Annotated in this window: 230 protein-coding genes, 2 pseudogenes, 1 riboswitch and 1 other annotated feature (2 of these 234 only partly in view); of the genes and pseudogenes, 91 read left to right on the top strand and 141 right to left on the bottom strand. The window is 45.2% G+C overall.

Annotated elements, in window-relative coordinates; genetic code table 11:
* The 8 genes from IRE19_RS08490 to guaC form a co-directional block, all read left to right on the top strand.
* On the top strand, nt 1-218 hold the 3' portion of the coding sequence (locus IRE19_RS08490) for a copper amine oxidase (protein WP_191715631.1). 1144 nt of this gene lie to the left of the window's left edge; the window shows 218 of its 1362 coding nt (coding positions 1145-1362); its start codon lies beyond the left edge, outside the window; the stop codon is at nt 216-218.
* Between the two features lie 552 nt (nt 219-770).
* Entirely contained in the window at nt 771-2264 is a 1494-nt protein-coding gene (gene nikA / locus IRE19_RS08485; protein ID WP_238943154.1) for a nickel ABC transporter substrate-binding protein, read from the top strand.
* A complete protein-coding gene (gene nikB / locus IRE19_RS08480; RefSeq protein ID WP_203340016.1) occupies nt 2265-3209 on the top strand; it encodes a nickel ABC transporter permease in 945 nt (314 codons plus the stop codon). It abuts the gene before it with no gap.
* Entirely contained in the window at nt 3209-4048 is an 840-nt protein-coding gene (gene nikC / locus IRE19_RS08475; protein WP_238943130.1) for a nickel transporter permease, read from the top strand. Before nikB ends, nikC begins: the two co-directional genes overlap by 1 nt.
* Nucleotides 4045-4821 (top strand): ATP-binding cassette domain-containing protein, encoded by a 777-nt coding sequence (locus IRE19_RS08470; protein ID WP_203340015.1) that lies wholly within the window; start codon nt 4045-4047, stop codon nt 4819-4821. Before nikC ends, IRE19_RS08470 begins: the two co-directional genes overlap by 4 nt.
* 18 nt (nt 4822-4839) lie before the next feature.
* Nucleotides 4840-5601 (top strand): ABC transporter ATP-binding protein, encoded by a 762-nt coding sequence (locus tag IRE19_RS08465; protein WP_203340014.1) that lies wholly within the window; start codon nt 4840-4842, stop codon nt 5599-5601.
* Between the two features lie 77 nt (nt 5602-5678).
* On the top strand, nt 5679-6983 hold the full coding sequence (locus IRE19_RS08460; protein ID WP_203340013.1) for an MATE family efflux transporter: 1305 nt from the start codon (nt 5679-5681) through the stop codon (nt 6981-6983).
* Nucleotides 6984-7116: 133 nt separating this feature from the next.
* Complete coding sequence (gene guaC / locus IRE19_RS08455) at nt 7117-8100, top strand: GMP reductase (protein ID WP_191715636.1); 984 nt, start codon at nt 7117-7119, stop codon at nt 8098-8100.
* A gap of 16 nt (nt 8101-8116) precedes the next feature.
* Here the strand turns inward: guaC and IRE19_RS08450 are convergent, their stop codons facing one another.
* A complete protein-coding gene (locus tag IRE19_RS08450) occupies nt 8117-8632 on the bottom strand; it encodes a TVP38/TMEM64 family protein (RefSeq protein ID WP_238943129.1) in 516 nt (171 codons plus the stop codon).
* A gap of 388 nt (nt 8633-9020) precedes the next feature.
* Between IRE19_RS08450 and IRE19_RS08445 the strand changes: the two genes are divergently transcribed.
* Nucleotides 9021-9449, top strand: coding sequence for a CBS domain-containing protein (locus IRE19_RS08445; protein WP_203340011.1), 429 nt, complete (start codon nt 9021-9023; stop codon nt 9447-9449).
* A gap of 60 nt (nt 9450-9509) precedes the next feature.
* Here IRE19_RS08445 and IRE19_RS08440 read toward each other — a convergent pair whose 3' ends face one another.
* On the bottom strand, nt 9510-10463 hold the full coding sequence (locus tag IRE19_RS08440; protein ID WP_203340010.1) for an ABC transporter permease: 954 nt from the start codon (nt 10461-10463) through the stop codon (nt 9510-9512).
* A complete protein-coding gene (locus IRE19_RS08435; protein WP_203340009.1) occupies nt 10456-11382 on the bottom strand; it encodes an ABC transporter ATP-binding protein in 927 nt (308 codons plus the stop codon). Before IRE19_RS08435 ends, IRE19_RS08440 begins: the two co-directional genes overlap by 8 nt.
* Before the next feature lie 212 nt (nt 11383-11594).
* Here IRE19_RS08435 and IRE19_RS08430 point away from each other — a divergent pair, with 212 nt between their 5' ends.
* The 5 genes from IRE19_RS08430 (at nt 11595) to IRE19_RS08410 (ending at nt 14398) form a co-directional block, all read left to right on the top strand.
* Nucleotides 11595-11840 carry a DUF2089 family protein gene (locus IRE19_RS08430; RefSeq protein WP_432419931.1) on the top strand — a complete coding sequence of 82 codons (246 nt, stop codon included), beginning with the start codon at nt 11595-11597 and terminating at the stop codon, nt 11838-11840.
* Nucleotides 11841-11842: 2 nt separating this feature from the next.
* Complete coding sequence (locus IRE19_RS08425) at nt 11843-12127, top strand: hypothetical protein (RefSeq protein WP_203340007.1); 285 nt, start codon at nt 11843-11845, stop codon at nt 12125-12127.
* Between the two features lie 39 nt (nt 12128-12166).
* Entirely contained in the window at nt 12167-13237 is a 1071-nt protein-coding gene (locus IRE19_RS08420) for a DmpA family aminopeptidase (RefSeq protein WP_203340006.1), read from the top strand.
* A gap of 433 nt (nt 13238-13670) precedes the next feature.
* A complete protein-coding gene (locus IRE19_RS08415) occupies nt 13671-14072 on the top strand; it encodes a DUF1259 domain-containing protein (protein WP_203340005.1) in 402 nt (133 codons plus the stop codon).
* A gap of 59 nt (nt 14073-14131) precedes the next feature.
* The gene (locus tag IRE19_RS08410; protein WP_203340004.1) at nt 14132-14398 is read left to right on the top strand and encodes a hypothetical protein; all 267 of its coding nucleotides are present in this window, start codon (nt 14132-14134) and stop codon (nt 14396-14398) included.
* A gap of 107 nt (nt 14399-14505) precedes the next feature.
* Here IRE19_RS08410 and IRE19_RS08405 read toward each other — a convergent pair whose 3' ends face one another.
* Entirely contained in the window at nt 14506-16167 is a 1662-nt protein-coding gene (locus IRE19_RS08405; RefSeq protein ID WP_203340003.1) for an ABC transporter substrate-binding protein, read from the bottom strand.
* A gap of 97 nt (nt 16168-16264) precedes the next feature.
* Here IRE19_RS08405 and IRE19_RS08400 point away from each other — a divergent pair, with 97 nt between their 5' ends.
* The 7 genes from IRE19_RS08400 to IRE19_RS08370 all read left to right on the top strand — a co-directional run bounded on the left by IRE19_RS08400 (nt 16265) and on the right by IRE19_RS08370 (nt 23808).
* Entirely contained in the window at nt 16265-17515 is a 1251-nt protein-coding gene (locus IRE19_RS08400; protein ID WP_203340002.1) for an MDR family MFS transporter, read from the top strand.
* A 27-nt stretch (nt 17516-17542) separates the two neighbouring features.
* Nucleotides 17543-18031: a GNAT family N-acetyltransferase gene (locus IRE19_RS08395; RefSeq protein ID WP_203340001.1), complete on the top strand. Its 489-nt coding sequence runs from the start codon at nt 17543-17545 to the stop codon at nt 18029-18031.
* A gap of 195 nt (nt 18032-18226) precedes the next feature.
* Nucleotides 18227-19348, top strand: a complete 1122-nt coding sequence (locus tag IRE19_RS08390) for a diguanylate cyclase (protein WP_203340000.1) — start codon at nt 18227-18229, stop codon at nt 19346-19348.
* 151 nt (nt 19349-19499) lie between these two features.
* Nucleotides 19500-20285, top strand: coding sequence for a cytochrome c oxidase assembly protein (locus IRE19_RS08385; RefSeq protein WP_349291264.1), 786 nt, complete (start codon nt 19500-19502; stop codon nt 20283-20285).
* A gap of 662 nt (nt 20286-20947) precedes the next feature.
* Nucleotides 20948-21898, top strand: a complete 951-nt coding sequence (locus IRE19_RS08380; RefSeq protein ID WP_191715649.1) for an HNH endonuclease — start codon at nt 20948-20950, stop codon at nt 21896-21898.
* A 54-nt stretch (nt 21899-21952) separates the two neighbouring features.
* Nucleotides 21953-22151, top strand: a riboswitch (cobalamin riboswitch).
* Nucleotides 22152-22318: 167 nt separating this feature from the next.
* Entirely contained in the window at nt 22319-22864 is a 546-nt protein-coding gene (locus IRE19_RS08375; RefSeq protein ID WP_203339999.1) for a hypothetical protein, read from the top strand.
* Nucleotides 22864-23808: an ABC transporter substrate-binding protein gene (locus IRE19_RS08370; protein ID WP_203339998.1), complete on the top strand. Its 945-nt coding sequence runs from the start codon at nt 22864-22866 to the stop codon at nt 23806-23808. The genes IRE19_RS08375 and IRE19_RS08370 overlap by 1 nt, the downstream gene beginning before the upstream one ends.
* Nucleotides 23809-23869: 61 nt before the next feature.
* Here IRE19_RS08370 and IRE19_RS08365 read toward each other — a convergent pair whose 3' ends face one another.
* The gene (locus IRE19_RS08365) at nt 23870-24637 is read right to left on the bottom strand and encodes an arylamine N-acetyltransferase family protein (RefSeq protein ID WP_203339997.1); all 768 of its coding nucleotides are present in this window, start codon (nt 24635-24637) and stop codon (nt 23870-23872) included.
* 194 nt (nt 24638-24831) lie between these two features.
* Between IRE19_RS08365 and IRE19_RS08360 the strand changes: the two genes are divergently transcribed.
* On the top strand, nt 24832-25836 hold the full coding sequence (locus IRE19_RS08360; protein ID WP_203339996.1) for a LacI family DNA-binding transcriptional regulator: 1005 nt from the start codon (nt 24832-24834) through the stop codon (nt 25834-25836).
* A gap of 146 nt (nt 25837-25982) precedes the next feature.
* Here IRE19_RS08360 and IRE19_RS08355 read toward each other — a convergent pair whose 3' ends face one another.
* The 5 genes from IRE19_RS08355 to IRE19_RS08335 all read right to left on the bottom strand — a co-directional run bounded on the left by IRE19_RS08355 (nt 25983) and on the right by IRE19_RS08335 (nt 31387).
* Nucleotides 25983-26717: a YqcI/YcgG family protein gene (locus IRE19_RS08355; RefSeq protein ID WP_203339995.1), complete on the bottom strand. Its 735-nt coding sequence runs from the start codon at nt 26715-26717 to the stop codon at nt 25983-25985.
* A 107-nt stretch (nt 26718-26824) separates the two neighbouring features.
* Nucleotides 26825-28495 carry a DUF2207 domain-containing protein gene (locus tag IRE19_RS08350; RefSeq protein ID WP_203339994.1) on the bottom strand — a complete coding sequence of 557 codons (1671 nt, stop codon included), beginning with the start codon at nt 28493-28495 and terminating at the stop codon, nt 26825-26827.
* 58 nt (nt 28496-28553) lie between these two features.
* Nucleotides 28554-29489 (bottom strand): acetamidase/formamidase family protein, encoded by a 936-nt coding sequence (locus IRE19_RS08345; protein ID WP_203339993.1) that lies wholly within the window; start codon nt 29487-29489, stop codon nt 28554-28556.
* 169 nt (nt 29490-29658) lie between these two features.
* Nucleotides 29659-30366, bottom strand: a complete 708-nt coding sequence (locus IRE19_RS08340) for an NAD-dependent deacylase (RefSeq protein ID WP_203339992.1) — start codon at nt 30364-30366, stop codon at nt 29659-29661.
* Nucleotides 30367-30394: 28 nt separating this feature from the next.
* A complete protein-coding gene (locus IRE19_RS08335) occupies nt 30395-31387 on the bottom strand; it encodes a potassium channel family protein (RefSeq protein WP_238943128.1) in 993 nt (330 codons plus the stop codon).
* A gap of 178 nt (nt 31388-31565) precedes the next feature.
* Between IRE19_RS08335 and IRE19_RS08330 the strand changes: the two genes are divergently transcribed.
* From IRE19_RS08330 to IRE19_RS08320, 3 genes are all read left to right on the top strand, one after another.
* Nucleotides 31566-32249: an SGNH/GDSL hydrolase family protein gene (locus IRE19_RS08330; protein ID WP_203339990.1), complete on the top strand. Its 684-nt coding sequence runs from the start codon at nt 31566-31568 to the stop codon at nt 32247-32249.
* A gap of 105 nt (nt 32250-32354) precedes the next feature.
* Nucleotides 32355-33635 carry an alpha/beta hydrolase gene (locus IRE19_RS08325; RefSeq protein ID WP_238943127.1) on the top strand — a complete coding sequence of 427 codons (1281 nt, stop codon included), beginning with the start codon at nt 32355-32357 and terminating at the stop codon, nt 33633-33635.
* A gap of 284 nt (nt 33636-33919) precedes the next feature.
* Complete coding sequence (locus IRE19_RS08320; RefSeq protein ID WP_203339989.1) at nt 33920-35350, top strand: carbon starvation CstA family protein; 1431 nt, start codon at nt 33920-33922, stop codon at nt 35348-35350.
* Nucleotides 35351-35863: 513 nt separating this feature from the next.
* On the opposite strand, the gene IRE19_RS08315 is transcribed toward IRE19_RS08320, so the two are convergent.
* Complete coding sequence (locus tag IRE19_RS08315; RefSeq protein WP_203339988.1) at nt 35864-36286, bottom strand: YgaP-like transmembrane domain; 423 nt, start codon at nt 36284-36286, stop codon at nt 35864-35866.
* Between the two features lie 191 nt (nt 36287-36477).
* On the opposite strand from IRE19_RS08315, the gene IRE19_RS08310 reads away from it, so the two are divergent.
* Entirely contained in the window at nt 36478-36945 is a 468-nt protein-coding gene (locus tag IRE19_RS08310) for a low molecular weight protein-tyrosine-phosphatase (protein WP_203339987.1), read from the top strand.
* 50 nt (nt 36946-36995) lie between these two features.
* Here IRE19_RS08310 and IRE19_RS08305 read toward each other — a convergent pair whose 3' ends face one another.
* Nucleotides 36996-37847, bottom strand: coding sequence for an NAD(P)H-hydrate dehydratase (locus tag IRE19_RS08305; RefSeq protein WP_203339986.1), 852 nt, complete (start codon nt 37845-37847; stop codon nt 36996-36998).
* A 206-nt stretch (nt 37848-38053) separates the two neighbouring features.
* On the opposite strand from IRE19_RS08305, the gene yfkAB reads away from it, so the two are divergent.
* The 4 genes from yfkAB (at nt 38054) to IRE19_RS08285 (ending at nt 41573) form a co-directional block, all read left to right on the top strand.
* The gene (yfkAB, locus tag IRE19_RS08300) at nt 38054-39178 is read left to right on the top strand and encodes a radical SAM/CxCxxxxC motif protein YfkAB (protein ID WP_203339985.1); all 1125 of its coding nucleotides are present in this window, start codon (nt 38054-38056) and stop codon (nt 39176-39178) included.
* A 68-nt stretch (nt 39179-39246) separates the two neighbouring features.
* Nucleotides 39247-40194 (top strand): MBL fold metallo-hydrolase, encoded by a 948-nt coding sequence (locus IRE19_RS08295; RefSeq protein WP_203339984.1) that lies wholly within the window; start codon nt 39247-39249, stop codon nt 40192-40194.
* A gap of 139 nt (nt 40195-40333) precedes the next feature.
* Nucleotides 40334-40510, top strand: coding sequence for a hypothetical protein (locus IRE19_RS08290; protein ID WP_203339983.1), 177 nt, complete (start codon nt 40334-40336; stop codon nt 40508-40510).
* Between the two features lie 343 nt (nt 40511-40853).
* Nucleotides 40854-41573, top strand: a complete 720-nt coding sequence (locus IRE19_RS08285) for a 3-ketoacyl-ACP reductase (protein WP_203339982.1) — start codon at nt 40854-40856, stop codon at nt 41571-41573.
* A gap of 42 nt (nt 41574-41615) precedes the next feature.
* On the opposite strand, the gene ptsP is transcribed toward IRE19_RS08285, so the two are convergent.
* Together ptsP and IRE19_RS08275 are read right to left on the bottom strand one after the other, a co-directional pair.
* Entirely contained in the window at nt 41616-43334 is a 1719-nt protein-coding gene (gene ptsP / locus IRE19_RS08280; RefSeq protein WP_203339981.1) for a phosphoenolpyruvate--protein phosphotransferase, read from the bottom strand.
* Nucleotides 43331-43600 (bottom strand): phosphocarrier protein HPr, encoded by a 270-nt coding sequence (locus IRE19_RS08275; protein ID WP_191715669.1) that lies wholly within the window; start codon nt 43598-43600, stop codon nt 43331-43333. Before IRE19_RS08275 ends, ptsP begins: the two co-directional genes overlap by 4 nt.
* A 202-nt stretch (nt 43601-43802) precedes the next feature.
* Here IRE19_RS08275 and IRE19_RS08270 point away from each other — a divergent pair, with 202 nt between their 5' ends.
* The 5 genes from IRE19_RS08270 to IRE19_RS08250 all read left to right on the top strand — a co-directional run bounded on the left by IRE19_RS08270 (nt 43803) and on the right by IRE19_RS08250 (nt 49079).
* Nucleotides 43803-44555, top strand: a complete 753-nt coding sequence (locus tag IRE19_RS08270) for a DeoR/GlpR family DNA-binding transcription regulator (RefSeq protein ID WP_203339980.1) — start codon at nt 43803-43805, stop codon at nt 44553-44555.
* Complete coding sequence (pfkB, locus tag IRE19_RS08265; RefSeq protein ID WP_191715671.1) at nt 44552-45484, top strand: 1-phosphofructokinase; 933 nt, start codon at nt 44552-44554, stop codon at nt 45482-45484. Before IRE19_RS08270 ends, pfkB begins: the two co-directional genes overlap by 4 nt.
* Nucleotides 45481-47394 (top strand): PTS fructose transporter subunit IIABC, encoded by a 1914-nt coding sequence (locus tag IRE19_RS08260; protein WP_203339979.1) that lies wholly within the window; start codon nt 45481-45483, stop codon nt 47392-47394. The genes pfkB and IRE19_RS08260 overlap by 4 nt, the downstream gene beginning before the upstream one ends.
* Nucleotides 47395-47739: 345 nt before the next feature.
* Entirely contained in the window at nt 47740-48111 is a 372-nt protein-coding gene (locus IRE19_RS08255; protein ID WP_203339978.1) for a nuclear transport factor 2 family protein, read from the top strand.
* 380 nt (nt 48112-48491) lie between these two features.
* Nucleotides 48492-49079 (top strand): histidine phosphatase family protein, encoded by a 588-nt coding sequence (locus tag IRE19_RS08250; protein ID WP_203339977.1) that lies wholly within the window; start codon nt 48492-48494, stop codon nt 49077-49079.
* 50 nt (nt 49080-49129) lie between these two features.
* Here the strand turns inward: IRE19_RS08250 and IRE19_RS08245 are convergent, their stop codons facing one another.
* Nucleotides 49130-49315 (bottom strand): hypothetical protein, encoded by a 186-nt coding sequence (locus IRE19_RS08245; protein ID WP_191715675.1) that lies wholly within the window; start codon nt 49313-49315, stop codon nt 49130-49132.
* Nucleotides 49316-49452: 137 nt separating this feature from the next.
* On the opposite strand from IRE19_RS08245, the gene IRE19_RS08240 reads away from it, so the two are divergent.
* The 11 genes from IRE19_RS08240 to IRE19_RS08190 all read left to right on the top strand — a co-directional run bounded on the left by IRE19_RS08240 (nt 49453) and on the right by IRE19_RS08190 (nt 58905).
* The gene (locus IRE19_RS08240) at nt 49453-49905 is read left to right on the top strand and encodes an SRPBCC family protein (protein ID WP_203339976.1); all 453 of its coding nucleotides are present in this window, start codon (nt 49453-49455) and stop codon (nt 49903-49905) included.
* 12 nt (nt 49906-49917) lie between these two features.
* Nucleotides 49918-50367 carry an SRPBCC family protein gene (locus IRE19_RS08235; RefSeq protein ID WP_203339975.1) on the top strand — a complete coding sequence of 150 codons (450 nt, stop codon included), beginning with the start codon at nt 49918-49920 and terminating at the stop codon, nt 50365-50367.
* 374 nt (nt 50368-50741) lie between these two features.
* The gene (locus IRE19_RS08230; protein ID WP_203339974.1) at nt 50742-52004 is read left to right on the top strand and encodes an MBL fold metallo-hydrolase; all 1263 of its coding nucleotides are present in this window, start codon (nt 50742-50744) and stop codon (nt 52002-52004) included.
* Nucleotides 52005-52121: 117 nt separating this feature from the next.
* Nucleotides 52122-54125, top strand: a complete 2004-nt coding sequence (locus IRE19_RS08225) for an ABC1 kinase family protein (RefSeq protein ID WP_203339973.1) — start codon at nt 52122-52124, stop codon at nt 54123-54125.
* A 299-nt stretch (nt 54126-54424) separates the two neighbouring features.
* On the top strand, nt 54425-54619 hold the full coding sequence (locus tag IRE19_RS08220; RefSeq protein ID WP_203339972.1) for a hypothetical protein: 195 nt from the start codon (nt 54425-54427) through the stop codon (nt 54617-54619).
* Nucleotides 54620-54759: 140 nt separating this feature from the next.
* Nucleotides 54760-55257 carry a hypothetical protein gene (locus IRE19_RS08215; RefSeq protein ID WP_238943126.1) on the top strand — a complete coding sequence of 166 codons (498 nt, stop codon included), beginning with the start codon at nt 54760-54762 and terminating at the stop codon, nt 55255-55257.
* A 222-nt stretch (nt 55258-55479) separates the two neighbouring features.
* Nucleotides 55480-56112 carry a hypothetical protein gene (locus IRE19_RS08210; RefSeq protein WP_203339971.1) on the top strand — a complete coding sequence of 211 codons (633 nt, stop codon included), beginning with the start codon at nt 55480-55482 and terminating at the stop codon, nt 56110-56112.
* A 141-nt stretch (nt 56113-56253) separates the two neighbouring features.
* Nucleotides 56254-56577 (top strand): ArsR/SmtB family transcription factor, encoded by a 324-nt coding sequence (locus IRE19_RS08205; RefSeq protein ID WP_203339970.1) that lies wholly within the window; start codon nt 56254-56256, stop codon nt 56575-56577.
* A 131-nt stretch (nt 56578-56708) separates the two neighbouring features.
* Nucleotides 56709-57938: an MFS transporter gene (locus tag IRE19_RS08200; RefSeq protein WP_203339969.1), complete on the top strand. Its 1230-nt coding sequence runs from the start codon at nt 56709-56711 to the stop codon at nt 57936-57938.
* A gap of 151 nt (nt 57939-58089) precedes the next feature.
* Nucleotides 58090-58575, top strand: a complete 486-nt coding sequence (locus tag IRE19_RS08195) for a hypothetical protein (RefSeq protein WP_203339968.1) — start codon at nt 58090-58092, stop codon at nt 58573-58575.
* Nucleotides 58576-58905 carry a hypothetical protein gene (locus IRE19_RS08190; RefSeq protein ID WP_203339967.1) on the top strand — a complete coding sequence of 110 codons (330 nt, stop codon included), beginning with the start codon at nt 58576-58578 and terminating at the stop codon, nt 58903-58905.
* Between the two features lie 506 nt (nt 58906-59411).
* Here the strand turns inward: IRE19_RS08190 and IRE19_RS08185 are convergent.
* Complete coding sequence (locus IRE19_RS08185; protein WP_203339966.1) at nt 59412-59798, bottom strand: VOC family protein; 387 nt, start codon at nt 59796-59798, stop codon at nt 59412-59414.
* Between the two features lie 358 nt (nt 59799-60156).
* On the opposite strand from IRE19_RS08185, the gene IRE19_RS08180 reads away from it, so the two are divergent.
* The 4 genes from IRE19_RS08180 (at nt 60157) to IRE19_RS08170 (ending at nt 63919) form a co-directional block, all read left to right on the top strand.
* Nucleotides 60157-60693 carry a GNAT family N-acetyltransferase gene (locus IRE19_RS08180; RefSeq protein ID WP_203339965.1) on the top strand — a complete coding sequence of 179 codons (537 nt, stop codon included), beginning with the start codon at nt 60157-60159 and terminating at the stop codon, nt 60691-60693.
* A 161-nt stretch (nt 60694-60854) separates the two neighbouring features.
* Complete coding sequence (locus IRE19_RS08175; RefSeq protein WP_238943125.1) at nt 60855-61685, top strand: helix-turn-helix transcriptional regulator; 831 nt, start codon at nt 60855-60857, stop codon at nt 61683-61685.
* Nucleotides 61686-61807: 122 nt separating this feature from the next.
* Nucleotides 61808-62125 carry a PAS domain-containing protein gene (locus IRE19_RS18420; RefSeq protein ID WP_238943124.1) on the top strand — a complete coding sequence of 106 codons (318 nt, stop codon included), beginning with the start codon at nt 61808-61810 and terminating at the stop codon, nt 62123-62125.
* A gap of 24 nt (nt 62126-62149) precedes the next feature.
* The gene (locus IRE19_RS08170) at nt 62150-63919 is read left to right on the top strand and encodes a putative bifunctional diguanylate cyclase/phosphodiesterase (RefSeq protein WP_349291263.1); all 1770 of its coding nucleotides are present in this window, start codon (nt 62150-62152) and stop codon (nt 63917-63919) included.
* A 128-nt stretch (nt 63920-64047) separates the two neighbouring features.
* Here IRE19_RS08170 and IRE19_RS08165 read toward each other — a convergent pair whose 3' ends face one another.
* From IRE19_RS08165 to IRE19_RS08150, 4 genes are all read right to left on the bottom strand, one after another.
* Entirely contained in the window at nt 64048-65649 is a 1602-nt protein-coding gene (locus IRE19_RS08165) for a pyruvate oxidase (RefSeq protein ID WP_203339964.1), read from the bottom strand.
* Nucleotides 65650-65798: 149 nt separating this feature from the next.
* A complete protein-coding gene (locus tag IRE19_RS08160) occupies nt 65799-66068 on the bottom strand; it encodes a hypothetical protein (RefSeq protein ID WP_203339963.1) in 270 nt (89 codons plus the stop codon).
* A gap of 24 nt (nt 66069-66092) precedes the next feature.
* Nucleotides 66093-67457, bottom strand: a complete 1365-nt coding sequence (locus IRE19_RS08155) for a phenylacetate--CoA ligase family protein (RefSeq protein ID WP_203339962.1) — start codon at nt 67455-67457, stop codon at nt 66093-66095.
* Nucleotides 67458-67537: 80 nt separating this feature from the next.
* Entirely contained in the window at nt 67538-68302 is a 765-nt protein-coding gene (locus tag IRE19_RS08150; protein ID WP_203339961.1) for a TerC family protein, read from the bottom strand.
* A 444-nt stretch (nt 68303-68746) separates the two neighbouring features.
* Between IRE19_RS08150 and IRE19_RS08145 the strand changes: the two genes are divergently transcribed.
* Nucleotides 68747-68923, top strand: coding sequence for a hypothetical protein (locus tag IRE19_RS08145; protein WP_203339960.1), 177 nt, complete (start codon nt 68747-68749; stop codon nt 68921-68923).
* Nucleotides 68920-69567: a DsbA family oxidoreductase gene (locus IRE19_RS08140; protein WP_203339959.1), complete on the top strand. Its 648-nt coding sequence runs from the start codon at nt 68920-68922 to the stop codon at nt 69565-69567. Before IRE19_RS08145 ends, IRE19_RS08140 begins: the two co-directional genes overlap by 4 nt.
* A gap of 142 nt (nt 69568-69709) precedes the next feature.
* Here the strand turns inward: IRE19_RS08140 and IRE19_RS08135 are convergent, their stop codons facing one another.
* Together IRE19_RS08135 and IRE19_RS18415 are read right to left on the bottom strand one after the other, a co-directional pair.
* Nucleotides 69710-70513, bottom strand: a complete 804-nt coding sequence (locus IRE19_RS08135; protein ID WP_349291266.1) for an endonuclease I family protein — start codon at nt 70511-70513, stop codon at nt 69710-69712.
* A gap of 336 nt (nt 70514-70849) precedes the next feature.
* Nucleotides 70850-71182 (bottom strand): annotated as a pseudogene (locus IRE19_RS18415) (lamin tail domain-containing protein); the annotation flags it as partial.
* 645 nt (nt 71183-71827) lie between these two features.
* Between IRE19_RS18415 and IRE19_RS08125 the strand changes: the two are divergent.
* On the top strand, nt 71828-72445 hold the full coding sequence (locus tag IRE19_RS08125) for an NUDIX hydrolase (protein WP_203339958.1): 618 nt from the start codon (nt 71828-71830) through the stop codon (nt 72443-72445).
* A gap of 212 nt (nt 72446-72657) precedes the next feature.
* On the opposite strand, the gene IRE19_RS08120 is transcribed toward IRE19_RS08125, so the two are convergent.
* The gene (locus IRE19_RS08120) at nt 72658-73101 is read right to left on the bottom strand and encodes an Lrp/AsnC family transcriptional regulator (protein ID WP_203339957.1); all 444 of its coding nucleotides are present in this window, start codon (nt 73099-73101) and stop codon (nt 72658-72660) included.
* A gap of 118 nt (nt 73102-73219) precedes the next feature.
* Between IRE19_RS08120 and IRE19_RS08115 the strand changes: the two genes are divergently transcribed.
* On the top strand, nt 73220-73780 hold the full coding sequence (locus IRE19_RS08115) for a cysteine hydrolase family protein (RefSeq protein WP_203339956.1): 561 nt from the start codon (nt 73220-73222) through the stop codon (nt 73778-73780).
* A gap of 188 nt (nt 73781-73968) precedes the next feature.
* Here IRE19_RS08115 and IRE19_RS08110 read toward each other — a convergent pair whose 3' ends face one another.
* The 11 genes from IRE19_RS08110 to IRE19_RS08060 all read right to left on the bottom strand — a co-directional run bounded on the left by IRE19_RS08110 (nt 73969) and on the right by IRE19_RS08060 (nt 83239).
* Entirely contained in the window at nt 73969-74322 is a 354-nt protein-coding gene (locus IRE19_RS08110; protein WP_191715704.1) for a hypothetical protein, read from the bottom strand.
* Nucleotides 74323-74384: 62 nt separating this feature from the next.
* A complete protein-coding gene (rpsN, locus tag IRE19_RS08105; RefSeq protein ID WP_203339955.1) occupies nt 74385-74654 on the bottom strand; it encodes a 30S ribosomal protein S14 in 270 nt (89 codons plus the stop codon).
* A 57-nt stretch (nt 74655-74711) separates the two neighbouring features.
* The gene (gene rpmG / locus IRE19_RS08100) at nt 74712-74861 is read right to left on the bottom strand and encodes a 50S ribosomal protein L33 (RefSeq protein WP_203339954.1); all 150 of its coding nucleotides are present in this window, start codon (nt 74859-74861) and stop codon (nt 74712-74714) included.
* 3 nt (nt 74862-74864) lie between these two features.
* A complete protein-coding gene (locus tag IRE19_RS08095) occupies nt 74865-75998 on the bottom strand; it encodes a GTP-binding protein (protein ID WP_203339953.1) in 1134 nt (377 codons plus the stop codon).
* Between the two features lie 237 nt (nt 75999-76235).
* Nucleotides 76236-77831, bottom strand: coding sequence for a sensor domain-containing diguanylate cyclase (locus IRE19_RS08090; RefSeq protein WP_203339952.1), 1596 nt, complete (start codon nt 77829-77831; stop codon nt 76236-76238).
* Between the two features lie 238 nt (nt 77832-78069).
* Nucleotides 78070-79287, bottom strand: a complete 1218-nt coding sequence (locus IRE19_RS08085) for a Bcr/CflA family efflux MFS transporter (protein ID WP_203339951.1) — start codon at nt 79285-79287, stop codon at nt 78070-78072.
* Nucleotides 79288-79437: 150 nt separating this feature from the next.
* Nucleotides 79438-81285 (bottom strand): SMP-30/gluconolactonase/LRE family protein, encoded by a 1848-nt coding sequence (locus IRE19_RS08080; RefSeq protein ID WP_203339950.1) that lies wholly within the window; start codon nt 81283-81285, stop codon nt 79438-79440.
* Nucleotides 81236-81772 (bottom strand): dihydrofolate reductase family protein, encoded by a 537-nt coding sequence (locus IRE19_RS08075; RefSeq protein WP_203339949.1) that lies wholly within the window; start codon nt 81770-81772, stop codon nt 81236-81238. The genes IRE19_RS08080 and IRE19_RS08075 overlap by 50 nt, the downstream gene beginning before the upstream one ends.
* 370 nt (nt 81773-82142) lie before the next feature.
* Nucleotides 82143-82292, bottom strand: coding sequence for a hypothetical protein (locus IRE19_RS08070; protein ID WP_191715712.1), 150 nt, complete (start codon nt 82290-82292; stop codon nt 82143-82145).
* 38 nt (nt 82293-82330) lie between these two features.
* Nucleotides 82331-82771, bottom strand: a complete 441-nt coding sequence (locus IRE19_RS08065; RefSeq protein WP_203339948.1) for an ASCH domain-containing protein — start codon at nt 82769-82771, stop codon at nt 82331-82333.
* A 261-nt stretch (nt 82772-83032) separates the two neighbouring features.
* On the bottom strand, nt 83033-83239 hold the full coding sequence (locus IRE19_RS08060; RefSeq protein ID WP_191715714.1) for a hypothetical protein: 207 nt from the start codon (nt 83237-83239) through the stop codon (nt 83033-83035).
* Nucleotides 83240-83497: 258 nt separating this feature from the next.
* Here IRE19_RS08060 and IRE19_RS08055 point away from each other — a divergent pair, with 258 nt between their 5' ends.
* Both IRE19_RS08055 and IRE19_RS08050 read left to right on the top strand, forming a co-directional pair.
* Nucleotides 83498-84703: an MFS transporter gene (locus IRE19_RS08055; RefSeq protein ID WP_203339947.1), complete on the top strand. Its 1206-nt coding sequence runs from the start codon at nt 83498-83500 to the stop codon at nt 84701-84703.
* 91 nt (nt 84704-84794) lie between these two features.
* Nucleotides 84795-85322, top strand: coding sequence for a DinB family protein (locus IRE19_RS08050; RefSeq protein WP_203339946.1), 528 nt, complete (start codon nt 84795-84797; stop codon nt 85320-85322).
* A gap of 142 nt (nt 85323-85464) precedes the next feature.
* On the opposite strand, the gene IRE19_RS08045 is transcribed toward IRE19_RS08050, so the two are convergent.
* The 15 genes from IRE19_RS08045 to IRE19_RS07975 all read right to left on the bottom strand — a co-directional run bounded on the left by IRE19_RS08045 (nt 85465) and on the right by IRE19_RS07975 (nt 100194).
* Nucleotides 85465-85728 (bottom strand): hypothetical protein, encoded by a 264-nt coding sequence (locus IRE19_RS08045; RefSeq protein ID WP_203339945.1) that lies wholly within the window; start codon nt 85726-85728, stop codon nt 85465-85467.
* A 133-nt stretch (nt 85729-85861) separates the two neighbouring features.
* On the bottom strand, nt 85862-86209 hold the full coding sequence (locus tag IRE19_RS08040) for a hypothetical protein (RefSeq protein WP_203339944.1): 348 nt from the start codon (nt 86207-86209) through the stop codon (nt 85862-85864).
* A 147-nt stretch (nt 86210-86356) separates the two neighbouring features.
* Nucleotides 86357-87949, bottom strand: coding sequence for a long-chain-fatty-acid--CoA ligase (locus IRE19_RS08035; protein WP_203339943.1), 1593 nt, complete (start codon nt 87947-87949; stop codon nt 86357-86359).
* Nucleotides 87950-88098: 149 nt separating this feature from the next.
* The gene (locus IRE19_RS08030; protein WP_203339942.1) at nt 88099-89694 is read right to left on the bottom strand and encodes a long-chain-fatty-acid--CoA ligase; all 1596 of its coding nucleotides are present in this window, start codon (nt 89692-89694) and stop codon (nt 88099-88101) included.
* A gap of 172 nt (nt 89695-89866) precedes the next feature.
* Nucleotides 89867-90139 (bottom strand): iron-sulfur cluster assembly accessory protein, encoded by a 273-nt coding sequence (locus IRE19_RS08025; protein WP_203339941.1) that lies wholly within the window; start codon nt 90137-90139, stop codon nt 89867-89869.
* Nucleotides 90139-91926: an arsenical pump-driving ATPase gene (gene arsA, locus IRE19_RS08020; protein ID WP_203339940.1), complete on the bottom strand. Its 1788-nt coding sequence runs from the start codon at nt 91924-91926 to the stop codon at nt 90139-90141. Before arsA ends, IRE19_RS08025 begins: the two co-directional genes overlap by 1 nt.
* Nucleotides 91923-92300, bottom strand: coding sequence for an arsenite efflux transporter metallochaperone ArsD (gene arsD, locus IRE19_RS08015; protein WP_203339939.1), 378 nt, complete (start codon nt 92298-92300; stop codon nt 91923-91925). The genes arsA and arsD overlap by 4 nt, the downstream gene beginning before the upstream one ends.
* A gap of 20 nt (nt 92301-92320) precedes the next feature.
* Entirely contained in the window at nt 92321-92740 is a 420-nt protein-coding gene (arsC, locus tag IRE19_RS08010; RefSeq protein ID WP_191715722.1) for an arsenate reductase (thioredoxin), read from the bottom strand.
* 66 nt (nt 92741-92806) lie between these two features.
* Nucleotides 92807-93154 carry an ArsR/SmtB family transcription factor gene (locus IRE19_RS08005; RefSeq protein ID WP_191715723.1) on the bottom strand — a complete coding sequence of 116 codons (348 nt, stop codon included), beginning with the start codon at nt 93152-93154 and terminating at the stop codon, nt 92807-92809.
* A gap of 445 nt (nt 93155-93599) precedes the next feature.
* Nucleotides 93600-94676: an ABC transporter ATP-binding protein gene (locus IRE19_RS08000; protein WP_203339938.1), complete on the bottom strand. Its 1077-nt coding sequence runs from the start codon at nt 94674-94676 to the stop codon at nt 93600-93602.
* A 12-nt stretch (nt 94677-94688) separates the two neighbouring features.
* Nucleotides 94689-95504 (bottom strand): ABC transporter permease, encoded by an 816-nt coding sequence (locus IRE19_RS07995; RefSeq protein WP_203339937.1) that lies wholly within the window; start codon nt 95502-95504, stop codon nt 94689-94691.
* Nucleotides 95504-96388 carry an ABC transporter permease gene (locus IRE19_RS07990; protein WP_203339936.1) on the bottom strand — a complete coding sequence of 295 codons (885 nt, stop codon included), beginning with the start codon at nt 96386-96388 and terminating at the stop codon, nt 95504-95506. The genes IRE19_RS07995 and IRE19_RS07990 overlap by 1 nt, the downstream gene beginning before the upstream one ends.
* Complete coding sequence (locus tag IRE19_RS07985) at nt 96372-97619, bottom strand: ABC transporter substrate-binding protein (protein ID WP_349291262.1); 1248 nt, start codon at nt 97617-97619, stop codon at nt 96372-96374. Before IRE19_RS07985 ends, IRE19_RS07990 begins: the two co-directional genes overlap by 17 nt.
* Before the next feature lie 47 nt (nt 97620-97666).
* Nucleotides 97667-98314, bottom strand: coding sequence for a TVP38/TMEM64 family protein (locus tag IRE19_RS07980; protein WP_203339935.1), 648 nt, complete (start codon nt 98312-98314; stop codon nt 97667-97669).
* Nucleotides 98311-100194, bottom strand: coding sequence for an FAD-dependent oxidoreductase (locus tag IRE19_RS07975; protein ID WP_203339934.1), 1884 nt, complete (start codon nt 100192-100194; stop codon nt 98311-98313). The genes IRE19_RS07980 and IRE19_RS07975 overlap by 4 nt, the downstream gene beginning before the upstream one ends.
* Before the next feature lie 189 nt (nt 100195-100383).
* Between IRE19_RS07975 and IRE19_RS07970 the strand changes: the two genes are divergently transcribed.
* Both IRE19_RS07970 and IRE19_RS07965 read left to right on the top strand, forming a co-directional pair.
* Nucleotides 100384-100965: a CDP-alcohol phosphatidyltransferase family protein gene (locus IRE19_RS07970; RefSeq protein ID WP_203339933.1), complete on the top strand. Its 582-nt coding sequence runs from the start codon at nt 100384-100386 to the stop codon at nt 100963-100965.
* A 16-nt stretch (nt 100966-100981) separates the two neighbouring features.
* On the top strand, nt 100982-102073 hold the full coding sequence (locus tag IRE19_RS07965; RefSeq protein WP_203339932.1) for an FAD-dependent oxidoreductase: 1092 nt from the start codon (nt 100982-100984) through the stop codon (nt 102071-102073).
* Between the two features lie 90 nt (nt 102074-102163).
* Here IRE19_RS07965 and IRE19_RS07960 read toward each other — a convergent pair whose 3' ends face one another.
* The 4 genes from IRE19_RS07960 to IRE19_RS07945 all read right to left on the bottom strand — a co-directional run bounded on the left by IRE19_RS07960 (nt 102164) and on the right by IRE19_RS07945 (nt 105341).
* Nucleotides 102164-102550 (bottom strand): hypothetical protein, encoded by a 387-nt coding sequence (locus IRE19_RS07960; protein WP_203339931.1) that lies wholly within the window; start codon nt 102548-102550, stop codon nt 102164-102166.
* A 23-nt stretch (nt 102551-102573) separates the two neighbouring features.
* A complete protein-coding gene (locus IRE19_RS07955) occupies nt 102574-102876 on the bottom strand; it encodes a hypothetical protein (protein WP_203339930.1) in 303 nt (100 codons plus the stop codon).
* Nucleotides 102877-103026: 150 nt separating this feature from the next.
* The gene (locus IRE19_RS07950) at nt 103027-103959 is read right to left on the bottom strand and encodes a DUF5996 family protein (RefSeq protein WP_203339929.1); all 933 of its coding nucleotides are present in this window, start codon (nt 103957-103959) and stop codon (nt 103027-103029) included.
* Nucleotides 103960-104189: 230 nt separating this feature from the next.
* On the bottom strand, nt 104190-105341 hold the full coding sequence (locus IRE19_RS07945) for a hypothetical protein (RefSeq protein WP_203339928.1): 1152 nt from the start codon (nt 105339-105341) through the stop codon (nt 104190-104192).
* A gap of 332 nt (nt 105342-105673) precedes the next feature.
* On the opposite strand from IRE19_RS07945, the gene IRE19_RS07940 reads away from it, so the two are divergent.
* Nucleotides 105674-106300 (top strand): RraA family protein, encoded by a 627-nt coding sequence (locus tag IRE19_RS07940; protein ID WP_203339927.1) that lies wholly within the window; start codon nt 105674-105676, stop codon nt 106298-106300.
* A gap of 186 nt (nt 106301-106486) precedes the next feature.
* Nucleotides 106487-106963, top strand: coding sequence for a DUF948 domain-containing protein (locus IRE19_RS07935; RefSeq protein ID WP_203339926.1), 477 nt, complete (start codon nt 106487-106489; stop codon nt 106961-106963).
* 78 nt (nt 106964-107041) lie between these two features.
* Here the strand turns inward: IRE19_RS07935 and IRE19_RS07930 are convergent, their stop codons facing one another.
* Nucleotides 107042-107560: a tubby C-terminal domain-like protein gene (locus IRE19_RS07930; RefSeq protein ID WP_203339925.1), complete on the bottom strand. Its 519-nt coding sequence runs from the start codon at nt 107558-107560 to the stop codon at nt 107042-107044.
* Nucleotides 107561-107621: 61 nt separating this feature from the next.
* Between IRE19_RS07930 and IRE19_RS07925 the strand changes: the two genes are divergently transcribed.
* The 4 genes from IRE19_RS07925 (at nt 107622) to IRE19_RS07910 (ending at nt 112836) form a co-directional block, all read left to right on the top strand.
* On the top strand, nt 107622-107852 hold the full coding sequence (locus IRE19_RS07925; protein WP_203339924.1) for a hypothetical protein: 231 nt from the start codon (nt 107622-107624) through the stop codon (nt 107850-107852).
* A 550-nt stretch (nt 107853-108402) separates the two neighbouring features.
* Nucleotides 108403-108864: a universal stress protein gene (locus tag IRE19_RS07920; RefSeq protein ID WP_203339923.1), complete on the top strand. Its 462-nt coding sequence runs from the start codon at nt 108403-108405 to the stop codon at nt 108862-108864.
* Between the two features lie 354 nt (nt 108865-109218).
* Complete coding sequence (cyoE, locus tag IRE19_RS07915; protein ID WP_203339922.1) at nt 109219-110130, top strand: heme o synthase; 912 nt, start codon at nt 109219-109221, stop codon at nt 110128-110130.
* A 279-nt stretch (nt 110131-110409) separates the two neighbouring features.
* Complete coding sequence (locus IRE19_RS07910; protein ID WP_238943122.1) at nt 110410-112836, top strand: PAS domain S-box protein; 2427 nt, start codon at nt 110410-110412, stop codon at nt 112834-112836.
* A gap of 89 nt (nt 112837-112925) precedes the next feature.
* Here the strand turns inward: IRE19_RS07910 and IRE19_RS07905 are convergent, their stop codons facing one another.
* The 4 genes from IRE19_RS07905 to IRE19_RS07890 form a co-directional block, all read right to left on the bottom strand.
* Nucleotides 112926-113432: a DUF3916 domain-containing protein gene (locus IRE19_RS07905; RefSeq protein ID WP_203339921.1), complete on the bottom strand. Its 507-nt coding sequence runs from the start codon at nt 113430-113432 to the stop codon at nt 112926-112928.
* 356 nt (nt 113433-113788) lie between these two features.
* On the bottom strand, nt 113789-114367 hold the full coding sequence (locus IRE19_RS07900; protein WP_203339920.1) for a histidine phosphatase family protein: 579 nt from the start codon (nt 114365-114367) through the stop codon (nt 113789-113791).
* 338 nt (nt 114368-114705) lie between these two features.
* On the bottom strand, nt 114706-117540 hold the full coding sequence (locus IRE19_RS07895) for a YhgE/Pip domain-containing protein (protein WP_238943148.1): 2835 nt from the start codon (nt 117538-117540) through the stop codon (nt 114706-114708).
* Nucleotides 117541-117542: 2 nt separating this feature from the next.
* Nucleotides 117543-118049 carry an RrF2 family transcriptional regulator gene (locus IRE19_RS07890; protein WP_203339918.1) on the bottom strand — a complete coding sequence of 169 codons (507 nt, stop codon included), beginning with the start codon at nt 118047-118049 and terminating at the stop codon, nt 117543-117545.
* Nucleotides 118050-118239: 190 nt separating this feature from the next.
* On the opposite strand from IRE19_RS07890, the gene IRE19_RS07885 reads away from it, so the two are divergent.
* The 3 genes from IRE19_RS07885 (at nt 118240) to IRE19_RS07875 (ending at nt 120800) form a co-directional block, all read left to right on the top strand.
* The gene (locus IRE19_RS07885) at nt 118240-119085 is read left to right on the top strand and encodes an MFS transporter (protein WP_203339917.1); all 846 of its coding nucleotides are present in this window, start codon (nt 118240-118242) and stop codon (nt 119083-119085) included.
* 157 nt (nt 119086-119242) lie between these two features.
* Nucleotides 119243-120136, top strand: coding sequence for an SDR family oxidoreductase (locus tag IRE19_RS07880; protein WP_203339916.1), 894 nt, complete (start codon nt 119243-119245; stop codon nt 120134-120136).
* Nucleotides 120137-120347: 211 nt separating this feature from the next.
* The gene (locus IRE19_RS07875) at nt 120348-120800 is read left to right on the top strand and encodes a universal stress protein (RefSeq protein ID WP_203339915.1); all 453 of its coding nucleotides are present in this window, start codon (nt 120348-120350) and stop codon (nt 120798-120800) included.
* A 326-nt stretch (nt 120801-121126) separates the two neighbouring features.
* Here IRE19_RS07875 and IRE19_RS07870 read toward each other — a convergent pair whose 3' ends face one another.
* Complete coding sequence (locus IRE19_RS07870) at nt 121127-121567, bottom strand: hypothetical protein (RefSeq protein WP_203339914.1); 441 nt, start codon at nt 121565-121567, stop codon at nt 121127-121129.
* 363 nt (nt 121568-121930) lie between these two features.
* Between IRE19_RS07870 and IRE19_RS07865 the strand changes: the two genes are divergently transcribed.
* Nucleotides 121931-122827 (top strand): LysR family transcriptional regulator, encoded by an 897-nt coding sequence (locus IRE19_RS07865; RefSeq protein ID WP_203339913.1) that lies wholly within the window; start codon nt 121931-121933, stop codon nt 122825-122827.
* A 67-nt stretch (nt 122828-122894) separates the two neighbouring features.
* On the opposite strand, the gene tcuA is transcribed toward IRE19_RS07865, so the two are convergent.
* Nucleotides 122895-124397 (bottom strand): FAD-dependent tricarballylate dehydrogenase TcuA, encoded by a 1503-nt coding sequence (gene tcuA / locus IRE19_RS07860; protein WP_203339912.1) that lies wholly within the window; start codon nt 124395-124397, stop codon nt 122895-122897.
* A 334-nt stretch (nt 124398-124731) separates the two neighbouring features.
* On the opposite strand from tcuA, the gene yyaC reads away from it, so the two are divergent.
* A complete protein-coding gene (gene yyaC / locus IRE19_RS07855) occupies nt 124732-125232 on the top strand; it encodes a spore protease YyaC (RefSeq protein ID WP_203339911.1) in 501 nt (166 codons plus the stop codon).
* A 44-nt stretch (nt 125233-125276) separates the two neighbouring features.
* Here the strand turns inward: yyaC and IRE19_RS07850 are convergent, their stop codons facing one another.
* On the bottom strand, nt 125277-126584 hold the full coding sequence (locus tag IRE19_RS07850; protein WP_203340053.1) for a CitMHS family transporter: 1308 nt from the start codon (nt 126582-126584) through the stop codon (nt 125277-125279).
* 185 nt (nt 126585-126769) lie between these two features.
* The gene (locus IRE19_RS07845) at nt 126770-127633 is read right to left on the bottom strand and encodes a LysR family transcriptional regulator (RefSeq protein WP_203339910.1); all 864 of its coding nucleotides are present in this window, start codon (nt 127631-127633) and stop codon (nt 126770-126772) included.
* A 130-nt stretch (nt 127634-127763) separates the two neighbouring features.
* Here IRE19_RS07845 and IRE19_RS07840 point away from each other — a divergent pair, with 130 nt between their 5' ends.
* On the top strand, nt 127764-128891 hold the full coding sequence (locus IRE19_RS07840; protein ID WP_203339909.1) for a 2-methylaconitate cis-trans isomerase PrpF family protein: 1128 nt from the start codon (nt 127764-127766) through the stop codon (nt 128889-128891).
* Nucleotides 128892-129010: 119 nt separating this feature from the next.
* Here IRE19_RS07840 and IRE19_RS07835 read toward each other — a convergent pair whose 3' ends face one another.
* Together IRE19_RS07835 and IRE19_RS07830 are read right to left on the bottom strand one after the other, a co-directional pair.
* Entirely contained in the window at nt 129011-129418 is a 408-nt protein-coding gene (locus IRE19_RS07835; RefSeq protein WP_203339908.1) for a hypothetical protein, read from the bottom strand.
* Nucleotides 129415-130068: a hypothetical protein gene (locus IRE19_RS07830; protein WP_203339907.1), complete on the bottom strand. Its 654-nt coding sequence runs from the start codon at nt 130066-130068 to the stop codon at nt 129415-129417. The genes IRE19_RS07835 and IRE19_RS07830 overlap by 4 nt, the downstream gene beginning before the upstream one ends.
* 569 nt (nt 130069-130637) lie before the next feature.
* On the opposite strand from IRE19_RS07830, the gene IRE19_RS07825 reads away from it, so the two are divergent.
* Complete coding sequence (locus IRE19_RS07825) at nt 130638-130904, top strand: SunI/YnzG family protein (protein WP_203339906.1); 267 nt, start codon at nt 130638-130640, stop codon at nt 130902-130904.
* Nucleotides 130905-130985: 81 nt separating this feature from the next.
* Nucleotides 130986-131312 carry a hypothetical protein gene (locus IRE19_RS07820; RefSeq protein ID WP_203339905.1) on the top strand — a complete coding sequence of 109 codons (327 nt, stop codon included), beginning with the start codon at nt 130986-130988 and terminating at the stop codon, nt 131310-131312.
* A 138-nt stretch (nt 131313-131450) separates the two neighbouring features.
* On the opposite strand, the gene IRE19_RS07815 is transcribed toward IRE19_RS07820, so the two are convergent.
* From IRE19_RS07815 to IRE19_RS07805, 3 genes are all read right to left on the bottom strand, one after another.
* Nucleotides 131451-131849, bottom strand: a complete 399-nt coding sequence (locus IRE19_RS07815) for a VOC family protein (RefSeq protein ID WP_191715765.1) — start codon at nt 131847-131849, stop codon at nt 131451-131453.
* 160 nt (nt 131850-132009) lie between these two features.
* On the bottom strand, nt 132010-133479 hold the full coding sequence (locus IRE19_RS07810; protein WP_203339904.1) for a glycoside hydrolase family 32 protein: 1470 nt from the start codon (nt 133477-133479) through the stop codon (nt 132010-132012).
* Nucleotides 133480-134004: 525 nt separating this feature from the next.
* Nucleotides 134005-136122 (bottom strand): copper-translocating P-type ATPase, encoded by a 2118-nt coding sequence (locus tag IRE19_RS07805; RefSeq protein WP_203339903.1) that lies wholly within the window; start codon nt 136120-136122, stop codon nt 134005-134007.
* A 418-nt stretch (nt 136123-136540) separates the two neighbouring features.
* Here IRE19_RS07805 and IRE19_RS07800 point away from each other — a divergent pair, with 418 nt between their 5' ends.
* Entirely contained in the window at nt 136541-137059 is a 519-nt protein-coding gene (locus tag IRE19_RS07800; RefSeq protein ID WP_203339902.1) for a cysteine hydrolase family protein, read from the top strand.
* 205 nt (nt 137060-137264) lie between these two features.
* Here the strand turns inward: IRE19_RS07800 and IRE19_RS07795 are convergent, their stop codons facing one another.
* From IRE19_RS07795 to IRE19_RS07730, 14 genes and pseudogenes are all read right to left on the bottom strand, one after another.
* Nucleotides 137265-137660, bottom strand: coding sequence for a hypothetical protein (locus IRE19_RS07795; protein WP_203339901.1), 396 nt, complete (start codon nt 137658-137660; stop codon nt 137265-137267).
* A gap of 53 nt (nt 137661-137713) precedes the next feature.
* The gene (locus IRE19_RS07790) at nt 137714-138577 is read right to left on the bottom strand and encodes an AraC family transcriptional regulator (protein WP_203339900.1); all 864 of its coding nucleotides are present in this window, start codon (nt 138575-138577) and stop codon (nt 137714-137716) included.
* A 292-nt stretch (nt 138578-138869) separates the two neighbouring features.
* On the bottom strand, nt 138870-139370 hold the full coding sequence (locus tag IRE19_RS07785; RefSeq protein WP_203339899.1) for a hypothetical protein: 501 nt from the start codon (nt 139368-139370) through the stop codon (nt 138870-138872).
* 54 nt (nt 139371-139424) lie between these two features.
* Nucleotides 139425-139586 carry a hypothetical protein gene (locus IRE19_RS07780; protein WP_203339898.1) on the bottom strand — a complete coding sequence of 54 codons (162 nt, stop codon included), beginning with the start codon at nt 139584-139586 and terminating at the stop codon, nt 139425-139427.
* Nucleotides 139583-140080: a hypothetical protein gene (locus IRE19_RS07775; RefSeq protein ID WP_203339897.1), complete on the bottom strand. Its 498-nt coding sequence runs from the start codon at nt 140078-140080 to the stop codon at nt 139583-139585. Before IRE19_RS07775 ends, IRE19_RS07780 begins: the two co-directional genes overlap by 4 nt.
* A 79-nt stretch (nt 140081-140159) precedes the next feature.
* Nucleotides 140160-141245: an MBL fold metallo-hydrolase gene (locus IRE19_RS07770; protein ID WP_203340052.1), complete on the bottom strand. Its 1086-nt coding sequence runs from the start codon at nt 141243-141245 to the stop codon at nt 140160-140162.
* 335 nt (nt 141246-141580) lie between these two features.
* Complete coding sequence (locus tag IRE19_RS07765) at nt 141581-143485, bottom strand: ABC transporter permease (protein WP_203339896.1); 1905 nt, start codon at nt 143483-143485, stop codon at nt 141581-141583.
* Nucleotides 143472-144284, bottom strand: a complete 813-nt coding sequence (locus tag IRE19_RS07760; RefSeq protein ID WP_203339895.1) for an ABC transporter ATP-binding protein — start codon at nt 144282-144284, stop codon at nt 143472-143474. Before IRE19_RS07760 ends, IRE19_RS07765 begins: the two co-directional genes overlap by 14 nt.
* Nucleotides 144285-144386: 102 nt before the next feature.
* Nucleotides 144387-145409 (bottom strand): sensor histidine kinase, encoded by a 1023-nt coding sequence (locus IRE19_RS07755; protein ID WP_238943120.1) that lies wholly within the window; start codon nt 145407-145409, stop codon nt 144387-144389.
* Between the two features lie 12 nt (nt 145410-145421).
* Complete coding sequence (locus tag IRE19_RS07750) at nt 145422-146105, bottom strand: response regulator transcription factor (RefSeq protein WP_284700309.1); 684 nt, start codon at nt 146103-146105, stop codon at nt 145422-145424.
* Between the two features lie 220 nt (nt 146106-146325).
* On the bottom strand, nt 146326-146751 hold the full coding sequence (locus IRE19_RS07745; RefSeq protein WP_203339894.1) for a hypothetical protein: 426 nt from the start codon (nt 146749-146751) through the stop codon (nt 146326-146328).
* Nucleotides 146752-146881: 130 nt separating this feature from the next.
* Nucleotides 146882-148755, bottom strand: a pseudogene (gene asnB / locus IRE19_RS07740) (asparagine synthase (glutamine-hydrolyzing)).
* Nucleotides 148756-148810: 55 nt separating this feature from the next.
* Nucleotides 148811-149389, bottom strand: a complete 579-nt coding sequence (locus IRE19_RS07735) for a lipoprotein BA_5634 family protein (protein ID WP_203339893.1) — start codon at nt 149387-149389, stop codon at nt 148811-148813.
* A gap of 302 nt (nt 149390-149691) precedes the next feature.
* Entirely contained in the window at nt 149692-150597 is a 906-nt protein-coding gene (locus IRE19_RS07730; protein WP_203339892.1) for a LysR family transcriptional regulator, read from the bottom strand.
* Nucleotides 150598-150702: 105 nt separating this feature from the next.
* Between IRE19_RS07730 and IRE19_RS07725 the strand changes: the two genes are divergently transcribed.
* Complete coding sequence (locus IRE19_RS07725; RefSeq protein WP_203339891.1) at nt 150703-151737, top strand: YeiH family protein; 1035 nt, start codon at nt 150703-150705, stop codon at nt 151735-151737.
* A 78-nt stretch (nt 151738-151815) separates the two neighbouring features.
* Here the strand turns inward: IRE19_RS07725 and IRE19_RS07720 are convergent, their stop codons facing one another.
* A complete protein-coding gene (locus tag IRE19_RS07720) occupies nt 151816-152370 on the bottom strand; it encodes a GNAT family N-acetyltransferase (RefSeq protein ID WP_203340049.1) in 555 nt (184 codons plus the stop codon).
* 70 nt (nt 152371-152440) lie between these two features.
* A complete protein-coding gene (locus tag IRE19_RS07715; protein WP_203339890.1) occupies nt 152441-153322 on the bottom strand; it encodes an EamA family transporter in 882 nt (293 codons plus the stop codon).
* 799 nt (nt 153323-154121) lie between these two features.
* Here IRE19_RS07715 and IRE19_RS07710 point away from each other — a divergent pair.
* The 3 genes from IRE19_RS07710 to IRE19_RS07700 are packed head-to-tail and all read left to right on the top strand — an operon-like array spanning nt 154122 to nt 156544.
* Nucleotides 154122-154277 carry a cytochrome c oxidase subunit 2A gene (locus IRE19_RS07710; RefSeq protein ID WP_203339889.1) on the top strand — a complete coding sequence of 52 codons (156 nt, stop codon included), beginning with the start codon at nt 154122-154124 and terminating at the stop codon, nt 154275-154277.
* Nucleotides 154278-154320: 43 nt separating this feature from the next.
* The gene (locus IRE19_RS07705; protein WP_191715783.1) at nt 154321-154788 is read left to right on the top strand and encodes a cytochrome c oxidase subunit II; all 468 of its coding nucleotides are present in this window, start codon (nt 154321-154323) and stop codon (nt 154786-154788) included.
* 58 nt (nt 154789-154846) lie between these two features.
* Entirely contained in the window at nt 154847-156544 is a 1698-nt protein-coding gene (locus tag IRE19_RS07700) for a cbb3-type cytochrome c oxidase subunit I (protein ID WP_203339888.1), read from the top strand.
* 125 nt (nt 156545-156669) lie between these two features.
* On the opposite strand, the gene IRE19_RS07695 is transcribed toward IRE19_RS07700, so the two are convergent.
* Together IRE19_RS07695 and IRE19_RS07690 are read right to left on the bottom strand one after the other, a co-directional pair.
* The gene (locus IRE19_RS07695; RefSeq protein WP_203339887.1) at nt 156670-158721 is read right to left on the bottom strand and encodes a GAF domain-containing sensor histidine kinase; all 2052 of its coding nucleotides are present in this window, start codon (nt 158719-158721) and stop codon (nt 156670-156672) included.
* Between the two features lie 170 nt (nt 158722-158891).
* Nucleotides 158892-159275, bottom strand: coding sequence for a hotdog family protein (locus IRE19_RS07690; protein ID WP_203339886.1), 384 nt, complete (start codon nt 159273-159275; stop codon nt 158892-158894).
* A 295-nt stretch (nt 159276-159570) separates the two neighbouring features.
* Here IRE19_RS07690 and IRE19_RS07685 point away from each other — a divergent pair, with 295 nt between their 5' ends.
* From IRE19_RS07685 to IRE19_RS07675, 3 genes are read left to right on the top strand one after another with little or no spacing between them, the layout of a single operon-like run.
* On the top strand, nt 159571-159996 hold the full coding sequence (locus IRE19_RS07685) for a DMT family transporter (RefSeq protein WP_203339885.1): 426 nt from the start codon (nt 159571-159573) through the stop codon (nt 159994-159996).
* Nucleotides 159990-160667: a Crp/Fnr family transcriptional regulator gene (locus IRE19_RS07680; RefSeq protein WP_203339884.1), complete on the top strand. Its 678-nt coding sequence runs from the start codon at nt 159990-159992 to the stop codon at nt 160665-160667. Before IRE19_RS07685 ends, IRE19_RS07680 begins: the two co-directional genes overlap by 7 nt.
* Nucleotides 160668-160678: 11 nt before the next feature.
* On the top strand, nt 160679-161173 hold the full coding sequence (locus IRE19_RS07675; protein ID WP_191715789.1) for a DMT family transporter: 495 nt from the start codon (nt 160679-160681) through the stop codon (nt 161171-161173).
* Between the two features lie 94 nt (nt 161174-161267).
* Here the strand turns inward: IRE19_RS07675 and IRE19_RS07670 are convergent, their stop codons facing one another.
* From IRE19_RS07670 to IRE19_RS07645, 6 genes are all read right to left on the bottom strand, one after another.
* Entirely contained in the window at nt 161268-163199 is a 1932-nt protein-coding gene (locus tag IRE19_RS07670) for a fructose-1,6-bisphosphatase (RefSeq protein ID WP_203340048.1), read from the bottom strand.
* Between the two features lie 721 nt (nt 163200-163920).
* Nucleotides 163921-164481 (bottom strand): DNA-3-methyladenine glycosylase I, encoded by a 561-nt coding sequence (locus IRE19_RS07665; protein WP_203339883.1) that lies wholly within the window; start codon nt 164479-164481, stop codon nt 163921-163923.
* 121 nt (nt 164482-164602) lie between these two features.
* The gene (gene ilvA / locus IRE19_RS07660) at nt 164603-165892 is read right to left on the bottom strand and encodes a threonine ammonia-lyase IlvA (protein ID WP_191715791.1); all 1290 of its coding nucleotides are present in this window, start codon (nt 165890-165892) and stop codon (nt 164603-164605) included.
* A 302-nt stretch (nt 165893-166194) separates the two neighbouring features.
* Nucleotides 166195-168621, bottom strand: coding sequence for a DNA topoisomerase IV subunit A (gene parC / locus IRE19_RS07655; protein ID WP_203339882.1), 2427 nt, complete (start codon nt 168619-168621; stop codon nt 166195-166197).
* Nucleotides 168618-170588, bottom strand: a complete 1971-nt coding sequence (parE, locus tag IRE19_RS07650) for a DNA topoisomerase IV subunit B (protein ID WP_191715793.1) — start codon at nt 170586-170588, stop codon at nt 168618-168620. Before parE ends, parC begins: the two co-directional genes overlap by 4 nt.
* A 118-nt stretch (nt 170589-170706) precedes the next feature.
* Nucleotides 170707-171120 (bottom strand): CoA-binding protein, encoded by a 414-nt coding sequence (locus tag IRE19_RS07645; RefSeq protein ID WP_203340047.1) that lies wholly within the window; start codon nt 171118-171120, stop codon nt 170707-170709.
* Between the two features lie 130 nt (nt 171121-171250).
* Here IRE19_RS07645 and plsY point away from each other — a divergent pair, with 130 nt between their 5' ends.
* Both plsY and IRE19_RS07635 read left to right on the top strand, forming a co-directional pair.
* A complete protein-coding gene (gene plsY / locus IRE19_RS07640; protein WP_203339881.1) occupies nt 171251-171841 on the top strand; it encodes a glycerol-3-phosphate 1-O-acyltransferase PlsY in 591 nt (196 codons plus the stop codon).
* A 22-nt stretch (nt 171842-171863) separates the two neighbouring features.
* Nucleotides 171864-172163 (top strand): HesB/YadR/YfhF family protein, encoded by a 300-nt coding sequence (locus IRE19_RS07635; RefSeq protein WP_191715795.1) that lies wholly within the window; start codon nt 171864-171866, stop codon nt 172161-172163.
* A gap of 250 nt (nt 172164-172413) precedes the next feature.
* Here IRE19_RS07635 and IRE19_RS07630 read toward each other — a convergent pair whose 3' ends face one another.
* From IRE19_RS07630 to IRE19_RS07615, 4 genes are all read right to left on the bottom strand, one after another.
* Nucleotides 172414-172713 carry a hypothetical protein gene (locus IRE19_RS07630; RefSeq protein WP_191715796.1) on the bottom strand — a complete coding sequence of 100 codons (300 nt, stop codon included), beginning with the start codon at nt 172711-172713 and terminating at the stop codon, nt 172414-172416.
* Entirely contained in the window at nt 172697-173137 is a 441-nt protein-coding gene (locus IRE19_RS07625; protein ID WP_191715797.1) for an acyl-CoA thioesterase, read from the bottom strand. The genes IRE19_RS07630 and IRE19_RS07625 overlap by 17 nt, the downstream gene beginning before the upstream one ends.
* A gap of 99 nt (nt 173138-173236) precedes the next feature.
* The gene (acnA, locus tag IRE19_RS07620; RefSeq protein ID WP_191715798.1) at nt 173237-175951 is read right to left on the bottom strand and encodes an aconitate hydratase AcnA; all 2715 of its coding nucleotides are present in this window, start codon (nt 175949-175951) and stop codon (nt 173237-173239) included.
* A 141-nt stretch (nt 175952-176092) separates the two neighbouring features.
* Nucleotides 176093-176596, bottom strand: coding sequence for a DinB family protein (locus IRE19_RS07615; protein WP_349291260.1), 504 nt, complete (start codon nt 176594-176596; stop codon nt 176093-176095).
* A gap of 209 nt (nt 176597-176805) precedes the next feature.
* Here IRE19_RS07615 and IRE19_RS07610 point away from each other — a divergent pair, with 209 nt between their 5' ends.
* The 3 genes from IRE19_RS07610 (at nt 176806) to IRE19_RS07600 (ending at nt 178832) form a co-directional block, all read left to right on the top strand.
* Nucleotides 176806-177666 (top strand): site-specific integrase, encoded by an 861-nt coding sequence (locus tag IRE19_RS07610; protein WP_191715800.1) that lies wholly within the window; start codon nt 176806-176808, stop codon nt 177664-177666.
* A 272-nt stretch (nt 177667-177938) separates the two neighbouring features.
* A complete protein-coding gene (locus tag IRE19_RS07605) occupies nt 177939-178481 on the top strand; it encodes a cysteine hydrolase family protein (protein WP_203339880.1) in 543 nt (180 codons plus the stop codon).
* A gap of 90 nt (nt 178482-178571) precedes the next feature.
* Complete coding sequence (locus tag IRE19_RS07600) at nt 178572-178832, top strand: GlsB/YeaQ/YmgE family stress response membrane protein (RefSeq protein ID WP_191715802.1); 261 nt, start codon at nt 178572-178574, stop codon at nt 178830-178832.
* 39 nt (nt 178833-178871) lie between these two features.
* Here the strand turns inward: IRE19_RS07600 and IRE19_RS07595 are convergent, their stop codons facing one another.
* Nucleotides 178872-179510 (bottom strand): lytic transglycosylase domain-containing protein, encoded by a 639-nt coding sequence (locus IRE19_RS07595; RefSeq protein WP_203339879.1) that lies wholly within the window; start codon nt 179508-179510, stop codon nt 178872-178874.
* Nucleotides 179511-179783: 273 nt separating this feature from the next.
* On the opposite strand from IRE19_RS07595, the gene mscL reads away from it, so the two are divergent.
* On the top strand, nt 179784-180173 hold the full coding sequence (gene mscL / locus IRE19_RS07590) for a large conductance mechanosensitive channel protein MscL (RefSeq protein ID WP_191715804.1): 390 nt from the start codon (nt 179784-179786) through the stop codon (nt 180171-180173).
* A gap of 8 nt (nt 180174-180181) precedes the next feature.
* Here the strand turns inward: mscL and IRE19_RS07585 are convergent, their stop codons facing one another.
* The 4 genes from IRE19_RS07585 to IRE19_RS07570 form a co-directional block, all read right to left on the bottom strand.
* Entirely contained in the window at nt 180182-180745 is a 564-nt protein-coding gene (locus IRE19_RS07585; RefSeq protein ID WP_203339878.1) for an SCO family protein, read from the bottom strand.
* A gap of 94 nt (nt 180746-180839) precedes the next feature.
* Nucleotides 180840-180968, bottom strand: a complete 129-nt coding sequence (locus IRE19_RS07580) for a YvrJ family protein (RefSeq protein WP_006831430.1) — start codon at nt 180966-180968, stop codon at nt 180840-180842.
* A 56-nt stretch (nt 180969-181024) separates the two neighbouring features.
* Nucleotides 181025-181240: a DUF2922 domain-containing protein gene (locus IRE19_RS07575; protein ID WP_203339877.1), complete on the bottom strand. Its 216-nt coding sequence runs from the start codon at nt 181238-181240 to the stop codon at nt 181025-181027.
* 21 nt (nt 181241-181261) lie between these two features.
* Complete coding sequence (locus tag IRE19_RS07570) at nt 181262-181480, bottom strand: DUF1659 domain-containing protein (protein ID WP_203339876.1); 219 nt, start codon at nt 181478-181480, stop codon at nt 181262-181264.
* 120 nt (nt 181481-181600) lie between these two features.
* Between IRE19_RS07570 and IRE19_RS07565 the strand changes: the two genes are divergently transcribed.
* Nucleotides 181601-182035 carry a DUF2621 domain-containing protein gene (locus IRE19_RS07565; protein ID WP_191715808.1) on the top strand — a complete coding sequence of 145 codons (435 nt, stop codon included), beginning with the start codon at nt 181601-181603 and terminating at the stop codon, nt 182033-182035.
* 14 nt (nt 182036-182049) lie between these two features.
* Here IRE19_RS07565 and IRE19_RS07560 read toward each other — a convergent pair whose 3' ends face one another.
* The 9 genes from IRE19_RS07560 to IRE19_RS07520 form a co-directional block, all read right to left on the bottom strand.
* Complete coding sequence (locus tag IRE19_RS07560; protein WP_203339875.1) at nt 182050-182550, bottom strand: CcdC family protein; 501 nt, start codon at nt 182548-182550, stop codon at nt 182050-182052.
* Complete coding sequence (locus tag IRE19_RS07555; protein WP_191715810.1) at nt 182543-182866, bottom strand: thioredoxin family protein; 324 nt, start codon at nt 182864-182866, stop codon at nt 182543-182545. Before IRE19_RS07555 ends, IRE19_RS07560 begins: the two co-directional genes overlap by 8 nt.
* 25 nt (nt 182867-182891) lie before the next feature.
* On the bottom strand, nt 182892-183602 hold the full coding sequence (locus IRE19_RS07550) for a cytochrome c biogenesis protein CcdA (RefSeq protein ID WP_203339874.1): 711 nt from the start codon (nt 183600-183602) through the stop codon (nt 182892-182894).
* Nucleotides 183603-183888: 286 nt separating this feature from the next.
* Complete coding sequence (locus tag IRE19_RS07545; protein ID WP_203339873.1) at nt 183889-185673, bottom strand: ABC transporter ATP-binding protein; 1785 nt, start codon at nt 185671-185673, stop codon at nt 183889-183891.
* On the bottom strand, nt 185673-187427 hold the full coding sequence (locus tag IRE19_RS07540; RefSeq protein WP_203339872.1) for an ABC transporter transmembrane domain-containing protein: 1755 nt from the start codon (nt 187425-187427) through the stop codon (nt 185673-185675). Before IRE19_RS07540 ends, IRE19_RS07545 begins: the two co-directional genes overlap by 1 nt.
* A gap of 363 nt (nt 187428-187790) precedes the next feature.
* On the bottom strand, nt 187791-189164 hold the full coding sequence (gene argH, locus IRE19_RS07535; protein WP_203339871.1) for an argininosuccinate lyase: 1374 nt from the start codon (nt 189162-189164) through the stop codon (nt 187791-187793).
* On the bottom strand, nt 189161-190396 hold the full coding sequence (locus IRE19_RS07530; protein WP_203340045.1) for an argininosuccinate synthase: 1236 nt from the start codon (nt 190394-190396) through the stop codon (nt 189161-189163). The genes argH and IRE19_RS07530 overlap by 4 nt, the downstream gene beginning before the upstream one ends.
* A gap of 141 nt (nt 190397-190537) precedes the next feature.
* A complete protein-coding gene (locus tag IRE19_RS07525; RefSeq protein WP_203339870.1) occupies nt 190538-191089 on the bottom strand; it encodes a DUF3221 domain-containing protein in 552 nt (183 codons plus the stop codon).
* A 157-nt stretch (nt 191090-191246) separates the two neighbouring features.
* Nucleotides 191247-192194, bottom strand: coding sequence for an MBL fold metallo-hydrolase (locus IRE19_RS07520; protein ID WP_203339869.1), 948 nt, complete (start codon nt 192192-192194; stop codon nt 191247-191249).
* Between the two features lie 118 nt (nt 192195-192312).
* Nucleotides 192313-192518 (top strand) — a binding site (T-box leader).
* A gap of 49 nt (nt 192519-192567) precedes the next feature.
* On the opposite strand from IRE19_RS07520, the gene proC reads away from it, so the two are divergent.
* The gene (proC, locus tag IRE19_RS07515; protein ID WP_203339868.1) at nt 192568-193371 is read left to right on the top strand and encodes a pyrroline-5-carboxylate reductase; all 804 of its coding nucleotides are present in this window, start codon (nt 192568-192570) and stop codon (nt 193369-193371) included.
* Between the two features lie 43 nt (nt 193372-193414).
* Nucleotides 193415-194434 carry an NADPH dehydrogenase NamA gene (gene namA / locus IRE19_RS07510; protein ID WP_203340044.1) on the top strand — a complete coding sequence of 340 codons (1020 nt, stop codon included), beginning with the start codon at nt 193415-193417 and terminating at the stop codon, nt 194432-194434.
* Nucleotides 194435-194822: 388 nt separating this feature from the next.
* On the opposite strand, the gene rnz is transcribed toward namA, so the two are convergent.
* The 5 genes from rnz to mce all read right to left on the bottom strand — a co-directional run bounded on the left by rnz (nt 194823) and on the right by mce (nt 200221).
* Nucleotides 194823-195782: a ribonuclease Z gene (rnz, locus tag IRE19_RS07505; RefSeq protein ID WP_203339867.1), complete on the bottom strand. Its 960-nt coding sequence runs from the start codon at nt 195780-195782 to the stop codon at nt 194823-194825.
* Nucleotides 195783-195789: 7 nt separating this feature from the next.
* Nucleotides 195790-197031: a DNA polymerase IV gene (locus IRE19_RS07500; protein ID WP_203339866.1), complete on the bottom strand. Its 1242-nt coding sequence runs from the start codon at nt 197029-197031 to the stop codon at nt 195790-195792.
* Nucleotides 197032-197117: 86 nt separating this feature from the next.
* Nucleotides 197118-198239 (bottom strand): M20/M25/M40 family metallo-hydrolase, encoded by a 1122-nt coding sequence (locus tag IRE19_RS07495; protein WP_191715821.1) that lies wholly within the window; start codon nt 198237-198239, stop codon nt 197118-197120.
* A gap of 23 nt (nt 198240-198262) precedes the next feature.
* Nucleotides 198263-199804 (bottom strand): acyl-CoA carboxylase subunit beta, encoded by a 1542-nt coding sequence (locus IRE19_RS07490; protein ID WP_191716059.1) that lies wholly within the window; start codon nt 199802-199804, stop codon nt 198263-198265.
* An 18-nt stretch (nt 199805-199822) separates the two neighbouring features.
* Nucleotides 199823-200221 carry a methylmalonyl-CoA epimerase gene (mce, locus tag IRE19_RS07485; RefSeq protein WP_203339865.1) on the bottom strand — a complete coding sequence of 133 codons (399 nt, stop codon included), beginning with the start codon at nt 200219-200221 and terminating at the stop codon, nt 199823-199825.
* A gap of 168 nt (nt 200222-200389) precedes the next feature.
* On the opposite strand from mce, the gene prli42 reads away from it, so the two are divergent.
* A complete protein-coding gene (gene prli42, locus IRE19_RS07480) occupies nt 200390-200485 on the top strand; it encodes a stressosome-associated protein Prli42 (protein WP_185960040.1) in 96 nt (31 codons plus the stop codon).
* A gap of 318 nt (nt 200486-200803) precedes the next feature.
* Here the strand turns inward: prli42 and IRE19_RS07475 are convergent, their stop codons facing one another.
* The 13 genes from IRE19_RS07475 to IRE19_RS07415 all read right to left on the bottom strand — a co-directional run bounded on the left by IRE19_RS07475 (nt 200804) and on the right by IRE19_RS07415 (nt 218020).
* Nucleotides 200804-201796, bottom strand: a complete 993-nt coding sequence (locus IRE19_RS07475; RefSeq protein ID WP_203339864.1) for an aromatic acid exporter family protein — start codon at nt 201794-201796, stop codon at nt 200804-200806.
* A gap of 55 nt (nt 201797-201851) precedes the next feature.
* Nucleotides 201852-202292 (bottom strand): BrxA/BrxB family bacilliredoxin, encoded by a 441-nt coding sequence (locus tag IRE19_RS07470; protein WP_191715824.1) that lies wholly within the window; start codon nt 202290-202292, stop codon nt 201852-201854.
* A 65-nt stretch (nt 202293-202357) separates the two neighbouring features.
* Nucleotides 202358-203425 carry a methylmalonyl Co-A mutase-associated GTPase MeaB gene (meaB, locus tag IRE19_RS07465; protein ID WP_203339863.1) on the bottom strand — a complete coding sequence of 356 codons (1068 nt, stop codon included), beginning with the start codon at nt 203423-203425 and terminating at the stop codon, nt 202358-202360.
* Complete coding sequence (gene scpA, locus IRE19_RS07460) at nt 203425-205572, bottom strand: methylmalonyl-CoA mutase (RefSeq protein ID WP_203339862.1); 2148 nt, start codon at nt 205570-205572, stop codon at nt 203425-203427. The genes meaB and scpA overlap by 1 nt, the downstream gene beginning before the upstream one ends.
* A gap of 1 nt (nt 205573) precedes the next feature.
* Entirely contained in the window at nt 205574-207268 is a 1695-nt protein-coding gene (locus IRE19_RS07455) for a methylmalonyl-CoA mutase family protein (protein ID WP_203339861.1), read from the bottom strand.
* A 99-nt stretch (nt 207269-207367) separates the two neighbouring features.
* The gene (locus IRE19_RS07450; RefSeq protein ID WP_203339860.1) at nt 207368-208711 is read right to left on the bottom strand and encodes a dihydrolipoamide acetyltransferase family protein; all 1344 of its coding nucleotides are present in this window, start codon (nt 208709-208711) and stop codon (nt 207368-207370) included.
* A 273-nt stretch (nt 208712-208984) separates the two neighbouring features.
* Nucleotides 208985-209968, bottom strand: coding sequence for an alpha-ketoacid dehydrogenase subunit beta (locus tag IRE19_RS07445; RefSeq protein WP_191715829.1), 984 nt, complete (start codon nt 209966-209968; stop codon nt 208985-208987).
* Nucleotides 209968-210972, bottom strand: coding sequence for a thiamine pyrophosphate-dependent dehydrogenase E1 component subunit alpha (locus tag IRE19_RS07440; RefSeq protein ID WP_203339859.1), 1005 nt, complete (start codon nt 210970-210972; stop codon nt 209968-209970). The genes IRE19_RS07445 and IRE19_RS07440 overlap by 1 nt, the downstream gene beginning before the upstream one ends.
* A gap of 14 nt (nt 210973-210986) precedes the next feature.
* Complete coding sequence (gene lpdA / locus IRE19_RS07435) at nt 210987-212414, bottom strand: dihydrolipoyl dehydrogenase (RefSeq protein WP_203339858.1); 1428 nt, start codon at nt 212412-212414, stop codon at nt 210987-210989.
* Between the two features lie 71 nt (nt 212415-212485).
* Nucleotides 212486-213568 carry a butyrate kinase gene (buk, locus tag IRE19_RS07430; RefSeq protein ID WP_203339857.1) on the bottom strand — a complete coding sequence of 361 codons (1083 nt, stop codon included), beginning with the start codon at nt 213566-213568 and terminating at the stop codon, nt 212486-212488.
* Between the two features lie 244 nt (nt 213569-213812).
* The gene (locus IRE19_RS07425; protein ID WP_191715833.1) at nt 213813-214907 is read right to left on the bottom strand and encodes a Leu/Phe/Val dehydrogenase; all 1095 of its coding nucleotides are present in this window, start codon (nt 214905-214907) and stop codon (nt 213813-213815) included.
* Between the two features lie 25 nt (nt 214908-214932).
* Nucleotides 214933-215841 (bottom strand): phosphate butyryltransferase, encoded by a 909-nt coding sequence (gene yqiS, locus IRE19_RS07420; RefSeq protein WP_203339856.1) that lies wholly within the window; start codon nt 215839-215841, stop codon nt 214933-214935.
* A gap of 133 nt (nt 215842-215974) precedes the next feature.
* A complete protein-coding gene (locus IRE19_RS07415) occupies nt 215975-218020 on the bottom strand; it encodes a sigma-54 interaction domain-containing protein (RefSeq protein ID WP_203339855.1) in 2046 nt (681 codons plus the stop codon).
* Between the two features lie 124 nt (nt 218021-218144).
* On the opposite strand from IRE19_RS07415, the gene IRE19_RS07410 reads away from it, so the two are divergent.
* Complete coding sequence (locus IRE19_RS07410; protein WP_191716060.1) at nt 218145-218378, top strand: DUF2627 domain-containing protein; 234 nt, start codon at nt 218145-218147, stop codon at nt 218376-218378.
* Between the two features lie 11 nt (nt 218379-218389).
* On the opposite strand, the gene IRE19_RS07405 is transcribed toward IRE19_RS07410, so the two are convergent.
* The 14 genes from IRE19_RS07405 to IRE19_RS07345 all read right to left on the bottom strand — a co-directional run.
* Nucleotides 218390-219115, bottom strand: coding sequence for a glycerophosphodiester phosphodiesterase (locus IRE19_RS07405; protein ID WP_203339854.1), 726 nt, complete (start codon nt 219113-219115; stop codon nt 218390-218392).
* A gap of 238 nt (nt 219116-219353) precedes the next feature.
* A complete protein-coding gene (locus IRE19_RS07400; RefSeq protein ID WP_203339853.1) occupies nt 219354-219863 on the bottom strand; it encodes a DUF6241 domain-containing protein in 510 nt (169 codons plus the stop codon).
* A 199-nt stretch (nt 219864-220062) separates the two neighbouring features.
* Nucleotides 220063-220197 carry a hypothetical protein gene (locus IRE19_RS18500; protein WP_255548253.1) on the bottom strand — a complete coding sequence of 45 codons (135 nt, stop codon included), beginning with the start codon at nt 220195-220197 and terminating at the stop codon, nt 220063-220065.
* 237 nt (nt 220198-220434) lie between these two features.
* The gene (gene spo0A / locus IRE19_RS07395) at nt 220435-221208 is read right to left on the bottom strand and encodes a sporulation transcription factor Spo0A (protein WP_203339852.1); all 774 of its coding nucleotides are present in this window, start codon (nt 221206-221208) and stop codon (nt 220435-220437) included.
* Nucleotides 221209-221292: 84 nt separating this feature from the next.
* A complete protein-coding gene (gene recN / locus IRE19_RS07390; RefSeq protein ID WP_203339851.1) occupies nt 221293-222990 on the bottom strand; it encodes a DNA repair protein RecN in 1698 nt (565 codons plus the stop codon).
* Nucleotides 222991-223006: 16 nt separating this feature from the next.
* Complete coding sequence (ahrC, locus tag IRE19_RS07385; RefSeq protein WP_142827854.1) at nt 223007-223456, bottom strand: transcriptional regulator AhrC/ArgR; 450 nt, start codon at nt 223454-223456, stop codon at nt 223007-223009.
* Between the two features lie 96 nt (nt 223457-223552).
* Nucleotides 223553-224374: a TlyA family RNA methyltransferase gene (locus tag IRE19_RS07380; RefSeq protein ID WP_191715840.1), complete on the bottom strand. Its 822-nt coding sequence runs from the start codon at nt 224372-224374 to the stop codon at nt 223553-223555.
* Nucleotides 224371-226275 (bottom strand): 1-deoxy-D-xylulose-5-phosphate synthase, encoded by a 1905-nt coding sequence (gene dxs / locus IRE19_RS07375; RefSeq protein WP_203340043.1) that lies wholly within the window; start codon nt 226273-226275, stop codon nt 224371-224373. The genes IRE19_RS07380 and dxs overlap by 4 nt, the downstream gene beginning before the upstream one ends.
* Nucleotides 226276-226370: 95 nt before the next feature.
* Nucleotides 226371-227252 carry a polyprenyl synthetase family protein gene (locus IRE19_RS07370; protein ID WP_191715841.1) on the bottom strand — a complete coding sequence of 294 codons (882 nt, stop codon included), beginning with the start codon at nt 227250-227252 and terminating at the stop codon, nt 226371-226373.
* Complete coding sequence (xseB, locus tag IRE19_RS07365) at nt 227249-227485, bottom strand: exodeoxyribonuclease VII small subunit (protein ID WP_142827851.1); 237 nt, start codon at nt 227483-227485, stop codon at nt 227249-227251. Before xseB ends, IRE19_RS07370 begins: the two co-directional genes overlap by 4 nt.
* A gap of 4 nt (nt 227486-227489) precedes the next feature.
* Nucleotides 227490-228839, bottom strand: coding sequence for an exodeoxyribonuclease VII large subunit (gene xseA / locus IRE19_RS07360; RefSeq protein WP_203339850.1), 1350 nt, complete (start codon nt 228837-228839; stop codon nt 227490-227492).
* Nucleotides 228840-228917: 78 nt separating this feature from the next.
* Nucleotides 228918-229784 carry a bifunctional methylenetetrahydrofolate dehydrogenase/methenyltetrahydrofolate cyclohydrolase FolD gene (folD, locus tag IRE19_RS07355; protein WP_203339849.1) on the bottom strand — a complete coding sequence of 289 codons (867 nt, stop codon included), beginning with the start codon at nt 229782-229784 and terminating at the stop codon, nt 228918-228920.
* A 14-nt stretch (nt 229785-229798) separates the two neighbouring features.
* Nucleotides 229799-230188, bottom strand: a complete 390-nt coding sequence (gene nusB / locus IRE19_RS07350; RefSeq protein WP_191715844.1) for a transcription antitermination factor NusB — start codon at nt 230186-230188, stop codon at nt 229799-229801.
* Nucleotides 230189-230395: 207 nt separating this feature from the next.
* Nucleotides 230396-230686: the 3' portion of an Asp23/Gls24 family envelope stress response protein gene (locus tag IRE19_RS07345; RefSeq protein ID WP_191715845.1), read on the bottom strand. Its footprint extends 105 nt past the window's final position; 291 of the gene's 396 nt are visible here — the last part of the coding sequence; its start codon lies beyond the right edge, outside the window — the gene reads right to left on this strand; the stop codon is at nt 230396-230398.

The raw sequence follows: 230686 nt of genomic DNA, 5'->3' as shown, positions 1-230686 counted from the left end.
CATACGCGCATATGACTATGCCGGCAGCGGGACTGTCAGCGGCGATTGTTGACCAGTTCCCGGAAGAGTTCAGTTCCACAGAAATGCCTTCAGAAATGCCTGCAACGGGTATGGGCGGCACAGCTGATTCCGGCACGATTCCATACTTGTGGATTTTGGCTGGCCTGATGCTTGCTGGATTGACTACAACACTGGCATTGCGTTTCCGCAAACAATAAAAAACGACTTGAAAACTATGAAAGGTTGTTCCAAAGCTGCAAAAACGGGCTGTTGGAACAGCCTTTTTTTAGTTTATATCGGTTATTGAAATATTTTTTATGGCACATCAAAAAGGCTGTTTATAAAAAACCGGAAGTGAGGATTGCTGAACAAAAGCAGATGGATGGCTGGTTTAATCTGGCTTATGTACAATTTGATCGAAAAGATTGTGATGGCTTTCCAAAATATAGCTGCATCCGAGGGGGGGTTGCTTCGAAATGTAGTTCATGAATATGTAATTCTAAAAAAGATTAAAAATTAGATTGCAATAAAAGAAACAAAACGATATTATATAAAACGTAACGTTTACGATTTAAACAGTACATAGTAAACAGAAGGTATGAGCAGATCCTGGGGTTCAATAGCTCGAGGAAACAACAAATGCGAATATGCAGTTGATGATAGGCGCAATAAGCATAAGACTATTATTTTTTTATTCTGTAAATCGTAATGATTACTTTTATGTGAGGAGAGTGGAGAACGTGAAAAAAGAAGTGGGTTTACTGTTGCTTATGATTTTATTCGTATTGGCCGGCTGTACATCGGCTACAGAAGGGCAGCAGAGTGACAATCCGAAAGAGCTCGAACTATTGTTCAATTTTGCGGCGCGGTCACTTGATCCCAATGTGGACAGCAGTTATGTACCGCTTCGAGCAGGAATCACGGAAACTTTGGTGCATCTGAATGACGATACGCTGAAGCTGGAGCCCTGGCTTGCTGAAAGTTGGGAAAGTGAAGATGGACAAGAATGGACCATCCAATTGAAAAAAGGCGTTACATTCCAAAACGGCAACCCGATGGATGGGAAAGCGGTGAAAGCATCATTAGAGCGTTCCATAAAGGACAACGTGGCCATCAAAAATGCGCTCCGCATAGCAACGATTGAAGCGGATGGCTTACAGCTGACAATAAAGACAATTTCACCGTTTCCAGAATTTCCATCTGAATTGGTCCATCCGAATACTTCAATTATCGACGTCACCGAACCTGATTTTATCAACAAACCGGTAGGCACAGGACCGTTTGCTGTTTCGTCGTTTATACCCGGTACAGCCGTGGATTTGGTCCGGTACGACGGCTATTGGGATGGGGTTGCCAAGTTAGAGGCTGCCAGGTTTTCGTTTAACGAAGACGCCAATGCCAGGTCGCTGGCACTTGAATCGGGGAATGCGGATATTGTTTTTCGTCCGGAAGTCCAAAACCTGGAGATTCTGGAAGCTTTGCCAGGCATCAAAGTGGAATCCACTTCCACTTTCCGTGTCCACCAAATGACGATGAACCTGGAACGGGAAACGATGAAAGATATCCATGTCCGAAAAGCGGTTGATGTGCTGGTTAATCGCCAATCGATTGCTGAAACGATCTTGAAGGGACATGCTGAAGTGGCAGAAGGCCCGTTTCCCTCTACATTTTCATTTGCTCCGGATTATCCTGAAAAATTAACTGGACTGGAATATGCGAAAGATCTTTTAGCACAAGGCGGATACGAGATAAAAGAAGGTGTGATGGAAAAGCAAGGAAAACCATTGGTTCTTACTTTATTGACCTATAGTGCACGTGCGGATTTGCCGCTGATTGCACAAGTCTTTCAATCGGACGCCAAGCAATTAGGTATTGCAGTGGATATCCAGCAAATTGAGGTTCCCGAAGAATACATGGCCGCCAACCGCGATTGGGATTTGGCGACTTACAGCAACTTAACAGCGCCTCGTGGAGATGCAGGCTATTATTTGAATGCCACTTATCATCCGCATGGTGCATTGAATTTCAGCGGTGCGGATGATGCTGCATTGACAGCGCTGATTGACGAGTTGAATAAGACAGTAGGACAAGAAGCGCGTTCGGCCATCGCTGAAGAAATTGCACTTTATGTAGATGAACAAGTTTACAATTCATTTATTCTTCATCCCAATACATTGGTCGCTTACAACGCAGATAAAGTAGAGAATTGGGTAACTTCAAAGAGCGAGTATTATATGTTGACCCATACGTTGGATGTGAAATAAATGGCGCGGATTTTAATGGGAAGAGCCAGCGAAGTGATGGTTTTTCTGTTAGTGGTCACCTTTGTCAGCTTCCTTTTTGCGAGATTGGCTCCTGGAGATCCGGTAATGTCGATTCTTCGTGTTGATGATGTATCTGTGACAACGGCGCAAGTAGAGACGTTGCGAGAGGAATTGGGATTTAATGAACCGCTTCTCGTGCAATATGGTAATTGGTTCATGGATTTTGTAAAACTGGACTTTGGGAAGTCCTATCTGACCAACCAACCCGTTTTGGAAATGCTCCTGAGCGGGCTTCCGGCAACATTGGAACTGACTGTGGGTGCACTAATGGTCATGCTATTCATTGCAGTTCCTTTAGGTTCTTTGGCGGCTATATACCGGAACAGTTGGATCGATCAAGTAAGCCGCTGGATCTCGTTGTTTGGAGCAGCGGTTCCAAGTTTTTGGCTCGGTCTGTTATTGATCGATCTCTTTGGAGTGCGCCTCAATGTGCTTCCGACTATGGGGCGTGATGGCTTTGTTTCCATATTGTTGCCATCGGTTACACTGGGCCTTGCCATTACGAGTGTATATGTCAGGTTGCTGCGTTCCAGTTTGATTGATGCTTTAAGCAATGATTACATAAAAGCGGCTCGTTCGAGAGGGATTTCCGGAGTCCAGATTTTTTTCTTCCATGCATTGCGGGCTGCCTTGCCGCCGGTGATCACCGTTTTTGGCGTCAGTCTAGGCAGTTTAATCGGCGGCGTAGTCGTCATCGAAGTGATTTTTGCCTACCCAGGAATCGGCAAAATGGTGGTGGAAGCTATCAGAGCACGGGACTACCCGGTCATTCAAGGTTACCTGTTCCTGATGGCCGTCATTGTATTTATTGTCAACAGCCTGGTTGATATCTCATACCGCTACTTAAATCCTAGAATCAGAATGCATGAAAGGAAAGAAAGCTAATGGTCGTTTTGAAAATGAAAATCAGAAAGCGGAATTGGAAAACCGGAATGTTGGTTATGCTTTTAATCCTGGTGGGCTTCCTTGCAGCATATACTTTTCTTTTCCTGAAACATGATGCGGATATGGTAGATCTGAATTCGCGGCTATCGCCGATGAGCCTGCTGCATCCGTTTGGGACTGACCATCTTGGCCGTGACGTAATGACACGGATTTTTCTGGGCGCACAGCAGACTGTAGGATATGCCTTCACGGCATTAGCGGCAGCAGTGATGATCGGTTTGCCGATCGGATTGGTGGCCGGTTATAAAGGCGGGATAATAGAACGGATCCTGATGCGCATTGCAGATGCATTTCTCACTTTTCCGGATACGATTGTGGCGATTGTCTTAAGCGGACTAATGGGACCGGGTATTGAAAACCTTTTACTGGCCATCGTCTTTGTCAAATGGGTGAATTATGCCCGCCTCACCAGGAGCACAGTGGTCAATGAACGAGAAAAAGAATATATTGCCATGGCAAAAATCAATGGTTTAAGCGATGGACAGATTATCCGCAAACATATTTTTCCGCATATCGTCGGCAATGTCTTAGTGCTCGCAAGCTTGGATTTAGGGAAAATCATTCTGCTGATTTCATCATTATCCTATATCGGACTAGGAGCTCAGCCTCCAGCTCCAGAATGGGGTGCTATGCTGAATGATGCCCGCCCTTATTTTCAATCCATGCCTTCGTTAATGATTTATCCCGGACTGGCGATTGTGGCCGTGGTGCTCATTTCCAATATTGCAGGCGATTATTTACGGGACAAATTTGATGTAAAAAAGGAAGTGCAACTGTGAATTTATTGGAAGTTAACGAGCTGACGATACAGACGGCAACCCGACAAATTGTAAAACGAATTTCGTTTTCTGTAGAACCGGGAAACTGGCTGGCCATCGTCGGCCAAAGCGGCAGTGGGAAAAGCATGTCAACGTCAGCCATCGGCCAATTGCTGGCGCCGAATCTGAAAGCAGGTGGAGAAATCCTGTTCAATGGCAGCAATCTCCTTGAAATGTCTAGTAAGAAATTGAACAGCATACGCGGCAAGCAAATCGCTTATATATTTCAGGACTACCAAAACTCATTTACGCCATTTATGACCATCGGCAAGCATTTTGACGAGTATCAGCGGAACCATCTCCAATTGTCAAAGGCTCAACGACTCCAAAATAGGCAGCAGGCACTCGCTTCTGTCGGACTTGGAGACGAATACGCTGACCGTTTTCCCTTTCAACTGAGCGGGGGCCAATTGCAGCGTACAGCCATTGCTCTTGCACTGTTGCTGAAACCCGCTTTGGTGATCGCCGACGAGCCGACGACCGCTTTGGATAGCATCTCCTCTTACCCAATCCTGCAACTGCTGGCGCGTTTACAGAAAGAAACGGGATGTGCCATTCTCCACATTACCCATGATCTGCGTCATGCAGCCAACTATGCAGATCATGTTTTAGTCATGAAAGATGGAGACATACTTGAGCAGGGAAACAGGTCTCAGATTATGGAGTTTCCTCGGCATTCCTATACAAAAACTTTGCTTGAAGCAATACCAAGCCTAGGTCAGGCTGAAGAATAAACGGACGGAGGGGAACACATGGAGCTAATGAACATCAGCCGCGTCACGAAAACATTTTCATCTGGCAGGCAGGTACTGGATGACGTTTCATTTTCTTTGGAAAAAGGCCATTGTCTCGGAATCATCGGGGAGAGCGGCTGTGGCAAAAGCACGTTAGCCCGCTGTATATTGCAATTGGAGAAAATTGATTCAGGCGAAATTTCATTGAACGGACAGACGCTGCAAAATTTATCCGTAAAGAAACTGAAGCCATTCAGAAAGCACATCCAAGCCGTTTTCCAAAATCCTTCTGCTTCACTAAATCCAAAATTAAAGATACGTGATTCGTTGATGGATCCATATCTGCAATTCGGCAACCAAAAGGATTTACGGCATTTCAATTATGAGAGCAATGAGCAGTATGTTAAGCAGCTTCTGCACGCCGTCGAACTTCCAGCTAGCTTGGCTGACCGGTATCCACATGAATTAAGTGGAGGCCAGCAACAGCGTGCGGCAATCTGCCGTGCTATCAGCATTGAACCCGACGTGGTCATCCTGGATGAACCGACTTCAAGCCTGGACGTTCTATCACAAGCCTCACTACTGAAGCTGCTGGAGAAGCTTCGTCGGCAATTTTCGCTGTCCTACGTATTCATTTCACATGATCTGGCAGCTGTTGCTTCGTTAAGCCAACATTTGTTGGTCATGAAGGAAGGGCGCATAATTGACGCTTTTCCAACTGAAGAACTTTTTTTGCTTAAACGCCATTCCTATACGAAAGAATTGGTTTCCATGTATTGAAAAACGGAGTCTGTTTTTATAAAAACGCTCAATTGATATTCCCATCTATCTAAATTTAACGTGTTAGGAGCTTCGTCATGAATCACCGCAATTATTTAGCCTTAGCGATTCCGCTTACCTTGTCGACAGTCACTACTCCTTTACTGGGAGCCGTTGATACAGCAGTCGTCGGACAACTGCCGGATCCTGCTTATATCGGCGGTGTCGCCATCGGTACAGTAATTTTCAATACCCTTTATTGGCTGTTCGGTTTCCTGCGCATCGGAACATCGGGCTTTGCTGCCCAAGCAAACGGGGCAGATGATAAGCTTCAGGGAACGCTTGCATTCATCAGGCCATTGATTATTGCGCTTGTTGTGGGAATTGGCTTTATAGTGTTTCAAAAACCCATTGAATACATAGCCTTAAGTTTACTTCATCCTGCTGAAGATGTGGCCGAGTTGGCATCCGGATATTTCGGCATTCGCATATGGGGCGTTCCGTTTACTTTAATCAACTATGTCATTATGGGCTGGCTGATCGGCATGTCCCGCGTTAAAATTTCAGTCCTTATCCAAATTTTTATGAATCTGCTGAATATCGTCTTGGATGTGGTTTTTGTCTTCGGATTTGGATGGGGAGTTTCCGGTGTAGCCGCTGCCACCCTATTGGCTGAAGTGATAGCCTGCATACTCGGCTTATGGATCATTTGGCGCGGCACATCTTACCACTTCCAGGTTCCATCCATCAAAATGTTGGCAGACGGTTCATCTGTCAAAAAGATGATGGCGGTCAATCAGGATCTTTTTATCCGGACGATTTGTCTGCTGGCAGTTTTTAATTTATTTACATACAAAAGTGCAGATTTCGGAACGGAAACGTTGGCTGCGAATGCAGTTCTGCTGCAGATCCATTACTTGATGGCTTATTTTTTTGATGGGCTTTCCAACGCTTCCAGCATTTTCTCCGGTAAAGCAATCGGTTCGAAAGACAGAAAGCTTTTTCAAAGGAATTTGGAACTGTCGTTTCAATGGGCTTTCTATTCTTCGGTAATGCTGTTAATGCTTTATTGGATCTTCAAAGAATCGGTTTTCTCGTTTTTCACCTCGATTCCGGAAGTGATCCGGTTAGGATATATCTATGGCGATTGGCTGTTGTTCTTTCCTTTGGTTTCGAGTTTTGGTATTGTCCTATATGGTGTATTTACGGGGGCAACCGAAACCGTTCCAATCCGAAATTCCATGCTGCTTTCTTTAACTGTCTTTTTGATTGCAATGGCGGCAGGCGTACCGTATTTAGAAAACCATGGAGTATGGTTGGCCTTCATCTTGTTTAGTCTTGGCAGAACTGTTTTCTTGATTCTTTATGTGCCAAAATTGAACCTATTGATACGCAAGGAATAAAAAGTCGTCAACCACGTTCAGCATTAAATTTATTTTGCTCTTTGACATCTTGCCGGAAATAAAGTACATTATCTTATGGACGAACAATTATTTAGATATATAGATATATCATTCGTGTATAGGGGTGTTATTAATGGAAAATGTATTTGATTACGAAGATATTCAACTAGTTCCTGCAAAAGCGGTGGTTAACAGCCGTTCAGAATGTGATACGTCGATTGAATTTGGCGGGCGTACTTTTAAGCTGCCTGTTGTCCCTGCAAACATGCAGACAATCGTAGATGAAAAAATCGCGGGATTTTTAGCGGAAAATAATTATTTCTATATTATGCATAGATTTGAACCGGAAAAACGCTTGGCGTTCACAAAAGACATGCAGCAACGCGGTCTTTTTGCATCCATCAGTGTAGGTGTAAAACCGGAAGAATATGATTTCGTCCAGCAGCTGGCGGACGAAAAAGTCACACCGGAATACATTACGATCGATGTCGCTCACGGCCATTCCAACGCAGTCATTGATATGATTCAGCACATTAAGAAATTGGTGCCGGACAGCTTTTTGATTGCTGGAAACGTAGGGACGCCGGAAGCGGTCCGCGAATTGGAACATGCTGGAGCGGATGCGACGAAAGTGGGCATCGGACCCGGAAAAGTTTGTATCACTAAGATTAAAACGGGGTTCGGCACAGGCGGCTGGCAGCTGGCAGCACTTCGCTGGTGCGCAAAAGCGGCAAGCAAGCCAATTATTGCGGACGGCGGCATCCGGACACACGGCGATATTGCAAAATCGGTCCGTTTCGGGGCATCAATGGTTATGATCGGTTCTCTTTTTGCTGGCCATGAGGAATCACCTGGTGAAACCATCAACCAGGACGGCAAGCTGCTGAAAGAGTATTTTGGATCAGCTTCTGAATTCCAAAAAGGTGAAAAGAAAAACGTCGAGGGCAAGAAGATGTTTGTCGAATACAAAGGTTCATTGAAAGATACGTTGGTGGAAATGGAACAAGATCTTCAATCTTCGATTTCTTACGCTGGAGGAGACAAGCTCCTGGCCATCCGCAACGTGGATTATGTAATCGTTAAAAACTCCATTTTTAATGGAGACAAAGTATACTAAACAACATAAAAAGCCTTCAATCACTGGATTGAAGGCTTTTTTTCTGTTTGGCTGATTTTAGCCAGGCGATTGCTGAGACAGCAAGTATGGCTCCAAAGAGCATGACTTGGATGTTCTTAGGTACGGTTTGGATAACTCCATAAACAACAGCGAGTTCCAGTATCACGGCCGGAATTTTGCCGATTGTACTGGCAATCCAAAAATGCTTTCCGCTGATGGCGGTAAGTGCTGCACCGGCTGTAACGAAGCCCGACGGCATAAATGGCAGCAAGCGCAGCAGGATCACCAGACTGAAAATCCGTTTTGTTGACTGGCATGTGAATCGCTGCCAAAAAGGGTGTCGCAGCCATTTCGGATCTGCTTTTGCAAATCCATAACGGTACAGGTAAAAACCCATCCATGCACCGAATATTTCACCTGAAAACGTTAAAGCTGCACCGATATAAAGGCCTAACGAATCTATATTGACAGCGGTTATCAAGATACTGGGAATAAAACCGACCGCACCGACCACGAGATTGGCAAGTAACAAGACAAGAAATTCTAGTGCCAAGAGAAAAGAATCGATTACGGCACCTCCCATTCTATAGAAGAAGTTTTTCAGGATTCCCCAGTCGAAATCTTCAACAAAGTATCCATAGTCTTTCTTTCCACCATCATAGCAACAAACTGACCGGAACGGAAACAGGATTTTGTCTGTTTTCGACTTTATTGCAATTGATTTTTGGAATGGTTAAAAGTAGTATAAACCCTGTTTTTTTATCAGAAATTACGTTTTACTTTTATAAAAATGGATATGGATTAGTAGAAGAACGGAAAGGGGAGGATTGGCGAAGTGTCGATGGACAGATCAGACGAGTTGCCAAATGGAAACAGATAGCTGGGCATAAGCAGTACAATCTATAGAGGAGGATCTATTCATGAAAATTACCGACATCATGACAACAGAGGTTGAGACATGCGCTCCGGAAATGTCGATTCAGGAAATTGCTTCTAAAATGCTGGAGCTGGATGTTGGATCCATTCCCATCAGTGATGGCAAGCGATTATTGGGAATCGTCACAGACCGGGACATTGTAATTCGCGGAATCGCTTCCCAGATTTCATTGGATAGCCCGGTTTCACAGATTTTGACTTCAGAAATGGTTACCGGAACTAAAGATATGTCCATTGAAGACGCAGCTGATTTAATGACAAAACACCAGATTCGCCGGCTTCCGATTGTAGAAAATGACCAGTTAGTAGGAATCGTTTCTTTAGGAGACATCGCCCTAAGAGACCAGACAGATGACAACGCCAGTCTGATTTTGGAAGAAGTATCAGAATCGGATGACACAGAACTTCATTAACGAAACGTAAGGTGGAAAAAAGGCAAGTCCGATTATTTGTCGGACTTGCCTTGTATTGTTTTAATAGCCTGCGATATCCCGTTTAGTGAAAGCAATCCAAGAAGCCATTAAGAATAAAGTTAGGTATAAACACAAGATGGTGACGGAAAAGCTTAAGCTCATTCCTTCCATCGTAGGTTCGCCATTGAAGTACTGGCCAAGGTTGGTATTGGCGAACAAGATGTATTTGGCCCAGGAATATTGTGCCGTGAACAGGACGATGGAATTGCCGGCGAGCATCAATGTGACCGCTAAGCCGATTGCCATGCTGCTGCTTCTGAAAATCGTGGATATCATAAAGGCGAATGAAGCCATCATCACTAACGTAACTAAGCTTAATCCGTAATCTTTCATAATTTCGTTAAACAGGCCATTATGTACATACCCCATCCCTTGCTCAAGAACAACGGTTTGAGCTGGATTATTCAAGCCGAAGAACAAAGCACCAGTCAGCAGGCTGCTGGCAATGAGGAAGAAGATGAGTGTGAATGCGAACAAGAGAACCGTTAGGTATTTGGACAACAAAATTTTCGAGCGCGATATTGGACGGATCAGCAGAAGTTTGATGGTTCCCCATTTAAATTCATTCGAGACGATTCCAGCAGCAATGATGATGGTGAACAGGCTGATGAAAGTCGTGAAAAATGAGTTGTCATATAAAAACTGCCAGCCGTCATAAGGCAAGGGCTTGATGTCATTTTCAATGTGGTACATATTCTTTTCCAATTGAAATGGATTGGAAAGTTTGCTGAGTTCATCGTTGTCCAACTCCGATGTCAAGCGGATATTTTCTTCCTGAAGTTCGGCCTGCCAGTTCGTGCCGTATTCTGTAGTCTGGAACTCGCTGTCCCATAACCTGCTGATGATTCCTGAAGCCAGTATCAGAATGGCCAGTACGAAAAACATCACCCATGTGGATTTTCTGGCATACAATTTGATTTGTTCATTCCAGATCAAGTGGATTAAATTAGTCAATGCTGTTCTCTCCTATCAAATTAAAGAATTTGTCTTCTAAAGTTGACTGGAGAACATTGACCCCGTATACATCAAACCCCTGGCCAATCATTTTCTTCAAGATGGAAGGGATCTCTTCTTTTTGAAGCGATAGGATCAGTTCTTTTCCTTTCAAGCGGACACCTGTCGAAAGCTGAGTTTCCAGGTATTCTTTTGCTTGTGCCAGCGGTTCTGCTTCGATAAACACATCCTGCAATGCTGTCGAGTTTTCGGTGGTTTTCACTTCTTCTAATGCAACCAACTGTCCATTTTTGATGACGCCAATCCGATCGCACAGCAGCTCCATTTCAGAAAGCAGATGGCTGGATACGATGACGCTCACGTTTTCCTGCTCAGCAAGTGCACGGATGTACTTACGGATTTCGCGGATTCCGGAAGGATCCAAACCGTTTGTCGGCTCATCCAGTATCAGAATGGCGGGCTTGTGGAGAAGCGCTTGGGCAATGCCCAGCCGTTGTCGCATACCAAGTGAGTAGCGGCCGGCTTTTTCGTGAATCGCTTTTTCCAAGCCGACAAGGGAAATGGTTTCATGAATGCGTTGGTCCGTTATGCCGGGAACCATTCGCGCATATTGCTTGAGGTTTTTCCAGCCGCTCAGAAAAGGGTACATTTCAGGATTCTCAACAATCGCCCCATCGTGCTGGATGGCATTTTTAAAGTCGGTTTTGATGCTTTTTCCTTCAATCAGCACATCTCCTTCCGTCATACTGATCAAGCCCACCAGCATTCGGATGGTCGTCGTTTTTCCAGCTCCATTCGGTCCAAGAAATCCAAATACTTCACCTGAACGGATTTCAAAATCAAGTCCTTTAATGATTTCCTTGTTGCTGATTTTCTTTTTCAAGTTGATCAGCTGCATCTTTACTGCTGGTTTATCCATCCAACTACCTCCGTTTTTAATTCAGATATGTAAATGACTTACAAGTCTCATAATAACAATAGTTAAAATAAAATCAATATAAATTTAAATAATGTTTAAAAAATATTGAATAATATTTAATATTGTTTTATAGTAAGCATTAACAGCTGAAGGGAGTGAAGACGTTGAATAATAAGGTGCCTGAATGGTTTTCCACATTGTCTGCTGAAGACATGGAATTTATCAAGAAGTTCATTCTGGGATCCGGTTCGTTAAAAGAGATCGCAAAATTATATGGAGTTTCTTATCCGACGGTCCGATTGAGGCTGGATAAGATCATCCAGAACATCGAATTGCAGGAAAAAGAAGGTTCGCAGCCATTTTCGACTTTCGTCATGAAGTTGGTTATCGATGACAAAATCGATTTGGAAGTGGCAAAAAGCATCGTCGACAAATACAAAGAGAGTCTGGAGGAATAGACATGGGGACTGTAATCGATCTGGCATTGCCAATTATCATTTTAGTTGTTCAATATTTCTTATCTAAACAAGCGCGGGTATGGCCAGGAGGTATTTTGCCGGCAGCATTTGCAGTATTCTTCATTTGGCTGATGATCGATAAAGACTTGGCTTTCTTTTCAAGAGATGTTATACCGCTGATTTTGGGAATTACCATCTTATGTGGGGTTTGGATTAATGGACAAGAAGCCTACAAGAAAAAGCAGGAAAAAGAATTGATGAAAATGCGCGGACAGGATTTAATTTAAACAACACGAACAGCTGGAGAAATCAAAAGGGGTGGGGAATTGCATAACCAAAAACGAATTCGGGATTACGGAGTGGAAATCGGCACGATGAAGACAGGGATGTTAAACGCCATAACAGATGTAGAGGGTGTCACTATTGGCCAGGTCACTTTGATGGACGGAAATATGCAGACCGGAGTGACGGCCATTCTGCCGCATCAGGGAGATCTCTTCCACGACAAGCTTATAGCTTCAAGCCATGTCATCAACGGCTTTGGCAAAACGATGGGAACCATCCAATTGGCGGAACTCGGCACGCTGGAAACACCGATTGTTTTGACGAACACATTGAATGTCGGAACAGCAGCCAATGCAGTCATCGATTATATGTTGGAGAAAAATCCGGATATCGGCAATACGACGGGTACAGTGAATCCGGTCATCGGCGAATGCAACGATATGTTTTTGAACGATGTGCGCGGACGTTTTGTCAAAGAAGAAGATGTAAGGCAAGCATTGGACAATACCGGAATTGAGTTTGAAGAAGGAGCTGTAGGAGCGGGAAGAGGCATGTTGTGTTATTCATTGAAGGGCGGTATCGGATCGGCTTCGCGTATTGTGGAACTGGAGCACGGCACGTTTACGCTGGGTGCATTGGTGCTGTCGAATTTCGGAATGCTGAATGATTTGACGATTAACGGCAAGGGAATCGGCAAGGAGCTGAAGAAAAACATTCTTCAAACTCTTAAAGAAGAAGACAAGGGCTCAGTAATGGTGGTTGTGGCTACTGATCTTCCTTTATCCGAACGGCAATTGAACCGTATTCTGAAACGGGCAGTGGCGGGGTTGTCACGGACAGGCTCAATTATTACCAATGGCAGCGGCGAAATCATCCTCGGCTTCTCCACCGCCAATAAAATTCCCCATACCAAGCCGAAGCAATGCCTGGCTATCAAAACGATACATGAAGACGATATGGACGAAGCGTTCAGAGCCGTGGGGGAAGCTGTTGAAGAAGCAGTATTGAACTCCATGATCACCGCGGAGGCAGTGGTTGGCCGCAATGGCAATGAACGGCCAGCGTTAAAAGACTTATTGAAGAAATACGCCATAACCTTAAAGAACCGTTAACAGGTTCTTTTTTATTTTGTTCAAAAATACATCGAAAAGATTTATGAAATTCTTTTATTATTTTCAATGATTTAGCCATATAACACTAAAAGTTTAATAAGTGATCAATGTGCCTAAGTTAATAACGATTAATGAACAGTAACTATTGAATCAAAGATATATAAATATAGAGGAATAGATGTCATATCCATAAAAATATGGGTTTATGGATAAAAAAGGATGTTCGAAATTTACTAAAATAACGTTAAATTGTTTACAATTTGTACAATCCGTTGTAGTCTATGGGTATTACAAAAAGCGTTCTATTTCAATTTAAAAGTAAATTAATTAGGTTAAAAGACTATCTTTTGCGATAAATTTAACAAAATCAACGAATTCATTTTAGCAGTATTTTGTTCATCGATACAGGCGAATAGATGAAAGGACGGAGTAAATGATTAGTGCACAACCGATAGAAACGGTGGCTGAAATTCTGGAAAAAACATTGGAAGCCCCAGTGGAAGTCCTTGGAGGTCTTTACGTCGTGACTAAGCAACGAGATCTGGCCATCAAATCAGGCGATTGCACAATGTTATTTAAAATTGATAACGAAATTACGTTTCAAGACCTTCACCAGCATGGGAAGATGCTGAATAAAGCTGAAATTCTGCTGTTGCCTGAAGAACTGCCTGTGTTTTCTTCCGCTTTGATTAACCAAGGCCCTCCATTGCCCAGCAATTACGCACAACGGTTGGTCATGGACCTGGATGTCTACAGTCTTTATATGGAGTCCCGCGAACTGCCTGAACAGTTTGCTGAACGTCTGGCTACCGCATTAAAAGCTATTGAATCCTAATGTTAATTTAAGTCGCCTTTCATTAGCCGGTGCCGACAAGCAGAAAAGGTGGTGTTCTTATGAACGAGAAATGTTTATCATGCATCTCAGGAGGCCTCTTTCTTCTGACCATGATTCCGCTGACATTGGCTGCGATTCATTGGTTCCATGGCCCCCTTGAATTTTTATTGAGCCTTCATCTGCATCTGCCTTGTGCCTTGAGTGCGCTGGGAGTCGTTGCCGCATTGATCGGAGCAAAAGGAGATTTGCGGTTCAATCTTGTGCTATTCAATGTGCTGTCCCTTAGCTTGTATCTTATTTTTTCAACCAATCTGCATTCACTTTAAACATTTGCCCCTTATCTTTGTATACCTGACATAAATTCCTTCAACGGATAATCTCCGTAAAAAAGATGGTGTGCTGTTCACAGAATTGTGTGCAGCACACCATTTTTTTATTCTTCACAAACTGGACGCACCCATAGTTTAGAAAAATCCACATAACCGAAATGGCTGATGGATATGTTCATCAGATCTACTGAAAATGGGATTTGCCTTTTTTCGTAATACAGCGGAACCATGATGGAGGCTTCCAACAAGGTCCGTTCGACTTCAAGATTCACTTTTGTCCATTCCTTAAATGGTGTCTCTGCATACAGCTTTAGGTAGCGATCAAACTGAGGCTGTGACTTCATAATGGCTGTCATCGGGGAATAGCCATTTGAAAGAAAATTGAAAAATGAGAAGTCCTGGTTCATTTCAAACACTTCCCCGTGAATAAACAAGTCTGCCGTTTGATTTTCTGTAATATCCAGCAACTTATCCTGAAATGACAGCCATTGAATCTCAACAGCAATGCCTTCGCTTTCCAGCGCTTCTTTTAGCCAGCGGGTAGCGCCGTTTGTGTAGTTTGCCGCTTTGATGACCAGTGGCTGATCAAGAAAAGGGCGAGCCATCTGCGGCACTGTATAGGATTGTTTTTGGCCGGCGAGGCAGCCATGAAGATTTGGCAAAGCACGCGGATGAAACTGGCCGATTGTGTGCCGGTGCTTGGCAATGACGTAATGGACATAATCGCGCACTTCTTTTCGGCTGATCGGGGAGTCTCTGAATGCATTCATGATGACGACACCAAAACCTGAATCGCTTTCCACTTGAAATGTCTCTTCGGATGTTTCATTTGCTGAGGAACGGTAGGTAAAATCGAAATCCTCCGGCACCTGAATGAATTCCACGATATCAAGCAAAGGCCGTTCCTTAAAATACTCGCTGAATGCCTTTAACGTGGTTTTCAATTCATCGTTGTGCGCAACATAAAAGCCGCCGGTACCAATGATTTGGCCATTCGTTTCTTTATAAATGCTGGCATTGATCATGCCCAGCATCTGCAGGCAATAGCTGCAGCCAGCTGGAAAAGAGAGTTCAAGCACATAAGGCGCCAGCGCTTTAATTTCAGTGATGGGTTTCCACAAATCTGCGTAGGGAGCATCCAAGCGTATGCGGTTCAGGCATTTAACCACGTTTTCTGAAGTTAAGAACGATCCATCATGAAACTGGACTTCTTTTCTTAAGTAAAGCCGAAGCCGATTGTTTGCAAGGTCCCAGCTATGGGCCAGTTCTGGAGAAACGTTTCCAGCAGCGTCGACTGAAACCAAACGATTATGGACATTTGCGGCCATATTCGCGCTTTGGATATCCGCGGCCTTCATCGGATGAAGCGTCAATAAAGCATATTTCCTAGGGATGATCAGCTTGTCCACTTCGCTTGCATTGTTTTGGCTGTAACCGAACTGAGATCGGAACTGATGCATTAACCGCTGCCTTACTGCCGGGGACCATTCCAATAGAAGGTAGTTTCCGGCGGATTCGACCGATTGTTCTGCAATCAGCTGAATGATTTGCTGTTCGTACACCGCTTCTACATTCCGGTGCCATTGCAGGTGCGAAGTATTGCCGCGCCCGCGGCCCGATGTATAGGTAAACCAACCTTCGTTCGACCATTTGCGCAATAGCCGTGTCGTCTGCTTGCTGCTCAACTTGAGCGCAGCGGCAATCTGCACTTGCTTAACGTCGCCTGTTGGGACAGCCTGCCATAATGATAAAAGAGTCTTTTCCATGTTTCCTCCTGTTAAAAGTGGACATTAGTTTTAAAATTGTCTATTTTTAGTATCTTTCGTCTAGTTTAATATACATAAGACAAAGGAGGCTGACAAGATGAAATGGAAAGACTATCCACAAAATATCAAAGTACGTTTAATCACTTCATTTTTCAACCGGGCAGTTTCATCTGCAGTTATGCCTTTCATGGCTTTGTTTTTTGCGCAGGAAATAAATAAGGTATGGGCGGGAACTTTTTTGATCGTCACCGTCTTTATCGGATTTTTCGTCAATATGGTCGGCGGCTATATTTCCGACCGATTTCCACGCAAACGGGTGCTGGTGATAACGTCTTCACTGAGCGCTGCCATGTTTCTGCTGATGTCCATCAGCTTATTGCCAAGCGGCAAATGGATTGGTTTATTCGCAATTGCATACGTTAGTTTCATCATAACCAGCAGTTTGGGCAGACCGGCGATACACGCCATCATCATCGACTCGACAACCCCGGAAAACCGGAAAGCGATCTATGCCATCGATTATTGGATGATCAACCTGTCGATGGCGATTGGGGCAGCACTAGGTGGCTTATTGTATCTCAATCATCAAATTGAACTGTTTATATTATTGACACTCACGGCGGCGAGTCTGCCTATCGCTTACCAAATCTGGTTGAAAGATGAACGTGTCCAGACCTTGAAAAAGCAGCATTCGAATGTCGTAATCGATCTGCTGCAGAATTACAAAGTCGCATTTCGGGACAGGCCTTTTGTTAAGGTGGTAATTGGTTCCATGTTCATTTTTTCAGCAGAATTTTCATTGAACAGTTATATTGGCGTCCGTCTGGCGGAAAGCTTTGATGCTTTCACTATTGGGGACTTTGAAGTGGCAGGGGTTCGGATGTTGAGCTTGTTGAATATACAAAATATGCTGCTGGTCGTCTGCCTGACATTCATCGTCAATAAATTCACTGACCGTTTTTCCAAACAGCATGTCCTATTGACGGGCCTATTGCTATACAGCGTCGGGTATGTAACGATTACATCAGCGAATAGCTGGTACTTGTTGCTGCTGTTCAATTTCATCGGCACCATAGGCGAACTGGTTTATTCGCCGGTCCGCAATGCAGAAATGGCCAATATGATACCGGAAGACAAACGGGGTTCGTATTCCGCTTTTTCCAACATTTCGTTCAGCGGAGCAGATTTGTTGGCGCGCTCGACCATCATCATCGGAGCTTTTCTTATTCCGACCATGATGTCCGTCTATATCGGCGTCTTGCTGATGATCGGCACACTTCTTGTTTACACCGGATTGTTTATCAGAAAGCCTAAAAAAGAACAAGTGCCCGAACCAAAAATTGTTTAAACACAAAACAGTAGGAGGAGAATAGCTATGATCGTCAGAAAAGCAGTTCCTGAGGATGCCTTTCAATTGGCGGAACTCATGAAGCATGTAGAGGATTCTGATCTTATGCTGTTTGAGCCAGGAGAACGCAAGACTACAGCTGAGCAGTTGGAGAAACGCCTTGGCGCTATGGGAGCAGATTCAGTGGTGTTGATAACAGAAGAACAAGCTGAATTAACCGGCTATTTGTTTGCAATCGGCGACAGCGTTAAACGCAAGCGGCATTCAGTCTATATCGCAGTGGGTATTCGGCAAAGCGAACGTGGGAAAGGGAGAGGCACAGAGTTGTTTCAAGCTTTGGATCAATGGGCTGCCGCGAAAGGAATTCGTCGCATTGAATTGACCGTGCTTGAGCATAACAAACCAGCCATTGGGTTATATAAAAAACTAGGCTTTGAAATTGAGGGGCTGAAGCGTGATTCCGTATGGATGGAGGAACGCTATGCCAATGAATACTATATGGCAAAACTGCTGTAGCAGGCAAAGGAAACTCTCTAATCGGTCGTTTTTTTAGACCAGGCAGAAAGTTTTCTTTTGTTTTAGGCGCAATCTTTCCAATAACGAAAAGCAAACACTTTTAAATAGGTTTTTGTATATTTTTTCGTGGTTTTCCTATATTTTCAGATGCAATAATTGTAAACTGAGGATATGGTTTTGTAAGGAGTTGGATAAATGCAGTCATTACTTTTTTTCTTTCTTGAAAACATGGCGTTGATCATCGCATTGATGTATCTCGGTTTAAAAGCGAAGGAATTATTATTCCCTAACTTGACCGAATCAACGCTTTTATTGGCACTCAGTATTTTATTCATGGGATTTTTGACTTTTTCAGTGATGTATAATCCTTACATTCATGAAGGCATGCGGCTTGATTTAAGGGAAGTGCCCCTTTATTTCATTTCCTATATTGGCGGTTGGAAAGTAGGTATACTATCTGCAATCTTTCCATCTATATACCGCTATTCACTGGGCGGACCTACAGCGATAGCTGGAATTTTGCAGACGGTGATTTTGCCGGTCATCATCGGCAGCCTGTTCCGCAATAAAAAAACAGTCAATAAATTTTTTGCCATTTTGGATATCAAAAAAATGCTTCTCGGTTTGTTGGTTTTCGAAGTCCTCAAATCAGTTTCGATGCTATTGACTACACCTTCAACTGTGCCGATCACCCTTTCAATGCTGTTTTTTGCCATGGTCGCTGTTTTGGCAATGGGCTTAATTGCGAACGGTGAAAATCACCATATACTTGTCCGCAAAGAACTGGAATTTTATTCTAATCAGGATCCCATGACCCAACTGCCGAATATGCGCTTTTTTAAGAATAAAACGCAAACCTTGGTGTCCCAGTATGTACCCATCGCCATTGTTATGCTCGATGTCGATTATTTCAAAACTTATAATGATACGCATGGCCATCAAAAAGGCGATGCTGTGCTTCGGTCGATTGGCCAGCTGTTGAGGGACCATACACGAAAAAAAGATTATGTGGCGCGGTATGGTGGGGAAGAATTCATCTTCTGCATCACGGATCCTTACGATGACGATGAAGTGATGAGGATCGCTGAAAAAGTCCGTGACCAAATTGAACAATATCACTTTGAAGGTGAAGAGCTCCAGCCTGAAGGCAAATTGACGGTATCCATGGGCGTGTCTTTGAATTCCTATCATAAAACGTTGGACCAGCTGATTGATGAAGCTGATCAGGCCCTATATCAGTCCAAACGTGATGGCAGAAACCGAGTTACTGCTTTTGCAGAAAAAAAAGAAAAAGAAATTGAAGAGGTATTTAATTAAAGACAACTTCAGCAAGATGGCCGCATTGCATTTCAGCAACGGCTTTTTTTTATGAAATGAACTGTTAAAACGAAACATAGCAGGTTGCCAAATCGGGTAGAGGAAAGAGAAGCAAAACAGTCAGAATGGAATATGGGATGGGGGGCTATTTGTGGAACACAGTATGCAACAGGGAATGGCGGGTTTGGAGGCTGTGGTGATTGTTGCTCTTTTCCTGGCATTTTTGTTATATCTATTGGCAGCTGCTTTAACAAGCCTGAACTTACGGCCATGGCCGCTGTACCGTTGTTTTTTATGGGGCTTCGGTATTTTTTCGATTGCTCTGGTCATCACAGGACCGATAGCGGAATTTGCAAAGGGAAATTTCGTTGGCCATATGTGGACCCATCTATTGCTTGGCATGCTGGCACCGCTCTTGTTGGTTCTTGCGATGCCGATGAAGCTGCTCTTGAGGTCGTTGCCTGTTCCATTAGCGAGAAAAGTATCCTGGCTACTGAAAAGCAAGCCATTTCAGATGTTGAGCAATCCCATTACTGCGCTGATTCTAAATATTGGTGGGTTGTATGTATTATACCTGACCAGTTTGTTTGAATGGATGCACCAATCCTCAATTGTTTACCTGATCGTCCATCTACACATATTTTTGGCGGGCTACCTGTTTACGGCATCCATCATTTACATCGATATTACAGCTCACCGACTCAGTTTTCTTTTCCGTTCAATTATCCTCATCGTCTCATTGGCCGCACACAAAATTTTGGCTAAAAGCATCTATGCAGATCCGCCGGCTGGTGTACCGGGAGATCAAGGGGAGGCAGGAGGGCAGGTGATGTACTATGGGGGCGATTTCGTCGAGTTGGTCCTCATCATCATTCTTTGCTACCAATGGTATAAAGCGACGGCACCTCGGAAAAGTGAGACGATGGAAGAAGGATAGCGGTAACGTTCCCAGTGCTAATTAGGGCTTCACGGGTGCTTCGGCTTTTCCTTTGTCCAGCTCCGGTAGCCAGCTCCTCGGGTCATAAGCCACTCTGGCTGTGCAGCAAAGAGCGCCGCTTCGCCAGATCGTCTTATGCCTGTCAGAGCTGAACGGTCGCTTCCGCTTTTCCTGGTGTCCAGCTTCAGCACCCAGCTCTTTGGATCATAAGTCAACCCGGCAGTCCAGTTGCAAGTGCCTAGCTCTTCGGGACATAAGGCAACCCAGCTGTGTGGCAAAGAGCGCCACATCGCTGCTTTGCCTTATGCCTGTCAGAGCTGAGCAGGCACTTTCACTTTTCTTTCTGTGCGGCTGAAAAAACGCCACTTCGCCGGTCTGCCTTATGCCTGGCAGAGCTACACGGGTGCTTCGGCTTTTCCTCTGTCCAGCTCCGGCAGCCAGCTCCTCGGGTCATAAGCCACTCTGGCTGTGCGGCAAAGAGCGCCGCTTCGCCAGTGCGTCTTATGCCTGTCAGAGCTAAACGGCTGCCTTCGCTTTTCTTTTTTCCCCGGCAAAAGCTCTTGTTTTGGGTTAAACTATAGGTAAGCGTTTGGATTCGAATAATCTGCACCATTACATAAGATCGAATGAATTTGAGCATCACCATCAATAGGAGGCAATTCATGAATAGTTATATTGTTATGCAAGGAGATACGTATCAGGAAGAATGTGCGGCGGGTGTCCTTTGGACGCCGCAAGTCGACAAATCAGGCATGGTGCCACATTCCTGGAACCGCATGCAGGAATTGAAAAAAGGCGACCTCGTTTTTCATTACGTCAAAGGATTTTTAGTGGCAATCAGCCGGATACGGGAGGATTTCCATAAAGGCACAAAACCGAAGCATGCAGATGAGCAGGGAGGCAGCGAACCTGCATTTATCGCACGCACAGCTTATCGCGAATTGGATGTCCCTTTATCGATCAAGGGGTCTTTTCAGGAAATCGAGCCTTTGCTGCCAACGAAATACTCGGCTTTTCAGGAAGATGCAAACGGCAATTCTGGCTATCTCTATCCCTGCAACGAAGAGCTGGCGATGAAATTTTTGGAATTGATCAGTTCTTTGAATGTCTTTACCTTGGAAATGGAGCAGTTGGAATTATCGATGGAAGTGATCAAAAAGACCGCGCATAATCCATTGCTTAGCCTGATTGCAGAAGCTGAACTGGAAATAAAAACGAAAATGCGCAGAGGCAAAGAGCAGTTCCGGGAAAGCCTGTTGCCGCTTTGGAACGGGGAATGTCCAATTTGCGGCATCGCCATTGAAGAGGTGCTTACAGCGACCCATGCCAAACCGTGGAAAGACAGTTCAGATTCAGAGCGTTTGGATCCGTTCAACGGCATTTTGCTTTGCGCCAACCATGCATCACTTTATTCTGCAGGCTATATCGCATTTACCGGAGGCGGCAGACTCCATATTTCAAGCCGTATTCCGGAGGAAGACTATCCAGTCTACAGATTGCGGAAAAACTTGAAGGTTCCCGTGTCAGCCGAGCATGCGCCTTATTTAAGATGGCATAAACGAATTGTTTTTGCCGAGCCGAGAAAAGTGAAGCTGATGATAAACCAGGAATAATTGAATTTTGTTATGTCTTTGATTGTCTGAACTGTGCTACACTGAAAACAAGTGAATAATCATGCAGAAAAAAGGTGCTGATTCGTCAGTATAACAGGGAACCCGGTTAGATTCCGGGGCTGTTTCCGCAACTGTAAGTGCGTATGAAATAAGAAAATGCCACTGTTCAAACGACCTATGTCAATTGAACGGGAAGGTTCTTAGAGTAAAACGATGCACAAGCCAGGAGACCTACCTTTTTTTGAACGTATTTTTACTCTTCGGAAGATAAGGGAATCATACGGCAACCTTTCTATTTTTGACTGCTGGAGTATGTCTCTGAATAGCTATGGCGCCGCCCTCTTTTTGAGGGCGGCTTTTTGTTGTTTTCGGGAGCGTTCAATGCTGTGATTTTCACCCATATGAAAAAGAGGTGAAAAGATGAAGAAAGACATGCGTTACTTGTGCTATCCGTTTATGCGTGAATCAGCTGCGACCGTCGACTTTGAAATCAGAACCGATTCGCTGACGACACGTATTGGCGAAGCGTTGTCGCTGATGAAAGAAGTGGAAGCTGTTCAACGGGATCTGCAGATTCTCCAGCCAAAGGTATATCATCTGAATGGTTCAGTTCGAGGGAAGCTAGCAGTTAATGAAGAAGATTTGAATGAGTTAAGTGGCATGTATGATTATTATGTAAACTTTGTTGGTGAGAAAATAGGTAATTTTGTCTTGCCGCAAGGGACTCAAGCAGCTTGTGTGTTGCATGTATGCCGCAGCGAAGCGAAAAAATCTGTCCGTGCTTTGCATAAGGTCAGCCTGGAACGGGATGTACCGGAAATCCTCTTTGATTATGCAAACTTATTGGCGAACGTGCTGTTTACGATGGCTGTCTATGTCAATCAGCAACAGGGAGTAGAAGAAATTCCATTTATCAGCAAGTCTTATCCGACCAGACTCAAAAAGAAAGAAGTGGCCAACAATTAATGAAAACTACCTATTTCAAGTACCTATCCATTGGAGCATTAGCATTCACACTCAGCGCATGCCAATCAGAAACAACCGGCACAACTGAAACAGAAACAGCAAACGAATCCGAACAACAGGCAAGTTATGCGGTTACAGATGACTTGGGCAATGAATTGATATTTGAGGAAGTTCCTGCGACTGTCGTGTCATTGATTCCAAGCAATACCGAAATCCTTTATGAAATCGGAGCTGGAGAAAAAATTGTAGGGGCTACAGATTATGATAATTATCCAGCTGAAGCAGCTGAAGTTGAACGTGTGTCCGACTCTGTGGTTTTTAATGCGGAACGCATCATTGAATTGGATCCAGATGTTGTCATCGGCTATTCAACAGGTGGGCCTACGGGCTACGAAGAATTAGAAGCTGCAGGCATCCAAGTTTTTGTTATCGAATCGGCTGAATCCTTTGAAGATGTCTACGGGGACATCGAACAGATTTCTACGGTCATGGGCCTTGAAGATAAAGGAGAAGAAGTAATAGGCTCTATCCAGCAGCAAATTGAGGAAGTCCAAGAAAAAGTATCCGACGTAGAAGAGAAAAGGCAACTGTATGTTGAAATCAGCCCATCTCCTGAAATTTACACAACCGGCCAAAAAACATTCCAGCAGGAAATATTAGATCATGCCAATGTTGAAAATCTATTCGGCGATCTGGAAGGATGGCCACAGATTTCTGAAGAAGAAGTCATTCAACGGAACCCGGAAATCATTGCGACAACAGTTTCTTACACGGAAAATCCCGTTGAAGAAATTAAAGCACGTGAAGGGTGGAACAGCATTGAAGCCGTTCAGAACGATCAGGTCTTTTTCCTGGATTCCGATATCACTTCACGTCCGGGACCAAGAATCGGCGATGCGGTTGAACTGGTAGCCAAAACCGTTTATCCGGAAGCATTTAAATAAAAACAAAACGATCCCCGCTCAGCAAATATGAGCGGGGATCGTTTTGTTCGAATCGCTTAGACTAATGCGGTTGTTTTTCAAGTGCCTCTTGATCGATGCCGAATACTTCTTTCAAGACTTTCTTTTTTTCATCGGCAGTCAGTTCCGTTTTTTCTTTCTTGCCGTTTTCAGAGCGGGTTAGCTGGCTGCCTGATAATGTGATTCGGCCATCCGGCGTTGCGCATGTGACCAGATCATCATGAGTGAAAGGGGAATCTGGTGAAACCTGGTTAAAGACACAGCCCTCATGAAAGTCGGCCAATTGTTTTTCTTCTGTCGAAAACCGGTACAGCACTTTTTCCGTTTCATCATTTTCCCGAATTAAATCATAATATACATCATCCACTTGTTCTACCCGGTAAGTGCCGCTGTGGTCGGTATGGCGTTCACCACCAAGAGGGATCGGGCTGATGGTCGAATCTCCAAAACCTGCATCGACCAAGTAAAGCGTATCAAGCTCCACTAAGATGGCCACGTGGGTGTCGGCTTTAGACCACGTGCCATCAGGTTTTTGAACAGTGGCGGAAATCAATTTCGCATCGAATCCCAACTCGTTCAACAGCCAGTGAAACAAGCCATTCAATTCATAGCAATAACCGCCGCGATGCTGAATAACTACTTTTTCATAAATGCTTTCAAGATTCAAGTAAATGGGCGTTCTACGGATGACATCCAAATTTTCGAATGGTATATTCTGCATATGCAAAGACTGAAGTTCTGCTAAATTTTGCAGGTAGTGCTCCTGTTCGGTTGATGCTTTAAAACGTTTGAGGTATTCATTTTTATTCATTATAGCTATTCATTCCTTTCGAGTGGGTTAATCCTGTTGATTACAACTGCGCGAAGAATATTCAACCACATCAATTCGTTTGGTGTAAGAATTGCTATAGCGTGGTATAGTGAATAAGTAGATAGAATTTATATGAATGACAGCGAATTACAGGGATGGGAGATACCCATCCACAAAAAATAGAAAGCAGGGTGATGGATTTGGTATCAACTACTGATGTCGCAAAACATGCAGGTGTCTCCCAGACGACTGTCTCACGTGTTTTGAATAAACCGGATCAAGTAAAAAAAGAAACGTACGATAAAGTGATGGCTGCCGTCAGGGAATTAAACTATTCAGCTGACGGCATCTTAGAAGCAGTTCCATCTGCGGCTAAAACCAATACGATCAGTGTGATAGCAGGAGCTGTGGATGATCCGATATTTATCGGCAGCGCTCCAATGATCATCAGCTATGCAAAAAGGCAAGGATACCAAGTGGATATTCATTTCATGGCCGACGAAAACGAAGAGGATGTCTATAAAACGGTTCTCTCCAGTAACGTGGCAGGGATGATTCTGGTTTCTGTCTTGCTTGATGATGCGATTCATGAAAAAATGACCAATGCGAATGTGCCGTTTGTATTATTGAATTCCAGCTATTCAAATGCCAAACACTCGATTGGAGTGAATAATGTGGATGCCGGTTATCTGGCTGCGAGCCATCTTCTGAATGCCAACCATCAGGAAATTGCCTGGGTAGGCGGACCTTTGAAGAATCCTGCTTATAAAGAACGTTTTTTGGGGTTCATCCAGGCTCTTCAGGAAGCGAAAAGCAAAATCCGCAAAAAACGGTTGGTGATTTCCGCAACGGACAAAGCTTCCTTGCAAAAAGTGTATGAAGATCTTCAAGCTTTAAAGAAAAAACCGACCGCGATCGTTGCAGCAACAGATGAAATTGCCATACAGCTTTTGGATTTTTACCAGGAAGCGGGCTATCAAATTCCCACAGATATCAGCATTGTCGGCATCGGCAATTCGGAAATCGGCCGTCATTCAGCAATTGGGCTGACTTCTGTAGGAGCTGCGGACAGCATTGAGAATCTTGGACAGGAAACCGTCAAACGGTTGTTTGATATTCTGACGCTTAATCAGGACGACGCTTTTGATGTTAACAGGGAAGTCCAGTTATATGAACGGAGAACAGTTGCACAGCAGTAACGATTTTTATACCTCCAAAATGCAGCAAGGTGTTTCCGTAAGGCTACAATATAGTCTTACCCTAACAGGGAGATTGGTTAAACCGCAATGAAAAGAGCTGCACCGGTAAAATATGCCGGTGCAGCTCTTCTTCAGTTATTCACCATTTATTTCATTTCTTTATGTGTAAATGGACATTTTCCTTGAATCGGTTCACTGTCGTCTCCGATGAAAAACTGTTTCCATTCATTGTGCTCAGGATCTCCGAAATGGCTGATGTCGGGATGTGTCGGCAAGTGGTCCCAGGCTTCAACACGCTGACGTACCTTTTCGCGTGACATGACGCCGCCTTTCTCGGTTCCTTTCAGCCCTTCAAAGATGCGGCGTGGCTGGAACCCAAGAACCATGGCATTGCCGAGGTCGCGTGTTTTTCGTTGCTTGTAAGCGGGGGTATTCCCAAAGATAAATATCGGTTCTCCCTGGAATGTGAAATCCCATAAATAATGGTCTGGATCCCGGGGAGCGTTTTTGGGCCACTCCATGTCATCTTCGTCATGCAAATACTGGAGGATATCCCAGAATTGCTGGCGGTAGGTTTCCAGTGAACCTTCTTCCTTGAAAGGTTCAACAAAAACGAATAAACCATGGCGCTTGTGTTTTGGATCGTTGAATAAGGTCAGGAATGATTCAACCGCTTTAGGCAAATTGCTCCAATCGTCTTGTGTGATGTATGCATAACGCAATTCTCCTTTCAATTCTCCGCTCATTCCAAAATAACAAGGAAAGGTTTTGTCGGTTACGGTTTCATGAAACGTCTTGTATTCGGCCAATAGCCATTCAGGCAAGTCCGTTCGTGCTGTAAAATCTTCTTTCGTCAATAAAGCTGAGCTTGTGCTTATCATCCATTGTTCCTCCATATGCATAAAATAACGTCTCTTTTCTACTTCCCTAAGAAGTGGGGGGCAAAACAAAAACGGCTGAGAAACTCTCAGCCGTTCGAATTGTTTATTCAGAAAGCGCCCGATCCGCCTCCGCCTCCACCAACACCTCCGCCGCCAGTTGCGGAGACGGTGCTGCTTGCTGAAGCTCCGGTATTAGATGTGGCAGCAAAGAAAACACCCGTCAACAACACCGGGTTATAGAACACCCCGAAATCTGCAAATGCCGTTTCGCTATAGGCATTGGTGAAGCTTTGCGTTTTCTGGTTTGCCGATTTTTCATCCGCACCTAGAATATAAGCATAAGCACGCATTTTTTCATCCTGAGTCAACTGTTCCCATTGCGATTGGTCCAGCTGTTCCATTGCTGTTCGAAGTTGTTTCCATTCAGCACGGATGACATGGCCATCATACGTGATCGGCGAATAGAAACAGAAAGCGACAAAACCGATGCCGATGAGGAGGGAAAAGAACATCAGCGGCAACAGGTCCAGTATTCCGAAAACGACTGCGGCCGCAAAGAGGGCCAGGCCAATTATACCGACTGTCCAGCGCAGCCCTTTGTGATTGCTGTACAAATCATGTTGTTTGACTTCCTCGGCAACTTCCTGCTGCCAGGCTGTGATGGATTCGTTATAGGAAGAGTGGTTCAATTCATTTTTTGTGTATTCTTCCAAGTTCTTGATGCTGAAGTATTCGCTATCACCCACTTTGTCGAACAGCAAATCAATCAATGTAGATTCATGGGCGAATTCTGTATTGCGGTCAATCAGTCGGAATTGTTCTTCTGAAAGTTGTTCCACATTCTGTTTGCGCACCAATTCCATCAAGGCGGCTGCTGTCACAGCGGGCGTCAGAATAGAGGACTTGGTGAAATACAATGTGGCCGGAATGCTCATTTTTTGTTTAGGCACAAAGAAAGTCTCGGCATCCGGTTTTGCCTGCTGTTTGGCTTTCCGTGCACGATTCCATCCCCAGGCAGTCAGCGCCAGCAATAATGCGCCTGCCGCCGGAATCAGTCCATTGCCGATGGAAGCGCCGGTATCCTGCCTTGCCGCAAAAACGGCAGCTTCTTCTTCCAGAAGCTCTTTTTCCTCAGCCAGCTTTTCTCGTATGGATCCATCTTGTTGAGGCAAGGCGGGGAACAGTGCTGCATCAAAGACGACACGGATATCCCCATTAGAGCCTTCCGGAACTTGGCCCATTTCAAAGCGGACCGCACCATCCGTTTGCAGGCTGCCTGCCCCGTAAGCTTCGTCGTATCCTGTAAAATCCGTATTTTCCGAAGGGGCAGGAGGGAAGAGCGTAATCGTCATCTGTTCATAATCGCTTTCATTGCGTTCATCGAAAAACGGCCAGTAGAACTCAGCGCCGTCTTCGAACTTCTCTACCGCATCCTCGATTTCGTAACGCAACTCGATGGTCACCGTTTCGTCGTCACCTTCCCGAAAGACCTTGTATAGATGTCCGTCGCGTTCGACATCCAATTCCTTGCCGTTTTCAAATCCGCTGAACTTTTGGATCGATGTCCCATCTTTTGGCACGATTTCCCGTGTAATGCCGTTAAAATCGCCATCAAATTCATAAGTATGGCTTTCCGTCACATCGACCGTGCCATCTGCGTTTACTTGCGCATTGATGTCCACTTTAGAAATAGAATAGTCGACTGCCAATGCTTGGACTGGAAACAAAGCAAAAACCAGCAGTATGAATAAAATCATCATCGGTTTTTTCCTGTACATTTCCATCACCTCTTTCTATATTTACGGTGCGCCAGAACAAAAGTTTCAGAAAGATCATTCAGCGAAGCACACCATGAGGCAAAATAGCATGAACGCCTTTGACGTCGTTGACGACTTGTGTGACATGCAAATCAACGGCGACACTTGATAAGGCTGTGGCTTCGGTGCGTGAAATGCCATAAAACTGTTCCACATACGACACCATTTCAGCCAAGGCGCCGGCCGCCGCTTCATTGAGATCTTCATGGAATCCGAACGTGATCCACCCAGCAGGCGTATATGCACGTGGCATGGATAACTGCATGTCTTTATGCAGAATCAAGGTGATGTCAACCAAGTCCATCGGACATTCGATTGCTGTACCGGAGCTTTCGCCGTCGCCTTGAAGCGCATGGCCGTCCCCAAGTGAAAGGAGAGCGCCTTCTATGGAAACCGGGAGAAACAGGCTGCTGCCGCGCACCAACTCTTTGCAATCGACATTGCCGCCGAAATAGGCAGGGGGTTTTGTCGGAAATATCCCCTCTTCTTTTGGGGCGACGCCAATAAGCCCAAGGAAAGGAGACAAGCCGACATTAAATTCCTGGCCGCCAAGTCTGCAGCTTCCAGTCATTCTTGCTGCATCCAGTTTCCAATCCACCTGCAGCCGTTCATTGTCGGTGATGCCCAGTTTATCGTTCTGCCAAGCCGGTATGCCGCCTGCCCAATTACGCCCATACCAGCCAGGCACCAACTGATTGATGCGGACTTCAAGCACCATTCCCGGTTTGGCACCGGCAACTGCAATAGGGCCGATGATGGGATGGGCACGTTTTTCTTCATTTTCACGTGAAGTGAAAATCGACCGATCTTCAGTTTCAGCTGCCGAATAACCCCATTCGATATCAATGGTCTTCAACTGGATAGAATCTCCTGAATTGACCGTGAGGATAGGTTTGTAGCTTTTATTAAATGAAGAATGAAAGTGATTGGAATCGAGCGGTATTTGATGGATCATCGGGTAGCCCCTTCCATAAGAACGAATTTTCTGTCTACGCAGTCATTATACCAATGTTTGCTTCCGTGCATCTAAACCGGCTATCGAATTTGCTGATATAGAGCCGACAAGGCTTCCGAATGAAAAAACGGCTAGAGCTTTAGGCTCTAGCCGCAGATGATGGAATACCTCAAAACCGATTCCATTCAGCCAAGACATCCCCGATCTGCCGGTTGTTGATGACCAGGTCCGCATAGGCATCAAGCGCTGTAGGTTCCTGGTTGACGATGACCAATTTTGCACCATGCTCTTTGGCGATGAGCGGGAACTGGTTGGCCGGGGTGACGGACAGCGAAGAACCGAGAACGATGAATAACTCTGCCCGGCTTGCTTCAGCAAATGCCATTTCAAATGGCGCTTCCGGCAGCATTTCCCCGAACAGCACAACGGACGGGCGCAAAATGCCACCACAACTGCAATGATATGACCCGTCCAGAAAATCTTCGCTGCTGTATGACATACCGCATGCTTGGCAATGGACTTTCTGGAGTGTGCCATGAAGTTCTGCAACCTTGTGGCTGCCTGCTTGTTGGTGAAACCCATCGACATTTTGAGTGATGATTGAATGGATGCGGCTCCGTTTTTCCCATTCGGCTAAAATCTGGTGGCCCGCATGCGGCTCATATTCTTTTACGCCAAGCACGCGTTTTCGGTAAAAATCGATGAATTCCTCGACATTATCATTCAATGCCTGGACGCTGGCCACTCGGCTTGGGTCTTTTTGTTGCCATAAACCCTGATTCGCTGAACGGAAGTCAGGCAGTCCGCTTTCTGTCGACATGCCGGCTCCGGTAAAGACCACGGTATGGGTTGATGTTTGTATCCAGTCTGAAATCATTTGACTCACTCCTTTGATAAAACCTCTTTCACTGTTTTGGCCAGGGTCGTGCATCTGCCTCGATGACCCCCAGTAATTTTCTTCGGCGCTCTCCAAGTTTTTCATATGCTTTTTTATAGTCCTTTTCCGGCAAGATAGGGATTCCTGCTTCTTGAAGAAACGGCAAGTCCGGCAAAGGCGGTACCTGTTTTGAAGGCCTGTAAAAAGACTTATTGAGCGTTTCCAGGTAATGCTGGATACTGGAACGCGATTCTTTCATCAAGAGACTGTTAGGATGATGTTGATCAGGTACAGCAAATTTCATGACGCTGAGTGCTTCATCGAAAACGGCGACCGCTGTAGGCATTGAGGGTTCGTTGCTGGCAGCATGATAATAATGCAGCACGGGATAAGCAATATGCTGTGAAGTCAACGAACTCAATTGTTCTGAATAGGTGTCCAACAACGAATCGATATTGTGGAAATCACTGCCATTCCATGCGTTTGCAACAAGCTCTTCGGGCGTCTCGCCGATGCCGTGGATGCTGGCAGCAAAAGACCGTTTCACAGTGACCGCACTTAAAATGGAGATCAAGTACGTGACACCAAATGTAATGAATAGCATGCCTGTACCCGTGGCCAGTACAGAGACGATTTGCCACATGCCTTCATTCGGACTGAAATCACCATTGCCCAATGTGAAAATCAAATAACCGGCATAATAAATGCGATCAAACCAGGAAATCGGGTCATTGCCGTGTGAAGGGGAAATAGATCCGTCCAATCCGGCGAAAACCAATGTCCAGCCGACCCACAGCATGCCGATCCACATTGCCAAAGTGGCACTTAAAATGAAAGGGCCTGCCAAACTCAAGGATTTTGAATGCCCAGCGGCTAATTTCCTGAAGGATTTCCAAATGAGTGAAGAAAACCAATCGGTAACCGGTCCTGCACCGCCATCAATCCATAAAGTGGTCCAAATAAAATCAACAATGCATACGATAATCAGCATAATTCCGATTACCAAATAAAGGATATCCAAAATAGTCCTCCTTTCAAAAATCATTCCTGAATAACTGGAATGCAAGTTTGTTTTTATGATAAGGCTTATGGTTGGAAATGTAAAAAAATCCACTTTCACCGAAGGCTTGTGCAAGGTCTCACAAGCAAAAATATGTTAAAATAAGAGAGGTAACCAGCAAGAAAGGACGTGCAGCAGATTGAGTAAATTTCGATCAGGTGCCTTGTCTAAAGCACCTTTTTTCGCATCAAAAAAACAAAAAACCTCTCTTGATATAGAAAATATCGTCATCTTGGGTGATTCTGTGGCTTATGGCTATGGCACAAAAGGCGGCATCACAAATTATTTGAAAGAAACCTTTCCGGCAAGCCACATCACCAATCTGGGCATCAATGGGCTGACAAGCAGCGGGCTGGTCCAGAAATTGCAAACAGGTTCCTGGCAAAAACCGCTTCAACAAGCAGATCTCGTGCTGCTGAATATCGGCGGCAACGACTTGCTTCGCGGATTCCGGGACGGCGGGGCGAAAGGATTGATTCGGCAGTTCGCCATATTAAAACGCACGTACCGCCAAAATCTGCTGGAAATCTATTCAATGCTTCGCAAAGCTAACGACGGAGTCATCATTGTCCAAAATAATCTGTACAACTCAATGAAAAAGGAAGTCCAGTATTTTGGCTTCACCAATCTGCTGTTCCGGATCTGGAACACGGCGATCGGTGAAAAAGGCGTCATCGTCTCCAAAACAAATGCAATGGGCAAAAATCCTGCCATTTGGCTGGATTCCATTCATCCGAATGAAGATGGCTATAAACTTATGCATGAATTGCTGCTGCAAACTTTATCCACGACCGGATTTTCAGTTCATCCGTCGAAAAAATAACACAGGATTTTCCTGTGTTTTTTATTTTGCCCAAAAGCATTGCTGGATTCTGTTGTCTTGAAGATAATAAAGGCAGCTATCAATTTAAAGAGAGGGAGGGGAAGAATGAATAACAACAAAAGATTTTATGCATTACTGGCAGTCCTTATGCTTCTGCTATTCGGCTGCAGCGAAGAAAACAAGAAAGTTGAGGAGGATGGGCAGTTGAAAAAAATTGAAGGATACTGGCAAGGGGCGATTCAAGTCCCCAACCATCCACTGCCGATTTCGGTGACGTTTGATTCGCAAAGCGGTGCGATTTCAATCCCCGTACAAGGAATAAGTGACTTCCCGCTGACGGCGATTGATTTTGCGGATCTAGATCTCCACTTCGAGATGAATGTACAAAACCAGCAGTTAGTCTTTGAAGGAGCATTCAATGGGGACACCATTTCGGGCTTATTTACTCAACAAGGGCAAACTTTTCCTTTTGAACTGTCAAAATCAACTGATGTTGCTGAACAAGAGCCTGGCACATTGGTTGAGATAGCAGTCGAAGGGGGCAGCATGACTGCGAGGGTTCTGACACCTGAGGGCGAAGGGCCGTTTCCGGTCATGCTGATGCTGTCGGGCTCCGGGCCAACAGATAAAAATGGCAATTCCATGGTTGTTCCAGGGAAAAACAATGGCTTGAAGATGGTGGCGGAAGAAATGGCACAGCAGGGAATTGCCACAATCCGTTATGACAAACGCGGAGTCGGCGACAATATCGGACTTCTCGTCAAAGAAGAAGATCTGCGGTTTGATGATTATATCGAAGATGCTTCTGCATGGATTGGCTATGCGAAATCTCAAGACATGTTCTCTTCGGTTGGAGTCATCGGCCACAGCGAAGGTTCGTTGATCGGGATGATCGCCGCCGAACGGCAACAGGCTGCATCGTTCATTTCTCTAGCGGGTGTTGGCCGTCCTGCCGATGAAATCCTGATGGAACAGTTAACAGCACAGTTGCCGGAAACCCTCCTGGATGAGGCGAAAACAATCATCAGTAAATTGAAAGACGGACAGACCGTGGCACAAGTCAGTCCGGAACTGGCGAGTATTTTTCGTCCATCTGTCCAGCCGTACCTGATCTCCTGGATGGCATATGACCCGCAGGCAGAAATGGCAAAGCTTGAAATGCCTGTGTTGGTTGCCGGCGGGACTACCGACCTGCAGGTGCCGGTCAGAGACGCAGAGCTGCTTTATGCGGCCAGTAAAGAAGGAGACCTGCTCATTGTCGACGACATGAACCACGTCCTGAAAAATGCCTCTTCCGACCCCGCGGAAAACATGGCAAGCTATGGCAGTCCTGATCTGCCACTGGCGGATGGCTTGATGGCAGGAATCGTTGAATTTATGAAGTGAACTTGAAGCGCCTTCCGTGATTCGGAAGGCGTTTTCTTTGTATTATATAGAAGTGAAAAGATTTTCTAGTAATTTTCAATAAAGATTGACTAGTTGGAATTAAAATACTAATATATATTATGTTCCAATTATAAAAAATAATCTTAATTTATTTTTTAATAATAAACCATCAATAGCAGCAGAAAGGGAGGGGCGACGGAGAAAGATATAAAAAAATTTTACAGATATCATCTTTTTTTATTATAACAAGAAAGCGTTTTCAAAAAAAGAATAGGGGTGCCCCAATGTTTACGTTTTTGATTTCCATCGTCATTCTGGTTGTGGCGTATTTTACATACGGTAAATTTATCGAAAAACTGTTCGATCCGATTGAAGCAAGAAAGACGCCTGCCCACGCTAATGCGGATGGTGTGGATTTTGTGCCGATGAACAAGCATAAAAACGCTCTTATCCAATTATTGAACATTGCCGGGACCGGCCCGATTTTCGGTCCGATCATGGGAGCGCTTTATGGCCCGGTAGCGTTCCTGTGGATCGTCATCGGTTCGATATTCGCGGGAGCTGTCCACGATTATTTGACGGGCATGATTTCCATCCGCAACAAAGGCGCGCATATCCCAGAGCTTGCCGGCAAGTTTCTCGGCGCTGCTTCACGCCATATCGTCAATGTCTTCGCCTTATTGCTGTTGCTGTTGGTCGGAACGGTGTTTGTCACCACACCGGCATCGCTCTTGTCGATTCTATTGGACGGCAAAGTAGCGGTCGGCATCATTATCGTTATTATTTTCATTTATTATTTCTTATCGACAATCCTGCCGATCGACAAGATTATCGGCCGATTTTATCCTTATTTCGGTGCGGTGCTGCTGGTCGGAACGCTAGGTGTCGGAATTGCGTTGTTGTTTTCTGAATACAAGATACCGGAACTCAACTTCACCAATATGCATCCAGGCGATCTGCCGATTTTCCCGATTCTGTTCTTCACGATTACATGCGGAGCACTTTCAGGATTCCATGCCACGCAGTCGCCGATCATTTCCCGGACCGTGGAAAAAGAATCCCAGGGCCGTTATATCTTTTACGGCATGATGATTGCAGAAGCGATCATCGCTATGATCTGGGCAGCTGCAGCCATGAGCATTTTCGATGGCCAGACATTGAGCGGGCTGATCAATTCAGGTACGCCGTCAGCGGTCGTCAATGAAGTGTCCATGACTCTTCTTGGAGCGGTAGGCGGTACAATCGCAGTTCTAGGCGCCATCGTTTTGCCGATTACATCAGGCGATACGGCATTCCGCGCAGCACGGTCTATTATCGCGGATTACATCAAAGTGGATCAAACAAAAATGGTGAAACGACTGGCCATTGCTATTCCGTTATTCATCATTTCCGCTGTACTGACGCAAATCGACTTTAACCTGCTGTGGCGTTATTTCTCCTGGGCCAACCAGGCGACAGCAGCGATTGCCTTGTGGATCGCTACCATGTACCTTTTCATCCAAGGGAAAAACTATCTGGTGTCCATGGCACCGGCCATCTTTATCACTTACATGGTCTTCGTCTATATACTCAACCAGAAAATCGGCTTTAATCTGGACCTGAACCTGTCCTTTATAGTCGGACTGGTCTTTACAGCGATTATCATCGTGATGTTTTACAGCAAGGCCAGAAAGAACCGGAAAGAAGATGTACAGACCGTCGTAACAGTCGAATAACCAAAAGCAGGCTATTGCAGCCTGCTTTTTTTCTTTAGAAATATGACCAATAATACAAGCAGCTGAAATATTTGTAATAAAAAACTCTTTCTTTCTCCTGAATTTTTGATAAAATAAGAACTTGAGGCGATTAGAAGCTTTCAGAGATAAAGCCGGTCGGTCTTAAAAGGGAGGAACAGTCAATTTCAAATAATTGGTTATGGTTGCCGGTATTGATTTTTTTGATGAACTGCATCCGCTATGTTGAAATATTGGCATATCGGAGTTTGGCTCTTTATCAGGTCATTTTGTTCTCATTGAATATTATGGGCATACTTTATTTGTCGTGGGTCATTTACAAAGGAAAACTTGAACGAAAAAAACCAGCCGGCAGACGTCATTATAAAATCTGACTGTCGGTATAAAAGAGAAACTACAATCAGTGGGGGTCTTCATCCCACTGACCGTGAAAGCAGGATAGAAAACGGCCAGCCCCTATGTAAATGGAGGCTGGCCGTTTTTCTCTTCCGGCGATTAAATAGGATAATGCTCGTCTTTCAACATGTCTTTCAATGCTTCTTTTTCCAAGTTGATTTCACTGATCGTCCGGACGCCTTGACGGCGGATCAGAGACAGAGGCGGACACCAGCCCTGCAGTGCATGCTGCAGCATGAAGACGCTGACGGCTCCTGTGAAATAAGCCCAGTTCTTATTGGCGGTGAGAGCGAGTAGGGAAGAAGAAAGTGCAAAAGACGCCATCGTGGCTTCCAGTACGCGTTCTGTGTCCCATTCCTGTTCCAGTTCAGAAATCCGCTGTTTGATTGCTTCAGGATCCTTGCGCTTGAATGTGTTGATGCGGGCTTCAGTTTCCCGCTCAATCTTTTCATTGATGTGGTCAGGTGTCGCTTTAGCGACTTTTGATTGAGTGGAAGGCAATGCTTCGATTTTTGCAGCCATTGTGGATTCCTCGCTTTCGGTGTTTATACTAGTATTCCGCATTGGGGCAACCATAAACCCTTTTTGGTGATTAACAAAGTTTCTTCCTTTCTGGTCAGCCGTCGAATGCTGCTGAAGGAGTGGGATGGATGATACAATAGCAGAACATGAATGGCTTTCACGAGAGCTATACGCAATTAGGAGGGGATTAGATGATTCGTGTATTGTTTGTGTGCTTGGGCAATATTTGCCGTTCGCCTATGGCTGAAGCCGTTTTTAAAAATCGGCTGGAGCGGTCGGGGCTGAGTGGGAAAGTGCAAGTGGATTCAGCGGGAACGGGCGATTGGCATATCGGCAGAAGACCACATCCGGGAACACTGAAAATCCTGGAAGCTAACGGCATTTCCGCTACAGGTTTGAAAGGGCGCCAATTGCAAACGGACGATTTTGACGGTTTTGACTATATCGTCGGGATGGACCAAACGAATATTGAAGACATCCGCTCAATGCTGGGCCAGCCCGACCATCCGAAAATTCTGCGCTTCCTGGATTTGACCGATCACTTAAAAGATGTACCAGACCCTTATTTTACGGGAGATTTTGAAGAGACATTTAGGCTCGTCAGTGACGGCTGTGATGCGCTATTGGAGAAAATCAAACAAGATCATTCGATTTCATAAAACAGTAAAAAGCGGTAGGAGATTGATTCCTCGCCGCTTTTGTATGGAATTTAAGATTCGAATGCGGCCCAGACTTCCGGCAGCAACTCTGCCAATTCGTGAGCGAGCAGCGTGTGCGGAGAGCGGGTTTTAATCCATTCATCCGCACAGGCTCCGTGCATGTGGACGGCGTTCAATACGGCATGTTTCCAGTCATTGTGGCAGCATAACATGCCAAGCATTATGCCTGCCAATGTGTCGCCGGTACCCCCTTTGGCTAATGAACTGTTGCCGGTGGGATTTATCCAAATCTCGCCATCCGGAAAAGCCGTCACCGTGTGTTGGCCTTTCAAGACGATGGCGACCCCTAATCTTTCTGCCCATTCTGCAGCATAATTGGCCCGGTGTTTTTGAAGTTCTGCGACTGCCACTCCTGTGATGCGGGAAAATTCAGCTGGATGCGGCGTTAGGATGACCGGTGCCTGGCGCTCAGCGTAAGTGCGTCTGCTCAACGCGCCGGCATCGACAATCAGTGGCATCGAGCTCTCGAGCAACACACTCAATGCGTCTTCAGTCATGCGATCCGGTTCCGTGCCGGGACCGATTGCCGCTGCCCGGTAAGCATCAACTGAAGCCATCTGTTCGGCAATTCGCTGCATGCCATTCTGCACATAGGTCGCTTCAGGCAGCCGGGGGACGATCATTGCCATTGCTTCCGCTTCTGTCGCAATGACCAGCTTGCCCACGCCGCTCCGCATCGCACCAAGTCCTGCAAGAAGTGCAGCGCCCGGCATTTCTTTTGTGCCGGCAATCAATAACGCGGTGCCGAAGCTGCCTTTGTGGCTGTTGGGGTCTCTTTCGGGAAGTGTTGCTTTTACTTGTTCTTTTGTCCATTGCGATGGAGTTTCTTTCTGTGGGGACATAGTTGTGCACCTCCAGTTTTAATAGATGAGGCTCTTGTTGATTACTTTACGCAACATATTTTTGAAATGCAAAATTGAGCTGTGAAACTTTACAGGAATTCCATTTAAATTGTTGTGCTAAATCATTGTTGCGGAGCGGCGTATTGCGAAATTCTCTAGCTAGGCGCATACTTAATAGCGCAATAAGCGAATAGGAGATTGAGGATATGACACAAAACTTACAGGCTCGACAGCCGATGAATCCATTGAATGACCCATGGGAGGCTTACCTCGATATTGCACAGCACGGTAAGCCCACACTATCAAGCATTGAATTCACCACTACCTATCTATGCAATATGCGCTGTGAACATTGCGCCGTTGGCTATATGTTAGAGCATAAGGATCCCGATGCTTTGCCAATTGAGTTGCTGTTGGCGCGGCTGGATGAAATTCCGCATTTGCGGACCATCAGCTTAACTGGCGGAGAACCGATGTTTTCAAAGAAATCCGTGGAACGTTACGTGCTGCCTTTGCTGAAGTATGCCCACAAACGCGGCGTTCGGACGCAGATGAACTCAAATCTGACGATGCCGCTTGACCGTTATATGCTGATCGCCCCTTATTTGGATGTGCTGCATATCTCACATAATTGGGGGACAGTAGATGATTTTGTCGATGGCGGTTTTGCCCACATGGAACGCAAGCCGACTCGTGAGCGCCGTGCAGAGCAGTTTCAACGCATGATCGACAACAGCCGGGCATTGGCTGAAGCCGGAGTAATGGTATCTGCAGAAACCATGCTCAACAAACGGACTTTGCCTCATTTGGCATCTATCCACAAACAAATCGTTGAAGAAATGAAATGCGCAAGACATGAAATTCACCCAATGTACCCCAGTGATTTCGCTTCAAATTTGGAGGTGCTGTCACTAGAGGAAACCAGGACGGCCATTCATGAATTGCTGGATACCCGGGATGAGAATACCTGGATGCTGTTCGGTACATTGCCCTTTTATCCGTGCAGCGACAATACGGAGCAATTGGCTTTATTAGAACGCATCCGAAGCAGCAAAAACGTCTCAGTGCGCAATGATCCGGACGGCCGCTCCCGCCTGAATGTCAACATCTTTACAGGGGAGGTCATCGTCACAGATTTCGGGGACACCCCGCCGATGGGCAACATCCAGACCGATTCACTCCCGGCGATGCTCGACAGCTGGCTTGATCGTCCTTTAGCCCGTTCGATCGCCTGCCATTGTCCAGCAGTCAAATGTCTCGGACCGAACCTGTTAGTGAAAAACGCTTACTATCCAGAGGTGGATTTTACCAAAAAAGCTTCCAAGCTTTAAAATGAATGGTAGAATATTCTTGTAATTCATAATAGCCAGAGACAATGAATTCAAAGGGGATGGATAAAGTGGCCGACAAACAACCGACTCGTTTAAATGAACGCATGTACGTGATCGATGGATTTGATTTGGGGTTGCCGGAACGCACCGGTACCTACGTTATTGATGAAGAGCACTTGACGCTTGTGGATACCGGGCCAAGCCCTTCAGTTAAACACGTCAAAAAAGGGCTGGCTGATTTAGGCTTCGCATTGGAAGACGTCAAATACATAATCGTCACCCACGTTCACCTGGACCATTCAGGAGGCGCTGGGCTATTGCTTCAGGATTGCCCGAACGCACAAGTGGTGGTGCATCCAAAAGGTGCACGGCACCTGTCAGACCCAAGCCGCCTGACTGCTGGCGCGCGGATGGTGTACGGAGAGCAGTTCGACCAATTGTTTGCTCCGATTGTCGCCATTCCAGAAGACCGGCTGCTCATCAAGACAGAAGGAGAGGGCCTTGAAATCGGTTCAGCGTGTACGCTTAAATTCTGGGATACCCCCGGACACGCCAATCACCATTTCAGCATCTACGATCCGGTCAGCAACGGAATTTTTGCTGGGGATACAGTGGGCATCCGCTACGAACAATTGGCAAGGGAGGGCATCGATCTTTATCTGCCGTCCACTTCGCCCAATCAATTCAATCCCGAAGCTATGCAAAATGCCATTGAACGGATGTCAGCCGCCAAACTGGATGCCATCTACTATGGCCACTTTAGCCAAACCGATCAACCCGAAGCTGCACTTCGCCAATCCGAAAGATGGCTGAAGGTATTTGTTGAAGAAGGCCAAGCCGCCTTTGCTGCGGGATTAGCGCCTGAAGAACTCGCTGAACGGTTGTTTAAGCGGGTTCAAGATTATTTAAGGACTCAAAAGGTAGCGGACGACCATGAAGTCTATCCGTATATCCGTTTGGATATGCAAGTCAGCTCCATGGGAATTTTGGATACATTAGCAAAACAGCAACGATGAACCTGTGCTTATGCACAGGTTTTTTTATGTTTGGAATGCTTCGGTTTAACAAAACAGCCGGTTAGAAACCGGTCCTGGGATTAAAGAAACCGAGAGCGGGTATCTTAAGAATAACAATGGCTAAAAGGAGTGGAGACAAATGGCACAAGACGATAGAAAAAATAAAGATGAAAAAGAACAAGAAAAAGAACAATTCACCGGAACCCCTGAACAGCAGTTTCCAGATCTTGAAGCTGAAGACAAACAGGACCGCCAGAAAGAACAGTACGAAGACACAGCCGAAACAGGCAAAAAAAAATCGGCTTCCAATGAATAAGTCTGTCATGCTACACAGATGAATAATTATTCATATCATAGAAAGACGCAGGGGAAAGATCTCTGCGTCTTTCTATGTATTCAAAATCTATTTATGAATAATTTATTCAATAGGGTCGAAAGATGAATATTTATTATTCGTAAAAGGCGGGATTGAATTGAATGAATTATTCAAAATGAAAAACCCCTTGAAGTGGAATATTTTTTCTTTTGGTCCTGTTTATTCATTTGCCTATTAAGGGTAAAGGGGAAATACGAACTGATTACGGATTAGCTGTTTTGTTCGCCGTAAAGAATTTTATAAAAATCAACTGGAACATATTTTGAGAGGTGGAGTTTGGGCTATGCAATTACTGACGGAGAAAACGGCTTTTATAACAGGAGCGGGAAAAGGAATTGGACGTGCAACGGCGCTGGCTTTGGCCAATGAAGGTGTCAACGTCGGTTTGATCGCCCGCACAGAAGCGGATTTAACGAAGTTGGCGGCGGAGATCAAGTCATTGCGAGGCCGTGTGGCTTATGCAGTGGCAGATGTTTCTGACCTTCAGCAAGTGGAAGCCGCCATTGAAAAGTTGACAGATGAACTTGGGACAGCCGATATATTGATCAATAATGCCGGCATCGGCAAATACGGCTCATTTTTGGAGTTGGAGCCGGAAGAATGGAAACGAGTCATCGATGTGAACTTGATGGGCATGTATTATGTCACTCGGACGGTACTGCCCCAATTGATAGAGAAGAACGGGGGAGACATCATCAACATTTCTTCCAGTTCAGGTTTGCGGGGGACAGCAGGTTCGAGCGCCTACAGTGCTTCGAAATTTGGTGTACTCGGCATGACAGAATCATTGTCTCAGGAAGTCCGCAAACATAATATCCGTGTCTTTGCTTTGACGCCGAGCCGTGTGGTGACGGATTTGACGTATAAAGAAGGAGAGACCGATGAGGAAAAAGAGAAATTCATGCATCCAGAGGATCTGGCGGAATATATGGTTGCGCAATTGAAGCTGCATCCTCGGATCTTTATTCCGACATCGAGCCAATGGGCGACTAATCCATTTTAATTCAAAAAAAACGAGCTGAGGGAATTTTCCCTCGGCTCGTTTTTAGTTATTGGAAAGGGTGGTGACGTAATCTTCAACTTCCTGGGAAGTGCTGAGCGCCAGGATGCGGTCTGTGTGCTGTGCCATTTCAGCTTTGGAAAGCTTGCTGATCTGGGAACGTGCTTTTAGAATCGAAGAAGCGCTCATTGAGAACTCATCCAAGCCTAAGCCGAGAAGAATCGGGATGGCGATTTCGTCTCCCGCCATTTCTCCGCACATGCCGGTCCATTTGCCTTCGCGGTGAGAAGCGTCGATGACCATTTTCACCAGGCGCAAGATAGCCGGGTTGAATGGCTGGTACAAATACGACACGCTTTCATTCATACGGTCTGCGGCCATGGTGTACTGGATCAAATCGTTGGTGCCGATCGAGAAGAAATCGACTTCTTTGGCGAACGTATCCGCCATGACAGCGGTTGATGGTATTTCAACCATGATGCCGACTTCGATTGACTCACTTACTTCAATGCCTTTAGCCTGAAGTTTCGCTTTTTCCTCTACTAACAAAGCTTTCGCTTCGCGGAATTCATCCAGCGTCGCGATCATCGGGAACATGATTTTCAAGTTGCCGTGGACGCTGGCACGAAGCAACGCACGCAGCTGCGTACGGAACATGTCCGGCATTTCCAAGCATAAACGAATGGCGCGCAAGCCAAGGAACGGGTTGAGTTCTTTTGGCAGATCCAAATACGACAGCTCTTTGTCGCCGCCGATATCCAATGTGCGGACAACGGTCGGTTTGCCTTCCATGCCTTTTAAAACAGCAGCATAGGCTTCGACTTGCTCGTCTTCAGTCGGAAACTGGTCGCGGCCCATATACAGGAATTCCGTGCGGTACAAGCCAATTGCTTCGCCGCCGTTATCAAGGACACCGGCAATGTCTTTCGGCGTTCCGATATTGGCGCCGATTTCAACGGCCTGGCCGTCAGAGGAAACCGTCGCTTCGTTCTTCATTTTGGCCCATTCGGTTTTTTGTTCGTCATAAGCCGCTTGCTTGTTTTGGTATTCTTCGATGACGCTGTCTTCCGGATCGATTAAAATCGTTCCATCCAATCCATCCACAATGACGGTCATGCCGTTCTGGATATCCGCCATGGCGGTTTTCGCTCCGACCACTGCCGGGATTTCCAGCGTCCGTGCCAGAATTGCCGAGTGGGAAGTGCGCCCGCCGATGTCCGTAATAAAACCTTTGACGAACTGGGCATTCAACTGAACGGTATCAGAAGGCGTCAAATCTTCCGCGATGATAATGACTTCATCGGAAATCATGCTCGGGCTTTGGATGGTGACACCCAAGAGGTGAGCCAACACCCGTTTTCTGACGTCGCGGATATCCGCAGCGCGTTCTTTCATGTAATCATTGTCCATCGCCTCAAACATGGAAATGAACATGTCTGTAGTTTCCTGCAATGCAAACTCTGCATTGACGTGGTCAGTGGTGATTCGTTCTGTAATCGGTCCGACCAGTTCAGGATCGCTCAAGACCAGCAAGTGGGCACCGAAAATCGCCGCTTCTTTATCGCTGATCGTTTCAGCCGTTTTCTTTTGGATCACTTCCAGTTCCGCAATGGATTTTTCCAATGCAGAAGTCATTCGTTCCAATTCGCTGTCGATATCCGAAACTGTCCGCTTATCAACATTCAATACCGGATTTTCCAAGCGAAAAGCTTTAGCGATGGCTATCCCATTCGATGCTGCAATTCCGGACATTGTTTTTGTCATGGGGTTGAAATCCCTTCAGACTGCATGACGGCTGCTGCTTTCTCAATGGCTTCGTTTTCGTCTTCTCCATCAGCTGCGATGGTGACTACTGAACCACTAGGAACGCCTAGCGACATAACACCCAAGATTGATTTAAGGTTCACTTTTTTACCTTTATGTTCGATTGTGATGTCTGATTTGAATTTTGATACGGCTCCAACCAATGCGGAAGCCGGACGTGCGTGCATACCTGCTTCATCTGTAATTGTGAATTGTTTTTCGACCATGATTGATTTCCTCCTTTTGTAAGTGCAATCGTTTTTTAGCATTCTTCTGACCGTTCATGCCGTTCATGACGGTTTTTGAGCGGATAACCATAAGAGAAGTACGTTTTTGATTGCTTATGAACGATTATGATTGATTGTGGAAGCGATTTCAAGTAGTATCTATTTAACAGAACTTTTACTCTATTAAAAAGAAGGTGATACCTTGCTGACCAACGAACGGCATGCCTACATTTTGCGGCTGTTGGATGAAAAACAGACCGTCAAAATCCAGGAGCTGGTGGAATCGACAGGTGCGTCAGAATCGACGATCCGAAGGGATTTGACGGATCTTGAACAGTCTCGAAAACTGGAACGCGTTTTCGGCGGAGCGATTCTGCCGGGTCAAAACCTGCTGGAACCCAGCATCAAAGACAAATCGACGCAATTCCTGGATGAAAAAATCAGGATTGCGGAATTTGCTTCTTCTTTTGTCCAGCAGGGAGACAGCGTTTTCCTGGATGCGGGTACCACGACCTTTCAACTGATTCCGTTTCTGAAAGACAAGGATCTGGTGGTCGTCACGAACGGGCTAACGCTTGTCGAAGCCCTGACCGACCAAGGCATCACCACTTACTTGACCGGCGGGTTGATGAAACCAAGAACCGGCGCCTTTGTCGGTTCCCATACCATCCAAGCTTTGCAGAACTACCGCTTCGACATCTGCTTTCTTGGAATCAATGGATTCCATGCGGATTACGGCTATACGACACCGGACCCCGAAGAAGCAGCTGTCAAGCAACTGGCCAGTTCCCTGGCCAAAAAAACCTATGCGCTCGCTGATCACTCCAAAGCCAATAAAATCAGTTTTGCCAAGATTATGGATTTGGACCGCGCCACTTTAATTGTAGATGAAATTTCCAAAGAAGCCAATGCTGGGCTTGAAAAAAAGACAACAGTAAAGGTTGTGGACCGATGATTTACACCTGTACCATTACACCATCCATTGACTACACAGTATATGTACCCGAATTCAGGAGCGGAAAACTGAACCGCTCTGACGAAGTCTACTATTACCCGGGAGGAAAAGGCATCAACGTGTCCCGCGTCTTAAAGCGCCTCGGCGTCTCCAATCAAGCACTCGGCTATGCCGGCGGCTTTACGGGGCATTATATAGAGGAGTTTCTGAAAAATGAAGGGGTCGATGCTGATTTTATCCAAACTTCGGAAATCACCCGCATCAACGTCAAAATCAAATCGGACGAGGAAACCGAACTGAACGGGCCTGGCCCTGAATTGAACGGCGATCAGCTGGATGCGTTAACTGAAAAAGTTCGTTTGATGGCAGAAGGCGACTGGTTCATTTTAGCCGGCAGCCTGCCCGGTTCCATTGATTCGGCTTATTTCCTGGAGCTCGCGAACATCTGTGCAGCCAATCAAGTGCATTTTGTACTCGACACTTCAGGGCCTGCATTGAAAAGCCTTCTGGCCGCTCCGGTCTTTCTGGTCAAACCTAATCAACAGGAGCTGGGCGAATTGTTCGATGTGAAAATCAGCACAGTGGCAGAAGCTTTCCGCTACGCCAAAAAACTGGTGGACCAAAATACGGACCATGTCATCGTATCCATGGGAGGCGAAGGGGCACTTATGGTAACCCAAGACGGTGCCTGGCTGGCCAAAGCGCCACGAGGACAAGTCGTCAACACCGTCGGTTCGGGTGATTCGCTGGTATCGGGGTTCATTGCTTCCTACACCGCACAACGCGATCCGCTGGAAGCTTTCCGATACGGAGTGGCAAGCGGCTCCGCCACCGCTTTCCGGTCCGATCTTTGCCGCTTTGAAGATGTTGAAAACCTGTTGGGCCAAGTTGAGATTTATCCATTCGAAGAAAAGGGTGTGACTCCATGAAAATTACGCAGCTGTTAACTGAAGAAACCATTATCCTGAACTTATCCGCTACAACCAAACAACAAGTGCTTGAAGAACTGGCTTCCCAACTGGAACGTGCCGGCAAATTAGCGGATAGAACCGCATTCATTTCAGCCATCCTGGAGCGCGAGAGCCAAAGCACAACGGGCATCGGCGACGGCATCGCCATTCCGCATGCCAAATCCGCTGCGGTCAAATCGCCGGCCATCGCGTTTGGCCGTTCGTCTGAAGGGCTGGACTTTGAATCGCTCGACGGCCAGCCAGCAAATCTGTTCTTCATGATCGCTGCCAGTGAAGGCGCCAATGATGACCATTTGGAAGCGCTGTCCCGTCTTGCAACTTTCCTGATGGATGACAAGTTCCGCACCAATATCCTGGCAGCCCAGTCCAAGCAGGAAGTGCTGGAAGTGATTTCCGCCAAAGAAGCTTCTCTGGAAGAACCGGAAGAAGCTGCAGAAAACATTCCCGCTGACAGCACACAGAAAAAAATCCTGGCCGTCACGGCATGTCCGACAGGGATCGCGCACACGTACATGGCTGCAGAAAAGCTCAACGAACGCGCCAAAGAGCTGGGCATCGCTTTGAAAGTGGAAACCAACGGATCGAGCGGCGTCAAAAACCGGTTGACTGATGAAGACATTGCAGGAGCGGACGCCATTATCGTTGCAGCTGACACCAAAGTGGAAATGAGCCGTTTCAACGGCAAGCCGGTGATTCAGACGGGGGTCGGCAAAGCCATCTATGAAACAGATACGTTGTTGAATCGGGCGGTGACAGGTGATGCACCTACTTATAAACACGACAAATCTAAAGACGAAGCGGATGCTGGGGAAACCAAAGGCGGCTTCTATAAACATTTGATGAACGGGGTATCGAATATGCTGCCGTTTGTTGTCGGAGGCGGTATCTTAATTGCCATCTCGTTTTTCTGGGGCATCAACGCGTCAAATCCTGACAGTCCTGAATACAATGAATTCGCGGCTATGCTGAATACCATCGGCGGCGGCAATGCTTTCTTCCTGATGGTTCCGGTACTTGCCGGATTTATCGCCATGAGCATCGCTGATCGTCCCGGATTTGCACCAGGTATGATTGGCGGATTGATTGCCATCACAGTTACGGGTGTTGAAGAAGCGAGCGGCGGTTCCGGATTCCTTGGCGGCTTGATCGCCGGATTCCTGGCCGGTTACGTAACGCTATTGGTCAAAAAAGTATTTGCCGGACTGCCGAACTCCTTAGAAGGCTTGAAACCGGTCCTGTTTTACCCGGTCTTTGCGATTGCCGTCACCGGCATCATCATGATGCTGGTCAATCCGCAGCTGACTAAAGTCTACACAGCGATTTCTTCGTTTCTGGAAAGCCTCGGCGGTACGAACCTGGTATTGGTGGGATTGCTGTTAGGCGGTATGATGGCCATTGATATGGGCGGTCCCATCAACAAAGCAGCTTATACATTCGGCATCGCGATGCTGGATGCACAAAACTTCAATTTCATGGCGACGGTCATGGCGGCTGGAATGGTTCCGCCGCTGGGCATGGCCATTGCTACAACTTTGTTCAAGAATAAATTCACCAAACCCGAACGTGAAGCCGGCAAAACGGCTTACGTGCTCGGTGCCTGCTTTATCACAGAAGGCGTCATTCCATTTGCCGCGGCCGATCCGGCACGTGTCATCCCGGCTTCAGTGGCCGGAGCGGCTGTCACGGGCGCTTTGGTTATGCTGTTTGACATCGGCCTACGCGCTCCGCATGGTGGAGTCTTCGTCATCGGCCTTGTCGACGGCGGCGTAGCCAGCATCTTGATGTATGTTCTTGCAATTCTGGCAGGTGCTGTTGTCACCGCGATTGTTGCCGGGGCATTGAAAAAACGCGTGGCCGTAGCCGCATAATGATTAACCGCTTCGGGATTTCTGTCCTGAAGCGGTTTTTTATTTGGTTGCCTGCCGCTCCGCAAAATAAATGCTTTAACGCTGTGATTTTGCGTATGATTCTCCTGCAAAATGGGTATTGAATAATACAATAACACCTACAGGGCGGAGCCGGTTGGCAAAATGGATTAGAAAGAGGTGAAAGGACACTGACAGGAGTCACCATATGCAGTGGATCATTTTCAGGGGGAATGACTGTTTTGGCGCATGATCATCCAGGAAAGATTTCATCGGCAGGCATGCTGCTTGCCGACAAGACACAAGAAACTATACGAAAGGAACGTTAAGTGGAAGGAGCGGCTAAGAATGAAAACCGCAAGAGATACGGATTTTTTTCGCCAATTCAATGAGGCATTCTTTCAAGGTGACCGGGAATTCATTGAATCAAGTATTACGGAAGACGTAGTATGGACCATCGTCGGGTCCGAACCGATCAGAGGCAAGCAAGCGTTTCTTGATGTGGCTTTCGGCGTAGAAGAGGGTTATACCAATATGGACTGTACGACGGAACTTTCTTTGACCAACGGCAGGGAAGCGGCGCTAAAAGGGAAAATGATCAAGAAAGGCGACGGGGATAAACCGAAAATGTATGCATTTTGTGACTTTTACGTATTGGGTGACGAAGAAGATGGAAAAATAAAGGATATGACCACTTTCGTTATCGAATTGAAGGAATAAAGAAACGGAAACCCCCCTCTGGTGTGAGACAGAGGGGGGTTCTTTGGGGAAAAGACAACAGCGAAATGGCGTTCATAGCTATAAATGTAATTACTTACATAAGGCTAAGCAAAAAAAGTTCAAAATATGTAAACAATGAAAAAGAAAGCGAATTAGAAAAATCATTGCTGCAATAAATGTAAATGAATAAAGATAGGATGACTGAACCTTTGGCATTTCCAGCAGTATCTCTCGAAACAACTATGGGGCAATACTTGGGTACCATCTGAAGAAGGGGTAAAAGGGGCGATACAGTTTGCTGGCTCGTCTTTTCTGATGAACGTAGGCTGAGTTTATGGTAAAATGGAGAAATATCAACTATGACTAGAGGGTGACTAAATATGACCACCGTATGTTTGGTTCGGCACGGGGAAACGGACTGGAATGCACAAGGGAAGATTCAAGGGACGTCCGATATTCCATTGAATAAAGCAGGTGCACGCCAAGCTGCGCAATGCGGGGCGTATTTAACTGGTGCCGATTGGGATTTGATCATCACGAGTCCGCTGCAGCGCGCCCGGCGTACTGCTGAAATCATCAATGAAACCCTGGGGTTGCCGCTGATTGAAATGGAACAGTTTGCGGAAAAACATTTTGGGGACGCTGAAGGAATGACCTATGAAGAACGTGCGCTGACATTTCCAAACCGGTTTTACCCGAACCAGGAAGACAATGAGCTTTTCGCAGAACGGCTCGCTGCAGGATTGAAGATTATCAACGATCGCTTTCCTGAACAGCGTGTGCTGCTGGTTTCCCATGGAGGCGTCATCAATTCCATACTCGGTGAATTGTCGAACGGTGAAATCGGCTCCGGGAAAACCCGGTTGTTGAATGCTTGCCTTAGCCATATCCATTTCGACCAACACAATTGGATCATCCAAAATTACAATCAGGTAAGCCATCTTCAACACTCGCTGAGCAGCAGTTAAGCCGGCAGCCTTTAAAAAAGCAGCAAGACGATTTTTCGTCTTGCTGCTTTTTATTTTTTCGCTGTATTTTTTTCTTTGTCCATGCGGTAGACGTATACAGCCATCGCTCCCATGAATAAGGCTGAATTGAACCAGAAGACGATATCGCCCAGCATGCCGTCAAAAATCAAAGCATTTGCTGAAGTGATCAATTGCATGGCGATGATGAATAAAATCAAAATGGTTGGTGTCTTCATTTCTTCACTCCGTTCCTTTCCTTATTATAAAGCTGCTGGTGATTATTTCAAGCAGGCACATTAAACCCAAAAAGTGAAAGTTGCCAGAAGGAATGGCATAATGGCAAAGAGAGAACGTCAGTTGAGGAGGAACCGGTATGGTGAAATGGAAAGAAGAAATGGTGATTGAGGCCGATATCGAAAAAGTATGGAGTTTGTTCCGGGATGACAACGTGAAAAAATTGATGCCCAAAGTAGAAGAGCATATTCTGTTGGAAAACGACAATGACCAGTTTGGTGCCAAACATGCCCAAAGCTACCATGAAGGGAACCAGCTGCAAACTTATATCGTCGAGACCGTCGGTTATGAGGATACACCCGATAAAAAACGTAAACAAACACAGTTTGAGATGGGCCAGAGTTTTGATGTGTTTTATTCGTTTACGCTGTTGAAAGACGGTGAAAACCGGACAAAGTTCATTTACGAAGGCTCGAACAAAGGCAAGGGGTTAATGGGCAAGGCGATGCTGCTGACGGGCAGCAAGAAAACACGCCAGCAAACCGTCCAGACGTTCATGGAGCGCGTACGCGAGGAAGCTTTGAAACTTTAGGGGGACGAAAAGATGGTGCACTGGAATGAGCAACGGGTGATCCATGCTCCTATTGATAAGGTATGGGCACTGTTTTTGGATGACCGGCTGCAAACCATTATGCCGCAGCTGAAAAAACACCAATTGATCGAAGGCCCGCCTAACCAAGTGGGTTCCAAGTATGCGCAGCAAAACCAGATGGGCAACCGGTTGGTCAGCTATGTCATGGAAATCACTGCTTATGAAGATTTGCCGAATGGCAAGCGCAAAGACCTCAGCTTTGTGGCAGGGGGGCTTTTCAAGATCTCCTTAAGCTTTAACTTAAGCAAAATCAGTGATGAAGAGACCTTATTCGTCTATAGCGGTTCCAATACGGGGGCCAATTTGGCGGGGAGGGCTTTGCTGAAGCTTGACCCGAACGACAGCAGCAGAGAGCAGGCAAAAGAATTGGTGGAGCGGGTGCGCACAAAGGCAGAATCTTAAAGGTAAATGACAACAATCATACAAGAACGGTTCCTTATTTAACAGAAAACCATGAAAATAGATGAACAAACAACTATAAACAAAATAGAAACAAAAGAGCTTTCATCTGTCGATATGTCAAAAACAGAAGGTAAGCTCTTTTTTTAAAGATATGTAACAAACTACTTAAGGATTTAACATATAAGTTCAAAAACGTCTACAAGAAAAATTAAAAATCAATAAATTACCTCAATTGAAACAAGAAACAACATAGATTAAAAGAATCGTGCAAAGTAATAGCAGAAAAACAAGGCTTTTCGTGACAGCTGAAGGCTGTATTTGTATGATATAGGAAATGAGCATAGCTACTTCATCATCCATAGGGGGATTGGAACATGATCAAGGTCTATGAAAAAGAACAGGTTTTGTGCGTAGAAGGAATTTTAGAAGAAACGCGCAGCAAAGTATTTGTGTATCTGGTTGACGGCATGCTGATTGATACGGGCGCCGAGAAACTTCAAAAAGAATTAGAGGTGTTTTTCACTGATCATTCGTTTGACCAAGTCGTCTTGACGCATCACCATGAAGATCATACCGGAAACGCCGCATGGCTCCAGCAACATGTTGAAGTTCCATTTTTTCTTCATCCACTGGGCATGCCAATAATTGAAGATGATGGAGAGTACCCGGAATACCGAAAAATCACCTGGGGCAATCGGCGCGCCTTTAACGCTTTGCCGCTTGGGGAGCGCGTCCGCTCCCGGACACTAGAATGGCAAGTGATCCATACACCTGGACACGCCGACGACCATGTTGCCTTGTTTCATGAAGAATCGGGCCGTCTGTTTACCGGAGATCTTTTTGTGTCCCCTAAAACGCGCGTTATGATGAAAACAGAGTCGGTCCCGCTCATCATGGCATCGCTGCGTAAATTACTGGCGCTGCCATTCACATCGGTCTTCTGCAGCCATGCGGGTTTTTTGGAAAACGGACGCGCCTTGCTTGAACAGAAGCTGAACCACTTGGAAAACCTGCAGCAAACAATCATTGATCGTTATAAAAAAGGACAGACCCCAAGCGAAATCAATCAACAGCTTTTTCAAAAAACTTATCCGATCATCAAGTTTTCGAACAGGGAATGGGACACCATCCATATTGTCACTTCTGTCGTCTTTGATTTTGAAAGCAGGAAGAACCAGTGTATACAGCCTCGTGCAAATACATTAGGCATCCTCAGAAAAGGAAATGCATTTCTCCTGGAACAGCAATTCGTGCGTCATTCTAAAGGAGTCGGCCCTTTCTACCGGCCGTTGGGCGGCACGATTGAGCTGGGAGAGACTTCAGTAGATGCGCTGAAAAGAGAGTTTAAAGAAGAAATCGATGCAGAAATCCGCGTTGGGCGGTATATGGACGTCCTCGAAAACATCTATGCCTTAAACAAAAGGGTTTTCCATGAAATCTCCCTTGTCTACGAAGTGGAATTCATGGATTCTGAACAGTTCCAGAGAGAATCCTTTGAGGTGACAGAAGGAAGCAAAAAAAAGCTGGCGAAATGGGTCAGTTTGGGTGAATTGGCACTGGAAGAAACCACGCTTTATCCGGACGGGCTGCTCGCCTTGCTCCAACAATTGCCGGAACCAGTCCAAACCAAAACCTGATTGCATATAACGCTAGAACTGCATTAGTGGGCTAGCAGAACTCTAAGAGAAGTTTTGGTATACTGAAGGCAGAAATTCAGCCTGTTGCAGTCTGAGGATGAGAGGAGCAAGCCCTTCATGACTTATTTGATTATGTTAGTGGAATTATTGGCAATTGCACTGTTCATCTATTACGTCAGTGGCCGATTGATGGGTTCGAAAGTCAATTTTACGAAAAGAATCCTTTCCGTGCTGCTCGGGGTCAGTTTGACGACATTCGTCTATTGGTATTCGTATCTGCGCTATACGGACTTTTCAACTGAAAGCATCGCCTTTGCGGTTACAGACGCCAGCGCCATCATTTGGATCGGCAGTATGCTGCTGATTTCCATGTTGTTCTACTTGTTTTTCGAACTGTTCGATCCAATTGAACTCGGCGAACGGGGAGAGCGCATCACTGGGCGGAAATTTATCGTTCAACGGCTAAGACACCGGTGGCGCCGCCAAAAACGCCTGAGCCAAGTACTTGAAATTGCTGTCCGGAACGGATTTTCCCGCACAATCCGTTATGCCCGCCACCGGGAAAGCAATCGTGATTTCGCCATTGCTTTCCGCGATACGCTGGAACAAAGCGGGGGCATCTTCATCAAATTCGGCCAGGTGCTGTCCACTCGCACCGAGCTGTTTTCACCCGTCTTCATCGAAGAACTGGAAACCCTGCAGCAGGATGTCAAACCCCTGACCAGCGACCAAGTTACGAGCATTCTAAAGAATTCCTTATCGGCAAGCATTGAAGATGTCTTCTCGGAATTTGATATGGAGCCGCTCGCTGCAGGTTCCATCGGCCAAGTGCACCGGGCTGTGCTGCGGAAAACGCAGGAAGACGTAGTGGTGAAATTGCTGCGTCCTGAAGTGAAAGGCATCATGCGCAATGATTTAGACATTCTCGTCGAATTCGCCGATTGGGTCGCCAGCAAGTCGAAATGGGCAGAGAATATCGGTTTCCGTGAACTCGCCATCGGTTTTGCGAACGGGCTGCGCGAAGAAATCAATTTCGGGATTGAGACGCGCAATACCATCCAAGTGGCCAACGCACTCAAAAAGAGTGATTACTTGGTGAAGATTCCGCACGTCTACCGGGAATACAGCAACGACAACTTGATCGTCATGCAGTTTTTCAAAGGGAAGAGCATTTCCAGAGGGCAAGACGTTTTTGACCAGTTTAATGTCGACCAGAAAGAGTTTGGGCGGACGGTGCTGTTTTCCTTTTTTGAACAGATGCTGTTTTCCGGGATCTTTCATGCCGATCCGCATCCGGGCAATATCTTCATCGATGAAAAAGATGGACAGCCGGTTCTTCTGGATTTTGGTGCTGTTGGACGTTTGGCCGCTCCGCAGCAGGACGGTTTGAATCTGTTCATCATCGGAGTCCAGCAAAATGACGCAGAAGTCATTTGCGACGCCATCAATGCACTTGTAGAAGACAATAGCCAGATTGACCGCCAAAAGCTTGAACAAGCGGTCGGGCAATTGCTGCTGAAGATATCGTACGTCGACAAGATCCAGACGGAAGAACTGATCCATGCCATGTTTGATATCGTCCGTGAGTTTGGTTTAGCCTTCTATCCTTCTGTCGGCATGGCGCTGCGTTCACTGATCAGCCTCGACAGCACGCTCCATACCATCGATCCGAAGTTCGATATGTTCACCGAAGCCAAAGTCTTCGCGAAGAAATACAAAACCGCTGTGCTGAAGAAGCCGTTTACCGAACCACGCGAAACCAAACAAAAAATCGAAGAAGAATTGGCCTTGTTGATTCCGGAAATGATGAAGTTGCCGAAACGCGCCGATCAATTGATCCAGCGCATAGAAGGCGGTAAAATCATCCTGCACCACGACGTGTTTTCCGACAAACACAACGCCAATTTCATCCTTCAATTGTTTTCCCGTTTCGTGCTGCTGTTGTCAGGCATCACGTTCGGTTTGATATCAGCCGCTTTGCTCGCAATTGCACAGTTCATCAATACCCAATACGCCATCTACTTGAACACCGCTGCTTATACCGGATTGTTCCTGTGCGTCATCCTGTTGGTGCGACTGTCTATCCAGGCCATACGTGATATGAAGCGAAGCAATGCCTAGAAGAGCATATATCCTGAGAAGGGTATATGCTCTTCTATTTTTATTGGCTTTTTGACCGCTCAATTTTCGTTAGTCATCGAGAAGTTAAATTTCAAAAATGAAGGAACAGCAAGACATCTTGATTTGCAAAAATCGTCTTAAAATATATTTGTAATTTAAAATTTTAATATTCAGTAAATTTAGGTATGCTATTTTTATGTAAACATCGGGAGATTTTCTTGCTATGCACCATTTTTTATATAACAGTAAAAACGCTATAAAAGAAAAAGCAGCGTTTAACTAAAAAGGAGTGCTACGCCATGGGCAAGTCGAAACCGGTATTAGAGATGATTGATTTGATTGGGAATCTCCTCTATATCTTTTTATCAATTTACTTTATTTATTATATGTTGACTAATGAAATTGAATTTCGATACTTAGCGATAGTGCCATGTTTTTTCTTTATCCAAGGAATTTTAGGCCTGGTTGCATGGAAAAGAAGAAAAGAAGCCTAGCATGTATATATGATTAACTGATAGTTAAATTATAGTTTTCAGGGAGGCGCTTGGATGTTTGATCAGGGCTTTCCTGAACAGTTGAAAGAGGACGTTCTTGCCGTAACCAGATTGATTGCCATAAATCGGCGAATGCTGCTATGGAGATGCCTGAGCAATTTATTCATTATGTACATAAAGGCAAGGCTATTCAATTCCCTTATCGCATCTATTACGTGGACATTCCAGATAAAGCGGCCGCCAAGTTAAGCCCTCAGCAAAAAATGATTCTGCACTGCATCTATTCAAGAAGCCACGATGGCTTGGTACGCCAAAAGCATCTGCGCTGCTTGCTGCAAATGGATTATAGAGAGTGGGCTATCCCTTATATCGTGAAAATCTGTGATGAATACGTTGCAGAGATACTGGAGATGGTTTATGGCTTATTGAAGAATCAGGATACCATCGAGATTCAGCGCTTTTGTTTAGAAAACAAAGAGTCGTTCTGCAGAAGCTACAGCAGAATGATCAGCTATTGGAACGAATATCACCGGTTAAACTCTCCTGATTTTCAGCAATATGTGGGCCGGAAGTTGTTTAGAGAGTGTCTAGGATACAAAAAGTCAATGGAACTGAAGACCAAACCATCATTACACTAAGTAAAAGCCTATTAAAAACACTAATCCGACCTAACCCACCAATTCGCAGCCGAATTGGTGGGTTTTTCAGGATAAAATCATGACTCATCACTTTGGATTAAATTTAAGTTAGAAGCTCTGGAAATAAATTGAAAGAAAATTGAAACGATTCATCTTCTCATTCGTATTATTACCAAGAACGGACTTTTGAAATACAGAAATTAACCAATGGGGAGGGATTTTATGTATTTTATTAAAAAGAACGAAGAAGCATCTCGGAAGAATCATGTTGGTTTTTCGGTTTTACTGATTGTCAGTTTCCTGCTTATGGGATGTTCCACCGGCGATACTGAAGAAGGTAACGGGGCGGAAGCCAAAGAAGCTGTAGATAAAAACGAACAGGCCATTCGAGCCGTTGTTGAAGAGGAATTCAATGGTCCAGACGAGGAATATAAAGAATTACTGAATGCAGCGATGGAAGCACAGGTTTCAGAAGAGTATATGGATGATTACGAAGCCTACTTGGAATCACCTGAATACCAGGCGTTAATGAGCTATATGGAAGAAACGTACGCTTCTTATTTTACAGAGAACGGCTATGATCATTTCATCAATTCCACGCCGGCTTTTATGTATTCAAGCTTTGAACAAGACTATGAGTTAACTCCTTCCGCTATTGAAATCACTCAAAACGAAGCCGAAGATACGTTATACGATATTAGTTTCCAAGTAGCGTACACAGATGGAAACGGTGAATCGAGTGACTACCATTTCGAAGGGAGTGCCACTGTCCCTGAAGAAGGAAAAATCGGGAAGATTGAGTATTTGGACGGCTATGAAGATGGACTGCATCAAGCACTCACCAACAATGAATAAACATAGTTTGACTGAACGCGGCCTTTTAGGCGGCGTTTTTTCATTAATCGCCTGATTTGAGAAACGTCCAAGTGTACACAATCTACATTCCGTTGGCTCCCATGTTTGACATATCGAATAAAATCGATATACAATGCGTCTATGGATAATTTAAATGAATTAGATGTATTTAAAGCGTTGTCGAACAAGACTCGTCTGGATATACTGAAGTGGCTGAAAGAACCCGAAAAGAATTTCCCGAAACAACAGGCCCATTTGCCGAAGGAGGTCAGCATTGAAGGTGGGGTTTGTGTGGGGGATATTCAAGATAAAGTGAACTTATCCCAGTCCACGGTTTCGCATTACTTGTCACTTATGCAAAAAGCCGGGCTTTTGGAAGCAGTCCGCTATGGGCAATGGACGTATTACAGACGCAATGAAGAGACATTGGCTAAAATTGCAGAGTTCGTGAAACAGGAGATTTGATTCTTTTGGAAACGGACCTCTGCCTGATTTACATATCGATTATTCTAGATATATCTATATTTTAAACTCCAGACTTTTTAAGATAAGAGTAGGGAAGGCACCACACGAAAAGTATTGGAGTGAATTATTTTATGGCCATACAGGCGCGAAAAGATCTATTGAATACAAAACAGAAGGTATTGGCATTTACTTTAACGTTATTGACTTTTGTGATGGGGACCAGCGAGTTTGTCATTGTCGGGCTTTTAACAGAAGTCTCGACCGATTTGAATATCACATTGGCTACGGCAGGGACATTGATTTCAGGATTTGCGATTGCTTATGCCATCGGCACACCGCTGCTTACGGCTTACGTCAGCCGGTTTCCCAAATATCCATTGATGCTTTTATTTATAACGATTTTCATCATCGGCAACATCATCAGTGCTTTATCAGGTTCTTATGAACTCTTAGTGGTGTCGCGTATCTTAACAGCCGTTGTCAGCGGTGTATTGATCGCCTTGTCGATGAGCATCGCCAGTGACACCATGCCCGAAGCCAAGAAAGGGTCAATCATTGCCCTCATTTTTGCCGGATTCACGATTGCCAACGTTCTGGGGGTTCCTTTAGGGACGTTTATCGGACAGCTTGGCAATTGGCAGCTGACTTTCTGGTTTACAGCCCTCTTGGGTGTCATCAGTCTGGGGATCAGCATTTTCATTATCCCGAAACACTTGCAGGTTGAAAAAGCATCCGCTAAAGAACAGTTGAAATTACTGACGAATCCGCGGATGGTGTTGGCGTTCTTTATCCCGACGTTCGCCATTGCGGGTACTTATACTGTCTATACCTATATCACACCGATTCTTGAAGACGGATTGGGAATTCCGACAGCGTATATCAGCATAATACTTTTGGCGTACGGCGCGTTTTCCATCCTCAGCAATGTATTGGCAGGGAAAATTGCCAGCCATAACGGCATCAGCAAATTGCGCTTTGTCTTTATCGTTCAAGCCATCATCTTAGGATCGCTGTTCTTTACCATGCAATCGACGGTTGCCGGTCTCATCAGCATCTTATTGATGGCCGTCATGATCTACGTCATGAACGCGACGATTCAGCTGTATTTGATGAATTTGGCGGCGGTGTATTTTCCGGCTGCCAAAGACTTTGCTTCATCGTTGACGCCAGTCGCTGTCAACATCGGCATTGCACTGGGAGCGACACTCGGCGGATATGTCGTGGCACATGGCAGTTTGATTCATCTATCCTGGGTTGGCGGACTGTGTGCACTGATTGCATCCGGTTTGTCGTTCATCAGTTACCGGTTGGACCAAAAAGAAGTAAACGTCAATGCTCCGGCGTATCAGGGGGCAAAATAATAATTCGAATGGACGCCCAGCAGTTAGCTGGGTGTTTTTTTTTGCCTTTTTAAGAGCTTCGTTGAAACGGATGACTCAATCGCCCGTATACTCATAAACAGCTTTTTTAATCGCCGTTAAATAACCCTTTATAATTAGGAGAGTGGCAAATATGTCATCCATCGCATTTCTGGCTTCATTAAGGCCATTTGCCATTCCGCAAGAGATTCAGGATAAACAAAACCAAATCACCTTTAAAACAGAAGAAGAGCTTCTGTCTTTTTCTGTTCAACCACTAGACGATTATTGGCTTAAAGAAACTGAAGGATTGTTTACGCTTCCTTATTTATATGAAGCTTACGGGTTGGAACATACGGATTTTTTGCTGTATCTTGAAAAATACATGGAAACAGGTGACGTGTTGGAAATATACAGCGTCCCTAATCAGCATGGATTCAGCATGTACAAGCAAAAACTATTGGAGCGGCCGAGACCGATCCATATAAATGTAGGCTGCCATACATACCGAGACACATTCGGCTTGTATCAACTGACTCACGACAATTGGGTGACCGAATTAAGCCATCGACATTACCTTTCAGAGCACGGCATTACGACATTCGTAAAGTATTTATCCATAGGTCTGGAGGCGCTATAAATGAAGAAAATCATTTCTGTAGTCATGCTGAGTTGGATGCTAGCTGCTTGCAGCGAAGAAACCGGAAGCTACGCGATAATTATCGTAATAAATGACATTGAATATGGGGGTACGGAAGAAACGCTCGATGGCTATGAGATTGATAAAATAAAAGGGACTATCACAAAGAAAGTTCCTGCGGACGTTTTCCCAGCAAATAATCAATCCAATGTTTTTGAAGCAGGAACGACCGTTTATTCTGTGAAAGGTGAAAACGCGTTTGTTATTGTTGAAGAACCAGACGGCCAAAAGCATTTGATGCAGCGTGCGCCAAGTGCCAATAACAAATAGAATGAAACGGAACAGATACTAATGGATTAAATGAGCGGTTAGTATGCCTGATGATTGTAAAGGGGATATTTGAAGTAATGGATGCTGTGGGATACGATAAGTTTGAAAGACTGTGTAATATGTACATGAATGGCAAAGACAGAAGAAGAGCAGAAGCCAAAAAAGCCTCTTTTCTCAAAATCCTTTTTTAAGTTTACATAATATAAATTATCGGAAGTAACGTTTCACTAATTAAGTATACTCATGACAGTGAGACAGAACCGATTTTCCTGTTGAAACAAGCTGTTTTTGGTTTATTTCACGGATTTCAGCTTTTGTGTGTTTTCTGCGTATGTTTGCACATCTTTTTAATTTTACGTGTTGAATTTGTATGCTGAAGAATTTTTTTGTTTCCAGAAAAATTCTTCAGCAAGTTTTGCGTCTACAGATCCAGGTTCATGGATTGAAATAAAACTTGTCATCACACGAGCTTAATTAAACTTTACGTTCACATACACGCCAATCGTTTACATCACCAGTAAATTCCACCGGTGTCCGTCCAGATCTGCAAATGCTGCTCCGTAAAATCCATTCTGTTCCGCCGGTTCACTAAATACGAATCCGCCTGCTTGTTTCACTTTGCCGATCGTCTCATCAAGTTCTTCTTTCAAATCAACTGAAATCGAAAATAATGCTTCTGTCGACTGGTCGGTATCCGTTAATGCATTGAGCGAATAGTTTTTAAATCGCTCCTCCAAAACCAGCATGACATGTACTTGATGAACCCCGACGACCATCCCAACCATTTCATTGCCGGCTTGTCCTAGCTCCATGACGTTAAACCCAACCGCACTGAAAAACTCCCGGGATCTCTCCAAATCTTTGACTGGCAGATTGATCCACAACTCTTTCACGATTTCTCACCTGCTTTCTTCAATTAATGAATCTCATATTAAGTTGGTAGCCGCATTTATTACCTTGATTTTATTCTATTTATCTGAATATTCATATCATAAACACCTCTTTTCACGATTTTCCAATGAAAATCCCCCTACAAAACCGCAGTGATTTGCTGTATCTGATAACCATATATACGATTTCAAATCATTCCTTAAACGGTTCCACAGCTTTTACTGACCTTCCCCACTCCTTTGCGTGTCTGAAACCCAGAAACGGTCGCAAAAAGCAGGAGTCAGAGGTTAAAATAGATGAAGTGCAATCAACTGAGCTGCAAAGCCGAATGTCCACTTACCCATTAAAGGAGCAATCATTATGAAAAAAGGCACTCTGGTCTACTTAAGGGCCATCAAAGACGAAGACATGGAAAGCATGTACCGCTCATGCCAAGACGAAGAACTCTTGTACATGACAGGCACCCGCACTTCTTTCACATTTGATCAAATCCGTGAAAGCTATAAACGGTTCAGCCAAGATCCGAGCCGCCGCGACTTTGCGATCTGCTCCCTGGATTCAGGCGAAACAATCGGAGATCTGGCCATCCTGGACATAGACTTGCACAACAAAAAAGCGGGATTCCGAATCGCCTTGCACAGCAAGGATACGTGGAACAAAGGCTATGGTACGGAAGCCACCCAACTGGCATTGGCTTTTGCGTTTGAAGAGCTCCAGCTTAACCGCCTGGAATTAGAAGTGTATTCCCATAATATACGAGGAATAAAAGCATACGAAAAAGCGGGATTTAAAAAAGAAGGCACATTGCGGCAATCTCTTTACTGGAATCACCGCTATTCCGATGAAATCCTGATGGCCATGCTTCGGAAAGATTATGACAACCGCAAACAGTTCTAGCACTCTTCGCCAGCAAATATTTTCTTTTAGTATTCTTCGCCGCAAGAATTTCCTATCAATTCTTGCGGCGTTTTTTAGTTTCTTTTTAAATTTACCGGTATTATACAGAAATACTTATTAATTCTTGTTATACTAAAAGAAAACGGAAATGAGCGATTCTTTTGTCGAAAGCAACGGAAATTAATACAGTCCCTCTCATCTTTTATACAGTCGAACCTTTTGAAAGTACTCATGGACAATCTCTGAACCAGCCGCTCCACCGGCATTCCGAAACCGTGGAATTGCTGTTGGTGCTTGAAGGCACTGTGCACTGTCGTCTAGAAGGAAAAAGCTGCAAAGCTCCTGCTGGCAGCGTACTAGTCATTCCGCCAGGAACCTGGCATGAGCTGAGGTATACAGCCTCTAAACAGCAAAGCGGATACCGACTGGCTTTTAGTGGGTACCCGCTCCTTGCCCCTTCCTTTTCTGACTGGCCCCCTGTTATTCCAATCAGCGACCTGCACACGCTTAAAGCCCTGTTTGCCCGTCTGCAAAAGGAAAAAACGCAGCCTCATGCAGAACAAGCGGTGCATCACTTGATCGGCCTGATTCTGGCACTGATCAGCCGGTCCATGGAAAACCGCAAGGCGACTGCACTCCATAACCGGGAAAATACCATCCAGGAAATCAAACTCTATATGGAAGAAAACCATAGCCGCTCCTTGACGCTCGAGGACATCGCCGGTCGTTTCAGCTTGAACAAATACCAGCTGGCTCGCACTTTCCAGCAAGTAACGGGCATCAGCCCCCTTCAATACCTCATCTCTTGCCGTATGGACGCAGCGAGGCAACTCCTCTTCGCCACCGATATGCCGGTTGCTGAAGTAGCCCAAGCGACCGGCTACAAAAGCATCACTCAATTCCAAGCAGCGTTTAAAAAAGCAGCGAGCAAGACCCCTCGTCAATATCGCATTGCCTGTAAAACCGCTGACCAAATCGAGGAAATTAAATAAAAAATGGAATTTGTTTGAAAACTGCTTTATCATAAATAACAAGAAATTATATTTCGAAATTGTACACCAGCAAATTTGCGGATTTTATTGGTCATCAGTTTAAATTTGGGAGGAACAAATCAATGAAAAATGATGGCAAAAACAGTGACAACGGAGCGGTCCCAGACCTTTCTTCTTTAAATGGCTTACTCTATAAAGACTTGTTTGATGGCATGATCCAGCAAGCGCCCGTCGGCATGTATATATTAACTGGCTGGTCTTACAGCTATGTCAATCAGCACTTTTGTGAACTTATCGGCTACAGCGAAGAAGAGTTGTTGAACGGGGACGTCACGTTACCGGACCTTGTCCATTCGGAAGACCTGCCCTTTATCCGGACACGGGTAGTGGCGGCTTCTGGTTCGCTGGATAGCTACGCGCGCTACCGGCTCCGGGTGTAGAAACGCAGCGGAGAAATGAGGCATGTGGAAGTCCATTCAACCAAGAAACGGCTGCATGGAAAAGACGTCTTGTTCGGAACCGTTATAGACGTCACTGCAGAAATCACAGCTGCGCTGCAGTTGAAAGAAAATGAAGAACGGCTAAATTCCCTGTTCGCTTATAATCCGGATGCGGTCTTCACTTTCGATTTGGAAGGGAATTTTATTACAGCCAATCCAGGATGTGAAACCCTGTCCGGCTATTCGATTTCGGAACTGCTTCAATTATCCTTCATTCCGCTGATTGTTACGGAAGATTTGCCGACTGCCCTGTTTCATTTTGAAAATGCATTGCGCGGCATTGCCGAAACGTATGAAATTGCTATTACCCGAAAAGATGGCAATAGAAGGAACTTGATGGTGACCGCTTTTCCGATGAAGTCAGGCGGCAACATCATCGGCGCCTATTGTATCGCGAAAGACGTCACCGATGCGGCCAACCATAAAAAACTATTGGAAGAATTAGTGTTTTTCGATCCATTGACACGCTTGCCCAACCGCAAATTATTTGAAGACCGGCTCAAACAGGCAATTGAAGCATCACTTCCCCATGAACCTCAACCGACGGTGCTGTTCTTGAACCTGGATCGCTTCAAATTCATCAACGATTCGTTCGGCCACCGCTTCGGCGATGCGTTTTTGAAAGAAATCGCCCAGCGTCTGTTGGCAACTGTAGACAGTCCGAATACAGTGGGACGGTTTGTCGGAGATGAATTCGCGGTGCTGTTGCCGAATCACGCAAAAGAGGACGTTTTCCATCTGGCAGAACGCTTGAACGAGTCGTTGGCGGAACCTTTTGAAGTGTTGGGCCATTCCGTGTCCATCTCCGCAAGCGTGGGCATCGCTTTCAGTTGTGGCCCGAAAGAAAGTGTGGAGGGCCTGATCAAGAAAGCAGACACGGCCATGTACTATACCAAAAAACACAAGACCCACGACTACGCGGTTTATTCCGAAGAACTGGATCAACGGTCCGCTTACAAATTGAGCATCGAGCGGGAACTGAAGACGGCCATCGCCAAACAGCAGTTGGTTCTCCATTACCAGCCAATTGTTGCGCTGCCAAGCACCAAGCTGAGCGCGATGGAAGCGTTGATCCGCTGGAACCACCCGGAGCTCGGCATGGTGCCTCCTGACCACTTTATTCCCGTATCCGAGGAAAACGGCCAGATTGTCGCCATCGGCCGCTGGGTCCTCTATACCGCCTGCATGCAGAACAAAGCCTGGCAAGATCAGGGACACCCTTCCATCAAAATTTGCGTCAACATCTCCACCATCCAACTGCATCAGCCCAATTTTGTCCAAACGGTCAAAGCCGTTTTGGAAGAAACTTGCCTGGAAGCCAAGTGGCTGGAACTGGAAGTGACAGAAAGCATTTTACTGGAAGAGACGGACTCCTTAAAACAAAGCCTCTGCGCTTTAAAAGAACTGGGTGTTTCCTTGTCCATAGATGATTTTGGGACGGGGTATACGTCCCTTAGCTATTTGCGCCAGTTTTCATTTGACCGCATCAAAATCGACCGCAGCTTTATCGAAGACATCAACAATGAACTAAAAGGCAAAGCGATCACGTCCACCATCATCTCACTGGCCCATCAATTGGACATGACGGTAGTGGCTGAAGGCATTGAAGACGAAGCCCAGTTGGCATTCCTGCAAAGTGAACGGTGCAATGAGGGCCAAGGGTATTACTTTAGCCGCCCGCTTCCGGCAGAGCTGCATGATTTGCCTCGTCTGTTCAACCCATCCCGTATTTGAGTGACATTGACGAATCGATCGATCCGATACATTGCAATCTAATAAAAGAACATAAAATGATGACGCACAACAAAAAGGCAGCCGCTATTTTTTCAGCAGGCTGCCTTTCTCGTTGGATTCATTCCTATTCAGGAAGGCGGGTCACTGTCTTCAACATACGCGTCGATGACTACCGGGATGCGGCTGTTTTTGGCTTTGGCCAATACGTCTTTCAGTTCAAGCCGTGTCTTTGCCGTGTAGCCTTCCCCTCCGCAGGCGCGTGCGAATGCCGCAAAGTCGATGTTCGCCAACTCAACTTGTGTCGCTTCATTGCCCATTTCTTCCTGTTCGTGTTCGATCAGCTGGATTTTCTGGTTGTTGAAGATGACGAGAATCATCGGCAGCCGGTATTTGACCGCCGTGACAAAATCCTGCATCCCCATCGAAAAACCGCCATCCCCAAGTAAAGATACGACTTGCTTGTCCGGATAGGCGAGTTTGCCGGCAATGGCGCCCGGCAGTCCGCAGCCCATGGTCGCAAGCCACGCCGACACGACAAGCTGCTGGTCCGTCAGCTGCAAATAACGCGCGCTCCACAACGTGACACTGCCGACGTCCAAAGACACCACTGCGTCCCGCTCCAGGATCTCCTGGACTTCTGCGATGACATGCTGCGGCTGCAGCTGTTCGGTGACTGACGCCATGTCGTCTTGCAGAGTCTTGTGCCATTCGGTCCGTTTCTCCTGGTACTTCAAGAGGAACCCTTCATCTTTATCTTTCAGGTTAGCGGTCAGCCAAGCCGCTGCCGGAGCCAATTCCCCGACCAGCCCGACCAACACCGGATAATACTTGCCGATGACTTTCGGGTCGATATCGATTTGGATGGCCGGCACGTCGTCCGGCAAATACTCCCGGTACGGGAAGGCGGTGCCTGCCAGTATCAACAGGTCTGCTTCTTTCATGGCCTGTTCCGACGGTTCTGTGCCGAGCTGCCCCAATTGGCCGAGGTTATGCGGATGATTATCCGGAATGATGCCTTTTGCCGGAAACGATGCGATGAGCGGCGCTTTCAGCTTTTCAGCGAATGCCAGCACTTCGGCTCTGGCGTGGGCCGCGCCTTTTCCGGCCAGAATGACGGGTTTCTTCGACGCCCTCAATAAACGCAGCGCATCCTGCAGGTCTTCTTCATGGGCACGGATGGTCGGCATGGCATACGCAGAAGACGTCAGCACTTTGTCGCGTTTGATTTTGGTGCCGAACAAGTCATCAGAGACGATCAGCACCGCCGGCCCTTTTTCGGCGTAAGCGGTCCGGATCGCTTGATTCAGCATGTCCGGCAGCTGTTCCGCGTTTTGGACGCGGCGGTTGTAGACGGCGACTTCTTCAAACAGCGACTCCATTTTCAGTTCCTGGAAACTGTCGGTGCCGACAAGGTCGCTGCTGACTTGCCCGACAATCGCCAGCACCGGTGTTTTGTCTTTTTGGGCGTCGTACAGGCCGTTTTGCAGATGCACCGCTCCGGGACCTGCAATGGACAGGCAAACGCCGATTCTGCCAGTTAATTTCGAATACGCGGACGCCGCAAGCGCTCCGGTTTCTTCGTGCCGGATCTGGATAAAGCGGATGGCTTCTTCTTTCCGCAGCTCTTCCATAAATTCATTGATAGAGTCTCCGGGCATCCCGTAGATGTGGTCGATATCCCAATCCTTCAGCAACTCAACGACATAGCTTCCTGCTGTCCGTTCAAACATGGACATCCCTCGCTTTCAACAGTTGGGGCGCAACCCCTTTTCTCTTGCTCATACCTCTAGCCGTGGAGAGTTAAACGTCAGGCATGAAAAAAGCGCCCCTGTGCCACTTGCCAGCAATGGAGCGCTTGCCAGCAATGGAGCGCTTGGGCTTATTTCGAGTTGCCGGAATCATTGCGGTAAAAGCGATCTTCGCGTTTTTTCTCCATCCAGCTCCAGAGCGCGAAAAGGGCTGCCGCAATCGCCACGACCAGTAACGAAGCATAAAAGACAAAGTCGAAATCCATTTCCCGGACAATGACTTCGTCGACTCCGGCAAGATTGAATTGGCTGTAAGTGATGCTGTCATAGCCGATCCACCAATAAGCCAAAGGCAAACCGAGGACCAAACCGCCAAACAATGAACCGAAAAACTTCTTCATATACAGTCTCCCTCTCTTTTTTGTTCATTCCACCGGTTCGGGCGGATAGGCCGGATAACGGTAGATGTGCTTGAATTTCCCGCTTTTTGGATGAGCCTGAGGCGTTTCCTTGGCGAGAATCACATGGACGCGAATTCCCTGTAGTTGAAAAAACGCCTGCAGTTTCTCGTCAGCTTCATGAAATGCCTGTTCCGGGTCCTGTGCCTGCAGGCGGAGTTCAAGGGTGTCTTCATTCCGCTGGATCAATTGGAAGCGCTCGATGGCCTTAACCTTCGATAGCACGGACTGCAAGGCGAGCGGTGCGATGCGCTGGCCACCGGAAAATTGCAAAATATCATCCGTGCGCCCTTCCAGTTGGATCCACCGCGTTTTCTTGCCGCACGGGCATGGGTCGCTATGAATAATGGCACGGTCCGTCAGTACGTATCGGATGAATGGCTGCGTCAAATTGAATAAATTGGTGATCAGCAGCTGTTCCGCTTGCTGCCCGTCAGCGACCGGACGGAATTCCGCATCCACCGCTTCGACGATCAGCCAGTCTTCGTTGAGGTGGTAGCGCCCTTCCCGGCATTCACAGGCGATGGTGCCCGCTTCTGTAGAGGCATAAGTCGATTGGACGGTGCAGCCGAACGCTTCGCTGAGCTCTTTGCGCAATTTGTCGCTCAAGTGTTCACCGCCCGCCATGAGCAGTACCGGAGAGATGGCCAGCTTGCCGCTCCGCTGTTCCGGCAGCAGCAGTTCCAGTGCCGTCGGGTAGCCGCCGAGGAGCGCGGGCTGGAACTCATTCAGCTGTCGGACGATGCTGTCGGTGTCTTGCCGCACATCTATGATGATCTGGTCTTTTTTCCAAGGCATGCGCCGCTGATTCATGCGGACGGTGCCGTTGCCGAGATAAAAGCTGCCGTCGACAAACAATCCGGCTGTGCGCTTGCCGTTCTTCAGAAACGCCTTCAAATCTTCCCGCTTGGCGACCGCGCGCAGCACCGCAAGTGCCGAGACGACATTCAGCGTGGTCTTGTCATACAAAACAATCGCCGGATGCCCCGTAGAACCGGACGTCGTATTGACCAAGTAGCGGCCGTTCAGTTTCCGGCCGATGTTGTCCGAGTTTTCCATAAAGCGCTCCACATCCTGCTTGGAGACGGAGCGGTCGGTAAGCCAATCGTCGAAATTCGCCATCAGATCTTTCTTGTGGGCAACAGGCAAGTCAGACAACTGAATCGGTCCGCTGATTGACACGAGCCGTTTTGCAAAATACGGACTGTGCTGTCTGGCGTGCTGCACCAGATGCATAAGGCGCTCTTGCTGCAGGTGATGGAGCTGTTCTTGAGTGAACGCCCGTGCGCTGTGCGTCAGACGGAGGGCTTTGAGTAACCCCATGCTTTTCATGCCGCTTCACCTCTTAGAACACTGAATTTTCTCACTTCCAGTTTACCACGCAGAACCAGTCCAGCGGCAAACGGTTTCAGCTACTTCGCCGCATCCTGGTCGTTCTGTTTTTTTCCCATCCAAGCACCCACTGCCACAATGCCGAGCATGACCGACCAGAAGATTATTGTCCACGGCAAGGAATGCGGAAAATCGTGTGGCAGTATCCCGATCTTTTCATGGGACAAGGTCAATACACCCAATTTCACGCCGACCCAGCCGACGACCACGAAGGCTGCGGTTTCGAGCTGCGGATAGCGTTCCAACAGCTGGACAAACTTATGGGCCGCAAAGCGCATGATGATGACCCCGATCAAGCCTCCCGCGATCATGACGGTAAATTGACCGCCATTGATGCCGCCGATGGTGAAATCCCCCCAAGGAGGGAGCGTTAGAGCCAACGCCACAGCCGCCAGCATCGAATCCACCGCGAACGCGATGTCTGCAACCTCAATCTTCAAGACCGTGGTCCAGAACCCTGATCGGCTGCGGGGTTTTTCAACCACCGGCCCAACCCCCGGCTGTTGCCGCTGATCGTAAATGTGCTTGGCCGCGATGAACAACAGGTACAGCGCGCCGAGTGCCTGGATCTGCCAGACATTGACGAGCAGCGTAATCGCAAAAAGCGCCAGGAACCGAAACAGGAACGCCACCGACAACCCATAAAACAAGGCTTTTTTCTGTTGTGCTTTCGGCAAGTGTTTGACCATAACCGCCATGACCACTGCATTGTCTGCCGCAAGCAATCCTTCCAGACCCACCAGCACCAACAGAATCCACGCATATTGCAGGACCATCACTTCCATTGCAGTTTCCTCCTTCTTTTCAAACAAAAAAGACCCATGCCTAAATAATTAGGCAAAGGTCTCGCTGAGCATTCGTATCTGCCATCACAACCGATGATGACGCATCATCATGTCCTGACGATTGTGAAAGAGGTTTTCCTCCAGCTACTCCCCCTTGGCTGTGGGGCAAGCATATAGGTGGTGCTTGTACAAATCTGTTGCATCTTTTGGTACCCGTCACTGTTTGTTGGCATTCAGCTCTTTAATAAGTTTATACCACCATTGTGGAGCTTATTAAACAGAAAAACGGTTGCTTGCGAAAGAAATTTGAAAAAAAGTGAAGACAGAAAGAAGGTAAATCCTGCGCAAACTGCACATTTCAGCAACACCGATCCAATTATTAGAATATGTCTGCCTTTTCCTTTACCATCAATGATAAACATACTTTAAGAGGAGGGTTATGGAATGGGTAAAGAAATGAAAAACGAAACGTCAGCAGTAAAACAGGCTGTATCAAAACATACACGACAGGACCTTGATGGATTTCAGCTAATTGATTTTGGGGAGTCCACTGGATTTTCCTGTGATGTCCAAACAGGAAGCTGCGGACCGATTGACCAAAATAAGGAGGATGAAAAATGAAGATAACGATCTGGTCAGACTTTGTATGTCCGTTCTGCTTTATTGGCGAAGCCCATCTGAACGGAGCATTGGAGAAATTTGAACATGCGGATGACGTCAGCATTGAATACAAAAGCTTTCAGCTGATGCCGGATGGAGAGTATGTATCCGGAAAGGATTATGTCGAGACTTTAGCGAATATGAAAGGCATGCCTTTAGCGCAGGTTGAAGCTATGCTTAAACAAGTGGCAAATTCGGCAACCCGCTCAGGAGTCGATATAAATTACGACATAGCGAAATTGGCTAACACTTTTGACGCACATCGGGTTTTCCAATATGCAAAAGAACAGGGAAAAGGAAATGAATTCTTCCAGCGTTCCTATGTTGCGCATTTCACAGAAGGCGAAATTTTGAGCGATACCGAAACCATCGTCCGCCTGGCAGAAGAAGTCGGTCTTGACGGCGCTGAAGTATATAAAATCGTGGAAAATCAAACGAACGCTGAAAAAGTGGAGCAGGATATTTCTGAGGCGCGTGCAGTCGGTGTGCAAGGTGTCCCTTTCTTCGTAATCGACAATAAATACGCGGTTTCCGGTGCGCAACCGGTTGAAGCATTCAGCCAAGTTTTAAATCAGGTATGGGAAGAAGAATATGCGAAAAAGTAAGCAAGTAAATAGAACGGCCAAAAAAATGCCCTTTCAGCTCATTCCGGCTGAAAGGGCATCATTTGTTTAAAATACGTAATCTGTTCCTATTAACAACCGTACTCCTCGCTCCGTTTTCATTTTATTTAGAATGGCAAAACTATTACCAAATCGATTCGGCCCATTCTGGATGATCGATAAACGGATTGCGGTTACCTTGGATGTTTTCGACTTTTTCGTTGCGCTGCTGTTCCCAAGTGCTGACAGGATCCTTCGCGTGCCATTCCTGCAATACAGAAATCTTGCCGTGGTAAGGCGTTGAACCATTATTCACAGAGTCGTTCAATTCCAAGTCCACCGCATCGCCTGGCTCATAGCGGACTGCCATGTAAAACAGCATACGGGCCACGTCGCCTTTTACGTCATCCGGTGGCTCCCAAGAAGTAGCTGTGCGCAAGCAACCATCGCAGCCGCTTACTGCTGTGCCCCCGTAATCAAAGTCCAGGTTGCCGCGCAATCCGTTCACTTGTACATCAGTCGGGCGTAAATGATGGATATCGGTACCTGCCCCCATCGCCGTTCCAAAACTGCCATGAGATTTTGCCCATGTGTGCTCACGGTTCCAGTCGCCGACATTGCCGCCGTTCAAAGATTTTGAACGCGACTCCCCGCTATACAACAAGAGGACGTTGTTCGGGTTGTTCGGGTCCTCATCCGTCATTTTCAATGCGTCCCACACTTGTGAATAGCTGAGTTGACGGTGGTTATCGATGATTTCATTAAGTTCCGCTTTTAACGCCGTCCCCTGCAAACCATTCGCTGCTTCATAATAATCATCTGTGGCAGTAGCTTCTGCGGACACGGACACTGAAAATGACTGGGTGACGCTTTGATTGCCATCGCTTGCTGTCACGCCGACGATATGAGATCCTTCCGGCAAGCTAAGTGTCAACGTCGATTCGGTTATCGTCCCTTTAGTCGATGAGAATGAAAGACTTTGTCCTTCAGGATCGGAGAAATATTCAGTCAGGTCATACTGTAAGCTATCACCTGTAATCAATTGTTCGCCAGCAAAAACCTTCGTTGTTGCGGGAGCCTTATTTTCCTTTGGCGGAACTGGTGTTTCACCATACTTATTCATCGTATGGTTCCCTAGGTGCTCAAATGTATTAATGGGATAGGCAATCCATTTAGTCGAAGGATCGAATGCATCATCCATTACACTGTCGCCAGCTTGAATATCCGGATTGCGGACCAGCGTGACATCTTTCGCATATTCAATGCGCGCGCCCACTTGGCCAATCGAATCAATAGGCGCCCCGTCTTTTTCCAGTACCAATGCATCATCTCCGTTAAAATTGATAACACTGGTATTTGGTAGATTTCCTTTGCCCTGGATTGCCAAATCTGCATCGCCATGATAAAGGACTAGCGTTTCACCGCTTGGAACAGTACCGGATAGCGCCATTTCACTTTTCACTGATGTGCTGCCATTTGCATACAACGCTACTGAATAAGGGCTCAACTCTATTGAAGCGCCTGTCCCGTTGTAAATTTCGATTGCTTTGTTCAAGCTGCTGCCCTCAATGTATTCCGAAATAAAAAGATCACTTGCTGGTGTAGCTGCTTGAACCATCATTTGTGAACCAGGCAACCACAGGCTCGCACCTAAACCTACCGATAATAGTGCCTTTGCTGATTTGTTCCATATTCTTTTGTCCATCGTATTGTCGTCCTCCTCTTTTCTGTATAATTGTTTCTGTTTGCCCGTTAGTTTTGTTTATCTGACTTTTACTAATGATTTTTTGTGAATTATTAGTATTCCATTATTTTAATTTACAATTTTTTCTATTCTCTTCTTAAACTTTATCGAACGCTTTCCTCCTCGTCAACATTATTTACGAAAACTTACATAAAATTAATAAAACGCAAAAAACCCGGCAAAATTGTTTGGGTGCCAGGCACATCATAATTTCATATGGAATCAAATTAACTGGGAAAACCAAGAGAACTCATTTAGGATAATTAACAAGCAAACAATTCAAACTAATAAGTGCTAATTGATCTTAAGAAGTGAATTTTTAAAAGCCAAGGATGGTGGTTACAATAAAAGCGAATGATTTTGATAGCGCGTTAGCAAAAATATCGCTTGTCTGCGATAAACCTTATCAATCCGTCTTCAGGAACTTCAATCAACCCATATTCACTTTGGAGAAAACCCAAGCTATTTTTTATCCAACAGTCTCTGAATCCCTGGCATCACCAGAGGGAGGTGCTCTTTATGAGTCTTAAATGGTTGGAATGGGCTAAGCGCATCCAGTCGCTTTCCCAATCAGGGCTGACTTTTTCGAAAGATGTTTTCGATTTAGAGCGATTTGAAGAATTGAGGCAAATCAGCGTGGAGATCATGGAGGAACACACAGGCGTTGAAATGCAAAAAATCAAAGATCTGTTTGCTACTGAAAAAGGCTACCAGACGCCAAAAATGGACGTGCGTGGAGCTGTCTTCCACCAAGGGAAAATTCTCATGGTGCGGGAAAACATCGACAATAAGTGGTCTTTGCCCGGAGGTTTTTGTGACGTCGGCTTGTCGCCTGCTGAAAATATTGCCAAAGAAATCCAAGAGGAATCGGGCTTCGTTGTGGTTCCGACAAAAATGCTGGCCCTATTGGATATGAACAAGCATCCCCACCCCCCTCAGCCTTTTCACTATTACAAGCTCTTTATTCAATGTGAAATCGTGGGTGGCGAAGCGACGAATGGGGTAGAAACAAAGGGCGTGGAATTCTTTCCTGAAGACGGTTTGCCCGAATTGTCCGTGAACCGAAATGTGGAATCACAGCTTCAACTGCTCTTCGAATTTGAACGAAACCCAACAAAGCCAACTGTATTTGATTAAAGAAATAATGCATAATAAATAAACACTTACCCGTTATACTCTCGAACATGACCGCCAAGTAAACTGTACAAGCTTCGAAAAAAATCTAAAGAAAAGTTCCAAGAATTAGCAAAGACTGAAATCCTTGATTAAACAAGAATTTCAGTCTTTAATAAATGGATTATGTAAAGTTAGTCATTTTTTATGCCAATATGCGGACAGTAAAAACGGAACTATTTGTAATCAACTATTGAAATCCGTTGTTTGATTTCTTTAATGGACAGGTATAAGGTGTAATTTCCATAATCGAGAATGGCATTCAAGAGCAGATTTAATTGTTCTTGAGAAGCCACTTTTATTTTTAAGTGGTAGCAGCCTTCCCCCGATACCCGGTGCGCTTCAACCACCTCTTGTCGTTCGTTGATGAAGTCGTTGAACTTCTCATGGTTGGTTGTTTTCATGTAAATGATCATGAATGCCGTATAAGAAAATCCCAGCTTCATTTCATCAATTATCAGCGAATAAGCTTTGATGACTCCGTTGTCTTCCAGTTTTTTGATGCGGTTGCCTACTGCCTGTCCTGTCATATGGATTTTTTCGCCCAAGTCTTTCCATTGAATCCGTGAGTTCTCTGACAGTAAGCGAAGGATTTGAAAATCAATATTTTTGAGTTCCATAGTCGATTCCTTTCATGGTGAAATGATATAAGGCAAAAGTAATTCATCAGCCTATCGATAATAATATAGATTCTGTATATGATGAACATGTAGGAAAAACGATGAACGGGGTGGAAAAATGAGCACAGCATTAATACTTGTCGATATTCAAAAAGACTATTTTCCAAATGGAAAGATGGAGTTGAGCAATCCTGAAAGCGCAGCTGCCAATGCGGCTAAAATTCTGGAATGGTTCAGAGAAAACCAGAAAGAAAACATTATTCATGTTCAGCATATAGCAAGTTCCCCTGCAATGGGCTTCTTTCTTCCAGAGACAGAAGGCATTGACATCCATGAAGCGGTTCAGCCGTTGGAACACGAAAGGGTTATTGTTAAACATTTCGCGAACAGCTTTCTGCAAACAGAATTGGAAAGCCAATTAAAAGAAAAAGGCATAACCAAAATCGTCGTAGCCGGAATGATGACACATATGTGCATCGACGCAACGGTCCGGGCGGCTGTCGATTTGGGCTATGAAACAACGTTGATTGAAGATGCTTGTGCAACAAAAGAGTTGGCATATCAAGATAAAGTCGTTTCAGCTGAAGAGGTTCATTATGCGTTTGTCGGTGCGCTCCAAGGGATGTATGCGGAAGTTCTCTCGACTGAAGCATTTCTGCAACAGGCAGCCACAACTTGATTACTCGGCTGCTTTTAATATAGATGGAAACTCATTTTTCTACAAGTTTCCATCTTTTCATTCCTGAGCGGCCACATTTCACGATTCATGCAAAAAGAGAGAAGATGGGCTCCAATAGCCTCTTCTCTCTTTTTGTTGTTAAACAGCGTCGATCATGTTCACTATTTTCTTCCTAAATCGAACCCGGTTTAGTTAAGGAATAAAAACACTCGTTTATTGTCATCCTTGTTAGAGGATTGACTAACAGCATTGGAATAATCGATCCATTTCACTTTTTTGCATCGAATGCTTATTTTTTCATTCAGTTCTGTTTCAATGTCATTCATTGATTGAAGCAGTTGGTCATAAGACAAATTGAAGCGTTTTGCTGCCAAATCGTAAGGGGAATGCTGCACCAAAAGCTGTCGGAATTCATCGGCTGTATTGGCCTTTTGAGCCAAACTGTCTTCTGAATCAATCACGAATTGATAGAGGCGCCTCTTTTTTTCTGAGAGTTTCGCTACTTCACTTCTCAATAAAAATTCCATTAACCGTTCGTTCACTTCCCACACCTCCTTGATCCGCTTCCCTATAGATTCAATCGCAACTCCAGGATTATCTAGGATTACCAGCTGGATTTTTTCACTCCTGGAATTTGGCCTTTATGGGCAAGTTCCCGAAAAGCGATGCGGGACAAACCAAACTTCCGCATGTAGCCCCTGGGTCTCCCTGTCAAAGCACAACGGTTTTTCAGACGGATGGCCGCAGAGTCTTTCGGCAATTTGTTTAAACCTTCGTAATCCCCTTGTTCCTTCAATTGTTTTCGCAGTTCTGCATAGTGCATGACGAGTTTGCGTTGTTTATTATTTTTTGCGACTTTAGATTTTTTAGCCATTTGGTTTCCTCCTTCATCTTACCAAAAATACACATGATGTGTAGCCGGACAGCAAACTTATTTGGTTTCCCGGTGCAACGTCACTTTCTTGAGGCGCGGGCTGTATTTCTTCATTTCAAGGCGTTCGGGGTTGGTGCGCTTGTTTTTAGTCGTTATGTAATTGCGGTCACCGGTTTCAGTGCAGTCTAATGTAATATTGACTCTCATTTTTCATTCCTCCATTCCATGAACTTCCATTTGAAAAGCGGGCAACGGATCAAAAAAGCTCATCCAATCCTGTTTCATTTCTTCTTCCGTAAGCAGACAAGCCGTCAAGGAGTCCGTAATTGCCTGTTGGTCCATCCTGATGCCGATCAAGACCAATTCCGTCATCTTCACTCCGTACTCTTCATCCCAAGACCCAGCTCTTTCAATGCTTAAGGAAGGACCTGACTGTGAAAGCAAAACAGCATCCTCGCTGCGTGTAGAAATCCATAAAAATCCTTTGGCGCGAATAGCTTCAATCGGCCATTCCCTGATCCAGTTCATCAATCGTTCTGGATGGAATGGTTGTTGGCTTCTGAAGACAAACGATGCAATTCCGTATTCCTCCGTCTCTGGGACATGTTCTTCATTCAATTCCTTAATCCACCCTGCCCCTTGGCTGGCCGATTCAAAATCAAACAACTTGGTATTCAGCACTTCGGCCAATTCGATTTCCGCATGTACGGTTTGCACAATTTTTGCTGCGGGATTGAGGGTTTTCAGGACTGCGTTCAGTTCTTCCGCTTTCTGTTCCGGAACCAAGTCTGTCTTATTTAAAATCAGCACATTGGCGAATTCGATTTGGTCAATCAGCAGATCAGCAATTTCCCGTTCATCGTCTTCTGTCGCGGCTTCTTTTCGGTCAAGCAGAGTTTCCCCTGAAGCGAAGTCCTGCCAGAACCTGTTTGCATCGACTACGGTGACCAACGTGTCCAACCTGCAGATCTCCGACAAATCGATGCCAATGGTCTCGTCCGCATACGTAAAGGTTTGGGCAACCGGCACCGGTTCACTGATTCCAGAAGATTCGATGACAATGTACTCAATGTCTCCCAGCTTCACCAGTTTCTCGACTTCCATGATCAGATCTTCCCGAAGCGTGCAGCAAATACAGCCGTTCTGCATTTCCACTAATTTTTCCTCTGTACGGGAAAACCCTCCCTGTTTCACTAATGAAGCATCAATATTCACTTCGCTCATATCATTCACGATCACAGCCACCTTCAACCCATCACGATTGTGCAGGATATGATTCAGCAAGGTAGTTTTTCCCGATCCTAAAAAACCACTCAATACAGTTATCGGTATTTTGTTTTCCATTTATCCATCCCTTTCATCATGAAATACTAAAAGTTCAAACTTCAAATAGTAACGGTTACGATTTAAATCATATCTGTTTGACATAAATAATTCAAGTATTTTTTCAAAAAAAGAAAAAAGAGGAAAAGCTACGGTGCTGTCCGCTGCTTTTCCTCTTTAAATAATGTGCAAGGCAATTCGAGATTGCCAGTATCCCTTCTTGTTGATTGCTATGCCTATATTGCAGGTTCAGTCGAATCATTCTGGCACATCGGAAATCGTAATTCGGTTTCTTCCTTCGGATTTTGAATTATACAATGCTTGATCCGCCTTCTGAAAAAGTTCAGCCATTGATCGGGTTTGTGTTGGAAAATCCGAGATTCCGATTGAAACCGTGACAGTTTTGTCGGGAATTAATGAGGTCTTTTCGATTTTTCTCCGAATCTGTTCCGCTGTTTGATAGGCTGCTAAACGATTGGTTTCCGGTAGAAGAAGGACAAACTCTTCTCCTCCATAGCGGAAACAATAATCTTCTGGCCGGATGATTTCTTGAACAACGGCTGCCAGCTCTTTTAAGGTCTCATCCCCTTTTTGATGGCCATACGAGTCATTGATGGACTTAAAGTGGTCAATGTCCAAGACAAGCAAAGAGAAAAGTCGTTCTTCGCTGGACCATTCAGTCAGCACTTCATCCAATTTTCTTCGATTGGGTAACCCGGTCAGCGTGTCGGTCAGGGCAGACTCCGTGAGCCGTTGGTTATTCGTTTCGAGTGTTTCAAAAGCAACAGCGACACTTTTCGTCAACAGATCGGCCTCACGGTTCCAATGCGGCTTTATAAGCGTTTCTTTAAGCGGCTGGGACACGGTCTTCCCTTCTGCTAATTGATCCACCAAATTGCCTAAATGAGTAAAAGGGGCAGCCAATTTTCGCGCAATAAATACCGAAAGCAACAGGAGGAATAAAGACGGCAACAACATGTTTTTGAGCATTTGCAGCAATTGTTCAATTAACGAAGCCTGCAAAAATGAATAAGGAGTTTGTTGAACGATGCCCCATCCCGGTTCGGAAACATGGCTATAAGCAGCGAGCATAGGGACTCCTTTTGTATTGGTTACGTGCTCCATGCCGCTCTTTCCTTGTGTTAATTTGCGGACAACTGGATTTTCATAAACGCTTTCTCCGATTAAGTTGCGCTCAGGGTGAAACAGCAAGGTTCCTTTTGGTCCCACCACAAAGTAGTAAGAGCCATTTTGCTCAACGGCATCATTTCCAAGCAATTGATTCAACACATTTTCTTCCTGAAGAAAGATTGAACCGCCAATCATTCCCCTGTATGTACCATCTTTCGAGTAAATAGGCTGACTCATCAACAGGATCAACCGGTTGGATAACCCGGTATAAGGGGTTGTCAGACCCGGCTCTCTTGCATTTAAGATATCTTTTGCCAATCCGGGCGCAATGGTTTCTCCTTTTATTCCAATACTGACGGGACTAATCGCTCGAATCATACCCGTTTCGTCTATCCAAGAAAGGGAATTGAAATAACCGCTACTCACCCGCAGAAGTTCTAAGCTTTCATGAATCTCTTCATCGCTCAAATTTTCATTCGCTTCCAAAAAACGAACGGTGGTTTCCAAATTGGTTCTCATGGAACCAAACAAGGATTCCACGGATTGGCTCATTTTTTCAGCTTTGGAATAATTTAAAGAAAGATAGGTATCAGTCAAAGACTCCTTGTCGGACTGATAGGACGAAATTGTAAGTATCAGTAAGGTTAGTACAACTGAAGCGGCGACAAGCGAGGTAAATAGTGTCGCTAAGTTCACTTTTCGTGAATTGAATAGTTTCTTCATTCAGGTATTCCCTCCAAGAGGTTTGTTGAAAATCACTCATCCCATTATATCGGTTTTAGCATTCCAGTAATACAAGTAAAAGTAAAATAAATGGAAATAGTTAAAATTAATGGCAATATCGGGGCAACTCCCCTTAGAGAAGCGGTCTGATTCATCAATAAAATAGAAAACAGGAGCGGAAGAAAATTCATCCGCTCCTGTTTCAATTCAGCAAATCATATACTCCCTTGAATAAACCCTATTTTTTATTCAACGCTACTTTTTGCTTGTGTCCTGTCAGTCCGAAAAAGGCCAGCATGCCAAGGACCGACGTGCCGAACAGAATCGCGCCCATCGGAACAGCCGAGGTTTCGTTGATGCCGACAAGCGGCGATACGAGAGCCCCGATAACCAACGGCAGCATGCCCACGACCGCACTGGCGCTCCCTGCCCGGTGCCCCTGACCTTTCATAGCCAAAGTGAACGAACTGGTGAAGATCATGCCGATGGCGATCATGTAAATGAAAATCGACGTAACCAGTGAAGCAAGCGGTCCTTCAATGATCGTCATAACCAGAAGCACCAAAGTTGCAGTAAATGCGACAACGACTGCTCCCTGCAAAAGCCGATGCTCGGAAACGATGCCGCCGAACTTGCCGATGATAAAGCTCCCGATGATCATCGCGATTCCGTTGATCCCAAACAGCACACTGAAAGTTTGGGGCGAAACGCCGTAAATCTCCTGATAGACAAAAGGTGTTCCGGCAACGTAAGCGAAACTGCCGCCGTGGACTAAGCCAACCACGAGGGCATAGCCGATAAACGGGCGCTCCTTAAACAGGCTGCCCATCGTCCGGATGGAATGCCCGATGGAGCTCGGCATCCGATCTTCGGGAGGCAATGTTTCCGGCAGCCGGAAGATGACCACAACCACCATGATGACACCTAGCAAGCCGAGAAAATAAAAGATGGTTTCCCAACCGGCAAACGGCAAAGCCAGAATGCCGCCGCCCGCAATTGGGGCAGCCATCGGAGCGACTGCGTTAATGACCATCAGCAGCGCAAAGAACTTCGTCAGTTCCCGTCCGGTAAAGACGTCACTGACGACAGCTCTTGAAAGAACCACACCGCCTGATGCGGTGAACCCTTGAATAAATCGTGCAGCAATCAGCATTTCGATGTTCGGCGCCACTGCGCAAAGCACTGACGACAGCGCAAACAAGATCACCGAGATGATCAAGGGTTTGCGCCTGCCGACCGCATCACTGAATGGGCCGACGACAATTTGTCCAGCGGCGAGCCCGATCAGACAAGCCGTCAAGCTAAGCTGGACAAGCGAGACATGGGCGTCCAGTTCATTTGCGATGGCCGGAAAAGCGGGGAGGTACATATCGATATTCAGCGGCGCCAGAATGCCCAGCATACTGAGGATCAAGGCAAGTCCGAGCCGCTTTTTTCCTGTGGGGTTTTGCAACATATTCAGATAACACCTTTCGCTTCTAGTTAAATCCTTATTAACTATACAATATTCAGGCCGCAGGTGTAACAGGTGCTGCAAAACAATAGCTTTAATTGCTCATTTTTTTCCGCCATTTTAAGATAAAGATTCGTCATAAACTGAAAAGACCTATTGTTTTTTAAAAGTAGGCATTTCAACTGCCAATAGTGCATCTTCTTCAATACTGGCGAAATACAGCATGCCACGCGACTCCGCCACTCCGGTCACGGCTTGATAATCCACTGACGAACTCTGCAGGTCGAGCAGGCAGTTTCCCTGTTCATCAAAAAGCATGGCCCAAGCTGTTTTTGCGGCTTTTGGCTGCAGACTTTCAGGGACTCGCCACAGAAGCTTGCGCAACAACGCAGGCGCAGTGCCCAAACGGTCCAAAACAGCATTGCGGTTCGTCATCATAGCCACCCAGAACATGCCGTTCCCGATACGGGAGACATTATCCGGAAAGCCCGGCAAATTAGCGGCCAGGATTTCCCGTTTTCCGGTAAGCGCTCCACGTATCCATAGCCGGTTGAGCCGGTAGCCGTCCGTTTCCGCAAAGATCACTGCTTGTTCGTCAGTAGTCAGCGTGATGCCATTGGCGAAATGCAAGCCTTCGAGAACGATTTCCACGCATCCATCAGGATCCCGCCTGAATAGCCGTCCCGACGGCCGGTGTTCCATCAAGGCGCCCCTATACTGCTCGAAGTCATAGCGGTTGCTGGATTCCGTGAACCAAATCGTGCCATCCTTTTCGGCTGTGGCGTTGGAACAAAAACGGAGTGGGAACCCGTTAACATATTGGACCAACGTTTCAATCTCACCCGTCTCCATATTCAGCCGGAGCAGTCCCTTGTGTGCGTCACATATCAGCAAACGCCCATCCGCCAGCAGTTCAAGACCTAAGGGACGGCCGCCGGTATCGCCAATGGTTTCTTCAAGATGCCGTTCCGGATCGATACGCAAAATGCGCCCATCTTCTACACCGCAAAGGATACGGCCTTGTTCGTCAATGACGACATCTTCCGGACCAAAGCCGCTGAGCGGAATGCGCCAGGCCAGCGGAAAAGGCGTCCGACTGGATTTTTTTGCAGCACGCGGCGTAGCCGGAGGCAGTTTCCGGCGCACAGGCTCAAGAGCTGGTTTTGGTTCGGGTTTGATTTGCGGAAGCGTCGCCCTGCCTGCTTTGGCAAATACATAGGATCCGGCAACCGGGTAAGCATGTATCGCTGCACAATGTTTTTCTTGTTCACTTTGAGTTGCCCTAAAAACAGGCGACTCGAGTGCCTCTATGAACATTGAGGCATCAGCCGCACCAAGAACCAGCACCGCTTCGTAGTTCTGTCGTTCTTTCTGGGAAGATTCAAATAATTGGAAACGGATTTCCGAAAACTCGGGCACTGCGTTAAGTGAAGATGCCAGGCACTTAGTAATAAATGACTGAAAATCCTTCAGCCGGACGGATGGTTTTCGTCGGATCAGCATAATTTGCCGGTACCCTGACGGTAACTGGCGGGTGGGATTCCGCAGCGTTCGGTTGTTTTTCAAAGTGGCTTGAAAATAAATCGTTTCAGCAAATATCTTTTCTCCATACAGTTCGGTCAGTTGCCGGTGCTGTTTAGCTGCAGCAGCTTTTAATACATACTCTTCCATCCCGTCAATTCGGTGCAGAGAGCTGATTGCTGTATCGACTCCAGCCAGCTTTGGCCAAAGACCCGAATGATTTGGATCAAAATGGTGCTGCCGGTATTCAAGCACTCCGCTAACTCGTGAAGCTTTTTGCGCATACGCACCACGCCAGTCATCGATCCCTTGTTTAACTGGAACATCTTCGCGTAAATAAACCAATGCCGAGACCGCTTCAATTTTTCGAATGATCCTCACTTCCGTTCTATTGCATGCGGACATCCGCATGAATGAATAGCGATTGATGTTAGTTTGTTTGCTGCCTAATTTTGTACCAAATTTCCACTTGCTCGTCATCAACGTATGTGCGAATCTTTTTCAACAGAATGTCGAGGTCTTCCAAATGTTCAAAAAAACGTGTCCCTTCCCCCAGCAGTACAGGGGCGAAACAGATCTGCAGCTCATCAGCCAAATTGGCCTGCAGCAGCTGTTGGCAGACATTCGCTCCAAACACCAGTACATCTTTGCCACTTGCAGCTGTCTTTGCCTGGCTGATGGCCGATTCGATGCCATCGGTCACAAAAGTGAAAGTCAATTGGCCGTTTTCTTTCGGATGCTTTTCCGGCGGCTGGTGGGTCAATATAAACAAGGGCACTTGAAACTCATAGTGGTCAGCGTAGCCATCCGGATCACTGGCCATGTCGAAACTATTGCGCCCCATAACGACAGCACCCGGAAATTCATAATGCGGCTGGTAGGTTTCGTAAAGCTTGTCTATCTTGCCATGGCGGTCGTTAATAAACCCATCAAGCGAAACAATCATGCCGAAATATACTTTTCCCATGTTCCTTCCACCTCTTTTTCTTGTCGGCAATAACTTAAGTCCTCTATTCGCCGCTGGATGACCCACTCCCTCTTTATTTTTTAAGGAAAAGCAGAACATTTTTGCGTTTTCTCTGTTGTATTTTTTGGTTTTCGTTTTAGTTCTTGATGGCGGTTTTTGATTTTCAAATAAATCCTTAAGTAGTTAATTACATTTATAATAAAAAACACCTTATTGCCATTTTCCTAAATTGGCACGTTTTTGGATATACTTAAAATAGAAAAACACCTGAATAAATGGAGCTCCAAAATAACGGAATGCTTCATTTATTCAGGTGCATTTTTCTGTGATGCCTGCTTATTTAATTGATATCTCCCAAATCAACGGCTGCTTAAGATCTCTCGGTCAAAGCTTTTATCAGCTCATCCATACGCAATGCAATATAGATTAACGCCATTGCTGCGATGGCTTGCCAGATTCCCCCAAAAAAGAAACCCATAATAGCGCCAAACCCTATATATATTGCTAATTTTTTGTCCATTTCTATCCCCCCTTTTTGATATAAATAATGATGACTTTCTATTTATAAACAACTTCAAATCGTTCGCAAACAAGCAAAAGATTTTCTGCATAACTTAAACTGTGTACTTCCAACTCTTGGCTGAAAAACTGATTATGAGCGGTCCACCAATAATCGTAATCTCCTTCGCCTTCTGCCAGCGCAAATTCTTCCGGCACTTCGTTCATCGGAACCAAAAAGACGTCCGTGATACGGATAACAGCAACAGGCATTTCTTTTGAATTCAGAACGATATTGTACTGGCCAACGTGAGGTATTGCCTCGCCTTCCAATTCATACAACACATGAGCTGAACAAGTAGCCGTTTTCTTGCCATCCATAACCAATTCCGCTAACCAGTCTGCATCCGCTCCAAATTGAAAAGCTTCCACTTCCACTGGCAATGTTGGATCTTGACTTTTTCGAAATTCATCCCAATAATTAATGATTTGTTTATTCAATTCGAAAACCTCTCTTTGTACACAATATTTTTATTCATTATTATTCATTTTAGTGATGGACAAATAGCCTTTAAGGGCGACCTTACTCCATGAGCACATATTAAATCAAGAGCGCCCATTAGTAGGAACTGATTCCTCAGTCATTTAGGAAGTGTCTTTAGTCATGAGCCGCTTCTTTTTGATTTGATTAAATATCTAACAAGCTGTTATCAGAGCTTCGATGGTAGCTTTTTATGTGACATAACCATACCTTTCCTAATATTACTTATTTTTTATCTGATTGAGCCGTTCGGTGATCCGGACCAATTGGTTAAGAATCAAAATCAGAAACGTAATAATGACAACCGCGAATGCATAGAGAATAACTTCATCGCTATCACTGACCGTAAAAATCAAGACCGCCAAAACCAGATAAAAACCGATAATGGACAGTAAAACCATAATCAATAAGCGAATGATCGATTTCATGTAACAGACCTCCTTACTGTACCAGTTACTCAAAGAACAAAAGATTCTTTCTTCCACTATATCCATTTTTTTCTTAACACGCCATTTAATTTCCAGCTTGATAAGGTATAATGGCAATAATCAAACATTTCACCAAATTCTAATCCCCCAGAGTTTTGTATGGCCAGAAAGGAAAACTCAAGATGACTAATTGTCCAATTTAACGAGCCCCTTCTTGTAGACAGTATTTACAAAATGAACTGTTGGGGGATATCCATCATGAAACTGAATAGAAACTTTAACTACTTATTAACCGGGCAATCTGTAGCCAATATCGGTGACGTGCTTTACATCGTCAGTATCATTTACCTGATTTTTGAGTTGACCGGTTCAGCCACTGCAGCCGCTGCCGTACCATTTGCCATCACAGGTTCGATGTTCATTTCGAATCTTTTGACGCCTTTATTGATGCAGCGCTTCAATTTAAAGTGGCTGCTTGCTGGTTCGCAGATCGGAAAAACGGGCCTGTTGATTGCACTAGCATTGGGTTTGCCGTTTCTTTCACTGAGCAATTACCCGTGGCTGTTTTTACTGATCAGTCTGGTGGCCATACTGGACGGCTGTGCAAATCCCGTCACACGTTCCCTTATTCGGATCTATGTCGAAAGAGAACAGCTTTTAAAAGCCAACGGGCTCACCGAAACGCTTACTCAGCTGATCCAGACGGCCATGTGGTTTGTCGGCAGCTCGCTATTGATTTGGCTGACGGCAACTGAATTGGTTTGGATCACAGCCGGATTGTTCTTCTTGTCCAGCCTGCTGCTAATCAGTCTGCAGGCCGTTGAATTCACACCGGCGGTACAGCATGGAAAGTGGCAGCAAATCAGCAATGGCTGGAAGACGGTATCGGCCTCTCCGGTGCTGAAACGCATTGCCTTGATGGATATACTGGAAACCATTGCCGGCGCTGTCTGGATTGCAGCGATCCTCTATGTATTTGTCAGCGAGGCACTGGGCGCAGAAGAACAATGGTGGGGCTTCATCAACGGCTCTTTCTTCCTTGGTTTGATTGCTGGCAGCCTTTTCTGTCTGCGTTTTTCTGATTGCATTGCGAAGAATCTCAGCCGATTCATCTTTGGCGGTGCCATCTTCAGCAGCCTGGCGACCTTTTTATTTGGGTGGAACGATATCGCGTTGCTGGCGTTGCTCTTTTCTTTTGTGGTCGGTATTTTCAGCCAGCTCAAGAACATCCCGCAACAGAACGTCATCCAGACAAGTGTTCAACCAGAACGGCTGCCGACAGTATTTACAACGCTCGGAGCCATCGGTACCGGTACATTCGGAGTTGCCTCTCTGTTGATGGGGATACTTGCTGATTTATTCGGCATCCGTGCCGTCTTTATGTTGTCTGGACTGTTGCTGGCTGCAGTTGCCTGGATTGCTTTCGAAGGCAGAAACTATTTATCGAATCTGGCGCAGGAATAAGCGCAAAAAGGAGGTTACCGGGAATTCCCGGTAACCTCCTTCTTTAGTCACAAAGCATTTTTAGTTAAAACTGTTGATTGGAAGTGAATAAATGATTGATTACCGAATCGTCCCACTGGATACCTATACTGAAAAAATAGGCGAACTTGTTTCTATGCTCGAGCATACAAGAGCCATCACATTAAATGAAATTTCTCAGCTGAGCCAAATGGAATTGGATTACCGGGCCGATGAAAATTCAAACACCATAGCATCGCTTTTACGGCATATGGCATCAATTGAATTTGTGCATCAGGTCATCTCCAATGAAAAGAGGGATTTGACCAGATCTGAATACAAAATTTGGCACGTTCCTTTAGCACTTGGATCTGAGGCAAGCGAACAAATAAAAAATCGACCACTTGAATTCTATTTAGCGGAATTGCAGCAAATCAGAAAGGATACTTTAGCATTGCTGAAATCCAAGCAAGACAGCTGGTTATCAGAGGAAAACCAATGGGAAAACGGGATCTCCTATAATAATCACTATCTCTGGTTTCATCTCATGGAAGATGAAATCAGCCATCGGGGACAAATCAGAATGCTGATGCGGCAAATGAAAAACAGAAACACCGGTTAATGATCAAGCCGATCATTGAACTTCCGGCCTTTTTATCGCTGACTAAAACATGAATACAGTAGACAAATGAAATCAGCCCCCATAGAATTCTAATAAATAAATCGAGATATCTAGTTATCGCATAGCTCGTGCAGGGTTTAAGTTATTTTAATTCTTTCTCAAGAAGGAACAATAGTTTTTTCTGCGCTTTTTCGCTGCGAATGATGTTCTGTGCACGTCTGGAGCTTTGTAAATGGTATCTGATCCGTTTATTCGGGAAAAATAAATTGCGGTATCTTTCGTTCGTGTAAATCTTATTGAACCAATCCGATTCAAGCAATTTTTCAATATTTCGATCGATTTTTTTCGTATTCAAGGCATTACTCGAACCAACGCCACTAACCAATTCACTTAATAAAGTAAACATTTACTGCTCCCATCTAAATCTGTTTTTGACGAAATGTCAACCGTTTCAATCTTTCATTATCAGTAAAGTCTTCAGTCGTAGACCTTGTGTTTACGCTGCTTTTTATCACAATTTCAGGATTTTGAGTTTCATGTTATTCTTTTCTGATGGTCACAGATTCCCCTTCTGCCAATAATAAAGATTGAGGATGATTAAATTCCGCCACTGTCAATAATGTTTCTTTGTGAATTCGCATGTCCACTTTATTCGAATTCAGCAATTGGGCCACCTGAACTGTGCATTTCTCATAGCGATTCAGGTGATTCATGATGTATTGATGCATTTCTCTCAATTGCCATGGCTTTGTTATACCGTTGTAAACTTCTCTTTGCACAGGAAAACGAAAACCTTGAATCATCTCTGGTGGTGCCTCCGTAATTTCCAGTGAACCGTTTCCTGGAGATAAAACTTGATCGGACGCTAAATAAAAATATTGAGTCATCTTGTCCCTCCTTTTTTCCTTACTCTTATATCTACTTGTTTATTCTATTTAACCATAGCTATGTTAAAGACGTTCTGAGAACGAAAAAACGTCCGCAAATTGCTTTTCAGCAGTTGCGGACGTTTTTGGTTCATTCATTCAACCCGATTAATTCACTTTTTTCGGTCCGTTCCAGTACATTTCACGCAAGCGGAACTTCTGCAGCTTGCCTGTTGCAGTCTTCGGCAGCGCCTCGACGAACTCGATGGATTTCGGTGCTTTGAAATGCGCCATATTGTCACGCGTATAAGCGATGATTCCCTGTTCGGTGACGTTCGCTCCTGCCTGCAAGACGATGATGGCTTTCGGCACTTCTCCCCACTTCTCGTCCGGAACTGCGATGACAGCTACTTCCAAGACATCCGGATGCTTATAAAGCACGCCTTCGATTTCCGTCGAAGAGATATTTTCTCCTCCAGAAATGATCATGTCCTTGATGCGGTCCTGAATTTCAATATAACCGTCGGGATAGGTTACAGCCAAGTCCCCTGTATAGAACCAGCCCTCTTTGATTGCTTCCGCGGTTTTCTCCGGATCTTTGTAATAGCCGCTCATCACGACGTTGCCGCGAGTGATGATTTCACCCAGTTCCTTGCCATTCCATTCGACTTCTTTGCCGTCTTCCTGGTTGACGACTTTGGTTTCGCCGTTGAATGCCAGCTCTATTCCCTGGCGCGCTTTGATGGTCGCTTGTTCTTCTGGCGTTTTGTCATCAAATTCCTTTTTCCATTCGTTGTAAAGGATGAACGGCGACGTTTCCGTCAAACCGTACACATGCATCATATTCAAGCCCAAAAGTTCCTGCGCTTTGCCGATCAATGCAGCAGCTGGCGGTGCACCGGCTGTTGCCATCCGTGGATTAGTCGTGATATTGATGGTTTTCGCTTTTGGTTCGTTGACCAGCATGTTGACGACGGTCGGCGCTCCGCACAACACAGAAATCTTATGCGTTTCAAACAGTTCCAAAATCAGCGGTGGATCGACTTTCCGCAGACAGACATGGGTTCCGCCGGCAGCGGTGATTGCCCAGACGCCGCCCCAGCCATTGGCATGGAACATCGGCAAGGTGTGCAGGTAGACGTCATCGTGCTCCACCTTCAAGTGATACAGGAAGTTCGCGGCGTTCAGGTAATTGCTGCGATGCGTCAGCATGACCCCCTTCGGATTGGATGTCGTCCCGCTCGTGTAATTCAACGTCAGCATCTGGTTTTCGTCGATCCTCACTTCCGGAAGCAAGAAATCACGATCCACTTCAATAAAGTCTTCATACGTTACGCCATTGATCTTCGACTCGTGGTCATCCACTTCCACCACGACGTATTTCTCAATCGGCAGCTTGTCCTGAATCTCCTCAATCAACTTGCCGAATTCGGCATCAACGATCAAAGTCTTCGCATCGCTATGGTTGATGATGTATTCCAGGTCTTTGGCGGTCAACCGGTAATTGAGCGGCACCATGACCGCTCCCATTTGGCAGATGCCGTAAAAGCATTCCAGCATATAATGGGTATTCGGCAGCATAACAGCGACATGGTCGCCTTGCTGGACGCCTGATTGATGCAAAGCAAAAGCCAGACGGTCAGTCCGGTCTCCGAATTCCTTGTATGTAAACGTTTCCTCTTCATCGATGATGGCCACTTTCTCCGGATAATACTTAATGGCTCTGCGTTTCCAATCAAGCGGTGTTAATGGTGCAATCATATCTCCCAAACCCCTTCCGTTCCATCTATGGTAAAGCTTGTCTATTTTAGTATAGGAATGCAGGTCCTGCCTGTCAAACGAACTTTCCGAATCTTTAAACAACCAATAAAAAAACAGACGAAGATTTTTCTTCGCCTGTCTACTTTCGATCAATTTACTTTTTTGCCGCCGCCCCAGTACATTTCACGCAATTGGAACTTCTGCAGTTTGCCCGTCGCCGTTTTCGGCAAAGCTTCTACAAAATCAACGGATTTCGGCACTTTGAAGCGCGACATATTTTCGCGGGTATAGTCCAGGATCTCTTTTTCGGTCACTTCCGCCCCTTCATAAAGGACGATGATGGCTTTTGGCACTTCTCCCCATTTTTCGTCCGGAACCGCTATGACGGCAACTTCGGCAATGGCCGGATGCTTGTAGAGAACGCCTTCGATTTCAGTAGATGAAATATTTTCGCCTCCTGAAATGATCATATCCTTAATCCGGTCCTGGATTTCGATAAAGCCATCCGGATGAGTAACTGCCAAGTCGCCTGTATAGAACCAGCCGTCACGGATGGCTTCTGCTGTTTTCTCCGGATCTTTGTAATAACCGGCCATCACGACGTTGCCGCGAGTGACGATTTCCCCCAGTTCTTTGCCGTTCCATGCAACTTCTTCGCCGTCTTCCTGGTTAACAACTTTGGTTTCGCCGTTGAATGCCAGTTCGATTCCTTGGCGCGCTTTGATGGAAGCCTGTTGTTCGGGATCGAGGTCATTGAATTCATTTTTCCATTCGCAATAAAGAATGAATGGCGACGTTTCCGTCAACCCATACACATGCATCATGTTCAAGCTGAGGATGCTTTGTGCTTTGGCGATCAATGCTGCAGCAGGAGGCGCTCCCGCTGTTCCCATACGGATTTTTTGCTTGAGTTCGATTTCTTTCGCTTTCGGGTCATTGACCAGCATATTGACGACTGTTGGTGCTCCACAAAGTGAGGTGATGCCATGATTTTCGAAAAGGTCGAGGATCAATGGCGGATCGACCTTGCGCAAGCAGACATGGGTACCGCCCGCAGCAGTAATCGCCCAGACGCCGCCCCAGCCGTTTGTATGGAACATCGGCAAGGTATGCAAATAAACATCATCGTATTTGATCTCCAAGTGATGCAGGAAGTTTGCCGCATTCATGTAATTCGTGCGGTGGGTCTGCATAACCCCTTTCGGATTGGATGTCGTGCCGCTTGTGTAGTTAAGGGACAGCATCTGATTTTCATCCAATTCTACCGTCGGAACTTTGGCATCTTCCGGCACTTCACCGATAAAGTCTTCGTAATCGATGCCTTTGATCGCTGATTTACAGCCTTCTACCGGAACGACGATGTACTTTTCGATCGGCAGTTCGTCTTGGATTTCTTCGATCAATTTGCCGAATTCCGCATCGACAATCAACATTTTGGCATCGCTATGCTTTAAAATGTACGCCAAATCTTTTGTCGACAGGCGGTAATTGAGCGGGACGATGACTGCTCCCAGCGGCGGGATGCCATAAAAGCATTCCAGCATCGCATGGTTATTCGGCAGCATGACCGCCACATGTTCTTTTTCTTTGATGCCAGCATTATGTAAGGCGATGGAAAGCCGGTCCACCCGGTTTCCGAATTCTTTGTATGTAAATTTCTTGTCTCCATCGATGACCGCAATTTTCTCCGGGTAGTATTTGACTGCACGGCGTTTCCAATCGAGTGGTGTTAAAGTTGCCAGCATAAGTAGATCCCCTTTCGTCTGTAAATTGCTTCACTGTTATATATCAAGTATAGGTAGTGCCCTTAACTGTGTCAATACAGTTTTCGGAATCGCTCGACAATTCGGACGACCAAAGAAAAAACCAGAAGCTCCGTTTATCGGGCTTCCGGTTTGGAAATTCATTATGGCCATTTTAACAATTGTTTTCAGGAAGACCTTCAAGCACCAGTCCGCCGTCTTTGAAATCAAGCGACACTTCTTCCACCATCAGGCTGACGCGTTCGTCAAGCGCTACTTGGATGCCGTTGATTTGCTTGATGACGTCGCCTTGTTCCGGCGCGTCCATCGACAAGCCGAATTGCGGCCCGCAACAGCCTTGCCCCGCGAAATAAAAACGGATGCCTTGTGCTGCATTTTCTTTCATGGATTCCAACAGCATGTCTTTTGCCGGTTGTGTGATGTTCATTAAAAAATCCCCTTTTCTGTTGTGATGAGTCTCTTCATTTTATCATAGCCGATGCTGTCCTGTGCCTGCCATGGGATCAGCGCGGTGCGCGCAGCAAGCTCACGGCTGACTTTTTGGATCCATGGCCATTCACTTTGGGCTTTGGCTTGCAGAAGTGCTTCCGCAGTTCCTGTGCCTGCCAGGCTTTGGTTGATGACCCAGTTTTTCGCAACGATTCCTGCACGCTCTAAGTCTTTCTGCAGGCGAGCCGCTTCAAAAACAGGAGTCGCTTCCGGCAAGGTAACGAGCAGAACATCGGTTTCTTCCGGATTGCGCAGGCGCGGCAACAGGTTTTGGACGCTTTGCGGAACTTCTCCGGTCGAGCGTGCCAATTCCTTGTGGTAGGTCTGTGCCGCATCCAGCAGCAATAAGGTATGCCCCGTTGGCGCCGTATCGATGATGACGATTTCGTTGTCCGCTTTAGCGACCACTTCCGCAAACGCACGGAACACCGCAATTTCTTCGGTGCACGGTGAACGCAGATCTTCTTCCAAATAAGCGCGTGCTTCCTCGTCAAGCGGACCTGCGGCTGCCAAAACTTGAGCTTTGTAGGCTTCGACTTCAAGCTCCGGATCGATGCGGGAAACCGTCAACCGATCACCGCCGGTTCCTTCAAAACGGTCCGCCAAATGCGCCGCAGGATCAGTTGTCGTCAAGTGCACAGGATGGCCTTTTTCAGCCAGACCGACCGCAAGCAGCGATGCAACCGTTGTCTTGCCGACGCCGCCTTTGCCCATCGTCAAAATGACACGTGTATTGTTAACTGAATAATGGTCGACTAAATCCTTCAACTGTTCCAGTCCAGCTGGCAGTTGCTCCCCAATTTCCAGTGGCGCGGTACGCCAATCCGGTTGAGTGAACAAACGCCGCAAGTTCGTGATGCCGGTCAATGGGAATGCCACGAACGGCAGTCTGTGTGCCGGCAAGTTCTTCAAAGCTTGAGGCATTTGCAGCAAAGCCTGGTGATGCTGAAGGGCAAACGCCTGTGACACCGGGTCTTCGTTTTGTTTTGGAGAATAGATGCCGTTCATAATCAGCAGCTGATTCTCGATGCCGATGGATTGAAGTTCCTGGGACGCACGGGCAGCTTCCTTGAACGAAGCCGTGTCCGGACGCGCCACCAGGATCAATGCAGTCTGGCTCGGATCGGACAATGCATCCATAGTACTGGCGTACAGTTCCTTTTTGGCATCGAGCCCAGCGAGCGGCCCAAGGCAAGACGCCCCGTGTCTGGACTCATCCAAAAATCCGCTCCAGGCAGTCGGCAGCTTCAAGAGCCGCAAGGTATGGCCGGTCGGTGCTGTATCAAAAAGAATATGATCGTAATCGTCCAGGACGCGTTTGTCGGCCAAGAGTTTGGTGAATTCGTCGAATGCCGCGATTTCTACTGTGCAGGCACCGGACAATTGCTCTTCCATCCCTTTGATGACCGCTTCCGGCAATTTTCCCCGGTATGGCCCCACCACTGAATCCCGGTAGGCCCGTGCCGCTTCTTCCGGATCGAGGTTGCAGGCGAACAAGTTCTGGATCCCTTCTATCGCCTGTGGTTCGTTGGTCAGTTCCACATTAAAAACGTCCTGCAGGTTGGAAGCCGGGTCCGTACTTACCAAAAGCACCCGTTTGCCGGAATCCGCTAAAGCGACAGCAGTAGCAGACGCAGTGGAAGTCTTGCCGACTCCGCCTTTGCCGGTGAAAAACAAAAATGGTGTTCCGCTGATATCAGCCGGTTTAAAGATATCGCCGGTCATTTTGCACCGGATGATGCAATTTTGACGTTCAGTGGAATCCCAGGTTGTTTAACCGGCTGCAATTCCGTTTCCTCCACTTTGAACCAGGCAGCGAATTCCTGGGCAGTCGGGTATTCTCCGGTTTTAGCCACTTCCCCATCAACGAGTGTGATCGGCAATGATTCAACACCTTGGTCGAACAATAGCGCATTGACCGTTTTATTTTCCACAAAAGCAGCAGGGTCAGTCCCTAAATTAAACCGCTTGATGTCGAAGCCTTTTTTCTCCAACGAAAAAACAGCGGCTGCCACTGCAGTCAGTCTCGGGTCTACTACCGGACCGCAAACACCGGTATCACAGCACATAGCTGGATCGTATATCGTCACTTTAGTCATCAGACATTCTCCTTTAACGTTCAGTTTCCCGTTTTGGCAAAAGTTTCGATACGGGTGCCGATTGCATCACGGACTGTTTGGAACACTGTCCATTTTTCTTCATCTGTCCCTTGTGCTTTCGCTGGATCTTCAAAGCCCCAATGTTCACGTCTGACGTGAGGCGGAGTCATCGGACATTTATCAGCTGCATCGCCGCAAAGCGTCACAACGAAATCCGCGCTATTCAGCAGTTCTGGATCAATGATGTCAGAAGTTTGGGTTGAGATGTCGATGCCCACTTCATTCATGGCTTTTACCGCGTTCGGATTTAAGCCATGAGCTTCGATGCCGGCACTGTAAACATCCCACTCTCCAGCTAAATGTTGTTTCGCCCAGCCTTCAGCCATTTGGCTGCGGCAGGAATTACCGGTACATAAAAAATAAATCGTTTTTTTCGGCATAATTAGGTTCTCCTCAATTGAGCAGCTTTTGGCAGCCGCTTATTTTTGTCTGCGATTCTCTTCTTATCAGCAGCAATCCACTGGAGCTTCTTTGGCGCGCAGCGCTAATAGCTGGGGATCTGCCTCTTCAATATGGCTCAAAATATTCTGCAGCAGCGGCGCATGCACCGAATCCTGGTTCAAGGAATAAAAGCGCCATTGCCCTTTTCTGTTTTCTTTCACGAGTCCTGCTTGTTTCAGCTTACGCAGGTGCTGGCTGATGGCCGGCTGGCTCATGCCGAACATCTCGACAAACTGGCAGACACATAGTTCATTGGTCTCCACCAGCTTCATCATCAGCAGGCGTGTGGGATCGCTGACGGCTTTCAGGCAAGCCGTGACGTCAGCTGCAGTTGTTTTTGCTAAAGTCTCCATGAAGATCCACTCCTTTGGATTCAGTATATAATCATTTGTTTATATAAGTCAATTGCCATAAAGATTCAATTGCTGGCGCAGGTCGGACAGAAAGGCTCAGTCTGCGATCTTGATGAAGAAATGGCAATGCCCCATCTCTATCACTTGAAAATTCTGCGGACACCGGCCTATTGACGAAGTTATCCAGTCCGCTCAGTTAGATTTTTCCGATTTGACCGGATAATCGCCAATATTGGATCTGCCTGAAATGAAAAACAGCTGCTGTTAGAGCGGAATATGAATGAATAATTACATTCAAAAGGTTTTTCAAATATCATGAATAATGCTACCCAACAACTCTTCCGCCAGATTTTTGAAGTCCAATAAATTCGCTATGAATAAACTTGAATATAATAAAAGCCGACACTCAAGGTGAGTATCAGCTTCCATTCGTTTCTATTCATCTCTATTCATTAGTAATATGAATCGCATTCAGATCAATTGACAATAAAATCCCTTGGCCGACGATCATTCCTTCTGCTTCTAGGTTGGAAAAATGGCTTTCCAATTGATGTCCCTCCACTTGTACGGTTGCTGTATAGAATCCGTGGTTAAAGCGCAGCTGTTGAATCGTTCCCCGTAAGTACAATGAATCAGGGGACTGCAAGGCACGATGATCAACTGCCTTCAACATTTCCGGGCGCAATACCATGTAGGAAGCACCTGACTTAATGCTCTCGCCTACCGGAAATTCAATGGCCTGATCCATTGAAGCGAAGCAGCCGTTTGCAACGTTCCCTTCAATGATATTTTTCAGACCAAGGAATCTGGCAACTTTCTTGCTTTCGGGCTCTTCATAGATGTCTTTCGCCTTTCCAACCTGCAGCAAACGTCCTTCGCTCATGACTCCGATTCGGTCGGACAAATGGAAAGCTTCTTCACGGTCATGGGTAACGAACAGCACCGTAACACGAAATTCTTTGTGGATGCGGCTGAGCAGGTTCCTCATTTCTTCCCGAAGGCCTGGATCCAAGGCACTGAACGGTTCATCCATCAACAAGACACGCGGGTTGGATACCAAGGCTCTTGCCAATGCCACACGCTGCTGTTGCCCACCGCTCAATTGATCCGGAAAGCGGCTGCCGAACCCATCGAGCCCGACATGAACAAGCATGTCACGCGCCTGGGCCAAGCGCTGTTTTTTGCCGATTTTCTGCATTTTTAAACCGAAGGCCACATTGGCCTCCACTGTCATATGCGGAAACAGCAGGGATTGCTGAAACACCATGGCGAATCTTCTGGCTTCCGGTGGAACTGCCGTTACATTGGCGTCTCCTATCCAGATTTCGCCTGCGTCCGGCTGCACCAGGCCCGCCACCAGTTTCAAAAGCGTTGTTTTGCCGCACCCAGAAGGGCCAAGCAGAGAAAAAAACTCGCCTTCGTTTATGGTCAGCTCGACCGGCGTCAAAGAAAATGCCGGATTGTTCTTTTCTGGCGTCTGGCCGTATTTTTTTTCAAGATTGATGATGCGCAAATCGCTCATCGTCCCACTCCTTTAGCCCTTCTCTATGACGGCTTTCTTGTTTTGATAGTATTTTTTCAAAACGGTATCCATTACGGCCAAAGTCACGATGGCGATGCCCGCAAACAGCAAGGAATAAGCGGAAGCCACTGCCGGATCCCCACCACTTATGAACGGGAACAACAGAATCGGCAACGTCGCCACTTGGCCGGACCCGATGATGAAGGTGATCAAGTACTGGCTTAAAGAAATCAGGACGCTCAAGCTGGCCCCAGCTGCGATGCCCGGCAACAGATGCGGCAGCACCACATGATAAAAACGTGAAACCGGGCCAGCCCCGAGCATGCGTGCCTGATTTTCCCAATCAACTGACAAAGTGGAATAGCTGATGACGACCGCTCGCACCATATAGGGCAAAGTCGGTGAGATATGCGCCAGGACTACACCCCAGATGGTTTCCGTCAGTCCCAATCTCAGAAACGTCAAATGGATGCCCATCACCGCAACAAAAGGCGGAATCACAATCGGGGCAAAAAGAATCGCTTCCCAAAGCCATTTAACGCGGAGTTGATGGCGAACAAGAGCAATAGCAGCGGGCACCGCAAGCAGAATATTCACAGCCGTGACGGTCAAAGCGATTAATAAGCTCATCCAAACGGCTTGCCACGTACCGGAGCTTCCAATCAGCACATATTCCCAGGCACGGAAACTGAATGACTCAGGCAGAATGTGCGGCCATTGCCAGCCAAACGACAGACTCGACAGCACCAACGGTATAAACGGTAGACCAATGACTATGAATAAAAGAATGAATAAAAAAGTTTTTAATAAGACTCGGGGTTTATTCATCAATCCCACCCCTTCATTACATTCCAGCGTTTGCTGAAATAATAAACGACCAGCCCCAATAAAATGGTTAAAGCCGCCAAGATGATATTCACAGCTAACGCTTCCGGCCGGTCCGCCAATGTACCGCTTGTGTAGAGTTGATACGAATAGACCGGCAACATGCTTGGGTACGTTACCCCCAACAGGAATGGAACCTCAAAAGCAGAAAACGTGAAAACAAAAACGATGAATGCCGCAATCGTCCATGCCGGCAAGATCGCCGGCAGAACAATTTCACGGATAAAACTCCAGTTTCCTGCACCGTAGACACGAGATACATCACGCCACGACCGGTGGATCCGAGACAATACCGGATAAATCATCAAAGATACAAAAGGGGCCTCTTTCCAGGCATAGGTTAAAATAATGCCCCAGCCGAATGGATCATTGACCAGCACGGGAAACTCCTGGATTTCCCCGATCCATCCAAAGTTTGCGAAAATCTTTGACATAAAACCGCTTTGCATAAACAGCAGCACAATAATATAGCCGCCGACCAGATGTGGAATGGTTAACGGCAATTGGAACATTCGGTGCCAGAGCTGGGTATTTCGCGACTTTGCAGATTCATTCAGCATAAAAAGCGACACCGCAATTGCTGCACCCAATACGGCTGAAATCAGAGACGACAAGGCGGCCACACGTACGGTCAAGGATAAGGATTCCCAAAATGCAGAAGAGCGGAACAACTCCGTATAGGCGGTCAGTTCAAAACCGGTTTCCCCGATTGCTGGAAAATAGCCGAGGCTTTTCAGCAGCCCATCAAAAAGTCCTCCAAAAAACAGGAGGACAATGGTGCCGATGGCAGGCAGCAGCAAAAGATAAGGCTTACTCTTTTGCCACATTTTCCATCCACCCTTTTTCGATAATTTCAATATAATCTGCAGACAATTCAGGAAGGCGGTGGTTTTCCAGGTCTTCCAATGGAAGAGTTGCCTCGCCCATGTCCACATTATTCATGGCGTCTTGTTGTTCAGGAGACAGTTTCTCCAAATCCAACGCCGACAGATCTCCCCAGTTTTCAGGAGACAGTTTAGCGGTTTGGGCTTCCGGCGACATCATTTCGTTAATGGCCACCATTGCACCCGCTTTATCGGAAGAGTTGAAGGGAATCGAAAGGAAATGCGTATTGGACAGTGTTCCGCCTTCCAGCACGAATGTGCGCGTGGATTCGGGGAATCGCCCTTTCAATACTTCGCTGGCAGCTAGCGCCGGATCATAACTCATGGTCATTCCGATTTCACCGCTCGCAAACAATTGATCTTGCTTGGCCAGGCTTTCAGGATAAGTTGTTCCTTCACGCCATAAATAAGGCTCGATTTCATTCATGTACTGCCACATCGGTTCCAGACGTGCTTCCAAGTCTTCGATGTCTGCGGCAGGCTGCTGGTATTGTTCATAACCGCCCGTCGTTTCATAGAGCACGTGGCGGATAAATGCACTTCCTGTAAAATCAGGCAACGCGGGATAAGTGAATTGGCCAGGATTTTCTTTGACCCATTCGGCCAGTTCTTCCATTGATTTCGGTGGGTTTTCCAACTTCAGTTCGTCATGGACAAAAACGAATTGGGCTTTGCCCCATGGCGCTTCAAGTCCGTCGACTGCTTCCCCGAAATCGGTTGCGATTTCCGGTGCTTCTGCATCGACATAGTCATTGAAATTCGGCAACTGGCCACTGAAATCTCCCCACAGCAACTCATTGTCTTTCGCCGCTTTAAAATTTTCGCCGTTGATCCAAATGATGTCCATGCTGCCTTCATTTTTGCCAGCTGCTTTTTCGTCGACCAGTTGATTGATGATGTCCTGCGCATCATTTACCGGCACACGGGTTAATTCCACGTTGTGCTCTTCTTTCAACCGGGGAGCCACCCATTCATCGAGGTAGCGGTTAATGTTGTCGTTTCCGCCCCACATGTACATATTGACTTCCTGTCCCATCCCAGCTTCAGAAACTTCATCCCAGTCGTCCGTCAATAGGTTTTCTGTTTCTTCTGCTGTTCCGCTTCCAGATTCATCAGAACATGCAGCTAGTGTAAGTGCCACCAAACCTGGCATTAACAATGTAAACTTTTTCACTCTTTCCACTTCCTAAACGCTTAGTAAAATGCACTTTATTCGTCGAGCTATTGCTTTTTATTCCATTTATTGCGAATCAAAATCGGAACTGCGGTCAAAACGGCAAAAACCAGGACCGCCAAAATAATAATCCGTGGATTTCCGCTGATAAAACTGCTCCCTAAGAAATTATAGGCGAAGGTACCTGGAATGATACCAATCAATGTCGCTAAGGCAAAAGATCCAAAACGAACTTTCGCGAATGCGGCTGCGTAGCTGATCAAGTCAAAGTTGATGACCGGAATAAAGCGGAACAACAGAACATAGAGAAAGCCGTTTTGTTCCATTTGCGATTGGATTTTCCCGGCATTCCCAGTCCATTCTTTGCGGACCAGGCTTTTCCCTACTGATTTTGCGATAATAAAGGACAGCATAGCTCCGAGTGTCGCTCCGATAATAGTGTAGAACGTACCTTGCCAGGCGCCAAACGCCAGGCCGCCAGCAATCGACAGTACCGATGCCGGGAAAAAGACCAATGGCCTGATGGTATAAATCAGCATATAGATGGCCGGTGCCCAAAAGCCGAATGATAAAATCCAGCGGCGGATGCCATTTGCGTCAACATCAAAAACGGAACGACTTAACCAGACAATTAGGACGATGGCTACTGCTGCCAGCAACCATTTCCCGATTATTGGAGCGGTGCCTTTCTTCATGAATTGCGCGTATGCGCCGAGATGTTGTAATACCGGTTTTTCATTTCATCGTAGCGTTTTCGGTTGACGCCTGCGTCTGAATAGCCGATTCGTGAAGCTGAACGGAATTCGATTCGTTGGTCGGCATCGTTAAAATAAAATTCGATGTCGTCTTTAAAGCGCATCGTTTTGGATTTCGCGACAGCGTATACGTAATTTTCGTCGTTTTGGACGATCGTCACACCTTCATAGCCTTTCAACATCCCGATCAAGTTCTTTTTCGCCTGGCTTTTCGTGCCATTGTATGGCCACGCAGGAACAAATTTGTCTTTAGAACCAGACTGGGATGACACGGCGTTTGGTGTTGACGGCATTTCTTTCAGACGGCCGTTTTCTACGCCGAGCTTCGGTTTGACATTGTTTTTGATGGCCATGTTCGCGATGCCGATCCCCGCTGCAGTTGCCGCTCCGTAAATGGCGACTTTTTCTGCCGGAATTTCTCCCGCTTTGGCTTTATTGAATGTTTTAACGACCGGTTGGTTCAACAAGTTATCAACATAGACTTTCTTGCCGATCTTCACCAGCACTTCGCTGTAAGTCGGATAGGGATGGATGACACCTGACAATTTGCCCATGTTGATGTGCAGGGATTTGATGGTCTGGATCTGGCTGATGATTTCTCCGGCACGATCGCCGAGAATGCTCGCCCCTAAAATGTAGCCTTTTTTATCCAGAATGATCTTCACTTTGCCGATGCTGTCTTTTTTGGTATTGGCACGATCGATGTCAGCGTAATCGTGTTCATAAACCCGGATCGAGTCGCCGTATTTTTCGCGCGCTTCTTCTTCGGACAAACCGGATCTGCCGAGTTCTGGATCCGTGTATGTACACCACGTGACATGCTCGTAATCCATTTTTTTGTTGATGGGCAAGATGGCATTCTGCGTAGCCGTAATGCCTTGCACATTGGCCATATGTGATAATTGGTACGGTCCGACAACATCGCCGATTGCATAGATGCCTTTAGCGGTAGTTTCCATATGGTCATCCACTTGGATGCTTTTCGAATTGTATTCGACGCCTGCTTTTTCCAGATTGTAGCCTTTGACATTCGCTTGGCGTCCAAGCGCTACCAAAAGCCCTTCTCCGGTTACCGTCATTTCTTTGCCATCTTTTTCGATTGTCAAATCGATTTGATCGCCTTTTTGATCAGCTTTAACGGCAGTAGCACCCGTATGGATCGTTACGCCTTCATCGATCAAACGCTGTTGGATCATCAAGACCAATTCTTCTTCATCTTTCGGCAGGATTCGTTCGAATTTCTCGACCAGCGTCACTTTCACGCCGATGCGGTTCAAAGCCTGGCTCATTTCGACGCCGATAGCCCCTCCACCAAGTATGGTCATGGATTTCGGGAAGGTTTTCTGGATAAAGAGGGTTTCATTCGTCAAATACGGCACTTTATCCAGTCCGTCGATTGGCGGTACCATCGGTGATGAGCCTGTGGAAAGGATAAACTTCTTCGCTTCAATGCGTTCGCCATCCACTTCTACTGCATGCGGACCCACGAATTTGGCATAGCCGTTGATGAAATCAATGCCTGATTGTTTCAGCACTTCCGGTGATTCTCCCGCATAGACTTTCTGTATCACTTCCTGGATGTCTTTCAGGACGGCAGATGTATCGATTTGGAGGTTGGGTGAATATTTTTTGGCATGATGGACTTCTTTTGCCGTATTGATCAGCGATTTACTTGGAATACAGCCTGACCAAGTACATTCTCCGCCCGGTAAATTCTTGTCGATCAAAACCACTTTTTTCGAGAATCCCGCTCCTGTAAATGCAGCGGTCAAACCGGCTGCGCCAGCTCCAATTATTGCAATATCATATTTTTTTACCATCTTTACCATTTCCTTTCTTATTCTAAATTAGTATCATCTTAACAAACTACTGAAAAAACTTACTCCTAATCAGACTCGGATCGCGAGAAAAAATGAAATCCCCTTCTTCGCCTTCGAGTGGGATTACGGGTTTGAATCAGGAACATATACTATACTGAAAGTAACTTGAAAATGAAAAAGGTGAACTGAATGTTGGATACACACGCTCGAAAACATGTTCAACCAGTCGTAGAAAAGACGGCTGATTTCTTGCTGTCAAAGGGTTTCACGGCCGATGGTGTTACAAAAATCGCTTTTGCTATCGGCATGTCTTCAGGTGTTTTCATTTACCTGGACCAGCCTTTCTGGGCTGTTTTCGTTCTTTGGTTTTCCGGCTATCTCGATGTCGTTGACGGCACCATGGCACGCAAAACCAAACCATCTTCATGGGGGACCTTGCTGGATATCAGTTTTGACCGTTTGGTGGAAATCAGTGTAATCGTGGGGTTGGCATTCCGTTTTCCCGAATCGATGTGGGCATTGCTGCTGTTGAGTGTTTCCATCATCATCGCCATGACCGTGTTTCTGACGGTAGGCGCTTTGTCCGATAAACAAGGGATGAAGTCGTTCTATTACCAGGCTGGCTTGGCAGAAAGAACAGAAGGCTTTATTCTCTTTACCCTAATGATTATTTTTTCAACATACTTAACAGCCATTACTTTATTTTTTTTCGCTGTGCAAATCATCACGATCTGCCAGCGTATGGCCGAGGCCCGGCGCATTCTGAAATAGACAGGAGAAGAGTTGGATGAAGAATCTTGTGCTGGTCGGAGGCGGACATGCACATTTGCATTGCCTGGAACAACTGAAGACGGATTTTCCGAAAGACTGCCGGGTTGTGGTGATATCCCCCTCCCCTTACCAATATTATTCTGGCATGTTTTCAGGATTTGCTGAAGGTGTTTATAGCGAAGATGACATCCGCATCCATCTTCGAAAACTAAGCGAGCATGTCGGGGCGGAGTTTATCGAGGATACTATCATCGCTGTCGATGCTAAGGCAAAAGAGCTCACAGGTGCAGACGGAGCGGTTTATCCCTATGACTTGGCATCGTTTGACATCGGTTCGCAAAGCGATATCCCCCAAGCTGCAGAAAATTATGTTTCCTCCATTAAACCCAATTATCGGTTTCCTGAGCAATTGCTTCACATTAGAGATACCGCATATCCTGTAGTCGTTGGAGGAGGATCTTCGGGAGTAGAATTGGCTTTCTCCATTTTAGCCTGGAGAAAGCAGAATAAGCTCCCAGCCAACGTGGCATTGTTCAGTTCGGCTTCCCTGCTCCATGGCCAAGGTAAAGCGGCTTCAAAAAAAATCGAAAATGTCGGTACACAAAAAGCTTTGCCATTTATGACGGGGGTGTCGGTGCAAGCCATCGACAGCATCAGCGTGACGGCGAGTGACGGCAAAAGCTATCCCCAATCAGGTGTATTGTGGCTGACGGGTCCGAAAAGCGCAGCTCTCTTTAGGCTTTCCGGCTTGGCTACAGATGCCGGCGGATTTTTGCTGGTCAACGACAAGCTGCAAAGCATCCGGCACCCTGATTTATTTGGAGCCGGTGACTGTATAACCATCGATCGTTATCCGGTCCTCGCCAAAAATGGCGTTTATGCGGTTCGCCAAGGTCCAATTTTGTGGAAAAACCTAAAGAATAGACTTTCCGGAGATGCGCTGTTGCCCTTTGTTCCGCAAACGCGGTATGTCTCCATTTTGTCGACCGGTGAAGGTCAAGCTTTCCTGACATACGGAAAACGGGCTTTGCATGGAAGGATCCCTTGGAAAATGAAGCAACGGATTGACCAGAAATTTATGGAGCGCTACAAAAATCTTTATGAATAGAGAATGGAAACACAAATCGTTATTTCCGACAGGCAAAAGCCCATTCCTGTGCCGACCTGTATAGTCAGCATAGGAATGGGCTTTTTCTGTTTAATTTTCTTCACCCAGAGTCGACACGCGATCAAATGCTGTTGACTTTCCATTGATGAAGACACCAATCACTTCATGATGATCATCCAATGTCAGCTTGTAGACATGCTGCTTTGCAGGAATGCTGCTGCCGTCCGCTTCACTGATCAAAATTTTAAGTGTGTCGTCCTGTTCTTCAATATCGGTAAGAGGATCTCCTGCAGATTGATAAATTATGTAGGCTGTTTGTTCACCTTCATAGATGAGCTGTAGGGGTTCATGTGGATCTATCAGCTGATTTAAATTGTCCGGCACGGTTTCGACTTCACTAAAGCTGAGGATCGAATCGTCCGAAGTGCATGCGGCCAATAAAACAATCAGCATGATCAGTAACAGCTTTGTTTTCATCAAGCGGACCTCCTTATCGGCATTTATCTTTTAGGTTGGCGCTTGCTTTCAGTTTCTGTCCGGCAAGGCAAGGAAGTAAGTTTTTTATAAGCAATCAACAGCAATCCGCAAACAAGAGCCGTTGCCAAAAACGTTCCCATATAGAACACTGGAGAAGTTGCAGTCCCAAAAGACACGGTACTCTGCAGATCCCCTGTATTTTCCCACGCGCTCGAAAAATTAGGCCTGTAGGTGACGGTTTTCACATAGCCGACTGCAAGCGACGCCAAAAAATAAAGAATGTGGAAGATGGCCGCTCCCAACAAAGCCTGCCCCATTATTTTCATACCCAACTCCCCTTTTTTATTCCATTATTTAGTATATCAACCAACTCCATCACTGTACACGAAAAATTATCGAATTTTCTAATAGTAATCATCCTAAAAACAGGCCATGTTTTTATAGCACAGCCAATTCAGCAGTATTAATCAGCTTTGTTAACCTTTATCAATAAGATTGGCATCATTTTGCTTGTCCATCTTCAGTGGAATGAAATAATGGGCGCTGTCTGCCCACAGGAGTTCCCGAGACAAAATATCGAAACTGGAATGAAAAAAATCCTGTATTGGCTGACCTGCACCATCAGAACTAAAGGCGTTTTCTAAACTGAGAAAGTATTCACTCACCGACGGATTATAGTAAGCCTCTTTGGGTTTCAGGACGTCATCATTCAAGTCTTTAAAGATGAATGGGTAAGGCAGCACAAAAAAAGTCGGAACATCGACTTTATCATCTCCCAACCAAAATCCGTATTCGATCATCTGTTCATCAAAAGCCGCTTTTTCGATGATTTTGTCTTCCGGGAATGGGTCCATTTTGTTTTTGACAATCAACAAAGACACATCAAATGTTCCCCAAAACAGTTGAGGTTTCACTTTCCGGCATCTGAGCGGGCCTACAAACTTCAGTTGTTCACGCTGTGCCAAATGGAATAGTTGCAGCCCCCTCATCGCTTGCTGGCGATTAAAAGTTAAGGGAGTGCTGTCTTCGTTCAAGTTTTTCTGATAGGCCATTTCCTGCGGTTTAGGATTAATCGTGACGCGGATGCCATTTGAATTCAACGCTTCCATTATTTCTTCAAAATAATCCTTTATGGATTTGGAGGATTTTAATTCCAGGGATCGGACGTTGCCATCCACATTGATAAGGATTTGGCTGTTGCGGATGTCTACATCCACTTGAAAAGCTGTATTCTTTTGAAACAGCAAGCCTGTCGAAAAACCATCAGGTGTCAAATTCAACCCGACATGCGCCCATTGCGGCTCCTGTTGGGCAGTTTCCAATTTTATTTTCCCCAGAATCTGTGAAATCAAATGCAAAGTGAATTTGGTATCAGCCCACTCGGAATGCTTGATCACATCAACCTTCATTCTGTTCGCCTCCGGGATTCGTGTTATTTTAACTACTATACCAACCGTCACCAAATAAGAAACATAATGTACCAGAGACTGCACATGTCCATAGCAAGTTAGAAGAATATTAAGAAATCTTTTGGACAAATAGAAACTAATCGGCAACTATTCATACATAGATGATGAATAGTAGTATTTTTTTTAGACTTTTCTCTATTATGCAAGGGTTCCACACTGATATTTCAGGTTCACCAATTTAAACTAACCAATCGTGCAGCTTCTTTGCAGCAGCCCATTTCCTTCAACTCTTCGATGAGAAATGCCTTTAGTTCAGGATCTTCAAAAACCAATCCAGTGAATTGTACATCTCTGATCAAAGCCAATTTACTTTCCTTTGGAGCAGAAACAAAAAATGTCATAATTTCTTCTAAAGTCGGGTCTTCATTTCTTTTTAAATGAAAAAGGGGAGAATGATCCGCTATATTTTCTGTAGCGGCTATACCAAGGCCATCCATTGTCGGCAGAACGACTTGCGTACTTCTTGACGCAGTTACTGTCTTCTGAATGTACTCGTAGACGTTGGCTATATCCACACAGCCCATGACTTCTTGCAATTTCGCTGCCACTTCTTTTCGTACTCTATAAAAATCCGTTTCCGTTGAGGCGTCCTTTTCTGCATTTTGCTTCATTATTTGGTAATCATCAATCGACTCAAGCATCGATCCATTAAATAAAAACAATAATTCCTCATCACTGTAGAGATAATCAATAAATTCTTTTGCATTTCTGGCAAGCAACTTCACTTCATTTTCAAAATCCATTGGTGAAACACTGACGATAAATGCCTGTTCCAGATCGGTGACTTTACCAAAATCCGTCAACAGGCCAATATGAACCCCATCTACACCTGTCCCCATGAAGGGGAGCGCGTCGAGCGGCGTCTGCTGGTAGGCCTTTGTATCATCTATCCAATGCAAGCCCATATACTCATCCAATGATTTTCCATCCCTATGCAGCACCTCATCAAAAGATTTCAAACGCTTCAATGTCGGGGGAAGAAAGCTTAAATCAGTAATCACTTCCACTCCTTCTGAAATAGACTGACAGCATGAATTAATTTTAAATTTCTGTAGTTGGGGGGCAGCCATTTCCAAATTCAGTACATCATCAAAAGCCTCCACTTTTCCTTCTGCACTTATAACCAACTGTCTCTTTCCGTCTGTAAGTTCACCGCAGATTTTGCAGCTTATATGAGGATTGACCCGTTGAAGCCTTTTCGTCAAATTGTCCAACTCTTTATCTCTGTCAGCTAGCTGCAAGTCCCAATAGGTCTCTTCTCTAACTTTGAACCAATCCCAAAATGCTTCGAATCTGTTCTCAAATTTTGTCGTCCACAGCATCATTTTCCCTCCCTTAATCCAACTGTTCATTCATTTATTATACCCATTTCCTGGATATAAGGGAATCAAACAAACGGGTATTTCCCTTACACATAATTGAAAATAACTTATTTATAAAGCATCGCCTATACCTATCCTTGTGAAGAATTTTGCTTAGGAATAGGCAGATTCATTTCTCAATATTTAAGTAGTACTTATTGATATTGACTAATAGATTCGATTTTACTTATTCTTCAGTTAACGATATGCTTTTATTTAATAAGAGAGAATAATCCAGATTTGAATGGCTATTCTTCAATTTCTTTTCTGAAATCAAAAGGAGTGTTGTCAAAATGCCGAATAACCCGATCAGTGAACGATTCAAATCCATTCCGACCACCGCAATTTCCGATGCGATGAAAGGGATGAACAATCTGGACCCATCGATTAAACCGCTTAAGGAAACCTACAAAATCAGCGGAAGAGCCCTTACCGTTAAAATGCCCATAGGAGACAATTACAGTGTTATGAAAGCGTTGGATGCAGCCGAACCTGGCGACATCATCGTCATTGATGCAAAAGGTGATTTGTCGCGTGCTGTCGCAGGTGATTTTGTCATCGGCATGGCCAAGACCTTGGGCGTCGCCGGCTTTGTCGTAGATGGTGCCGTTCGGGATCTGGAGGCATGCAAGGCATTGGATTTCCCGATTTTCTGTAAAGGCACCACAATTGCGGCCGGCAATAAGGCTGGACAAGGAGAGATCAATACGGCAATTTCCTGTGGAGGCGTTTCGGTTCAACCCGGTGACATCATTGTCGGAGACTGCGATGGCGTCACTGTGATCCCACAGGCCAAGGCAGAAGAGGTTTTAGCCGGTTCACTGGAGAAACTCAAAAAAGATGATGAGCGCGCCACTTCCGTTTCAGAAGATATTGTCGCTATTAAGAAGTATTTAAAAGAGCAGATCGGGAAAGCTTAAATGACGAAAAGACAATGACCACTAGGAGCTTTTCGAAAAAAATCATGGATTTTTTGATAATGACAATGCCCATCCTTCCAAAACCTTTGCTATACGGGCAAAAACCACCCTTTGATGGGTTAAGCGATGGGACATAACGGGTATAGCATATCCAAGACATCAATAAATTTAGAGGAGGAAAACACCATGGATTCAACAATGTGGCTGTACATAGCACTTGGAATCTTCGTGCTGGGCCTGATTATCGCAATCGTCGGCGTTGTTATGCTGATTTCGGGAATCAAAGAACCGGTGAAAAAAATGAAAGGTTCCGCAAACAACTTGAAAGAGCGTGTTGACAAGCTTAATTTGGAAGTGACGACCTTATCGCATACTGCAAATGAATTAAAAGAAGATGTGCAAGTAAAATCCGAAAAAGTCGGAGTTTTGGTTGATGCCGCTAAAGGCACCCTGAATTCGGTTGTTGATTTGAATGCAACCGTCCGATCGATTACAGGTGATATTACGACTCGAGTGGACCGGGATAAACGCAATATCGCAGAAGTTAATCAATACAGCAATACGGCAATCGGTTTAGTTGATATGATCAAAAACCGTAAGTTGCCTAATAAAAGCAACTCTACTTATTCTCCAACCACCATGCCGGACGTAAAAGAATATTAATTTGTTAATGAAAATACACTCTGTATTGGGTATCCGATACAGAGTGTATTTTTTCTGCGTTATCAACTCTGGATTTCACTACGGGTTGTAATAAAAGAATGTGTGAAATAGCACTGCAGCTAATGATGCCTTATCCTGATTTACCGCCTCGACATGGACCACATCAAGCTCAGAGCTGACGATTAAGTTGGACATTGATACAGCCGCAATTTCTGTGTCATTGCATTTCAAATGGCCCGTCCCAGCAAAGTCTTTCTCAAAATAATAGCTGCGGTTGTCCAATTTAAATGAATAAGCTATTTCTATCAATTGAACGCGATGTTCTGCAACCGGAACGGATTTCTGGGATTGATGGTCTAAAATGCAATAACCGAAACCGGGAAACGAACAGTCGATGCTGTAAAAGGGTTTTCCATCCAACTGTGTAATTAAATATATATAAGGCAAACCGGAACTCAGCAATGCATTGAAAATCCCTGCTATAAATGGATGGCGCTTTCGGTGCAACAAGAACAACGCTTGTCCCGATTCGTCTCTTAGCGCCATTTTTTTCGGCCGTTGAAACGTTTTGTGGACTCGATAAGTAAACTGCTGCATCCCCTGCCTCCTTACATTATTTTAATCTACTATATGAATTTTCGATCAGGAGGAATTACGGATGAAAAAAGGCTGGCTCTCAATTGTTATAGGCTTGGTTTTAGGTTTGACGCTATCCTATTTTCTGCTTAGCTATAATGGATGGACAATGGTTTCAATTGGAAAAGATGGAGAAACCTTAAGTTCAATCAATGAACTGGACGTTGATTTGATTACGAATGCATTCAGCATTACGATACTTTGCATCGCTGTGGTTTATGGCACACTTTCCGTCTTCAATAAACGTTTGTAACTTTATTTAGATGGGGTCTTTCGAATAAGTTGATTGTTTATAAATCACCATTGCGCTGAAGAAAAAGAAATGAATAGCCTATTTAATATCCACAATCTCCAATGTGGAATCTTCGAGAATCCATTCACTTTTTGATCTAAGTTGCTTTCGCTCCATCTAACAAACGTCTTGACTCTCCTGATAATCGCTCCTTAAATGTATAATTGATAGTAAATATACGAATGATTCAACTGCAAGTTTCATCTGTTTTTCTTTTCTAATATATCCATAAGGTTGTAATCGTCCAGTAAACAATCATTCCTGCAATGAAATTCAGCAGATACTTTAATATTCTTCCCATGCGATTCACCTCCTGGAATGTTGGTGGGTTGACGAATTTTGCTGACCATCCATTTTATCCCCAAGATGTAATAACTGGAATGAAACACACAGCCTCAATCGCAAAAGTGCCGGTCTATTTAGCTAACCCAATTGCTCCGTTTAACTGCAGGAGTTCTCCCGTTCAACGGAGAAGTACTTAATACTACACAAATTGACAGGAGGGTAAACAATGGCTTTAGCTTACAAAGAGATTCTCGTAGCAGTTGACGGCTCGGACGAAGCAGGACTCGCATTCAAAAAGTCGATCGGCATCGCCAAACGAAACAATGCCAATTTGAACTTGATTTACGTTGCCGACCCCCGGACCTATACGCCCATCAGACTCCACGGAGTTGATACCGAACAGCAGGCTTTTAAGTACGGCAGAGAACTTCTGGAGAAATACAAAGCCGAAGCCGTGGACGCCGGAGTGGAAAATGTAAACAACATCGTCACTTCAGGTTCACCTAAGAGGGTTATTGCCCGAGACTTTGCTAAACAAGTTGAAGCGGACCTGATCATATGCGGTGCATCCGGAATCAATGCCTTGGAACGTTTCATGCTTGGAAGTGTTTCGCAGCATATTGTCCGCAGCAGCCCCTGCGATGTACTGGTGGTCCGTATTCCGGACCCTGAAGAAGAGGTCAATTAAGGATTCCATTTCCTGCTGTTAGGCACCTATCAATGACGTTTCATTTTTCAAACCTTTCATTGGCTCAAAGCCTCTTTCCTGCAACAAGGAAGAGGCTTTTTGATTTGTGATAATGTGAAGCACATCCGATGCTTTCTCTCCAGTCCTCTCCTGCCCCGCAGGCAAAGCCATCCCTTGCGATTGAATTTATTGCAATTTCAACTCAAATCTTACGTTTAAACTGTGGCATATTTTTACATGTTTCACAATAGACTTGAAATGTTCAAAAATGATTTGGCAAAAATGCTGGTTTAATGGAAATTTGCCTGTCAGCTGAGGTATATTAATAGGCGTGGACATAAGAGGAGTTTGAAAATGAAAATAGAACTAACCGCACCATCTCAGAAAACATTATGGGCACAAGTTGTGAAAACGGGAATCATCAAATCGAACTTGATTCCTATGCTCGCAGGATTGATGCTCGCGTTGTATACGTACCAATTGAGCTTTACAGAGAATATCGGCTATATCCTTTTAGCCTTAATAGGTACAGCGGCAATCATTGCAGCAGCAGGTTCGTTCAATAATCTGTACGACCGCGACATCGATGCTGTCATGAACCGGACCAAAAGCCGTCCGACGGTAACTGGATCTATAGCGATCAAGAAAGTCATTTGGGCTGCTGTTTTGTTATTGGTCATCGGTCTGGCATTATTGTATGTCACCTCACCACTGGCCGCGTTTCTCGGGTTTCTCGGTGTGTTTTTCTATGTGGTCCCTTATACCATGTGGACAAAGCGACGGACAATCTGGAACACGGAAGTGGGAAGCATTTCAGGCGCCATGCCTCCTTTGATCGGTTGGGCCGCTGTAGCACCGGATATCTGGCACCCTGCCTGCTGGGCGTTATTCCTGATCATGGTCATCTGGCAAATGCCCCATTTTTACGCTATTGCCATTCGCAAGCAAGAAGATTACACGGCAGCGAATATTCCGATGCTTCCAGTTGCGAAAGGCGCAAAGCGCACTTACCTCCAAACCAATATTTATTTAGTCTTATTGGTGCTTTCCAGTCTGCTGTTTCTGCCATTAAGCCTTGGCTTGACTTTGGTCTCTCTTGTCATGGGACTCCTTTGGCTGGGCTTGAGTCTCTTCGGCTCACAGAAATATGGCATAAAAGTTTGGGCGGATAAAATGTTTTTATTCTCTTTGGTGCATATGGTCGTTATCTATTCAACAGTGATCATTTATGCTTCCATCGGACTGATTCTCTCCGGAATTTATTGAAAATCACTCTAGTTAAAAGAAATGCTACTTCTCAAAACAGGTAGAACAGCGCTGCAGCTGCTCTATCTGTTTTTTTGTGCAAAATTTACTTCGAAATATTCGAAATTGTTGTATTTAATTTTAGAAACCTCTATCTTGCTGTTGCTTAATCAAGTAAACTGAATTGACATGGGAATTAATACCTTTTAGGAGTTTGCTAAGAACTAGTTAAATAGGCCTCGTTAAGTATACAATCTATACATAGACAAAACAGATAGGGTGAGTGGAAGGAGACCAATAATGATGAAGAAACATCCATCAAAAAAGATAGGACAAGATATTTCGGCTTCTACTGCTCTCTTTGATTTGATTCAAGACCCGATTCTTCTGTTGACGGAAGATGATGAATCCTATTGCTACCTCTATGCTAATCCAGCAGCGTTAGCTATTATGCCCAAACAGAATATTATTGGCTGTCTGATCGAAGAAGTCTTCCTTCCAGAGCAAAGCCGAGCAATCATCCAACAATATAAAAAAGTGACAGCTGTGCAAGAATCGATAGAGTTTATTGAAAAGATCCAAACAGACAGTGGGTTTTTTATCGGTGAAATAATGTTGAGTCCGGTACTAGTCAAACCTAATCAATGCCAGTTTATCATGACTGTCGTGCGGGACGTCACCGAAAGAGAACAGAGAAAAGAAGCTTTGCTAAAGACTAAAAGGGAAATCGATGTCGAGAGAAAAAGATTGAACTCACTAGTCGAAAATAACGGAAATGCGGTATTTGAATTTGATCAAGACAAAAATTTCATCAGCATCAATCATACAGTCACAGAAGTCACGGGGTTCTCTGAAAAAGAGCTGATTGGCCAGTCCGTTGTTTCAATGGTGGTCGATCGCTATTTAGAGGACACGCTCTCTCATTTTGAAAAAGCCTTGACCGGAGTTTCTGTTGAATTTGAAACGGTGATCTATACAAAAAAACGGCAGAAGGCTGTCTTTCAAGTGAATACCATTCCCATCATCATTGAAAATCAAGTGAATGGAATTTATGCCATCGCCAAAGAAATTTCAGATCATAAAAAAACAGAGCGATTGCTGCGCGAGAATGAACAGCGGTATAAATCGCTATTCGACAATCACCCGCATGGAATTTTCACGTTTGACCGGACCGGCAACCTGGAAAGCATCAATGCGGGTACCGAAAACATCACCGGTTATACGTTTGAGGAATTAAAGGCAAATTCATTTTTATCGATCGTCATGCCTGAAGAAATAGAAAAAGTACGCGACTATTTTTACAAAGCGATTAACAGCGAACAGCCGGAACGTTATGAAATGGCTTTCCATAAGAAAAATGGCGGGTTGATTGATTTGCAGGTCCTGAATATCCCTCTGATCGTAGATGGACAAATGCTTGGAATCCACGGCATCATCACCGATATCACTGAAAAAAATTTAGCTGCTAAGGCACTGACAAAGGCAAAAGAAGAACTCGAAGTTTTCTGGGAAAACTCAACCGATCCCCTCTTTTATATTGATACAAAGGGAGATATCTTAAAAGTAAACCCGGCTTTTGAAGAAACATTCGGCTTTACAGAAGACGAAATGAAAACTGGAAAAGGAACAATCATCCCATCTCATATGAGATCTGATCAAGACCATATTATAGGACGGATATTGGACGGAGAAACGGTCAAGTTTCATGATACACTGCGCATCGACAAAACCGGGAAACCGTTGAATATCATTTCTTCCTATTCCCCAGTCCGAAATTCAGATAGAAAAGTCATTGGCGCGACAATCGTCTATAAAAATGTGACCGAATTAAAAAAAGCAGAACAGGAACTACAGAAAAGCCAGGAAAAATACCGGCTGATTACAGAAAGCACTTTTGACATCATTACATTGATCGACCTTTCCGGAAAAGTGGAATACGTATCGCCCGCCAGCGAAAAAGTGTTGGGATACTCGGATCAAATCTTTATCGGAAGCCCTTTTACTACGAACGTTCATCCGGAGGATACTTGTAATTTAATTGAAAGTGTCGCATCCCTCATTGATAGGAGAGAATCTACCACAGTAGAAGTGAGGTGTATGCATCGGAAGGGACATTATGTCTGGATGGAGATATCCCCCACCCCAGTCTTGTCGAATGGGGAATTAAAGCAATTCTTCACGATTGCAAGGGACATCACAGAACGCAAGAGGCTACAGGACAAAGTAGAGAAGATGGCATTTTATGATCATTTAACCGGTATCCCCAACCGCCGGACTTTTGATGACAAATTAAAGAAAGCTATTTTCCAAGCCGACGCCACCGGAAAAAAAGTAGCTGTACTTATGTTGGATGGCCGCAAGTTTAAACAAATCAATGACCAGTTCGGACACGATGCAGGAGATGCAGTCATCAGGGAAATGGCGATGCGGCTAGAGTCCAGCATCCGATCTAGCGACACGGTTGCCCGTTTGGGCGGTGACGAAATGGGGATTGTTTTACCGGGACTTGATTCAGTCGAAGTGGCCGAACAAACAGCAAAGCGAATACTGAAATCACTCGAATCTCCCCTGCTCTTTAACGGTTGTGAAATTAAAATCGGAGCCGAAATCGGCATTTCGTTATACCCCGACAACGCTGATAATGAAAAATCATTGGTTAAATACGCAGATATGGCTCTTTACGAGGCGAAAACATCAGACCACGATCATTATCGGATTTACAATTAAAAACCAGGCAGCTTAACTGAGAGCAGAACGAAAGAAGGAGAAAAACCATGCGTTGGCATCGTTTTTCTCCTTCTTTCATTTACATCCGTTTATTTACTATCACCGATAAACCAAATTTCATTTTCATAATAGCCTTCCTCATCATCGATTATTTCCTTGAAACCGGAAATGGATAAGTCTTCAGGAACGTCCAAATTCCATTCTGCCCGAACATTTCGAGTCTCCGGAAGCGGAATCCATTTCTGGTCCTCATCCTCACGGATAAAGAAATCTTGGAAATGTTCGTTCCCTTTAAAAACAATGATTTGTGAATTCCACAAACTCGGAAAATCAATTGAAGCTACAACACGGTATTCCACTTGGTCATAAGGCTTTAGATCTTTAAGGTATGCCACCCGTTCTATAAGTGTTTGCATACAAAGCTGTTTAACTTTCCGAGGTGTTTGATCGGAGCTGATAAAACCTTGGTGAACCGGCAAATGCATATGCCAGTATCCATTATAGAAATCCGTTGGAAATACCGCTGTGTTTTCTTTAATCCGTTTGACCATGTTTTCCGTCTTCTGTTTAATCCCCCGAACTTTTTTCTCTCTCATGTCAGTTCTCCTCAATTTACAGTTAGATAAAACTAAAGATAAAACACCATGAAGAGGCTAAACAAAGCAATAGCTCCCAAGGTTTACAAATCTCTTAAATAGCGCAGCGAGACTTGCTGCTCACCGGTACTCGTGGTTTATGCTCGCTTTACTTTGTATATAACCCCCACGCCTCATAAAATGGAATTCCTTTTTGAATGCCTTCCTGTACAGATACTCATTGTTCTAATGCTCCACTTTCTATCTGCATTTGGTTAAGTGCAGTGAGCAATTGGCTGCCGACAGCTTGATGCCGACACTCTTTGTCCACGAAAATGACATAAATCGTCCAGTGCTTGGCCAAGCCATTCCGCTTCTTAGCCAATAACTAAGCTGAATGATTCTGTCTCAGCCAGAAAATCTTGTCTTGTAAGCAATTGCCCTGATATGAGTTGCCGGTAAGAAGTGATGGTCCCATCATGTGTAATAACGTAAATTCTCTTTCGTTGAAAACTTCGGCAAAAACCAAAAAAGTCTTCGGCCAAGCAACTGAATTCATATTCTGGCAGTAAATTGATACCTGTTTTCCACAACGAAGAATCCAGATTTTGAGCAAAATGAAAGGCAGGAAATTCTTCTTGGATAATTTGTGTATCGAGCAGCTCATCACAGCTAGATGTCACAGCATCGGCGTGGGCAGGAAATATCCGGGGCGCCGCCAACGGGTGTACAACTTTAATACAATCCACATTTCCGCTCCACACAGAAGCAGTCTGGAGCGTTCTCAGAGTAGGGCTGACAACCACAACATCCTCAGCAGTCAAAGGCAGTGCAGACCTTAATTTTTCCGCCTGGTCCATGCCTTTGCTGGTTAGCGAAGGATTTCTCATTCCAAGACTGTTCGGCAAATTACTCGTATGTGTTCCTTGGCCATGACGAATAAAAATCAATTCCATATTCTCGGCCTCCCCAGTTTAAACAGTAATACTCATTTCAAATGACTCCATACGTCAGATTCCCACTTCCACGACTTGATCCTGTTGGCCAACCGCACAATATCCGGAAGAACCGCTGGCAATGTTCCCGGTTCCATTCTAAAACCTGGCCGTCGGAGCTCCCGGAAGATGTTGATTCTATTCTTAATATACCAAATAAAACCAATGAAAAACAAAGTGATTGAATATTCTTTCCCTATAAATTGATTGGTGTTTGTTCCTATTTAAGATTTTTATCTGCACAAAAAAACCTCTCTCGAACACCCATTTACACGGAAGTTCAAAAGAGGCTTTTTCGATTAGTTTTCTTCTGCCAACCTAAATGCTTTGCGGCTTCTGACACTAAGAACAAGCCATAACAGAACGTTGAAGGTTAGAGCAAAAGCACTAAGCACCCATATGCTCATCATAAACGTTTCATTTCCATATGCGGAAGACATGGCTTCCCGAAAACCGAGAAGCGCGTAGCTCATCGGAACAAAGTCATGGACTTTCTGGAAAAATCCATTGGTCAGCTCTACCGGGAACATGCCGCCGCTCGCCCCCAATTGAAGAACGAGCAAGATCATGGCCATAAAGCGTCCTGGATTACCGAATGTGATTGCCAGGAACATGATCAGGAACATATAAGTCAGCGAGGTGATTACAGAGACCGCGATGAACTCGCCGATATGTTCCACTTGAAGGTGGAAACCGAACAACATGATGGCATCGACAATCAATGCAGCAGCGGTCGCCTGGACAAAGCCAATCGAAAACTTGCTGAGCCACCAAGCTGTTCCGGAAGTCGGACGCCCTGCCGGCGCATTGATCGGAAATACCAGATTGAATGATAAAGCACCTACGAAGAGGCCAAGCGATAAGATGTACGGGGCTAACGCATGGCCATAGTTTGGCACTTCACTGCGCTGGCTCTCAGTGGCTATTGCCGGAGCAGCCAGCAGTTTAAAGTTCGCATCCTTCAACTGGGTGCCATTGATGTCTTCTGCTCCCTCGCCCAAGCTTGCAGCGAGTTCAGATGATCCCTCTGATAGTTTGCCTATGCCTGCTCCCAGCTCACCTGAACCATCTTGTAACCGTCCTGCCCCATTGCGCAGCTCAAGTGCACCGCCGGCAAGTTCACCCGCTCCTCCGGAAAGCGCCGGAAGCCCTTGATCCAAACGATTGGCACCCTCTGCCAATTCGCTGGAACCGGAAGTCAATTTTCCGGAATTTACAGCTAGCTGCTCGGTACCTTGCTGAAGTTGCCCCGCTCCTTTTGCTGCTTCGGCAACCCCTTCTGCATAAGCAGCAGTTCCATTTTTCAGCTCCTGCGATCCTTGCTGTAAGGCACTTGCCCCTTCGACCAATCCAGCTGAACCATCAGCAAGAGACGATACGCCTTTAGTCAACGAAGAACTGCCTTGTGCCAAACGATCAACTGCCTCTGCCAATTGCGGCAATTTTTGTGTGGTTGTCTCTATACCAGCCAATAATTCCCCACTACCTTGCTTGGCTTCATCTGCACCTGCAGCAAGAGCAGCAGCGCCCGGAATCAATCGGCTGCTCAGCGCATCCTGGACAGCTGCATAACCACCGAGTGCCTGCACCGCTTGTGGATTGACACGCTCGACCGCATTGTTCAATTCGGCGATTTGTCCCGGCAATGAACCGAGAGATTGAAAAGCCGGAATCAATTGATTGTTTAAATCGGACGACACCGTGCCAAGGCTATTCTTAAGTGTTTCAAGAGTAGCTTGCTGCACCGCTGACTGTTCTTCCAAACTGTCATTGACAGCAGCTTTCAGCTCTGCCTGCTGCTCTTCTGTTAAGCTGCCAAAAGCAGGAGACGCCTGCAGCGACTCCACAGCTGAGACGGTAGAAATTGGCTGCAGTTCCTCTAAACTTTGTTGGGCTGCAGCTAAATTCGCTTGCAGTCCGGATGCATCCTGAGTGTTCCCTGCAGAAACCGCGCTGTTCAATTGGCCAAGGCTTTCTTGAATGCCGGCGAGCCCTTGCTGCAAGCTGGCGATTTGATCAGCCGCTGGCAGTCCATCATTCAGCTCGTTTAGCCCGTTCTTCAATGCCGAACCTCCTGCAGCTAATTCGGCAAGTCCGTCACTGAGCACGGCTTGACCGGAAACCAATTGCTGCATGCCTGAAGAGCTGTCTGCCAGTTGACTGGTTTGTGACTGCAATTCGTGCAGGCCATTGTCCAGCTCTTCACTGCCGCGCTGAGTTTCCGACAATCCATCATTCAGCTGCTGAGCTCCAGGAACCAGCGAACCTAGGCCATCTGCCAACTTCACGGACCCTTGAACCAATGCAGAACCATTACTGTTCAACTCGGCTGTGCCTTCAGCCAGTCCAGCTACTCCGCTTTGAAGTCTTCCAACGCCTTCAGTGTACTCAAAAATTCCTTTGTTCAACTGGTCTGCCCCTTCGCGCAGTGCAGTTGTTCCCGCTGAAAATTGACCAACACCAATTTCCAACTGCTCGGCCCCTTCCTTGAACGTCAAACTGCCTTCTGACAATTCCATTAGCCCTGCAGTCAGTTCCTTATTGCCATCCTGAAGCTCAACAGTTCCTTCATTGAGCTGTTCGGCCCCTTCAGCTGCCTGCCCTACACCTTCACCAAGGGTTTCAATTTGCGCAAATACTGCTTTTACGTATTCTTTTGTTACATTTTCTGCGATTTCTTCTTTAATGGCCATGGTCGCCTGCTTGCTGACAGCTTCAATGAAAAAGCCGCGGCCAGGATTGGTTTCATACTGCAAATTCATGGCTTTCGGCTGATCATCCATAATGGACGCCGCATTTGTTGAAAAATCTTCCGGAATGGTCAACACCATAAAATATTTTCCGTCATTCATGCCGCGTTCAGCTTCTTTGGCATCTGTAAAATGCCAGTCCAGTGTTTCATTTTCTTTTAAGTTACCGACCAATTCGTCCCCGACAGCGAAAGTAGTGCCATCGTAATCTGCAGCTGTGTCTTCATTCACAACAGCCACCGGCAAACGATCAGTTTTACCGTAAGGATCCCAGGACGATCCAAGGAAAAACCCTCCATAAATAATTGGGATAAACATCATAACAATCATTGTTCCCAATAACAGCGGTTTGGAAAACAATTTTTTCCATTCTAATCTAAGCATTTTCACTTGTCATCATCCTGTTCTTTACCGATTACGTCACTTAAAGTTTCACGGTTCCAGTTTAAAGTCGGCAAGTTTGCCGTTCCCAATCCTTCTTTCAGCAAATCCGCTGCAGTCAAATTAGAAAAGTACTCAATGAGCAAACGATCTCCTTGCGCAAACACATTACGCAGAAGTTCTTGTCCTTTTTGCGCATATTTTCCGTCTTGAAAAGCCAGCCCGATTAATCCAGTGTCCGGGTACATTTGAATCGGCCCTTCCATCGCTTCGATGACATCCAGCAAGGTAATATCAGTTGCAGGCTTCGCAAGTGAAACGCCCCCATTATTTCCAGAGACCGAAACCGCAATTCCCTGGACAACCAATTTTCGGATGATTTTTTTCATATACGAAGGCGACACGCCCAGTCTTTTGCTGATTTCATCGGAAGCAAGCGGCGCGCTGCTTTCCTGTGTGGCCAGCAAAACAATAATGCAAAATGCTTGCTCTACCCCTTTTGTCAATTGCATATCCAACACCTCTTTTTCATCTACTTCAGATATCCATTATGGACATCTGATATCTATTTAGGAATTCTACACCTTTTTCAAAAAAATGCAAGAGCCATATCTAACTCGGACTAACGAATCTGAATCAGTTGGAATTTTATGCCATAATTTAAATAAAGATATATTTAATTGCATAAAAAACGAGTGGACATTGCCGAACGATTTAGGAAGCGGATGGGTATCGCCGGCTTTTAGTCAAGTGGTAGCACAATCGATGAGTTCTGACTTACAGGATAAGGGAAACACCTGGATTAATACGGGGACGAGTTTCGGTATTTTATTGACCGGTCCTGTAGCTTTGGCATTTGGGGAACAGTGGAGATGGAGTTATGTCTTATTCGCAATCATTGCTTTAATAATTTGTTGGTGGAACAGTTATTCAATCAAAGAAGAAAATCAGAGAGTTCGAATGTTCAAGCAAATTAAATTCAAATTTAAGCCATTGGTTAAGGCGCGCTTTCTGATACTGGCTTCCTTCGGGGTCGGTTTCAGCTCAGCAATTTATTGGACCTTCTCAAGAAGTTATATTACCGCTATTCACAACTTATCAGTAAGTGAAAGTGTAGGATTTTGGACCATTATGGGAGGTGCGGGCATTATTGGAGGCATAGCCGGAACCATCATCCACTCGATTGGGCTGCACCGCTCCTACCAATTAGGTGTGCTGGTGGTATCAGCCGCTATTTTCGGTTTAACTCTATCACATTCTGCAGCTATCTATGTATCGGCTCTGCTTTTTGGCGTATCGTTTATTTTTATGACTGGCCACTTTATCGTCTGGGGTAGCCGACAATTTCCTGATTCGCCTTCGACCGGCGTCAGTATTTCATTTTTCTCATTGGGAATTGGCCAGTCCGCTGGTTCTATAACTGCAGGCATGTTGGTCGAAGGCATTTCCTATCCTTTTGCGTTTATCCTGTTTTCAATCATCGGTCTTCTTTTTCTTTTTTGTAGAACCACCATTCTTCCTTTATCTTCTAATATAAAAAAGCAATGAAAAGTCCGATGCGAAAGCATCATGAACAGTCGCCATCTCCGGTTTTAGACTTTTTATATTTAAAACGCTTACATTTAGCGATCTATGTTTCGCCTTATTTTTAAGTGGTAGATAAAGAAAGAAACTATCCATTATCAACCACTAAGGAGAGAGTTAGATGACAAACTTGCCGAACCCTAGAACACAATACACAACAGATGATTTCCCAAAACAATTTCAAGAGCCGCCAGGCCTTCAAAATCAAATGGATCCCCTGCCCGATTGCGGTGAAACAAGTTATGTCGGTTCCGGCAAACTAGCTGGGCGGAAAGCGCTTGTAACCGGTGGCGATTCTGGTATCGGCCGCGCAGCTGCAATCGCTTATGCCCGTGAAGGAGCGGACGTTGCGATCAACTACTTGCCGGTGGAACAGCCTGATGCAGAAGAAGTCAAAAAGCTGATTGAAGCCGAAGGTCGTAAAGCCGTCTTGATTCCAGGAGATCTGAGCAATGAGGCTTTCTGCCAAAAACTAGTCGAGCAGGCAAACGCCGAACTTGGCGGATTGGATATCCTGGCACTGGTTGCCGGAAAGCAGCAAGCGGTCGAGGATATTTTGGATTTATCTACTGAACAACTTGAGAAAACATTCCAGATCAACGTCTATTCAATGTTCTGGACTGTAAAAGCAGCGCTTCCGCACCTTCCTGCAGGAGCTTCCATCATCACAACCAGCTCAGTGGAAGGATTCGATCCGAGCCCGATGCTGGTTGATTATGCAGCGACGAAATTCGCAATTATCGGTTTCACAAAATCCTTATCGAAACAATTGGCGGAAAAAGGCATTCGCGTCAATTCCATTGCTCCGGGACCAATTTGGACTGCTCTTCAAATTTCCGGCGGCCAACCGCAGGAAAACATTCCGGAATTCGGAAAAGGTACACCTGAAACTCCTCTTGGACGTGCAGGGCAACCTGTGGAATTATCATCCGTTTATGTATTCCTGGCTTCTCCCGAATCCAGCTATGTAACGGGTCAGATCTACAGCATCACGGGGGGCATGCCGACTGCCTAATCCCTCAAAAAATACTAAAATCTTACAGCCCCTGTTTTTCTTGGGTTGTAAGATTTTTTTAGTGTATAGCTGAAATCTTCAGCACCATTTAAAAATCATATTTCTAACTGTTTAACCATTTAAATTAATTGAATTTTCAGTTTTAAAAGGTTTTATTAAAGAAGTGAAGAATTAACTATAGGAGCGAATGAAAAAACGAGGAGGCGTAAGTATGACACTGGAATACAACAATATTTTGGCAGCTGTAGACGGTTCACATGAAGCTGAACTGGCATTTAAAAAATCGATTGAGTTAGCTAAACGGCATAATGCCGTTCTCCATCTGCTTCATGTTGTAGATACCCGGGCCTACACTACGATGACGAAACACGTTCCGGATATTGATGATGAAGTCTTCGAGGATGGAAAAGAACTTCTTAGTAAATACAAAAAAGAAGCTGAAGCAGCTGGCATTCCGGAAGTGAATGTCTATATCACGCCGGGTTCTCCCAAAAAAGTCATTTCGCGTGATTATGCGAACCGTTTAGATGCAGACTTAATTGTATGCGGTGCCCAAGGCTTGAATGCATTTGAACATTATCTGATGGGAAGCGTATCGCAACATATTGTCAGCAGCAGCCCTTGTGATGTTTTAGTGGTTCGGGGCAATAAAAGAAGGAAATGATAAGAAAATCGGAAATGAAGAAATGATATGAGCATGTATTCTTTATCAATAATACTTTTCTATGCCCGGCTAACTTATCGTTTAAGTTAACCGGGCTTTTAGATTTATGTATTTTCTTAACGGCAGATGCCTGAACGTATAGACCTGCTTTTAAGAATACCAGAGATCGGCAATTTGTTGTGCCTGTTGTTTTGTCATGACTTGAAATGAATATTTCACAGATTCTCATCTTCTTTCGTCTAATTTGAAGTCCAATAGAATTCCCGATTCGGCATTTACCAGCCAAACACCAGACAAAGCCACATTTCTATTCCAATTCTTAATAATCAAAGGTGCGTGTCAACAATAGGATAAATAAAGAAAAACACGAAATGTAGGATTACGATGCTCCACCCGATCAGTTTGCTTTGTATGTTTTGTACTGCTGAAAATGCAAGGGATCCCACGACGCCGCCTATCAAGAAGAACGGCGATGCACCAAAGTCGGTTAACCATTCAAGGCCCAACCCGATCAAGAGGCCGACAATGGCAAAAACAGCGAGCTGGCGCTTGTTGAAAACGCCTTTGTCTGAGAAGTAGCTAACTACGCCGATTGCAACTACCCCTCCGATATAGCCAAAAAATGTGGCTATATAGAGATATGAATAAAATCCATATAATGCGTCGCTTAAGCTGAAGTCCGAACCGAATAAAATCATAAATAAGAACATGACAGCGATAGAAGAAAGCACGGATGCAGAGGATCCTTTCAAGTAATTGAGTAACATTGATTTCTCCTTTTAATTACGGTTTTTATGTTTCAAATAACGAGATATGCTCGTTATGAGAACCTATATCTTTCTGAAATCATCTTCAAGGGAAATTCCTTTCTTTTTAAAAGAAATTTGAGAAGAACTTGCATCTGCTTCTTATTATAGAGTAAGCGCCATGGTTTGCTGCTTATGTTAAAAATTATGCTGGTTTTTTATAAAGACGACGTTAAAAAATTCCTTCTCGGCAGTTTAGGTAATTCAAAACTTAATTTTTTTAATGCTTAGTTACAACTGGGCTGGAAGCGAAACTCACAGAGAGATCCAATTTTAGAATTTGCTTTCTTTAATTAGAGTATACTTTCTGTAGGGGGGATAAATATGGATGAAAAAGACTGGCTAATCATTACAACGGTATATGAAGAAAAAAATATCACTAAAGCGGCGAATAAACTGTTTACCTCTCAACCCGCCATTACTTATCGATTAAATCAATTGGAAGAAGAAGTCGGTGTTCGACTCATATGGCGCGACAAAAAGGGCATCAAGTTCACTCCTCAAGGCGAATACATTGTAAAGTACGCAAAAGAAATGCTTGTAAAGCTCCAACAGACAAAAGATCATTTGCTGAATACTACTGAAGAGTCTGCTGGAATGATTCGCTTAGGCGTTTCCAGTAATTATGCCCGCTTCATCCTGCCTGATGTGTTAAAGGAGTTTTCCGAGAAATACAGCAACATTCAGTTCAAGGTTTTTACCGGCTGGAGCTATGAAGTGCTGAAGGAAATCGAGCAAGACAATATTGCACTTGGAATTGTTCGAGGCGATATCTACTGGCAGAACAATAAAGTTTTGTTGAATCGGGAAAGTTTGTGCATCATTTCAAAAGATCCCATTGATTTAACAAGCCTGCCCCAAGAACCACGCATCGTTTTCAAGACCGATCCCAAACTCCAGCAAATCATGGATAGCTGGTGGTACAGCAATTATTCACAGCCTCCCGCTATTAATATGGAAATTGATAATATCGAAACGTGCACAAAGCTTGTCTCCAGAGGGTTAGGATACGCCCTTGTACCCGAGCTGGCTGTGACGGATATGACGGACCTCCATAAGGTAGTTTTGAAAGATGGAAACGGACATCCTCTCAACCGGCCAACTTGGCTGATTTACAAAGAAACGGAAGTTTTATATCCTGCGGTCCAGAACTTCATCGACTTTTTGACACCTGCTTATACTCCTGCTGAAGTAGAATCAGCAGATCGTTCAGTTGAATAAGATAAATCCTTCTGAAAACGATAACCCCCTAGCTATATAGTAGCCAGGGGGTTATCGATGCGATTATCTATACAGTTATCTTTGATTTTTTTGAACGGGATGCGGCTGTGGCTCCCGCAATTTTCCCGAATACGGCACCGGACATCAGCCCGGATCCACCAGGGTAGTTGTCGTAGAAAATACCACCAACCATTTCACCTGCTGCAAACAATCCATCAATCATCTCTCCTTTTTCACCCAATACTTCACCGTTCGGGTTCACATGCAGTCCTCCAAAGGAGAACGTTACGCCGCAAGTGACCGGATACGCATAGAACGGTCCTTGTTCAATTTTCAGTGCCCAATTCGATTTTGGCGGTGTGATGCCGGTAGTCCCTTTTCCATCTTTTTCATTTGGGCTGTATTCACCTTCTTGAACCGCTTCGTTGTATTGTTGGATCGTTTCTAAAAATTGTTTCTGGTCAACCGGCAATTGCGCAATTAATTCTTCAAGCGTATCCGCTTTGTATTCTGATGCCTCTTCCAGAACATATTCTTTACGCAGAAGCGGCTTTACTTGAGCGTCGAATATCTGGATTGCCATCTGTCCAGGTTGTTTCAAGATTTCTCGGCCATACTTGGCATAGGTGTAATTTCTTAAATCCGCTCCTTCATCAACAAAGCGCTTGCCTTCTTTGTTCAGCATAACTCCAAGCGGATATGAGTGTTTTTTGAAGATATCTCCCGGTTTAGTGAAGTCTCCGACCTTTGGGGCATTGTAATCTGTACCGATTGAATGACAGCCTGACCACTGGCCGAAAGTGGCTGCACCAGCTTCAATTGCCATAGAAAGTCCTTCACCAGTATTGAATTCCGTTCCTCTAACTATGGCTGCCTCCCATTCTTCCCCTAAATGTTCCATTCTCATTTTTTTATTGGCTTCAAATCCGCCACAAGCCAGCACCACAGAGTTTGTGTTAACTGTCAGCTCGTCGCCTTTTTGATTGATGAGGATCCCAGTAATTTGGCCTGCTTCTTTTTTCAACCTAACTGCCGCTGATTCGTACCAGACGTCGATTCCAAGTTTGCTGACACGCTCGTTCAATTGCTTGATCAGGCCAACCCCTTTGTCCGCTGTCTTTACCGGCAATCCGCCCCAGAAATGGCGTTTGCCGTCCTTTTCGAACGACTGATTATCATAAATCAATTCAAATGTTATATCGTTGTCTTTCATCCATGCAATTGTTTCATATGATTTTGAGACGAGTTGGCGTGCCAAACTTGGTTCGCTGCGGTTTCCGGTCACTCGCATGAGATCATTGTAATAATCTTCTTCGCTGTAATTCGGCATTTCAATCTTTTCCGCCTCTTCTTCTGTGATTGCAACTATCTCTTTTATGGAATCCAGCCCATTATAGGCAAATCGGATTGCTCCATCCGTGAAAAAGGAATTGCCTCCTCTTTTTTCTTTCGGACCTTTTTCCAGAACCAGGACATTCGCTCCCGATTCGTGTGCTGAAATTGCCGCACATAACGCCGCATTCCCCGCTCCTACAACCACTACATCATACCCATTCGTTTTCTCTGTCATTGTTATTCCTCCTTAATATTCTTCCTACTTTTATAATAGAGTCAAGTTGTCAGAAAATAAAATCGAAAATATCTATGTTTAATCATAAAATAATTCTATCTTAATTTGTTTTTTTAATAGCATTTACTTATCTTTTAAAACCTCTTTTGAAAAACAAAGCAATTTTCTACACATCCAAACAGTTCTAAAGCTATAATGAAGTCATGGTCAGTCCGGCAAATCTAATCGAGGGTGGTATGAGTTTATGCATACTTTTCGGAAATATAAAAACTCACATTTACAAGTGCCCATAAATGCACCTTTACACTTTAATGAACAGACCCATGGAGAAGAAATGACTCTGTTGAAATCAAAATTGAAGGAAATCTTTTCAAAAGCGAAACAGCAACAGCGCGAGGTAGTTTTTTTGTGTATCGGTTCTGACCGTTATATCGGCGATTCTCTCGGCCCATTAATCGGCAGCATGATGCTGGAAAACGGGATTTCCCGTCCTGTGCATGGCACATTAGAGGAACCGGTTCATGCGTTTAATTTAAAACTTGCTTTAAAAGACATTCACAAGAAAAACGAAAATCCAGTCTTGATCAGCATTGACGCCAGTCTTGGAACGAAAGAACAAGTCGGAGATGTCCTGTTCAAGGAAGGTCCTCTAGTTCCCGGAAAAGCCCTTAAGAAAATGCTTCCGGAAGTAGGAGATTATCATTTCCAAGGGATTGTCAACTACCTCGACCCATTTCCCAGCTCCCAATTTTTGAACGATACGCGACTCCACACAGTCATGAAACTGGCGAAGCTGATTACCCAAATTATTATAGACAGCGACAAAGAAGAGTAAAAAGTAAAAAAAAGGATCCAGCTATGAATGGCTGGATCCTTTTTTTAGATTGCTCCGGTGATAAATGCCACTGCAATGATAGCGATGCAGCAGATAAAAGCCCATTTAAATGCAAATTTTTGAAGTTCACCAATATCTTTTTGAACCATTCCTGCAACCAATAGCGTGGATGCCACAAGCGGGCTCAAGAAGTGGATTGGCTGACCGAGTACGGAGGCCCGGGCAATTTCCAGCGGACTGACACCGTATGCGGCTCCTGCCTCTGCCAAGATCGGCAATACGCCGAAATAATAGGCATCATTCGAAAGTGCAAATGTAAATGGCATACTGGTAATTGCTACTATCAGCGGATAGTACGAACCAACTGAAGCTGGGATGATGGAAATCAAAGAATTTGAAATGGCATTAACCATCTCGGTTCCGGAAAAAATGCCGGAGAATATGCCGGCTGCAAAAACCAGAACCACGACAGTAATGGCATTTCCCGAATGGGCCAGAATTCGTTCTTTTTGAAGACTTAAATTAGGGTAATTAATGGTTGCTGCCAAGACAAAACCGATTAGGAAACTGATTGGTGCTGGCAATAAGCCCATGATCAATACTGTCATAATTATAACGGCCAATATCAAGTTGAGCCAGATTAGTTTCGGCCTTTTCAAGTCGTTTTCCACAGCATGAGTAGCGGCTACCTGAAGCATGCTTTCTGAAGAGACTGGAACCTTTTCCACATTTATGATGCCAAGACGGGCACGTTCTTTTTTGCCCATGAGATAAGCTACTCCTAAAATACTGAGCATCCCTCCTAACATCGTGGGAAGTATGGGTATGAAGAATTCGTTGGCATCCAGACCAAGCGATGCGATGGCCCGTGTTGCCGGCCCTCCCCAGGGTGTCATGCCGCTAACGATACTTACAGATAATATAGAAATTGTCGCTAAAACCAAAGGATTCATGCCTAAGCGCAGATATAGCGCTAACATCGCTGAGATGGTAATCATATGGGTAGTCGTCCCGTCGCCGTCCAAAGAAGCAATCATCGCAATTACAGCTGTCCCTACTGCAATCTTTACTGGATCCCCTTTAACAATTTTCATGACCTTGTTGATCAGTGGGTCAAACAAGCCGGCATCGATCAAAATGCCGAAGAACAAAATCGCAAATAACAGTAAGGCTGCGGAAGGAGCAACCTGTTTCAATCCTTCCATCATCATATCCCCTAGCCCTGACCAAAATCCACCTATCAGTGCAAAGACTATCGGAACCACTACTAATGCCGCAACTGGCGACATTTTTTTCGCCATAATCAGATACGTAAATATAACAACCATCGATACTCCTAAAAATGTAAGAATAGTAATTCCCCCTTTTAATGTATTCGCTTACAATTATTCCAAAGCATAATACCCTTGGTCGTTTGCTTTTCGAATTAGTTATAAGAATATTTCATCTAATCAAATAAGTAAAATAGATAAATCTTATTAGAAATGAACAAAAAAACTTATAATCTAATCTCTAATTGTAAAATCAACAAACTTTTTTAAAAGGAGGGGTGGGTATCAAGAAAGTCTGTGAATTTCTGAACAGTTGATAGTTTTAGGAATTCTTGATTGTACATTAACCAGGTGTCCCGCGTGACCGGTTCTCCGTTCTCGTAATACAACGGGTATTTGTAAAGTTCATCGGAAGGTCGAAGGCAAATTTCCGGCAAAATGGCGATTCCTAAATCATTTTTAACCATTTCTTTACAGGTTTCTTGTCTGTCTGTTTCCATAGTGACCATCGGTGGTTCGATATAACGGTTATGCCACCACTTGCTGATGATGTCTTTTAATGAACTATCCGTTTTGTAATTGATGAAAGGCAGTTCCGGCACTTTCTCCATGTCCACTTCTTTTTTGGAGATTAAAAACAATTGCTCTGTCTGTAACAATGTTTTCGATCCCGTCCAATTGTAATCACCACGTAAAATTCCCAGATGGACGCCCGACGAATTAAGCAACCCCATCACATCCGCACTCCATCCGGTGTTAACACTAAACTGGACATTGGGATAAATAGTCAAAAATTCCTTCAATAATGGGGGCAATTTGTATTGAGCAAAATTACTTGAAACGCCTAAACGGATTGTTCCCCGAATATCCTGCTGCATGTTTTGAAGGTAATCTTTCGTATTTTGAAGTTTTGTCGTCATTTCTTCAGCATAGTGCGCTAAATAGATTCCCTCAGCTGTCAGTTCGATCCCTTTTTTCGTTTTAAAGAAAAGTTTTGTCCCTACTTCTTTCTCCAAGTTTTTTAAGCGGTACGTTAAAGCAGGTTGAGAAATATAGAGGCGTTCTGAAGCTCGGCTGATATTTTTTTCCTCATATAAAACTTGCATAGCTTCCCAATCTTTTTCATCCATTTCTATCACTCCACTTATGTTATAAGTTATTTTTATAGGATGACCATTAAAATATCTATTTCACTTATGATCTAAAATACCATATTCTATTTTTAGAAGCAATAGAATTTTCAGAAAGGTGGTTCATCCTATGAAAGTACCGATTGCCGTCATGCGCGGCGGAACTAGTAAAGGAATATTCATCAATTATAGTGAAATGCCGGAGGATCGTATGCTCTGGGACAATTTCTTATTGGATATTATGGGGAGCCCTGACCAACGGCAAATTGATGGTCTTGGAGGAGGAAACTCCTTAACAAGCAAAGCTGCAATCATTAAGAAGTCGGGGATGAAAGAAATCGACGTGGAGTATACCTTTGCACAAGTGAGTATTGAAAATCAGCTGGTCGATTTTAAGGGGAATTGCGGGAACATCTCTTCCGCGGTTGGTCCATATGCCATAGAGCAAGGACTGGTTGCGGCAGTGGAACCAGTGACTGTGGTAAGAATCTTCAATACGAATACACAGAAGGTAATCATCGCTGAAGTCGAGGTGGATAATGGACGAGTGAAAACAGACGGACAATGCTCGATTCCTGGTGTTCCTGGGACTGGTTCCCCAATCTATTTGTCCTTTACAGATGCACAAGGCGCTGTCACCGGAAAGCTGTTCCCGAGTGGAAATCCGATCGATCTGCTGGATACGAAGAAAGGGCCTCTTGAAGTATCCATCATTGACGTCGCCAACCCATTAGTATTTGTGAAAGCACAAGATGTCGGCTTGACGGGATCTGAACTGCCGCATGAATTTACTGTGGAAAAACTGGCAGAATTAGAAGAAATCCGTTCAGCTGCAGCTGAAATTTGCTTGTTTTCAACCAAAGAAGAAGCTACTGTAAAATCACCTGCTGTGCCTAAACTCACCATTATCGCACCTCCAGAAAATTATCTGGATATTAACCATGTTGAGAGGAAAGCAGATGATATGGATTGTCGAATTCGAATGATGTCCATGCAAAAACCTCATCAGGCATTAGCAATCACTGGCGCTATTTGCACAACAGCAGGAGCGTTTTTAACAGATACCATTTTAAATGATGTTATCCAAGTCGAAAATACCGTGTTGCGCTTAGGCCATCCTTCAGGAATCATTGAAACGAAAGTAGATTTAATTGCTGGCCACATTGGGAATATAAAAGTCGTTCGCACCGCTAGATTGATTCTAGAAGGATACGTTTATACTAAAAACAGCTATAATATTATTAAAGCTTTAGCTTGATCAAACAACTTTGAAACCTTTGATACACCCATTTATCTGCTAATGAAGCCGAGATTCGGAAATCTAAGTAAACGACGTGGAAACTAACAAAAAGGGAGCCAATTATGGCTCCCTTTTTGTTAATTTATGGACTCGTATACCGCATCTAGTTTCTCTTCAAACACAGTAAAGTAAGTTTCTTTTTCTTCCTCTGATAACATTCCTAATTCTCCGCCTATCAGCCCTGATATCTTTTGGAGTTCTAATATTTCTCTACTTAATCCCAACGCTTCCATTTGCTTAGCGTCAATCGCCCTAAGCGCAATAAAGGTGAGATTCTTTTCATAATTTTCGTCAGCGAAACCGCCTCCGTAGTTCCAATGATTCCACGCCGTTTCTATGTACTCTTCCCCTTTAAACTTCTCTGCATCTTTTTTGGAATAATCTTCTGGGATTCCCCCTTCTACCGCAGCAAGGTTCACCCAGGCAATTACAGCTGCCAAAGAAGCAAAAATGACAAATGGTGCTGCAAAAATAATTTTCCTCAACTGCCCTGTTCCTTTCCATCTTTACTAATTAAATCGGCCATTTTTTGAAGCTCTTCGTAGCCTTTTGTGTAAACAACCGCTTTTTCTTCATCTTCAAGATCATCATAGGCTTTAAAGATTTCTTCTGTTTCAAGGATCCATTCTTCTAATGGTTCAAAATCATTCAACTCTTTCACTTCTTCCAGTCTTTGCACGATAGGTTCAGTTTGGCTTGAAGCATTTCCTTTTTTCCGATTCTCAGGTGATGGAATTTCGGCAGCATCAAGAAGGCGCCCCATTATAATGCCGACCTCTTGCGCTTCAGTCGCTTGAGGCTCTTCTCCATTTTTTCCCCAGCTGCGAGCGATCATGGCCTTCGTATCCTTATCAAATGTATAGCCGTTTTCATAAGTTACGCTATTAACAAATTCTCCTTCTTCACCTCCCTCTGGAAGTTCCCATTGATCAAAATGTTGTTTAATTTCTTTGTAAGGAGATTCCAGAATAACATCCTCCTCTGACTCATCGTCTGCAGCAGTAACTTCTTCTGATGAAGTTTGTGTTTCTTGAACTTCGCTCTGAGGACTTTTGGTTTCCTGTTCTTCTGTGCTTCCGCATCCTGACAGTAAAAAGATTGCTGAAACACCTAACATCATGCCATGTTTTTTCAATTCAATTCCTCCTAACTATAGTCTGATTATATCTCTTTTTTCTTACCAATAATTGGCGTTAGCATCCCCCACACCATAACAATAATTAACCCAAGAACTCTAACCCACAAGGGCTCATTACTAATAAACACCGAATAGACCATGTATATTCCCAACAACACACAAAAAATAATTATCCACCTTTTTTACTCACAGAAGGCTCCCCTTTTTACTGCATGAACTTAATAATTTCCGTTTTGATTTCTTCATGATGATCTTTCTTTTTCAATCGGCCTATCTGAAATCCAAATTATTTAGACAGCGTTTAACTCCTTCCATTCGCGCATATCACTGCAATGCTGTTCCAGTTGATTTGCTTAGTTGGTTATATTTTCGGGATAATCAAGGATTTCCAATAGTTTAATGGCGTTTCGAGTTACAGAAGGCCCTTTTCATGAATTTTATAATCGGTCAGCACTTCTCCGCTCTTAATCTATTTTTTTAAGCCATTTTGCAGATAAATTAATGAAGAAATAGTTTAAATTATCAGTATATGTTAAAATAAGTTAATTACTGAATGGAGGGATATTTTGTTTGGGATATTTGTAAAAAAAGTTAATTCTGATGTCGTGATTAGATGGCTATTAACAAAGATAACAATTCCAATAAGTGATATTTTAGCAGTTACTACGGATGACACTTATGGCGGAAAAGAGAAACAGGCAATAAGACTTGGAACACCATATGGCACAACCGATAGATTAGTTATCATCACGAAGGAAAACACTTATATTTTATTTACAACCAACTATACATCAATACAGAAAAAACTGAACTCCTACATCCAATCAGCTTGATAGCCGGAAAGTTAAATCTGGTACAGTTGAGTTGAATAAATTGATTAAGTAAAAAAAACCATAGTTGTTAGGAGAATCGTGATGCTGCAAAAGCATATTTTCAGATTAGGGGTCATTTCCTTTTTGTTGATTATTGTTGGATTAATATTGATGTTTTCTAGTGTTGCATTTGGAACTTCTTTAGGGGAATCTTGGCTCATAAACCAAGAAAATAGTATCGCTGACACCAGCCAATACATGATGATTATCGAAACTTATACAAATACCTTTTTAATTTCCGGCAGTATTCTCTTTGCCGCGGGTTTCCTGACAGCTATACTTACATATTTCACATGCCTATTTTTCAGTACCAGAGAATCCAAAATAGCACCTGAAAATAATATTAACGGAACGATCAGCAACCAATAATAAAATATGATGTTTCTCAAAAATATACCTTCCTCAAGTTACTTAATCAACCTTCTTATTATATGAAAAAGAGCGCTAATCTTTATTGCTAGATTAGCGCTCGCTGGCAAGATGTTTCATACTCCATTTACACCCCGATTATTCCGGCAAATTCAACTGCCAAGATACGCCGAACTGATCAACCAGCCATCCGAACTTTTTGCTGAAACCATAGTTATTTATAGGCATAAGTGCTTTGCCATTCTCCATCATTTTATTGTATAAGCTGTCAATTTCCTCTTCGGTATCACACGTAAGATAGATGGAAAAAGACGGGGTAAACGTAAAATCGTGGTCCACATGACTGTCAATACACATGAATTCTTGCCCCTTTAACGAGAATACAGCTTGTATAACTGTTCCTTCTTCACCCGGCCCTTCAGCTCCGTATCGAGTGATGTTTTTAATTTCTGAATCCTCTATGAGGGATGTGTAGTAATTCATAGCTTCTTCCGCAATACCCCCTTGAAACATTAAAAATGGTTTTAGGTTCTTCATATTTAGCTCCCCTATCTTCACTTAAATTTTTTTGGAACCAGTCGGCATATACTTCTGTGGCTCCAAGAAGAAAATCTGTGGAAAGATTCTATAAAATGAAAAGCCATGCTCTCCATTTTCATGCAAATTCAGTACATCATCCGCTGAAGACTCTCAATTATTAATAATCCCACTTCACTGCTTTGAACGCCGCAGTACCGCCAGTTGCATAAAACCGAATATCCTGGCTTCTAATTTCCGGGAAAATCCGGGCGGTAAACGTTTCTTCTCCATCGTCCACGAAAATTTCTACCGATGAAGAATCAACAAACAAATGAAACCTGCGAACATCTCCCGCAATTTGGCACTTCCTTATTGTTCCATACTTGCTTCCAATCACTTTGCCCGATAGTGTACGGTCCATTATAATTTTGCCCTGGGCTGCATCATATTTAATCACCGTTTTTTCTTCAGCACCAGCACGGAATTCTATGCCATATTCCAGGGCGTCTCTTTGTTCAAACTCACAGATAAGCTCATAAGTGACCCCTGAGATTCCCTCATACATTTTCTTTTCATCTGTAATTTCATCTTCTGCTTCGACTTTATTTTTCCGGAGTGACTGAAGTTCAGAAACCGGTTTTTGTATCAGTTTTCCGTCGCGAAGCGATAATTCTCTCATGATGGTCAAGCAGTTGGCCCATCCATTGATATCGCTGGGGTATTCGATTTCCGGCAACCCCATCCAAGCGACCATAAGACGTCTGCCGCTCGGATCCTTCATTGTATGCGGAGCATAAAAATCAAAACCGCGGTCAAGTTCAATAAAACTTCCGTGAGTCAATACCCGCCGTTTCAGATCAACCTTTTCACCCAGCACATAACCCGCCTGGTATATGTTTTGGTACAGATCCCCAATAGAATCAAGTCCCTGCGGAGAGAAAACCAGGATACCCTTATTTTCCATTTCAAAATAATCCGGGCATTCCCACATAAAACCGAAGTGGTCCAAGCTTGTGGCCAGCTCTCCTTCAAAATTCCATTCCAGCAAATCAGATGAACTTAATAAACAGACACAGCCTGTTTTATCGGTTCTTTGCGCGCCTATTACCGCATAAAACTTGTCGTCTTCTTTCCATAATTTCGGATCACGGAAATGCTCTGTATACCCCGCTGGGACTTTATCAAGAACTGATTTTTTCGATTTAATGATATTCCCGTCATCATCCATTAAGGCTATACACAGATAAGGATGCCTTTCAAGATTCTCATCTCGTGTATTGCCTGTGTACAACAAATATAAGTTTCCGTTATGCTCAACGGCACTTCCTGAATATGCGCCATGGCTGTCAAAATATTCATCCGGCTTAATCGCAATTCCGACATTCGTCCAGTTTACGAGGTCTGTTGATTTGGTATGATACCAATATTTCAAGCCATGAAAAGGCCCTAACGGATGCCATTGATAATACAAGTGATATTCACCATGATAAAAACAGAAACCGTTGGGATCATTGAGAAGCCCAGAAACGGGTTGGATATGAAACGTTTGCCGCCACGAACAGCTGTTAACCCTGGCAATCAACTTATCTATATCTTCTTGGCTGACCTGGTCAATTCGAATATAACTTTTCCCCCGTGGTAGTTCCATCTGATGAATGCTCCTTTTAGTAAAACTTGAATGTTGCCTTGCAGCCTGTACAGAATTTTTTGTCATAATACTCCTTTTAATTATGCAACAATTTCCATTCAACCTCGACTGAGAGCGCTTTCTTACTTAAATTATATTATTTCAAAGATTTATTATCAATGACACTTCCTTATATGAGCTAGTATTCTGACAACGTTATGAGCAGAATGTGTCTATCGTTGTCCGCATTCTTTTTCCATAATGTGCTATTACAATCTTTCTTCATAAATGGGTGGCATATGGGATTAGTAAAAACTGAAGCCTTAAAAACAGAGAGATAATACTTAATTAACAGCTTCATTATTTTTAATGGACTGCGTATAGTTACTTGCATGATACCGATAAATCAGATTCAATCATTCAAAGCTTTCACACCTCTATTGGACTTTAGTTTACTGCAAAATGGTGCCTTCGAAAGTTAAAGCAATTCAACTTTTGGAAGGCACCATTTCTCATTTACAGTTATCAAAAATAGATCAAACAGATTTAATTTTTTAGTTGCAACGCCATTGCATTGATCGCGACGATAACGGTTGACACTGACATCAGAACCGCTCCTGCCGCAGGAGCCAACGTAATCCCGATGGAGGCTAAAATTCCCGCAGCTACAGGAATTGCAATAAAGTTATAACCGGCGCCCCACACAAGGTTTTGTTTCATTTTACTGGTGGTTTTATTGGCCAATTCGATAAAGGATTCGATATCGCCTGGATTCGATTGCGTCAAAATTACATCTGCGGAATCGATAGCGACTTGAGTGCCGGCTCCGATTGCTACACCAACGTCTGCAATTGCGAGAGAGGGTGCATCGTTTACGCCATCGCCTACCATGATTACAGTTTGCCCTTTATTCTTTAGTGATTCAACTAACTCATATTTGTCTTGTGGGGATTGATTCGCTCTGTATTCAATATCCAGTTCTTCAGCCAACCCTTGGGCAGCTGTTTCATTGTCACCCGTAGCCATAATCGGTTGTATGTGGTAATGTTTCAACGCTTGTATCAGTGTTTTACTCGTTTCTTTTAATTCATCACCTAATGCGACCGTACCAATTGGTTTTCCGTCTTCGACCAATATACTTAATGTGGCCCCTTTCGGAACATCCATCGCCACGTCTTTTCCAAATGTCTTCTGACTGATTAATCTATAGTTGCGGCCATTAGCGCTGCCTTCCACACCCGCTCCTGACACGACGTCAATCGAATCGAAACGGACAGGCTGAATACCTTGATTCTCAGCGTAATGGACAATTGATTGGGCGATAGGATGACTCGATCCCCCTTCCATACCTGCCATGATTGCTGCAATTTCAGCTTCGGTATGTTGGACATTCAATGTTTCCATGTTCAATACCTTAAATTCCCCAGTCGTCAATGTGCCTGTTTTGTCCAATATCATCACATCGGCTTTATTGGCGAGCTCTAATGCTTCACGGTCTTTCACCAACAACCCGCGTCTTGCACCCAAACTGGTGCTCCGTGCAATTACTAAAGGGATCGCAAGGCCGAGTGCATGCGGACAAGCGATAACCAACGTGGTGACTGTAAAGAGAATAGCGGTTTGAATGTCTGCAATATACAACCAGACGACAAAAGCGATGAGGGCCGCTGCAATTGCAATATAAAATAGCCAGCCGGCTACTTTTTGAGCTAAATTTTCAGCTCTTGAAGGCTGATCTTGAGCCTGTCCAATCAAGGTTTGAACTTGGGAAATAAAAGACTGGTCGCCCGTCTCTCGCACTTCTACATACAAAACCCCTTCTCCATTCGTCGAACCGCCGATTACTGTGTCTCCAATTCCTTTTTCAACAGGCTTGGATTCTCCCGTCAATAAAGCTTCATTGATGCGGGAATCTCCTCTTTTGATGAGGCCATCAGCTGGAACGTTTTCGCCAGCTTGGACCCGGACAAGATCTCCAACTTTCAACTCGGCGAACGGACGCGTCTCAATCAAATCGTTCTCCAATACCACATGTGCATCTTTTGGTACAAGCTCAGCAAGTGATTTTTGCGCATCTCCTGCTTCACCGACAGCTTTCATTTCAATCCAATGGCCAAGAAGCATAATTAAGAGCAACGAAGCGAATTCAAAGAAGAAATCCATGATGTGGCCGTCCGTCGCATAACGGGCAAGTACTGCATAAATACTGTACAGGTATGAAACGGACAAACCTAACGAAACCAAGGCCATCATGCCTGGAGCCTGTTGTTTGAATTCGTCTATTGCACCTTGAAAGAAAGGTTTCCCCCCAAAAATCAATAAGATGGTTGCCAATACAGCGACCAAAATATCCGAGTACGGAAAAGTGAATTGAAAGGGAAGCCGAACATCCATCATCGGCGACAATAACAGAATGAGGATGCCAATCGGCAGTGATCTTAAGAAAATTCCTTTAAAATCACCGTGATGATGGTGTCCACCCTTATGTCCGCTATCATTGGAATGCTCATGATGTTCGTGCTGCTTGAGTGAATTGCTGTCGTCATGAATCCCTTCTTCCACTTGCTCTTCATGGTAAGAATGCCCAATGTGTTCTGAGTGGCCGATCTTATGGTCATCTGATTGTTCATGATGATGGCGATGTTCTTTCTCCTTCTTTGCCATTCAATACGCCTCCCTCGAGAGTAATTGCTTCTTTATATAAAGCATACCCATACTCCTGTACTTTATTTGCCATGTAACAACATAAAATAGTTGAACCCAAGATACGTTTATATCTATGCATTTTAGAACGGGTTGCTTTGTGTACGCAATAAGTAGTCGGATCAACCCGAACTCAATATATACGCTTTACAGAACAAAATAGAAGAAGCTCTGATACAAGGATAGTCGTAGTTAAAAGAATACTTTCTACATTCACTTGACCGACTCGCATGGTATAGCCATTTTTTCAGCTGGTTGAACGAAGGTGCGCTGGCGATCCGGCCATCCGTACATTTTTCATGTTTTCAACTGCCACTATACAAGTGATTGTATCCTTTGTAGTATAAGGTAAAGCAATAAACGAAGAGGAGAATATCTTATGCCTAAGATGGCTTTATTAATCATTGATGCCCAAAATGAGATGTTTGAGCAAGCCAACCCTGTCTATCAAAGCGGAAAGTTGCTCGAGAATCTGCAGGCATTGATTAAAAAAGCGCGTTCAGCTGATGTTCCTGTCATTTACGTGCAGCATAATGATCCGGGCCTTATAAAAGACACGGACTTCTGGCAAATCCATCAGTCAATCACTCCCGAAGTCGACGATTTCGTTGTCCAGAAATGGGCGCCGGATTCCTTTCATGAGACAAAGCTGTTGGAAGTATTAAAAAATAAAGGCATCAAAAATCTTGTTATTGCAGGCAACCAGACCGAACATTGCATTGACGCAACGACGCGCAGCGCCAGCAACCTGGGATTTGACGTTATTCTTGCCAAAGACGCGCATGGTACCTGGGACTCCGAAGCGATGAGCGCTGAGCAAATCATCAATCATCACAATGAGTTACTGAGCATTTTTTCCACACTGCAAGACACGGACGACATCGAATTTGTGGAATAAACTCAACCTATAATGGGATATGTTTGTTGTTTATCTAAACCGGTTAGTTAAGGATCGCAATAACGAAAATAGAAGTTAACACCAAATAATCAACGCATTCTAGTTGGAGTTGAAAATGACGAAGAACTTTGCAGAACTAAGATGCTGAAACTTTAGTAGAAGACGTGGGATATAACAAAAGGGAACCCATTCAGGTTCCCTTTTGTTAATTTATTGACTCGTATAGAGCGTGCAGTTTTTCTTCAATTCCGGTATGGTAAGCTTCTTTTTCTTCCTCAGATAACATTCCCACTTCTCCGCCCATCAGACCTGATATCTTTTGAAGTTCTGTTATTTCTCTACTCAACTCCAACGCTTCCATCTGCTTATCGCCAATCGATCTAAGCGCAATAAAGGTGAGATTCTTTTCATAATCTTCGACAGCGAAACCGCCTCCGGAGCTCCAATGATTCCACGCCGTTTCTATGTACTCCTCCCCTTTTAACTCGTCTGCGTCTTCTTTGGAATCATCAGAAAAGGACTGTTTGTAAAAGTATCCCTTTATGAATGCTTTAAAAACAGCCGAAAATAGACAGAAAAAGATGATTGCAAAATGATTCAATCACCTTACAATCATCCTTCGATTTTCTAATAGCTCCTGGCAATTCCTTCCCGTTACATCTTTCGTGTTAATGGGATCCAGATTTCCGATACATAATCATCACTGTATGGATCTCCTTCAGGATAAACTTCCATCTCAGCGGTACCTGCGTTCTCGTATTGATTTGATGGGAACCACTCTGAAAAAATTTGTTTCCATACTTTTTGAATGGCATCAGGCATAGCTCCCCGCACTTCGAAAACGCCCCATTTAGCCGCTGGCACCTCCAGCTGCATTAAGCCTTCCGGTGCTTGCTGTGAGCTTTCGGCAGCAATCCAGTAGTCCATCGCCTTGCCATCCTGGTAGTCCGTACAGATACCCAACAAGCCGTCAATCTCTCCGTCTTTCAGTGCCGCAATCTCTTTACTCGTTCCGTCTCCGTTTAACTCCATCCACATCTTTGATATGCCCGTCATGTTCTCTCCATCCCGTAATGAGAATTCTCGCTTCACCCCAATTGCCCGGAAGCTTTCCTTTTCCACAATGCGGTATTTCATCGGATCCACCCCTTTCAAATTTACCTGGATTACCAGGCGGTTAAATGATTGCAGCTCTCCTACATGCTTTCTGGCTTCACTCGGAGACACCCCGTGCTGCCGCCGAAACGCCTTTGAAAAAGCTTCAGGGGTATCATAGCCATACTTATAAGCGATATCGATAATCTTCTGGCCAGTGGCTGATAATTCCTGGGCAGCTAAAGTCAGACGCCTTCTGCGCAAATAGTCAGCTACTGAACAATCCGTCAAAATCGAAAAAGTCCGCTGGAAATGAAACACAGAAGAATTTGCCTGCTTGGCAATCTGCTCAATCGTCACCGGTTCGTCGAGATGCTTTTCCATATAATCAATGGCACGCTGCAACGATTCGATCCACCCCATAGCCATCCCCCCTTATACTTATCATACCAAATGCCGTATGCGCCATCCTGTCCGTTTGTGCTCACTATGGACAGATGAAACAATTACTTCACCCTTATTTATTAGGATTAATGATAAAAGAAAAATGTTCGTGATAGTCTATTTGTAAAGAGAAAAAGGAAGCGCAGTGCTGATTAGCATTGCCTTCCTCTTTGCCTGTTACCCATAATATAAAAGTTTCTCTAAAGCATTCTGGCCATGGAACTTGGAAAATCATCTTTTATTACAAATTGCCGATGATTTTATATGTTGCTTACGACCATTTTTCATCGTCATCAATCCATTGCCTATTTTTCAAGTCGTATGATCGATATTCATCGTGAAAAACAAAATAAGATGGCAAACCTACCGAAGCCCCAGCTGCTGTTTTCCAGCATTGATGGAACCAGTCAGCAAATATTTGTTGTTCTTCAGGTACCAGAGTTTCTTCATTTTGCTCGTAAAAATCAAAAAAATCATCCAACTGAACGTCGTTTACCTGATAATACGCTGTGTCTGTGATGACGGTGGTACTTCCTGCAAAAACCGATGGATCAGTTCCTTCAAAAAAGATTTCGTTAGCTTCATTGTCCATTGAGAACATGGTGATTGATACTTCAAATCTCGTTGGTTCAATGTATGCAGTGAAGTCCAATAAACTTATTTTCGAATAAAAATTGTATGTAGAAATCTTCTTCAGATTCTCGACTACTAAATCAGATTTCTCCTCAAGATTGGCTTTCATTGAACGAATATAATCTTCAACAGTAAACATTCATCATCCTCCTATACTTCATTAAGCGACGAATTAATTTATATTTTATTTGGCTCAATTCTCCATCATTTTTTTTAATTCACGATGGCTATATTCTGTAGCAAACACGCCCGTTATCATTTCATTGATGTACCGGATAATATCCAACTCATCATGATCGTCCTCTTCACCGTCTATGTAAACGAACTTCACGTTGGATAAGCCTTTTTTGATCATTTTCTTCCCAGCTCTTTTTTTCCATATCCCATATAATGCTGCCCTAAATCTGTATAGTTCCTAACAATATAAGGATAATATTCGATTGACCTTTTTAATAAGAATTCGTAATGAGCCTTGTCATTGCTCTGATAGTGGTCGGCAAGCAGCAGCGAAATAATGGAGGCCATTTCAGGATCGGCTTCTCTCTGTATTTCTTCGGCTTGCTCCACCAATTCGGCATCCAGTTCTCCTTTGTAACACGGAGTAAATGAAAGAATCAGGAGGAAGTACAACAAATTGTTTTGGTGGTAATACAGAGCAGTCCTGGCAAAGTCAGATGCCTGTTCATAATCTTCAATTGGCACCAATGTTTCCAATATAATCAAACGATTCCATCCCTCAATGTTATAGGGATTCTGCTCGACATAGCTGATTAATAACTTTTCAGCTGTCTCTAGCTTCCGTTCAGACATCAATGCAGTGATCTGTTTTTGTAGTTCCTTATCTATCATTTTTTCACTCCAATGTTCTTACGGGATATCTCTCTCCCGCGTTTACTTTGATTAAGAAATAAAAAATATTGTTCCTCCCTTATTCCCACCAGCCGCTAACAGGAATCGACAGGCTTTCATTCAATTGAAGCGTATCTCCTATTTTCGGCGTCAAGAGCTTTACCTCTTTGGCTTCCGCTTCTTTTACTGCCCGTTCTATCGGATCCGACCAACTGTGCCGCGCAAGAGTAAATGCTCCCCAGTGCATCAACATCATGTTTTCGGACTTCAAATCGATACTGGCCTGTACCGATTCTTCCGGCTGCATATGTGAATCTGGCCAGCGGCTATCGTATTGGCCACCCTCAATTAAAGCGATATCAAAAGGTCCGTATTTATTACCGATTTCTTTAAAATGTGCATCATAGCCACCGTCGCCACTGGTATAGAAACGGGATTGGTTTCCGATAATCACCCACCCTCCCCAAAGTGTGGAATTTTGATTCAAGATTCCTCGTCCAGAGAAATGTTTGGCTGGAGCCAAGGCGATCGTCAATCCTTGGAACTCTGTTTCATCCCACCAATTCAATTCCGTAATCTTATCTTCTTCAACGCCCCATTTCACCAAATGATTGCCGACTCCATAAGGGACAAAGAAATGGGCAACTTTGCTCTTCAGTCGTTTGATGGACTGATAATCTAAATGGTCATAATGGTCATGCGTGATAAAGACAGCATCGATAGGAGGCATCTCTTCGATCGTATCCAACAGATCGTCACTATAGCGCTTTGGCCCGATAAAGGAAACCGGTGAAGCTATCGGTCCCAGCATGGGATCAATTAAAATTTTCTTATTATCGAGACTTAGGATAAAAGCAGAATGCCCCAACCAAGTCAGGCTGTCTTCTTCAGCATTGATTTGGTCCCAATCGATTTCCGATAGAGGAATTTGGCCGGTTGGGCTCCTTTCATCACTGGCTGAGTTGGGCTCTTGTTTTGTGATGGGACTGCCAGCAGCCACGATTTCCGATGGCAGATTAATGAATTTGCCGTCTTCATAATTCGCAAAGGTTTCATAAACTTCTTTTTGTTCCTTGCTTGGATTGCTCCCAAAAGTCGGATAGATATTGGTAAACACTAAAATCCCCACCCCTAAGCCAACGATCAGCATCACTAAATAAAACAGTATTTTCGTTAGCTTTCTTTTTTTGCTTCTTAATGCATCCTGTCCTTTTTGTTTCGTTAGTGTTCGATGGCTTTCGAAATTCGACATTCTATCCCTCGCCTCACATTATTGGCCAGTAACTGATGCTAGCTCAAACTCACTTCCAGTATACCTCCACATAAAGCCGCAAAGAAAAGATTATCGTTCATAATTTGCCAAAAAATGTTGCCTTTTATTTTTAATTTGAAAAGTCCGTTTGTGAAACTGCTCGGTGAATCCCTCACATGAATTAATCAATTACAAGAGATGCAAAATAAAAAAGACGAAAGGAGCTGACTCCTTTCGTCTTTTAATGCTTATAAGGCATTTTTTACGGTGTTCCGGTAATAGCCGACTGTCAAGAAAGCAAAGATCAGATAAATTAATGTGTACATGGCCATAGCAACAAAAGCTGCAAAGGCGATGTCTGATTGGAAGAAAGAAGAGAGCACTTTAATGGCGAAGATGGCATGCACTAATCCAAGTACAAGCGGCAAGCCAAAAACAAATACCTGTTTTTTGATAATGCCGCGCATGATATCATTCACACTAAATCCAAGCTGGCGCAAGGTGCCATAGCTTTTCTTTTCCTGTTCAGCTTCCGTCATTTGTTTGAAGTACAAAATACTGCCTGTCGAGACCAAGAATACAAGTCCTAAAAAGCCCGATATGAAAATCAACAGTCCATTCGTTTCAATCGCTCTCTGGTAGGCGGAATAATAGTCAATGTGCCCACTTGTATTATAGCGTTGCACATAAATCTCAGACGCCGCTTCCAGATCCGCTGAATCGGTAATGGTAAATCCATCTACCCGGCTCATTTCTGCCTGGCCTGTCGCTGTAAACTGATCTTTTAATTGCTCATAGGTGTTTTCATTAACCACTAATTGAGAGTAAAGCATCGTCCCATTGATGCTGTTGCCTTCCGCATATTCTGCGATTTCGATTGTGGTCTTTTCGTCATCAGCTAAATGCAGCGTCAACGGCATTTCCATCACATCTCTGAACATGGAAATCGATGAAGTGCTATAGAAAATTGCCGATCCATCCGCAGGAGCTTCTATATCACTTCCAGCTTGCTGCAACTGCTTATCGCTGACAATGGCGATATACAATTCATTGCTTGGAACAGGCATGGCCCCTTCTTCCATTCGACCGAACAACACGATTAAGTCGATGGCCCCATGGGTATGGGAAATTCCTTTTTCATCAAACTCTTTGCTCAATTCAGTGGCTTCCGTCTCATTTTTTTCAAAAATGAAGTCGAAAGGCATTTGCGAACGGGTTTCATGTTCAGTGGCATAGTAGAAAGAATAAGCGCCAGCAAGCATCGTCAATGTCATGGCGGAAAGAATCGTGATGATGGTCAACGAATTCGCATTTTCTTTTAACCGGTGCATCAATGGAGCCAAAGATAAACTGTTGGATAAGCCTAGATGGCCTGCTTTTCCATCACGGATTTTGTAAAATACCCAACCGATGGTGACGCGGAAAATCAGGTAGGTCCCCACACCAATCGATGCTAATACAGCCAGTATATTAAAAAGAAATAAATCATTCAGCATATTGTCCGAAATGAGATAACCTAAAACGATTAAGGCGATGCCGAGAATCGCCAGAAAAGCAGCATTTCTGGTTTTCGGTTTTTTCGGGTGTTCTCCGGTTTTTTCTGTGTTGAACAAGGACAAGAGGGTGTTGCGGTAAACGGTGGAAATCATTTGAATGGTCGTAAACATGAAAATTCCAATGAAAACAAAAACGGTTTGAATGACAGCAGTCATTGAAAACGAAACATCGATCATCAGGTCATAACCGATCAGCTTCATGAGCAGCAATAGGAAAACACGTGATACCAACATTCCCACAATAATCCCTAATACAAGTGCTGCGATGCCCAGCAAGAAATTTTCAATAACCAAAAGTCGTGCAACGACTCTTTTTTTCAATCCAATCAACTGGTAAAGCCCAATTTCCCGGCTTCTTCTTTTCAGGAAAATCGAGTTGGCGTAGACCACAAAGATGCCGGCAATGAAGATCAGCAGGATTCCTGCTGCCAGAAAAGCCGTACTCATCTGTTCGTTTTGTGCAAGAACCGCAGGGTCGTGCTGCAACGTAGCGAAAACGAAGTACAGCACCACACTGAAAATGAGTGCGAAAAAGTATAAATAATAATGTTTGATGTTTTTGCGCATGCTGCGGAAAGCGAGATCAAAGAGCGTCAATGCTTTCACCTCCGAGCACGGCTTGGATATTTAAAATTTCCTGGAAAAAAGCTTGTCTCGTTTTATCTCCTTTATAGAGCTCCGTGTAGATATTGCCGTCTTTCAAAAATACGACACGGCTGCAATAACTTGAAGCCAGTGGATCATGGGTAACCATCATAATCGTTACGCCACGCTTCTCATTGATATCTGCCATGGTGCCAAGCAACGATGAAGCGGATTTGGAATCGAGCGCTCCAGTCGGTTCATCCGCAAAGACCATTGAAGGCTGATTGATCAGTGCACGCGCTGCAGAAGTGCGTTGCTTTTGTCCGCCTGAGATTTCATGCGGATATTTATCAGCAAGATCTGCAATTCCCAATATATCGGCGATCGTACGGAATTCCGCTTCCGCCAACTTCTTTCTCATTTTGCCGAGTGATACCGGAAGCAAAATGTTTTCCTTAACGGTCAAGGTATCCAGCAAGTTATAATCCTGAAAAATAAAGCCCAGCTGGTTTCTTCGGAATGCGGCCATGGCGGCATCTTTCATCTTCGAAATATCCGAGCCGCTGATGAGGATCGTCCCTTCCGTGGCCCGGTCGATCGTCGCAAGAATATTGAGCAAGGTTGTTTTGCCGGCGCCGGAAGCGCCCATGATTCCAACAAATTCGCCTTCTTCTACGCGCAGATCTATTCCTTTCAATACTTGCTGGACATTGCCCTTCGAACCAAATGATTTTCGGACGTTTTGAGCATATAAGACCGTTTTTTTCGAGACTTGATCAGTAGTTTTTGATTTTCTTTTTAAAAGTGCCATGCTTTTTGCCTCCCTGTTTTCTTCTATCCTTATACTACCGCGTAACAATTCGGCAGTCGTTTGATTCGCATGACAAACAGGGTGTACAAAGTGACAATGTTGTCACCTGCGAATTTGATCAAAATCGTTTTCCATTGTGAATCCCATTTCCAAAGTCGCCCCTTTGCCTTTTGTTGAAATCGCCGACAGCCGGATGCCGATTTTTTCGGATACTGTTTTGGCCAGGTAAAGCCCGAGCCCGGTCGCCGTATTATGGAGCCGACCCATGCCCCCTGTAAAACCTTTATCGAAAATACGCGGCATGTCATGATCTGGTATGCCCGCTCCTTGATCTTTGATGGACAAAATGCAATGTCCTCCGGCTTCTGTGCGTGTCGTAATAAAAATGGTACCGTCTCTCGGGCTGTATTTCACAGCATTCGACAAAATCTGACGTACTATAAAACGACACCATTTCCTGTCTGTCACAACGTTCGTTTCCAAGCCTTCCATTTCAATTGCCAAGTTCTTTTCCCGGCACCAAGACATCAGCTCCCGTACTTCTGCGGCTATGATTTCTTGAAGAGGAACTCTCTCCAACACATAATCCGATTCTAAAGAGGACAGCCGGGATATGTATAATTGTTGATCGACCAATAAAAAGATGCGCAGCCATTCTGCTTCGATTTTGCGTATTTGCGGATCTTTGCGGTTTGCATCAATGACGAGTTTCATGGCGGTAAGCGGGGCTTTCGCTTCGTGAACCCATCCGGCGATATAATCATCTTGGATAATCGTATTTTGCCGAACTTCACTCAATTGTTTAGAGAACGAAATGCCTGCACTTTGCAAAATGTCGTTTACCTGTTCATCGCGCTCGAATATTGGATCAGGCAAGGCTTCGTACCAGTCAGTCTCCGTTTCTTCTTCCAGTAATGCCAACTGCCGAATATACGCTGTCTCCCGGTAGTACCGCCAACTGATAAATGCAATAAAAGCAATCAGCAGTAATGCATTTACGTAAACCAGCGAAGAAATTTCCACGTCAATTCCTGGATCCAACCACAGCAACAAATCAGCTGATAAGAGAGACAGGAAAAAAAAGAATATCCAGCTTTTCATATCATTTATATAGCTGAAAAACATAAAATCCCTCCATCATGAAGTAACGGCTACATAACCCAGCCCTTTTTTCGTCAGTATCGCTTCCCCTAGACCCAGATTCGCCAGTTTTTGGCGAAGCCGTGTAATATTGACCGTCAAGGTATTGTCGTTTACGAATCGTTCATCATCCCATAAAGCTCGGATCAACTCATCACGGGAGACGATTTCTCCTTTTGCCTTCACCAAAACAGTCAAGATGAAAAATTCATTTTTGGTCAGTTCTTCTTCTTGCCCATCCAAACGAATCATGCCGCGTTTCAAATCGATCAATGCCCTGTTCCACTCCATGGTGTCAGGAGATTCTTCTCCATAAGAATACACTCTTCTCAATGTGGCTTGTATTTTCGCAAGCAGGACATCCGAGTGAAACGGTTTTTGAACATAGTCATCCGCTCCCATCTGCATCGCCATAACCATGTCCATTGGGTGATCGCGTGAAGACAGGAAAATAATCGGCACTTTCGAAATCGAACGAATCTCACGGCACCAATGAAACCCGTCGTAAACCGGCAATTGGATATCCATAATGACTAAGTGTGGTTCATCTCCCCTAAAATCAGACATGACGTCTTGAAAGTTTTCCGGTCCTGAAATGTGCATGCCCCACTTTTCCAAGTTTTCTTTTAATGATTGAAAAATGGCCAGATCGTCCTCTACAATGAAGATTTTCATTTCCATTTTTAGGCACTTCCTTTCTTTCTCCTAATTCTACTAAAAACCCGTTCAAGCAATCAATCAATAGCAAAACCGAATCCGATCCCTATAACAGATCGAAAAGTGATTTTACACATTAAATTTTCGGTTATACATAAAGTCCGGCACAAGCATTAACGAATCGCTTACGCCGGACTCTATTCAATCAATGAGTTTTAATTTCCCGTTTATTTCTTTTTTACTGCTATTTGTTGAGCAAAATGACGAAAACCATCACTACGGCAGCTAATGCAATGCTAACCGTAGCCCATCCAATTTTGACCTTAGCTAATAACCGGTCAACTGTAAAGAAGGTAATAGCCGACACCAGGCTCATAACCAGTAAGATGGATCCAAATAAACAATGGAAAACGAGCGAAATTATTTCACGCCGAACGGTTTTCTTGCTTATCTTTCTGCTGATCCAGTCACTAAAGAGAGAAGCCACCAATCCATAGGAAATGGCAAACATGAAATTCAAGTAATACATGTTTGCGAATCCATTTATTGAAAAATCAAATCCGCCAGATACTGAAAAAATAAAGGCGAATAACAAACTACTAACAACTGCCGTTACGATCTTTCTTTTTAAAGCCGTAACAATTCTTTCTCCCGTGTTGTGAGTGTTCAAATAAAGCGCTCCCTTGGCTGGTATCTATATTTTATCCATTTACCGCTATTAAACGGTCTTCTATATTATTCCTTATTTATCGGCATCCAACAATACCAGTCACCAGAAAAGATGACTGGTATGGCAATCTTTAGTTTGCTGCACCGACCAACATCGGTTCACGGTAAGCTACAACTTGTTCTTCGAGGCGGAAATAGCGCTTGTACCAAATCAGAAAAGTGAAGATTGTCCACACTTTACGGCCGTTATTGGAGTTTCCTTCGTAGTGGTCGTTCAACAACAACATGATTTCATTTGTATTGAAAAAGTCAGCAGCATCCGCACTTAAGAAATATTCTTTTATTTGGCGGTAAAATCGTTCTTCCCGGATCCAATTGCGGATCGGCACCGGGAAACCGATTTTCTTGCGTGCAGCAAAAAATTCAGGAAGGGCTTTTCGTGCTGCAAGGCGCATCGCATGTTTTGTTTCCGTTTTAGTGATCCGGTATTTGGATGGAATCTGTTCTGCGATAGCCATCACTTTTTTATCCAGGAATGGCACACGCACCTCGAGTGAATGGGCCATGCTCATCTTATCGGCTTTCAACAAAATATCGCCCACCAGCCATAGATTCATATCCAGAAATTGCTTTTTCGTCAAATTGTCTTTGTCTTTTACTTGATCGTAATAGGGAGTGACGATTTGTTTAATGGACGGACCGTGCTGAAACGGTTCTTTGACGATCCTTTTCGCATCCGTCTCACTGAATATATTCGCTAGTCCGATAAACCATTCTTCAACAGGGAGACCGGCATGCATCAAAAATTGTTTACCGCGCATTTCGGGAAGTTTGGAAGCAACTCTTCCTGCGGGTCTACGGACGATGCTCGGGATTTTCCCGTACTTTTTCATCAATGGTGTCATGTCATAGGCTTCATACCCACCGAACAATTCATCTGCCCCTTCCCCCGATAGAATGACAGTGACGTCTTTTTTGGCCAGTTCGGCCAGAAAGTACAGTGGCACAATCGATGGATCTGCATGCGGTTCGTCCATTTGGTACTGAATATTTTCCAATTGCCCAAAGCAGGCATCCGCATCCAATACAGCATGGTTGTTTTGGATTTCCAGTTCATCTGACAATAATTTCGCATTGTCGATTTCCGAGAAATTTTGGTCGCTGAATCCTACTGTAAACGTTTTGTTTGGCTTTAATACGGAAGCCACATAACTGGAGTCAACGCCACTCGACAAAAACGATCCGACTTTCACTTCACTGACACGGTGGCTGAGGATGGATTCCTGAATGGTATCATCGATTTCATCCACCAGCTGCTCCAGTTTCCGGTCGCTTGATTGAAAATCAGGTGTCCAGTATTTCTGGAGCGTTACTTCTCCCTTTTCATAGACCAAATAATGGGCAGCCGGTAATTTAAATATCCCTTTAAAAAAAGTTTCATCCAAAACAGAGTACTGGAATGAAAGATAAGGCAGCAAAACGTCTTGATTGAACGCTTTCTGAAAACCTGGATGCGGAAGAAAACTTTTGATTTCAGATCCGAAAAGAACGTATCCTTCATTTTTCCATAATAAAGCGGTTTGATGCCGAACATATCCCGCCCTGCTATTAGTTTCTTGTTTATCCGGTCCCAAATGGCAAAAGCGAACATGCCACGCAATTTGGGGAGAATGGCTTCTCCATACTCTTCATAGCCGTGCAGAATCACTTCACAATCTGACGCTGTTTCAAAAACATGTCCTTTGTCCATCAACTCTTTACGGAGTTCCACAAAATTATAAATTTCGCCGTTAACCATCGCAACCAACGAATTGGATTCGTTATGAAAAGGCTGTCCTCCGGTCTCCAAATCGATGATACTCAAGCGCCTGAAGCCGAGAGCTGCATCCCCTTCGAAAAACTCTCCCGCTGAATCAGGACCTCTGTGTATAATTCGATCCATCATATTCGTCAAATCTGTTTTCATGTCAGCTGTTTTTCCAATAAACCCCGTAAACCCGCACATTTCCATTCTCCCTTTTAATAAAAAATAAATTTCTAAGCCTTTGTGCAATACTTGTTTATTTCACTACCCTAACCAGTTGGGTGTCGTCTACATCAAAATCCATCAGTTTGATGCTGGGGTCTTTTTTGTATTCCACGATTGCCATGAGCTTTTCTTCTCCTTGGATTTTCGCCCAATCAGCATCGTCGACAATTAAAAATTTCTCAACGTATGCTCTGCCATCACCGATGATCGAGTTGCCCCCATAGCTTGCTTTTAGGTTTTGGCCATCCAAGCTCAATTGTTCCCGTTCGGTTTTTGCATAGACGACAGCTTCTCCTTCTGAAAGCTTTGTAACCGATGAGATGGCTTTTGTTTTATCTCCGCTGGTGACTTCTCTCAACAATTCTTTGTCCGCAATAGCTTGAGCTGTTTCTTCACTCAAAACCATCATCCATTCTCCAGCCTCTGCCACTATTTTTATCGGGTATTGGCTCTCGTCGATCAACTCATCCTTCTCCTGTTCCAATGCTTCGGCTACCTTCTCTTCATCCCCGTACAAAATGATTCCATTCGCTTTTTGAAACAAACTGCAGCCAGTCATTAATGTTCCTGCCATGATTGCTGCGGCGCATACTGATAAGGTTTTCTTCAATGCAATCTCCCCTTTCTCCTTTTTTTCATAAGTTGCCTTTAACACTTTATGTAAAGCTGCTCTTGCTCACGGAGCACTTTAGTAACTTCAGTATAAAAGAGGCTATTCACTTTATCGTTTGTTCCAGATGACGTTTACCTTACAATATTGCAAGATACGAATTTCAAAAAAATCGGCTGAAAAGGAATTAAAAAGAAGATGCTGCGTTGGCAGCATCTTCTTTGCAATTCTATATACTCTTCAGTGCATTCATTCTTCATCTTTTCCCAGACATCACTGTGAATAAAGAAAATTCCTGCAGATCACAAAAGTTTGAAGTCCGTCAGTTCTTTATGGTTCTTCAGCAAATCCAGAAAGGCAGAAAGGGCTTTTGTTTGGAAAGGCGATCTTGTCACGATCGAAAAATCCCTGGTGTATGGAAGACCTTCTACATTCAGAACTTTCAAGTCCCCATAGCGCAGCTCTTTTTGAATCGCCCACTCGGAAACCAAACTGATGCCCATGCCCGCTTCGACCATGGCTTTAATGGGCTGTGTGCTGCTGAAGTGCATGAGGGACGGAGGTAAAATTGAAAATTTTTTAAAGACAGCTTCTGATGCTTCCCTTGTCCCTGAACCGAGTTCCCGCAATATCCACGTTTCTTCAATCAGCTCGTTTATTTTTATGGGCTTAGTGCGCTGCACCAAAGGGTGATCGGCAGCAGCGACTACGAACATCCGGTCTTCAGCAAAAGGTTCAGTCTTCAACTCCTGGACTCCTTTGAAATGGCCTTCTACAATGCCGACATCCAATTGATGGCTGAGGACGAGTCCGGCAATGGTAGTAGTGTTGCCTATGGTGACAGTTGGCTTGATATCCGGAAATCGCTCTTTTGCTTCTGCGATAATTTGCGGCAGCAGGTATTCTCCAAATGTATAGCTGGCACCAATGGCAATCGATCCGCTTGCTTTATTGGTGAGGTCATCGAGAAGATGATTCATTTTCGCGTAAAGCTCTTTGATTTCGATGGCATGGTGGTAGACGATTTCTCCAGCCTTGTTCAGCCGCACGTATTTGTTCGTCCGTTCCAGCAATTTGACGCCTGTTGTTTCTTCCAATGAACGGATATACTGGCTGACGGCAGGTTGTGTCATGTGCAGCTCTTCTGCCGCTTTCGAAAAATTCTTCTTTTCGATTACCTTGAGAAATACTTCCAAGCGCTGATCCATCTTTATCCTCCAATCATTTATATGCTTTTGCTTATGATAATCATATTAGATCGTTATTTTACTAATGTATAGAAGTTTTTTATACTAACTGCAGGAGGTTTCATCATGTCTGCACATCATAATAAACCTGCACGATCCAATTCCACCGGTTTATCACCGGCAGCTGCATGGATTGGCGGAGTGCTATTTACTTTTCTTTTGGCTTTTCTCGGCTATTTATTGGCTCAAATCCCCGGCTTCAACCAAGTCGGCCAACTTGCCTGTGCCATCATCATTGCGGTTTTTTACCGGCAGATTTTCGGTTATCCGAATGCCATCCGTTCCGGCATTGTGTTTTCCTCAAAACGCCTATTGCGGGTCGGCATCATTCTTTATGGATTGAAACTGAACATCGATATTATACTGAGTGATGGACTTGGTTTGTTGCTGCGGGATATGGTTGTCATTGCTTTCGCAATTCTGTTGACAGTGTGGCTGGCGAAGCGCTTTAAAGCCGATCAGACCATTTCCCTGTTGCTTGGCGTGGGAACCGGAGTTTGCGGAGCGGCTGCGATTGCCGCAATCGCCCCGATCATCAAAGCTAAAGACGAAGACACGGCAATCAGTGTCGGCATAATCGCCCTTGTCGGCACGGTCTTCGCTATTTCATACACCATTCTTCGTCCGTTTTTGCCGCTTGATGATGTCCAATACGGCATGTGGGTCGGCATAAGCCTGCACGAAATTGCCCATGTGGCATTAGCCGGAGCGCCGGCTGGTGAAGACGGTCTGGCAATGGCGTTATTGGGGAAATTGGGGCGTGTCTTCCTGCTCGTTCCTCTTTGCTTGATTTTTATTTTTCTGATGAAACGAAAAGACAAAAATCAGGAAACAAACGCAAAAATTGAGTTTCCCTGGTTTCTTCTCGGCTTTCTCTTATTGAGCGTTTTAGGCAGCTATGTTTTTGGCCAATCGATTCCATTCCCGCAAGAGTTGCAGGAGTTTGTATCGACAGCGACTACCTGGCTCCTGACGGCTGCGATGGTTGGGCTTGGATTGACGGTTAGTCTTCGTGATTTGCGTGAACGTGCCATGTTGCCGCTCGCTGCAATGACCATTACATCGATATTGCTGGCAGTCTTTACATATTTCGCTGTCTGAATAATTTCAAGATGTATTCTACCTAATAAAAAAGGAAAAGCAGATGCCTCCAAGGCCATCACTTTTCCTTTTTTGCATTTATGATTGCGCTGTCCATTCTTCACGCAACATCCCCATCTTGATGGCATCGAAGTAGTTGCCATCCACGACGCGCGCTTTTCGGATCCGTGCTTCTTCTTTCATGCCGAGCCGCTCCGCCACTTTCATCATCCGCTCATTGCCGGACCAGGTAGACATGCCAAGACGGTGAAGTGTTGTGGAGTCGAATAAAAAATCGATCCACAACCGGTAGGCTTCGGAGCCGTACCCACCATTCCAGTACTGGGTGTCGTATATGACAATGCCTGTCTCCAGCCAATCTGTATGGCGGTCGATCCAATAAGCTCCGACGTAGCCAATCGTTTTCTCATCTGCTGTAATGACGAGCGAAGCGGGAACACCATTTGTGATTTCCTCTTCTTCCATCCACTGTTTTCGGTGCTGTTCTTTAGTCAGCCAGGGTTCCGGAATATAAGGGCCGTTCCACTTTTTCGCTTCCTGCTGTTTTTCCTCGTAGCGCCAATAATAGATGCGATCCATCTGGGCTTCTTTTGCTTTTTCTAGTTTTACTTTTTTGCCAGTGACATTTACCAACACCGTTTGCATCCTTTCTCGCCTGCTTTTTATTTTGTATCGATCGGGTTATGTACCCTACCTTTTGGGTTCATGCAGCAGCTTCTTCCGCCACCTGTTTTTCCGGCCAGTTCACCAGAAAGATCCCTGCAAAAATCAAGCTTCCTCCAACTAGTAAAGGCAATCCAAGCTGCTCTCCAAGAACCAGCCAGCCGAACAGGATGCCGAATAAAGGAGCTAAAAACAGAAACGCGCTCACTTTTCCGGAATCACCTTTTTGCAGCAAGTAGAACCACACCGTGAACTGGATGATTGAAGCCGGGATGGCCAGCCATAACAAGATCAAAATGGAGCTTGAATTGATGACCAGACGGGACGTTTCCAGGAAAACCGAACCGACCAGCAAAATAAGCCCGCCAAAAAACATCTGATAGGCAGTCATGACCCAAATATCGAACAGCCCACCCCATTTCTTGATAATCAATGTCCCAACCGACCAAAAAACAGCGCTCAAAAATCCGAGAAACGTACCGATTTCAATCGTCAAATGGCTTCCCATGGCAATGAAGACCCCGGCAAAACCCAAAAGCACGCCTGTCCATTGAACCAATCGGTACCGGATGCCCAGTGCCAGAGTGCCGATCAATACCACCAATAAGGGATTCATGAAAGTTAAAATCGCGGATTCACCGGACGTAATAGTGCGCAGGCTCAAAAAGATCGATCCCATGACGCCGGCTGTTTGGATGGCGCCGATCAGGATCAGCTTGCCCCATTCGCCTTTGTTGGCAGGCTGCTTTCTTTTGAACAAATGCACAAAGACCAGCATCATGCAGCCAGCAATGACAAAACGAAGACCTGCCAGCAACAAAGGCGATATGTAGGTCAACCCGATTTTGGCTACCACAAACGAAGACCCCATCAACCCAGTCGTCAGGACGACCAGAAACGAGAATACTAATTTTTCTTTCACCTGGCCACCCCCTTTACCTGAAGCTTGCCTCCGGACTTCAGCGCTTCTCTATTCCGTATTATTACAAGGCAAGCTATCTTGTCGACAATTTCTCAGCAGTTTTAATGAAGTCAGTCGAGCGCTTAATTGGAATAATCATACCATTTTTAAGAATATAAATTGCACTACTTAATTTTTTTGTGCTCACGTTGTAAGTTTACTTTTAAAACAAAAAAGAGATTCGCTTGTATAAGCGAAATCCCTTCGTTTTCGTTTTCATTTCTGCAATAATCCAAAGCTTAACAACTCGCTTTACAACTTGTCATCTGCCCCGCTGACTTCAACGGAAATGATGAGCATTAAAATGGCTGTAACAATAAGAACGAGAGACATGATTACCAGCATAGGAATCTCCTCCAAGCTTTTTTTCTGTTTGTTTACTGTAGTATACCCAAATTTCTTATCGATAGCGTTGACCTGCATCAACTTTTAGCTGCACCATTTTTTATGGCCAAATTGACCGGAAAAGCCGATTTCCCAGTAATTTTAAAAAATAAAAATGACAGGGATTTCCTTGACGCAGGTCAAGGTTATGTGGGATGGATTTCGGTATGATAAACAATCAATGAAATCTTTTTTAGCTTTTCCTTTTACTTATTAGTCGTGCTAACTCGAAAAGAAAACAGATTTTCCTTCCAAAGAGTGTATATATTTGATAAAATTCAGATAATTATAATAATATTATTTCCGCTTAGTTGCGCCTTTATAGAACTTACCATCCGGTTCTCTAATGTAAATATTAGGAAAGGAGGAACTTAAAATGAATGATTCTTCTTCTACAAACAGAAAGAGCAACACCCGCAAGAAATACGATGAAACTTCCTTGAGCGGCACTTTTGTATCCGTTTTGATTATCGCGGTTTTTATGCTTATCTCCTGGTTCAGCGTATTCTTATTATTCTTGGAGCGCAATTAAAATTAACGGTTTACTCCCGAATTTAGAAAGGAGACTGTCACGCATGCATATCCATCGTTATGAAAAACTATGGTTAATTATCGGCTCTCTTATCTTATTGGTATTCTTGGCCATTTTAGCGATTCAAACTTTTTACCTTGAAATGGGTCCGCCCAGCCATGCTGAGATGATTGATCCGCAAACCGTCAAAGAATCGGAAATCTTTGCAGATGCCGGACTGAAGGAAATTGGCGACAACGAATACGAAATCGCCATTGTAGCTGAAATGTTTTCATTCCAGCCTGGAGACTTGGAAATACCGGCTGGTGCGACGGTGCATTTCACCTTGGCCTCTCCGGATGTCACACATGGCTTTAAGATCACCGATACCAATGTGAACGTCATGGTGGTGCCCGGCCATATCTCGAAAGTCAGCCATACCTTTGATCAGCCCGGTGAATACTTGATCTTATGCAACGAATACTGTGGCCTAGGGCATGAATACATGGCCAATACCATTACAGTCAACTAAACAAATGCAGATCGCTCTGATTTACCCGAATCAATTCTATCAGAAAGAAGGGGAAACCATGACGCATATCACCGATATACACACTCGCCATAAAGGGGCAGCTGTAAATGAAGATGTCGCAGCCGGCATCTCAAAGCGGGATTTCTATTTGTCCATTGCTAATTTGTCCATCGCTTTTATCGCTTTGCTGGTCGGCGGAGCAGCAGGCTTGTTGCAGGGATTTGTCCGCAGCGGATTTTTGGAACTGCCTTCCTGGATCAGCTATTATGCACTTTTAACGGCTCACGGAGTCCTATTGGTTTTGGTATTAAGTTCTTTCTTCAGTATCGGGTACTTGTACGCAGGAACTTCGCGTGTACTGGGCGGTCTCGCCGATAAGACACTTGCTTTCGGTTGGGCCGGATTTGCACTAATGACTGCTGGGACAATCATCGCCGCCTTTTTCATCTTGGCTGGCGACGCTAACGTTCTTTACACATTCTATACACCGATGCAGGCACATCCATGGTTTTACATCGGACTGGCTCTTCTGGTCGTTGGAATCCTGTTGAATTGCATAGGGATGTTCATCACCTACCAGAGTTGGAGAAAACGAAATCCAGGCGTGCTGACTCCACTATTTGCCTTCTTCTCGAATGCTGTTTTTGTTCTGTGGGTTTTCGCTTCACTCTTTATCGCTGTATTCGTCGTCGGAATGGTCATTCCTTGGGCATTCGGATGGGTGCCGACCATCGATCCAATGATGGGGCGTACTTTGTTTTGGGCGTTCGGCCATACACTCGTCAACATTTGGATGCTGACATCTATTTCTGCCTGGTATGTCTCTATGCCGAAAATCATTGGCGGAAAAGTGTTCAGTGATTCATTGGCACGTGTCGCAGTCGTCATTCTCGTGGTTGCCAATGTACCTGGTGGGTTCCACCACCAGATCCTCGACCCGGGACTGTCGGTTGAATTGAAATTCTTGCATGTCATCCAAACGTTTATGATTATCTTCCCTTCCCTTATGACAGCTTTTGCAATGCTCGCAACCATGGAGCGTTCCGGAAGGGCAAAAGGCGTGACGAGTTTATTAGGATGGTGGAAAATTTTGCCTTGGTCCGATGCACGCTTTTTCGCTTTGATCGTCGCGATGCTTGCGTATATTCCCGCTGGGCTCGGTGGCATCATCAATGCCAGCAACCAGGTCAACCAAGTGGTCCACAACTCGATTTGGGTCACCGGCCACTTGCATTTGACTGTCGGCACGACGGTCATGCTGACTTTTTTCGGCATATCCTATTGGTTGATTCCATATCTGTCCGGAAGAAAACTGACGCAGAACCTTAATCGACTGGGCATCGCCCAAACCATCATTTGGGCTTTCGGCATGTTGCTTATGTCGGGTGCCATGCATGCCAATGGCTTACTTGGCAGCCCGCGCCGAACTGCGAATACAACGTATAACGGGCACAGTGCCGCTTCTGACTGGGCGCTTTATGAAATGTTCATGGCCATGGGTGGTGTTATCCTGTTCGTGGGCATTCTGCTGTTGGTCTATATCTGGATTCAATTGGCATTTTTTGCACCAAAAGGTGATACTGATTTTCCGATCGGCGAGGATTACAATCCGAAAGACGCTTCGCCTTTATTCATGGACCGCTGGTCGATATGGGTGGTGCTTGCCACACTTTCAATCGCCATTGCCTATGTGATTCCATTGCTGGACTTCGCTTCAGGCCACAGTCCGGGTTCACCGCCATTTTTGATGCCTTGATCCATGCACTAATTTACGATATCCAAAAGAGGAAGAACCCAAACGGGCTCTTCCTCTTTTGCTGTTTCTTTTATCATCAATCTGGCATCCAGCAGTCCCTGTTATCAAAGTACAAATTTCCTCATCTAGCCATCCTGTCGAAACCTGACGGAGAACAGGGTCCCTTCGTCGCTTGTGTTAACATCAATTTGCGCGTTATGGCGTGCGGCGATGGCATAGGTTACCCCAAGGCCCAATCCGGTTCCATTGTCTTTTGTGGTATAGAAAGGTGTGCCGATTTTTTTCAATACGTTCTTGTCTATTCCTCCGCCTTGATCCCGGATCTCCAGAACAGGTGTGTTTTCATTTTCCATATACGTTCGGATTGTCAGCAACTTGCCCGGCTCCATGGCTTCTAAGCCATTGCGGCACAAGTTAATGAGCAATTGGCGGATTTCATCCCGGTTCAGCAACATTTCAGGAATCGGCTGTGTATGGAATTCGATCGCCTTATTTTGATTGAAAGTATCGATTTCCAAAAGCGGCGCAATGTCATAGATAATGGCATTCAGATTCTGCATTTTCATATCCGAAGAACGCGTATTGCCGATGGATAGAAACTCAGAAATAATCGAGTTGGCGCGATCGAGTTCATCAATCATCAAATCAAAGTACGTATTGTATTTCTCTAATCCTTGCTCACCTGTCAGTAATTGCAGGAATCCCCGGACGGTGGTCATCGGATTTCGGATTTCGTGGCTGATTCCGGCTGCCATCTGGCCGATCAGCTCGAGGTTCGACAAACGCTGCAATTCCATTTCATATTTCTTCTTCTCGGTGGTATTTTTGCACAGGCAGCAAATGCCGTCATCAAAGGGATAGGCAACCACTTCAAAACAGCAGCCATTTGCTGAAGACACTTCAAACTGGACAGGGACTCTCTCGACCATTGCCCGATGGAGTTCCTCGTGCAGAACCGGATTGAGTGTATCGGGGTAAACTGTCCAAATGCTTTCCCCGAGTACATTTTTAAAAGTTTTTCCTTTAGGCAGGTATTGATGTTCATTGATGTAAATGAACTCCCATTCCTTGTTGAGTGCAAAAAATCCATCCGTGATGCTTCCAATAAGACTCGTTACTTTGTCGTTGGCAGTCGCCAACTGATTGGTCCGCCTCGCCACACGCAGCTCCAGCTGGTCCATATACGTTAGATTCGAATAAGTCAGCGCTGTAGCATCAACAATGGAATGCGCTAAATGGACCTGTGATTTTTCATCGGCTTGCAGCGTCTCCATCAGGCAAGCAATGGCGATAAATCCGAAGACCTCTCCTTTGGAAATCATCGGAATCAACAGCAGCCTGCATCTGTCCTCACTTGGGATAAATTTGACTGTCCGGTTGACCATGACTTCATGAATCACATGGTCCGTCTGTTGGTTGGTTTGAATATCTTCAAGCGCTCTTTTCCATTCATCTTCAGACCACTCGGAATCTTTGCCCATTTTCTTGAAACTGAGGTTTCCTTCTTGTTCTGGGTCGCGAAGAAAAGCTGCGACATTATTGCAATCTACCGTCTTGCCCAAATAATGAAAACACGTATCCAAGGTTTCCGGAATGGTTGAACACATGGATAGTTCCCGGTTTGCATCAAGCAACAGCTGCTTCTCCGCAATCAAGTACTCCTTCTGTTTCAAGTTGTTGGCATTCTGAATAGCGACAGCCGCCATATTGACGTACGCTTCAATGCTTTGGATCTCAATTTCCGTCAAATTCATCCGCTTTCCGCAATCAAACAAAAAAATCAGCCCGTATAAATGCTGTTCATAAATAATTGGCAGCCCTAGCAGTGATTTGATATTAAACGCAGCCACCGACCTTGGATCCGGACGCGAATCAATGGAGGTATCCGGAATATAAATCGTTTGTTTAGTTTCCATGACTTGTCTAGCAAATGCATCTGCTTCAAAATCGATCAGTTGTGCAGTGATCATCTCGTTATTGATGAAGTCGGGTTTACCAGCCACCCCTCTGTATACTCCATCTTCACCCGGCAAATAAATTCCGACAGAATCGCATTGGACGATTTCTTCAGATATTGCTGTAGTGACATGCTGCAGCATGTCGTTCAATTCCAGCTTGGTATTGATGATTTTCGTCAATTCAGCCAGCCTCGAATATCTTGTTTGTTCTTTTAACATGGCTATTCGCTCCGCTCTTGATCATCGGGAAACGGGGTTGCAGCTTCCCGATGCAACTCCCTCTATTCCGTCAAGACATTATGTCAGTAGCTTACCATAAATGATTTCTCGCGGCTAAATAATTTCTGCTGAACTTGCGGTTAGTCGCAATTCTGTTAAGCTGACTGCCGTTAGACAGGCAGAATGATGCCTGCAAATCCACCGATCAACACTTCTTTAGAAAATTGGTTTTTGCAGCTGAAGGAAGCTTCTATCGCCGTCCGCCTGTTTTCCAGTCGATCGTAGCGATCGATTTTCACGTCACAACGAATGGTATCTGTAGAAAAAACGGGACGCAGAAATTCAAAGTTCATGGTGCGTGCCAGTACATCGTTATCTCCACCCACTTTTGTCGGCAACGTGGCTGTCAATAGACCTTGCACAACCAGCCTGCCTTCTTCGTCGGGCGTCAGGTGATGATTTCCGTAGTCCCCAGAAACCTTAGTGAATAATTCTATGTCTTCTTTCGTAAATGTCCGTTCGAATGTAATGATATCTCCGACAGATAGTGACAAAGCATTTCCTCCTTTTTAGCAGCCTGTTTCATAAAGATGACCTTAATTGTTTTTTCACCCGCTCTTACTCGGCAACTTTTTTGTAGTTGAATACTTGCTTTCCTTCAAATAGGCTGTGTTCTTCTATTATAAACATAAAGAATCGATTCATCTGAAAAATTCATCGTATATTTTTTCGCTGATTATGTTCCAATCAAACTTTCTGCAAAACAGTTAATCTTTCCTTGCACCCAAAAGGACATATGTCCTTTTTTTTGATATCGTAAACTATAGCCAAAGAAAGGGTGTGAAGCGCTTGAAAGGAATCTTTTTTGCATTAGCGGGTGGGTTCTTCCTGACCTTCCAAAGCGTCGCCAACGCCACAATCAGCGACAGCATCGGTACTTGGCAAGCTGCCACGATGACGCAGTTCACCGGCTTTGTGCTGGCAATATTGATTGTCATTGTGCTGCGTGACCGATCTTACTGGAACTTGAAAAACGTGCCGCTTCTTTACGCTTCCGGCGGGCTGCTGGCCGCCATCGTGCTCTACACCAACATGACTGCTGTCCACAGAATGGGCGTGACGCTTACCATCGGCATTTTCCTGATTGCCCAATTGCTAACAGCCGTATTGGTTGACGCCAAAGGCTGGTTTGACATGGTCAAACAACGGATCGGTGTAACGCAGATTGCCGGGCTGCTGCTGATGATCGTGGGAGTTGTCGTTCTTAAATGGTGAAAAATCGAGAACAAACCATCCATGATTACCTCAATCAATACGGAATAGCATCCGTGTTCCCGGAACGTGTCCAGCGGTCAATGCAGCTGGAAAACTTGGCACTAGGAGATTGCTTATTGTCTCAAGGCGACATTTCACAGTCACTGTATTTGCTGGTGGAAGGAAAACTGAAGATTTCCATGCTGTCTCCTGAAGGGAAGCGCCTGATTCTGGCTTTTAAAACGCCTTTCGATCTGATTGGTGACATTGAATACATTCAGCAATGCCCGTTAATCAATACAGTGGAAGTTGTCACGGATTCACGGGTCATCCGGATTCCCTATGAGGTTTTACGTAAAGAAATGGAGAATCATGTTCCTTGGCTTCAATTCCTTCTGGGGACCATCACACAGAAGTTCAAAATGAAATCGCAGGCAATGAATTTCAATCTGTTTTATCCTGTAGACGTGCGTTTGGCGAGCTACTTATTGTCGATGACGCCAAAGCAGCCACAACTCGACTCCGCGTCGCTTATCGATATAGCCGATTTGATCGGTACCAGTTACCGCCATTTGAACCGCGTCTTGCAGCAATTCGAAAAAGCCGGATGGATCACGAAGAAGCGCGGGAAAATCACTGTCCTTGACCGCTCTTCCCTGCTCGCCGAGGCGGGTCAAAATATTTACGAATAGGAGATATGTATATGGCTATCGGCATATTACTGGCATTGCTTGGCGGGGCATTTGTCTGCCTTCAAAATACATTCAACGCCAACGTCAAAAAACAGGTCAGCGTCTGGTCTACTACAGCCCTTGTCCTGCTCCTCGGATTTGTGGCTTCACTCGCCGCCGGCCTCGCTTTTGAAGGCAGTAGCCTGTTCGAATTCCAGGCACAGCCCTGGTTCTGGTTCAGTGGCATTCTCGGTGTCGGCGTTGTCGCTTGTGTAACACAAGGCGTCCAGCTTCTCGGACCCAGCCGCGCCATTTCCCTGATTATGGTGTCGCAGATTTTCTTCGGCCTCATGTGGGACACACTCGGCTGGTTCGGCCTGGAAAAAGTGCCTTTCACCTGGCAGTCTTTGCTCGGTGTCCTGCTGATTAGCGGAGGTGTCCTGTTGTTTCAGCTTGGACCGAACCTTGAACAGCGCTATGCCTTAAAACGAAAATCCGTTCGCACAGACAGTTCTGTAAAAGGGTGAAATGCCTAATTATCTACGTTTTATTAATAAACCACATCAAAAAGGAAGAGCCGTTGTTGCAGCTCTTCCTTTTTGTATGCAATTCAATAATAGATCATTTCATATATCGGTATTCGCGCAGGCTGTTCAAATTGAAGATTTCCTGCAATAAGCCTTCACCGATATTCGTTTCTCGTACTTTTTTGCGTTCCAGCTCTTCATCGACGAGGCGTTTCGCCGACAAGACATCGGTCCCTTTTTGCAGGACTTCTTCTTTCGAATTGAAGAGCTGATGCGCGACCAGCTGCATGCCATATGAATTGTACAACAGCGTATAGCCTGCGATTCCGGTGGTCGATTGATAGGCTTTAGAGAATCCGCCGTCGATGACCAGCATCTTGCCGTTCGCTTTTATTGGATTTTCGCCGTCGCGTTCCTTGACTGGCGTATGGCCATTGATGATGCGCCCGTGGTCCGGATTCAAATCAAACTCCTCCAGCATTTTACGGCACATGTCCTCATCTTCACGCAAATAATAATACGGATTTTTCCGTTCCTTATGCGTGTCTTTGTCTTTGATGAAATAACGCTCGAACGTCGTCATTTCCCTTTTGCCGAAAAGCGAGGAATATTCGCCAGTCCATAAATACCAGACCATATCGGTCGCGAAATCGTCGGTTTCTTCAGGATGGGCAAATGAATGGCGAAGATAATCTTCAAACAGATCCAGCAGATCACGGCCGGCATAACTTTTCCCATCGATTTCCATCTTCTCCATATTGCCTTCTTCATCCAGCGGAATGCAGCCATGAATCAGCAGATTGCCATTGTACTTCAAATAAAGGCTGCCTTTTTTCATGAGGAAATTCATATGTCTTGCCAGTTTTTCAGAATGCTGTAGTGAGAACAGCAATTTATCGATGACCTGCTCTTCTTCTTCCAGCAATTCATCCGGCTTTTCCGGATTGACAGTAGCGAAACAACCGTTTTCCAGTGGATAGGTTTTCCCGTGGATAGTGGCTTCATTTTTATCATAATCCACTTTTTCAAGCAGGAGGCGATCTTCCATAGCAAAACATGGGCGTCTCTTGATGATTGGGCTTTCCAGCTTGAACTGGATAATGGAAATGGCCTGGTGGATTTTGGTGATTTGCAGCTGTTCCTGCTCGGTCATGGTTTCCCCTGAAATTCTTTTCGGGTGGAACGCTGGATTGTCCTCATAGTATTTTTCGGCCAGGTTCAGCAACGGCCGCAGATTGATGCCGTAAACGTCTTCAATGATGTCCAGATTGTTGTAACGTGCACAAATGCGGATGATGTTCGCAAGACACACTTTCGATCCTGCAAAAGCCCCGATCCAAAGAACATCGTGATTTCCCCATTGAATATCGACGGAATGGTAGTCGATCAGCGTGTCCACGATTTTATGCGGATCCGGCCCCCGGTCATAAATGTCGCCCACCACATGCAGATGATCCACAACCAATCGCTGTGTTGTATAAGCAAGCCCGATAATCAGCTTATCGGCTTGGCCAAGCGCAATGATCTGCTCAACCATTTTGGCGTAATACTCTTTTTTGTTTTTGAATTCATCGGTTTTGTACAACAGCTCTTCAATGATATAGACAAATTGCTTCGGCAAGGCTTTGCGAAGCTTTGAGCGCGTGTATTTGGATGACGCATACGAAACAAGTTTCAGCATCCGCTCAATAACTTCTATGTACCATTCCTGCAATTCCTTTTTGCTGGTGAAATTGCTTTTGATCAATTGCAGCTTTTCTTCAGGGTAATAGACCAATGTCGCAAATTCATTGAGCTCTTTTTCACTCAGTTCCTCTTTAAATAAGTCCTTGATTTTCACTTTGACATTGCCGGAACCATTTCGCAATACGTGCTGAAATGCCTGAAACTCCCCGTGTAAATCGCTTACAAAATGCTCCGTCCCTTTCGGCAGATCCAGGATGGACTCCAGGTTGATGATTTCAGTTGCCACTTTCTCTTCACTATCGTATTTTTGCGCCAACAGATCCAAGTATTTTAAATTCAACATGGTGCATCTCCCTTCACAACTTGCTCGTAATTTTCTGTCGATTAAATCCAAATAGATTATGGCTTAAACACCGGTATCCAACTCTAATGTTATCCTTATAAAAAACAGTTTACTTACACTTTAAATAATGGTCTTATTTGGATAGAAGGTAAATTAACCAGCTTCTTTTACTGATAAATGAGAATGGAAGCGAACTTTTGTCAATAAGACCTCCAATAACCAGATAACAGGAAAAATTAGGCTTCCTTATGATTCAGTTTACCGCAGAACCCTTATAAGCTCTAGTGGAAAAAAGTAGGATTAGAAGAACAAATTGAAAATGGTGTTGAAAAGCGATACACCAAATGAAATAGGAATGGTAAGTTGATGGAGTTCTCAGTAATTGTCAATACCACGGCGTTTCCACAGTAGGAAGAGTTTTAGCAACCGCGTTGAACCTGGCAGATGAATCTGGCGTGGTTTTCCCTGACTGCCCGTACGATTCTGAACACCCTTTGCTGAACGGTAAACAAGAAATCTCTTCCTTGCCCAACCTTAAAGTCGGACGTTGGCCGAATATAGGCCCCTCCAGTTATACTATACTGCTCATTCGTTACATCATGGCTATTTCCTTTATTCGTCTCTTTTTCGGAAATTCCTTCCAGAAATAAAAAGCAGCAGAAAAGGATTTCCTTTTTCCGCTGCTCATTTCATGCCTCGTCATTCAATTTTCCAGCCGTTATTCAATCAGCCGGTATGCACAGTTTTCGATATGGTCATGGACCATGCCGATCGCCTGCATAAATGAATATGCAGTAACGGGACCGACAAACTTGAAGCCGCGCTTTTTCAATTCTTTACTCAGTTGAACGGACAAAGGCGATTGTGCTGGAATCTGTGCATCACTCGACCAATTGTTGTGGATCGGCTTGCCGTCGGTAAAGCTCCATAGAAAATCAGCAAACCTTCCCCATTCTTTTTGGATATCCAATATCGCCCGTGCATTGCTGCGGACAGACTGAATTTTAGCGATGTGTTTGACGATCGCATAGTTCTCTTTAATGGACACCAAATCCTCATCTGAAAGTTCCGCACAATAGGAAAGGTCAAAATGGTGGAACGCTTCCTGATAAGCTGTCCGCTTTTTCAGCACAATATTCCAGGATAAGCCTGCTTGTGCGCCTTCAAGTGTCAGCATTTCGAAAATGTAGCGGTCATCAAAGCTCGGCCTGCACCATTCTTCGTCATGATAAGCCTGCATAAGTGCATTGCTTTGCGCCCACAAACAGCGGTTTTCCATATACGCCACCCCATTTCTTAAGTTCTTTCTACTATACCATTTTAATCCTGAAACGATAAAAGGGTGTTCAGCCTAGGCTGAACACCCTTTTTACCGGATTCGCGGGTACTTGGCGCAATCCTTAAATCAATAAATTGAATAGCATCGAATCGTTGTTAAGGTCTTTATAAGGGAAGCCGTTTTCCGCCATGCGTTGAACAAGCGGCTCGTAGTCTTCACGGCATTTCAGTTCGATTCCGACCAGCACCGGCCCTTCTTCGCGGTTTGTCCGTTTCGTGTATTCGAAATGCGTAATGTCATCCGTCTCGCCCAGGACCTGTTCCATGAATTTACGGAGCGCTCCTGCACGCTGAGGGAAAGTGACGATGAAATAATGCTTCAAGCCTTCATAAATCAAGGATTTCTCTTTGATTTCCTGCATGCGCTCGATGTCATTATTGCCGCCGCTGATCACACACACCACATTCTTGCCTTTGATGTCGTCTTTATAAAAATCAAGCGCGGCGACAGATAAAGCTCCTGCCGGCTCCGCGACGATGGCATTTTCATTATACAGCTGCAAAATCGTCGTACAGACCTTGCCTTCGGGAACCAAAGCGATATCGTCCAAAACATCCGTGCAGATCGCCATAGAGAGATCGCCTACCTGTTTAACCGCAGCACCGTCCACAAATGTATCAATGGTATCCAGGCGCGTCACTTGCCCATTGGCAAGTGAGGTTTTCATGCCGGCAGCACCTTGAGGTTCCACGCCAACCAATTTCGTCGAAGGGCTGATTCCCTTCAAATAGGAACCCACTCCGGACGCCAATCCGCCTCCACCGATCGCACAGAACATATAATCCACCGGTTCTTGCATATCGTTCAGCACCTCGACCGCGACCGTTCCTTGGCCCGCAATGATGCGGCTGTCGTTGAACGGATGAACAAAGACTTTTTCTTCCACTGTGCAATAATCCATTGCCGCAGTGAATGAATCATCAAAAGTATCGCCGATCAAAACAACCGATACCTTATCTCCACCAAAGCGTTCCACTTGCGACACTTTTTGGCGAGGTGTCGTCAGGGGCATGAAGATTTTGCCTTCAATGCCAAGCGCAAAGCAGGAGTAGGCGACGCCTTGCGCGTGATTGCCCGCACTGGCACAGACCACTCCTTTGGCACGGTCTGCGGGGCTCAGGCTGCGGATGAAGTTATAAGCGCCGCGCAATTTAAAAGACCGCACCACTTGCAGATCTTCGCGCTTTAAATACACATTGCAGTCATAGCGTGCAGATAACAGTTCGTTTTTCTGCAACGGCGTCTTGATGACGACATCTTTGAGCGCTTGGTTGGCTACCATAATTTCTTCCACGGATACTCTGGCTAATGTAAGTTCTCTGTCGAGCTCTTTGATGTTGCTCTTAGTCATAGATGTCACCTTCTTATTTTTATTTATCTCACTACTCTAACACATCACAACGTCATAATGTCTAGAAGATTGCGACAATTTGTTGAAAAGTTTTTCATGACTGCTTGCTATGAAATTTACACCTTCTTTCAACAAAATTCAGGCCTCACTCTAGTTCCCTATATTCATCGATATTCACTTCTCTACCCATTTGTTCCCCATTGCTTTTTTAAGGACTTCACATGAATAACGAACCATTTCCCCGCCTTGTCGAATGAATGAATAAAACCCACTCCTGCATTCAAAGGAGTGGGTTAATTTGTTTATTCTTTTTTTTCAATCCGGTAAGCAGCAACTACTTTGCCGTCTGTCGCTTCATCAGCAATGAATGATCCGTTTGAATAACGGTCCACATTTTTTAGTGAATTGGCAACCAATGGAATTCGTATTCCTTTAGCTGTTTCAAGCAGAATCTCTTCTTTTCCGGTTGCCCCAATAACGGCGACGACGCGATGAGGATTTGATTTCAATTCGCGCAGCATCACTACGCCTCGTTTCGCGCGGCTGCCACTTTCGAATTCCTGAAGCTTCATTTTCTTAGCTGCTCCCCGTTGGGTCACCAGCACAAGTTCCTGTTTCACTTCCGGGTCAATCATCACTGCAGAAACAACTTCATCGCCGTCCTTCAGGTTGACGCCTTTGACTCCGGCGGTGCGAAGTCCAGTAAGCGGCACTTCATCCATCGGGAAACGAACACCATATGCTTGGTTGGTTCCGATGAACAGTTCCGTCTCTTTTGTCACCAATCCAGCGAATATCATGACATCGCCAGATTTCAAGTTCATGGTTTTAATGGCACGCGAATACCGCTGGATCTGATAGTCTTTTAAAGCTGAACGTTTAACCTGGCCGAATTTCGATACGGTCAGGATACTGGCATCCGCATCAAAGTTCTCAAATGGGCAGACGGCAAGGATCGATTCATTCGCATCTAATTGGACGATGCTTGATAAATGCTGGCCGAGGTCTTTCCATTTGATGTCCGGTAATTCGTTGATCGGCTGGTAAACGAAATTCCCGGCTGTAGTGAAAATCAGAATCGTATGCTGAGTGTTCAAATTGCCTTCGAACAACAAATAATCCGATTCCTTCATCGCAAAATCTTTGCCGTTGGAAGCCGCATGCGAACGGGTGCTGGTCCGCTTGACATAGCCTTCCTTCGTAACCGTCACGACCACTTCTTCACTCGGAATCATGATTTCGCGTGTAATGGTGATTTCTTCAATTTTGTCTTCAATGACTGAACGACGCGGTTCCGCAAACTTCTTGCGGATCGTTGCCAATTCTTTTTTGATGACGTTTTTCAACTTGGTTGCACTGGTCAGGATGCCGGTCAACTCAGCGATGAGTTTTTTCAGATCCTGCTCTTCTTTTTGAAGATCAGTGATATCCGTATTGGTGAGACGGTATAATTGCAGCGACACAATCGCTTCTGATTGAGCTTCCGAGAAATCATACGATGTAATCAAGTTGTTTTTAGCATCCCGTTTGTCTTTTGAAGAACGAATGGTTTTGATCACTTTATCCAGAATCGACAAAGCTTTCATCAAGCCTTCCACAATATGCATGCGGTCGCTTGCTTTTTGGAGATCAAATTCCGAGCGCTTGGTGATGACTTCTTTTTGGTGTTCAATATAGGCATCAAGCATCGTTTGCAGGGTCATCATCGTTGGCCGGCGATTATGGATCGCCACCATGTTGAAATTGTAGCTGACCTGCAAATCAGTATTTTTGTATAAATAATTAAGGATGCCAATAGCCTGAACATCTTTTTTCAGTTCAATGACAATACGCAGGCCGGTTCTGTCGGATTCATCGCGTACTTCAGAAATCCCTTCGAGTTTGCGGTCAAAGCGGTGATCATCGATTTTCTTGATCATGCTGGCTTTATTGACTTCAAACGGAATTTCCGTAATGACGATTTGTTCTTTTCCGCCTTTTAATGGTTCAATTTCCGCTTTTGAGCGGACAATGATCTTGCCTTTACCGGTTTCGTAAGCTTTACGGATGCCGTCCACCCCTTGGATGATGCCCCCTGTCGGGAAATCTGGTCCTTTGATGACGGTCATCAATTCAGCAACGGTTGCCTGTGGATTGTCCATGCGCATCAGTACCGCATCCAGCACTTCGTGAAGGGCGTGAGGTGGGATATCAGTCGCATAACCGGCAGAAATACCAGTTGATCCATTGACTAAAAGGTTCGGAAAACGTGCTGGCAGAACGGTCGGCTCCATATCCGAATCATCAAAGTTCGGAATGAAGTCAACGGTGCGTTTGTCGATGTCCCGCAGCAATTCAGATGAAATCGCAGACAGGCGTGCTTCTGTATAACGCATTGCAGCCGGCGAATCGCCGTCCATCGACCCGTTGTTACCGTGCATTTCAACGAGCATGTGGCGGATCTTCCAGTCCTGGCTTAAGCGAACCATCGCTTCATAAACCGAACTGTCACCATGTGGATGGTAGTTACCGATAACGTTACCGACAGTTTTTGCTGATTTCCGGAACGCTTTATCATTGGTATTGCCTTCGTGGTACATCGCATATAAAATCCGGCGCTGAACGGGTTTTAAGCCGTCACGGGCATCCGGCAGTGCACGGTCCTGGATGATGTATTTGCTGTAACGGCCAAACCGATCACCGATTACTTCTTCCAGTGGCAAATCTTGAAATCGTTCGGTTTGTGTCATACAAGTTCCTCCTCAGCGTGAATCAAATCATTTTCAAGAATATTGCTGTCTTCTTCCAGTCCGAAGTCGACATTGTTTTCAATCCAGCGGCGTCTCGGCTCGACTTTGTCACCCATTAACGTCGTGATGCCGCGTTCTGCACGGGCACTGTCTTCAATGGTTACGCGGATCAGTGTCCGTGTTTCCGGGTTCATGGTCGTTTCCCACAATTGGTCTGCGTTCATCTCACCCAGACCTTTATAACGCTGCAGCATATAGCCTTTTCCGACTTTTTTGATGGATTCATCAAGATCGGCTTCTGTCCATGCATAGTCGATCACTTCTTTTTTGCCGATGCCTTTGGAGACTTTGTACAGTGGCGGCAACGCGATGAAGACTTTGCCTGCTTCAATCAAAGGCTTCATGTAGCGGAAGAAGAACGTCAGCAGCAGCACTTGGATGTGCGCACCATCCGTATCGGCATCCGTCATGATGATGACTTTGTTATAAGCAATGTCGTCGATTGAAAAATCCGAAGATACCCCGCCGCCGATGGCATGGATAATGGTCGAGATTTCTTCGTTCTTCATGATTTCCTCAAGTTTTGCTTTTTCAGTGTTGACGACTTTCCCGCGCAGCGGCAAAATCGCTTGGAATGTCCGATCGCGCCCCTGTTTTGCAGAGCCGCCGGCCGAATCTCCCTCCACCAGGTACAATTCATTTTTTGCAGCATTTCGGGATTGGGCAGGCGTCAATTTACCGGATAGCAAAGCATCCGATTTTTTTCGTTTCTTGCCGTTTCGTGCGTCTTCCCGTGCTTTTCTAGCGGCCAGGCGAGCCTGTGATGCCCGAATCGCTTTGCGTACCAGAGATGCGCTGAGATCGGCGTTTTCTTCCAGGAAATACATTAATTTTTGGGACACGACCGAATCGACGATGCTCCGTGCTTCGCTCGTACCCAGCTTGCTTTTCGTCTGTCCTTCAAATTGCAGCATCCCTTCGGGAATGCGGACAGAAACAATAGCTGCCAACCCTTCGCGGATATCCGAGCCTTCCAGGTTCTTATCTTTATCTTTCAAGAGATTTATTTTTCTTGCGTAATCATTGAAGACTCGGGTCATCGCTGCTTTTGCGCCGGTTTCATGTGTACCGCCGTCACGAGTACGGACGTTATTGACGAATGACAAAATCGTCTCGGAATAGCCATCGTTGAATTGGAAAGAAAACTCGATTTCCATCTCATCCTGCTGCCCCTCGATATAAGCCACTGGATGCAGCACATCTTTTTCTTCGTTCAAATAAGAGACGAATGCTTCAATACCGGTTTCGTAATGGAAAACATCCTTGGCTTCTGTCCGTTGATCGAACAACTCGATCTTCAGTCCTTTCAGCAAGAAAGCCGATTCGCGAAGACGTTCTGACAATGTTTCATAATTGTATTTGCTTACGGAAAAAATGGCGTCATCCGGCAAAAAGTGAATGACTGTACCGGTTTCTTTCGTTGAACCGATTTCTTCCAATGTGGTGACCGGTTTGCCGCCATTTTCAAAACGCTGGCGGTATTTTTTGCCGTCGCGGTAAATAGTGACTTCCAAAAACTTGGACAGTGCATTGACCACTGACGCACCAACTCCGTGCAGGCCTCCACTTGTTTTATAGCCGCCTTGTCCGAATTTCCCTCCAGCATGCAAAACCGTCAAAATCACTTCTGGCGTGGGTTTGCCGCTGCGGTGCATTCCTGTAGGCATGCCGCGCCCATAATCCCGCACACTGATGCTATTGTCTTCATGGATCGTAACGGTGATTCTGTCTCCGTAGCCTGCAAGCGCTTCATCAACTGAGTTATCAACAATTTCATAGACTAAATGGTGAAGTCCGCGTGTGTCCGTTGAACCGATATACATCCCCGGCCGTTTTCTGACGGCATCTAAGCCCTCGAGTACTTGGATCGCTTCTTCGTTGTATGCCGTGCTTTGAATTTTAGCCATCTAATTCCCTCCAACAAACATCTGTTCGTATAATTCTCTCTCTTAATCGTATTCTATTCTATGGCCATCTGTCAAACTTCATAGAAAAAGAGCGCTGGGCGCTCTTAGCGGTAATGCCTTATTTCAGAATGGCGTGTTCCACTTTGATGCAGCGGTCCATGATGACCGTATAGCCTGCATCAGCCAATCGATTAAATACATTCTCATCCACTACATTCAATTGTGTCCAAAAAACTGGACAATCGATTTTCATAAATTCATCAGCGATATCTTCCAAAAACTCACTGCGCCGGAAAACGTTGACGATATCCACTTTTTCTGGAATATCACTCAAAGAAGCGTAACTTTTTTCGCCCAGTACGGAATCTGTCTGCGGATTAACTGGGATAATGCGGTAACCGGCCCGTTGCATAGCTTCCGAAACCATATAGGATGTTCGGCTCGGATTAGGGCTGAGCCCGATTACAGCGATGGTTTTCGCATTGTCGAGTACGTTTTTGATTTCTTCACGGCTAGGATTGTTCAAGATGATCACCTGTCCTTTTTATTCTATCATACACGATTTCGTCTTGCCTGTTGAATAATCTGCCATCTATTGTTCAAAGATCTTCAGTCATGGTAAACTGATACTACAAAATAAGGTTGTTTTAAAGGAGTTTATCATGAGTACATTGCTTCCTATTCTATTAGCTTACCTGCTCGGCTCAATTCCATCTGCTCTGTGGATCGGAAAGTTATTCTACAATACCGATATTCGCACAAAAGGAAGCGGCAACCTGGGCGCCACCAACACATTCCGAACTCTCGGCAAAAAAGCAGGCATTGCCGTTACGCTGCTGGATATCCTGAAAGGGACCGCTGCTACATTGATTCCCCTGTACATTGCTACTGATATCCATCCATTGATATTCGGGGTTGTTGCAGTCATTGGCCATATCTATCCTGTATTCGCCAAATTTAAAGGCGGAAAAGCAGTTGCAACTTCAGGCGGCATTCTGTTGGGCTACCAATGGCCACTATTCATCATGGCAGTTGCAGTGCTATTGATTGCATTGAAAATCACCAAAATGGTATCTTTGTCTTCAATCATCTTGGCTGTGGTGTTCATCATCTACACCACCATCTATGGAGTGATCACCGGTGATTACTTGTTTATGGTCGTCATCTACATTTTAGCGATTTTCATCATTTTCCGCCACCGGGCTAATATTTCCAGAATCCGTGCGGGTACAGAACCAAAAATCAACTGGTAACATCTGCGAAAGGACGTGCCATATGCAAATCAAAATCAGTGACGACGCATTCAATTGGTTTAAGGAAGAAATGGAAGTGTCTCCCGGTGAGTCGGTCAGGTTTTTTGTCCGCTACGGAGGTGCAAGCAAGCTTCAGCCCGGATTTTCTTTGGGCGTCACTAAAGATCAGCCTCATGAAATGGCTGTTCAGGTGGAGGAAGACCAGGTCACCTACTTTATTGAACAAAGCGATGTCTGGTATTTTGATGGACATGATCTTCAGGTCACGGTTAATGATGACCTGCACGAACTTGATTATTCATACTCAAAACAGAACGCTTAAATGAATGAATAGTTGGTTTTTTTATACATTCTCATGCATAAAAGCTGCCGTTAACTGTCTTGATTTTGACAGTTAACGGCAGCTTTTTCGATGTATTCCGGATAAATTCAAGAGTGGTTTAGATGTTCAAGACCTGGGAATTGCAACAAAATTTATCAGTTGAATAATATTGCTACACGTATTCCCCCGAAAATCACGAGCCTTTTCGTCCGCACATCTTTCGGCAATTCGAGTAGAATAAAGAGTTTTTTTACCGATGAAATCTGTTTAATTGCTCCAGATAACCTTCAGTCTCCAAGATTTCCCGTTGCCGATCGCCGAAAAGATCGAAATGCGGGTAATCTCCCCGCAAATCCATCCACTCCCGTTTCAATCCGTATTTTTTGCCCCATTCCTCCAATTTGTCCATGTCGCAGCAACCCACTTTCGTCACGGTGCTGCAGCCGGGAAAACGCTCATCCACCCAGTAATGCGTCAAGAAAGCAATTCGGCCGTCCGTGACATCCTGTTTCCAGCGATTCAATTCGTCCCTTTTAATTCCGAACGCCATCGGCCACCTGCTTTTTGATTTCTTCGTATTTGGCGTGCCATTCGGGATAAATCTTTTTGATGGACACTGGTCGGAAGTTGTCTTTTTTGACCACGACATGTTCAGAGATTGCGGTAGCGGCGATCGTTCCATCTTCATGGAGAATTTCATAGCCATATTTGGTCCGCAACCGGCCATGCTCCTCGACCCACGTCCGGACAACAGCTTTCTGTCCATAGCGGAGTGCCGCCTTATACTGGATGGAGATGTCTGTTACGGGGGATAAATACCCGTCCTTTTCCATACCTGCATAGGTGAATCCCAGGTCTTCAATGAGCTTTGTACGGCCAATTTCCAGCCAAATGATGTAGTTGGCATGATAGACCACACCCATTTGATCGGTTTCTGCGTAACGGATTTCTATTTCTTTTTCACTTATGTACATGTCCATTTCACCTCTACATTAGTATACAAGAAATCTCGTTCTTTATGTAACAGAAAAGGCTGCCGGGGAATTCCCCGGCAGCCTTCACATGAATAAATCTTATACTTCTAGCAATTTGTTGCGCAGCACCATTTGCAGGATGCCGCCGTGGCGGAAGTAATCCACTTCGACTTCAGAATCGAAACGTGCCAATACTTTGAACTCAGTCACTTTACCGTCTTCAGCAGTAGCTGTAACAGTAAGGACGTCGCGAGGTTTCACGTCATCAGTCAAGTTGACGCTGATTGTTTCGCGGCCAGTCAAACCAAGAGAATCCGCGCTTTCGCCATTGACGAATTGCAATGGAAGAACACCCATCATCACAAGGTTTGAACGGTGAATACGCTCATAGCTTTCAGCGATAACTGTTTTGATGCCTAGAAGGAATGTACCTTTAGCAGCCCAGTCACGTGAAGAGCCCATGCCGTAATCTTTACCAGTCAAGACAACAAGTCCTGTGCCTTGCTCCTGGTACTTCATAGCAGCATCGTAGATCGCCATTGTTTCGCCCGTTGGCCAGTAAGTTGTGTAACCGCCAGTTGTGCCTGGAGCTACTTGGTTACGGATACGGATGTTAGCGAAAGTTCCGCGCATCATAACTTCGTGGTTACCGCGGCGAGATCCGTAAGAGTTGAAATTACGTGGCTCTACGCCGTTTTCACGAAGGTATAGGCCTGCTGGCGTATCTTTGCCGATGGCACCAGCTGGTGAAATGTGGTCAGTCGTGATAGAGTCTGCGAATTTCGCAACTACACGAAGGCCAGATAGTGCTTGGATCGGTGCCGGTTCTTTAGAAAGACCTTCAAAGAATGGCGGGTTTTGAATATAAGTTGATGTTGCATCGAACTCATACAATGAATCGTCGTTAGTTTCAATCGCATTCCATGCTTCGTTCTCGTTGAATACGTGCTCGTATTCTTTGCGGAACAATTCTGGAGTAACTGTGTCTTTAACGACTTGTTTGATTTCTTCAGTTGTAGGCCAGATATCTTTGAAGAAGACATCTTTTCCTTCTTTGTCTTTGCCGATCGGCTCAGATTCAAAGTCGATATCCACAGTTCCAGCAAGTGCATAAGCAACAACAAGCATTGGAGATGCCAAGTAGTTAGCTTTAACAAGTGGGTGGATACGTCCTTCGAAGTTACGGTTACCTGACAATACAGATGATACCAATAGATCGTTGTCCAAGATCGCTTCTTCAATTTCAGGAAGCAATGGACCCGAGTTACCGATACATGTTGTACAGCCGTAGCCAACAAGGTTAAAGCCGATTTGGTTCATGTAGTCCAACAAACCAGAATCGTTCAAGTAACCTGTAACGACTTTAGATCCCGGCGCCAATGAAGTTTTCACGTAAGCAGGTGGAGTCAATCCTTTTTCTACTGCTTTTTTCGCTACTAATCCAGCACCAAGCATTACGTACGGGTTAGAAGTGTTTGTACAAGACGTGATTGCCGCAATCGCCAATGCACCCGTCTTCATTTCGGCAGTTTTGCCGTCTTTGAAGTTAACTGTTGCTGTTTTCGCAATTTCAGCTGCATCAAGTGCAAAACCGTGTGGTCCTTCTTCGCCTGTTACAGCTTTGTTGAACTCAGGTTTCATTTGAGACAAAGGAATCAAATCCTGTGGACGTTTTGGTCCAGCAAGGTTAGGTTCGATTTCAGAAAGATCGATTTCCACAAGGTCTGTGTAGATCGGATCTTCGTTGTCAACTGTGAAGAACATGCCGTTCTCCTGCAAATATTTTTTAGTGACAGCGATTTGGTCTGCATCACGTGCAGTCAAACGCATATAGTCAAGCGCTTCTTCGTCAACTGGGAAGAATCCGCAAGTTGCGCCGTATTCTGGAGCCATGTTGGCAATCGTTGCACGGTCAGCAAGTGGCAATGTTGTAACACCAGGGCCGAAGAACTCAACAAATTTACCTACAACACCTTTTTTACGCAAAGTTTGTGTAACTTTCAACGCCAAATCGGTTGCAGTAGCACCGTTTGGAAGTTCGCCAGTCATTTTAACTCCGATAACTTCAGGAATCGGGAAATATGAAGGCTGCCCAAGCATACCGGCTTCTGCTTCGATACCGCCTACGCCCCATCCAAGAACACCGATTCCGTTGATCATTGTCGTATGTGAATCTGTACCGACTAATGTATCAGGGAATGTTTCGAAAGTACCATCCGCATTTTCAACAGCATGGACAACGTTTGCAAGATACTCAAGGTTTACTTGGTGAACAATACCAGTTGCGGGTGGAACTGCACGGTAGTTGTCATAAGCTTTTTGAGCCCAGCTAAGGAATTGGTAACGCTCAGCGTTGCGGTCGAATTCAAGTTCCATGTTAATGCGTAGTGCATCTTGTGTTCCGTAGTTGTCAACCTGTACCGAGTGGTCAATAACCAGATCCACTGGAATTTCAGGGTTGATTTTGTTCGGGTCTCCACCCATTTCAGCCATAGCTGAACGAAGTGCAGCCAAATCAACGACTACTGGTACGCCTGTGAAATCCTGAAGGATAACGCGTGACGGCTTGAATGGAACTTCAGCTTCTTTGTTAGCGTCTTTGCCCCATTTTGCTAATTCTTCAACGTGCTCATCTTTGATTACGTACCCGTCGTGCTGACGCAATACGGATTCCAATAGAACTTTGATTGAATAAGGAAGGCGTGATACTTTAGCGATCCCTGCTTCTTCTAATGCTGCTAAACGATAATAGTTAAACGTTTTGCCATTTAGCTCAAAAGAAGTGCGGCTGTTGTGCAAACTGCTCTTTGCCATTTGTGTGTTCCTCCTTTAAATCTTCTGAAAAGGCTCGTGACAGCACTTTTCTCCTCTTCCATCATACCTAATGCTTGAGCATAAGTAAATTACATTAAAATTATACAATGTGATAAGTTTTTCGAATGACTTTCTTTCGACTCAATCGAGTTTGCTTAAGGTCTCTTGCAGTTGCTTGAAATGGCGCTTTTCGTGTAAGCCCACAAATGGAAACCACTGGACCAGAGGTACTTTCCCAAAGACCGGGTGCGGCATTGATTTTTGTTTCAGCTGTTCAGGCGTAGCCTGGCTGTACACTTCGTACAGGAAATTACGGGAAGCATTCAGGCGTTCTTTCATTTCTTCGAGTGTAACAAAGTCTTCGGTGGGCACTACGTGTTTCGGAGCATCCACTTTAAAAGAACGGCTGACAGTCAACGCAATCGGTTTTTTCACCGCTTTTTCACCAGTTTCTTTTTTCAGCTCACGGGATACGCCTTTGGCGACAGTTGTCTCCATTAATTGAAGATGATCCAAGATTTGAATAGGTGACCATTCTTCAGGTGTCGGTTTTCTGTTCAGCTTTTCATCAGGCATCCCTTCTACGGCCTGCAGAATCTGGTTCCTGATTTTGGCATTGTCTTCTTTGAACATATCAGTATGCACCTTCGTTTCCTCTAATTGCCTATCCTTATTAACATACCCTAAATCGAATGGTTTATATACATTTATGGCGATAGATTTTCTTTTCTCTTCTATAGAAAGAATAAAAATGAGATTGGTTTCTTCAAAATAGGAACGAAAGGGAAAATACGTTCTATTTACCTGTATTAATGGTATAATTTAAGGAAATCCCTTAGAAGAGGTGACGCTTTATGCCTTATGGTTACGAGAAATTCCGATTGGACAACGGCATCAGCCCCAACACGGTTGTCCATGAAGTCCAATTGATCCGCTCGCTCTTCGCTTTTCTTAGGCATACGTACAAAAGACCGGTGGAACCTCACGAAATCCGTCCTTCCGATATTCAGCAATTTCTGCAGGACCAGCACGCTGCCGGCATCAAAGACAGCACACTGAACCGAAAACTGATCTATATAAGAAGATGGTTCGATTATATGTGGCAGATCGGACGCATTCCCAACGATTTTATGCCCAAGTTCAAATTCAACAGAAAACTGGATTTGACCCCTTCCGATATTCACTTGGATTACGAAGACCTGCTGAAAAAGAAAGACGCGGTGCTCGAAGCCGATCACCTATCATTAAATGCTAAGATTTTATATATCCTTTACCTGCGCGGCCTCCGCCTGCGGGATATGGTGGCTATTGATATCGATAACTTTGATGACCGAGATGGTCAGCTGGCGTTGGCAGTCGAGAAAAAAGACGGCTATCAATGCCGCCTTGAATTCACAGACAAAGAAATCCCTGTTATGTTGGATGGAATTGAACGCGCCGTCTTTCGCGGTACGCCCTACCTGTTATCTTCGAAAGTGAAAAATGAATACACCATGTTCCAGATGGGTTCATTGTCCGATTACACCGAAGCCCTTTCCTCGTTTGTCGGCATGCCCATGAGGTCAGGTGATATTCGTTTTGCTTATGTATATTACCTTTACTCTGTGGAGCATAAGAATTTGGAAGAAATCCAGGAAATTTTAGGAGTTTCACTCGACTCCGCATCCCGAATCCTAAAAGATTCTTTGGTCCGCCTGAAAAGAGGCACCCATTAAAAAAGCCTATCCCATTGAAAACGGGATAGGCTTTTGCTTGTTTCGCTTCATGTCAAGAAACCGAAATCCAATGCAAAATTAAAAATAAGCAATGTATGAAGGACCACAAATATTAAAGCTTGTCTGTCAAGCTTCTCAACATTTTCGTATTGCATCAAGACCACCCCTTCCTTATGAATAGTCTGATTATACTGAATTCGACTGAAGATGGCAAGCATTGTTTCTTTCTCCTGCTTTTAGCTATAATCAAGAAAAAGGATTGGAGTGATTTTATGAAGAAAGCATTATTGGTTGTCGACTATACAATAGATTTTGTAGCAGATGATGGAGCCTTAACCTGCGGAAAGCCAGGACAGGCTATTGAAGAAGCGATTTGCAATCTGACAGAAGAATTTTTGACTGAAAAAGAGCTGGTGGTTATGCCGGTTGATCTTCATGAAAAAACCAACGCCTTTCATCCGGAAGCAGAACTCTTTCCTCCCCACAATATAAGAGGAACTGCCGGAAGAGAACTTTATGGCCGCCTAGCAGAAGTCTATAAAGCCAATGCCGACCGGATCATTTGGATGGACAAAACCAGATACAGTGCATTTGCCGGTACCAACCTGGAATTGCTGCTGCGGGAACGAAAAATTGAAGAAATCCATATCGTAGGCGTTTGTACAGATATCTGTGTACTGCATACTGCGGTCGATGCCTATAACAAAGGCTATAAAATATTCATTCATGAAAATGCTGTTGCAAGCTTTGATCAAGCTGGCCATGATTGGGCCCTGCGCCACTTCAGCACTACCTTGGACGCACACGTTTTATAACTTTTTTTCTCTTTTATGTTTCAAACGTCCTGATTCCGGTTATACCTAGAGTGTAGCACTTATTCATTACATTAAAAGGAGCTGGAAAAAATGGGTTTTATTTTATACCTTATTATGGGCGGTATCATCGGTTGGATCGCAGGAATGATTTTAGGTAAGGATGTTCCAGGCGGCATTATCGGTAACATCATCGCAGGTATCATAGGTGCCTGGTTAGGTGGATTGATTCTAGGAGATTTAGGTCCTGTCATTTGGGGCGTAGCTATTATCCCTGCATTAATCGGTGCTTTGATCTTTGTATTCGTTCTTAGCCTGATTATGGGATCTATGAGAAAAGGCCGTAGAGCCTAATAAAAAAAGAGTGGACATATGTCCACTCTTTTTTTGTCGTCAATTATAGTCTTCTTCGTAAAGATGATAATAATGAAGAACATCTGCTACGTATTCCTCACTATGGTTGTACTGGAAAATCGCTCTTTCCAAATCCCCATCTGCAGCTCCATTTAGGGACAGATAGTTTGCTGCACTATACAGTGCATCCGTTAAATTATAAGGATCTGCTATGCCGTCTCCATTGCCGTCAACTCCATAACCGCCATAATAAGCGATTACTTCGAGGTTGGTCTTGTCTTCTTCGCTGATCTCCCCTTGGCCTTTTCCAGAACAAGTCGGATGTCTCCATCCCACAAACGTACAAGGCATAAATTGCAGATGCCCTTCTGCCCCTACTGGAGACAGCAACGGATCCATTGTCGAAAATCTTGTTTCGATCCGGTGATGCGCAGCCAGCAACGTCCATGGAATGCCATATGCTTCAGCCGCATCTTTATAATGCGGAATATTTTCTTCTGGAAATTCCATCTCTATCAAGTGGCTTGGTGCTTCTTTGAGCGTAGTGAACACAGAAGCCGAATTGACCAGCATAAAAACAAGGATTCCGAGTGTCGCTAAGACAACGGCCCCTGGCACCAAAAGGATCAGGCAACCGATTTTCCGCTTCCATTTCATGGGTAGTTTCTTTTTTTTCATTTACACACACCTATTATCCCGTTTCAACAGACAACATAACTCCACTTTTCCAAGCAGAAATAGCTAGCTGCTAAAACCTGATTAAACACTGACAATCAATAGAGACGAGTCCCTAATGATTTAAGTTGCTTTTTATCCATATCTTTTAGTGTAACATAGCTTCCAGACTATATCGTTCCATACACCGGTGCTCTTTCAAAAGAACTCTTGTGTTTCTTTACTTTTCAGAATATTTCTGATAGACTAAACAAATATGTACAGGAGGTGAATATTATGTGGGAAGACTTTAAAAAATTCGCCTTAAAAGGAAATGTCCTTGACCTTGCAGTAGCAGTCGTTATCGGTGCCGCTTTCGGGAAAGTTGTTTCTTCTTTGGTGGAAGACATCATTATGCCGCTGGTCGGGATTTTGGTCGGCGGAATCAGCGTGGAGAATTGGAGCTACACCTTCAATGACGTAGTCTTGAATTACGGGCTATTTATCCAAGCCATCATCGATTTTTTTATTATTGCATTCTCCATCTTCATGGTGATCCGCGTCTTCACCAAACTGAAACGCAAAAAAGATGTACCTGCCGACGAAGAACCGGAAGTCCTGGACAAAACTCAGGAAATCCTTCTCGAAATCAGAGATCTTTTGGGCAAAGAAAAAACCGGTCTTTGACCGGTTTTTTACTTTCCTTCAATTAATCCGCGCAAGTCTTCTTTGATCTCTTCTACCGGCACATCTTCAAAACCGTCGTAATTATGGGCAACGGTTCCTTCTTGATCCACTAAATAAAAAGCGGTACCATGAATGACCTGATCGCTTTCAGGATCATTTTTGACAAAAGAACTGAAATTATCTTTCGCAAATTCAGCTATTTCGGGTTGTGTATACCCCGTCAACAGGTGCCATTTTGATTCATCAGGAACCGAATACTTCGCTAAATAATCTTGCATCGTCGCAGGTGTATCCACAGTCGGATCGACACTGAACGCTACTATTTTATAATCTTCAATTCCCTCAGCTTTCAACTCTTCCTGAATCCCGCTTAAATTGAAAGTCATTGGCGGACAGACAGTTTCACAATTCGTGAACATAAAAGTCGCCAGCCATGGTGTTCCTTTTAAATCTTCAAGAGACACCGGTTCTCCCCGATGGTCTGTATAGGAGAAATCCTCAATTGTTGAACTGCCGCATGCTGTTAACAGCAGAACCAGGCTGAGCAAAGCCAAAAAATAAATATATCGCATAAAATGCCCTCCACTCTTCCGTCATCCCTATCATAGCGAAAGCGCAGAATCCGCACAATACATATCGCGCTGCCATTGTCACGAATTTGTGAAGTCAGGACAGCTTTAATGTAATCAATGCGTCATGAATCGCGACCAGTTTCGTTTCCACACGATGCATCAAATAAAATGACACAAAAATGGGGAATCCGAGTTCTTGGATCCATTGCATCCACTCAGCCATAGTTTCACTCCTTTCTACTGAAATAGAAGCTCTCCCAAATCAGGAGAGCTTCTTGCTTATACTGCGTACTCTACAATATTCCGTTCAACCACACGCGCACCTTTTACTGATGCGAATGAAGAACCTTCCACTTCAAAAATATCCTGAGCGATGATTGCTTGCATTCCTGCCAGCAATTCTGCGTCGCTGATATTTTCCCGTGGCTCTTCTACAGTCAAAGTGACGTCTTTCCCAGCAGTGGTTGTAAAAATCAATTCCAATGTTTTAGCCATTTCCCATTCCCCCTATGCCGATTATTGGTAGATCGTGATGGTCGATTGTTTCTCGACATCCATTAACGTTCTTGTTCCGAAATTTTCCAGTACAGCTGTGGCTCCGAAAATGTTGTCTGTTGCTGCCGTTTCTTTCACATTGTGGTACGCTTTAATCTTTTTCTTTACTTTGCCGTTGGCATCCAAGCCGTTTTCGTAAGTGCAACGGATGCTGGCGTTTTTAAAATCACTAAAGGCCATGTTTACCACCTCCTTTCATTCGCTATATAGACACAGATGAAAAAAAGAGATACATTTTTAATGAATTTCTTTTCAAACCCTTCTATAATAGAAGTAATGGGAAAAACGAGGTGAAACAATATGGAACTGAGTGGCTGGTTTTTGTGGTTTATCCTATTTTGGGTTGTGGTGCTGGTGGGGTTATTCGCGATTGGCGGATATTTCATGTTCAGAAAGTTCCTCAAGTCCATGCCAAAGGAAGATGGCCTTTCAGATTTAAACTGGGAAGAATATTATGTCGATAAAACCATCCATTTATGGGGTGATGAAGAAAAAGCGATGTTGAATGAGCTGGTGCAACCTGTTCCTGATTTATTCCGTCCGGTTGCAAAACAGAAAATCGCGGGCAGGATCGGACAGGTTCTGCTTGAAGAAAAAGCTAAAAAGATGAAACTGGAACATATTATCCGTGGATATATCCTGGCAACACCAAAGCGTGACCATAAGTTTTTGCGGAAAAAGTTAGCTGAACTCAAGATTGACGTAAGCCCTTACGAGCAATATTTCGAACAATAAAAAGCGCTGCTCCCTTAGATGGGAACAGCGCTTTTACCTTTTGCTGCGATTTTTTTATATTGCCAAAGCATGCTCAAACGCCATGGCCAAAGCATTCCGAATGCCAGAATCCAGAACATGCCTCCTAATTCGCCGACATCAATGCTAGAGCTTAATACCACTTTTCCAACTACCCGCAGAAGCAATAGCCCAAACAGGATGAAAACAAAGGCTTTCGATTGTTTCAAATAAACCTCACCATCACGGACTTCGAATTTCGAAGTCCAAATCAAGACAGTCGAGAAAAGAATACCGACACCTAATGCTTCGAGAATCTGTATAGGTGCTACACGAAAGATTGGAAAAATGAACATCAACGCACCAGTCGACATGAAGAAAGGCGGCAGAATGATTTTTTTGACCGATGCCGGTTTTTTTGCCGATTTCGAACGGACAAACATGGCCAATAGCCCCATAGCGAATGCTCCGGCGGTAGTGATAATCAAATAGACTTCTGAAGGAATCTGATCAAACATTCAAACTCTCCTCCAGTTCATCCAACCGGTGGCGCAATTCATCGATAGGCACGAACCGCGCCCATCGTTGAATTTCTTTCCCTTGACGGAACAACAGGATAACCGGTGCAGTAAAAAGCATCAACTGTCCTGCCAATTCCGGCACTTTTGCCGCATTAACCAAATAGAAAGGCAGCCCGTAATCGGATTCGAACGCTTCGACCTGCGGGCGCAACCCTTCACAGACCGAGCAATTTTCCGTTTTTACAAATAACAGAAATGACTGCTCTTGTGCAATTTTTGATTGATATTCTTCTATCGCAGAAATGATTTCCATCTTGCTCACCTACTTAGTTGTTGTTTTAAAATCCTTGGAAATCACCAAAAACTGGACTCATGATCCGGATTAAATACGTCAAACCGTCGAAGAACAGCATAATTCCGACTGCAATCATAATGTAACCGCCAATATTCATGATTTTCTTGTTATGCTTGCGCAGCCAACCCATACGTGTCACGAAGAACGATAGGACGAAGAATGGAATCGCAAACCCTAAAACATAAGCCAGCATGTACCAGACACCTGATCCCGGATTGGTGGCAGCAAGAGCGTAAATAGCTGCTGTAATCGGTCCTGTGCAAGGCGTCCATCCAGCTGCAAATGCCAATCCGATAACAAATGTCCCAAAAAATCCGGAAGGCCGGTTTTTAAATGAGAACTTGCGGTCCTGCATAAGGAATTTCGGTGAGAAGACACCAACAATCATCAATCCGAATAAAACGATGAAGATTGCGCCTACCTGTCGAATCAATTCATCATATCGGATAAACCATTCATAGAAAAATGAAGTACTGAATCCGAGTGCTATAAAAATTGTTGAAAACCCTAAAAGGAAAAACAAGGTGTGGAACATGCCCCGGCGTTGCATGACTTTTTTATCGTTTTTGATTTCATCCATGGTCATACCTGTTATATAGGATAAAAATGCAGGATACAAAGGCAAAGTACAAGGTGAAACAAAACTTAAAAAGCCGGCTCCAAAAGCCAAAAATAAATTGATATCAGATGCCACTGGTAATTCTCCTTCCTATACTTCTCCCATCTTACCAAATTTTTATGCGAAACACCGCCCTTGCGCCTGTGAAATCTTTGTGGACAAATGCCTAATTGTTCTCTTTGGTAGCTTAAACCCCTGCTGAATGTCTCTTTTTCTATTTTGACACTGTTTTTTCTTGTTGACGTGTTTAGGTTTTATGATAAAACCTTTTGTAGTTTACTACATAGTAAGTAAAAAAAGAGCATTCTTAAAATCGGATAAAATTTATGAAATAAAAAAGAACGGCCTGAGCCGTCCATTTTCACTCAACAAGACCATTCTGAAGCAAATACATTTTGTGGTACAGTCCGCGTTGATAAAGCAGCTGCTGATGTGTTCCTTGCTCGACGATTTCGCCGTCATGCAGCACCAAAATCAAATCCGCATCCTGGATGGTACTGAGCCTATGCGCAATCGCAATCGTCGTTCGTCCACGCCGCATGCGCTCCAAACTGGCTTGGATAGCCACTTCAGTTTCCGTGTCAATGTTCGCGGTGGCTTCATCGAGCACCAGAATCTTGGGATCGGTTGCCATCGTCCGCGCAAATGCCACCAATTGACGCTGCCCGCTCGAAAACGTCGAGCCCCGTTCTGTTACTTGCTGGTTATAACCTTGCGGCAAAGCTTCAATAAACGGGTTGGCCTGTACAAATTCTGAAGCTTTTCGAACCTCATCGTCCGTCAGTGTTTGATCATACAACCGGATGTTGCTTGCGATCGTTCCGTAAAATAAGAAAGGATCTTGCAGCACCAACCCGATTTTCCTGCGCAGTTCATCTGTTTCATATTCCTTTACCGAGTTGCCGTCAATCAGGATTTCCCCTTTTTCGAATTCATAAAAACGAAGCAATAAATTAATAATGGAACTTTTTCCGCTGCCGGTGTGGCCGACTAAAGCGATCGTTTGCCCTGGCTTAGCTTTAAAGGAAATATTCTTCAGCACTTCCTTATTGCCATCATAGGAAAAACTGACATTGCGAAATTCGATTTCGCCATCTGTGATTTCACCAGCAGTGCCAAACTGCCGGGGTGCTTTCTCCTGTTCATCCAGCAGCAAAAAGACGCGGGAAGCAGCCACGATTGCTTGCTGAAATATCGACAGCCGCTGCATCACTTGATTGATCGGTTCAAAAAAGCGATCGATGTATGTCACGAATGCATAGATGACGCCGACTTCCACCGTGTTTGAAAATGAGCTGATCCCGAAATAACTGAGCAGCATGATGAGCGCCAATGCGTAGACGAGGTCAATCGCCGGACGCAGCAGCAGACCATCAATTTTGATATTGCGTTTGCCGGCCTGCCAATGTTTGTCGTTGATCTCATTAAACTCATCTTTCAGCCTTGTTTCCTGGCCAAAAGCCTGGATCATCCCCATCCCCTGAATTGATTCGGATAATTTGGCATTCAATTGCCCGAGGCGTTCCCTTAGATCCTGGTAAAATACCGAGCTGTATTTCCGGTACAGGTAAATGATCCACCCAAGAATCGGCAACAGCAGAAGGGTAATAAGCGCCAACCGGAAATTCAGGAAAAACATGGCGATGTAGACGCCGACAATCAAAAAGGCACTTTGGATAAAGCCGATAAGGACAGTGACGAACATTTCCTTGATGGCTTCGGTGTCATTGGTGACGCGAGAAACGATGCCGCCTGCTGGAGTCTGGTCGAAATAACGCATGCCCAACCCATGCACTTTCGCAAAAGCATCAATCCGCAGCTGCTGGATAATCTTCAATGCCGCTTCCTGAAATTTCAGCAGCTGAAAATAACTGATGATGACATTGGATGTTTGAATAAACAAGTAAGCGGCTGCCAATCCTATAATCGGCCCTGTCGGAAAGTTTCCGGGTGTCAAATAATCATCGATGAATATTTTAATGAGCAAAGGGCCAAGGACATCTCCAAGCACCGTCAAAATCAACAGCCCCATCGCCAAAATCAGCATTTTCTTATGCGGCGCCAAATATTTCAGCAAACGCCTGAACACAATCCATTGGTCCCGCCCGGTAAGTTCCTGTTGTTTTTGGGTTTCTTTAGCCAACATTACAACTCGCCTCCCTGTTCGACGAGCGCTTCCAATCGCTGCAGCTCATACATTTCATAGTATTGCCCTTTTTTCTTCATCAATTCTTCGTGCGAACCGATTTCCGCAATGGTGCCTTTGTCCATCACCAAAATCTGATGGGCATGCTGGATGGCGCTTAAACGGTGTGAAGTGATGATGGTGGTTTTTCCGCTCCGTGTCGTCTTCAGTGACTGCAAAATCGCTTCTTCTGTCTTGGCATCCACGGCAGAAAGCGAATCATCCAAGATCAGCAGCTCCGGCTCTTTCAGCAATGCCCGTGCAATCGAAATCCGCTGTTTCTGCCCACCAGATAACGAAACGCCGCGCTCTCCCACCACTGTTGCATAGCCTCTCGTAAAGTTCTCAATGTCTTCATGAATATGGGCCAATGATGCAGCTTCCTGAATTTCCTGGAGACTGGCATTTGGCTGCGCGAATGCAATATTCCCGGCAATGCTTGTCGAAAACAGGAAATGGTCCTGTGGGACATAGCCGATTGCCTGACGCAAACGCTGCATTTTATAGGAATCGATCGATATCCCGCCAAATAGGATCAAGCCTTCATAATCGTCAAATTCCCTTAGCAGCAGACGCAGAATAGCGGATTTCCCCGAACCGGTCTTCCCTGCAATTCCCAGGGTTTCACCTTGTTTGACAGTAAAGTGGACATCTTTAAGCGCCGCCCGCTCGTCTCCGGTGAATTTGAATTGGTCAATTGAAAAGGACAAGCCTCCCGAAGGTTCTTCATCGACGGCATCTTCGCGGTCATCGATATCAACCGGTTCTGCCAGCAATGCCCGAATGCGGTCATAAGAGGCGCGCCCGCGTTCCACAATATTGAACAGCCAGCCGAACGCCAACATCGGCCATACCAAAAGCCCGAGATAGGCAGTAAAAGCGACCAAATCTCCGATGGTCATCTTCCCATTCACGACGAAATAAGAACCGAAACCGATGGCCAGAAAATAACAGATGCCGATAATTGCAGAAATTGTCGGATCGAATAAAGAGTCGACACGCGCCACCCGGATATTCTCTTCCACCACACGTTCCGATAAACTTTTAAAATCATCGATGTCTTGCTGTTCCTGGCCGAAGGTTTTGATGACCTTCATTCCGGAAATGCTTTCCTGGGTTTTGTCATTAAGCCCTGAAAAAGCCTGCTGTGCCCCGTGAAACCGCTGGTGCATCATTTTTCCGTAATAATTGGTCATATAAGCCATCAACGGCATCGGCAACAGCACAATCAAAGTCAATTTCCAATCAATGGTGAGTGCCATGGCCGCGATGACGAAGCCGCCGGTCGCGATGGAGTCGACCAGCGTCAGTACACCCGCACCCGCCGTCTGTTGCACCGCCTGCAGATCATTGGTGGCATGTGCCATCAAATCACCGACACGACGTTTTTGATAGAAAGCCGGAGACATCTGTGTAAAATGCTGAAACAGCTGTGCCCGCAGATTACGTGCCAAAATGATGGAGGAACCGAATATCAACAGACGCCAAATGTAACGCAGCACGTACATCACTAAAGCGGCGCCAGCCAAAATGGCCAACCATGTCGCAAGGTATTCCGGCGTCAAGCTGCCTTCACTGATGCGGTCCACTACAAATCCGATAATGCGCGGAGGCAATACACCAAGAAATGCCACCATCAGCAACAGCAGAATCCCCAATGTGTATTGCTTTTTGCGTTCTTTGAAAAACCAGCCTAGCTCCCAAAAGACTTTCATCGCATCTTGCCCCTTGCTTTTTAATGTTTTACTCATAACCCACTGAGCCATTGTTTAGTTACGTGAATAATGGGACTTTTTTTGCCTGCCGTTCATGCAAAACATAGACAAATTCAGCTGGTACCGATATTTTTTATCTCATATATTTTACCAAAGCCTGTTAACTATTGGAAAGAGAATATTTCGATTTGCAAAATAAATCAGTCTTACGGCTGAACTTCTTTTTCTCTGTATACCTCAATCATTCTTCAGAAAAAAAGGCAAAAAAAATAAAAGCCGATTTTCCATAGGGGAAGAGGAAAATCGGCTTTTATGGACCGGCAGCGGGTACCAACCGCCAACGGCTTTATAGAGATGGACTTTTTACCCGATGAGCTGCTTGGCAAGTCCCAATTGATGATGTACTTGTTCAAAACCAGTGCCGCCCAGTGAGTTTCTTCGCTCTACTGCAGTTCTCGGCATCAACGTATTGTATATGTCTTCATCGATCAATGGACTTGCTTCCTGCAAATCTGCAAGAGGCAGGTCTTTTAAGAAATAACCGCGCTGGATGCATGTGAAAACCAGTTTTCCGGTTACATCGTGCGCTTCGCGGAACGGCATGCCTTTGGCAGCGAGGTAATCCGCCAATTCCGTCGCATTGGAGAAATCCGAATGAACGGCTTTTTCCATAGAATCTGTACGGACTGTCATGGTGCGGATCATGCCTTCGAAAATCGGCAACGACCCCATCAGGGTGTGAACCGTATCGAACATCCCTTCTTTGTCTTCCTGCATGTCTTTGTTATAAGCAAGCGGAAGGCCTTTCAAGGTTGTCAGCAATCCAAACAGATTGCCGTAAACACGGCCCGTCTTGCCGCGGATCAATTCCGCCATATCCGGGTTTTTCTTTTGGGGCATGATACTGGACCCTGTTGAGAAGGTATCATCCAACTCGATAAAACGGAATTCTTCGCTTGACCAAAGAATGATTTCTTCTGCAAAACGGGACATATGCATCATCAGCATAGACGCATTGCTGAGGAACTCCAAAATGAAGTCACGGTCGCTGACAGCGTCCAGGCTGTTCTGGTAAACGTTTGAAAAGCCCAATAGCTCGGCTGACATTTCACGGTCAATCGGGAAGGTCGTGCCGGACATCGCCCCCGCGCCAAGCGGAGAAATATCGATGCGCTTCAACGATTCCGTCAAACGCTCTTTGTCGCGCTGCAGCATCCAGAAATACGTCAACAAGTGATGGCCGAAGGAAATCGGCTGGGCACGCTGAAGATGGGTATAGCCCGGAACAACCGTTTCTACATGCGTTTCCGCTTGTGTCACGATCGCATCCTGGAACGCCGTGATGGCTTCGATGATTTCCTGGACACGGTTTTTCAAATACAAATGCATATCAGTCGCTACCTGGTCGTTTCGGCTTCTTGCAGTGTGCAGCTTGCCGCCGACAGGTCCGATTTCATCTATTAAATGCTTTTCCAAGTTTAAGTGGATGTCTTCATTCGATACACTGAATTCTAAATCGCCGTCCTGCGCTTTTTGTTTCAGCGTTTTAAGACCCGATAAGATCAGATTTGCATCTTCTTCCGGAAGGATACCACAGGCAGACAGCATTTTTACATGCGCCGTACTGCCTTCCAGATCCTCCATCACCAATTTTTGATCGTAGGAAATTGAAGCGCCGAACTCATCGACCCACTGTTCGGCCGATTTTTGAAAACGGCCGCCCCACAGTTTGGTCATGCTTTCACCTTCTCTTTCAAATCTTCAGGTACTGTAACTTCTTTTTTATTGACCATCGAGTTGACAACTGTTGGAAGGCCCCATAATTCGATAAAGCCGACTGCAGATTCATGGTTGAATGTATCATCCGTAGAATAAGTCGCCAATTGCTCACTGTATAGAGAATTTGGTGATTTACGGCCTTCAATGATTGCATGACCTTTAAACAATTTCACACGTACAGTCCCGTTGACATAAACCTGTGTTTCTTTCAAGAATGCTTCGAGCGCAACACGCAATGGAGAGAACCATAGACCTTCATAGATCAATTCTGTCAGTTTCTTCTCAATAACCGGCTTGAAATGAGCCATTTCTTTTACCAATGTGATGTCTTCCAACTCTTTATGCGCAGCAATCAATGTCATGGCAGCAGGAGCTTCATAGACCTCACGCGATTTGATGCCGACCAGTCTGTTTTCGATATGGTCAATTCTTCCCACTCCATGCTTGCCGGCAATTTCATTCAATTCAAGGATCAAGTTAGAGAATGAGTACGAAACGCCATTCAATTGAGTCGGTACGCCATTGACGAATTCGATTTCGACGATATCCGCTGTATCCGGAGTATCTTCAAGTGCAGCTGTGATGTCATAAGCCTCTTCAGGCGGTGTAGCCCATGGATCTTCCAAGATGCCACATTCGTTTGCACGGCCCCAAAGGTTTTGGTCGATAGAAAACGGGCTGTCCAAATTAACCGGAATCGGAATGTTATGCTCTTTTGCATAAGCGATTTCTTCATCACGTGACCAAGCCCATGCACGCACAGGCGCTACCACTTCAAGGTTCGGATTCAATGACTTGATGGATACTTCGAAACGTACCTGGTCATTCCCTTTTCCAGTGCAGCCGTGTGCTACAGCAGTAGAGTTCGTCGCTTCAGCGATTTCTACCAATTTTTTCGAAATCAATGGACGCGATAACGCAGATACTAACGGGTACTTGCCTTCGTATAACGTATGCGCCTGCAATGATATTAATGCATATTCTTCTGCAAATTCGTCTCTTGCATCGATCATATAGCTTTCAACCGCTCCAACTTGAAGCGCTTTTTGTTTAATGAAGTCCAAATCTTTTCCTTCCCCGATATCCAGGCAAACAGCGACGACGTCGTAGCCTTGTCCTTTCAGCCACGGAATGGCCACCGATGTATCTAATCCACCTGAGTATGCGAGTACAATCTTTTTATTCAATATGAAAACCTCCAATGTATTTTTATGCAACGTTTGAAATGAATATACAAACTATATCATGGATTTTTGCCGAGTGCAAGAGATACAACTATAATTTTTCATGAAAAAAAGCAGCCGCAGCCGCTTTCTTTTTCTTAATTTACTTTATTCTCCGTCAATTGTATAGTTATGTGTCTCGAGATCAATCCGCACTTCGGAAATTTCCCCTGTTTCCATATTGTTGAACAGGAAGCCGATTTCGTTATCGCGTACAATGGGCTGGCCCATCATGATCAGGCGCGGCAATTGTTCCTTGCTAATGAATGCTTCAAGCGCTTCTGATTGTTTGGTGGAATCCTCATCGGTCAGGATCGTCACCGTTTCCGCTTCTCCCTGCATTGGAAAGGACTCTTCAAGAGGCCCCTGGTAGTCCAGGCTCACTTTCATCCCAGTGCGTATATCCCGCACTTCAGCTTCCGTCGCTTCGGCACCATCGCTGAATTGCACTTTCACATCTTCAGGAATGCTGAAATAAATACTGTTGATCAAAATATCGGTTTCATTGATTTGTGTAATAAAACCTTCTTCTGTCATGCTTTTCTGTTCGACAGCCATCTCGGTTTTACCGGCTTGTTCTTTTTCAGTCGGCTCAGCTTCCTCATTTGAACATGCTGCCAACAGCAGGACACTTGCTAAAAATAAACTCCATTTTTTCAAAACGACCCAATCCTTTTCCTGTAAATTCGTGATGTCTAAACCTATCGACCAGCTAATTTTACCTGTTGTACGAAATAGTTGCAATTATCAGCAATGAGCCCATTTTCGTTTTACTTACGCCCAGAAATCAAAATGTCCCTACACGCGAATTTTCAATTCATACCTTATTATAGTAGAAGATTCCGTCATCACCCAAACGCTCTGTAATGAGACCGTCTTCCAGCAGGTAATCAATCTGTCCAATCGTTTCCGATAGCGTCAAGCCGAGTTCTTTTTCATAGGCATGGGCAAATAACTCTTTGGTCAGCCCATAGACAGTTCGTTCTTCGTCACCGATCATCCCCAACGCTTTCATGGCACGCTGATGCTGTTTGGTCAGGCGGGCTGTAATCAATTCATCAACATTTCGGATTTCTTCACCGTGCCCGCTGTAGATGACATCCACCGGCATTTTCAGCAAGCGGCTGAGAGATGCATTGTATTGCAGCAGCGATTTCGGCCGCCCTTGTGTCGGATCCAACGGCGGTTCAATCAAAGGATTTGAGGAAACTTTGGCTATAACGTGGTCACCGCCGATCATTTCATGCGTTTCTTTATTCCAAAAAGACAAATGGCTCTGTGCATGGCCCAATGTTTCAAAGACTTGCCATTCAGGGTGGCCTGGCAGCGTATCGCCTTCATTGATGGACATATCAAGCGGACGGCTCCCCATCAGATTTAAGGGGCGCTTCATCTTCTTGACCCAAAATTCCAGATCGCCCGGAACCCCTTCTTCTTTTAACCGCTCCAAATAGAAGGCATCATGGTAATCAAAGAAATTTTGGTCACGGCGCAACCAAGGATCGTTGTAAGGATGCCCATATAATTTTGCATTTTCGAAGCCGTCCACCCACCCGGCATGATCAGGATGGTGATGCGTCAACACAACTTGTTCTACGTCACCTGGTTCTGCACCAAATTCTTTTAATCCTGCCTTAATGGCCGTCCAGGCTTCCGGTGTTTTCGGACCAGCATCAATCAACGTCAGCATATCCCCTTTTAATAGATAGGAATTGACGTCTCCTACCGCAAAGGGTGTCGGAATAATAATCTTATGTAAAGTCAATATGGCCATCTCCTTTAAATGAATCGCTATTCATCCATCATACATGGAAAACGGAATGCCGTCACTTCTTTCAGGCATTTGACAAGAAGCCGATTTATCCTCTATAATTCACTATCATATGTGAGCGAAGATAAAGACCAGTACACGGAGTGATGGAGTAAAGAGAGTGCAGCTTTTGCTGAAATGCGCACCCCCTCTCCTCTGTGGAACCTGCTTTTGAGCTGCCGTGAAAACACGGCCGTTTGTCCGCGTTATGGATATCGAGTGGTGTCTTTATGGCAAACTTAGGTGGTACCGCGGAAACAAAGCGTTTTCGTCCTTGTAACAACAGGGATGATTGCGCTTTTTATTATGAAGAAAGTTGGTGAGTCGAATGAAAATCGTATGTGTAGGAGCCGGCTCTATGGCCGAATCGATGATCCATGGCTGGATCAATAAACGAATCATGAAACCGGAAGAAATTTCCGTTATGAACCGATCCGATCAGGACCGTTTGGAATTTTTGAGTGATGAATACGGCGTCAATATCGTCTGTCCGGAGAAAACGGAACTGAAAGATGCCCACTTTATCCTCTTGGCGATGAAACCGAAAGATGTGGAAGCAGCGCTAAGCGGAATTAAAGATAAACTGGCTGGCAATACCGTCATCTTGTCAGTCGCAGCCGGTGTATCCATCGACACCATCCAACGGCATGTCGGGAATTTCCCGGTTGCCCGCGCTATGCCGAATACATCTGCTAAAATCGGCAAGTCGGCTACTGGAGTTGCCTGGAGCAAACACGTGTCGCTTGAACAACAGCATGAATTGCGCAAGCTCCTGTCTTCCATCGGCAGCGTGACCGTTGTAGCAGAAGAACAATTGCATGCAGTGACAGGCGTTGCCGGAAGCGGTCCTGCTTATATCTATTATTTCGCAGAAGCGATGACAGAAGCGGCAGTCGCCAATGGATTATCCCATGCCGATGCAAAAAAATTGGTGCGCCAAACTTTTTCCGGTGCAGCCGAAATGCTCCAACAGGAAGATTTCGCGGAACTGCGGATAAAAGTGACGAGCCCGAATGGTACAACAGCAGCCGGACTCAAGACACTCGAGGAAAATCATTTCAAGGAAACGATTGGAGCTTGTGTGACAGCAGCTTCCCAGCGTTCCCAAGAGCTCGGAAAAGAATTTAAGTAAACTCTTCTGTATAATTTACAGTTGTATCTATAGAGGAGGTTGTCTGATGGCTCAGTTATTTGAACCGTTTGAGATTAAAGATGTCGTTTTTAAAAACCGCATTGTAATGGCGCCGATGTGCATGTACCAAAGTGATAAGGAAGATGGAATGGTGACGGACTGGCATCGCATCCATTACCCAACCCGAGCAGTCGGCGGCGTCGGGCTCATCATCACCGAAGCGACGGCTGTCCAGCCACAAGGACGCATTTCAGCACAAGACCTCGGCATTTGGGATGATCGCCATATAGAAGGGCAAGCAGAAATTGTCCGCCTGATGAAACAGCACGGGGCAAAAACCGGCATCCAATTGGCACATGCCGGAAGAAAAGCAAGAGTTGATGGCGTCATCCATTCAGCGAGTGCATTAGCATTTGATGAGAATTATAAAAAACCGGCAGAAATGGCTCCAGCAGATATTGAAGAAACCATTGAAGCGTTTAAAAAAGGAGCAATCCGCGCCAAAACTGCAGGCTTCGATGTCATCGAAGTCCACGCCGCACATGGCTACTTAATCAACCAGTTCCTATCCCCATTAACAAACAAGCGCACCGACGAATACGGCGGCAATGCAGAAAATCGCTATCGCTTTCTGCGTCAAATTATCGATGCTGTCAATGAAGTATGGAACGGTCCGTTATTCGTCCGAATTTCCGCCCATGACTACAGCAATGGCGGCATGACACCGGAACAATACGTGGAAATGTGCCAATGGATGAAACAACAAGGCGTTGATTTGATCGATGTCAGTTCAGGCGCGGTCGTACCCGCACAAATTTCCGTCCATCCCGGGTACCAAGTGCCGTTTGCAGAGACCATCAAAAAGCAGACTCCAATAGCTACTGGAGCGGTCGGCTTGATCACCAGTGCACTGCAGGCAGAAGAAATCCTTCAGAACGGACGCGCGGATCTGGTCTTCCTAGCCCGTGAATTGCTTCGTAATCCTTATTGGGCATACACAGCTGCGCAGGAACTTGACGCCGATTTAGAGGCTCCAGTGCCTTATAAACGCGGTTGGGTATAAGGCGGTTGCAAAATGTTTGAGATTTAGTATACTAAGGGTAACGTAAAAAAACCGAATGCGTGAGCATTCGGCCAGCTGTATGCCGCCACGAGAGCGGTTGGCTGGAATATAGACTTAAAAGATAACCGTCATTCCACGCCACATGGGACGGTTATTTTTTTTTGTTGATGACCAAAATCATGGAAACGACAAGTGTCAGAGCGCTGATCGTTATCCCGATACTCGTAAACACGAGACCGAATGATTCTGCTATGGTCATGTTACCACCCCCTTTCCTGGGGAATGGCCAAACCGCCCTCATACAGCTGTACCTTTATTTTAGCACAAAGGGAACATTTGTTCTATTATTTCCATTAAATATTTTAATGCAACCAAAAAATGCCATCTTTTAGATACGGCTTTCTTGTTTTTTCCTTATTTTTTTAGCTTGCTGCAGCCACTCGAATTCCGAAAAATCATGTGCAATAAATCCAAGCGGATGAATTTCCTTCATCTGCTTCAACAGCATCCGCTCGTCTTCCGGAAGGAAGCGTGCGCTGATATGCGTCATGATTAACGTATCCACTCCTGCTGCACGAGCCGTTTCCGCCGCTTCGTAGACCGTTGAATGGCCGTATTCAGCAGCCATTTTCTTAGCGGTTCCGTCAAAGGTCGCTTCGTGCACCAGTACATCTGCACCGCGCCCCAATTCTATTGCTGCTTCGCAAAAACGGGTATCCCCGAGAATCGTGACAACAAAACCGGGTTCTTCCGGTTCTGTTACATCCGCACTTCTGACCCAATGCCCCTCAGCTGTTTCAACGTCTTCCCCATTTTTCAGCTTTGCCAGCAGCGGACCTTTTGGAACGCCCAGCGCCAAAGCTTTTGCAATCAATAATTTAGGCGGCAACGGCTTTTGCGTGATCCGAAAACCATAGGACGGAATCACATGGTCCAACAAGCGCGTTTCCACCACCATCAACTCATCTTCAAACAGTAAACCGTCTGCCAGTTCATGATAAACAATCGGGTATGCCAAGTGGGTTCGGCTGAGCGCCAAAGCCATTTCAACAAACTCCCGGATTCCAGCAGGTCCGTATATATCCAGTGTCTCATCGCCCCCTTGGAAAGAACGGGATCCCAGAAGGCCAGGCAGACCGAAAATATGGTCGCCATGCATATGTGTAATGAAAATCTTTTCAATTTTCCGCGGTTTCACCGTCGTATGTAGAATCTGGTGCTGTGTCGCTTCTCCGCAGTCAAATAACCACACAGTTCCCCGCTCTTCGAGTAATTTCAAAACCAGTGCAGATGTATTGCGCTGTTTAGAAGGCATTCCGGCACCTGTGCCCAGAAATAATAATTGCATGCTTCCCCTACTTTCTCTCGTGGTCGTGATCATCCAAAAAATCCTTGCTGAAGCTTGTTTTGGAGTCGTAATTCGTTTTTTTGATTTTTGTCCCCCGCGTGAGGACACTTTTGCCGAAACGGCTTTCGAGTTGTGCCATCAAGTCGAGAATCGGCTCTTCCTTGGCATGTTCCTGAAAATTAAAGATTGATAATTGTTCGGTCATATCGCCTTTGTCCGCAACGTTCGATACTGTAACTCCGATTAGCCGCAGGGGTTCTCCGTTCCAATGCCGTGTGAACAATTGCCAGGCATTCCGGTGGATGTCTTCTGCTTTCCAAACGGTATTGTTCAGCGTGACGCTGCGTGTTCGGTTTTTCCAATCGGAGCTGCGGGTCTGAATACTGACAGTTGGGCCCGCCAGTTCTTTCGCTTCCAAACGATTGGCCACCTTTTCACTGAGCTGGCGGAACAATGCCTTTAGATTCTGTTCATCCGTTTCATCAATCGGCAAGGTTGTGGATGTTCCGACACTTTTGGTATCGTAAATGGAATCCGGATCGACCAGCCGATCGTCCAAACCGTTCGCACGAGCTTGCAGCCGGATGCCGTTTTTTCCCATTTTTTCCTTGACCAGGCCTTCATTTGCTGTTGCCAGATCTCCAATGGTCTCAATTTTCAAGCCCTTTAATCTGGCTGCCGTACTATCGCCGATGCCATGCATATCAATTACTGGTTTAGGCCACAACATTGCCTGAATATCCCGTTTCCTCAAAACAGTTATGCCCATGGGCTTTTTCATATCGGATGCGGTTTTGGCCAGGAATTTGTTGGGCGCAATGCCGATTGAACATGGCAGATCCAATTCACTTAGCAGACGCCGTTGGATTTCATCCGCAATTTCCAATGCATGGCGCCGCTCTGTCAATTCCGTCACATCCACATACCCTTCATCTATCGAAACCGGTTCCACCAAATCGGTATAGGAACGCAAAATTTCAAACATCGCTTTGGATGCTGCCCGGTAACGCTCGAAATTCGGCGGCAGCAGCAAAAGTTCCGGATATTTCCGCTTGGCTTCATGTACCTGCATGGTCGTGTAGATCCCATGCGCGCGCGCTTCATAAGAACAGGTGACGATAATGCCTCTCCGTTCTTTCGGATTCCCGGCAATGGCAATCGCTTTTCCCTTCAGTTCAGGATTATGCGATTGTTCGACAGAGGCATAAAAACTATTCATATCGATATGAAAAATAACTCGGCTGGCCATGAAAATCGCTCTTCTTTCCGTTTTCTTTCAGTGTATCAAAAAAAGAGAGAACATACATCCTGTTCTCTCTTTTTTGAAGGCGCTCTTTATTCGATTGATGTTGATTCTTTGACAATTTCAACCAACAGTTCAGCCAATTTCTCAAGCTCTTCAATCGGCATGCGTTCGTTTTTCGTATGGATTTCTTCATATCCGACACATAGGTTGACGGTCGGGATGCCAAAACCATTGAAGATATTGGCATCACTTCCGCCTCCGCTTGTGAGAATCGGAGAAGGACGACCGATTTTCGCGGCTGCTTTCTGGGCAATCTCTACGACCGGGTCCATGTCATCAAAATGGAAGCCCGGATACATCAGCTTGACTTCCGTTTCAGCACGTCCACCCAATAGTTCAGCCGTCTGTTCAAAAACGGATTCCATATGGATGGTCTGTGCCGCCAATTTATCTTCGCTGATCGAACGTGCCTCCGATAAAATATTCACTTCATCGCAAACAATATTGGTGGCTTGTCCGCCTTCGAATCGCCCGATATTGGCCGTTGTTTCTTCGTCGATGCGCCCGAGCGTCATTTTAGCAATGGCTTTGGCTGCAATTGTAATAGCAGAAATGCCTTTTTCAGGTGCAACGCCGGCATGGGCCGTTTTGCCATGGATGGTCGTCCATAATTTTGCCTGGTTCGGAGCAGCTGTCACAATGCCGCCCACTTTGCCATCGCTGTCCACGGCATAACCGTATTTGGCGATCAATAGAGATGAATCCAATTCCTTGGCGCCGACCAATCCACTTTCTTCTCCTGCTGTAATCACCAATTGAATATCCCCATGGTCGATTTGCTGTTCTTGAAGAGTGCGGATCATTTCAAACAAAGCGGCAATGCCGGCTTTGTCGTCAGCCCCCAGAATGGTCGTTCCATCCGAGTAGACATAGCCATCACGGATTTCAGGTTTGACGCCGACTCCAGGAGTCACCGTGTCCATATGGACCGTAAAGTAGATAGCAGGAACCTGGCTTAACGTGCCGCGCAAAGTTGCAATGATATTGCCTGCGCCATGCCCCGTCACTGCCGCTGATTCATCTACTGCTACATGGAAACCCATCGCTTCAAGTTTGGTCTGCAAAATGGCAGCGATTTCGCCTTCGTGTTTGGTTTCTGAATCGATTTGCAGCAATTCCAGAAACTCGTTCATCAGTCTTTCATTGTTCATTTCTAGCACCTCTTCTATTTCTCTTAAAGCGGCATATTGCCGTGTTTTTTAGCTGGACGTGTATCTTTTTTATTGCGCATCATTTCCAATGCCTGGATCAGTTTGATGCGTGTTTCGCGTGGATCGATGACATCATCGACCATTCCACGTGCTGCAGCCACATAAGGATTGGCGAATTTCACGCGGTATTCCTCAATTTTTGCTGCGCGTGTTTCTTCCGGGTTATCGCTTGCAGCGATTTCACGTGCAAAAATGATATTCGCAGCGCCATTCGGCCCCATAACCGCGATTTCAGCATTCGGCCATGAGTAAACCAAGTCGGCACCGATCGATTTGGAGTTCAACGCCACATAAGCGCCTCCATAAGCTTTTCTCAAAATCACCGTCATTTTAGGCACAGTCGCTTCCGAGTAAGCATAAAGAATTTTCGCTCCGTGGCGAATGATGCCGCCGTGTTCCTGTTTGATACCTGGGAAGAATCCAGTAACGTCTTCAAAAGTGATCAATGGAATATTGAACGAGTCACAGAAACGGATAAAGCGTGCTGCTTTATCGGATGAGTCGATATCAAGTCCGCCAGCCATCACTTTCGGCTGGTTACAGATCAAGCCGACCGTTTCGCCTTTAATGCGTGCTAAGCCAATCACGATGTTGCGGGCAAATTCAGGCTGCACTTCCATAAAGCTGTCCTTGTCGACCACCTGCTCAACCACTTTCCGTACATCGTAAGGACGGATCGCTTCATAAGGAACGACGTCAGCCAAGTCCGGACGGTAATCGTCTTCTTCTCCGCCTTCCAGGCGAGGTGGCATTTCCGTATTGTTCTGTGGCAGATAGCTGATCAGTTGGCGTACCATTTCCAGTACTTTCTGTTCTGAATCGCCACGGAAATGAGCGTTTCCGCTAATTGCAGTATGTACTCTCGATCCTCCAAGATCCTCAGAGGAGATTTTTTCACCCGTAACCGTTTCAATGACTTTCGGTCCTGTGATGAACATTTGGCTGGTTTTATCAACCATGAAAACAAAATCAGTGATTGCAGGCGAATATACTGCACCGCCGGCAGATGGTCCCATAATGACTGAAATTTGTGGGATGACGCCAGAATAAATCGAGTTGCGGTAGAAAATTTGGCCATAGCCATCAAGTGACAAGACCCCTTCTTGAATCCGTGCTCCGCCTGAATCATTCAATCCGATAAACGGTGCGCCATTGCGTGCTGCCAAATCCATTACATTGGCGATTTTCTTTGCATGCATTTCTCCAAGTGCTCCACCAAAAACCGTGAAATCCTGTGAGAATAAATAGATTGGCCGGCCGTTTACTTTACCGTAACCAGTGACAACTCCTTCGCCAGGCCCTTTAGCCATACCGAAATCTGTTGTGCGGTGCTCAACAAAAGGACTCAATTCAACGAATGTGCCTTCATCAAGCAATAAATCAATACGTTCACGTGCTGTCAATTTGCCTTTTTGATGCTGTTTGTCAATACGTTCTTCGCCTCCGCCAAGCTCGATTTCACGCTTGCGGTCATACAATTCATTGATTCTTTCGTAAATGTCCATTTCGCCAATCACTCCCAATCACTCTTTTTCACAAAGTTCGTATAATACTCCATTCGATGATTTCGGATGCAAAAATGCCACCATGGCTCCGCCAGCTCCAGGGTTCGGCTTGTCGCTCAAAAGGCGGATGCCCTTGTCGCGCAATTCTTCCATACGCTGTTCGATGTTTTCGACACCAAAAGCGATATGATGAATGCCTTCACCTTTTTTTTCTAAAAATTTGTAAATGGCGCTCTGATCATCCATCGCTTCCAACAATTCCAATTTGACATTGCCGGCATCGATGAATGCGACCCGCACTTTCTGCGACTCAACTTCTTCGATCTTCACAAGCGGAAGCCCAAGCGTGTCCGTGTAATAGGGAAGGACAGCATTCAGATCCCGTACAGCGATTCCAATATGGTCTACTTTCTTCATCCTTTTTTCACTTCCTTTTTTAGCTTCTCTCTTATTGTACAGATACAGAGCCAAAAACTCTAGGCTCTTAGCGAATATTGTGAATTCTACATCTGCCTCTCTTCAAATATGTTGGAAAATATGGTATGATTCATTCAAAGATTTGATTGATAAAGGAGTTTATTATTAATGAGAAACGCAGCTTTCCGTAAGTTTATCGTCTACGCGATGATTGCCATCATGCTGTTATCCAGTTTATTGATGGGATTGAGCTTTGTAATTTAATAGGAATGATAAAAGACAGCTGGAGCTTTTTGCTCCAGCTGTCTTTTATAGTTGAAAATGTATTAATCCTGCTCCAGCAGGCAGAATTAAACGGCCGCTTCCGCTTTTTTTATTGTCCAGCTCTTTGGGTCATAAGCCAACCCGACTGTGCGGCAAAAAGCGCCGCTTTGCCGGTCCGTCTTATGCCCTGCAGAGCTACACGGGCACCTCAGCTTTTCTTATTGTCCAGCTCCAGCAGCCAGCCACTCGAGTCGCTTCAGCCTTACCAGCAATGGCAAAGAACGCCATTACCGGTAAGGCTTCCAGCGCTTGTCGTGGCTAAACGGCTGCTTCCGCTTTTCTTGTATGAAAGCCTTTATATGACTGCTTGATTTCCAAATATTTTTCCATTTCCTGAATGACTTGATACAGTTCGGCCATGGCCAAAAATTTCTTATGGCTGTCCGGCAATGGCAGCTTGGCAAAATTTTCTTTCACGATGTCCAGCTTCGAAATATAGCGGTATGCTGTATTGCCGGAGTGGACGTGTTCCGCCAAATCTTCCAGGAAATCCGCAACCAGGTCTGTTTGGTCTACAATCACAGGCAGTGCGGTGATTTTCGGCAAGATGCGCTCGATGATTTCCAACTGCTGCTCCCGCATTTCAAAATAATGATAGTATTTATTTTCATGTCGGGTGATGTGATTCTCGACATCCTGGTAAGCCAGCGCTTTCGCCTTCTCCAGCAATTTCCTGGCATCCATCAATTCTTTGCCGCTCCAACCAGATTCACCTTCCCGCAAATAGATGACGATTTCACGGAAAATGGATGCGTATAAATTTTCAATTTCGTTCCGGTAATTGTCCAGCTTTTTCTCAATGCTCGGCATGTACATATTGACCACCAATGCTGTACCGAAACCAACCAGCATCAAAATCAACTCATTGGTCAGCAAATCAAAATCCAAATTTTTTGCATCATATAAATGCAGCAAAATGACTGAACTCGAGACAAAACCGTCCTGAAACCGCAATGTCACCAATAAAGGAATAAAGAGCACAATCAGAATGCCGAGCATGACCGGATGATAGGCGATGCCTTCAAAAAAGATGAAAGCATAGGCAATCCCGATAATGCTCGCAATAAATCGGGAAAAAGCGGCCCGTATCGATTTCTTTTTGGTCGGCTGTATGCAGAGTATGGTCAGGATGCCGGCAGATACATAATAATCCAGTTGCAGCCACTGCGCCAATGTGATGGCGATTGCCACACCTAAAGCAGTCTTCATCGTGCGGTAGCCAATTGAATAAGACCTCAAATTCAGCTTCATCTTCCCCCTCCAAATTTCGGCATGAAAAAAATGCCCCTAAAAGAGGCATTCCTTCTTAAACTTCATCGCAATGCTGTTCGAAAATGGCTTGGATATGTGTAATGACAGACATTGGGTCATGCCCTTCAATTTCATGACGGCCAATTTCGTCAACCATTTTTCCGTCTTTCATGAACACGAAAGAGGGAGATGATGGCAAGTGATCGTCACCGAAAATCGCGCGTGCCTGAGCTGTCGCTTCTTTGTCTTGACCAGCGAAAACCGTATACAGGTTATCCGGGCGTTTGTCGTAATGAATCGAATGTAAAGCTGCCGGACGGGCGATGCCGCCTGCACATCCGCATACAGAGTTGACCATGACAAGGCTTGTGCCTTTTTGTGAAAATGCTTCATTCACCGCTTCAGGTGTTTCAAGCTGTGTGTATCCACCATCAATCAATTCCTGGCGGGCTTGTGTAGCTATATCGTTCATCAGAAAATTAAAATCCATGCTCATGAAATATCACTCCTTATTGTCTCTTCTTTTATCATAGCAGGTGTTTATCCCACTTGCAAAAAAGCTTACTCAAATAGACGCATAATTGCCTGTGCCACGGTCAATTCGTCGTTCAACACCTGCGTTTCCAATGTTTTGACCAATTGGCGCCGTTCTGCGTGATCGAAAAAACGGCTATGCAGTTCATCCGTGATCATCGAGCGGAACCAGTCCTTGGTCTGTTCCTGACGGCGTTTTTTCCAGTAGCCGCTGACTTTCACCGTGTCTTCGAATTCTTTGACCATTTTCCAGACTTCGGGAATGCCCGTTTCTTCCACAGAGGACGCCGCAAGCGAACGCGTTTTCCAACTGTCCGTGGCCGGTTGCAGGAAATGCATCATCTGTTTGTATTCTGAAACGGTCTTTTTCGCCAACTGGGCGTTTTCCCCATCCGCTTTGTGGACGATGATGGCATCGGCCAACTCCAGGATGCCTTTTTTCATGCCCTGCAATTCGTCTCCGGCACCAGTCAACACCAACAACAGGAACATGTCGACCATTCCACGGACCAGTGTTTCGCTTTGTCCAACCCCGACCGTCTCCACCAAGATGACATCGTATCCTGCAGCCTCGCATAACAACATCGTTTCGCGGGTCTTTTTATGGACGCCGCCAAGTGTTCCTGCTGTAGGGGAAGGGCGGATGAATGCTTTCGGATTTCGAGCCAATTGTTCCATCCGCGTCTTGTCTCCAAGAATGCTGCCGCCGGTAAGCGACGAACTCGGATCGATCGCCAAAACGGCGACCCGATGCCCAAGCCCAGTCAGCATTTCACCAAACGTTTCTATGAAGGTACTTTTCCCGGCACCGGGAACACCGGTGATGCCGATGCGGATACTATTGCCGGTGAATGGCAGCAATTGGTTGAGCAGTTCCTGGCCGTTTTTCTTATGTTCGGCACTCGAACTTTCCAGCAAAGTGATCGCTTTGCCCAAGTACAGACGCGAACCACTCCGGACTCCATCCGCAATAGCCTGGATATCCATGGTTGCATCATCCGGTTTCTTGAACTTTTTCCGAGGCAAGGCTTTCATGCCGTCATGGGCAGCTTGAACACCCTCCATCACATGCCTGGAATTTTTCTTGCGGCTCATCAGTCTGCCACTTCCTCGTAACCAAGTCGCACGTAAATCTCTTCGATGACTTTCTGTGCCGCTACCGGAATCACTGTCCCCGGACCGAAAATTGCGCTGGCCCCATTATTGCGAAGGAATTCATAATCCTGTGCCGGTATAACTCCGCCAACCACAATCAGAATATCTTCGCGGCCAATTTTCGCCAGTTCCGCTTTCAGATCCGGAACCAATGTCATATGCCCAGCTGCCAGCGAACTTACGCCGATAACATGGACGTCATTTTCTGCTGCCTGTTGTGCAGTTTCAGCCGGCGTTTGGAACAATGGCCCGATATCCACATCAAAGCCTAAATCAGCAAACGCTGTTGCTATGACTTTCGCTCCGCGGTCATGTCCGTCTTGCCCCATTTTGGCAATCAGGATACGCGGGCGGCGTCCTTCGTTTTCAATAAAGTCTTCCGTCATTTCTTTGACGATTTCCATTTCCTTCTGGTTTGAGAAATTCGAACTGTAAACTCCGCTCACTGAACGAATCACCGCCTTATGTCTTCCGGATGCTTTCTCGATGGCATCGGAGATTTCACCCAATGATGCACGGTGACGTGCTGCCTCAACGGCGCAAGCCAAAATATTGTCTTCTCCGCTTTGCGCCGCTTTTGTCAATGCTTCCAGCGCTTCTGCCACTTTGTCGCTGTCACGCTCTGCTTTCATGCGTTCCAAGCGTTCAATCTGTGTTTTGCGGACCATCGTGTTGTCGATGTTCAAAATATCAATCGGATCTTCCTGGTCCAGGCGATAACGGTTAACCCCAATGATCACTTCTTCATTGGAATCGATTTGTGCCTGTTTTTTCGCCGCTGCTTCTTCAATGCGCATTTTCGGCAAGCCGGTTTCGATGGCTTTTGCCATACCGCCCAATTCTTCAACTTCTTCAATCAATGCCCAAGCTTTTTCCGTCAATTCCTTAGTCAGCGATTCGACATAATAAGATCCGCCCCATGGATCGATGACATTCGTCATCATGGTTTCTTCCTGAAGGAACAATTGTGTATTGCGGGCGATGCGTGCCGAGAAATCAGTCGGCAAGGCAATCGCTTCGTCGAGCGCATTGGTATGGAGCGATTGTGTATGACCCATGGCTGCTGCATTCGCTTCAATCAAGGTACGGGTGACGTTATTAAATGGATCCTGTTCCGTCAAACTCCAGCCGGATGTTTGGGAGTGCGTACGCAATGCCAAAGCCTTGCTGTTTTTCGGATCGAAGGTTTTCATCATTTTCGCCCAGATTTCACGGCCAGCACGCATTTTCGCAACTTCCATGAAATAGTTCATGCCAATGCCCCAGAAAAAGGACAGGCGCGGCGCGAAATGATCGATGTCGATGCCTGCTGCAAGTCCGGTGCGGACATATTCAAGCCCGTCCGCTAGTGTATAGGCCAATTCAAGATCGGCAGTAGCTCCAGCTTCTTGAATGTGATAGCCCGAAATCGAAATCGAGTTGAACTTCGGCATATGGTCGGAGGTATATTTGAAAATATCAGCGATGATCTGCATCGACATGGCCGGCGGGTAAATATACGTATTGCGGACCATGTATTCTTTAAGAATGTCATTTTGGATGGTTCCGGCCAATTGTTCCGGAGAAACCCCTTGTTCTTCTGCTGCCACAATAAAGAATGCCATGATCGGCACAACGGCGCCGTTCATTGTCATCGATACGGACATTTGATCCAATGGGATGCCATCAAATAAGATTTTCATGTCTTCAACACTGTCTATTGCAACGCCGGCCTTGCCGACATCTCCGACAACACGTTTGTGATCGGAATCATAGCCGCGGTGAGTCGCAAGGTCAAAAGCAACAGACAAGCCTTTTTGCCCCATCGCTAAATTGCGTCGGTAAAATGCATTGCTTTCTTCCGCTGTTGAAAAACCGGCATATTGGCGTACAGTCCAAGGACGCGACACATACATGGTCGGATAAGGTCCGCGGACATTCGGTGCAAATCCAGGCAGGCTTTCTTCAAGGAAATCTATGTCCTGTTTTGTATATGTCGGTTTGATGTCAATGCCTTCATTGGTGGTAAAGGCGCTTTGCTGCTGAACTGTCTGTGAAGCAATAGCTAATTGGTCAAGTGTGACTTTTGAAAAATCGGGTTTAGCCATCTTATAGCGCCTCCTTTCCTAGAGCGAGAATTTTCTCCAGTTTCGCGGTCATCTGCTTGCCGGAATACACGGTATCTTTAATGCCATAGGTTGCCCATTCTGCTAATTGCTCTTTCGGATATTTGCCTGCAAGATCGATGCTGGCTTGACTGTCCAATCCTGGCACAAGTGCTGATACAGCTTCTTTTGATCCGCACAAGATGGCATAGTCCATTTTCTCGTCAGCTAGAAATTGATTAACTTCTTCAGCCGTAGCCAAATGCGGGCTGACTAATGCTTCGATTCCGCCAACTGCTAAAAAGCCAGAAACGAAATCTACTTGAGGCTTGATTTTCTTCAATGGTTCGATAAGGATGATTGCTGACTTAAGACTTGTTACTTTGCTCTGGGCACGAAGATTTTCAAATGGCGTCGCCAGACGTTTCGCTGTCATGTACTCAAGGTGGCCATCATCGATTTTCGCATCTTTTACCGGCTCTTGAGGATTGGCATAGATATTGGTTCCAATCAGCGATTGTTTGCGGGTAGCCACATTTTTTTCGCGCTCCACCCATTTCGCCTGGATGTCATCTGTCAACCAGCCTGATTTGATGACTTCTGAATAGCCGCCAGCTTCTTCAATTTCAAGGAAATAGCTCCATGCTGCCTCAACGTATTCTTTTGTCAGCGTTTCGATAAAGTAAGAGCCTGCTGCTGGGTCGATCACATGCGACACATGGGCTTCTTCTTTTATGACTAATTGGACATTGCGGGCGATGCGCCGGCTTGAAGGATCCGGTTCTGTCAAAAAGTCATGTGGATGTACGGTGTGGGCATCGGTTCCTCCCAATACTGATGCAAATGTAGAATTTCCTGCACGCAGCAAGTTCACATAAGGATCCAGTTTAGAGTAGGAACGGACAGACGTTTCCGTAAACAATGGAATTGTCGGAGCTTCTTCGCCATATGCAGAACTGAAGGCTTGCCATAATACGCGGAAGGCGCGCAATTTAGCGATTTCCTGGAAAAATTGTGTATCCACCGCAAAGCGGATCCAGGTATTTTCAGCACTTTCTTTGAAAGTGTCTTCTGACATACGCTCAGACAAGATGCTGAGTGCGACTCCAAGTTCATGGATCACGGTTCCGCCAGCATGGTGGATTGGAATCGTGTCTACAACCTGTGTACGAATACTTGCCGGTGCCTCAACAGGTTCTTCAGAGAAAATAACCCCTTGGAGTTTCGGCAATTGTTCTGGAGTTACAAAATCGAAAACACGCAGAATGTCTTTATCGTCCCCTGTCAGTTTAAAGTACAAAGGATATTGGACAATCATTTCTGCCAATTCAGCCAATTGGGCATCTGTCCAGTCAAACTTACGGAATCCTTTATAGACAACAGTTTCATTCCCACGAAGAATATCATCTTTCATCAAGGCCAAATATTCTTTCGCCGAATCCGCCATCACTTCCTGGGACACGAGCCAACTTGGCTGATGTTTTCCTTGCTGGACAGCTGCTGTTTGAGCTGTGATATAGCTGCCTAATTGTTCAAGCATGTCTTTGGTATAAAGAGGTTCCAGTGTTACATCTTCAATGGTAGGGGTCTTTAATGTTTCTTCAAACGGCTTGCCTTTAATCGCTTTTACTGCCGCTTCTTGCCATTCAGCATATGTACGGATTGGAAATTTCGTCTTTTTCATCGATTCGATTGTCAAACTGTTCCCTCCTTAAAGGCTTTCTAGTTTCATTTTACCCGACTCACGACAGACATTAAAGAGGAAAAAAAGCTGGAAGTCCGAAGACTCCAGCTTTTCTTAATATACAGACGTATTTTCTTTGGACATATTCTCCAATATTTCTTTGACGCGCGCAAGGAATTGGCCGCATACCAAACCATCAAGTACACGATGATCCAGTGACAAACAAAGATTGACCATGTCGCGTGCAGCAATCATGCCGTTGTCCATAATGACTGGGCGTTTGACGATCGATTCCACTTGCATGATAGCTGCCTGTGGGTGGTTAATGATTCCCATAGACTGAACAGAACCGAACGATCCGGTGTTGTTGACGGTGAAAGTGCCGCCCTGCATATCCGCGGATTTCAATTTTCCAGAGCGTGCTTTAAGTGCCAATTCATTGACTTCTTTGCCGATGCCTTTCACTGATTTTTCATCAGAATTCTTGATGACCGGTACGAATAAAGCACTATCCGAAGCGACAGCGATGGAAATATTGATGTCTTTCTTCTGGATGATTTTGTCTCCAGCCCACATCGAGTTCATCATCGGGAATTCTTTCAATGCCTGTGACACAGCTTTGACAAAGAAAGCAAAGTAAGTAATATTGAAGCCTTCTTTTTTCTTGAATTCGCCTTTGATGGAGTCGCGGTACTGGACAAGGTTGGTGACATCCACTTCGACCATCATCCATGCATGCGGTGCTTCGTGTTTGCTCTTCAGCATATTCGCAGCTATCGCCCGGCGGACGCCGGTTACTGGGATTTCGATATCTCCCGGAGCACTTTCAATCGGTGCAGCTGCTGCTTTCGGAGCTTCCTGGACAGGCGTTTCCTTAGGCGCTGGTGGCTGTTCCTGCTGCTGAGCCTGAGGTTGTGCCGCCGGAGCTTCTCCCGCTTTTGGAATATTGCCGCTGTCGATCAATGCCATCAAATCTTTGCGTGTAATGCGCCCTTCGTTGCCAGAGCCTTCAACTTGTGACAAATCGATGTCATTGTCCTGAGCAAGACGCAAAACAGCTGGTGAGTAGCGCCCTTTCGCCCCTGAAGTTTTAACCGGTTGCGAAGATCCTTTCGTCCCTTCCAGTTTTTCAGTCGGTTTTGCACCGGCTGCTGGCATTTCGGCCGCTTTCTCGCTAATGGCAGGTTTTGCTTCTTCTACAGGAGCCGCGTCGCCGCCTTCGGTTTCAATCGTGCAGACGATTTCGCCTACCGCTAAAGTTTCGCCTTCTGAAGCAATCAATTCCTTGATTGTGCCGGTAAACGAAGATGGAACCTCCGCAGTCACTTTGTCTGTGTTGACTTCAGCAAGCGGATCGTATTTATTCACATGGTCGCCTGGCTGGACGAGCCATTTTTCTATAGTGCCTTCTGTAACACTTTCACCCAGCTGAGGCATTTTAATGTTTTCAATAGCCAAGGGAGTTCCTCCTTTACTTGATGGTGTTTGATCGTTCTATTGGAGCTTCAGTGCCCGTCGAGGGACCGCAGGATGCGGGTCAGCTAACCGTTATGACACGATGTCGCGTTCTTAGGTTAGCTTCTGCTGACGGCTGCTTACGCTTTTCTATTTGTCCAGCTTCAGTGCCCAGATTCTAGGGTCATAAGCCAACCCAGCTGCGTGGCAAAGAACGCCACACTGCTGGTCTGTCTTATGCCCGTCGAATCTACATGGGCACTTACGCTTTTCCTCTTAAAACTCAGCTAATTCTCTCATCGCTTTTTCTACTTTGTCCGGGTTGATCATGAAGAATTTCTCCATGGTTGGCGCATAAGCCATTGCCGGGATATCCGGCCCAGCAAGACGTTTGATTGGAGCGTCTAAGTCGAATAGGCAGTTTTCAGCAATGATTGCCGCTACTTCTCCGATGATGCTTCCTTCTTTATTGTCTTCTGTGACCAATAGCACTTTGCCGGTTTTCTTAGCGGCTTCGATGATGCCTTCTTTGTCCAACGGATAAATCGTGCGCAAATCAAGGATATGTGCAGAGATGCCGTCTTCTGCCAAACGTTCGGCAGCCTGCAGCGCAAAGTGAACTGCTAAGCCGTAAGTGATGACGGTGATGTCTTCGCCTTCGCGTTTAACGTCCGCTTTGCCGATTTCAATGGTGTAGTCTTCTTCCGGCACTTCGCCTTTGATCAAGCGGTATGCCCGTTTGTGTTCAAAGAACATAACCGGATCTTCATCGCGGATCGCTGCTTTCAAAAGGCCTTTTGCATCATATGGAGTGGAAGGAATGACAATTTTCAATCCAGGCTGGTTGGCGAAAATCGCTTCCACTGACTGTGAGTGGTAAAGAGCTCCGTGTACCCCTCCGCCAAAAGGTGCACGGAAGACGATTGGACATGACCAGTCATTGTTCGAACGGTAACGGATGCGGGATGCTTCAGAAATGATTTGGTTGACAGCCGGCATAATGAAATCCGCAAATTGCATTTCTGCAATCGGCCGTAAGCCATACATTGCTGCGCCAATTCCAACACCGGCAATCGCCGATTCCGCAAGCGGTGTATCCAAGACGCGGTCTTCACCGAATTGATCGTAGAGGCCTTGCGTCGCTTTAAAGACGCCGCCTTTTTTACCTACATCTTCTCCAAGAACAAAGACGTTTTCGTCACGTTCCATTTCTTCTTTCATGGCAAGCGTGATGGCATCAATATAAGACATAATAGCCATTATTCGTCTCCTCCTTCTTCGGCATAGACATATTTCATCGCATGTTTAGGTTCTGCGTAAGGTGCATTTTCAGCGTAATCAGTCGCTTCATTGACTGTTACCATAATTCGGTCGTTGATGTCTTTTTCAAGCTCATCGTCCATGATGCCATGCTCTTTCAAGTACGCTCCAAATGTCAGGATTGGATCCGTCGATTTTTGCGCAGCCAATTCGTCTGCTGAGCGGTATTGGCGATGGTCATCATCTGATGAGTGAGCGGTCATCCGCTCGGAAACGGTTTCGACCAAACTCGGGCCTTCGCCGCGGCGCGCACGGTCGGCAGCCTCTTTGACATGTTTGTAGACTTCAATCGGGTCATTGCCGTCAATCGTCACACCTGGCATGCCATAACCGATTGCACGGTCCGAAACATTCTTGCTCGCCAATTGGCGTTCAACCGGCACCGAAATCGCATATTTATTGTTTTCGACCATGATGACGACCGGCAATTTATGGACACCGGCAAAGTTCATGCCTTCGTGGAAATCACCTTGGTTGGAAGAGCCTTCACCGAGCGTCGTGAACGTAATAAAGTCTTTTTTCTTCATTTTGCCAGCTAAAGCTACGCCTACCGCGTGAGGCAATTGAGTTGTTACAGGCGAAGAACCGGTAATGATGCGGTTGCTCTTCTGCCCAAAATGGCCAGGCATTTGCCGTCCACCTGAATTCGGGTCCTCCGCTTTGGCAAAAGCCGACAGCATCAGATCTTTTGGCGTCATGCCAAAATGCAGGACCACACCGATATCACGGTAATAAGGAGCGATATAGTCTTTTGAGTTGTCAAGAGCGAAGGCAGCACCCACTTGAGCCGCTTCCTGCCCCTGGCATGAAATCACAAAAGGAATTTTCCCGGCACGGTTCAAGAGCCACATGCGTTCATCTACTCGGCGTGCCATTAACATCGTTTCGTACATTTTCAATAAATCATCATTTGTTAAACCGATTTCTTCGTGTTTTGAAGCCATTGTTTTTTCCTCCTTCAACTATGGATTGCTTTTCCGTCAACGGCCAACGCCGCTTCTCCCATGACCTCTGAAAGAGTCGGGTGCGGGTGGATCGTATCCGCAATTTCCCACGGGGTTGCGTCCAGAACCATGGCCAGCCCTGCTTCAGAAATCATGTCGGTGACATGCGGGCCAATCATATGGACTCCCAGGATATCGTTCGTTTCTTTGTCGGCAATGATTTTGACAAATCCATCAGATTCGCCGTAGACCAATGCTTTACCGATCGCTTTGAAAGAAAATTTGCCGACTTTGACGTCATGCCCTTTTTCTTTTGCCTGATCTTCCGTAATTCCGACACTTGCTGCTTCCGGATTGGAATAAATGCAGCGTGAGACCAAATCGTAATTGATGGCGTGCGGATTGTTGCCTTTGATATGTTCAATCGCTGTGATCCCTTCATGCGAAGCGACATGCGCCAATTGCAGTCCGCCAATCACGTCACCGATTGCGTAAATATGGGATTCTTTTGTTTGGAAAGATTTTTTCACTTGGATAAAGCCGTTTTCGATGATGATATCCGTGTTTTCGATGCCGATATTTTCGACATTCGCCTGACGGCCGACAGAAACCAGCATTTTTTCAGCGGAAAAACTTTCGTTCTTGCCATTGATTTCTGCCTGGATCGTTACACCATTCTCACCTGTTTCCAATGTATCCGCCATCACTTTTGCACTTGTCGCAAACTTAATGCCTTTTTTCTTCAATAGCTTCAACATTTCTTTGGAGATATCTTTATCTTCCGTCGGGATGATCCGTTCTGCATATTCGATAACGGTTACATCAACGCCGAAATCATTGAGCATGGACGCCCATTCGATGCCGATGACACCACCGCCGACAATCAGGATTGATTTTGGCAGACTTTCCATTCTCAAAGCTTCGTCGGAACTCATAACGAATTCGCCATCAATCGTCAGCCCTGGCAATGTACGGGGACGTGATCCGGTTGCAATGATGACATTGCTTGGAATCAGCATTTCATTTTCTTCTCCATTTTTCATCTCAACGGAAATGGTACCCGCGTTTGGAGAAAAAATGGATGGTCCAAGAATTCTGCCGATGCCTTCATAGACATCGATTTTCCCTTTTTTCATCAATCCCTGGACGCCTGCATGCAATTGATCGACAATTCCCTGCTTGCGCTGTTGGACACGTGCGAAATCCAGTGAAACTTCGCCGGTTTCAACACCAAAGTCAGCCGCATGATGTTTTGTTGTTGAATAGACTTCCGCACTGCGGAGCAATGCTTTACTTGGAATGCAGCCTCTATGTAAGCATGTGCCGCCCAGTTCGCCTTTTTCAACAATCGCTGTTTTTAAACCGAGTTGTGCCGACCGAATGGCCGCTACATAACCGCCGGTCCCGCCGCCTAGAATGACGACATCATAATTTTGAGCCATGATTTCTTCCTCCTTTATCCCACTTCGATCCACGGAAAATCAATTCCTGCTGATTGAAGTCTTTACTCTGGTTAAAATGAATAATGCTTGACCCGTTCTTCCCCATTCAATATGCGGAGCGCTCCTTCAGCCAAAGCCTGAAGCTCATTTTCACCCGGCTGGATGTCCACATCGGCAATCCAGTTGACCCGTTCTGTGATTGCTTTAACAAAGCTTTCACCATGCGCAAGTTCCCCAGTCAAAATGATCGCATCTATTTGCCCCTTCAATACCGCGCTGGCAGCGCCGATTTCGCGGGCGATCTGATAGGCCATTGCCTGATAAACCAAATCCGCTTGAGAATCACCTTTTTTTATGCGTTGTTCAACTTTCACGACATCATTGGTATCCAGATAGGCCGTCAATCCACCTTGTCTGACCAACTTCATCATCATTTCCTGCCGGTTAAACTGTCCGGAAAAGCACAATTCCACTAAATCGCCTGCCGGTACGGCCCCTGCCCGTTCAGGACTGAATGGACCATCGCCATGCAGACCGTTGTTGACATCAATTACACGGCCTCCTTGATGTACACCTACCGTGATGCCGACACCCATATGAGCGACAATCAGGTTGACCTCTTCATAAGAGCGTCCAACTTTGCTGGCATATCGACGGGCAACGGCCTTTTGGTTGAGTGCATGGAAAATGGACTTGCGTTCAATGGAAGCAAAACCGGATATCCGGGCAATCGGCTCCATTTCATCAACCACTACCGGGTCGACGATATATGCGGGAATGTTTAACCCATCTGCAATTTCCGAAGCCAAAATTCCTCCCAGATTGGATGCATGCTGACCTGCATAGCCTTGCCGCAAATCCTCAAGCATCTGTTCGTTCACCGTGTAGGTCCCACCTTCGATGGGGCGCAGCAAGCCGCCTCTTCCACAGACCGCGGACAACTTGGAAACATTCATGCCTTCTTCGTCCAACGCCTCCAGAATGGTTTGCTTCCTGAAGGGATATTGGCTGAAAATATCAGCGGACTTTCCTAAATCTTCTACCGTATGGAGAATGGTTTTCTCCATAATTAAGATATCGTTGTCAAAAACACCTATTTTAGTCGAAGTGGTTTTAGGGTTGATGACCAGGATACGATTTTGCTGTTTTTGCACATCCACCCCTCCATTTCTTTCTAAAATAACGGTTATTGGTTTTCCTTTTTATAAACTGTTCTTTCTTTTCGAGCAATGCTTCCGGCAGTTTGCTGTTTAAGCCAAGCAAGAAGCCAGGCATCAGATGCCTGGCTTCTCACGGGAGCGGTGCCCAAAGCAGCCGAAGCGGTGTTTATGGGAAACTTCTCAGAGGAAAGCTGCTCTTTTACAGTGGTCGTAAAAGAAACCTCCTGCTGATTGAAGTTTATCTTCTGCTTAAAATATTGTGTTCGTTTCTCAAGAATTGCGAACGTGATTTGCGGACGCGCTCAATGCGTTCTTCAGCCATGCGGTCTGCCGCAATGTAACTTGGTACGTTGTCGCGTTTAGAAATTTCAAAGATTTTTGTGATGCTGTCATAAATTGTTTCTACACGTTTCATTGCACGTTCGTTATTGTAGCCATACAATTCATCCGCAACGTTGATGACGCCGCCAGAGTTGATAACAAAGTCAGGAGCATAAACGATGCCGCGTGCTTCAAGTTCATCGCCATGGCGTTCTTCTTTCAATTGGTTGTTGGCAGAACCGGCAACCACTTTCACTTTCAATTGGGGAATCGTGTCATCATTGATGATAGCGCCCATTGCACATGGTGCAAAAATATCCGCTTCCTGTGAATAGATGTCATTTGGTGCAACTGCTGTTGCGCCAAATGCAGTGACTGCACGTTGCACTGCTTCTTCGTTGATGTCCGTAACGATCAATTTCGCGCCTTCTTTATGAAGGTATTCGCAAAGCGGGTAAGCAACATTCCCTACTCCCTGTACTGCAACTGTTTTGCCTTCAAGAGAATCATCGCCGAAAGCTTCAAGTGCAGCAGCTTTCATGCCGATGTAGGCCCCGTATGCAGTAACAGGAGATGGATTGCCTGAAGAACCGAAAGCTGGCGAAATCCCAGTAACGTAATCTGTTTCTTCATGGATCAAGTCCATATCCGCTACTGTAGTTCCAACATCTTCAGCAGTTATGTAACGGCCATTCAAGCCTTGGATAAAGCGTCCGAAAGCGCGGAACATTTCTTCATTCTTGTCTTTTAACGGGTCACCGATGATAACTGTTTTTCCGCCGCCCAAGTTCAGGCCAGCTGCAGCATTTTTATAGGTCATTCCGCGCCCTAGGCGGATTGCATCTTCAATTGCTTCTTCTTCAGTTGCATAATTCCACATGCGCGTGCCGCCAAGTGCCGGTCCAAGCGTCGTATCGTGGATACAAATAATGGCTTTAAGCCCTGAGTTTTTATCTTGGCAAAAAATTAATTGTTCGTAGTCATGTTGTTCCATTCTGCTGAAAATTTCCATTTCAATTCCTCCTAGTAGTTGTTCCTTAAGTTAATGATGAACAAATTGCCAAAGCCAATGAATATAATTTGCTTTCGGCACTGTCGGCACGGGACGTGAGAACAATTGGCGCTTTCGCACCCGCAACAATACTGCCGACTTTTGCATTTGAAAAGAATACCAGCGACTTATACAGGATATTGCCCGATTCAATAGTAGGAACCAGTAGAATGTCGGCTTTGCCGGCGTTGTCGCCGGCAATCCGTTTATGTTTGGCTGCATCAATGGAAATTGCATTGTCGAGGGCGAAAGGGCCATCCACGATACAATTCTTTATTTGCCCGCGACGGTTCATTGCGGTCAATGCGGCTGCATCCAGAGTGGCCTGCATATTCGGATTGATGACTTCCACTCCTGCTAATGGCGCGACAATCGGCATAACTACTCCGACTGAACGTGCAATCTGGACAGCATTTTGGATAATTTGTACTTTTTGAGGTAAGTCCGGATTGATGTTCATGCCCGCATCCGTGACGAAAATCAGCCGGTCGAATCCAGCTACTTCAAAAGCGGCAATTTGGGACATGACTCTTCCGGTTCTTAAGCCGTAATCCGGATGCAACACTGCTTTCAGCAGTATGGCGGTTGCAATCTGGCCTTTCATCAAGATATCGGAGTCATTTCTGTACACCGATTTCACGGCTTCTTCAGCAGCCATTTCCAGGCTGCTGACATGATGAAGCTGAACATCCGGATGATCCAGCAATTGAGGGAAATGCTCCCGCATCATTGCTGTTGTTGCCGATTCATCATCGTATAAGCGAAAACGCACCATGTTTCGGGCAACGGCCATACTCACCGCTTCCAGGACAGCCGAATCAGCAGCTGCAGCAACAGCGACAGTGAGATTTGAATCTGTTGGAACATTTTCGATCAATTGTGTTAATGTGGCCATTGATGCTCACCTCATTCTCCTTAATTAAAACAGAACAAATGGGGATATATAAGAGATGAAAGCGTTTTATTTGCAGTTTTAACCATATTTTATTGCAAATTCTTGCAAAACCCTGCAACAAATTGCAAAGTCGTTACATTAAACCGTATTTTTCTAATTTGTAATACAAGGTTCGCAAAGAGATTTCCAATTGCTTGGCTGTCTTCGATTTATTGCCGTTGTATTGCTGCAATGCACGGTGAAGAATTCCTCGTTCAACTGTATCCAACTGTTCCTGAAGCGGGGCCGAAGACTGGATAACGACTTCATTTTTGGCTTCCGCAACTTTCAGCATATTCAACGGGATATGTTCTTCGGTCAACACTTTATCGTTCATCTGCATAAAAATCATGGCGCGGCTGAGGACGTTCTCTAGTTCCCTGACATTCCCCGGCCAATCGTAGACGCGCAAATACTGCAGAGCTTTGTCTGACACAGACTCAACACTTCGGCCATATTCCTGGTTCAGCTTCAGCAATAGCCGTTCAACGATTCTCGGAATGTCCTGCTTGCGGTTTCGCAGAGGCGGAATGAGAATCGGCATCCGGTTAAGGCGATAGTAAAGATCTTCACGAAACTTGCCGTCCAGCAATGCTTTTTCCATATTGGCATTTGTCGAAGCGATAACACGGACATTGACAGGAATCGGTTTGCCGCCCCCAATCCTCAACGTTTCATGTTCTTGCAGCACGCGCAACAGCTTGCTTTGCAACGAAGAAGACAATTCACCGATCTCATCGAGGAAAATACTGCCGTTATTCGCTTCTTCGAACAACCCGCGTTTTTCTCCAGTCTTGATGCCGGGAATCGCCCCTTCTTCATAACCGAACAGTTCACTTTCTAGCAATTCTTCAGAAAGCGCTGCACAATTGACACGCACGAATTTGTTGAATTTCCGTTCACTCGCGCTATGGATGGCATGCGCAAAAAGCTCTTTGCCTGTACCGGATTCCCCGCGCAGCAAAACCGTCACCAAAGTCTGTGCCGCCAGTTTCGCCTGCTGAAGAGACAATTGCATTTCCGAAGACAAACCGATGATGTCATCAAAGGTATATTTGGATTCCAATGTCCGGATGATGCTGCGGGCGCGGTCCAACTCTTTCATCAATGAGCGGATCTCGGTGGTATCATGAATGACCCCGACGCTGCCCTTTAATTTATTGTCGACGATTATTGGAGCGACATTGACGATGACTTCCCGGTTTGATGGGCCCACCTTCAAATTGACGCCTCGAACCGGTTTACGGGTCTGCAGCGCTTTCAAGTGCATACTTTCCCCTTCCGAAATATCCGCAGAGGCCGGTTGGCCGATGACGTCTTCCATATGCAATCCGGTAATTCGCGTATAGGCAGGGTTGACCAGCAAGCCATTGCCTTTCTCATCAACGACTGAAATGGCATCGTCACTCGATTGGATGATGGCTTCCAGCATGGTCTGTATTTCCTTCAAATCTGTAATTTCCTCTGCCAGCGACACCACTTCCGTAATGTCCTTGAATACTGCAAATGCACCGATTGTCTCTCCATTTTCATCGATCATCGGAAAGCGTGAGGTGACAATCGTTGCTCCATTCATCAGTTCCAGCTCTTTATTCAGTTCAATCCGGCCGGTTTCGTAGATTCTTGGCAATTCGCTGAGTGAAATGAATTCATGAATGTGCCGTCCGATAGTTTCTTCCACCTGCACCCCCAGCATTCTTGCTGCGCTTTTGTTGATAAAAGTGATGCGGCTTGTTTTATCGATGCCGATCATGCCTTCTTCTATGGAATTGAAAATGATTTTTTCCCTGTGGCTATCTTTGCTGAGTTGCGTGATGAAATGCTCTTTCTCTTCCAGCAGCCGGACAAAGACATTTGCCAAGCTCCCCGGAATGACAACCGTTTTCTCCAAATAATAGTCCTTCAATTCCTGATAAAGCTGATCACTTCCCGTTACATTAAAAACAATATCCACCTGTTGCTTGTCGAATTTCGCGTAGTCTTCAGCGGTTGGAATGCCGCGGGATGCTGCTGTTTTAATGGCTGAAGCATTCGGATTTAAATCCACAACTCCATAGACATGCAGGTAATCCGTTTCCATTAGCGTATTGAGGATAGCTGATCCCCCAACGCCTCCTCCAATGATCAATACGTTTTGCAAGATAGTTCAACCTCATTTCCGATGTTTTGCAAGTAATTGCAATGTAATTTAAGGGTAACGCAGGAAGGATTTCTTGACAACTTTAACCGAATTGGAAACAATAGATGAAGAAGGATGTGGAATTATGGGACGTTTAGTAGCATTTATTATTTTGCTGATCCCTGGAATCATGGCGGCATACGGCATCAAATTGATGCGCGATACCTTGTTCAATAAATTGCTCGAGCCTTATCCGGCTCTCTGGATTCAATTTACTTTAGGAACTATTTTTGTGGTTCTCGGAATCGGCTTTTTTGCTGGTTTCCTGCTGAACCGTGATCGAAAAAAAGGAACCGTGTCGAAAAGATTCCAGAAATAAAAAAATTGCGTCTACCCGATAAGGGAAGACGCAATTTTTCGTTTAACACGATCCGGATAATTGGTAATGATTCCTACCAATTGCGGATCCAATCGTTTCATAAGGGGTTCCGACCCCAGAATTCCATATAAACGGACATTCTTATCAAGTTTCAACACATCTGCTTTAACGGATTTTGCAAGAAGCCGTTTATGAAGATGAATGCTATCCACCCATTCCATTTCTTTAATGCGGGACAACTGGACATTTTTCTTGATGATCCACGCCATTTCCGTGGAAGGCATCAACTTTTTCATTTCCCTCAATAACTCTGCATTAAAGGAGGACAGATGGATCTCTTTCATCCCTTCCAGCATAGCAGCGAGTATCTGTGGCCCCTTGGCATTTTTCGCAAACGAGCTTTTCAGTTCAATATTCAACGGGATGTTCTTTTTCTTTGCCCATTGAAAAACTTCATAAGCCAGCGGCATCTGATGGTGCTGAAATTTGCGCAGCCACCTCCGGCCGACAGGCAGATCCTTTATTTCTTCGTAATCGAGCGTTTCAATTCCAGCATCGACGCCAGTCAAGCGCCGCAGATTATCGTCATGGTAAACGACAACAACGCCGTCTTTGGTGATCTGGACATCCAATTCGATGCCAACACCAAATTCACAGGCTTTGTAAAAAGCTGACCATGTATTTTCCAGTGCATATCCTGAAGCGCCTCGGTGTGCATACACTTTGACTTCAGACATTGAATCATCCTCTTCCATTTTTGAAATCCGCTTAACTCAACAAGATCATATTCTGCCAATCCAGCTGACTTCTAAATAGTTTCCCAACTATTTTAACATTTATTGCAACAGACTAAAAGCCTTGCCGGTTGTTGTTTTCTTGTTGCGGGTTTGGGTTTTATTCATATAACCTTATGTAAGATATTACATTTAAAGCTGGGGACAAGAAAAATCCGGCTTCAGGCCGGATTCCGAAATTTTAATTGCTGAAATTATTTTCAATGAATTGCTGTTCTTGTTGTTCTGTCAAAATGCCTGTCGCTCGGCCAATGCTGCCGCCTTGGAGTTCCCAAATGAAGTTATGGTCATCATCCACTTGATCGAATTTGCCTTTTTCCCACCGGCTGATGATTTCCAGCAACTCTTCTTTGGAATTGAAATCAGATGCCTGCAAAAGCTGTTTTGCTTTGGAAATGGATTCTTGGTCCATTTGGATGATTCCCCATTTTTCAGAAGCGATAACTTTTTGATGAGTCATCTTGTGCATCATGGCCGTCACCGTGGCTTCTGAAGCATCTTCTGGAACAGATTGGGCAAATTCCAGCCCTTCCATCTTTTTGACGCTTGTCTCAAGCGCCTCTTCCGAAGAAGTTTCAGCAGATATCGAACTGCCGGACAGTTTGTCCTTATCCCAAAACTTCAATGCTCCAAATGCGATAACAGCCATTAAAATAATAGCGGAAACCAAATAGACACTCCGTTTAATCATGCAAAAACTCCTTCAGCAAATTTCATTTTTTTATTCAGCGCAATAAGTACCACTATACCAAATAGCTCATCGATTTTCCATGTATTTGCCAAGTTTTTTCCCTTATGTAAATAACACGCTGTTCTGCTTTTTCCCATAAAAAATAACCAATGAGCATATTCTCACTGGTTTGCTTTTCCTATGGATCCTGCCTGGACATCTATACTAACGACAGCATGGTAAAAAATGCGATGCCTAAAGTTGCACAATATACCCCGTAAAAATACAGCCGGTCGACAACTGTCCCTTCTCCATTGCCCAAAAAGTAGTCATCAATTTGCCTGATCATTTGCACGTGCATTCGCCTCTTTCCATTTTGCTGTAATCGTTTCATTGAAGACTTTCACTGCTTGCAATAAAACAGCGTCTTAACCTTTTCCTTTAATTCACAGAAGCTAAACCTGGATTTCCTGTCAAAAAAGTAAGCGTATTTCCATCGAATTCAAGTGCAGCAAGGGACCTTCGGCGTTATCCTCCAGATAAATAAAAAACTTTCTTGCCGCTGTTTAAGCGATAAGAAAGTTAAAAAATTCTATTGGTCTGATTCATTTCGCATTTCAAGCCGCAAACTATCTACGACCATTGCGATAAATTCAGAATTAGTCGGCTTCGATTCTAAATGCGCTACACTGTATCCGAAAATTTTGGCGATGTGGTCAATGGTTTCGTGGCGATTCCACACTTGTTCAATGGCATGGCGAATCGATCTTTCGACCCGCGCTGATGTTGTATCGAATTTAGAGGCGATTCCAGGATACAGTACTTTCGTGACTTTATTGAGTACCTCTGGCTGCTCTAATACTAAAGTGATGGCTTCCTTCAAATAATTATATCCTTTTAAATGAGGAGGGATGCCAATTTCTTTGACTATATTGGTAATTCGGTCTTCTTGCGTCAAACGGCCTTCAGGCGGTCCTGCCGCGTTGCTCCGCGCATTCATGATATGGTTGATTTGTACGGCCAGGCGGTTGGCTTCAAAAGGCTTCATAATGAAATAGGAAGCCCCGTAATCGGCTGCCTGGCTCATGATGGATTCCTGTCCGAAAGCAGACAGCATAATAACGTCAATCTCTTTCAAATCCCCATTTTCCTTGAGCGCATCCAAAACAGCGATACCGTCCAGATAGGGCATGATGATGTCCAGCAATAAGATATCGACCGTTTGCTTTTGCAGCATCTCGATGCAGGTCTTGCCGTTATAGGCAACATCCACCACTTCCATATTGGGTTGTGCATTTAAATAATCTTCCATCAGTCCGACCAATTCGCGATTATCATCTGCAATTGCGATTTTAATTTTATCCATTTGGCTCTCTCCTTGGTGACTGACTCTTCTGATTTCACATTTACAATCCAACAGCGGGCCCTACTACCCGGCTGCCGGACCGGCTCATTTCATCAAAAGCTTACGATCGGCTGCAAGCGACAGCAATTCCTCTGCATGCTGCAGTGTCAGGTCCGTTATTTCAGCGCCTGACAGCATCCGGCTCATCTCTTCTGTTCGTTCGCGTCCATCCAACTCGGTGACCGCAGTGGTCGTCCGCTGTTTGTCGACTTTCTTTTCGATAAACAAATGCTGGTCTGCCATTGCAGCAACTTGCGGCAAATGGGAAATGCACAAGACCTGGGAATGCACAGAGATCGCTGCAATCTTCTCGGCAATCGCTTGAGCGACCCGGCCGCTGACACCTGTATCCACTTCATCAAAGATAATGGACGTAATTCCTTGGTGCTTGGAGAAAATGGTTTTCAAAGCCAGCATCATACGGGACAATTCGCCGCCTGAAGCTACTTTCGTCAACGGCTTGAGCGGTTCACCCAAATTGGTGGAAATATAGAAGGAAATTGAGTCATGGCCATTCCGGTCGAATCGGCCATTCGGCAAAATCCCGAAATTCACTTCGAACGAGGCTTTTGCCATATGCAATTCCTTCAATTGTTCCATGATGGCTTTGCCAAGACTTTTCGCAGCTTTTTTGCGCAGAATCGTCAGCTCTTCGGCTTCAACTCGCAAATCATCGGTCAATTCCTTCAACTTTTCCTGATCCAATTGATAGCGCTGATCTCGGTTGACCAATTTATCCAATTCATCTGTCTGCTTTTCATGATACAGCAAAATGTCTTCTACGGATGCACCATATTTTCTTTTTAACGATTGAATGACAGCGAGACGCTGTTCAATGTCATTTAAACGGGCAGGATCGAATTCCATATCATCCAAAATGCGCTTGATTTCCGTTCCTGTGTCCTGAATCAGATAAAATGCTCCAGAGAGTGTCTCGGAGGATCCAGTAAACGTTTCATCCACCGATGCAGCATGCTCCAGTTCTGACATGGCAGAACCTATCCAGTCCAGCCCCTTGCTCTCGCCTTGGATCGCTTCATGGGCAGCTGAGATCGACTCGTAGATTTTATTGAAATTCTGCAGTTTTTTGCGTTCTGCCACCAAGTCCTCTTCTTCACCGATGACCAACTCCGCTGCTTCGATTTCCTGCAGCTGAAAAGTCAGCAAGTCGATGCGCTGGGCAATCTGCTGTTCATTTTCCGTATAGGAAGAAAACTCACGCTTCAATTTGGTGTATTTATCGAAAGTATGGTGATAGCTTTCTTTGGACTTAGCCAGGCTTTTGCCGGCAAATTGGTCCAGCAGGTACAAATGCTGTTTTTCGTCCATCAATTCCTGGGTTTCGTGCTGTCCGTGGATATCGATGAGCGCAGCTCCGACTTCACGCAAAATGGAAATAGTTACTAGTTTGCCATTGATGCGGCAAACATTCTTTCCTTTATCGTTCAATTCCCGGCGCAGCAAAATGTCGCCATCACTCCATGTGATTCCGAATTCCTCTAATCTGCGGAAGACCGGATGCTGATCGTCGTCCAAAGAAAATAAACCTTCTATTTCTGCTTTTTTGGCACCATGACGAATAAATTCCTGGCTTCCCCGTCCACCGGCCAAAAGATGCACGGCATCAATGATAATGGATTTACCGGCACCGGTTTCCCCTGTCAAAACAGTCAGCCCTTCAGAAAAACTGACGGTCAGGGCGTCGATAATGGCAAAATTGCGTATATCTAATTCCCGAAGCATATCCGTTCACCTCTTCTTAAAGCATTTCGATTAAACGCTGTTTTAGAATTTCACGATGTTCAGTATCTCTGCAGATAATTAGGCAGGTATCGTCGCCGCAAATGGTCCCTAGAATCTCTTCCCAGTCCAAATGGTCGATCAGTGAACCGATTGCATGGGCATTACCGGGCAATGTTTTCATAACCAGGAAATGGCTGGCTCCATCGATGCTGACAAAAGCGTCCGTCAAAGCACGGTGCAGTTTCTGCATAGGATTAAAGCGCTGGTCTGCTGGCAGGCTGTATTTGTAGCGTCCATCCTGCAATGGGACTTTCACCAGATGCAATTCTTTGATATCACGCGATACGGTCGCTTGCGTTACTTCATAACCCGCTGACTTCAATAAATCCACCAGCTCGTCCTGTGTTTCAATTTCACGATTCGAAATAAGATCACGTATTTTAATGTGTCGCTGTCCTTTATTCATGGTGTTCCCCCTTGAATGAATAATTATTCCATATACTTAATATTCTACAGTTATAACATACATTAGACAAGAAAACACATTCCTTTTGGAATGTGTTTACAACAATTCATGTGCTGCTTTGACTGTTTCATCAATCAACGTTTCGGAAACTCCGGCTATTTCCTGGCCTTCAGCACTGGATTGAAGATGGAATAAAAATTCGATATTGCCTTCTCCTCCAGTAATCGGTGAAAACGACATATTTTTCACATGAAATCCTGATTCGACTGCAAACTTGCCCACTTTGACCAATACATCCTGATGGATTTTCGGGTCGCGAATAATGCCTTTTTTCCCAACATTCTCCCTGCCGGCTTCAAACTGGGGCTTCACAAGCGCAATCACGTCTCCGCCTGGCACCAAAACTTGTTTCAAGACTGGAAAAATGATGCGCAAAGAAATGAAGGACACATCAATCGTGGCGAATTCCGGCAGACCCTGAACGAAATCTTCAGGTTTGGAATGGCGGAAATTAACCCGTTCCATTACTGTGACCCGCTCATCCTGCCGAATTTTCCACGCTAATTGATTATAGCCGACATCCAGCGCGTAGCAATGTTTGGCGCCATTTTGAAGGGCACAATCCGTAAAGCCGCCTGTCGATGAGCCGATATCCAGCATCAATTTGCCGTCAACCGACAAATCAAACTGCTGCAATGCTTTCTCAAGCTTCAAGCCGCCTCGGCTGACGTATTTCAAATCATTGCCTTTCATCTGAAGCGGTGCGTCCTCCGGAATTTTTTCCCCCGGTTTGTTCATCCGCTCAGATCCTGAATAGATGATTCCTGCCATAATGGCACGTTTTGCTTTTTCGCGTGTTTCACAAATACCCCGCTCAACCAACAGGATATCTACTCGCTCTTTTTTTGGTTTGTTCATAGAATAGTTGAACCTGCCTGCGTTTTGGATTGTGTCCATTTTTTTACGACACGTACAACTTCATCACTGTTCAGATGGATTTCGTCCATCAATTCAGAGACGTCGCCATGTTCGATAAAGTGGTCCGGTATTCCCAAACGATCGATGACAGTCTCGCGGTAGCCATTTTCTTGCGCAAATTCCAGAACGGCACTGCCGAATCCACCTTGAAGAACTGCTTCTTCAATCGTAACAACCGGAATATTACGTTCGAAAATAGTATGCAGCATCGCTTCATCCATTGGTTTGATGAACCGGGCATTGACCACTTGTGCCGAAATGCCTTGTTCAAGCAATTGTTCGGCCGCATGCAAGGCCATCGGAATGGTGGTACCGAATGTCAGGATTACGGCATCGGTTCCTTCTTGCAGGACTTCCCATGAGCCGATTGGCAATACTTTCAGCTCTTCGTCCATTGGCACACCTAAACCGTTGCCTCTTGGATAGCGGAGGGCAATAGGACCGCCATTGTAATCGATGGCAGTTTTGACCATATGTTGGCCTTCGTTCTCATCTTTTGGCATCATAATGACCATATTCGGCAAATGGCGCAGGAAGGCGATGTCGAATACACCTTGGTGTGTTTCCCCATCAGCCCCGACCAACCCCGAACGGTCAATTCCAATAAAGACGTTCAAATTCTGGCGGCAGATATCATGGACCACCTGATCATAGGCACGTTGAAGGAATGTCGAGTAAATCGCTAAAAACGGTTTCATGTCCTGTGTTGCAAGTCCTGCAGCCATCGTTGTCGCATGTTGCTCCGCGATGCCGACATCAAACATGCGGTCTGGGAATTCGGAAGCAAAACCTTCCAATTTCGAACCGACCGGCATTGCCGGGGTAATAGCCACAATCCGTTCATCAGTGCGTGCCAGTTTGCGGACAGTTTCCGCCACCAAGCCGCTCCATGATGGGGCTTTTGAAGATGATTTCACCAAATCGCCAGTCTCCATCTTGTAAGGGCCTGTTCCATGCCAAGTGCCGATTGTATCCTGTTCAGCCGGCAAGAATCCCTTGCCTTTCTTCGTAACGACATGAAGCAGAACAGGGCCTTTTGTCTTCTTGGCATAACGCAGGTTGTCTTCCAATTCTTCCAAATCGTGTCCATCAATCGGCCCCAAATATGTAAAGCCCATTTCCTCGAAAAACATACCGGAAACCACTAAATATTTCAACGAGTCTTTTACACGTTCAGCCGTTGACGCCAATCGCCCGCCGACTGCCGGCACTTTCTTCAACAGGTATTCAAGATCGTCTTTGACTTTGTTGTATTTGCCTGCTGTCCGCATACGGCCAAGCATGCTATGCATCGCTCCAACATTCGGAGCGATGGACATTTCGTTGTCATTTAAGATGACGATCATGTCCGTTTTCGTATGGCCGATATGATTTAAAGCTTCAAAAGCCATACCGCCCGTAAGCGCTCCGTCACCGATGATCGGAATGACATGATTGCTGTCTTTTTTGATGTCACGGGCTGCTGCCATTCCCATAGCTGCCGACAATGAAGTTGAACTGTGTCCGGTCTCCCAAACATCATGGTCGCTTTCATTGCGTTTCGGGAAGCCGCAAAGGCCTTTAAATTGGCGCAAAGTATCAAATTGGCCAGCTCTTCCTGTCAGGATTTTATGGACATACGATTGATGTCCCACATCCCATATAAATTTGTCAGACGGGCTGTCGAATACTTTGTGCAGCGCAACTGTCAGTTCCACCACGCCAAGATTCGGACCGATATGTCCGCCTGTTCTTGATAAGTTCTCTATTAGAAACCGTCGAATATCTTCACTTAATACTTCAAGCTGCTTAGTTGTCAGCTCTTTTAAGAAAGATGGACCAGTAATCGAATGAAGATCCATTGCCATCACGCACCTTTTTATTGAAATTTTTCCTTCTGACTGTCTGTTCATATTATATCAGTCTGCAGCGAATGTACAAATCAGAGCCTCACAATTCAGCTTTTTCTTTGGACAATCAATTGAGTCAATTGCAGAAGCAATGATTTTTCGCCTTCCAGCGATTCAAGTGCCTTAATGGCTTCTGATGCGTGAAAATCGAGTTTTTCTTTTGCTTTCGGCAATGTCAGCAGACTTGGATACGTACTTTTTTCACTCGTTTCATCTTTTCCGGCAGTTTTACCCAGTTCCTGGGAGGTACCGGTAACGTCCAGTATGTCGTCTTGAATCTGGAACGCAAGGCCAAGGTGTTCGCCAAATCGGCTGAGTGCCATAATTTCTTCGTTGGATGCCTGCGCTAAAATGCCGCCAGCCAAAATGCTGTAGGTCAGCAAAGCCCCAGTTTTCAATCGATGGACTTGTTCCAGTTCTTCCAGCGTCAATTTCTTTTCTTCGCCTTCAATATCCAATATCTGGCCGCCGACCATTCCTTCAGCTCCAGAAGAAACACTCATCAAGTCAATCAAACGTATTTTATCATCACTGGAAACGTGTTGAAGGCGTGCGACAATGCCAAAACTGTAAGTCAAGAGCGCATCTCCTGCCAAAATCGCTACAGCTTCCCCAAATACTTTGTGGTTGGTCGGCATGCCGCGGCGCAAATCGTCGTCATCCATGCTTGGCAAATCATCGTGGATGAGCGAATATGTATGGATCATTTCAATGGCAGCCGCCACTTTCAATGCATCCGGATGTTCTTCACCACTCAGTTCGTGAAGTACAGCCAACAGCAGAATCGGGCGGATGCGTTTTCCGCCCGCTTGCAATGAATAATGCATGGAATCCTTTAAGGAATCCGGAATTGACAAAGACAATATTAAATGTGCCATTTCCTGTTGGATAAGCGGTTCATAATGAGCTCGGAATTCAGTCAGGTTCATTTCGCATTCCCATCCATTTCTATGTCAGCCGGCACTTCTTTGCCGTCCTTCATCATGGTCACCAATTGGCTTTCTGCATTCTGAAGTTTATCGTGGCAGACTTTCGAAAGCTCCATGCCTTTTTGATAGAGAGTCAGTGCCTGTTCCAGCGGCACATCTCCTTGTTCGAGCTGGCGGACGATTTCTTCAAGTTGCTCCATTGCATCATTGAACATGATTTTCTTTTCAGCCATCGTTTTAGTCTCCTTCGTTTGCTGGATTTATTTCATTGACAGTGGTTTCTACAGTTCCATCTTGCATGGCAATGGTCAGACGATCGCCAGTTTTCACCTGCGTTACACTTTTGACGACATTTCCTTCTATATAAGGAATCGAATAGCCACGGTCCATAATCTTCAAGGGACTCAGTGCATCAAGCGTCCGGATTGCTGAAGACAGCTGCTGCGATCGGTTTTTCAGCAATTGGTTCATTTGGTAATCGAGCCGTCTCGCCAGTTCCGACACTTCCGTTTCGGATTGGCGGATCCGCTGTAGCGGCATACGCGATTTCAATTGCTGGTCAAGTGTTCTATGGCGTTCCTGAGAACGCTTTAAATGCTGCAGGGATTCCCTTTGCAAGGATTCTGCAGCGCGTTCGACACGTTCGCTGAACGGCCGGTACAGGCGCTCAGGATAAGCCAACGGAAATGATGTCGCTAACCGGTTCAAGGCTAGTTTTTGCTGATTGACGCTTCCTGAAACCATCCGGTACATGCGGCTGCGGTAACTTGCTATGCGTTCCAGCAGTTCCGCCTGGCTTGGCACGGCCAGTTCCGCAGCGGCCGTCGGCGTTGGTGCCCGTAAGTCCGAGACAAAGTCTGCAATGGTCGTGTCGGTTTCATGGCCAATGGCAGAAATGACCGGAATTCGGGAATCAAAAATCACCCGCGCGACCGCTTCTTCATTGAATGCCCATAAATCTTCAATCGATCCGCCGCCCCGTCCGACAATCATGACATCGAAATCACCTTTATTGGCCGCCTGTATCGACTGTACAATGGATTGCGTCGCACCGCTTCCCTGCACCAGTGTCGGATACAGCACGACATCTGCCAACGGGTAGCGCCGGTGAAGCGTGATGATGATGTCTCGTACGGCAGCACCGGTCTGGGCCGTCACTACTGCAATCCGCTTAGGGAAACGCGGCAGCGGCTTTTTATAGGAGGCATTGAACAAGCCTTCTTTGGCAAGTTTTTCTTTTAACTGTTCAAAAGCCAAATAATAATCGCCAATGCCATCCGCTTGCATCGACTGCGCATACAATTGGTATTGGCCGGATGCTTCGTAAACCGTGACATCTCCGCGGATCAGCACAGTCATGCCGCTTTCAGGTTTAAACTTGACCGATTTGGCATTTGCCGAAAACATGACGCCTGGCAAACGGGCGGCATTATCCTTCAGCGTAAAATAAATATGCCCGCTGGTATGGATTTTGACGTTCGAAAGCTCACCCTTAACGTAAACATCACGCAGGTGAGGATCGGCATCAAATTTCTTTTTTATGTATTTGGTTAACGCTTTGACACTTAAATACGGGTCGGTTGACACACTTTCAACCCCTGTCTGTGAATTTAAAAAGCTGTCTTTCTTTCGAAAAACAGCCCTATTGCTATTTATTTTACATGCTTATGCCTGTTTTGTCTTTGCTAACCCTTTTTCAGCTGATTCAAGCGTATTTTCCATCAGCATGGCAATCGTCATCGGCCCAACTCCGCCTGGTACCGGTGTTACAAAAGAAGCCGTTTCCTGAACATCCTCAAAGTCGACGTCACCGCACAACTTGCCGTTTTCATCGCGGTTCATGCCGACATCGATGATGACTGCGCCCGGTTTGATGAACGTCCGGTCAATGAATTTAGCTCTGCCGATCGCGGCAATTAGGATATCCGCCTGCGCTGTGAAATTCGCCAAATCTTTCGTTTTCGAATGGCAATACGTCACGGTTGCATCTTTTTGAAGCAATAGCTGCCCAATCGGCTTGCCGACGATATTGCTTCGGCCGATGACCACGGCATGCTTGCCGGCCGGATCGATGCCGTAATGGGCCAATAACTCCATGATGCCGTGCGGTGTACAAGGAAGGAAGGCATCCTTGCCGATCATCATATTGCCGACAGAAATCGGATGGAACCCATCCACATCTTTCTCTGGGCTGATGGCCGTGATCACTTTGAATTCATCAATTTGCTGCGGCAACGGCAATTGGACCAGGATTCCGTGAATTTCCGGATCGCTGTTCAATTCATCGATTTTCGCTAAAAGCTCTTGTTCAGTTAATGTATCCGGAAATTGATGAAGGTCCGATCGCATTCCCAGTGCTTCACACGTTTTTTTCTTGTTTTTCACATATGTAAGGGACGCAGAATCTTCCCCGACCAGCACTACGGCCAGCCCTGGGACAATTCCCTGTTGCGCTAATTTTTCTACGCGTGTTTTCACTTGCATTTTAATTTTCTGGCTTACCGCTTTTCCATCAATCAATTTTGCAGCCACGTAAATTCCTCCAATTAATTTGCTGTTTCGTCTGTGAATTTAGAAAGGACACCATTGACAAACCGGCTGGATTTATCGTCTCCAAATGTTTTGCATAGTTCAATCGCTTCGTTCATGACCACACGTGATGGGGCATCTTCCATATAGCCCAACTCAAAAATAGCCATGCGCAGAATGGTCCGTTCAATTTTCGGCAAACGTTCGAGTGACCAATTTTCAAGATGGCCAACCAATTTTTCATCGATTTCCGCCATATTGGCGTGGGTGCCCTGTACCAACAAGCTATAGAAATTATCATTTTCTCCAGCCATTACATGATCCATGGCCTCATCAATCGTCAATTCAGTACCTTCTAATTGAAATAAGGTCTGAAGCGCTTTTTCGCGTGCTTCGTGTCGTTTCATAATATATCCGATCTCCTTTTCACAGCTAATTATCCCCCATTATACAGGTATTCGGGCTGAACTTCCATGTTTGAAATGTTCGGTCAATAGCCCAGCACCGACTCCTGGAGGGTTATTGCGCTGCCTGATTCAGTCTGGAGCGGCCAGCTAAAACAAAGAGAAGGCTGTCCTTGAAGCCATAACAGGACTCCAGGACAGCCTTACTGATCATTCCGCTGCTTGTGCTTCGAAATTGACGCCGGTAATATGGACATTCACTTCTTGTGTTTGAAGAGACGTCATATTTTCAAGCGTCTGCCGAACCTGCTCCTGAATTTTCAGAGCGGTTTTCGGTATGGAAACACCGTAGTTGATGACACAATAAACATCAATGGCAAGACCTTCCTCTGATAGGTCTGTCTTGATGCCTTTGCCATGCACTTTTTTCCCCAAGCGTTCAACAACTCCGGAAGCGAAGTTGCCGCGCATACTGGCGACCCCTTCAATATCCGTTGCTGC

The sequence above is a fragment of the Planococcus beijingensis genome (assembly GCF_016820615.1).
GTDB classification, from domain to species: domain Bacteria; phylum Bacillota; class Bacilli; order Bacillales_A; family Planococcaceae; genus Planococcus; species Planococcus notacanthi.
Note: the sequence above shows the minus strand (reverse complement) of the source record. Positions and strands in the feature narration are given on the sequence as shown.

Coding starts and splice junctions, on each gene's coding strand:
- nikA (WP_238943154.1), top strand. CDS start 771: ATGATTTTATTCGTATTGGCCGGCTGTACATCGGCTACAGAAGGGCAG.
- nikB (WP_203340016.1), top strand. CDS start 2,265: ATGGCGCGGATTTTAATGGGAAGAGCCAGCGAAGTGATGGTTTTTCTG.
- nikC (WP_238943130.1), top strand. CDS start 3,209: ATGGTCGTTTTGAAAATGAAAATCAGAAAGCGGAATTGGAAAACCGGA.
- IRE19_RS08465 (WP_203340014.1), top strand. CDS start 4,840: ATGGAGCTAATGAACATCAGCCGCGTCACGAAAACATTTTCATCTGGC.
- IRE19_RS08460 (WP_203340013.1), top strand. CDS start 5,679: ATGAATCACCGCAATTATTTAGCCTTAGCGATTCCGCTTACCTTGTCG.
- guaC (WP_191715636.1), top strand. CDS start 7,117: ATGGAAAATGTATTTGATTACGAAGATATTCAACTAGTTCCTGCAAAA.
- IRE19_RS08445 (WP_203340011.1), top strand. CDS start 9,021: ATGAAAATTACCGACATCATGACAACAGAGGTTGAGACATGCGCTCCG.
- IRE19_RS08435 (WP_203340009.1), bottom strand. CDS start 11,382: ATGGATAAACCAGCAGTAAAGATGCAGCTGATCAACTTGAAAAAGAAA.
- IRE19_RS08430 (WP_432419931.1), top strand. CDS start 11,595: ATGGAATTTATCAAGAAGTTCATTCTGGGATCCGGTTCGTTAAAAGAG.
- IRE19_RS08425 (WP_203340007.1), top strand. CDS start 11,843: ATGGGGACTGTAATCGATCTGGCATTGCCAATTATCATTTTAGTTGTT.
- IRE19_RS08415 (WP_203340005.1), top strand. CDS start 13,671: ATGATTAGTGCACAACCGATAGAAACGGTGGCTGAAATTCTGGAAAAA.
- IRE19_RS08410 (WP_203340004.1), top strand. CDS start 14,132: ATGAACGAGAAATGTTTATCATGCATCTCAGGAGGCCTCTTTCTTCTG.
- IRE19_RS08405 (WP_203340003.1), bottom strand. CDS start 16,167: ATGGAAAAGACTCTTTTATCATTATGGCAGGCTGTCCCAACAGGCGAC.
- IRE19_RS08400 (WP_203340002.1), top strand. CDS start 16,265: ATGAAATGGAAAGACTATCCACAAAATATCAAAGTACGTTTAATCACT.
- IRE19_RS08395 (WP_203340001.1), top strand. CDS start 17,543: ATGATCGTCAGAAAAGCAGTTCCTGAGGATGCCTTTCAATTGGCGGAA.
- IRE19_RS08390 (WP_203340000.1), top strand. CDS start 18,227: ATGCAGTCATTACTTTTTTTCTTTCTTGAAAACATGGCGTTGATCATC.
- IRE19_RS08380 (WP_191715649.1), top strand. CDS start 20,948: ATGAATAGTTATATTGTTATGCAAGGAGATACGTATCAGGAAGAATGT.
- IRE19_RS08375 (WP_203339999.1), top strand. CDS start 22,319: ATGAAGAAAGACATGCGTTACTTGTGCTATCCGTTTATGCGTGAATCA.
- IRE19_RS08370 (WP_203339998.1), top strand. CDS start 22,864: ATGAAAACTACCTATTTCAAGTACCTATCCATTGGAGCATTAGCATTC.
- IRE19_RS08365 (WP_203339997.1), bottom strand. CDS start 24,637: ATGAATAAAAATGAATACCTCAAACGTTTTAAAGCATCAACCGAACAG.
- IRE19_RS08360 (WP_203339996.1), top strand. CDS start 24,832: ATGGATTTGGTATCAACTACTGATGTCGCAAAACATGCAGGTGTCTCC.
- IRE19_RS08355 (WP_203339995.1), bottom strand. CDS start 26,717: ATGATAAGCACAAGCTCAGCTTTATTGACGAAAGAAGATTTTACAGCA.
- IRE19_RS08350 (WP_203339994.1), bottom strand. CDS start 28,495: ATGTACAGGAAAAAACCGATGATGATTTTATTCATACTGCTGGTTTTT.
- IRE19_RS08345 (WP_203339993.1), bottom strand. CDS start 29,489: ATGATCCATCAAATACCGCTCGATTCCAATCACTTTCATTCTTCATTT.
- IRE19_RS08340 (WP_203339992.1), bottom strand. CDS start 30,366: ATGATTTCAGACTGGATACAAACATCAACCCATACCGTGGTCTTTACC.
- IRE19_RS08325 (WP_238943127.1), top strand. CDS start 32,355: ATGAATAACAACAAAAGATTTTATGCATTACTGGCAGTCCTTATGCTT.
- IRE19_RS08320 (WP_203339989.1), top strand. CDS start 33,920: ATGTTTACGTTTTTGATTTCCATCGTCATTCTGGTTGTGGCGTATTTT.
- IRE19_RS08315 (WP_203339988.1), bottom strand. CDS start 36,286: ATGGCTGCAAAAATCGAAGCATTGCCTTCCACTCAATCAAAAGTCGCT.
- IRE19_RS08310 (WP_203339987.1), top strand. CDS start 36,478: ATGATTCGTGTATTGTTTGTGTGCTTGGGCAATATTTGCCGTTCGCCT.
- IRE19_RS08305 (WP_203339986.1), bottom strand. CDS start 37,847: ATGTCCCCACAGAAAGAAACTCCATCGCAATGGACAAAAGAACAAGTA.
- yfkAB (WP_203339985.1), top strand. CDS start 38,054: ATGACACAAAACTTACAGGCTCGACAGCCGATGAATCCATTGAATGAC.
- IRE19_RS08290 (WP_203339983.1), top strand. CDS start 40,334: ATGGCACAAGACGATAGAAAAAATAAAGATGAAAAAGAACAAGAAAAA.
- IRE19_RS08285 (WP_203339982.1), top strand. CDS start 40,854: ATGCAATTACTGACGGAGAAAACGGCTTTTATAACAGGAGCGGGAAAA.
- ptsP (WP_203339981.1), bottom strand. CDS start 43,334: ATGACAAAAACAATGTCCGGAATTGCAGCATCGAATGGGATAGCCATC.
- IRE19_RS08275 (WP_191715669.1), bottom strand. CDS start 43,600: ATGGTCGAAAAACAATTCACAATTACAGATGAAGCAGGTATGCACGCA.
- pfkB (WP_191715671.1), top strand. CDS start 44,552: ATGATTTACACCTGTACCATTACACCATCCATTGACTACACAGTATAT.
- IRE19_RS08260 (WP_203339979.1), top strand. CDS start 45,481: ATGAAAATTACGCAGCTGTTAACTGAAGAAACCATTATCCTGAACTTA.
- IRE19_RS08255 (WP_203339978.1), top strand. CDS start 47,740: ATGAAAACCGCAAGAGATACGGATTTTTTTCGCCAATTCAATGAGGCA.
- IRE19_RS08250 (WP_203339977.1), top strand. CDS start 48,492: ATGACCACCGTATGTTTGGTTCGGCACGGGGAAACGGACTGGAATGCA.
- IRE19_RS08245 (WP_191715675.1), bottom strand. CDS start 49,315: ATGAAGACACCAACCATTTTGATTTTATTCATCATCGCCATGCAATTG.
- IRE19_RS08240 (WP_203339976.1), top strand. CDS start 49,453: ATGGTGAAATGGAAAGAAGAAATGGTGATTGAGGCCGATATCGAAAAA.
- IRE19_RS08235 (WP_203339975.1), top strand. CDS start 49,918: ATGGTGCACTGGAATGAGCAACGGGTGATCCATGCTCCTATTGATAAG.
- IRE19_RS08230 (WP_203339974.1), top strand. CDS start 50,742: ATGATCAAGGTCTATGAAAAAGAACAGGTTTTGTGCGTAGAAGGAATT.
- IRE19_RS08225 (WP_203339973.1), top strand. CDS start 52,122: ATGACTTATTTGATTATGTTAGTGGAATTATTGGCAATTGCACTGTTC.
- IRE19_RS08220 (WP_203339972.1), top strand. CDS start 54,425: ATGGGCAAGTCGAAACCGGTATTAGAGATGATTGATTTGATTGGGAAT.
- IRE19_RS08215 (WP_238943126.1), top strand. CDS start 54,760: ATGGAGATGCCTGAGCAATTTATTCATTATGTACATAAAGGCAAGGCT.
- IRE19_RS08210 (WP_203339971.1), top strand. CDS start 55,480: ATGTATTTTATTAAAAAGAACGAAGAAGCATCTCGGAAGAATCATGTT.
- IRE19_RS08205 (WP_203339970.1), top strand. CDS start 56,254: ATGGATAATTTAAATGAATTAGATGTATTTAAAGCGTTGTCGAACAAG.
- IRE19_RS08200 (WP_203339969.1), top strand. CDS start 56,709: ATGGCCATACAGGCGCGAAAAGATCTATTGAATACAAAACAGAAGGTA.
- IRE19_RS08195 (WP_203339968.1), top strand. CDS start 58,090: ATGTCATCCATCGCATTTCTGGCTTCATTAAGGCCATTTGCCATTCCG.
- IRE19_RS08190 (WP_203339967.1), top strand. CDS start 58,576: ATGAAGAAAATCATTTCTGTAGTCATGCTGAGTTGGATGCTAGCTGCT.
- IRE19_RS08180 (WP_203339965.1), top strand. CDS start 60,157: ATGAAAAAAGGCACTCTGGTCTACTTAAGGGCCATCAAAGACGAAGAC.
- IRE19_RS18420 (WP_238943124.1), top strand. CDS start 61,808: ATGAAAAATGATGGCAAAAACAGTGACAACGGAGCGGTCCCAGACCTT.
- IRE19_RS08165 (WP_203339964.1), bottom strand. CDS start 65,649: ATGTTTGAACGGACAGCAGGAAGCTATGTCGTTGAGTTGCTGAAGGAT.
- IRE19_RS08160 (WP_203339963.1), bottom strand. CDS start 66,068: ATGAAGAAGTTTTTCGGTTCATTGTTTGGCGGTTTGGTCCTCGGTTTG.
- IRE19_RS08155 (WP_203339962.1), bottom strand. CDS start 67,457: ATGAAAAGCATGGGGTTACTCAAAGCCCTCCGTCTGACGCACAGCGCA.
- IRE19_RS08150 (WP_203339961.1), bottom strand. CDS start 68,302: ATGGAAGTGATGGTCCTGCAATATGCGTGGATTCTGTTGGTGCTGGTG.
- IRE19_RS08145 (WP_203339960.1), top strand. CDS start 68,747: ATGGGTAAAGAAATGAAAAACGAAACGTCAGCAGTAAAACAGGCTGTA.
- IRE19_RS08140 (WP_203339959.1), top strand. CDS start 68,920: ATGAAGATAACGATCTGGTCAGACTTTGTATGTCCGTTCTGCTTTATT.
- IRE19_RS08125 (WP_203339958.1), top strand. CDS start 71,828: ATGAGTCTTAAATGGTTGGAATGGGCTAAGCGCATCCAGTCGCTTTCC.
- IRE19_RS08120 (WP_203339957.1), bottom strand. CDS start 73,101: ATGGAACTCAAAAATATTGATTTTCAAATCCTTCGCTTACTGTCAGAG.
- IRE19_RS08115 (WP_203339956.1), top strand. CDS start 73,220: ATGAGCACAGCATTAATACTTGTCGATATTCAAAAAGACTATTTTCCA.
- rpsN (WP_203339955.1), bottom strand. CDS start 74,654: ATGGCTAAAAAATCTAAAGTCGCAAAAAATAATAAACAACGCAAACTC.
- rpmG (WP_203339954.1), bottom strand. CDS start 74,861: ATGAGAGTCAATATTACATTAGACTGCACTGAAACCGGTGACCGCAAT.
- IRE19_RS08095 (WP_203339953.1), bottom strand. CDS start 75,998: ATGGAAAACAAAATACCGATAACTGTATTGAGTGGTTTTTTAGGATCG.
- IRE19_RS08090 (WP_203339952.1), bottom strand. CDS start 77,831: ATGAAGAAACTATTCAATTCACGAAAAGTGAACTTAGCGACACTATTT.
- IRE19_RS08085 (WP_203339951.1), bottom strand. CDS start 79,287: ATGTTGCAAAACCCCACAGGAAAAAAGCGGCTCGGACTTGCCTTGATC.
- IRE19_RS08080 (WP_203339950.1), bottom strand. CDS start 81,285: ATGACGAGCAAGTGGAAATTTGGTACAAAATTAGGCAGCAAACAAACT.
- IRE19_RS08075 (WP_203339949.1), bottom strand. CDS start 81,772: ATGGGAAAAGTATATTTCGGCATGATTGTTTCGCTTGATGGGTTTATT.
- IRE19_RS08070 (WP_191715712.1), bottom strand. CDS start 82,292: ATGGACAAAAAATTAGCAATATATATAGGGTTTGGCGCTATTATGGGT.
- IRE19_RS08060 (WP_191715714.1), bottom strand. CDS start 83,239: ATGAAATCGATCATTCGCTTATTGATTATGGTTTTACTGTCCATTATC.
- IRE19_RS08055 (WP_203339947.1), top strand. CDS start 83,498: ATGAAACTGAATAGAAACTTTAACTACTTATTAACCGGGCAATCTGTA.
- IRE19_RS08050 (WP_203339946.1), top strand. CDS start 84,795: ATGATTGATTACCGAATCGTCCCACTGGATACCTATACTGAAAAAATA.
- IRE19_RS08045 (WP_203339945.1), bottom strand. CDS start 85,728: ATGTTTACTTTATTAAGTGAATTGGTTAGTGGCGTTGGTTCGAGTAAT.
- IRE19_RS08040 (WP_203339944.1), bottom strand. CDS start 86,209: ATGACTCAATATTTTTATTTAGCGTCCGATCAAGTTTTATCTCCAGGA.
- IRE19_RS08035 (WP_203339943.1), bottom strand. CDS start 87,949: ATGATTGCACCATTAACACCGCTTGATTGGAAACGCAGAGCCATTAAG.
- IRE19_RS08030 (WP_203339942.1), bottom strand. CDS start 89,694: ATGCTGGCAACTTTAACACCACTCGATTGGAAACGCCGTGCAGTCAAA.
- IRE19_RS08025 (WP_203339941.1), bottom strand. CDS start 90,139: ATGAACATCACACAACCGGCAAAAGACATGCTGTTGGAATCCATGAAA.
- arsA (WP_203339940.1), bottom strand. CDS start 91,926: ATGACCGGCGATATCTTTAAACCGGCTGATATCAGCGGAACACCATTT.
- arsD (WP_203339939.1), bottom strand. CDS start 92,300: ATGACTAAAGTGACGATATACGATCCAGCTATGTGCTGTGATACCGGT.
- arsC (WP_191715722.1), bottom strand. CDS start 92,740: ATGCCGAAAAAAACGATTTATTTTTTATGTACCGGTAATTCCTGCCGC.
- IRE19_RS08005 (WP_191715723.1), bottom strand. CDS start 93,154: ATGGAGACTTTAGCAAAAACAACTGCAGCTGACGTCACGGCTTGCCTG.
- IRE19_RS08000 (WP_203339938.1), bottom strand. CDS start 94,676: ATGAGCGATTTGCGCATCATCAATCTTGAAAAAAAATACGGCCAGACG.
- IRE19_RS07995 (WP_203339937.1), bottom strand. CDS start 95,504: ATGAATAAACCCCGAGTCTTATTAAAAACTTTTTTATTCATTCTTTTA.
- IRE19_RS07990 (WP_203339936.1), bottom strand. CDS start 96,388: ATGTGGCAAAAGAGTAAGCCTTATCTTTTGCTGCTGCCTGCCATCGGC.
- IRE19_RS07980 (WP_203339935.1), bottom strand. CDS start 98,314: ATGAAGAAAGGCACCGCTCCAATAATCGGGAAATGGTTGCTGGCAGCA.
- IRE19_RS07975 (WP_203339934.1), bottom strand. CDS start 100,194: ATGGTAAAAAAATATGATATTGCAATAATTGGAGCTGGCGCAGCCGGT.
- IRE19_RS07970 (WP_203339933.1), top strand. CDS start 100,384: ATGTTGGATACACACGCTCGAAAACATGTTCAACCAGTCGTAGAAAAG.
- IRE19_RS07965 (WP_203339932.1), top strand. CDS start 100,982: ATGAAGAATCTTGTGCTGGTCGGAGGCGGACATGCACATTTGCATTGC.
- IRE19_RS07960 (WP_203339931.1), bottom strand. CDS start 102,550: ATGAAAACAAAGCTGTTACTGATCATGCTGATTGTTTTATTGGCCGCA.
- IRE19_RS07955 (WP_203339930.1), bottom strand. CDS start 102,876: ATGAAAATAATGGGGCAGGCTTTGTTGGGAGCGGCCATCTTCCACATT.
- IRE19_RS07950 (WP_203339929.1), bottom strand. CDS start 103,959: ATGAAGGTTGATGTGATCAAGCATTCCGAGTGGGCTGATACCAAATTC.
- IRE19_RS07945 (WP_203339928.1), bottom strand. CDS start 105,341: ATGCTGTGGACGACAAAATTTGAGAACAGATTCGAAGCATTTTGGGAT.
- IRE19_RS07940 (WP_203339927.1), top strand. CDS start 105,674: ATGCCGAATAACCCGATCAGTGAACGATTCAAATCCATTCCGACCACC.
- IRE19_RS07935 (WP_203339926.1), top strand. CDS start 106,487: ATGGATTCAACAATGTGGCTGTACATAGCACTTGGAATCTTCGTGCTG.
- IRE19_RS07930 (WP_203339925.1), bottom strand. CDS start 107,560: ATGCAGCAGTTTACTTATCGAGTCCACAAAACGTTTCAACGGCCGAAA.
- IRE19_RS07925 (WP_203339924.1), top strand. CDS start 107,622: ATGAAAAAAGGCTGGCTCTCAATTGTTATAGGCTTGGTTTTAGGTTTG.
- IRE19_RS07920 (WP_203339923.1), top strand. CDS start 108,403: ATGGCTTTAGCTTACAAAGAGATTCTCGTAGCAGTTGACGGCTCGGAC.
- cyoE (WP_203339922.1), top strand. CDS start 109,219: ATGAAAATAGAACTAACCGCACCATCTCAGAAAACATTATGGGCACAA.
- IRE19_RS07910 (WP_238943122.1), top strand. CDS start 110,410: ATGATGAAGAAACATCCATCAAAAAAGATAGGACAAGATATTTCGGCT.
- IRE19_RS07905 (WP_203339921.1), bottom strand. CDS start 113,432: ATGAGAGAGAAAAAAGTTCGGGGGATTAAACAGAAGACGGAAAACATG.
- IRE19_RS07900 (WP_203339920.1), bottom strand. CDS start 114,367: ATGGAATTGATTTTTATTCGTCATGGCCAAGGAACACATACGAGTAAT.
- IRE19_RS07895 (WP_238943148.1), bottom strand. CDS start 117,540: ATGCTTAGATTAGAATGGAAAAAATTGTTTTCCAAACCGCTGTTATTG.
- IRE19_RS07890 (WP_203339918.1), bottom strand. CDS start 118,049: ATGCAATTGACAAAAGGGGTAGAGCAAGCATTTTGCATTATTGTTTTG.
- IRE19_RS07880 (WP_203339916.1), top strand. CDS start 119,243: ATGACAAACTTGCCGAACCCTAGAACACAATACACAACAGATGATTTC.
- IRE19_RS07875 (WP_203339915.1), top strand. CDS start 120,348: ATGACACTGGAATACAACAATATTTTGGCAGCTGTAGACGGTTCACAT.
- IRE19_RS07870 (WP_203339914.1), bottom strand. CDS start 121,567: ATGTTACTCAATTACTTGAAAGGATCCTCTGCATCCGTGCTTTCTTCT.
- IRE19_RS07865 (WP_203339913.1), top strand. CDS start 121,931: ATGGATGAAAAAGACTGGCTAATCATTACAACGGTATATGAAGAAAAA.
- tcuA (WP_203339912.1), bottom strand. CDS start 124,397: ATGACAGAGAAAACGAATGGGTATGATGTAGTGGTTGTAGGAGCGGGG.
- yyaC (WP_203339911.1), top strand. CDS start 124,732: ATGACTCTGTTGAAATCAAAATTGAAGGAAATCTTTTCAAAAGCGAAA.
- IRE19_RS07845 (WP_203339910.1), bottom strand. CDS start 127,633: ATGGATGAAAAAGATTGGGAAGCTATGCAAGTTTTATATGAGGAAAAA.
- IRE19_RS07840 (WP_203339909.1), top strand. CDS start 127,764: ATGAAAGTACCGATTGCCGTCATGCGCGGCGGAACTAGTAAAGGAATA.
- IRE19_RS07820 (WP_203339905.1), top strand. CDS start 130,986: ATGCTGCAAAAGCATATTTTCAGATTAGGGGTCATTTCCTTTTTGTTG.
- IRE19_RS07815 (WP_191715765.1), bottom strand. CDS start 131,849: ATGAAGAACCTAAAACCATTTTTAATGTTTCAAGGGGGTATTGCGGAA.
- IRE19_RS07810 (WP_203339904.1), bottom strand. CDS start 133,479: ATGGAACTACCACGGGGGAAAAGTTATATTCGAATTGACCAGGTCAGC.
- IRE19_RS07805 (WP_203339903.1), bottom strand. CDS start 136,122: ATGGCAAAGAAGGAGAAAGAACATCGCCATCATCATGAACAATCAGAT.
- IRE19_RS07800 (WP_203339902.1), top strand. CDS start 136,541: ATGCCTAAGATGGCTTTATTAATCATTGATGCCCAAAATGAGATGTTT.
- IRE19_RS07790 (WP_203339900.1), bottom strand. CDS start 138,577: ATGGGGTGGATCGAATCGTTGCAGCGTGCCATTGATTATATGGAAAAG.
- IRE19_RS07785 (WP_203339899.1), bottom strand. CDS start 139,370: ATGTTTACTGTTGAAGATTATATTCGTTCAATGAAAGCCAATCTTGAG.
- IRE19_RS07780 (WP_203339898.1), bottom strand. CDS start 139,586: ATGATCAAAAAAGGCTTATCCAACGTGAAGTTCGTTTACATAGACGGT.
- IRE19_RS07775 (WP_203339897.1), bottom strand. CDS start 140,080: ATGATAGATAAGGAACTACAAAAACAGATCACTGCATTGATGTCTGAA.
- IRE19_RS07760 (WP_203339895.1), bottom strand. CDS start 144,284: ATGGCACTTTTAAAAAGAAAATCAAAAACTACTGATCAAGTCTCGAAA.
- IRE19_RS07755 (WP_238943120.1), bottom strand. CDS start 145,409: ATGTTTTTCAGCTATATAAATGATATGAAAAGCTGGATATTCTTTTTT.
- IRE19_RS07750 (WP_284700309.1), bottom strand. CDS start 146,105: ATGGAAATGAAAATCTTCATTGTAGAGGACGATCTGGCCATTTTTCAA.
- IRE19_RS07730 (WP_203339892.1), bottom strand. CDS start 150,597: ATGGATCAGCGCTTGGAAGTATTTCTCAAGGTAATCGAAAAGAAGAAT.
- IRE19_RS07725 (WP_203339891.1), top strand. CDS start 150,703: ATGTCTGCACATCATAATAAACCTGCACGATCCAATTCCACCGGTTTA.
- IRE19_RS07710 (WP_203339889.1), top strand. CDS start 154,122: ATGAATGATTCTTCTTCTACAAACAGAAAGAGCAACACCCGCAAGAAA.
- IRE19_RS07705 (WP_191715783.1), top strand. CDS start 154,321: ATGCATATCCATCGTTATGAAAAACTATGGTTAATTATCGGCTCTCTT.
- IRE19_RS07700 (WP_203339888.1), top strand. CDS start 154,847: ATGACGCATATCACCGATATACACACTCGCCATAAAGGGGCAGCTGTA.
- IRE19_RS07695 (WP_203339887.1), bottom strand. CDS start 158,721: ATGTTAAAAGAACAAACAAGATATTCGAGGCTGGCTGAATTGACGAAA.
- IRE19_RS07680 (WP_203339884.1), top strand. CDS start 159,990: ATGGTGAAAAATCGAGAACAAACCATCCATGATTACCTCAATCAATAC.
- IRE19_RS07675 (WP_191715789.1), top strand. CDS start 160,679: ATGGCTATCGGCATATTACTGGCATTGCTTGGCGGGGCATTTGTCTGC.
- IRE19_RS07665 (WP_203339883.1), bottom strand. CDS start 164,481: ATGGAAAACCGCTGTTTGTGGGCGCAAAGCAATGCACTTATGCAGGCT.
- ilvA (WP_191715791.1), bottom strand. CDS start 165,892: ATGACTAAGAGCAACATCAAAGAGCTCGACAGAGAACTTACATTAGCC.
- parC (WP_203339882.1), bottom strand. CDS start 168,621: ATGACACAAACCGAACGATTTCAAGATTTGCCACTGGAAGAAGTAATC.
- parE (WP_191715793.1), bottom strand. CDS start 170,588: ATGGCTAAAATTCAAAGCACGGCATACAACGAAGAAGCGATCCAAGTA.
- plsY (WP_203339881.1), top strand. CDS start 171,251: ATGAGTACATTGCTTCCTATTCTATTAGCTTACCTGCTCGGCTCAATT.
- IRE19_RS07635 (WP_191715795.1), top strand. CDS start 171,864: ATGCAAATCAAAATCAGTGACGACGCATTCAATTGGTTTAAGGAAGAA.
- IRE19_RS07630 (WP_191715796.1), bottom strand. CDS start 172,713: ATGGCGTTCGGAATTAAAAGGGACGAATTGAATCGCTGGAAACAGGAT.
- IRE19_RS07625 (WP_191715797.1), bottom strand. CDS start 173,137: ATGTACATAAGTGAAAAAGAAATAGAAATCCGTTACGCAGAAACCGAT.
- acnA (WP_191715798.1), bottom strand. CDS start 175,951: ATGGCAAAGAGCAGTTTGCACAACAGCCGCACTTCTTTTGAGCTAAAT.
- IRE19_RS07610 (WP_191715800.1), top strand. CDS start 176,806: ATGCCTTATGGTTACGAGAAATTCCGATTGGACAACGGCATCAGCCCC.
- IRE19_RS07605 (WP_203339880.1), top strand. CDS start 177,939: ATGAAGAAAGCATTATTGGTTGTCGACTATACAATAGATTTTGTAGCA.
- IRE19_RS07600 (WP_191715802.1), top strand. CDS start 178,572: ATGGGTTTTATTTTATACCTTATTATGGGCGGTATCATCGGTTGGATC.
- IRE19_RS07595 (WP_203339879.1), bottom strand. CDS start 179,510: ATGAAAAAAAAGAAACTACCCATGAAATGGAAGCGGAAAATCGGTTGC.
- mscL (WP_191715804.1), top strand. CDS start 179,784: ATGTGGGAAGACTTTAAAAAATTCGCCTTAAAAGGAAATGTCCTTGAC.
- IRE19_RS07585 (WP_203339878.1), bottom strand. CDS start 180,745: ATGCGATATATTTATTTTTTGGCTTTGCTCAGCCTGGTTCTGCTGTTA.
- IRE19_RS07580 (WP_006831430.1), bottom strand. CDS start 180,968: ATGGCTGAGTGGATGCAATGGATCCAAGAACTCGGATTCCCCATTTTT.
- IRE19_RS07575 (WP_203339877.1), bottom strand. CDS start 181,240: ATGGCTAAAACATTGGAATTGATTTTTACAACCACTGCTGGGAAAGAC.
- IRE19_RS07570 (WP_203339876.1), bottom strand. CDS start 181,480: ATGGCCTTTAGTGATTTTAAAAACGCCAGCATCCGTTGCACTTACGAA.
- IRE19_RS07565 (WP_191715808.1), top strand. CDS start 181,601: ATGGAACTGAGTGGCTGGTTTTTGTGGTTTATCCTATTTTGGGTTGTG.
- IRE19_RS07560 (WP_203339875.1), bottom strand. CDS start 182,550: ATGTTTGATCAGATTCCTTCAGAAGTCTATTTGATTATCACTACCGCC.
- IRE19_RS07555 (WP_191715810.1), bottom strand. CDS start 182,866: ATGGAAATCATTTCTGCGATAGAAGAATATCAATCAAAAATTGCACAA.
- IRE19_RS07545 (WP_203339873.1), bottom strand. CDS start 185,673: ATGTTGGCTAAAGAAACCCAAAAACAACAGGAACTTACCGGGCGGGAC.
- IRE19_RS07540 (WP_203339872.1), bottom strand. CDS start 187,427: ATGAAAGTCTTTTGGGAGCTAGGCTGGTTTTTCAAAGAACGCAAAAAG.
- argH (WP_203339871.1), bottom strand. CDS start 189,164: ATGACCAAACTGTGGGGCGGCCGTTTTCAAAAATCGGCCGAACAGTGG.
- proC (WP_203339868.1), top strand. CDS start 192,568: ATGAAAATCGTATGTGTAGGAGCCGGCTCTATGGCCGAATCGATGATC.
- rnz (WP_203339867.1), bottom strand. CDS start 195,782: ATGCAATTATTATTTCTGGGCACAGGTGCCGGAATGCCTTCTAAACAG.
- IRE19_RS07500 (WP_203339866.1), bottom strand. CDS start 197,031: ATGGCCAGCCGAGTTATTTTTCATATCGATATGAATAGTTTTTATGCC.
- IRE19_RS07495 (WP_191715821.1), bottom strand. CDS start 198,239: ATGAACAATGAAAGACTGATGAACGAGTTTCTGGAATTGCTGCAAATC.
- IRE19_RS07490 (WP_191716059.1), bottom strand. CDS start 199,804: ATGGACATTTACGAAAGAATCAATGAATTGTATGACCGCAAGCGTGAA.
- mce (WP_203339865.1), bottom strand. CDS start 200,221: ATGAAGAAAGTAGACCATATTGGAATCGCTGTACGGGATCTGAATGCT.
- prli42 (WP_185960040.1), top strand. CDS start 200,390: ATGAGAAACGCAGCTTTCCGTAAGTTTATCGTCTACGCGATGATTGCC.
- IRE19_RS07475 (WP_203339864.1), bottom strand. CDS start 201,796: ATGAAGCTGAATTTGAGGTCTTATTCAATTGGCTACCGCACGATGAAG.
- IRE19_RS07470 (WP_191715824.1), bottom strand. CDS start 202,292: ATGAGCATGGATTTTAATTTTCTGATGAACGATATAGCTACACAAGCC.
- meaB (WP_203339863.1), bottom strand. CDS start 203,425: ATGAGCCGCAAGAAAAATTCCAGGCATGTGATGGAGGGTGTTCAAGCT.
- scpA (WP_203339862.1), bottom strand. CDS start 205,572: ATGGCTAAACCCGATTTTTCAAAAGTCACACTTGACCAATTAGCTATT.
- IRE19_RS07445 (WP_191715829.1), bottom strand. CDS start 209,968: ATGGCTATTATGTCTTATATTGATGCCATCACGCTTGCCATGAAAGAA.
- IRE19_RS07440 (WP_203339859.1), bottom strand. CDS start 210,972: ATGGCTTCAAAACACGAAGAAATCGGTTTAACAAATGATGATTTATTG.
- lpdA (WP_203339858.1), bottom strand. CDS start 212,414: ATGGCTCAAAATTATGATGTCGTCATTCTAGGCGGCGGGACCGGCGGT.
- IRE19_RS07425 (WP_191715833.1), bottom strand. CDS start 214,907: ATGGAAATTTTCAGCAGAATGGAACAACATGACTACGAACAATTAATT.
- yqiS (WP_203339856.1), bottom strand. CDS start 215,841: ATGGCCACATTAACACAATTGATCGAAAATGTTCCAACAGATTCAAAT.
- IRE19_RS07410 (WP_191716060.1), top strand. CDS start 218,145: ATGGGACGTTTAGTAGCATTTATTATTTTGCTGATCCCTGGAATCATG.
- IRE19_RS07405 (WP_203339854.1), bottom strand. CDS start 219,115: ATGTCTGAAGTCAAAGTGTATGCACACCGAGGCGCTTCAGGATATGCA.
- IRE19_RS07400 (WP_203339853.1), bottom strand. CDS start 219,863: ATGATTAAACGGAGTGTCTATTTGGTTTCCGCTATTATTTTAATGGCT.
- spo0A (WP_203339852.1), bottom strand. CDS start 221,208: ATGGATAAAATTAAAATCGCAATTGCAGATGATAATCGCGAATTGGTC.
- recN (WP_203339851.1), bottom strand. CDS start 222,990: ATGCTTCGGGAATTAGATATACGCAATTTTGCCATTATCGACGCCCTG.
- ahrC (WP_142827854.1), bottom strand. CDS start 223,456: ATGAATAAAGGACAGCGACACATTAAAATACGTGATCTTATTTCGAAT.
- IRE19_RS07380 (WP_191715840.1), bottom strand. CDS start 224,374: ATGAACAAACCAAAAAAAGAGCGAGTAGATATCCTGTTGGTTGAGCGG.
- dxs (WP_203340043.1), bottom strand. CDS start 226,275: ATGGATCTTCATTCGATTACTGGTCCATCTTTCTTAAAAGAGCTGACA.
- IRE19_RS07370 (WP_191715841.1), bottom strand. CDS start 227,252: ATGAACCTGACTGAATTCCGAGCTCATTATGAACCGCTTATCCAACAG.
- xseB (WP_142827851.1), bottom strand. CDS start 227,485: ATGGCTGAAAAGAAAATCATGTTCAATGATGCAATGGAGCAACTTGAA.
- nusB (WP_191715844.1), bottom strand. CDS start 230,188: ATGAAACGACACGAAGCACGCGAAAAAGCGCTTCAGACCTTATTTCAA.